The organism is Acinetobacter sp. RW6, assembly GCF_041956835.1.
GTDB classification, from domain to species: domain Bacteria; phylum Pseudomonadota; class Gammaproteobacteria; order Pseudomonadales; family Moraxellaceae; genus Acinetobacter; species Acinetobacter calcoaceticus.
Window position 1 is genome coordinate 3,341,193 of sequence record NZ_CP167121.1, and the last position, 230,686, is coordinate 3,571,878.

Consider the following 230,686-nt stretch of genomic DNA (forward strand, 5'->3'; position numbering starts at 1 on the left):
TCGACCTTCTTCTTCACTACATACGAAATAGCTACCTGACTGATGCACTGCAAAATATTCTTTTAAAAACTGCTCGGTCTGAGCTTTTGAATTATTTTCAACACGCAGCACTAAATGGTGCTCATAAAGGTCTCGATATTCCGTCATACGCTTTGGCAAGTGGCTCGGTAAAAAGAACGTAATGGCCTGTAAAATATGATCAGTTAAGCCTTTAATTTTAAATCTTTCTAAAAAACCATCGACTTTATCTTTCATCGCAAAAGCTTTTGGAACATTCGCTGTTCCGAATTTCTCAATAAACAAGAACGTGTCTTTTCCGTACTTTTCACCAATCAAGTAAGCATCTCGGTGAATATACTCACCTGCAATCGGTAGGCTTGGCAGTGAAGTAAGTAAATAACGGCGAATAGCAGTTAAATCGTCTGCATCATTACTACCAATATAAAAGACATTACTCTCTACTTTTTCATACGTATCAAGGCGTACAGCAAAAACACAGACCTTACCCGCCGAACCTGAGGCTTCAAATAAACGTGATGGGTCAGCATTAAAACGTGCTGGTGAATCTTCATCGACTTGAGTCACATCGTGTGCGTAGCGATGGTCCGAGGCCTGCTTTTCACCATCATTCAAAATATCTACGGCTTGATATTGCTGCTTCTCTAAACGAGTCAAAATTTCTTCGGGTGTCGAGCCTAGATTCACACCCAAATGATTCACCAGTTCTAATTGACCAGTAGCATTCACCTGAGCATATAACGCTAGTTCCGTATACGCAGGCCCACGGCGTACCAACGCACCGCCAGAGTTGTTACAGACACCACCGAGTACTGATGCGCCAATACATGATGAGCCAATCACCGAATGCGGTTCACGGTCATATCCTTTTAAAATTTGCTCTAAATTGTCTAAAGTCGCACCCGGTAAACAAATTACTTGCTTACCATCATGAATGACTTGAATGCCCTTTAATCGGCGAGTACTCATGACCAAAACCGGACGATCATAGTCATCACCATACGGAGTTGAACCACCTGTGAGTCCTGTATTGGCCGCCTGCATAATCACAATACAATCTGCATCAATTGCAGCTTGTAGCACGTGCCATTGCTCTAGCAATGTCCCCGGCACCACCACAGCTAGTACTTTCCCCTCACCAAAACGACGACCTTGGCGGTACTGGCGTGTGCTTTGATCGTCGGTCAAAACATGTGAGCGCCCTACAATACTCTGTAAACGTTCAATCACTGCTTGAGGAGAAAATGTTTGCATGATGGTTTCCTTTTGGTCATCCATTTATCAAATTAGACCAATACGACGGAGTCTTACCGTTTGTAATTTATAATTTAATTAGCTTATTCTCTAATTCGAATCAGCCCTATATTTACTATCTCGGTTGGCGGCATGGATGCCGCCTGTTGAGCAACAGTACAAAGACGTACTGTTTGCTCAACAAAAGGTTTTTGGTTACTTTTGACCTTTCAAAAGTGACAAATGCCTATACGCAAAACATTAGCAAATCACCAAATTTTAAGGCTGTGCTTACTGCTTCACTTAAAAAGTTATTTCTTAAAAACCTTGCTTCATCGCCTGTACTAAACAATCCGCATTAATCTCCTGAATCGACTTAGCACCCGTGAGCGTCATCGCAACACGCATTTCCTTATCAATCAAATCAAGCAAGTTCGACACGCCTTGCCCACCTGCTGCTGCCAAGGCATACACAAACGCACGACCAAGTAAAACAGTATCAGCACCGAGCGCCAACATACGCACCACATCTAAACCATTACGAATGCCTGAGTCAGCCAAAATCGCCAAATCACCTTTAACTGCATCAGCAATTGCAGGCAATGCACGAGCAGATGACATCACACCATCTAACTGACGACCACCATGATTCGACACTACAATTCCATCAGCACCAAAACGCACAGCATCTTTAGCATCTTCAGAGTCTAAAATGCCTTTAATCACCATTGGGCCATCCCAAAACTCACGAATCCACTCAAGGTCTTTCCATGAAATCGATGGGTCAAAGTTCGAACCCAACCAACCAATATAATCTTCAAGTCCAGTTGGTTTACCTAAATATTTAGAGATATTACCCAAGTCATGCGGACGTCCCATTAAGCCGACATTCCATGACCAATGCGGATGGAACATGGACTGCATATAACGGCGCATCGCAGCATTTGGCCCACTCATTCCCGAATGTGCATCACGGTAACGTGCACCTGGCACAGGCATATCTACAGTAAACACCAGTGTTGAACAACCTGCCGCTTTTGCACGCTCCAAAGCATTACGCATAAAACCACGGTCACGCAATACATAGAGCTGGAACCACATTGGACGATTAATTGCAGGTGCAACTTCTTCAATCGGACAAACCGAAACCGTTGAAAGTGTAAATGGAATACCCTTTTTATCGGCTGCCATCGCGGCCTGAACTTCACCGCGGCGCGCATACATGCCTGTTAAACCGACAGGAGCCAATGCAACCGGCATCGACAATGTTTCATTAAACAGTTTTGTTTCAAGGCTTAATGCTGACATGTCATTGAGCACACGTTGACGCAATGCAATTTCTGACAAATCTTGTACGTTACGCTTTAAGGTATGTTCCGAATACGCTCCACCATCAATGTAATGAAATAAAAACGGGGGTAAGCGACGCTGTGCCGCAGCACGATAATCATTGCCAGAAGAAATAATCATTTTGAATCAACTCTATTTAAACGGTTTGCACGTTTCTGACGAGCTTCGTCTTCATTCAGAGAACGCACATGATTAATCACAAATTCAATATGACCGCAGACAGCTTGGCGTGCGGCCTCGGGATCTTTACGATCGATCGCATCCATGACCTGAAAATGCTGTTCACTCAGCAAGTCACTATTTATTGGATCGTTATAAACTTTTTTACGTCCCAACAAGACGTTGTATTGCAGTAAATCAAAGAGACTACGCATCATTTGAATCAGCACCACATTGTGCGATGCTTCTGCAATCGCCAAGTGGAATTCAGCATCCGCCACCGCAGCCTGTGCTGAGTCACCCGCATTTTGATGGCGACTAATTTCATTAAAATAATGATGAATTTTGGCACGGTCTTCAGGCGTTGAACGTAATGCGGCATACCACGCAGTACCGCCCTCAAGTAATAACCGCGCCTCTTGTACATCAAAACGGTACAGCGGATCTTCTTCAATCAAGTTACTAATCGGGTTCACAATGAGTTGCTGTGGCCACTGTTCAGGTAACTGCTGAATATAAGTTCCATCACCCCGACGGCTAGTGAGTACACCTTGACTATTGAGCTGTTGAATTGCTTCACGCAAAGAAGGACGAGAAACCCCTAAGCTTATTGCAAGCTGGCGCTCGGCAGGCAAACGGTCACCTTTTCTCATGTGACGCTCTTCAATTAATGCCTGCAATTTCATGACCACTTGATCGGAGATTCTCATCGCGTTTCCTTCACTTGAGTTATGGAATCATCCACGGAACCAGATAAGCCTGAACCGTAATAATGATGCCAACAAAGACAGTGAATATGATGCTATGTTTTACCGTGAAACGGAACAAGTCAGATTCTTTTCCAACCAAGCCTACCGCTGCACACGCAATTGCAATCGACTGTGGAGAAATCATCTTCCCTGTCACACCACCACTGGTATTCGCTGCTACAAGCAATACTTCCGGAATACCAATCTGCTGAGCAGTAGTTGCTTGTAATGCGGAGAACAAAGCATTTGAAGATGTATCTGAACCCGTAAGGAACACACCAAGCCAGCCCAAAAATGGTGAGAAGAAAGTAAAAGCATGACCCGTATGCGATAGAGCCAAAGCTAAAGTTGCAGATAAACCTGAATAGTTCGCAATAAAAGCAAAAGACAACACCATACCAATTGAATAAATTGGTGTTTTTAACTCATTTAGCGTTTCACCAAAGGTCGTTACTGCCTCACTCGCTTTCATTTTCAAGAAAATAGCAGTGATGATTGCAGCAATAAAAATTGCAGTACCTGTCGCAGAGAACCAGTCAAACTTATAAATCGCTTCATATGGTTTCATCTCTGAGACAATCGGTGGCATTTTTTCGACTAATTTATGTAAGTACGGCACTTCAAGTTTAAAAATTAAATGTTCCAGTACCCCATCTTTTGCAAATAATGCTTTAAACGGCTTAACACTCCAGATGGTTACCATCACTGTTAAGATTGCAAATGGAGACCACGCCTTAGCAATTTTCCCAATGCTATAACGCTGAATTGTTGTAGGTTGCTGAGTTAGCGTTTGACCAGCTTCAGGTTCAAAACGGAAAATATGTTTTGGTTTCCAAAAACGAAATAACACAGTCAGGCTGACCAATGAAGCAATTGCCGCTGTAATGTCTGGTAACTCTGGGCCAATGAAGTTAGATGTAAGATATTGGGCAATCGCAAAAGCACCACCACCGACTAACACCGCAGGCCAAGTTTCTTTAACACCACGCCAGCCATCCATAATCGCCATAATCCAGAACAGCACAATCAGCGTTAAAAACGGCAACTGACGTCCAACCATCTGGCTAATTTCCATGGTATCTACACCAGAAACCTGCCCCGCCACAATAATTGGAATACCCATCGCACCAAATGCAACTGGCGCAGTATTCACAATCAAACATAAGCCGGCAGCGTAAAGTGGTTTAAAACCCAAACCAACGAGTAGTGCAGCGGTAATTGCGACAGGAGCACCAAAACCGGCAGCCCCTTCAAGGAACGTACCAAAAGCAAAGCCAACCAGTAACATTTGTAGGCGCTGATCTTCGGTAATTGACAAAATGCTTGAGCGAATCACCTCAAACTGGCCTGTTTTTACCGAAATTTTATATAGAAAGACTGCCCCAATAATAATCCATGAAATTGGCCATAGACCGTAGAAGAAACCATAAATAATGGATGCAAAGGCCATTTGACCCGGCATTTGATAGAAAAAGAGAGCGATCAACAATGCAATAATGACTGTGCCTGTACCCGCAATACTGCCTTTTAAACGAAAAACCGCCAAGGCTAAAAAGAAGAAAATAATCGGGATTAATGCAACCGCACTGGACAGCCAAATATTATTTAAAGGGTCATAAAGTTGTTGCCACATATTGAGCATTGTCATCTCCTTGAAATGCTGGGGCGAATTTTTTGTACCTTAAAATTTTAAACATTCAGCACAATTGGTATGACCAATTAAAATTTACGTGCAAATGTTATTACTTGAACCACAGATCGCATCATAAACATGAGCATTAGCAAACTCAAGCATTAAATAATCACCATAATTGGTATGACCAATAGTACCAAGTAAAATCAAGCTATTTCTAATTCATAAATTTACTTATTAGACTAAAGTCGTAAAAATACTTTCTTATAAAATTAAATATAAACTACAGAAATGAAGCGTAGAACTTGAATATAAAAACTATAAACATAACCATTAATTGATAAATGTATAATAATACTCAAAACTCAAATCATTTGTATTGAACTGAATAATGACTACTTTAACGTGTTTTAAAGCCTATGATATCCGAGGTAAACTCGGCACCGAATTGAATGAAGAAATCGCCTATAAAATTGGCCGCGCTTACGGACAAATCTATAAACCAAAGACTGTAGTTGTAGGTTGTGATATTCGTCTAAGCAGTGAGTCTTTAAAACAAGCGACCATTCGCGGCCTAAATGATGCTGGTGTGAATGTGCTTGACTTAGGCATGACGGGTACTGAAGAGGTCTATTTCGCCGCTTTTCATTTAGATGTACAAGGTGGTATTGAAGTTACCGCTAGTCATAACCCAATGGACTATAACGGTATGAAACTGGTACGAGAAAATGCTCGTCCAATTAGTGCAGATACGGGTTTAAAAGAAATTCAGGCTTTAGCAGAAACCAATAACTTTGAAGAAGTTAGACAAAAAGGTACAACTCAAAGCTATAACATCTTGCCTGAATTTGTCGAACATTTAGTCACTTATATTGACCCAGCAAAAATTCGCCCATTAAAACTGGTCGTAAATGCTGGTAATGGTGCGGCTGGCCACGTCATTGATGCCATTGAAGAAAAATTCAAAGCGCTCAATATTCCTGTCGAATTTATCAAAATTCACCATGAAGCAGACGGTACTTTCCCAAATGGGATTCCTAACCCAATTTTAATTGAAAACCGTGACAGTACCCGAAATGCTGTACTTGAACATCAAGCAGATATGGGTATTGCTTGGGACGGCGACTTTGACCGCTGCTTCTTGTTTGATGAAAAGGGTCAGTTCATTGAGGGCTACTATATTGTTGGCCTATTGGCTCAAGCTTTCTTGATTAAACAACCTGGCGAAAAAATTGTTCATGACCCACGTTTAGTGTGGAATACTTTTGATATTGTCGATGAATACAAAGGCATTGCCGTACAGTCAAAATCTGGTCATGCCTTCATTAAAGATGTCATGCATGAACACAATGCCGTATACGGCGGCGAAATGAGCGCTCATCACTACTTCCGTGACTTTGCTTATTGCGACAGCGGCATGATCCCGTGGTTACTCACCGTTGCCCTACTCTCGGAAACTGGACAATCTCTTTCAACCCTAGTTGAAAATATGATTACCAAATTTCCTTGCAGCGGTGAAATCAACTTTAAAGTGGCTGATACACAGATTACTATTCAAAAGATTTTCGATTTCTATGCCGATCAAAATCCACAAATTGACCGTACCGATGGTGTAAGTTTGGACTTTGGCGCATGGCGCTTTAACGTCCGGGCTTCAAATACTGAACCGTTATTACGTCTCAATATTGAAAGCCGTGCAGATCGCCAAGCTCAGCCAATGCAACATTATGTAGATGAGCTGACTGGGTTAATTCAGAGCTAATCAAAAATAAAAAAAAGGAGCAATTTGCTCCTTTTTTATTGTTATTCATTTAGCTATAACCATTAGGATTTTGCTTCTGCCAATTCCAGCTATCAGCAAGCATATCTTCCAAGCTATAGCAGGGCTTCCATCCTAGTTCTGTTTTAGCCCGAGAAGCATCGGCATAGAAACTGGCCAAGTCCCCTGCTCTACGATCCGCAAACTCTGTCACAATCTCGACATGGTTGACCTGTTCAAAAGTCTCTTTAACTTGAAGTACGGAAATCGGTTGTCCCGTCCCAATATTCCAAGCTCTACACCCTGTATTACTTAGACGATTCAGCACAGCCAATTCATGCGCTTTAGCCAAATCCACTACATGAATGAAGTCTCTTTCACAGGTACCATCTTGAGTTGGATAATCTTTACCAAAAATGGAAAGCTTATCACGGCGGCCAACGGCAACCTGAGTTACATAAGGCATTAGATTATTTGGAATACCTTGAGGGTCTTCCCCAATACGCCCGCTTTTATGCGCACCAACTGGATTAAAATAACGTAGCAGAGCAATAGACCAACGCTGATCAGCCTCTGCCAATTTCTGCAACATCTGCTCAATCACTAATTTGGTATAGCCATAATTATTATTGGGCATAGTAAGTGGCATATCTTCCTGATAAGGCGATGGATTAAACTCACCGTATACAGTCGCAGACGAGCTAAAGACCAAGCGATAAACACCTGCCTTTTCCATTGACTTAACCAGTTGAATACTGCCTGCAATATTATTATCAAAATAAATGAGCGGTTTTTCCTGGCTTTCACCAACCGCTTTTAAACCTGCGAAATGAATAACTGCATCAATTGCATAGCTCTGAAATACACTGTCTAACTCATTTGCATTGCGTATATCACCCTCTACAAAAGTTAAACTTTTTTGGGTGATCTCTTGAACTCTCGTTAATGATTCTTTTGAGCTGTTTGAAAGATTATCAAATACAATAACTTCATGATCAGCTTGTAAAAGCTCAACACATGTATGTGAACCAATATAGCCTGCACCACCAGTGACTAGAATTTTAGCCATCTACTTTTCCTAACAATATTTTAATTAATCCGCGTGTTGAGGCATCAAGTTTTGAAAAATCATTTTGAACGCCACTTAAAATTGGGAGTAATTGATCAGCAATCTGTTTACCCTTTTCAACCCCCCACTGATCAAACGGATTAATGTTCCAAATTACAGATTGAACAAAAACTTTATGTTCATATAAAGCAATTAGCATTCCTAAACTGTAGGGATTAAGTTCTTTTAATAATAAGGTAGAACTCGGCTGATTACCTTCATATTGCTTATAAATTGGCAGATTTTCTAATTCAGTTGAGTCCAAGGCTTCATTACCAAAAGCCAATAAACGCGATTGCGCCAAGCAATTAGAAAGAGCAAGATGATGTTGCTCAACTAAGGCCTCAGCATTTTCTGCATAGGTAAAATGATCTGCATTATAACGTTGGATTGGTGCAATAAAGTCACAGCTTACTGCTTGTGTACCTTGGTGTAAGAGTTGGTAAAATGCATGTTGAGCATTGGGTCCAACTTCGCCCCATATAATTGGGCAGGTATCTAATTCAACCTTGTGACCATTACGCTGTACGGACTTACCATTCGACTCCATTTCAAGCTGTTGCAAGTACGCAGCAAAATATTTTAAACGCCCGTCATAGGGTAATACTGCATGGGTCTGAATATTTAAAAAATTATTATTCCAGATTCCTAATAATGCCATTAAAACCGGAATATTCTGATCAAAACTCGTATTTTGAAAATGCTCATCGACTGCGTGAGCTCCAGCTAAAAGTTGCTCGAACCCTTCAATACCAATCGTCAAAGCAATAGGTAAACCAATACAAGACCACAGTGAGTAACGACCACCTACCCAATCCCACAGCAATAATTGATTTTCAGGTGCAATCCCCCATTCAGACATTTTGTCCGCTTTTGTGGATACACCAATAAAATGGCTCTTTAATACGTAAGCATGTTTTCCTAACGTCTTTTCTAACCACTGACGCACTGTTTGAGCATTTGATAAGGTATCAATCGTGCCAAAAGACTTTGAGGAAATAATAAATAAAGTTGTTTCAGGACGAAGTTGGTGGAGTAATTCTGATAACTGGCTACCATCCATAGTCGACACAAAGTGAACATTTAAAGGCTTAGCCGTTTTCACCTTGAAATCAGACAACGCATGAGTCACCATTTGTGGTCCTAAATCAGAACCACCTACCCCAATATTAACAACGTCTTGAATCACCTCACCAGTTGAGCCACGATATTGTCCTGCATGGATTTTTTCCACTAAGGCATACATACGTTGTAACTGGCTATGAACTTGTTCTGTTAAATCTGGAAACTTTGAATAGTCAACCGGTAAACGCAGTGCCCAGTGCATTGCTTCACGTTGCTCAGTACAGTTAATTTTATTTTGTGAAAAAAGGCGATTAATCCATTCGGTTAAGTTTTTAGTATTCGCAAGAGCTACTAATTGTCCCAAAATATCTTTGGTTAAGCGGTGCTTACTATAATCAAAAAATAATTGATCAAATTTAACAGAATAATTTTGAAAACGATCTGGCTCTAAAGCAAATAACTCTTTTATATGTAATTTTGAGTTTTTTTCACCTAAAGTTTGAAGATGGGCTAGAGGTGAGACTAATTCTTTTGAAAATTGCTCAATTGATTTACTCATAAGCGACCTACTCCTTCATAAGCAAAACCTTTCGCCTTTACATAAGCAGGATCATAAATATTACGCCCATCTAAAATTAAAGGATGCTTCATTAACTGTTGTAGTTGCTTAAAGTCAGGACTCCAATATTGCTTCCATGCAGTGACTAGACATAATGCATGAGCATCTTGCACCGCCTCATATTGATCAGTACATAAAATTAAATCTTCACGATGCCCATAAATTGCAGCTATTTCATCCAAAGCTTGAGGGTCATGCAGACGCACTATTACACCTTGTGCCCATAATGCAGCTAATAAAATATGAATCGGTGAATTATGTATATTTGAAGTGTTCTCTTTAAAGGATGCACCCCAAATCGCAACCGTTTTGCCATTTAGACTACAGTGATAATAATTCCATAACTTACGAAATAAAATTTCTTTCTGCTGCTCATTAATAGCCCAAACTTGTTCCAAAAGGCGACTTTTTGTTCCAGTTTTAGACACAGTGCTCGAAAGTGTTAAAATATCATGCGAAAAATTCTCACCGCCAAATCCTACACCTGGCGATAAATATGCAGCACCAATACGTGTGTCAGCAGCTATACCATGCTTTACATTCGCAATATCAATACCTAACTTTTCGGCAACCATAGCCAAGTCATTCATATAACTAATGCGGGTAGCCAACATGCCTGAAATACTAAGTTTGGTGAACTCAGCATCTAAAATTGGCATAAATAAATATTGATAACTAAATTGGAAAAAAGGACGCAATAACTCCTGCATAGTTTCACTTGCATCTCTAGATTCCACACCGATAATGACATGTTTTACATTCAATACACTATTAATAGCATTACCTTCCTGAATCACATCAGGAAAGTAAACCCACTCATCTTTTGGCAAATGCTGTTTTAATTTCTCTGTACCGTGCAAACCAAAAGTAGAACCATTAATCATTAACCGTGGATGAGTAATTGGTCTTTCACTCAACTTTTCAACCGTTTTTAATGCAAGTTCAATTTGTGTTGGGCTAAAACAGAATAAATAAACTTCAATATCTAAAGGAATCTCAGAAAAAGGGCTCTCTTTTAAGAAACCCGCTTTTCGCTGCTTATTTAAATAATTATTTACGTCTTGATCTTGATACGAAAGTACAGAAATATTTTCTTCACAGGTGACACTTGTACACCAGTAAATTTGATTACCATATTCAGCTAATAATGCTGCCATCACGCCGGCATGTAACGTTGTTCCAAATACTGCGATTTTCATTGCACACCTGATTTTTTCGTATTTTATAGATTTCTCTTCCCTTTACAGGAAGAGAATATACTGCTCAGCTACTATATTCAGTAGTTTTTACAAACACTTAAGCAGAACTACAAAACTTTATAATTTAAGTTCTTGAATCAGCTGTTTAAATTCCAATCCTAACTTAGGGTGTTCTAGACCATAATGTAATACAGCTTTTAAATATCCAAGCTTACTACCACAGTCAAAAGTTTGGCCTTGCATCCGATAGGCTTCAACAGTATCAGTTTCTTGAAGCATCGCAATAGCATCAGTTAACTGAATTTCATTACCCGCACCTTTGGGTGTATTTTCCAAAAGCTGCATAATCTTAGCAGGTAAAATATAACGCCCCACCACGGATAAATTAGAAGGCGCAGAACCTATAGCAGGCTTTTCGATAATTCCCTGCATAGCAATACTTTCACCCTCATTCGGGCTCTGCTTCACATCAACAATTCCATATTGATCTACAAGATGGTCTGGCACTGCCTCAACCATGATTTGAGCAGCTTGACTTGATTCATAGCGAGCAATCATACGCGATAGATCATTTTTCCCTGAGTTATCTTGAACCAATACATCTGGCAATAACACAGCAAAATCATTTTGCCCAACAATACTTTTCGCACATAAAACAGCATGCCCCAAACCCAAAGGTTGAGGCTGCCTTACACTTACCACACTCACATGAGATGGAATAATCTGAGTAATTTCTTCAAGTAAATCGAACTTCTTCTTTTGCTCTAGAGTCGTTTCTAGTTCAAAGTTTCGATCAAAATAATTTTCAATTGATGCCTTAGATGAATGAGTTACCAAAATAATTTGCTCAATTCCAGCCTCTACAGCTTCACGCACTACATATTCAATTGCAGGACGATCTACCACTGTGACCATTTCTTTGGGAATTGACTTACTTGCTGGTAAAAAACGTGTACCTAATCCAGCTACAGGTAAAACTGCCTTTTTAATCACAGATTCACTCTCTAATTAACCATAATATCTTTACTACGTTTATAACCATCAACATAGTGTTCGAGTTGACAAAGAGCCCAATCAATATCTTTTTGAACAGCAGTCATATTATTAACCCGCTCAAAAACTTCTTGAATCTCTGTAAGAGGATAAAACTTCTCAAATGATCGAAGAATTCTACTGTGCTCGGTATATTCAGTATTTTCTTGATCGATTAATAATTCTTCATAAAGTTTTTCTCCTGGGCGTAATCCACTATAGTGAATTGCGATATCCCCTTGTGCTGAGTCTTGTTCACGCACAGTTAAACCACTTAAAGAAATCATTTGTCGAGCTAAATCCTGAATACGGACAGGTTCACCCATATCAAGTAAAAAGACATCTCCACCTTTACCTAGAGCACCAGCTTGAATAACTAACTGAGATGCTTCAGGAATGGTCATGAAGTAGCGCGTTACATCTGGATGGGTCACAGTAATAGGACCACCTTTTGCAATCTGATTTTTAAATAAGGGAACTACAGAGCCTGAAGACCCTAATACATTACCAAAACGTACAATACTAATTTGAGTTTGCTTTTGAGCTTCAGCCATTGCCTGACAATAAAGCTCGGCCATACGTTTTGATGCACCCATAACATTGGTTGGACGTACTGCTTTATCGGTCGAGATTAGAACGAATGTCTCAACACCCTTTTTCACAGCTGCATTTAAACTATTCGCTGTTCCAATCGCATTGTTCTTGAGGCCAGCAATAGGGTTACATTCTACTAAAGGTACATGTTTATAGGCAGCAGCATGATAAACAGTCTGTACACTATACTGCTCAATAATACGCTCTAATTTTTGTTGATCCTGAACAGTACCTAAAATTGGAACAATTTCACATTGAGCGCTTAGACGTAATTCTCTATCTATGCTGTAAAGAGCAAATTCCGTAATTTCATAAATTATCAACATTTTAGGTTGATTTTTAATAATTTGTCGACATAACTCCGAGCCAATAGAACCACCAGCACCTGTTACCATTACGATTTTATTATGAATATTTTTTGCAAGTAGATGATCTACAGGTGGTACTGGGTCACGTCCCAATAAATCAACAATGTCTACTTCACGAATATCAGCAACCTTTAGTTCACCATCAACCAGCTGAGTAAGGCCTGGAAGTTCCGTAATTTTAAGATGTGCAGGTTCTAACTGTTGAATAATTTCACTTTTACGTACGCGACCTACTGAAGGTAATGCTAATAAAATTTCATCAGTTTTATATTTTTCAAAACGTTGTAAAGCTTTTTCTAGAGACAATACTTTTAAACCACCAACCATATGGTCTTGTAAAGATGGATTGTCATCAATAAAAAAAGCGGGCAAGTGGTTACCAGAACGATAAAGCACAGCTGCAATTTGCTGACCAGCATCACCTGCACCATAAATTGCTATACGCTTTCTCTCTTCCCCTGTAAGTAAGGCAGCCTTTACAATAAAACGGATAAATGCACGGCTACACCAAACCCAACTAAACATTAAGAAACCAAACATCAATGGAATCGAAGTTGGAACAAAAGCTGCTGAGAATGCATTGAGGCTATATAAAACAACTACCATCAGTGCAACAGCAATCGCTAATTTTGCAATAAAGGCTTCGTTAAAAGTACGGACAATAAAGCGATACACCCCTGTTACCATTAAACTTAAAATAGCAACGATAGTAACGATTGCTACTCCATAGTTAATACCTGGAATAACTTCAGCACCTAAGTCAAATAAACGAAGGGCGTAACAAAACCATAAAATAACAGGAAAAGCAAAAAGGTCTACAAGAACCAAAAAACATTGTTTGGCGAGTCTTGGCGCAGACGCAAACTGATAAATAATCTTTTTCACAATACTCTTCTAATCGTTTTAGTAACCGTGCGGTAGTTATACTCATTTCTGATATAACTAGAAATAAATTTTACGCATCGGTTACATAACTTAAAATCAGATCATAATTCAAAAGAAAGCTATGTGAATAGCTTCATGTTTCTTATGATTGTAAAGCTTTATTAACTGCATTAATTGCAATAATTGTTTTTTCTATACTGTCTTGGCTCAAGGTCGGATGCACCAAAAACATCAAACTTGTTTCACCTAATTGCTGTGCATTTTCCAAACGTTTTTCTGGACGCCATGGTGTACCATCAAATGCATGTTCTAAGTAAACTTCTGAGCAAGAGCCACTAAAGCAAGGTACACCTTGATCATTAATTTCTTGCATGATTCGATCACGTGTCCAACCCTCTGGTAACGCCTCTAAATTCACTTGTACATAACACTTATAATATGCATGAACATAATCATCTGAAGGGATATGAACGTTAAAGTAAGGAGACTTTTCAAACGCCTTTAAAATATTTTCTGCATTTTCAGTACGCTTTTGTGTCCATTCATTCATACGTGTTAACTGAATTCGACCAATAACTGCTTGCATTTCCATCATGCGCCAGTTTGTACCAAATGAGTCATGTAACCAGCGGAAACCTGGAGGATGCTGTTTATTATAAATACTATCGTAGCTTTTACCATGGTCTTTATATGACCACATTTTTTTCCAAAGTGTCTCATCATTTGTGGTGACCATACCGCCCTCACCACCAGTTGTCATAATTTTATCTTGGCAAAAAGACCAAGCAGAAATATGACCGATTGACCCTGCAGCTTTACCTTTATATTTTGCACCATGAGCCTGCGCGCAATCTTCAATAACATAAATGCCACGCTCGGCAGCAAGTTGCATAATCGGATCCATATCGCACATCCAACCAGCCAAATGCACACAAATAATCGCTTTAGTATTTGGTGTAATTACGGCTTCAATCGTACGTCGTGAAATATTCTGAGAATCTAGCTCTACATCTGCGAAAACAGGATTAGCGCCTGCTGTTACAATAGAGCTTGCTGAAGCGAGAAAAGTTCGAGAAGTTACGATAACATCGTCACCTGCACCAATGTCTAAAGCTTTTAATGCAACATCCAGCGCAACGGTCCCATTTGCTAAAGCTACCGCATATTTTGTACCAGAAAACTCGGCAAATTCTTTTTCAAAAATTCTACATTCTTGGCCAGTCCAATAATTTACTTTATTTGATAGTAATACATTTTTGACTGCGTCAGCTTCTTCTGTAGTAAAACTTGGCCATGGTTCAAATGCAGTGTTTAACATTCTGATTTCCTAATAAAAAATTTTTACTTTCTTTCTAAAATTCTTGCAGGGTTGCCTACAACTGTTACACCCGCAGGTACACTTTTAGTTACTACAGCGCCCATACCAACAACAGCACCTTTACCAATTACTAAAGGTTTTTCTGGTGTGCCTTGTTTTATTACAGCTCCTGTACCAATGTAGGCATGATCTTCAATATGAATGTTACCATTACATTTAGCACCAGGTGCGAATGTAACATAATCTCCAATTACACAGTCATGAGCCACATAACTATAAATATTAGCGTGAAAAAACTTTCCAATTTTTATATTAGAAGTTAAGCAAGTAAATGGGCAAAGTAAGCTTCCTTCCCCTATCTCAACTTCATCAAGAATAACTGTGTTTGTCGCCTGAACCGCTAAATGCTGTATACCATCTTTTTCTAAAAGGCTAACTAACTTCTCACGAACAACGCTATTTGCTATGGCAATTGTTACGGCTTTATGGTCAGTTGGTTTACTAATAAAGTCGATATAGGATATTACTGGGTATCCATTTAAAGTCGCTCCAGCTTGACCATCGTCAATAAAAGCGAATTGTTCTTTACTTAATGTTGGGAACTGCTGACGCACTAAAGGCATAACTTCCTTACCAAAACCACTAGCGCCATAAACACCAATAATCATTGTCATTTTTTCTCTATTTCCTTCTCTTCTGAACCTGTGAATTTACTCATCGTTGCTTCACCTGCCTCATTAATATCATCTTTAGCGATTACTTTTTTAACGGTTTGTAACATAATTTTAAAATCTAACCAAAGCGACCTATTTTCAACATACCATGTATCAAGCTTAAACTTTTCTTCCCAGCCAATAGCATTACGCCCATTGACTTGAGCATGGCCAGTCATTCCTGGACGTACCTCATGTCGCTTTGCTTGTTCTTTATTGTAAAGCGGTAAGTACTCCATCAATAAAGGTCGTGGACCAACAATACTCATATCACCTTTTATTACATTCCAAAGCTCAGGCATTTCATCAAGGCTTGTAGAACGTAACATTTTACCAAAGGAGGTTAAGCGTTCACTATCTGGTAAAGGATTACCCTGAATATCTATTGCATCTTTCATCGTTCGAAATTTAATCATTTCAAATGGTTTACCATTTAGGCCTGGACGAACTTGGCGGAACAATACTGGCGAGCCTAAGTTTTTTTTCACCTTATATGCAACATATAAATACAATGGTGAAAGTAGAATAAGAGCAATAGAAGCAATAGTAATATCTAGTAATCGTTTCATAAGTTATCCTTAAAAACAATATTCTCGAGTTTTTCTGCAATCATGGCATATTCTAGGTTTTGTAATACGAACTGTTTACCATTGGCGCCTAGCTGTTGCCGCTGCTCTTTAGTAAGTGCGTATAATTTTTGCACTGCCCCTACGATTGCTTGAGGATCTTCTGCTTCAATCGTAATTCCCGCTTGTGCTTGCTGAACAATATCACCCTTACCAGAAAAGGCATGAATAATTGGTTTGCCTGCATATAGGTATTCGGGTAATTTATTGGGCGCTATACCAAAACGATAAAGTGAATTTTTCTGCCAACCTATATAACAAACATCAAATTGCTCTAGCATTGACTGAATTTGCTTCTTTGGAATCGCATCAATAAAAGTAATATTCTGTAAGCCCAAAGTATTAACTTTTTGTATTAAATTATCTTTTTCCTTTCCTGAACCCACAAGAACAAAATGTAAATGTGGATTATTTGATAACATCTGTGCTGCTTCAATAAGATCATCTATAGCATTAGCAACACCAATTGTTCCTGTGTAACCAATGATAAATTTATTTTGAGGTAATTGAGTAACCGTTTCTGTACTTAAAGGCTCCTTCTGCGAAACCTCCTCTAAAGATACGCCATTCGGTATCCAATGAAACTTACTACTGTCTAAACCTCGACTTTGCATATGTTCAATAGCATTATATAAATTTGAAAATACGTAATCAGCTTTTCTATAAGCCCTGTCTTCAATCCACTGCATAAATTTTATAAATGGATGGCTTGGAGAATGGCCTCCTAACTCCATTAATGTTAAAGGCCAAATATCCCGTACTTCAAAAATAAAAGGGACCTTAAATTTATTAGCTAAATAATTAGCCCCCAAATACCCAATAAGTGATGGTGATGAGTATAAAATTACATCTGGTTTTGCTGGAATTACATCTGCCATCTTGCGTAACAGCCAAGAAAACTTAAACCAGTTTAATACACGCTGTTTGCTATGAGCTTCTTGATAGTCTGGTAAATTCACCCATACAAATGAGAAATTAGGAATAATTTCCTCAACGAGATACTGTTCCTCAAATTTCTTGGGATTACGAAGCAAATGACTATAACGCCCGGCAATAACATAAACTTGATGACCCTTTTTAGCTAACTCTTGCGCCAAATAGTAATGTCGACCACCCATTGCTGTTTCAGGGGTTGAACTATATTGGTTAATAAACCAAAATGTTTTTTTATTTTCCATCATTTCAAATATCCAAAATACTTGAATAGAAATTCAAAAGTTTATTTTCTTCAATGCTCCAATTATACTTTTCTAAAACTGCAGCTCGTCCCTGTTCTCCCATGACTCTAGCCTTATCAGGATTATTTATAAAATAATCTATAGCCTTAGCAATTTCATGAGGTTTTAAAGGATCAACACAAACCCCACACTGCGCGTCATTTACAATAGAGCGCCATAAAGGAAATTCTGAAGCAATTACTGGTATTCCTGCACACATATATTCAAACATTTTTACAGGCAATGAATCTAAATAGCTTCGTGTTGGATGTAAAACAACTAAGCCCGCAACAGATGAAGCTAGGGTATTTTTTATTTCATTTCGACCCACATAGCCTAGAAAGTCAACTTTTTCCCATCCTTCCATTTCCATTACAGATTGCTCTAAGTTTTTATCTGAAAAATCCCCAGCAAGTACCAGTTTTGCTTCACTTTGTGTTGAATTAATTGCCTGAACCATCTCAACAATCCCACGCACATCTGCTAAGCCACCGATATAACAAACTTGATTTCCTTTTAAAGTATCTGTAGGTATCGAGCTAAACTCTTCTAATTTAGGGTAATTATTGATATCAATTGTATTTTTATTAATTTTAAGAAATTTATCCCGAATAAAAGGTGTAGCTGCCACAACACCATCTAATTTCGCACAAGCATATTTTTCATAAGCTTTAACTAAAAAAGCGATGATCTTTTTAGATATAGGATTCAAATAATGTTTCGACATAATCTGATTAGGTAAATCTTCATGTGCATCAAAAAAAACTTTTTTTCCCATTTTTTTTAGTTTTAAACCTATTGGAATAAGTTCTGGATCATGGAGATGATAGATCTCTGCATCTAAACTAAGTGCTTTTTCAAATATAGCTTTAGGTGCATTAAGCATGCGATTTTTACGCCCGGTGAACTTACCCACATCTAGAATTTTGACCTGATTATTTACTTCATTACCTTTTCCATCAGCCACCACTAAATAAGTATCATATCTTTTTGCCAGTGAGCAGCATTGTTTTACAAAAATTCGCGTATCATAACGAGGATGAGCTGAAGTTAAATGCACAATATGTGACATATTATTTACCTAATATTTTTAACTGGTCGAGAAAATAAATATGCTATCGATAAAAGGAAGAAGAAAGAAAGTGGTTTAAATGGGTTGTCTAATTCAACCTCAAAAAACTGATGGATTAAGATAGCGACAACACAAGAAGAAAATATTAAAATAGTCTTATCGCTTCTATAAAAAACAATTCTTTCCACTAATTTTTTCAAGAAAAATAAAACAACTAAAATAAAGCTAGAAACACCTAATATACCTAATGACACTAAGAAAAATAGATATAGATTATGGGTACTATAAACATGCCCACCGCTAATAAATTGGTAATTACCTAAACCAACCCCAAAAAACAAGTTCTGATTAAACTTATCTAAAGCATCAGCCCAAATAACATCTCTGTATGATAATCCCGCAGAATCTAATTTAGCAACGAACATCTCACCATATTGAGAAATGAAGATCAAAGCCAAAATTAATAAAGCAAATAAAGCTAAAATAGATACTTTCAAGTAAATCTTCACATTAGAAAAGATATAAAAAAATATACTACCAATTAGAACAGAAAATATAGCCGCTCTAGCCAATGTTAAAAACAATAAAATCAAAATAAAAAATAACATTAAAGCACTTAGAATTTTCAATATTTTTTTATTACAACTAATAAAAAAATTAAGAAATGAAAAAAAACCAATCAATAATATAGAGGCAAAAGAATTTTGATTTAAATATATTCCATTTATTGCTAAGAGACGATCTCTAGAATAAACATCAGCATAATAATCTAAAGTACTTGCATCAGAACCATAAAATTCAAACTCAACAATTCCTAAACTAGATAATGCAGAAAAAATAGAAATTACCCCAATAGATAGTACTATTGGCGACAATATTTTTTCTATACTAAATCTAGAAACAATATAATTTAATATAAAAAAAATAATTGGATAAAAAATTATTATTAATATAAACCTAACAAGGTTCGGACTATTATTAATATTAAAAAATTGACTAAGAAAAATTGGAAAAATAAACAACAAAGTTAATACTAAATCTTTGTAGTTTAAAAAATTATTTCTAATTAATGCTAAGAACAGCAAAATAGTTAATAATATATTTAACCCAACAAAACCATAATATATCGAAGTAGGAATAACATCAACTGTAGAAAAAAAGATACAAAAAACCAAAGAAAAATATAACTTGTATATAAAATGATTTAAATTGAAATTTTCTATATTAATCATACACTATATACTCAAAAGATAACAGGAATTAGAGAGCAGCATAAACTTAAAAAAGAAACTATATAAGTTTTACTTAAATTACAATTAACCCAAATATAATTTGAAAAAATAGTTCGCATAATAAAAAAAACATAAAATGATATTGCCCCTGCAACAGATGCGCCAACTGCACCAAACTTAGGAATTAGAAAAAAACTTAAGCTTATATGGACAACTATAGCCGAAATACAACTCCATAGAGTATATTTTGTTTTTTTCATCAAGTTTATACCTATACCTGTAACTTCAGACAATGTATATAATAACGGTGCTATTGCACAAAGAGGAACAATTAAATGTATATCAGCATAATTTGAAGGTAAAATTTTAACAATAATTTTTGAAGCAAAAACTAAAAAAATTATTACCATTAATATACAAATTGAGATCTTATATGAAACTGCTCTAACTTTATCAGGAATAGAATTATCATAAATATTTGAATCATTAACCCACTTATAAACAAGAGGTGACCAAATTGTATTAAATACACCAGAAAATATCGCAACCCCACTTGCAATACTAATTGCCATGGCATATAAACCTAGCTGTTTAAGATCAGAGAAAATTTTCAAATAGAATCTATCTGCTAATTTCAATCCCCAAATTACAGCCCCAGTTAAAATTAATGGCAAACCAAAACTATAGTATTTTTTAATACTATAAATATCAATTTTACTTTTTATCGATTTTTTAAAATTATTTCGATTTATCCATAAAAAATAAATAAAAACAATAAAAACAGATAAAAATTGCGACCAAAGTATATTTTCAAACTTCGCTGGACCCATTTTAAAAAAAACAATTATCAACAATAAAAATATAATTTTAGGTAATAACTGACTTAATGAGAATAGCAAGGCTTGTTCTTGTACCCGTTGTATAGCGCTTAGCATTTTTATTGAGAGACTAAAAAAACAGGTTAGAATAGTTAATATGTAAAGCTGAATAGAATATTCATCATATAAAAATAATATTATCTCCTCACGAAAAAAAACGAATGTAAATAATATAAAAATTAAAGAGGGTAGCAATGCTCCTAAATAAATATTTTTAAGAAGAGACTCCTTTATATCTGAATCATAATATTCACGTATAAATGCTTGATCCAATCCTAAACATAAAACCAATGAATACAAAATAACAACAGATTGAAATATAGAAAATTTAGCTACATCAGCAACATTATAAAGCCATGCTATCAAAGGGATTGTGATTAAAGAAATAAGTGCTGCGCCTAATGGACCAACACTATAACGCATAATCTTTTGCTTAATATTCATACAACAAATTTCTGATAAATATATTTTAACTTCATGGTAACTGCTTCCTCACTATATTGCTCATAACAGCTTCTTCTGATTTTATTTTTATCATATTTACTACTTAACATAGTTACCATAGCTTCAGCTAATTCAGCTATATTATTCTTTTCGACCAATAAACCATTTTCTTCCTCCAGAATATCCTCTGGTCCTCCACATTTAGTAGATATAACGGGAAGCCCACTGGCTAAGCTCTCAATAATAACAACTCCGAAGGTTTCAAAATTACTTGATAGTATAAAGCAATCACTTTTATTCATTGCCTCCGCAATAAAATATCTATCTTTTAAACCTAAAAAATTTATATTAGTGAGCATATTGTCTTTAACATACTTTTCTAATGCGCTTTTTTCTTCACCCTCACCAATTAAATCCAATTCAATATTGATGAATCCTTGCTGAATCAATTTATGATATGCTTTAACGATATTAATTTGTCTTTTATTTTCATTCATAAAAGCAACATTAAGAAATTTGAATCTATTATTATTTGACTTTCTTTCTTCTAAACTTTTTTCAAAAAAAATTGGATTAACAATATTAGGTATAATGTCCCACTTACCACTAGTCTCAAATTTACTCATAAAGAATTTTGCCATTTGACTTGAAACAGCAATATTACATGAGCTATTATTTAAGATCTCTTTAGTTACTTGTAATTGATAGGGTGTATATAAATCTCTTATATAACCACTACTATGCTCTGTAACAATATAATTAATCTGATATTTAGTTTTTATGTATTGTGCAATTTCTCCCATATATAAACAAGAATGCACATGTATAATATCTGGTTTACCATATTTTTCTATATATTTTTCAACCCCTTGTTTACCAAATATTGTATTCAAAGTATTTATTAAAAAGGGTACTTTGGGAAACCACAACATAGTTTTGAACCTAATAGTATTAATCCCACTATCATCTTCATAAAAAAAACCATGTTTATAGCTAAAAATTGTTTTCCAATTTTTTAGTGATCTAAATTCATTCGTAACTACTCCTACTTGGTTTCCTGCTTTCAATAGAGCTAAAGCCTGATCTCTAAAAAAACATCCTCTAATATCTTCTTGATACGCAGGATACCATGAGGGAAGAATCAAAATATGCAAAAAAATTCTCCAATATTACTTTACAATAGAAATAATCTTTGCAGGTATACCGGCTATTATTAGGTTACTGTCAAATGATTTTGTAACAACTGAATTAGCACCAACAATTATATTATCTCCTAATATTACTCCTTCGCGAATAAAAACATTATCACCAATCCAACAATTATTTCCTATTTTGATATCTTTTTCGACATGATTAATACCCCCTAGACTATTATTGGTAGGCTTTTCCTTTGAATGAGTAATAGCTTTTATTGATACGTTATATCCAATGGCACAACCATCTCCGATAATAATCTTCGAATTATGTCCACTTGATAAGTGCGCTCCATTCAAATATGTTTTTTCACCAATGAATAAATTATTTACAGGTAAATTTAAAATACACTTAGTCCCGATACTAGCACTAGAGGCAATACCTTTAAATTTTGATACATTGTATAAATGTGTTTTCTTAACAGCCCAATTGACAATCTTTGTAATTAACCGCGCAAAAAGTATACTCATATTATACCTTCTATTTTTTGCACGATAATTTTTTGTGATCCTTGTTCTAAATATGGATGCATTGGTAAGCTCACTACTCTTTCAGCAATCGCATCACCTACAGGCAACTTCACACTTACATCGGCCACAGCAGGTTGTTTATTCAAAGGGATTGGGTAATGCACAGCTGTTGGAATACCTTGAGCTTTTAATTTCTCTTGTATTTCTGCACGGTTATCAACCTGAATCGTATATTGTGCCCATGCACTCGTATTATGCGATTCAAGATGTGGTGTTGTGTGAATACCTGCCTGATTAAATAACTGATTATAAACTTCAGCTACTTTTTGACGTGCTTGCATCTCATCATCCAAAATTTCTAATTTTGGTAATAAAATTGCTGCCTGAATCGTATCTAAACGACTGTTAACACCCACACGGATATGGTGGTAACGTTTATCTTGACCATGTCGTGCAATTTGACGAATCACTTTAGCAAGCTCATCATCATTGGTAAAAATAGCACCGCCATCACCATAGCAACCCAATGGCTTACTTGGGAAAAAGCTGGTACAAGCAACGGTACTTAAGTTACAGCTTTTACGACCTTTATAAGTTGCACCAAAACTTTGCGCAGCGTCTTCAATCACAGGAATACCATACTTTGTAGCAATCGCATTGATTGCATCAAAGTCTGCACACTGGCCATATAAACTTACAGGAATAATAGCCTTGGTCCGAGGGGTAATTGCTGCTTCTAATTTTTCAACGTCTAAATTATAAGTCTTCGGATTTACGTCCACATAGACCGGCTTTGCGCCCAATAAAGCCACTGTTTCCGCTGTCGCAATATAAGTAAAGCCTGGTGTAATGACTTCATCACCTGGTCCAATACCAAATGCCATTTGTGCAATTTGTAAGGCATCTGTCCCATTGGCACAAGTAATGCAGTGTTTAGCCCCCACATAGGCAGCAAGTTTTTCTTCCAACTCAATTACTTCTGGGCCTAAAATGTACTGACCATGTGTCAATACATTTTGAATGCCAGCATCAATTTTATCTTTAATTCGATGTTGCTGTGTTTTTAAATCAATAAAGTCAATCATATTAACCCTGCTTTGTCAGTGTCGTTCCATCTAGTTTATAAACTGCTTCTGTATGAGAACAGGTTACCTGAGCTTGTCCCTGCAAAGGAAGATCAAGCTGCTCACCAAACTCACTCATCCAGCCAATTTGTTTAGCTGGCACCCCGACCATTAGTGCATAAGCAGGTACATCTTTATTCACTACAGCACCAGCACCAACAAAAGCATATGCTCCAATAGTGACACCACAGACAATCGTACAATTTGCCCCTAATGTGGCTCCCTTTTTCACCAGCGTGTCACGATATTGATCTTTACGCTCAATTAAAGAACGAGGGTTATACACATTGGTAAAGACCATGCTTGGGCCACAAAATACACCCTCTTCCAAAAACACATTATCGTAAACCGATACATTATTTTGGACTTTACAATGGTCACCAATCACGACTCGGTTACCAACAAAGACATTTTGACCTAAAGACACGCCTTTACCGATTTTGGCACCACCACAGACATGAACGAAATGCCAAACACGTGAGTCTTCACCAATTTGTGCGCCATCATCGACTATGGCAGTTTCATGTTGATAAAAGCTCATGCTTTTTTCACCTTTGCCAATAATGGATGTGGGTTTTCTGGGTTTTCAACAATTGGAGAAACACGGATCACTTCAACGGTTTCAATTGCTGCACGGTTCTCTTCAACACCATAACCTTTACCTTCTAATACACGTTGATAGCTTTGTGTATGTAAATCGGTAAAGCCACCTGAAAACTCAAGCTCTTCATTTTCAATGGTAATACTACGATAGGTCAGTTTTTCACCTTGTACCGCATTTTCTGGAAGGTTATTTGCATCAATTGACAAGAACCAACGTACACGCGCACGTTCGTACTCCAAATAACCCGAAGCAGTTTTCTCATCACGGAAATGCACTTCATTTTTAACGATTTTGCCGAAAATAAAATGCAACATGTCGTAAAAATGCACACCGATATTGGTTGCTACACCACCTGATTTATTGTCTACCCCTTTCCATGATTTTAGATACCATTTACCACGAGAAGTTAAATAAGTAAGGTCAACATCAAATACTTTATCAGCCGGCGCAGCTTGAACCTTGTCACGCAGTGCGATAATAGATGGGTGCAAACGTAATTGTAAAATTGAGTTTACCTTGCCACCATATTGCTTTTCATATTCAGATAACATATTTAAGTCTTCTGAATTCAGCACCAATGGTTTCTCACAAATGACTTCAATGCCATTTTTCAAAGCATATTTCATATGTGGTGCATGTAGATAGTTTGGTGAGCAAATCGCTACATAATCCAGCTTTTCACCTTTTAGCTTTTGGTCTTCTACATAGGCTTCAAATTCTTCAAACTCGGTAAAAAACTCTGCTTCAGGGAAATGACTATCCATAATTCCCACAGAGTCATTTACATCCATAGCAACAGCTAAAGTATTACCTGTTTCTTTAATAGCTTTAAGGTGGCGTGGTGCGATATATCCAGCCGCACCAATAAGTGCAAATTTTTTCATGATTAAAACTTCAATTTAATAATAAGATAAAATTAGAGACGGAATACGGTAAAGCCAGCATCTGCCATTTCAGTGCGATCAAAAAGGCTCTTAACATCTGCCAACACTGGTTTTTCACATTTCATATAACTACGCAATTCACTTGCTGAAAGTGAACGGAATTCATTGTGACCTACCGCAATAATAACGCTATCTACAGGGTTTTGAGCGTCAACTTTCCCAAGCTCAATACCATACTCATGTCTAACTTCGTCTGCATCGGCCCATGGGTCAGCCACTACAACTTGCGCACCCCAGAACTCTAACTCTTTAATAAGATCTGCTACTTTACTATTACGAATATCAGGACAGTTTTCTTTAAAAGTCACTCCGAGTACACCAACTTTTGCACGAGGGACATCAATACCGTTTTGAAGCATCAGTTTAATCGTGTTACGAGCAACATAACGGGCCATATTGTCGTTGATACGACGACCAGCAAGAATCACTTGTGGATGATAGCCAACTTCTTCTGCTTTATGAGTCAAATAGTAAGGATCAACACCGATACAATGCCCACCGACTAAACCTGGACGGAACGGTAAGAAGTTCCATTTACTACCAGCTGCTTCTAAAACATCTAAAGTATCGATACCAATACGATCAAAAATAACAGAAAGCTCATTTACTAAAGCAATATTTAAATCACGTTGCGTGTTTTCAATAACTTTGGCAGCCTCTGCAACTTTAATACTAGTTGCTTTGTGAGTACCAGCAGTAATAATGCTTGCATATACGGCATCTACAGTATTTGCAACTTCGGGAGTGCTACCACTCGTAATCTTTTTAATTTTAGTCAATGTATTAACTTTATCGCCAGGGTTAATACGTTCAGGACTATAACCAGCAAAAAAATCTTCGTTAAATTTTAGCCCAGACACTTTTTCTAAGATAGGAATACAAACTTCTTCTGTAGCACCTGGATATACTGTAGATTCATATACAACAATATCGCCTTTCTTTAAAGCTTGCCCTACAGTTTCACTCGCTTTTCTTAAAGGGGTTAAATCTGGTCGGTTAACCTGATCAACAGGTGTTGGAACAGTTACAATAAAAAAATTACTTTGTTCTAAGTCATCTAAATTTGCACTAAAACTTAAGTGTTGTGATTGTTGCAGCTCTTCAGGTGTAACTTCTAGAGTATGGTCTTGACCACTTTTTAATTCATCAATACGTTTTTGATTAATATCAAATCCAATTACCGGCCCTTTTTTCCCAAACTCAACCGCCAATGGCAAGCCTACATAACCTAAACCTATAATCGCTATTCTTAAATCGGCAAGTTGCATAAAAGTTAGCCTTATTCCTTACAAATTGTATATATTAAATAATGATACATATGACCAAATATCGTCGTGCGTAACTATATCAGTTTTTTTTTATTAACCGTAATTCAATTGTATAAAAGTGTTTACAGATCTTAGGTTCTTTTTAGATAACCTAATTTATCTTTTCATCAAATTTCTATTTCCAGAGAGGTTAACTAATGATGTGGTAAAGTGTACTGATATAAATTAAACATACAAAGCTCTACGTTTTTTTCTATGTTTTTTATTTTTTTTTCAGCTAGAATCGGACCATCTCTGTCTAACCTAAGCATTTAATGCTATACGATTAATGATACAGACAGTATCAATTAAAGATAAATACACAAAGGGTTGCTTGTGAAGTATTGTCAGTTTTTTTCTGTTCTTACCTTAAGTTTAAGTGCTGCCAGCTGTGCGGTCACTTCCGGTTTACAAACTTACGATATTCCAAATGAAGGCGTTTATAGAACCGACCTTGGAACTACGGTTAACGTTGTTAAAATTTCTCAAGAAACACTACCAGCAATACAACCAGCTCAGGTCGACTATCAACGCGACTATGCAGCCCTATTTAAAAATCAACAACCCATTTACCACTTAAGCCCAGGGGATGTACTCTCAATTCAGCTATGGGCTTATCCTGAAATTACGCCCCCTGTAAACAACGTTAATAATGAGCAATCTGTTCAGGCAAATGGTTATCCAATTGACCAGAGTGGTTACATTCAATTTCCGTTAGTAGGCCGCTATAAGGCTTCCGGTAAAACTCTGGCTCAAGTTAACCGTGAGTTACGTGGTCAATTAGCCCGATTTTTAAAAAATCCAGATGTAACTGTAAGAGTATTATCCTATGAAGGTCAGCGCTTTTCCGTCCAAGGCAGTGTCATAAAAGGCGGACAGTTTTATTTAAGTGACCAGCCTGTAAGTGTATATACAGCTTTAGGACTTGCTGGTGGCGTGAGTGATAGAGGCGATAATACTTACATTCAGCTTATTCGTAATGGTCGAACCTATAATTTAAATACGATCGATTTAGAAAAAGCGGGTTATTCATTACATAAACTACTAGTTCAACCGAACGATACAATTTATGTCAGCAGCCGCGAAAACCAGAAAATTTATGTAATGGGTGAATCAGGTAAAAACCAAGCCTTAGCAATGCGTGATCAAGGGATGACACTAACTGATGCATTAGGTGAAAGCTTAGGAATTAACCCAATTTCGGCGAGTGCAAGCCGCATTTATGTAGTACGCACTAACCCTAATGACCATACAACAGAAATTTATCATTTAAATTTAATGAGCATTGGTGACTTTGGCTTAGCCAATCAATTTAAACTACGTAGTAATGATATTGTCTATGTAGATGCGACCGGCTTGACTCGCTGGCAACGTGTGGTTAACCAGATTATTCCTTTCTCAAATGCTTTATATAACATAGACCGTTTGGGGCAATAATTGTTATGCAATTTAAAAACATTTTAGTGGTCTGTATTGGAAATATCTGTCGTAGCCCTATGGCAGAATATTTTTTAAAACAACAATATCCTCAATTAAATATTGAATCTGCAGGCATTTCAGGGCTTGTAGGCCATCAAGCAGACAACAAAGCACAACTTTGTATGCAACGTCTAGGCATCGATATGCAGCCTCATATTGCAAGAAAGTTAAATGCGGAACATATTAAAAAAGCTGACCTTATTTTGGTCATGAGTCACAACCAGCAAAAACATATTGAGCAAACTTGGCCCTTTGCAAAAGGTAAAACTTATCGCTTGGGTCATTGGCAGAATAGAAATGTGCCAGATCCTTATCAGCACGACCAAGCTATTTTTGATGAAACCTGTCAGCTCATTCAACAGTGCATTGCTGACTGGAAACCTTATATTTAACGCCAAGATTTTAAGCTTATGAACCAAAATACGAATACCGAAGATACAATTGATTTAAAAGAATTGTTTTTTTCACTCATTGCGCAGTGGAAGCTTATCGCTCTATGCGTTATTTTAAGTCTTGTATGTGCTCTACTCTACTTACGTGTCACCCCAAATACTTATTCTGTTGATGCACTAGTTCAAGTAGAAGACAGCAAGGGAGCTTCTGCTGCACTATTAGGCGATCTGTCCAATATGATTGAGCAGAAGTCACCGGCTCAAGCTGAAATCGAAATTTTAAAGTCTCGTTTAGTTTTAGGTTCTGTCATTAAAGAACTACATCTAAATATACAGATTTCCAGTACAGAAAATACTCTTAGTCATCGCTTATTGAGCGATACTGAATATAAAACTGAATATAATAAAAAATCCGTCATCTTTAAGGATGGTCTAAAAAGTTTTGAAATTCGTACACTAGAAATTCCAGCGTATTATCTAGATAAAACCTTACATCTTAACTTTGATAAACAATCTTTACGTTTAACTGACCCAGCAACTGAAGAAGTAGTATTAAATGTCCCTTTAAATCAGTTAAACCAAGTTGCAGGGCCGTATGGTTCTTGGAAAATTGCAATATTCACAAAAGATCAGTTTGATACAACTTATAATATCAGGAACTTATCTTTACCTGCTGCAGTGAATACAATAAGCTCAAATTACTCCGTTGCAGAACAAGGGAAGCTTACCGGAGTATTAGGCTTAAACTATCAAGGACAAGACAAAGAGCATATTACTAAAGTTTTAAATGCAATTTTAGCAACTTATAGCGCACAAAATATTGAACGTCGTTCTGCAGAATCTGCTCAAACCTTAAAATTCTTAGATGAACAGCTACCAGATCTAAAAAAACAACTTGATGATGCTGAACGTCAATTTAACAAATTCCGTCAGCAATATAACACTGTTGATGTGAATAAAGAGTCCGAACTATATTTAACTCAAAGTATTACTTTAGAAACTAAAAAAGCGGAGTTTGAACAAAAACAAGCTGAAATGGCTGCAAAATATACTGCTGAACATCCAGCAATGCGCGAAATTAATGGACAACTCACTGCCATTAATAAACAAATCGGTGATTTAAATAGCACATTAAAACAACTACCAGATGTACAACGTCAATATCTACAGTTGTACCGTGAAGTTGAAGTAAAGACTCAGCTTTATACAGCACTACTTAACTCTTACCAGCAGCTTCGTATTGCAAAAGCAGGTGAAATTGGTAATGTACGTATTGTTGATACTGCTGTTGAACCAGTTGAACCAATTAAACCTAAAAAGTTACTAGTCCTTATCTTATCTTTATTCTTAGGCGGTTTTATTGGTACTTTAATTGCCCTATTACGTAATATGCTACGTACAGGTATTAAAGATTCTAGTCAAATTGAAAATGAGTTAGATTTACCAGTCTATGCAACCGTGCCACGTTCACCAATTCAAGAAAGTCGTATTAAGATTTTAAAGAAAAAGAAGAGCATTCCTATTCTTGCGGTTAAAAATAGTGATGATATTGCAATTGAGAGCTTGCGGAGTATCCGTACAGCAATCCACTTTGCATTAGCAAATGCAAAAAATAATATTATTATGATTGCGGGACCATCTCCAGAAGTGGGTAAATCCTTTATTTCGACCAACCTTGCAACCATTTTTGCGCAAGGAGATAAACGAGTCTTACTGATTGATGCAGATATGCGCCGTGGTTATATGCATAAATACTTCGATGTTGATGTGAAACCGGGTCTTTCTGAATTACTAAGTGGGCAAGCTGATCTACAAAAAGTATTACACAAAACTCCTGTGGCTAATCTTGATATCATTACGCGTGGTAAGAGCCCAACAAATCCTTCAGAAATTTTAAGCTCGAACCAGTTTAAAGAGTTACTTGAGCAGCTACAAAGCCAATATGACCACATCATTATTGATACGCCGCCAGTACTGGCAGTAACCGATGGTATTATCATTTCGCAATACACAGGTGTGAACTTAATTGTTGCTCGTTATGCTAAGTCACAAATGAAAGAGCTTGAATTAACACTTAATCGCTTTGAACAAGCGGGTGTTAAAGTCAATGGCTTTATTCTCAATGACATTCAACGTGCTAGTGCGGGTTATGGTTATGGTTATAACTATGCCTATGCTTACAAAGCACAGAAAGAAGATTAAACGTAAAATGAGAATGAAAACCGGATCATTTGATCCGGTTTTTTTATTTAAGATTTTTTTAAGTATATCCCTACTAAAACTAACTAAAATATATAAAAAACCACTCGTTTTTTTTCTTAAACATTCTATGCTTAAGCATGCTAAGATCGAAAGCAGCCTTTTTAGACTCAAATGATTATTTTTGGAACCTTTTATGAGTAAAGCCTTACCCATTGCTGTCGCTGTAGTTTTAGGCGGTGCTGCACTTGTACCAGTATATTATGCAAGCCAACATCCGACCACAGAAGTCGGAAGCAAGGCAAATAAAAATGCCTCTCCAATTGAAAAAATCAGTTATGTCCTTGGATACGAAGTTGCACAGCAAACTCCACCTGAGCTAGATACAAAAGCATTTGTGAAAGGGATTCATGATGCTCGCAGCAAGCAGCCAAGTGCCTATACTCAAGAAGAGTTAAAAGCTGCTGTAGCTGCTTATGAAAAAGAATTGCAGCAAAAAATGCAACAACAAGATAAACCAGAGCAAGCTGCTGGTACTACTCCTGAGTCTGCAAATGCGCAGTTCCTTGTAGAAAATAAAACAAAAGCTGGCGTAAAAACTACGGCGTCTGGCTTGCAATATATCATTACTAAAGAAGGCACAGGTAAACAACCCACTGCGCAATCTATCGTTAAAGTACATTACGAAGGCCGTTTAATTAATGGTCAGGTTTTTGATAGTTCCTACAAACGTGGTGAGCCAGTTGAGTTTCCACTCAATCAGGTTATTCCTGGCTGGACTGAGGGGCTTCAGCTCATGAAAGAAGGTGGTAAAGCGACGTTCTTTATTCCATCAAATCTTGCTTATGGTGCTCAAGAACTTCCTGGCATTCCAGCAAACAGTACACTGATTTTTGATGTAGAACTCATTTCAGTGAAATAAAAATATTCAGGAGAGTAGAACATTACTCTCCTTTTTTTTGGAAAACGGCATGAAAAAAATTGGTCTAATTATTGCAACATCAACAATGAGTTTATCTGTTTTTGCTGCAACTCCTATAACGAATAAAAGCCCAGCAAAAGAACAATTTAGCTATAGTTATGGCTATTTGATGGGTCGTAATAATACTGATGCATTAACAGATCTAAATCTTGATATTTTTTACCAAGGTCTTCAAGAAGGCGCACAAAGTAAAACAGCACGCCTAACTGATGAAGAAATGGCAAAAGCGATTAATGACTATAAGAAAACCTTAGAAGCCAAACAATTAGTTGAATTTCAAAAAACAGGCCAACAGAATGCCCAAGCAGGTACAGCATTTCTTGCTGACAATGCAAAAAAATCTGGTGTAACCACGACTAAATCTGGTCTTCAATACCAAGTATTAAAAGAAGGTAATGGTCAAAAACCGAAAGCTACATCTCGTGTTAAAGTGAATTACGAAGGTCGTTTACTCGACGGGACGGTATTTGATAGTTCTATTGCCCGTAATCATCCTGTCGAGTTTCAGCTCAGTCAAGTGATTGCAGGTTGGACAGAAGGTCTGCAAACCATGAAAGAAGGCGGAAAGACTCGTTTCTTTATTCCTGCGAATCTTGCTTATGGTGAGGTCGGGGCTGGTGATACGATTGGCCCAAATAGCACTTTAATTTTTGATATTGAATTAATAAAAATCCAATAGCCTTTATGCTAAGTATTAATTTAAATTGATACTTAGCATAAAATAACTTAAAAGTTTGAGGAAAGAAATGAATTATAAATATACAAACATTCATTGAAACTTTTACGATCTATAATTTTTTTTTGCTCTATTATTTTTTTCATTGTCATATCACACTCATCTTCAGAAATATTTTCTCTTATTTGATGATAATAATTAGTATAAGTTTGCTTTATATCTTGGCTTGATAAAAACACCCACCACCCCATACCAAAAGAGTAGGTTAACTCATATGGTCCATAGCCTTTCCCTTTCCCTAAGCTAGGGTATTCCCACCGAAATATACCATTTCTTCCATCCATATAATTTGTTAAATAAATATGGTTATTCCTAATAACTAAAACTTTTTCAAAGAACTGTTTATTTAAACCCTTCCTATATTTTTCAATCGTTAATTTATCGTTTTTATCTAATCCAGCATTTTCTAAAGACAAAAGTAATTTAGGCATTCTAAAAAAATGAGAGCTATCTGTTACCATTTGTGTTAAAGGTTTTTTACTCTTAATAATATCTTTTCTACTATAACCAGCATATGCATAATCATTATAATTATCCCAAATGCCCATATCAAATAACCACCCGCCCTCTTTAGTAAAACTACTTCTACGCTTAAAGACCTCTAATGCAATTTGGACAATATCATTTAAGTCTTTATCATTTGGATATTTCTTTTTAAGATTGGCTGCAACACCGAATAAAAATAATTCTTCATCTATTATTCCCACTCTATAGTCATGACTATTTATTGATGCATTTAACTTCCAATTTACTCTTTCTCTCATATTCTTAAAATTATTAACACCGCCCCATTGCCAGGCAGTAGATTTTAACCAAAATTTTTTTACATTGCCTAATAAATACTCATTTAGTCTTTCATTTTTATAATTTGAGAGAACTGCATATTCACTTAAAAAGTAGTAGTATTGCCATGTAGTTAATCTTTCTTTATGTATATTTAAATCAATAGTATCTACACCTTGATCTAAAAATTTATTTATATGAACATCAAAATCCTTTTCTAGAGGAGTTAAGTTATTTTTATATATATAATGCATTGGTACCATTAAAAAATGAGAAGAATTATATCTTTCTTTTTTATCCCAAGTAGGTATAGATAAATATGCCTTTATACTTAAATAATTATTCAATTCATTATCAGCAACTACTTTTCCTTGTATCGAAATTAATAAAACAAATAAAATTAATTTATATAAATAACTCACACTTAAATTCCTATATTATATAAAATATTATTTTAATTAAATTGCTATAAAATTTTGAATTAATAGCAATCAAATAATTTTGTATCAATGTTTTAAATCTCTAGGACGAAAACCTGTAACGACGAGAGCAACCAGATAAGCGACTACGCCGACTACACACAATCCAACCACTTCGGCAACACGTAACCACTGTGAAAGTTCACCGTTGTACCAATTTAACGCAAACCAAAGTGCTGCAATCATGGCAAGGTTAGCCAAACCATATTGAAGTCCTAATTTTTTCCAATGCGAATCAAATCGGAAAATATTACGTTTATGTAAATAGAAGTAGAGTAGACCCGCATTTACTAAAGCCGAGCCTGAAGATGCCAAAGCAAGTGCCATATGCTCTGCCTGCCAATCAATCAGCTTAAAGAAACCAATAAATACAACGTTTAAAATAGCATTCGCTGCGACTGACATTAAACCGACACGTACTGGTGTTTTAGTATCTTGCTGTGCATAAAAACCAGGTGCAAAGACTTTAATCAGCATAAACGAAATCACGCCTGCACTCATACATTGCAGTGCTAGGGCTGTCATTTGTGTATCACGTAGGTCAAACTCGCCACGCTGGAATAATGCCTGAATAATCGGTGTAGAAAGCATAAATAAGGCAATACTTGCTGGTAAGCCAACTAATACAATAATTTTTGCAGCCCAGTCGATCATACCGCGGAACTTTGCTTGATCTTGTTCTGCATGACGGGCAGAAAGTGAAGGTAAAATCACAGTACCAATCGCAACGCCAATTAAACCTAACGGCAATTCAGTCATACGCTCTGCACTATAGAGCCAAGACACTGAACCATCTTGCATGAAAGAGGCCCAAATCGTATTTAATAAGAGGTTAATCTGGGTAACAGATACCCCAAATAATGCTGGCAGCATTAATTTTAAAATACGTTCTACACCTTCGTGTTTAAAATCAACTTTAGGTGGAATCAGCAGATTTTTACGCCATAATTCTGGAATCTGCAAAGCTAACTGCAACACCCCTGCCACAACCACTGACCAACCTAATGCTTTGATCGGTTCAGCCATATACGGCGTAAGCCACCATGCGCCGGCAATCATCGCGACATTCAGCAAAACTGGTGAAAAAGCTGGTGAAGCAAACGATCCATAACTATTTAAAATACTGCTGGCAAAAGCAGTCAGCGACATAAACAATAAATAAGGGATGGTCAGACGGAACATACTAACGGCTAAATCGAACTTTTCAGGATCGCTATGGAAACCGGGTGCGTACATATAAATGATAGCAGGGGCTAGAACCATAGCCACAAAAGTGAGTAGGGTCATGACTGTTAACAAGCAGCCAAATACCCGACTAATTAAGATCTGCACTTCAGCGTGTGCTCGGCCTGTTTTATATTCAGTTAATACCGGAATAAAAGCCTGAGAAAAGGCACCTTCGGCAAACAATCGTCGAAAGAAGTTGGGAATACGAAAAGCGACGACGAAGGTATCGAAATCTTTACCCGCACCAAACACGTTGAGCAATACGACGTCACGCACTAACCCTAACACTCGTGACAACATCGTCATTGCACTGACAATAAAAGTCGATCGCCATAATGCCATCGTACTCACCTACAGCTATATTCGAAAGACGCTATTGTAATGAAACTAGAAAATCTTTTCGTTGTGAAATGATGAACAAACTCAAGTTTTTTTCTGACCCAACAATTGTCTAAAGTGCTGCCATTTAAAATAAGGTCCCGGATCAGTTTTTCGGCCGGGCGCAACATCTGAATGTCCTGCAATATGATTTTTAATTTCAGGATAAACCTGACGAATGGCAGTAACGACGTCGGTTAATACTTCGTATTGTACTTCTTCAAAGGGCAAACCATCACTCCCTTCAAGCTCTATACCAATTGAATAATCATTGCATTCTACTTTGGCTAAATAACTCGAACGCCCGGCGTGCCATGCCCGATCATTAAAATTAACAAACTGTAGCACTTCCCCACTACGTAAAATCAGCAAATGCGTAGAAACCTGCATCCCTTCAATGGTCTGGAAATAAGGATGAACTGACCAATCTAACTTATTTTGAAAAAACTGCTCAATATACCCACCTCCAAATTGAGACGGCGGCAAGCTAATATTATGAACTACAATCATTTGAATTTCGGTACCAGTCGGACGCTGGTTAAAATTTGGAGAAGGGATTTGTCTCGCCCCTTTTAATTGTCCATCTATAACTTCATACGGTGTGATTTGCTTCATTGAGATGCCAATAAATTGCTTGCCAATTGCTTTAGTTTAAAACAGTTATCTACTTTTCAAAGTAGTAAATGCGATTGTTTATCGCGATTAATCTGATAAAACAGCTTATTTTTAAAGTTGACGGTGCTAATATATCGCAAGTTTTAGGGTCATCTACAAAATGGAAACCGTATGAGCATACCTCAGTCTTTGCTTGAACAATCAATTCAAATCAATATTCAACAAGCATTACAAGAAGATATTGGGGACGGTGACATTACCGCTATGCTCACACCTGAAGATGAACAGGCAACAGCAACCATTATCAGCCGTGAAGATATGGTTTTAGCTGGACAGCCTTGGGTCAATGCACTCATCTCAGCTTATGACAATACGGTTCAGGTGACTTGGTTAAAACAAGAAGGTCAGCGTGTTGCTGCAAACGAAGCATTTTTAAAACTGGCAGGTTCTGCACGTAGCTTACTTACTGTAGAGCGCCCTGCTTTAAACTTTATTCAAACTTTATCTGCGGTTGCGACAAAAACAGCCGAATATGTTCAACAGCTCGAAGGTTTAAATACAAAACTCCTCGATACACGCAAAACCTTGCCAGGCTTACGCATTGCACAAAAATATGCTGTAGCTATCGGTGGTGGTCAAAACCATCGTCTAGGTTTATTTGATGCATTCTTAATTAAAGAAAACCATATTATGGCAGCAGGTGGTATTGCTCAGGCAATTGCCAAAGCCCATCAAATTGCACCCGGCAAGCCTGTTGAAGTCGAAGTTGAAACTTGGGATGAGTTAAATCAAGCACTCGAAGCTGGGGCAGATATTGTCATGCTTGATAACTTCAGCCAACAACAAATGATTGATGCCGTAAAACATGTTGCAGGCCGTTGTAAGTTAGAGGCATCAGGTAATATCACCATTGAAAACTTACGCGAAGTTGCCACCACTGGTGTTGACTACATTTCTATGGGTGTGCTGACTAAAGACGTTAGAGCTGTTGATTTATCAATGCGTTTTAATGCTTAAATAAAGTCCACATCGTTATTCGTATTTTTTTGCGACTTAGTCATGTCTGCTGCTTGTGTTTTTTGCCATGCTGACTGAGTCGCTTGCGCCCCATTATCACGTGGGTCGGCAGCCATTAAAACAAAAGTTACGACAGCTAATAATACGATAAAACCTTGTAGCATAAATTTTCCCCATTACTTTAAAAAAATCAGGGTTCCAAGGTAAAAGATAAATATGACGAGGCTTAGGAGATTCTGTTACAAAAGGTAAGTCTTTATTTTTATTATTCATCTGTACAACAGTCTCTCCCCCCAAATACAATTTTATATCAACAGCCTAAACCCTGTATTTACTATTGTGACAGGGATATCTTGTTTCTCTCTATCAACCTACGCGACGGAGTCTTACCGTCTAGAATTTTTTGCCAACAGCTAATTCTGTTACTTTGGTTTTGCCCAAAGTAACCAAAGGCATTGTCATCTGCAAAACCTGCCCACTTTCATCCTCTATCCTATTTTGTTGCAAAATAAGATCCTTATAGATTATAGACAGGTTGCAGATGACTTTTAGCACCAGCTAATGAGGAATAAATTCCAATACCCTCATTAAGGAAAATAACTTACCAACTTAAGACTCTAAATAACCCATATACGGATCAGAAATTGAATCTTCTTGAGTTTCTATACGACCCGCAAAACGGCGGCTGAAAGTAGCATCATCAGCTAATGTCACAGTGAAGTCATACCAGCCACCAAATTCAGACATATCCCAAACCAGTTCTTTTTCAGAACGATCTGTTTCTATATTCCATGTCTTGTTTGCAAGATAAGCATTTGCCTTGACAGTTAGCTTGACTGACTTACTACCATCATGACGAACTTTTAAATATAAATTCGCATCACACTCTTCTACACACACTCTAATTTCTGGCAATGCTTGGGTCTGGTTAGCTTGGCTTAAATTACCTTTAAACGCACGATGGAAACCATTTGGCCCAAGTACCCATAAATCGTACTGCCCATTTGTAGCATTCCAGACATCATCTAACTGTTTACCCGCTTCAACCATATAACGGCGTGGAATCGCTGTAAGATCTAATCGGTTATACACATGGAAAACCGCTGCCTGTTTACCTGTATTTGAGAACATCAATTTTACAGTCTTTTGTGTTGCATCGACTTTAGCACTGGTATGCAAAATATAAGGTAAAGCACGTGAAGGTCTAATGCCCATTTCCTGCTGTGCAAATTGTTGTTGGCTTGGAACTGGAACTTGTGGCAATAAAGCTTGAGCCACACGAATAGCATCTGCTTCTGCTTTTGTTTTCTTACCGACTAGCTCATTTACAGGCAAAAGGTTCGGTGTTTTAAAATCAAAAGCTGTAGTTAAATCGCCACACACGGCACGGCGGTATGGACTAATATTTGGTTCTTGCACACCAAAACGCTTTTCTAAGAACTGTAAAATAGAAGTATGGTCAAAGACTTGTGAATTCACCCATCCCCCACGACTCCATGGTGAAATCACATACATTGGAACGCGTACACCCGGTCCATAAACACGTCCATCTATTGCAGGTTGAGATTTTGCTGTAGCGACTGCTGGATGATTAAAGTACTCATAAGACACTTGTTGGTCACTTAGAGTCGTTTTCCCCTGAATTACGCCCTTTTCATCTTTAGATGGTGCACTTGGTGAAGGAATATGGTCAAAGAAACCATCATTCTCATCAAAGTTCACTAATAAAACCGTCTGACTCCAAACTTGAGGGTTTTCAGTTAAAGCATTTAATACTTCCTGAATATACCAAGCACCCTGTACAGGACTAGATGGCCCGGGATGTTCACTGTAGGTCGCAGGAGCAACCAACCAGCTTACTTGCGGTAATTTACCTTGAGCGATATCTGCTTTAAAACTCCCTAAAAAACCACCGTCTGGCATAGTGTTAGCAATACCCTTATAAAGCGGCTGTGTTGCATCGATTTTTTCATCATATGCAGGGCAAACAAGAACATCATTACTTACAGGTTGCCCTGACTGCTCATTCGCACGGCGATACTGTTTGAAACCGGCTAGAGGATTGTCGGTAAAGTTATCCGGCATATTCTGGTAGATTTTCCATGTGACACCAGCCTGTTGTAAGCGCTCAGGATAAGTCGTCCATTCATAACCCTCATTTGAAGGACCAATACCATCAAACTCATTTACGACACTGGCAACACCTGCACCTGTAGGGCCATTCGTTCCAGTCCAGATAAATTTACGGTTTGGATTGGTACCTGCATGCATCGCACAGTGGTAAGCGTCACAAATGGTAAAAGCATTGGCTAATGCAAACTGATATTCCACCTCCTGTTTTTTGTAGTACCCCATCGACTGCGGCTTTTTATGCGCCACCCAATCACTCATGCGACCATTGTCCCAAGCGGCTTGACCATCCGACCATGAATGAGGCGTACCTGAAACGCGCTGTGCATTTCCTAAGCGGCTATCCAAATGATAAGGCAATATTTTATTTTTCTTAGCATCATATTGTTCCCAAACCTTTCGGTCTTCGGTCATTGGAATAGTAAAGCGGTCTCCAAAACCACGCACGCCTTTGAGTGTTCCGAAATAATTATCGAAAGAGCGGTTTTCTTGAGTCAAAATCACGATGTGTTTAACATCTTGAATAGTTCCAGTTTCAACTTTGGCATCAATAGCTAAGGCTTTTTGAATACTAAGCGGAAAACTCGCTAAAGCAGCTGTCCCAAACATGGTTTTTGTAGAATTTAAAAGAAATTCGCGACGATTCATTAGTTCTATCCTGAGTTCTTATTATGGTGCACAGTGCATTTTGCAATTACTGGTTGGCGGTGTTGTTGGCGATGAATTATCTGAGTCGTTATCATCGTTACAAGCACTGAGCATAAGTGCTAAAGATGTAATTAATAGAAGTGAAAATTTTCGCATCATTTTTTTCCAAACGGTTTAAATGCGAACTACTAATAACGTGTAAAGGTGACAGCCAAGTGATGTTTTTATGTCGATTTGATGAAGGCATAAAAAAACGCATCCGAAGATGCGTTTTTTTAGAAAGTGTAAAATTACCAGCCTAAAGCTTCTTGTTGCTTTTTAACTAGCTCGGCAATTCCTTTTTCAGCCATTTCTAACATGGCATTGCTTTGTGCGCGAGTAAACGGTTTGTCTTCAGCAGTACCCTGAATTTCAATGAATTCACCTGCTTGTGTCATTACTACATTTAAGTCAGTTTGACAGTTCGAATCTTCTTCATAACAAAGATCAAGTAACACTTCGTCTTGATAAATACCAACAGAAATTGCAGCAACTAATCCTTTAAGCGGATCATGCTTAATTTTCTTTTGAGACAATAAAACATTCATAGCATCAACCAATGCTACAGCCGCACCAGTAATTGATGCAGTACGTGTACCACCATCTGCCTGAATCACATCACAGTCGATGGTAATCGTGTTTTCGCCAAGCTTTTTCAAATCGACCATAGCACGTAAGCTACGACCAATCAGGCGTTGGATTTCCTGTGTCCGGCCCGACTGTTTACCACGCGCTGCTTCACGGTCACAACGTGAGTGTGTTGAGCGCGGTAACATGCCATATTCAGCAGTGACCCAGCCCTGTCCTTTTCCTTTTAAAAACCGTGGAACCGAATTATCGATACTTGCAGTACAAAGGACTTTGGTGTGACCAAACTCAACCAGAACTGAACCTTCTGCGTAACGGGTATAGTTACGTGTGATTTTTACTTCACGTAACTGGTCTAATTCACGTTGGTCAATACGCATAATCCTTCCTAACTTCTCTTAAATACAAATCTGGGCATAGTATAGCAAAGGATTTTGACAGGTTGAGTTTATTCCCTACTTTCAAATGTAAGTCTGCACTTTTAATGACTCAAAAATAAAAATAGCCCCTTAAAAGGAGCTATTTGGAATACCTTAAACAATGCTCTGTCTTTATTAAGCAACTTTGCCAAACATGCCTTTCACCGCCTCAACAAAGGTCCGCTTGGTCGCCACTAAACGATCAACCACATTGTCAGGCAAAGAGTGAACAGCCAGACGTTTATACACACTCAAAATTTGAGATCCAAAGGGCGCTGTATTGTACTGTTGACCGAACTCTGCACAGACTTCACGTACTTTAGGTGCCATCTCTTGATAGCGGTTGGCAGGTACATCAGGAAACAAGTGATGTTCGATTTGATGACTCAAGTTACCACTCAAGAAATGCATGATTTTACCGCCAGTAAAGTTTGCTGAACCACGAATCTGACGCAAGTACCACTCTGCTTTAGTTTCATTATCAATATTGTCGGTGATAATTTCAGAGTCTTCTGTGAAATGACCACAATAAATCACGGTCGATGCCCAGTAGTTACGGATCAAGTTAGCAAAAAAGTTACCAGCCAATACTGGCAAGAACATTGGTCCTGCAATTAGTGGGAATAGCACATAATCTTTACCAAACTGACGTACCATTTTTTTACGTAGATTTTTAGATTCTACATACACTTCTTTCCAAGTTTTGGTGCCATCAAACAACACCTTTTCCATCTCTAGACGTTGCAAAGCCAGTAGCCATTCAAAACCCGTTGACAATACAAAACCCATTGGCACGTTGAATAAAAAACGAGGTTCCCATTTTTGCTCACGGCTCATGCGCATTACACCATAACCGCTAATATCATGATCCATGCCAAACACATTGGTATAGGTATGATGCTTATAGTTATGAGTATATTTCCAGTCTTCACCCGTACACACCGTATCCCAGTCATAGGTTGCACCGTTAAGCGTTGGATCATTTAACCAGTCAAACTGACCATGCATCACATTATGACCGAGCTCCATGTTTTCAACGATTTTAGATACGCCTAACATAGCCGTACCCAACAACCATACTGGTGGAATCCAACCACCAAACATCAACATGCCACGTGATGCAATTTCGGTGTAGCGTACAAAATTACGTACTTTGTAAATATATTTTGAATCTTTTTCACCGAGATCTTTCATCACTTCAAGACGAATTTCTTCAATGCGGCGACCAAAAGCTTCTGTTTGCTCTGGGGTTAAATGTGCCGATTTTGATGTTGCTTTAATTTCCACTGCCATATTCATAAGGGTATCCTCAAATCTCTTTTATGTTTGTTTTTATAGATCAATCGTGACTGGGCTAAGGGCTTGGTTCACGCATAACTTAATTGCACGATTTGGTTGATCGTCAATTTCACCTGTTAATATATTTTGGGTGACACCACTGACTTTGGTACACGTACATTGGTTGCATACACCCATACGACAACCATGCTGTGGACGTAAGCCAGCTTGCTCTGCACTGCTTAATAACGTTGTCGTGGCAAGAAAGTTTTGTTGCGAACGACGGAATATGATGGGTTGTGCTTCATTAGATTGTTCGATTTGAACAGGCATGAAAAACTCTTGATGGAAGTTTTCCAACACATCATGTTGCTTATAAATATCTTGTGCCTGGCGCATCATGCCGTGATGACCACATGCATACATTTGTAGGTCTTTAAAGTTCGGGACCAGTTTCGTCAACAATTTCGCATCTAAATGCTGCTTTTGCTCAGCGGTATTAAAAAAATGATATTGAAGCTCTGGATGCTTTTCTGCCAACGCTTTTAATTCATCATGGAAAATTTCTGCGCGATTAAAGTAAATGACATGAATCTGTTCGAGCTGCTGTTTCAAAGCTTGCTGTAAAAGTGAATAAATTGCAGTAATGCCACTACCTGACGCAATTAAAATCGCAGGTTGCTGGCCTTGGTGCAAAGTAAAATCACCTTGTGGCTGTGAAATCTCAATGCATTCTCCAACATGTAATAGTTGAGCTGCACTAGACACTAAGCCCTGTACTTTGATACCTAAAGAGATTTCACCTTCATTCGTTACTTCAATAATTGAATAACTACGCTGGTGGTAAACCCCATCTATAAGTAGGGTCAATAAAATACTTTGTCCAGCACATACCTGATCGAATTTAAAATTACGATTCGGTTTGAGCTTAATGAGTACCATATCGGTATGTAGAGACTGAACTGCGGTAACTTCTGCAAGTACCCGTTTCCAAGCCCAGCTCACGTTAATTTTCTGCAAAACAAAATCAACGAAATCTTCTCGAACCCAATGTGGCTGATAATTAAGTGTTGCGTTCATACGTTCCTCTTTTGTATCTGGCTATTTATTTGAGTGAACACATGTTCGTATAGTGAACATATGTACACTATATTTATAACTGTTCACTCAGTCAACACTTGTTCACTATTTTTTTTATGAAAGTTTGCTCTTTTTTGTTAGACTCTGGCTCACGGTTTAAATAGGCTCTTTTAATGTCGATACGGGATGAACGAAAACAGCAAAGTCGTCAGGCACTCCTCGATGCAGCCTTGCATCTAAGCACGTCTGGGCGTTCGTTCAGTAGTATCAGTTTGCGTGAAGTTGCACGTGAAGTTGGTTTGGTACCGACAGCGTTCTATCGTCATTTTCAAGACATGGATGAACTTGGTAAAGAACTGGTTGATCAAGTCGCGTTACATTTAAAAAGTGTTTTACATCAATTGGGTCAAAGTTATTTACAACATAAATCGACCAAAACTCAGACCAGCATTGAGCTATTTGTTCAGGCGGTAAATCATAGCCCTAAGCAGTGGCAATTTATGATTTCCGAGCGTTGGGGAGGTTCAGAAACGGTTCGTGCAGCAATTGCCCGAGAAATCGAATTTCTGATTGAAGATTTAACAACCGATCTCACCAAACTCGAAAATTTTAAACATATTCAACATCCTCAAGACTTAAATGTCTTGTCTACTATTTTGACCAACATGTCATTTACATGGGCAATGACGTGGCTCAACCTATCTAAACAATATCAAGACGAGCAGCTCAAACAGCAACAAACTGCCTTTATCGAAAATGCCTCTACACAAGTTCGCTTACTCTTTAGAGGGATTGCAAACTGGGAACGGTAAAAGCGGCAAATGACAAAAAACAGGTTATGTGGTAATACGTAAAGAGAGAAAGAAAAAGGCTAAAAATTTCGAGAAAAGTCTTTTTCTTTTTACAGGAAGTAAATTATTAGTTAGGCCAAACTGGTGTGGGAATACCTATGAATCTTGATCGTCATACACAGTTTTTGATGCGCAAAGAAAAAATTCTGAGCGTGGCAGAAAAATTGTTACTAGAAAACAATCAGGAAATTACTCTAGATGAGTTAGTGGCCGAGCTAGATATTGCGAAAGGCACACTTTATAAGCATTTTAGAAGCAAAAATGAGCTTCTACTTGAGTTAATTATTCAAAATGAAAAGCAAATTTTAGAAATTTCTAAAAAATATAATACAGATTTCAAAGAATATGCTCCTCATTACATGCTTCACCATTTGCTTACGCCTGGAAAAACGATTCTATTGCATCAACTTGAAGAAAATCTGACGATGACAGAGTCTAAGTTGAAGCATCTTTTCGAAGAACTTTATGAAATCCGCCAACAACGCATTTTAGCTATTAAAGATATTACGGAAAATTATTTAAAATCATTAAATTATGATATGTCGATTCGTGATTATTTGTCTTACATCTGGTCACTGACTTATGGCGCATCATTACTTTTAAATTCTACGTATTACCAGCGTTCTATTGGTTCTCGCCAAAAATTAATTAATTTATATATTAATCAGGCCTTATCGCTACCAACCCAAACAGTTAATTTTGATGTTTTAAATTTTCAAATTGAAGATGAAAACCCAAAAAATTAATTGAAATATTTCGTGATAATTAACAAAAAATTAAACATCGATATAAATTTTAAGTGAATAAAAATGGGCTTCAGATGAAGCCCATTTTTGAAGTAAAGCCTAAACAACTTATTTGGCTTTACGTTCTTTCTCAATTAAATAATTAAGAACTTGAGTGACTTTACCATCTTCACCCTGCACAACATATTTACCATTAACTACAACTGCAGGTACGCCTGTTAATTGGTACTGTTGAGCAAGTTTATTTGATTCAGCAACTTTTGCAGTCACAGCAAATGAGTTGTAAGTGCTATTAAATTTCTGTTCAGGCACGCCATAACGTGTGAAGAACTTAGCCGCAGAAGCCTGATCAAAAATTTGTTGACCGTTCACCTGAATCGCATGGAATAATGGTAAATGCGTGCGTTTACGTACACCTAATGCCTCAGATGTATAATATGTACGCGCCCCTTGTTCCCACATTTTATTCATTGCAGCTGGTGTACGTACAAAACGCACATCTTTAGGAATCTGTTTTAACCACGTTTGCATATGCGGTTCAAGTTTAAAACAGTGTGGACAACCATACCAAAAGAACTCTCGAACTTCGATTTTCCCCGGAACTTCCACTTTGCCTGGATTGGCGATCACGGTGTAGTCTTTACCAGCAACAAAATCTGCTGCCATTGCACTACCCGATACGGCCATAATTGCTGCACTCAAACCACCCAAAACCAATTTTTTCATTGCTACAGCTTTTCCTCTAAGTTGTTATGCATTAGCTTATGCCCTAAATATAAAACAAATATGCTAAATTCGTTTTGCTTCTGTGAAGTTTTTTATTGGGTTTATCGCTTTTTTCCCAATAATCGCTACACTAACGGCGAACTACATCCAAAAAGATAACTCAAGTTTAGAGGTAGCACCATGTCGCAATTGAATGTTGATTTACAAGAAATCGCAAAGTTTGAAGCACTTGCTGCCAAATGGTGGGATCAACATTCTGAATTTCGCCCACTTCATCAAATTAATCCACTACGTTTAAATTGGATTGATGAACGCGTAGGCGGACTTGCTGGTAAAAAAGTACTGGATGTCGGCTGTGGTGGCGGTATTTTGGCCGAGAGCATGGCACGTCGTGGAGCAGATGTACTTGGTATTGATATGGGTGAAGCACCGCTAGCTGTTGGCCGTTTGCATGCGCAGCAAGACAATGTTCAAAATATTGAATATCGCCAAATTCCTGTAGAAGAATTAGCACAAGAACAAGCAGGTCAATACGATGTGGTGACTTGCATGGAAATGATGGAACACGTTCCAGATCCAGCATCTATTGTAAGAGCTTGTCAGGCTTTGGTTAAACCGGGTGGTCATGTGTTCTTTTCAACCATTAACCGTAACCCAAAATCTTATTTATTTGCCATTATTGGTGCAGAATACGTACTACGCATGTTGCCAAAAGGTACACATGATTATCATAAATTTATTCGCCCATCTGAAATGGCACATGACATTCGTAATGCAGGCCTTACTTTAAAAGAAATGACTGGACTGCACTACAACCCACTGACCAAACATTACTGGTTAGCGCCAAATGTCGACGTTAATTATATGGTTCACACAATAAACACAGGTGCATGATGAAAGCTGTTTTATTTGATTTAGACGGTACTCTTATCGATACAGCTGCCGACTTCATTCGTATTATTCAACAAATGTGCCGTGATGAAAGACGTCCGATTGTCGATGCTGACCTAATTCGTACTCAGGTTTCTGAAGGTGCGCGTGCGATGGTTAAATTGGTCTATCCAGAGCTGGATGTGACCAATCCAATTTTCTTGGCGCATCGACAAAACTTTTTAGATCTGTACGGCAATAATATTGTGGTCGATACAGACCTATTTGAAGGCATGTATCCGCTTCTAGAAGCGTTAGAAGCTAAAGAAATTCCGTGGGGTATTGTGACCAATAAACCACGTGGTTTAAGTGAATCTCTTTTAGCAAAGTTAAATCTGACCGAACGTTGTGCAGTTTTAGTGTGTCCTGAAGATGTCAGTAAAACCAAGCCCGATCCAGAACCAATGTACTTGGCGGCTAAACAGTTAAATATCCCAGCAAATGAAATTATTTATGTGGGTGACCATCCACGTGATATTGATGCTGGTCGATATGCCAATATGTATACTATTTTGGCTGCATATGGCTATTTACCAATCGAACATCGTGATGATCTCGCCGCATGGCAGGCCGATTCGATTGTAAATACGGTGACAGAATTACACGATATGTTACGTCAAAAGCTTCCTGCTCTACAGGAAAATCAGCGTATGATAAGTTAACATAAGAGTTTTATAGGCTTTTTTAACAGTTATTCGTTTTATCAATATAAAAAGAAGGAGGTTTACCAATGAAATATTCAGAATACCAACCTCGTCCAGATCTACTCAAAGATCGAATCATTTTAATTACCGGCGCTGGCGATGGAATTGGGCGAGCTGCAGCTCTGACTTATGCCCTACATGGCGCAACCGTTGTACTGCATGGTAGAACCTTAAATAAACTAGAAGTTATTTATGATGAAATTGAAAGTCTAGGTGCACCGCAACCAGCAATTTTACCATTACAGCTTTCGAGCGCTTCTGACCGTGATTATGACTTTTTAGTCGATACTCTTGAGAAACAGTTTGGACGCCTAGACGGTATTTTGCATAATGCGGGTATTTTAGGTGAGCGCGTAGAGCTAGCACATTATCCAACTGAAACTTGGGATGATGTCATGGCGGTTAATTTGCGCGCGCCTTTTGCTTTGACTCAAGCGCTATTACCACTTTTGCAGAAATCAGAAAATGCCTCTGTCGTCTTTACCAGTTCTGGTGTAGGCCGTGAAGCACGTGCTTTATGGGGTGCATATTCTGTCTCAAAAATTGCAATTGAAGCGGTGAGCAAAATTTTTGCAGCGGAAAATATTTATCCAAATATCCGCTTTAACTGCATTAACCCAGGCGCGACACGTACCGCAATGCGTGCTAAAGCCTATCCACAAGAAGATCCGAAAACACTACCTACACCAGAGTCGATCTTGCCTGCTTATCTCTATTTAATGGGTGAAGACAGCTTGGCGCTCAATGGTCAAAGTATCGATGCACAGGATTAAAAAGTTAAAGATGAAAAGCTAAATAAAATTACAGCCGATCATCAAATCTGGCTTGCCTATACCTGAAAAGATATATACAAGCCTTTTTTATTATTGATAAAAACTCTTGATCTATCCGTAATTTTAATTGAACCATTAAATGATCTTCACAGTTTCTCTGCATTTTGCGCGTAGAGTATTCAACATGAGAGACATCAGATGTAAACGAGGATGCATCATGAAAAAGTTGTTCACAATCTTAACCCTTTCCATAGCCGTACTCACCACAAGTATGGCGAGCTTTGCTGATCCTCCTTTTGACCGAGGCCATGGCCCCAAAGGTCCTAAAGGTGGAGGACCACGCGGTGAATGGAACGATCGTGGGCCAGGATTTGGACGTGATCATGATGAAGATCGTGTCCGTGACGAACGCCGTATGCGCGAAGAACGTGGTTTTGAACGGCTTAAACAACATCGCTGGCAGCCTGGCTATGTCATGCCACAGCACTATCGTGGTAATGGCTACAAAGTCGATTATAAAGACAATGACCTGCCAAGACCTGGCCGCAACCAACAATGGTATAAAATCAATAATGACTATATTTTAGTCGACACTGATTCTAATAGTATTGTTAGTATTCGTGGTTTTTAACGCGATAGAACCTCGCTATCGCTGAGCAACAAGGATAAAGCCGTATGGTTTTATCCTTTTTTTATTATTTATATATCTTAAAAATAAAAAGATTTTTTATATTCTTACACTTCGTATTTTCTTAATTTCTTCTTATTTCATCGTTAGTTTTCACATTTATTCTTCGTAGCCTCCACGATTTATCTGTAATTGTTCACTAATCTTTAGTTATTGAAATTTAATTCATGATTCGAGGTTTACAATGAAAAAACTAACAACAGCAATTGTTCTTTCACTCAGTGGTTTAGTTGCAACAACAGCAATGGCAGCACCTAACGATCATAATCATCATGGCAACTACCAAAACCATGAAGTAAAAACAATTAAAGTGATTAAAAAAGATGACCATCGCAATGTATGGCGTGCAGGTCAGGTTGTACCCCGTGAATATCAACACTCACGTTACGTGATTGACTACCGTCAACATCAAAAATTAACTAAACCAGGTCGCTACCAGAAATGGTACAAAGTGAACGGAAATTATGTTCTTGTGAATGAACAAAGCCACAAAATCATTAGAGTTGTTCACTAATTCTAAAATTCTTTAAACACCCAAACTCTGATTTGGGTGTTTTTTTATCTAAAACATGCGACTTTAATCTTTTTTGTTTAGAATCATCTCTATATCTTTTTGCTGTTGATTCGAGATCGGTATGCCAAGCAAGTCTTTAGAAAAGTCGCATAATAACACCCAGCATTATGTACACTGGTTTCGACACTCAGCGCCCTACATTAATGCTCACCGCGATAAAACATTCGTATTGATGTTTGGTGGTGAAGCAGTCCGTCATCCTAATTTCGAACATATCATTCATGATATTGCTTTATTACACTCTCTTGGTATCCGTTTAATCTTAGTTCATGGCGCACGTCCACAAATTAATCAAAATCTTAAAGAGAAAGGAATTGAAACCCCTTTTTATGACAACTGCCGCATTACTACACGTGAATCTTTAAGCTGTGTCATGAGTGCCGTAGGTTCCATTCGCCTAGAAATTGAAGCATTGCTTTCTATGGGCTTAGCCAACTCTCCAATGTACGGCGCTCGAATAGATGTAATATCGGGTAATTTTGTGACTGCTAAACCTTATGGCATTCGTGATGGAATGGATTTCCAGCTCACAGGTGAAGTTCGCTCTATTGATACCGATGCGATTGATCGACACCTCGATAATCATAATATTGTGCTACTGGGACCAACAGGTTATTCCACTACAGGCGAAGTATTTAACTTAAGAGCAGAAGAAGTTGCGACCAAAACTGCAACTTATTTAAAAGCAGATAAACTCATTTTTCTTGGGGAGCAACAAGGGCTTCTTAATGAGGATGAACAAATATTACGTGAGTTAAGCCCACATCAACTCGACTACTATATTCAACAATACCAAACTGTTAGTCCGACGCTCACTTTACATTTGCAACAAGCCAAAAAAGCGTCTTTATCTGGCGTACATCGCGTACATCTTATTTCATATGCCTATGATGGCGCCCTTCTTCAAGAGTTATTTACTCGAGATGGTATAGGTACCATGATTACCGATGCACATTATGAAGAAGTTCGCACAGCCCATATTCAAGATGTGGGTGGTTTAATGAATTTATTACGCCCTTTAGAAGAAGAAGGCATCTTGGTTTATCGTTCACGAGAACGTTTAGAGCAAGAAATCAGCCAGTTTGCTGTCATTGAACGCGACGGTATGATTCTAGCGTGTGCTGCACTTTATCCAATTCCGACTGAATTTAACGAAACTCGTTCTGCAGAAATTGCCTGTGTTGCCGTACATCCAAGTTATCGTAAATCAAACCGTGGTAGCCAAATTCTGCAATTCCTTGAAGAAAAAGCCAAAGAACAAGGTATTCGTCAATTATTCGTTTTAACAACGCGTACCGCTCACTGGTTTTTAGAACATGGTTTCCATCAAGTCAGTGTTGATGACTTACCGAATGCCCGTCAAGCGCTCTATAACTACCAAAGGAATTCTTTAGTCTTTAAAAAGCTGCTCCCTTAGCCTTTGCTCTTTTTAAGATATTCTTATTTCAGATAAGCTTAGTTAAAAAAGTACATCCATAAATGCTATTAATTTATGGTTGTACTTTTTTTTAAATCTCTATTTTTAATGTTTTAATATTTTTTATTTTATTTACATCAACTTATTCACAATTCATTAAACATATTTCTTTTAGATAAATCATTTTTTTGCATAAGTTTATAGCCTATTGTGTTTAGCTTTTTTTTGCATAATTAAAGACCGAATACTTATTTTTTCTGAAATAAAAATCCCTTTAGGGTATCTGCTCATCCAATTATTTTTTCTTTTCTCTTTCGGGGAGCACGAAACCTCATGGCACTTTTCAACACCACTTCATGGGCAAAATATTCAGTCATCGCGGCCAGCCTAGCAGGAGTGATGATGTTAAGTGGTTGTGCTAAAAAAGAGGAACAGGCCACCACAACTCTAAATATTGGCTATCAAAAATATGGCATCCTTCCTATTTTAAAGGCCCGTGGTGACCTAGAAAAAGTACTAAAAGAACAAGGCGTGCAAGTAAAATGGGTTGAGTTTCCTGCTGGACCTCAATTGCTTGAAGGTTTAAATGTAGGGAGTGTTTCACTTGGTGAAGCAGGTGAAGCTCCCCCAATCTTTGCTCAAGCAGCCAATCCAAATTTAGTGTATATCGCAAACCAACCTGCTGCGCCAAAAGCAGAAGCACTATTGGTACAAAAAGACTCTCCAATCCACTCTATTCAAGATTTAAAAGGCAAACGTGTTGCTCTTAATAAAGGCTCGAATGTTCATTACCTGTTATTGAAAGTTCTAGAAGCCAATAACTTAAGCTTAAGTGATATTCAACCTGTTTATTTACCACCATCAGACGCACGTGCTGCCTTTGAAAAAGGTGCGGTAGATGCATGGGTGATTTGGGACCCGTTCTTTGCAGCGGCTGAACATCAAATTCAGGCACGAGTTTTAGCAACAGGTGAAAATTTGGTAAGCAATCATCAGTTCTATTTAGCTGACCGTAAGTTTGCAGAAAATAATCCGAAAGTTCTCAACACAGTTGTGCAAACCCTTAACCAGACAACTGAATGGGTCAGCACACATCAAGATGAAGCTGCCAAGCTACTCGAAAAACCTACAGCACTTGAGTTTGATGTACTCAAAACCTCCATTTCACGTATGGGTTTTGGAGTTCAGCCAATATCAGACAAGGTGGCACAAGAACAACAACAAGTAGCTGATGCCTTTTATGCGCAAAAGCTCATTCCAAACAAACTCACCATTCAAGACGCCATTTTAAAACTGAAATAAACCCAGCTTAGGCACGGCTTAAATAATCATATAAATGCTGTGCCTTGCCTCAAGGGGAACAAGGATATCAATATGCAACATCAGTCATTTTTCAATAAAAGTCAGTGGGTCCAGTTAGCTAAACGTATTAGCGCAGTCACTGTATTAGGTTTAACAATTGCAGCGCCAGCTTGGGCAATTGATCCAACTGTGAAAGAACTTCGTATTGGTTTTCAAAAAAGCTCGATTAACTTTGCGATTGCCAAACAGCAAAAATTATTTGAACAAGAATTTCCAAATGCCAAAATTACTTGGAATGAGTTCCCTGCTGGCCCACAAATTTTAGAAGCTTTAGCTGTCGGTTCACTTGATGTTGGAGTCACTGGAGATACCCCACCAGTCTACGCACAAGCAGCTGGCAAGCCTTTATATTACATTGCTTATGAAGCGGCTAAACCGCTGGCATCGGCAATTTTAGTTCCAAAAAACTCACAACTGAAACAGCTTAAAGACCTGAAAGGCAAACGTATTGCGCTGCAAAAAGGTTCCAGCTCTCATTACTTGCTTGTACAAGCCGTACGTAAAGCAGGCCTAAACTGGAGCGATATTACTCCAATTTGGCTTACTCCTGCCGATGCTCGTGCTGCATTCCAAAAAGGTGCCGTTGATGCATGGGCAATTTGGGACCCTTACTTTGCTTCAGCACAACTAGAAGACCAAGCCCGTGTTCTTGCATCAGGTAAAGGTTTAAGCCCGAATTATACCTTTTACTTAGCGGCTCCAGATTTTGTTAAACAACATTCTAAGGCTGTTTCAGGACTCATAAAACAAATCAATCAAGCCGACAAATGGGTTCAAAGCCATCAAGCAGAAACGGCAAGTGCCATTGGCCAAAGCACAGGCCTTAAGCCTGCGACCAGTGACTTATTCATTAAACGTCGTCCACGCCCATCATCGGCAGCGCCACTCAACAGCAAAGTTATTGCCGAGCAACAACAGCTCGCAGACATTTTTACCCAACAAGGCATCATTCCAAAACCAATCAGCATCAAACAAGCTGTTTGGATTGCCAAGTAATTTCAATAGACATATAGGTAATGCACATGAAAATTTTCTGGTTTATTCCTACCCACGGTGATAGTCGCTATTTAGGTACAAGTAAAGGCGCTCGTCAGGTTGACCATGCCTATATGAAGCAAATTGCTGTGGCGGTAGATAATTTGGGTTATGAAGGCGTACTTATTCCAACGGGCCGTTCATGTGAAGATCCTTGGATTACGGCGGCTAGCCTAATTGATGCAACACAACACCTTAAGTTTTTAGTCGCGTTACGTCCGGGTGTAACTACACCAGCTTTGGCAGCACGTATGGCTGCAACATTTGACCGTTTGTCGAATGGTCGTGTGTTACTTAACTTGGTAACTGGGGGTGATGAAGCTGAACTACGCGGTGATGGCTTATATGAAGATCACTCAACGCGTTATCAAACAGCAAACGAATATGTAAAAATCTGGCGTGAAATTTTGACACGCTCACATACGGGTGAAGCATTTACCTTTCACGGCGAACGTTTACAAGTTGATGATGCAAAACTGCTTTACCCACCTGTTCAAAAGCCTTATCCACCACTTTGGTTTGGCGGTTCTTCAGATGTCGCTGTAGACTTGGCCGCTGAGCAAGTCGATACATACCTCACTTGGGGTGAACCACCAGCAGCAGTCAAACAAAAGATCGAACATGTTCGTGCCAAAGCTGAGGCTAAAGGCCGTAAATTAACTTATGGCATTCGCTTACATGTTATTGTTCGCGAAACTAACGAACAAGCATGGGCAGCAGCTAACGAGCTTATCCAGTATCTTGATGATGCGACCATTGCTGCTGCACAGAAAAAATTTGCACAAATGGACTCTGTCGGCCAGCAACGTATGGCAGCTCTCCACGGCGGTAACCGAGACAAGCTTGAAGTGTCTCCAAATCTCTGGGCAGGTATTGGCTTAGTCCGTGGCGGTGCGGGTACAGCACTTGTAGGTGACCCTGAAACAGTCGCTGCTCGTATTCAGGAATATGCTGACTTAGGTATCGATACCTTTATTTTCTCAGGCTATCCACATCTTGAAGAGTCAATCCGTTTTGCAGAATTAGTATTCCCTCTATTACCAATCGAAACCCGAGCGAAACTTGCTCAGCCAAATTTAACTGGTCCATTCGGTGAAATTATTGCTAACAACTATGTTCCCGACGAGAAGAAGCAAAATAGTTCCGTCAAGGAGCCTGCATGAGTAAAGATGAAAGTATTGTTTCACGTGGAACAAAACAAATCGGGCAGCATTTGCTGCCTTGGATTTTCCCGATCATCCTATTGATTGTCTGGCAAATTGCATCGAGTTCTGGTCTTTTAGAAAGCCGTATTTTGCCAGCACCCACGGCAGTCATTTCCGCTTTTTGGCACTTACTCGTTAGCGGAGAATTATGGCATCACGTTAAGGTCAGTGCAGGTCGCGCTTTGCTTGGGCTTTTAATTGGGGGTGGTCTAGGTTTGCTATTGGGTTTACTTAATGGGTCTTCTCGATTTGCTTCTACCCTACTCGATACAACCTTGCAAATGATTCGTAACATCCCAGCATTAGCACTTATTCCACTCGTCATCTTGTGGTTCGGTATTGATGAAACAGCAAAATTATTTTTAGTCGCAGTGGGTGTTTTTTTCCCAATTTATATCAATACCTATCACGGTATTCGGTCAGTCGACCCTCAACTGATCGAAATGGGTAAAAGCTACGGACTTTCTCGCTGGCAACTTTACAAAGAAATTATTCTTCCAGGTGCGATGCCTTCTATTTTAGTCGGTTTACGTTTTGCTTTAGGTTTGGTTTGGGTGCTGCTCATTGTTGCAGAAACCATTTCTGCTCAAGCTGGTATTGGCTATATGACCATGAATGCACGTGAGTTTTTACAAACAGATGTGGTATTGGTCGGTATTCTTCTTTACGCCTTACTAGGCAAACTGGCAGATGTCTTAGCACAGATTTTAGAACGCTATTTACTACGTTGGCACTCTGGATATCAGAAATAAGGGAGCTTAAAACATGACAAATCTGAATTTAAATATTAATCAGAATGACGTGCAGCTCATTCCTGAAGAGCCAACAGAATCACAAGAGCCTACGTTAGGCGCAGAGATTCTGATTGAGCAGCTGTATAAATTTTATGGTGAGGTTAAGGTTCTTGAAGATCTTGACTTACACATCCAACCTGGTGAATTTTTAGCAATTGTTGGTCGAAGTGGTTGTGGTAAAAGCACGTTACTACGTTTAATTGCCCAACTTGAAAAAGCCAGTTTTGGAGAAATTAAATTTAAGTCTGCTCGCCATTTGCGTGAAGGCATTACCAATGATGATATTCGAGTTATGTTCCAAGATCCTCGTTTACTTCCTTGGAGAAATATTCTTCAAAATGTTCAACTTGGACTACCAAAATCGCAACATGCTTTAGCTGAAGAGTTACTAGAAAAAGTTGGTTTAAAAGAAAAATCTGGACAATGGCCCTCACAGCTCTCTGGCGGCCAGCGACAACGTACAGCTTTAGCACGCGCACTATCGCATACGCCACGCATTTTGTTGTTAGATGAACCTTTGGGTGCATTAGATGCCCTCACCCGTCTTGAAATGCAAAGCCTCATCGAACGCTTGTGGAAAGAACAAGGTTTTACTGCCATTTTAGTGACACATGATGTAAGTGAAGCAGTGCAATTAGCTGACCGTATTATCTTATTAGATAAAGGTCAGATTGCTCAAAGTTTCCAAGTTAATTTGCCACGCCCGCGTAAAAAGAGCATTAGTTTTGCCCAACTTGAGCAACAAGTACTCGATGCTGTTTTGGCAACTTAAGTTTGCAATGAGTAATAAGAACCGTTCAACCGAAAAATGCCCAATTTACGAGCAATAAAGCTGCTGTTTTATTGCTCTTTTTTAGGGCGAAATTTTAAAAATATTTTTAAGAATAACAATAAACTAGTTAAATTCTTTATTTTTTGCACAATAGTATATCTATTACGCAAATAACTAGCCGTTTTTTGATTAAAAAAGCAAGACACCTGTGCACAAATCAAACAATTTCCCTTACAATGGGAATATTATTTTTTTAATTATGCAGCAGATGGAACAAAAAAAGAGTACCCAAAAGCGCAATCAGCTTCTTGCTGCCGCCCTTGACGTATTTTCGGTCTATGGGTTCACTGGCGCAAGTCTGGATGAAATTGCCCAACTCGCCGACATGCATAAGTCGAATATTTTCTATTACTACGAAAATAAAGAGTCTTTATATGTAGAAGTGCTCACAACTGTTTTACAAAAATGGTTGGCTCCCTTACAAACATTAGAATCTGAATTAGAACCAGCCGAAGCCTTATCTCACTATTTAATACAAAAAATCGAACTGTCTCGTAGCCAACCGAAAGCATCTAGATTGTTTGCATTAGAAATAATTCAAGGCGCTCCGCATATTTTACCTATTCTCAAAGGACCATTAAAAAAACTATTTAAGCGTAAAGCTAAAGTCATTCAGACTTGGCAAGAAGAAGGAAAGATTTCACCAGATATCGATCCAGAATTATTAATTTTAAACATTTGGGGCCTTACGCAAAACTATGCAGATTTTGCAACCCAAATGGAAATGGTGACTGGAAAAACTCTTCGTAACCGAAGCATGTTCCAACGCTCAATTGAGCACACAGTCCACCTGATGCTCTACGGCGTATTGCCTCGTTAAAACCAAAAAAAGATCGGCAAACTTGCCGATCTTTTTTTAGAAATGATTTTGATAAAGGGCTAAAAGTTTTTGGGCGCCTAATAATAAATTTTCTTCCCAATCCAGATGTGCAGTGTCATCTGCTCCATCAGTAATATACTTCACCGAAATCAAGCGAACTCCTAACTTATGGCAGACTTTGGCTAAAGCATAGCCTTCCATATCAACCACATCGCAAGCTACCTTTGGCTGGCCTGTTTCAAATGAATCGCCAGTACCACAAATCCCCTTTGGCAAATTAGCAAAATGTGGTTGAAGGTGAATTTCAGCGGGTAAATGCGTATCTAAAGGCGTTACACCTATCTCAAACCCTAACGGTGAAACATCCATATCCCGTTGTACAAAAGTCTTCACCTCGACCAAATCATGTCGATTAAATGCAGAACTACCAGCTGTACCTAGGTTTATTAAAGTTTTACACCCTGTTTTTTGAATAACCTCAAATGCTTTAAAGGCAGCATTAATCTTGCCAATACCACTGTAATGGACTTCAACACCTGCCTGTTCAAATAAACCTTTAGATTCATTAGGAAGTGCCATAATTAAAGCAATATCAGTGTTCATTCAAAAAGCTCAAATCAAAATTAAATAAAATTAGAAAATAAGTATAAATCAGGTGCAAAAGCTTTTTGCACCTTTTCATGATCACTGCATTTTTTGTTGTAAGGCGATTAAGCATGGAGAGAAGAACAATTGACCACTATATGCTCCTGCTAGCGTTTTCTTCATTACAACGCCCCACATCGCCAATAACAAAATACTCAATGCCACAGCAACGTATTGTAAAAAGACAATTTCAACCTGATGTCCTAAATTAAATAGCGCCAGAATAAATACACCTAATGGAAAGGTTAACCCCCACCAACCTAAATTGAATGGAATACCTGTCTTGGCATGACGAAGCGTTGTTAAGATTGCTAGACCAAGCCACCATAACCCGAAACCTAAAAGCACCAGACTGCCCACGATTCCTAAAGCTGGAAAGACATTCGCGAATTGGTCAAATCCTACATTTGGCGCCACTCTTTGTGCCTGTTGCCCTAGCAACAATAATCCTAAAGCACCTGTACCAATTGGGCCTAAAGAGAGCCAGCTAGAAATCGCGACTTCTTTTTCAGGTAATTGATGCAAAGCCATACGCAACATTAAAATTGTCAAAATAGCGAATGCCGGTAAAACAGAGATTCCCCAAAGCACATAACCAGCCAGTAGTAAATGAAAGCTATGCAGATCTGCTGGTAAATGAGCTACTAACATGCCCGCAGAGCTTGCAGCCACCTCACATGCAACTACAGGTAAAAGCCAGATTGCAGTCATGGTATGTAGTTGATGGTTCTGACGGCTAAACATGCAAAACGGTACAATCCACGCAATTGCTAGAGCTAAAAAGACATCGATGTACAATAAAGCTTGGGCAATATGGATTGACACTTCACCATAAAGCCCAACACCAAAGCTTAAGAATCCATTTAGTATGGTAGCTAACCCCATCGGAATAGCACCTAAAAACAAGCTCATATTAGGATGCTTAAATATTTGCTTCGCTTCATGAGGGAAAAGCAACCACCGTAATAAATAGAGACCTGAAAAAACACTAAATAGGACAATATTAAATTGCCATAACAAAGTGGCTAGCATGAATAAAAATGATTGAGCAAAAGGAAGCTGAATTAAAATCATACTTACCACACCAGTACCCATAGTCGCTGTAAACCAATTTGGGGTAAAATGTCGTATAACATCTTTGCTTTGATTTAATTGGTAAAAGGGTTTTTTCATCTTAATTCTCTAATCAAAGAGTGGATGAAAATATAGTAGAGCAAATAATTAATAAGAAAAACTGATTTATTTTTATTTAATTCATCAGCATTTTAAATATAAAGAATATTCATATTGAAAAATAACTGAGTAAAAACACAACAACAAGACGAATCTGTGAGATTATGGCAATATATAGCCCTTGCAAAAATAGCCATATTTTAAGTTCATGAAACTGCTTCGTCTTAATGCGTTATCGCCCAATTTTCAGTTACCACCAACAGCGGTAACTATTGGTAATTTTGATGGTGTCCATTTAGGTCACCAAGCGATGATTGCTCAACTCAAAAAAATTGCTGCAGCACAAGGCTTAAAAACATTGGTCATGATTTTTGAGCCACAACCTCTTGAGTTCTTTCAAGGTTACGATGCCCCTCCTCGTATTAATTCATTACGGGAAAAAGTCGAATACCTAGCCGAACTTGGAATAGATTACATTGCGGTTGCTAAATTTGATCAGCACTTCCGTAGCATGAGTGCTACTGAATTTGCCGATTTATTAAAAGACAAATTAAACGCACAGGCTTTGGTTTTAGGTGATGATTTCCATTTCGGCAAAGACCGCCAAGGCAATAGCGAATTTTTAAAAGATTACGGATTTGGGGTCACCAACTTACATACCATTGAACTCGAAGGTGAGCGTGTAAGTTCAACTCGTATTCGTCAGGTACTTCAGGCAGGAAATCTTGCCTTAGCCGCTAAATTATTAGGCCGTCCATACAGTATTACTGGACGTGTTCAATATGGCGACCAGATTGGACGAACTCTCGATTTTCCAACCATTAACGTTCGCCTCAACCGCCATAAACCTTGTTTAAATGGCATTTATGGGGTTGAAGTCATTTGCGAAACAACGTCATTAACTCAAAAAGTACTTCAGGACACACCTGAAAAATCAGGAATTGCCGGATATCATGAAAACAGCCTATATGGCGCGGGTCATGTCGGTACACGTCCAGCCATTCAGCAAGAACATCCAGAGTGGAGATTAGAAGTACATTTCCCTGATGTTTCTGCTAATCTGTATGGCTTATTTATGCGGGTGACTTTTCTTCACTATCTTCATGGTGAATTGAACTACCCTTCGCTTGAAGCACTTAAGGCAGGAATTGATAATGACGTGCATCAGTTACGACAATATCGTAACGACACGACACAATTTCCTTTTTAATTCGAATTTTGATTGTAAAACATGTCGGCTCCCAAGCTGATTAAACTGGATGAAAACTTGCATGAGCGATAAGCAAACTCCTGAGAATGCAGTGGACTACAAAGCCACGCTAAACCTGCCGGATACTCAATTTGCAATGAAAGCAAATTTGGCAGTACGTGAAGTGAAATGGTTAGAAGAGTGGTATACCGACAACATTTATCAGCAGATTCGTGCATCGCGTATTGGCAAGAAAAAATATATTTTGCATGATGGCCCTCCATATGCGAACGGTACAATTCACTTAGGCCATGCGGTCAACAAAGTACTCAAAGACGTTATTGTAAAAAGCCGTACTCTGTCAGGTTTCGATGCGCCTTATGTACCGGGCTGGGACTGTCATGGTTTGCCAATCGAGCTAAAAGTTGAAGAAAAAGTAGGTAAAGTTGGCGAAAAAGTTGACGCGGCTACTTTCCGTAAACTTTGTCGTGAATACGCACTAAAACAAATTGATTTACAGCGTAATGACTTTAAGCGTCTAGGTATTTTAGGCGACTGGGATAATCCTTATCTCACCATGAACTATAAACAAGAAGCCGATATCGTTCGTGCTTTAGGTTTAATTCAAAAAAATGGTCATATCCAGCCGGGCTTAAAGCCAGTGAACTGGTGTATGGACTGTGGTTCTGCGCTTGCTGAAGCTGAAGTTGAATACGAAGATAAAAAATCTGATGCAATTGATGTTGGTTTTGGCGTTGTCGATCTAAAAGATTTAAGTGCTCGTTTAAATGTAGACGTTCAAGATCCAACAGATATCGTGATCTGGACCACTACACCGTGGACATTACCTGCGAACCAAGCCGTTGCTTTGCACGCAGAAATTGAATATCAATTGGTACAAGTGACTACTGAGCGTGGTAAGCAAAACTTCATTCTTGCTAAAGACCTTGTTGCTTCAGCGATTGAACGCTATAAACTTGAAAATCCAGTAGTTTTAGCAGACTTTACTGGTAGCAAACTTGAAAACCTTACATTACAACACCCGCTACTCACTGATCGTCAAGTTCCAGTGATTTTAGGTGAACACGTTATCGCAACAAGCGGTACAGGTGCAGTACATACAGCTCCTGGCCATGGTGCAGACGACTATAAAGTAGGTCTTCAATATAACCTTACAGTAGATAATCCAGTGGGTGGTAATGGTGTTTATTTACCAACTGCCCCTATCTATGCTGGTGAGCACATCTATAAAGCCAATCCAAAGATTATCGAAGCTTTGGGTGCTGTAGGCCGTTTATGGGCGCATCAACCAATCAAACACAGTTATCCGCACTGCTGGCGTCATAAAACCCCTATTATTTTCCGTGCAACCCCGCAATGGTTTATTAGCATGGATCAAAAGGGCTTACGTGAAGGCGCCATTAATGCAATTGAAAACGATATCGAGTTTGTACCGAACTGGGGTAAAAACCGTATCGAATCAATGATTGAAGGACGTCCGGACTGGTGTATCTCACGTCAACGTACTTGGGGTGTGCCAATTCCATTCTTCGTTCATAAAGATACGAACGAATTACACCCGCGTACACCTGAATTAATCGAAGAAGTTGCTAAACTTATCGAACAAGAAGGTATCGAAGCATGGTTCAAACGTGACGCGAAAGACTTCATTGGTGAAGATGCTGAACAATATAACGCTATTCGCGATACCCTCGATGTATGGTTCGATTCTGGCACAACGCATTACGCTGTACTTGAACAACGTGAAGATCTAGAAAGTCCTGCCGATTTATATTTAGAAGGTTCAGACCAGCACCGTGGTTGGTTCCAGTCTTCTTTATTAACTTCTATGGCAATTCACAATCGTGCACCATACAAAGCATTGTTAACACATGGCTTTACGGTTGATGAAAATGGTCGTAAGTTATCGAAATCTTTAGGCAACTATATTCCACTTGAAGAAATCATCAAACAACTTGGCGCTGATGGTTTACGTTTGTATGTGGCTTCTAGTGACTATCGCTATGAAATCGCGGCATCTAAAGAAATCTTTAGCCGTGTAAGTGATAGCTACCGTCGTATTCGTAATACATTACGTTTCTTGCTTGCTAACTTAAATGGTTTCAAACCAAGCACAGATGCTTTGGCAGTAGATGACCTCATCGCTCTCGACCAATACATCTTGCAGCGTGCGAATGAAGTACAACAAACGATTATCACTGCCTATGAAGAAATGAACTTCCATGTGGTGTGTAGTGCGTTAACAAGCTTCTGTATTAATGACTTAGGTGGTTTCTACCTCGATATTATCAAAGATCGTCAGTACACCACTAAAGCGGATTCTCAGGCACGTCGTTCTGCACAAACAGCGCTTTACCATATTGTCCAAGCATTTATCCGTTGGATGAGCCCAATCTTAAGCTTTACCGCTCAAGAAGCATGGCCACTCATTCCAGAACAAACTGAAAAGTATGTATTTACTTCAGAATGGTATGAGCTACCGGTTTCATCAAAAGCAAACTTGCTTTCTGAAGAAGATTGGCAAACATTGATTAGCGTAAAATCTGCAGTAAATAAACAGATTGAAGCAGCACGTAACGCTAAACTTGTCGGCAGTAATCTTTCAGCCAAAGTTGAACTTTGGGCAAATGAATCATTACAAACAGTTTTAAACCAACTGGCTGATGAACTCCGTTTTGTTCTTATTACTTCAGAAGTAGTAGTACATCCATTTGCTGAACAAGGTGAAGCAACTGAAATGGAAGGCTTACGTGTACAAATATCTGCAGCTGAAGGTGAAAAATGCGCACGTTGCTGGCATGTCCTTCCAGATGTAAATACACATGCCGATCATCCTGGTTTATGTGGTCGTTGTATTGTGAACGTCACTGGTCGTGGCGAAGTGAGAAAATATGCCTAATTCACAAGCTAAAAAAGGCTTATTCCAGTTTTATCCACACAACCTAATTTGGCTTGGACTTTCTGTCCTTGCCATTGTGTTGGATCAATGGACAAAATGGATTGCAAGTACACATCTGAACTACGCGGATCCAGTACCTGTGCTTCCATTTTTAAACTGGACACTATTACATAACTATGGTGCAGCCTTTAGCTTTTTATCTGATGCAGGAGGATGGCAACGCTATTTCTTCACATCTTTAGCAGGCTTAGTTTCAATCCTTTTCGTATTTTGGTTGCTTCGTATGCCTAAAAAAATGGTGGTGCTACCTGTAGCCATCGCTTTAATTTTAGGTGGAGCATTAGGCAATTTAATTGACCGTATTACTTTGGGCTATGTGGTCGATTTCATTCATGTTTATTACCAAAATCACCACTTTCCAGCTTTTAATATTGCGGACAGTGCCATTACCCTAGGTACCATCTTACTACTCATCGATACATTCTTCCTTGAGAAGCAACGTAACCAAAATTCGGATGCATAATATGACCGAAATTATCCAACCTAACGAAGAAATTCGTATTACAGACGGCTCTAAAGTCGATCTACATTTTTCTGTTGCTATTGAAAATGGCGTAGAAATCGATAATACCCGTAACCGTGAAGAACCAGTTACTCTTACTATTGGCGATGGCAACCTTTTACCTGGTTTTGAGAAAGCATTATTTGGTTTACGTGCAGGCGACCGTCGTACGGTACATCTTCCACCTGAAGATGCATTTGGACCATGGAATCCAGAAAACATTCAAACTTTCGATACGGTTAAGTTTGAACAACGCCCGATTCCTGGCCATATGATTGAGTTTGAAGATAAGGCAAAAACAACCTTATTCGGTGTAGTGAAGTCAGTGAATGACGACATTACAGAAATTGATTTTAATCACCCGTTAGCTGGGAAAAACATTACCTTTGAAGTAGAAATATTCAAGGTAACTCCCGAAGGCCAACAGGGCATTAAACTCATATAAATAAAAAGCCCTCTTAATGAGGGCTTTTTATTATTCAATTTTTTATTGATGACATAAGAATCCTTACAAATTCTATATTCTCTCCCACCTATATAATGAATTAACTTATAAAGATAAAAATTCTTAGGAAACATACATGCTGGTCTATATTATCGTAGGAAGTGTTCGTGAAGGACGTACAGCAATTAAAGTTGCCAATTGGCTAGAAACCACAATTCCAACATTGGGTCTAAACGATTTCCAAACAGAAGTCGTCGATTTAAAAGAATGGGATTTACCTCTTTTTTCAGGCTCTCACCCACCCGCTACCGGAATTTATGATCAACCTAAACAACAAGAATGGGCAAACAAAATTGCTCAAGCAGATGCTTTTATCTTTATTAGCCCAGAATACAACCATGGTTACAGTCCAGCCTTAAAAAATGCTCTCGACTATGTTGGTAAAGAATGGAGCGATAAACCTGCTGCATTTATTGGATATGGTTCAACTAATGGCTCTCGCTCTATTAGCCAAATACGTCAAGTCACCTCAAGTTTAAGTATTGTTGACCCGAATGCTGTGATAGAGATACGAGATATATTTAAACGTAATAAAGATGAAAAATTCGAAGCAAATGAATTTGAAGTAAAAGGACTTCAATCAATTGTTGAGAAACTACAGAAATATCATTTAGCTTAAAACCAAAAGGCCTCTAATTAAATAAAAGAGGCCTTTATTTACAGTTTCATAAACTCTTTAAGTAATGCACTATATCTATATTACTAGCCATTTCTGCAAGCCGTAGTGCTGTGTATTCACTCTTATAATCGACATGAGCTCCCTTTTCGACTAATAGTTTAACCACCTCTAGATGATCATTCTCGGCAGCTGCTTGTAAAGCACTATAGCCTTCATCATCTGCCTGATTAGGATCTTGTCCTTCTAAAAGTAATTGCTCTACCTGATCTAGATCACCTAAAGAAGCCCAATAGACCAATTCGGGAAGAGAGAGTTCTTCATCGTCTTCAGGTATTGAAGAGAAGGAATTAATTTTCACGTAAACACCTAAAAATAACAAACTTCATCGTTATTATATTCATAGAACACGACTAGTGTACAAATCTGATTTTGAACCTAAATTTCATTGCCTTTAATTTCTTTGGCTCCTATCTACTCTAGAAAAAGGTCTTCGCACTGCTTTAAAACACGCTCGTAGACAGTTATAAATGGATTTTATCGATTAGATATTTTTGTTAATTAATTGATATTTACGCAGGCTTACTGTTTCTAAATTCTTTATTTTCGTCATTTATTTCAGACATAAAAAAACACCCCCAACTGTTAAGTTGAGGGTGTTTGAATAATGAGCTGGCGATGACTTACTCTCACATGGGAAACCCCACACTACCATCAGCGCTAAGAGGTTTCACTTCTGAGTTCGGGAAGGGATCAGGTGGTTCACTCTTGCTATGGTCGCCAGCACAACTGGTATGGATACTTGCATTGGTCTTATTAGTTGCCGATGCGTTTTCCAAATCTTTACAGATGGGCTGATTGAGTCTTACTTTATTTTGTTCATTTTAGCTAAGCGTATAACTAAATCAAGTTGCTTTGCATATTAATGAATCGATTGATGCTTTATATACAACTGCTTGGGTGTTGTATAGTCAAGCCTCACGAGCAATTAGTATTGGTCAGCTTCACATATCACTATGCTTCCACATCCAACCTATCAACGTCCTAGTCTCGAACGGCTCTTTAGAGGACATAAAGTCCTAGGGAAATCTTATCTTGAGGTAGGCTTCCCGCTTAGATGCTTTCAGCGGTTATCCCTTCCGAACATAGCTACCCGGCGATGCGACTGGCGTCACAACCGGTACACCAGAGGTTCGTCCACTCTGGTCCTCTCGTACTAGGAGCAGATCCTCTCAAATTTCCAGCGCCCACGGTAGATAGGGACCGAACTGTCTCACGACGTTCTAAACCCAGCTCGCGTACCTCTTTAAATGGCGAACAGCCATACCCTTGGGACCTGCTTCAGCCCCAGGATGAGATGAGCCGACATCGAGGTGCCAAACACCGCCGTCGATATGAACTCTTGGGCGGTATCAGCCTGTTATCCCCAGAGTACCTTTTATCCGTTGAGCGATGGCCCTTCCATACAGAACCACCGGATCACTAAGACCTACTTTCGTACCTGCTCGACTTGTGGGTCTCGCAGTTAAGCGCGCTTTTGCCTTTATACTCTACGCGTGATTTCCGACCACGCTGAGCGCACCTTCGTACTCCTCCGTTACTCTTTAGGAGGAGACCGCCCCAGTCAAACTACCCACCAGACATGGTCCTCGCCCCGGATTACGGGGCAGAGTTAGAACCTCAACATTACCAGGGTGGTATTTCAAGGACGGCTCCATTGGAACTAGCGTTCCAACTTCAAAGCCTCCCACCTATCCTACACAAGTAAGGTCAAAGTTCAATGTCAAGCTGCAGTAAAGGTTCACGGGGTCTTTCCGTCTAGCCGCGGGTACACTGCATCTTCACAGCGATTTCGATTTCACTGAGCCTCTGCTGGAGACAGCGCCGCCATCATTATGCCATTCGTGCAGGTCGGAACTTACCCGACAAGGAATTTCGCTACCTTAGGACCGTTATAGTTACGGCCGCCGTTTACTGGGGCTTCGATCAAGAGCTTCGCTTACGCTAACCCCATCAATTAACCTTCCAGCACCGGGCAGGCATCACACCCTATACGTCCACTTTCGTGTTTGCAGAGTGCTATGTTTTTAATAAACAGTTGCAGCGGCCTGGTTTCTGTGGCTGTCATCAGCTCAGGAAGCAAGTTCCATCACCAACAACAGCGTACCTTCTCCCGAAGTTACGGTACCATTTTGCCTAGTTCCTTCAGCAGAGTTCTCTCAAGCGCCTTGGTCTACTCGACCTGACCACCTGTGTCGGTTTAGGGTACGATTCCTGTGTAACTGAAGCTTAGAGACTTTTCCTGGAAGCATGGTATCAGCCACTTCGCTGTACAAGTACAGCTTGCTATCAGATCTCAGCATAGAGCACCCCGGATTTGCCTAAGATGCATGCCTACTTCCTTTCACCTGGACAACCAACGCCAGGCTGACTTAACCTTCTCCGTCCTCTCATCGCATTACACAGAAGTATTGGAATATTAACCAATTTCCCATCGACTACGCCTTTCGGCCTCGCCTTAGGGGTCGACTCACCCAGCCCCGATTAACGTTGGACTGGAACCCTTGGTCTTTCGGCGAACGGGTTTTTCACCCGTTTTGTCGTTACTCACGTCAGCATTCGCACTTCTGATACCTCCAGCATACTTCTCAATACACCTTCATCGGCTTACAGAACGCTCCCCTACCACTTGACTTAAAAGTCAAATCCGCAGCTTCGGCACATAGTTTTAGCCCCGTTACATCTTCCGCGCAGGCCGACTCGACTAGTGAGCTATTACGCTTTCTTTAAAGGGTGGCTGCTTCTAAGCCAACCTCCTAGCTGTCTATGCCTTCCCACATCGTTTCCCACTTAACTATGATTTTGGGGCCTTAGCTGGCGGTCTGGATTGTTTTCCTCTTGACTACGGACGTTAGCACCCGCAGTCTGTCTCCCGGATAGTACTCATAGGTATTCGGAGTTTGCATCGGTTTGGTAAGTCGGGATGACCCCCTAGCCGAAACAGTGCTCTACCCCCTATGGTATTCGTCCGAGGCGCTACCTAAATAGCTTTCGGGGAGAACCAGCTATCACCAGGCTTGATTAGCCTTTCACCCCTATCCACAAGTCATCCCCTGGCTTTTCAACGACAGTGGGTTCGGTCCTCCAGTTAGTGTTACCCAACCTTCAACCTGCTCATGGATAGATCGCCTGGTTTCGGGTCTATACCCAGCAACTAAACGCCCTATTAAGACTCGATTTCTCTACGGCTCCCCTATACGGTTAACCTCGCTACTGAATATAAGTCGCTGACCCATTATACAAAAGGTACGCAGTCACCGAACAAGTCGGCTCCCACTGCTTGTATGCATGCGGTTTCAGGATCTATTTCACTCCCCTCACAGGGGTTCTTTTCGCCTTTCCCTCACGGTACTGGTTCACTATCGGTCAGTCAGGAGTATTTAGCCTTGGAGGATGGTCCCCCCATATTCAGACAAGGTTTCACGTGCCTCGCCCTACTCGTCATCATTATGTGTGCCCTTTCGTGTACGGGAATATCACCCTCTACGTTCGCACTTCCCAGAGCGTTCCACTAAAACACACATAACTTAATGGGCTGATCCCCGTTCGCTCGCCGCTACTAAGGGAATCTCAATTGATTTCTTTTCCTAAGGGTACTGAGATGTTTCACTTCCCCTCGTTCGCCTTGCAACACTATGTATTCATGTTGCAATACCTACCTTAAAGTAGGTGGGTTCCCCCATTCAGAAATCTCCGGATCAAAGGATATTTGCCGCCTCCCCGGAGCTTATCGCAGGCTATTACGTCTTTCATCGCCTCTGACTGCCAAGGCATCCACCACATGCACTTAATTACTTGACTATACAACCCCAAACAGTCGTTATTACCTACAAGGAGTAATAAGACATGATCAATGATTTCTCATCAATCTCTTACAGTTTGAAGTACTGTGTATTTAAACACTGTACAGCTTCAATCTAATTCATATACCAAAACGCTTGATTCAGTTAATTTGCTAGTTCTCAATTAATTCCAAGATCAGAATTACTTCTTCTCTTTTCATTATTGAGTGAACAATTTATTTCAGACTCAATTTTGCCAATCTGTTAATGAATAAACATGCCTTCGTCAGGTCATGCTTAATACCGTGATACTTAAATCACAGAAGTTAATAAACTAAGATCTTACAACCTCTATTTACTAATTTCTGTAATCCGAACTTCTCTTAAGTTCTGGTGGAGACTAGGAGAGTCGAACTCCTGACCTCCTGCGTGCAAAGCAGGCGCTCTACCAACTAAGCTAAGTCCCCAGCTTACATCATCAGTTATGTATCTTCTTTTCTATAACTTCAACCAGTCAAAGTCATGGTGGGTCTGACAAGACTTGAACTTGTGACCCCACGCTTATCAAGCGTGTGCTCTAACCAACTGAGCTACAGACCCTCAGATACATCTATGAAGAACAACTTGTTGTGGATTCTTACCAATCGTCAATCTTTCGTTAAGGAGGTGATCCAGCCGCAGGTTCCCCTACGGCTACCTTGTTACGACTTCACCCCAGTCATCGGCCACACCGTGGTAAGCGTCCTCCTTGCGGTTAGACTACCTACTTCTGGTGCAACAAACTCCCATGGTGTGACGGGCGGTGTGTACAAGGCCCGGGAACGTATTCACCGCGGCATTCTGATCCGCGATTACTAGCGATTCCGACTTCATGGAGTCGAGTTGCAGACTCCAATCCGGACTACGATCGGCTTTTTGAGATTAGCATCCTATCGCTAGGTAGCAACCCTTTGTACCGACCATTGTAGCACGTGTGTAGCCCTGGCCGTAAGGGCCATGATGACTTGACGTCGTCCCCGCCTTCCTCCAGTTTGTCACTGGCAGTATCCTTAAAGTTCCCGACATTACTCGCTGGCAAATAAGGAAAAGGGTTGCGCTCGTTGCGGGACTTAACCCAACATCTCACGACACGAGCTGACGACAGCCATGCAGCACCTGTATGTAAGTTCCCGAAGGCACCAATCCATCTCTGGAAAGTTCTTACTATGTCAAGGCCAGGTAAGGTTCTTCGCGTTGCATCGAATTAAACCACATGCTCCACCGCTTGTGCGGGCCCCCGTCAATTCATTTGAGTTTTAGTCTTGCGACCGTACTCCCCAGGCGGTCTACTTATCGCGTTAGCTGCGCCACTAAAGCCTCAAAGGCCCCAACGGCTAGTAGACATCGTTTACGGCATGGACTACCAGGGTATCTAATCCTGTTTGCTCCCCATGCTTTCGCACCTCAGCGTCAGTGTTAGGCCAGATGGCTGCCTTCGCCATCGGTATTCCTCCAGATCTCTACGCATTTCACCGCTACACCTGGAATTCTACCATCCTCTCCCACACTCTAGCTAACCAGTATCGAATGCAATTCCCAAGTTAAGCTCGGGGATTTCACATTTGACTTAATTAGCCGCCTACGCGCGCTTTACGCCCAGTAAATCCGATTAACGCTTGCACCCTCTGTATTACCGCGGCTGCTGGCACAGAGTTAGCCGGTGCTTATTCTGCGAGTAACGTCCACTATCTGAAGGTATTAACTTCAGTAGCCTCCTCCTCGCTTAAAGTGCTTTACAACCATAAGGCCTTCTTCACACACGCGGCATGGCTGGATCAGGCTTGCGCCCATTGTCCAATATTCCCCACTGCTGCCTCCCGTAGGAGTCTGGGCCGTGTCTCAGTCCCAGTGTGGCGGATCATCCTCTCAGACCCGCTACAGATCGTCGCCTTGGTAGGCCTTTACCCCACCAACTAGCTAATCCGACTTAGGCTCATCTATTAGCGCAAGGTCCGAAGATCCCCTGCTTTCTCCCGTAGGACGTATGCGGTATTAGCATTCCTTTCGAAATGTTGTCCCCCACTAATAGGCAGATTCCTAAGCATTACTCACCCGTCCGCCGCTAAGTGATAGTGCAAGCACCATCACTCCGCTCGACTTGCATGTGTTAAGCCTGCCGCCAGCGTTCAATCTGAGCCATGATCAAACTCTTCAGTTAAAAATCATTTTGCACCTTATTAAAGACAAGGTGCCAATTCTGGCTCATCAATTTTCTGACTTAAATTTCGCTCAAATAAACTTCGAGTAATTTAAACCAATCAATCAATGATAATATTTCGATCGATCAATCAGTAAAAATCCACACAAGTTGTTCTTCATAATCTCTTAATGATCTTTCTGCTCTTCGTCAGAGACAGAATTCAACGCAATACTAAGCTTTTCATCTTAACCCTGTAAGCTAAGATATTCTCATGTATCGCGTCGGGATGAGTGCATTATAGGGGAAAAAAAATGGTACGCAAGCACTTTTCTAAATATATGTGTTTGATCGATTCTTTTTCACCCAATCGAAATCAAAAAAAGTAAAAACAACGGTTTAAATTATTGATAATAAACAACAAATATTAAAATCTTTTATTTTCATTCTTTCTTGATTTTCACTTCTATTATCTTAATAGGTTGTTTAGGGACGTTCTGATGCATTCCATCAGTGATTGTCGGTACTTTTACAATACGGTCAACCACATCCATTCCTTTAATCACTTTTCCGAAAACTGCATAACCAGCATTACCAGCAGAGCGATTTAGAAAACTATTATCTGCGACATTAATAAAGAACTGACTAGTAGCAGAGTCAGGATTTGCGGTACGAGCCATTGCTAAGGTTCCGCGTGTGTTAGCAATCCCATTTCCAGCTTCGTTTTTGATTGGTGCTCGAGTGGTCTTTTCCTGCATATTTGCAGTAAGCCCACCGCCCTGTACCATGAAACCAGGAATTACGCGGTGGAATATCGTATCTTTATAAAAGTTCGACTTTATATAGCTTTTAAAATTCTTGACACTGCTTGGAGCTTTCTCATCATAAAGCTGTATTTCAATGTTGCCTAAATTTGTTTGCATTTCAACTAAAGTGTCAGCCCAGACTGAATGACTGCTTAAACCCAAGCAACATAGCATTAATAATTTTTTCATATCTTCCTACAGTAAAATGCAAAACTTAATAAAGGTTAAATTTAATCGTCTATATAAAAGAATTCTAGTGAGTATTTATTATCTTTTATTTAAAGCCTTATATTTTAGATTTGAGTATGAGTCCACGTTCCACGTGAAACATGGACCAAACTTTTATTTAGCTATTTTTATCCCAAAATTTTCTAAAGTTTTTACTGAACTCAATGGTGTTACGTTTGGCCTTTTTAGAAATAGGCGTCAGATTTATAAATCCATGTGTTTGATCTGAGTATTCTTCATAATGCATTTTGACGCCATTTTGGCGTAGCTTATAGCTATAGATTTTCCCTTCATCATGTAATACGTCATGCCCAGCAGTAATCACAAAAGCCGGAGGATTCTTCTTCAAGTTGCCATAGGTTGGAGAAATAATTGGATCATCTAGTTCTACGTTATGCTGGTTTGCATAGTATTGAGTGACATTATCGATATCTTTATCTGTCAAAACCAATCCTTCGTTATAGGCATAGAAGGATGGATGTCGGCTCTTGAAATCGACCGCAGGGTAAATAAGAAGTTGGGCCTGTGGAGCATAAGGCTTATTTACTGATCGTTGAGCCACGACTGTACTAATGTTTCCACCTGCACTATCACCAGCTACCGCAATTCGACCTTTTAATATTTTTAATTGTCTACGATTTTGATATACCCAAGCCAAAGCATCTTCACAAGATTGGATTAAATGTTGAGGAGAAACCTCTGGCGCAAGAGGATAATCGATACTGAGTACTTGTACTTTTGCATATTTTGCCAATATACGACACGCCTCATCATGAGTATCTAATCCACCCACAACAAATCCCCCTCCGTGATAAAAAACAAGAAGAGGCAATTTTTTATTAGATGCCGGGTGGTAGTGTCTCGCGAAAACGGTTCCACTTTGAAGAGGTAAACGAATATCTTCTACTGAATCAATCTCTGTTGATTTCTGACGTATGGCTAACATTTGCGTATCAAACTGTCGTCTAGATTCAATTGGATCTGGACCAATAAAACCGATACGCCCCTGCTTAATTTGTACAGCCATCAGACATTTAGTAAATGAGTCCAGATCTGGATATTGGTAAGAATACCCAAGAATTTTGGCAAGTGATTCTTGAGCTAATCGAGGTAACTTATCAAGAGCTCGAGCAGCGGGCCCTTGGCCCTTATCTAGCAATGTTTGAATTTTTTGATTAAATGCTGTCATGCCTATCTCCATGAATTCCTCTTATCCTTCATATTTTCTACAGAATTCTGTTGCTGTTTGACTATATTCGCATACAACTCATGTAATCAAGATACAAAGGTAAAAACTAAATTACGCTAATCTGATTTAAAGCAAATGTCATTAACAAATCTGTCGTTTCAAGCAGGAGTTTTTTGCCAATTATTGTTAACAGACAAAAAGAGGTAAGATTATGTCAACAAAACTAGTTGTTACTTTATTAGCAACCAGTCTATTAACGGTAGGCTGTGTTGCTTATACGGATGACCCTTCTTATCGTGGTGGCTATGGTTATCATGATACTAATCGCTATGATCGCAATGATGGACGTCGATATAATGATTGGGAACGGAAGCGTTGGGAAGAGCGTAAAAGAGTATATGAACAACAACGTAGAGACGCTCGCAAACAGGACCGAAACCGTCATGAGTGGGATAAAAGACGCCATGACGAGGATAAAAAACACCGTGATGACGATAAAAGACGTCACCAATGGGATAAAAAACGAGTAGAAGATCGAGATCATAATCGTCGAGATTCTCGTCATGATGACTAAATTCGTTACTATATAAAAAGCCCCAATAAGTTAAGTCTTTTGGGGCTTTTTTGAGAATTCTAAATTCTCTTAATTATAGAATAATGAGTAGCAGCTCATTTCATATATAAATCGGCATCTTGAATATATGTATTCTATAATCTTTTAACTGTTCTTATTACTAAGAATTACTGAGCTGTTGCAGAACCTGAAACAGAACCAGAAGCACCAGCATCAACTTGACCTGGTTGTGCTTGACCAGAAACACCAGCATCTACACCTACATCTGCTTGTACGCCAGATGGGCTAGCACTTGTTTGAGCAGAACCTGATGCGTTTAAACCAGCTTCAGATGCACAACCAACAGCTGTAAAAGCAACACCAGCAAGTACTACAGAGATAAGACCTAATTTTTTCATAATCGCTTTCCTTTCATTACGACAAACACTTAAATGCAAAGATCATCTTTGCGCTGCCTATAATTCACAATTTTTTTTTCTGGCGTGCGTATCATTGGTTGTCTTTTGTAGTAATAGAAGTACAAATTGTGCAATTTTTTATTAAATTCTCTTCCTTAGCTTCATCTCTACCTTTTATATAAAAGTAGCAACTTAAGCTTTTGTTTAATTTTATCAATTTTTAATTTTTATCTTAGTCTTTTTCTCTGCTCAAAAAAATTCTCTTTATAGAAACACTATATAAGGTGCGTAGAATGTTACAGAGGTTTTTTTGATTAAAAATTCCTTTTCCCATTAAAAAAGCCGGGTATAGACCACGGCTTTTTTTAAAATTGATTATATTCCGATTTAAATTAAGGCCATTGCATCTCGCCTTTTACAACTTTTGCACCTAGCTCTAGGCTATCCACACTTTTTAATGTTGGATATTGTTTCTGCATGAGCTGGCTCAGCTCACCCGCATTTTTACTTACTTTGGCCGCTTTCTCATAGCTCTTGAGATAGTCGATCGAAAAGTTAACTGCATCCAAACCTTGAGGAGCTCCTTCAACCATATGGGCAGGAACCACCGTTTGAGGTTGAAGTGCTTTAATGCTTTCTAGAGTTTGAATCACTTCATTGCGGTCTTTAAATTTTGGTGTATCTGCCATCCATAAATGAATACCTGAAGATACAGGGATACCACCTACTACTGCTTTTGAAGAAGGAATCCATAAATAAGTGAGTTCTTTCTTACCTTTAATTTCGATTGACTCATTCTCTAGCTTTAAAGTTTTAGCAGTATAAGCTTGAGGCATAATAATTTGGCTAGGTGCATTTGCACCCATTTGTGGTCCCCAATATTTCACTTTCAGCGCTTGAGTATCTTGAATATGTTTAACAGTTTCCGGAGTTGCAATGATTTGTACATTTGGGAAGTACTGTTTAAATACATCTAAGCCAAAGTAATAGTCCGGATCACCATAACTTACGAAAATTGTCTTTAGCGTTTTACCGCTATCGAGAATATCGGCAGCAATACGTAATGCTTCAGATTTTGAGAATTGCGCATTGACCAATAGAACTTCTTTATCACCTTCAATTAAAGTAGAAGTCACACCAAAATGTTCTGGTTTAGCCAGAAAACTTTGGATTTTTAGATCTTGTGCAAAAGCTGTGGAAGCCATCGTCAAAGCTGTAGCAGTTGCTAGAGCCGAAGCAGTTAATTTAAAAAATTTCATTATGTATTCTCCAATTTCATAAGGAATACTTTAAATTGCAATTTCTGTAAGGTAAATGCACTAAACTAAGATAAACTGTTGCATAAATTGTAATAATGATAAAGCATATGGACACATTAAAAGCCATACAAGTCTTTGTTTCTATTGCTCAGCATGGCAATTTAACCAAGGCCGCAGAACATCTTAATTATTCCCGTGCCATGGTTTCTCGCTATCTTGAACACCTAGAGCATACATTCTCAACTCGCCTATTTCAGCGGAATACTCGAAAAATATCTCTCACTCCAGCAGGTGAAAAAGCCCTCCTCTACTGCGAAAATATTTTGCAACAACAACAACTTCTACAAGAGCTAGCAGCACCCGAACAACATAACGGTACGATTCGTTTTACTTGTGGTTTATTTTTATTTCAATTAGGTGTTGGGGAATGTATTCGTCAATTTAAAAAGCAACATCCACATATTCAATTTGATGTATATCTTACTGAAAATACAATTGACTTGATTGACGCACAAGTCGATTTAGCTTTGCGTATAACGCAAAAAGTTGCAGATGGATTAATTGCGAGACCAGTCTGCCAGATCGAATCGGTATTTTGTGCTCATCCAGATTATTTAAAACAGCACAGCCCCCTCTCTCACCCAAGACAACTTATTCAATATGAATGTTTAGCTCACCATAGCCAGCATCAATACTGGACACTTTTTGATGAAGATCAACAACCACAGAATTATCCTTTAAACGTTACCTTTAAAAGTAATGATGTAAATGCTGTTTATGATATGTGTCTACATGCTCAGGGTGTAGCTATGTTGCCTTCACTATTAGTTAAAAAAGATTTAAAAGAAAAACGACTAGTTCCTTTATTTAAAAACTTTTCAGCGCCAGAGCTAAGTCTGTCAGTGGTATATGCATCTAGGCAGCATTTACCCAAAATAACTCAGGAATTTATTGCTTTTATGATCGAAAATTTAGATTTTTACTTAAAACCGCAAAATTAAAAGCTTTAAATTGTCGTGTACGCTTGAATTTTTAGGCAGTGCCCATACTTCATACCTATTAATGAATTACAGCATATGCATGGCAGTTCAGGTTTTACACAGTAAATACTGATGCCAAAAAGGACTGTACATGTTTAAAAACCCATTTAAACGGAGATCATCAATGGCTAATGAGCAAAATGAGCAAGCTCAAGACATTCAACACGAGCAAGCAGAGCAATCTAATGAGCAAACTCAGGCTGAAGGTGGAGAGCAAGCAAACGACGTTACCGTTGAATCTTTACAAGCGCAAATCACTAAATTAGAAGAAAGCCTTAAACTTGAAAAAGCACGTACAGCGAATGCTGTTTACGAAGCACAAAAAAGTGTAGAGCGTATTCAACGTGAGTCTGAGAAGCATAAGGAAACTGTGCTTGAAAAATTTGCAAAAGAATTGCTGGATTCTGTAGACAATCTAGAGCGTGCGATTCAAGCAGCGGGTGATGAAGAAACTCCTGTACTTGAGGGCATTAAGTTAACCTTGAAGTCACTATTAACCACGCTGGAAAAATTTGGTGTTGTAGAAGCTGACACTCAAAATGGTTTCAACGCAGAGTTACATCAAGCAGTGGGCATTGCCCCAGACGCTAAAGCGAATGAAATCGGTACCGTTTTACAAAAAGGCTATACCTTAAATGGTCGCTTATTGCGCCCTGCTATGGTTATGGTTGGTCAATAAATAAAAAATTGAGAGTTTTTAGATTTTTTTTCGCTAAAACGCTTGAAAAAAATAGATTCACTCTCATATCGGATAACAAGCAAAAACATTGCAAAAGAATTTTTGAGGAAAACGTCACATGGCAAAAATTATTGGTATTGACTTAGGTACTACCAACTCATGCGTTGCTGTACTTGAAGGCGATAAAGTAAAAGTAATCGAAAACGCTGAAGGCACACGTACAACTCCATCGATCATTGCTTATAAAGATGGCGAGATCTTAGTGGGTCAAAGTGCTAAGCGTCAGGCAGTAACTAACCCGAAAAATACATTATTCGCTATTAAGCGTTTAATTGGTCGTCGTTATGAAGATCAAGCGGTACAAAAAGACATCGGCCTTGTACCTTATAAAATCATCAAAGCTGACAATGGTGATGCTTGGGTAGAAGTAAACGATAAAAAATTAGCGCCTCAACAGATCTCTGCTGAAATCTTGAAAAAGATGAAAAAAACTGCAGAAGACTATTTAGGTGAAACAGTTACAGAAGCAGTTATTACTGTTCCTGCTTACTTTAACGATGCTCAACGTCAAGCAACTAAAGATGCGGGTAAAATCGCTGGTTTAGACGTTAAACGTATCATTAACGAACCAACTGCTGCTGCACTTGCGTTCGGTATGGACAAAAAAGAAGGCGATCGTAAAATTGCGGTTTACGACTTAGGTGGTGGTACTTTTGACGTATCGATCATTGAAATCGCAGACCTTGATGGCGACCAACAAATCGAAGTGTTATCAACCAATGGTGATACTTTCCTTGGTGGTGAAGACTTTGATAACGCGTTAATTGAATTCTTGGTTGAAGAATTTAAGAAAGAACAAAGTGTGAACTTGAAAAATGACCCACTTGCGTTACAACGTTTGAAAGAAGCTGCTGAAAAAGCAAAAATCGAGCTTTCTTCATCAAATGCAACTGAAATCAACCTTCCATACATCACTGCTGATGCAACTGGTCCTAAACACTTAGTGATCAATGTAACACGTGCAAAACTTGAAGGTTTAGTTGCTGATTTAGTTGCTCGTACAATTGAACCTTGCCGTATCGCGCTTAAAGATGCTGGTCTTTCGACTTCTGACATCTCTGACGTGATCTTGGTTGGTGGTCAGTCTCGTATGCCACTTGTACAACAAAAAGTACAAGAATTCTTTGGTAAAGAGCCACGTAAAGACGTAAACCCTGATGAAGCAGTTGCAATTGGTGCTGCGATTCAAGGTGCGGTATTGTCTGGTGACAAAACTGACGTTCTTTTATTAGACGTAACACCATTAACTTTAGGTATTGAAACAATGGGGGGTGTATTAACACCAATCATTGAGAAAAACACGACGATTCCTGCGAAGAAATCACAAGTGTTCTCTACTGCTGCTGACAACCAGCCTGCTGTAGACATTTCTGTTTACCAAGGTGAACGTAAGATGGCTCAACAAAACAAATTGTTGGGTAACTTCCAATTAGGCGACATTCCACCTGCTCCACGTGGTGTGCCACAAATTGAAGTATCTTTCGACATCAATGCTGATGGTATCTTGAAAGTATCTGCTAAAGATAAGAGCACTGGTAAAGAGCAATCAATCCAGATTAAAGCAAACTCAGGTTTGTCTGATGCTGAAATCGAAGCAATGATTAAAGATGCTGAAGCGAATGCTGAAGAAGATCGTAAGTTTGAAGAACTTGCAAAAGCTCGTAACGAAGCTGATGCATTAATTTCAAGCTCAAACAAAGCTGTAAAAGATCTTGGTGATAAAGTTACTGAAGATGAAAAAACAGCTGTAAGTACTGCGGTTTCTGAACTTGAATTAGCAACAAAAGAAAATGATGTTGAAGATATCAAAGCTAAAACTGAAGCTTTACAAAACATCTTAATGCCTATCACTCAACGTGCTTATGAACAAGCACAACAAGCTGGTGGTGCAGAAGGCTTTGATCCAAATGCATTCCAAGGTGGCGATGCAGGTCAACAAAAAGCTGACGATGGCGTTGTAGATGCAGAGTTTACTGAAGTTAAAGATGACAAAAAATAATTTGTTTCTTTAATAAAAAACCGCGCTTAGGCGCGGTTTTTTATTGGTTACAAAAAATAACAATAGCTTTTTAAAGGAGATTTTTAATTATCTTAATGTCAAAAAGATCAATGATAAAAACTAATCTATTAATTATAAAAAAGATTTTATAAACGAAAAGACATTGTTACTTATTACATTAATTATTCCATTATTGCCAAGTATAAAAACATCTTTTTAAATTTTTATAGCCAGATCACAAATTCCCCCACTCTCCTGCATTTTTTATCATTTTGACGAAATTAATTAAGTAGCTAACAATAAGATTTATTTATATTTTTTTATTTTGCCATGAAAAAATTTCTATGGTGGGGACTTAGCTTGTGTTTATGCATAGGCTTACAAACGACGATCTTTGCTCAAAGTAATCTACCAATTGGTTCATCTAATCAGCCTTTAAAGTATCGAATTGCTTTTATTGACCCACGGTTTCAACTCACTAAAGAGCAACTTATTGAAGTAAGCCAACAAGCTGCTGAAATCTGGCACAAAGAGACGGGAAAAACCTATTTTTCTTATGATTCAGAAGCGCAGTTAACAATTAACTTAATTTATGATGATCATCAAATTATTAAAAGTGAACAACAAGAAAATTTAAATGCTCTTTTACAAAAGCAGGAACAATGGCGCATTAAAAATGAAGAGATTATTTTAAACAAACAAGAAATTGATCAGCTATCATCTGATTTGAACAAAAAAAAGATCAGACTAAAAGCTGAATTTGAACACTATCAACGAGACGTAACATACTTTAATCAAGGGGAACATCGATACTATCTTGCCGATGAATTAAAAGAGCGACAAAATCAACTACAGCAAATATCTGGAAATTTGCAAAATGAATCAAATAATTTAAATTTTAGAATTCAAATGCTTAACATAAAAATTAAAGAACTAAATCAAGAGCAAAGCGATTTAACAACTTTAATGACACAATTTAAACTAGAACAAAAAGCCAGTATTCAGACCTTTCATAAAGGCTTATTCAGTCAAAACCATATTCAAATTTACGGTTATGCTTCTTTAAATGATTTACGTTTGACCCTTGCTCATGAGTTTGGCCATGCTTTAGGACTAAAACATACCACTGATCCCAAATCTTTAATGTACCCCCGTTTAAAAGAGCAAGATATTCATAATTTCAAATTAACAGATTCAGATTTAGAGTTATTAGGCTCAATTTATAGTTCAATTAAGGAAAATCATTAAAGTTAAATGATTAAAAAAACTAAATAAAACTAAACATATTAAATTTTATCTAAAAAATAATTTTGCATTTGGTAAAAACTAATGAGACTAAAGTCTCATTTATTTATCTTAATTGTATGTTTTTTGATTGATTTTTCACTTTATATTCTTATAATACGTTTTTTTTAAAATCTCCCCCTCTTCTATTATGCGTTTAACATCTTTGTTACTAGGCGTAGCCTTTGCTTTTTCTAATTTTCAGGCTAATGCTAATCTTGCCACTCCAGCTCATACTCAAATTCAGCAAAAAGCGGGGCAGCACCTGACTTATAAAATTGCTGAAATTGATCCACGTTTTGGTTTGAGCCAAGATCAATTGATTCAGATTAGCCAACAAGCTGCAGATATTTGGAAACAAGGCACTGGGCAGGATTATTTTACTTATGATCCAAATGCAAAGTTAGAAATTCGTCTAGTTTACGATAATGGTCAAAGTCGTTCTGAACAGCGTCAAAAAATTGCAGGTCAGTTCCAGCAAGAACAGCAACGTGTAATTGATGAACAGCAACAAATTAAGCAATTGAAGCAAACCCTTGGTCAAACTCAATCTGAACTTGAAAATAAAAAGCAGATTTTGAATGGCAAATTGAAAAATCTTGACCAGCAAATGATGCAACTTAACCAAGGCAAATTAGCACCTGAATATAGTGCTAAATCTTTGGCTAAAACCCAGAAAGATTTGCAAAAGCAAACTGTTGCTTTAAAGAAAGAAATTGCTGCATATAATGAGCAAGCTAAAGATTTAAATGTCAAAGTCACTCATTTTAATCAGATTAATAATGAGTTTAATAATTCATTAAATGAATTTAAGCAGAATGCTCAAGCAGATGTCTTTAAAAAAGGTATCTACAACGGCAAACAAATTGTGATTTATGAGTTCAAGTCTATTGATGATTTACGTTTGACGATTGCTCATGAGTTAGGACATGCACTTGGTTTAAAACACAGTGATCAGCCAAATGCATTGATGTACTCAGTTCGTAAAGATGGTGACAGAAAAATCACTGGCCTTACCGATGCTGATCGTGATCTATTGAGCGCTTTACCTCAATAATTAAGAACTTGATATAAAATGATGTATCTATTTCTAGATAGATACATCGAAATTCATATCAAAGTCATGTTATTGTGGTCATAAGAGCTAACGAAAATAGAATGGAGATCAAGATGAGTTACTATCATATCCTGATTGAAGTAAATGATCATATCAGCACAATTGAACAAACACGCGATATTGAACTGTTTGATATTATTGAAATCAAACCGTATCTTCATTCTATTCTAATTCCCTTTTTCAATGAGCATGAAATCGAGCTTGAAGATGAAAATATTGATTATAAAGATATTTTGCATCTTGAAGTGAAACAGACTCTGCTACCGATTGAACATTTAATTGAAGAAGAACAAAAGCAATTACCAAGTGATACAGATGTTACTATCACTGCGTATGAAATCTTTAATGATCGAGATTTAAGCCAAGATGTCACTTCAGTTATTTTTGATATATTAGAAGCGGTTAAATTAGATTAGCAATCTTATACAAATACTTATAAAAAAGGTCTGCATGTGCAGACCTTTTTATTATTTTCAGTTTATTGCATCATTTTTTGGGCTTGTTCTTGACGGAATGCGTGTAAGATTTGTTGCCCTGCTCGTCCGGTTGGATTTAAACCTAAACGAGTTTGCTCTTGACGAATAGCTACACGGGTTTTATCCCCAATAAGACCATCAACCGCGCCAATATCGTAGCCACGATTAATCAAAAACTGTTGGATTTCACGACGTTCTGCACGTGAAGTTCCTGGATCATCAGTTGGCCAAGATGTCGCAAAAGGACGAGCGCCTTTTAAACGATCAGATAGATGAGCAATTGCAAGGCCATAACTTTCCGCAGCGTTATAACTATAGATAGCATCAAAATTCTTAAACACTAAGAATACTGGACCATTTACACCTGCTGGTGCCATTAAACCTGCCGAAGTACTGCTAGATAAAGCCCCTTGAACAAGTGGAGAGCCGTCAATTCGAGTAACACCTCGCGCACTCCAGCTACTTAAAGCTTTCTTTGAGCGTCGCCCTTCTCCATCAATTGACATACCTTGGGGAACTTTTACTTCGAAACCCCATGGCATTCCTGCTTGCCAACCCGCTTTATTTAAGAAATTAGCCGTTGAAGCCAATGCATCAACTGTACTAGACACCAAATCGCGACGACCATCTCCATCAAAATCAACCGCTAAACGTTCATAGGTCGATGGCATAAATTGCGTATGTCCAAATGCCCCAGCCCATGAACCTTTCAGTTGATCTTCGGTTAAGTCACCACGCTGTAAAATACGCATTGTGGCAAAAAATTCAGTACGGAAATAACTTTGTCGGCGACCTTCACAACTTAAAGTTCCGAGTGCTTGTAATAAAGGATATTTTCCAGAAATATCACCAAAATTACTTTCAACACCCCACACTGCCACAATTGTTTCTGGTGGTACGCCGTAGGTTTGAGAAGCACGATTTAAAACATCGCGATATTGCGCCAACTTTTGTTTTCCAAGCTCAACACGCTCTTCATCGACCAAGCCAGAAAGATAATCCCAAATTGGTGTCGAAAATTCTGGTTGATAATTTAACTTATCAATAACCGAATAATCTGGAGTTAAGTTTTGAGTGTAACGATCATAGGTTGTACCAGAGACTCCAGCAGCAATCGCTTGAGAGCGTAAATTTGCCAAACAACTTTGGAAATTATTATTAGGCGTATAATTTTCGTTAGTCACTGCCGGAACAGTGGCACTGCTAGATATTGCAGAACCATTAATTACGAGCTCTGCTTGAGCCTGAGTCATTGCTAAAAATACAGAGCCAACAATACAAGAAAAACGTCGCATATTATCCCAGTTTCAATTTTTGAATTTAAATTTTTAAGTACCATACCATTATGAGTCTAAAATTTCAGAGAGAAAACGTAAATTTGAATTCATAATCTCTTCTTTAAATTCATTTCCAGTGTTTTAAATTCAAATTTTTCACTTTATTTTGAATTTAAAACTTCAACCAGTGTACATCTCCAGTTTTGAATTCAAAATAATAGCGCATAGTTTAAATTCAAAAACCTTATTTTAAATTTAAACTATAAAACATGTGTTTCTGTGGATAAACTTATCCACAGTCGAGAAAAACAGTACTATTTATTGATTCCATTCTATATTTCATCATTCTTTATGACACGGCAAATCCAATCAACCGAACAATCTGTATTTTTAAATTCAAAAACCACCCCCATGTTTTAAATTCAAACTTGCCACGTTATTTTGAATTTAAAAATGCTTCAACAAACATCATTAGTTTTGAATTCAAAAGATATAGCCTCCACCATCTGTTATAAATCAAACTCTCTTGTGGATAACTAACTTTAAATTCGAAACAGTGTAGAAAACTTGTTTTCCCTTTTTTAAATTTAAAAAAACCACCAATATTTAAATTCAAAAATCCCTATAAAAAGTTATCCACAAACTCCAAATACTCATGATTTATTATTTTTTAAATTTAAAAGATAAAAAAAGCGATCCGAAGATCGCTTTTTTGCAAAATCAAAAGTATTTAGAGGGTCATATCTGCTGTTAGGGCGAGTGGTTCTGGCAAAATTTTCGCCAATTGACGGCATAAGGTCGTCAATTCATTGCTATCCACAGGCATTAAAGTGATATGGCCTAACTTACGGCCAGCACGTTCTGACTTGTTATAAAGATGTAGATGAGCACCATTTAAGGCAAGTACATCTTCAGTTTTAGGATACTGACCAATAATATTGATCATGACCGTTGGACGAACAACGTCTGTTGAACCTAATGGAAGACCTGCAACAGCTCGAATATGGTTTTCAAACTGAGAACAGACAGCGCCTTCAATTGACCAGTGACCTGAGTTATGCACACGTGGTGCCATCTCATTTGCACACAAACCTTGTTCTGTCACAAATAGCTCTAAAGTCAGCACACCAACATAATTGAGGTGATTCAGCAAACGCGTAATGTAGTCTTGAGCAACAGGCTGTAAAGCTTCACTATTCGGTGCTGGAACAATTGAATGCGATAAAATGCCATTATGGTGGTGATTTTCAGCCAATGGCCAAGTTTTTACTTCACCATTTTGGCCGCGCACCGCAATAATTGAAACTTCGCGAGAGAATTTAACAAAGCTTTCGGCGACTAGACTTTTTGCAGGACCAAGTTCAACCCAAGCGGTGTCAATCTGGTCTTCTGAACGAAGTACAAACTGACCTTTACCGTCATATCCGCCAGTTGCTGTCTTAAGCACAATCGGTAAACCAAGCTCAGCAACAGCTTTTTTCAAGCTTTCCAAACTATCTACAGCACGATACGGCGCAACAGGAATAGAAAGTTCATCAAACAATGCTTTTTCTGACAAGCGATTTTGCGCAGTTGCTAAAGCAACACGGGGAGGGTGCAATGCTTTGGTTTGTGTTAAAACATCAACATCTTCAACTGGTGTATTTTCAAACTCAAGACTGAAAACATCAGCACTTTCAATAAACTGCTTTAAACCTTGCTCATCTTGGCTAGAAAAGACTTGGCCTAAAACACCTGCTGGACAATCTGTATTTGCTTCAAAAAAAGTACACTGAATATTTAATGGTAACGCCGCTTGAGCCATCATTCGACCCAGTTGCCCACCACCAAAAATACCGATAGTTTTATCCATCTCAGCCTCTTACACCTGACCCGGAATATTTTTGCTTGCAACTTTATCAGTTTGCGCAGCGCGGAAATCAGCAACATTTTTTGCGATTTCAGGACGAGTTAAACCTAAGATTTGTGCCGCCATAATTGCAGCATTCGTCGCACCAGCTGGACCAATCGCTAAAGTACCTACTGCGATACCAGCTGGCATTTGTACGATTGAAAGCAAAGAATCTACGCCATTTAAAATTGATGATTTCACTGGCACACCCAAAACAGGTAAATCAGTTTTTGCGGCACACATTCCAGGTAAATGCGCTGCACCACCGGCACCAGCAATAATCACTTGAATACCACGATCACGCGCAGTTTCTGCATATTCAAATAAACGATCTGGAGTACGATGAGCAGATACCACTTCCGCTTCAAATGGGACACCAAGCTGTTTAAGCATATTGGCTGTGTTTTCGAGAGTTGCCCAATCAGATTGAGAACCCATAATAATTCCAACGAGAGGTTGAGCGTCTTGTGCTGCGGCCGCATTCATTGCTAATGTTCCAGAGACAAAAGTAAAAGAAGATAAATCTCGACGAGAGCCAAGTTTTAAATGGTTCGGAAGCCCATTATTATAGACTGATTTTTCATCTCACGAAAATTTAACTGACCAGCTCTGCGAATATTTTTAATATCATCAAAAAATGTCATGGTTTAACAGTGACACATTCTCAAATTTTATTAATATAGCGCGCTTAATGAAATCAATGCTTTTGACTATGAAGACCCAACGCCAAGAGATCAATAATTTTCTAAAATTCTAAAAAAAGCGTGTAAACACCCAGCAAGATAATCAGGTATTTGGAAAAGTAATAGCTTGTATAGAATCAATTATTCAATACAAGCTATTGCAAACTATTGGCTTCTAAATACGAAATAAACACAACCAAATAGACATAACATCGCCCACAAGTAATCTAGTTTAAATGGTTGTTTAAATAAGAAAATCATAAAGGGTACAAACACAATCAACGTAACCACTTCCTGCGTGATCTTCATTTCACCGAGTAACCAACCTTGTGCACTTAGCATACGAGTAGCAGGAATCATAAAACTATATTCAAGCAGGGCAATAATCCAACCGAATAAAATCGCTTGCCAGAGTGGAGCATGGTGCAAAAATTTGAGGTGCCCATACCATGCAAGCGTCATAAAGCAGTTAGAAATAATTAATAGCGTAAAAGCTAAAACCGTTGGGCTCAAAGGCACATCCCTCATCATCACGATGATTTAAGTATTATTAAAGATATAAAACATTATAAAAGATAAAACTGTAATTCAGCTTAAATACAAAAAATAAAGCTGTACTTTTATAAGGGCCTCAAACACATAGAACAACAACGATTTTTGACTATCTTTTCCCGTTTAGCCTTGCTATCGTTGCTGCCAAATTTATCAATAATGAACGCGCAGACACTTGACGTGCTGTGTATAGAAGCAGTGGAGAAGGCGAGCAATGCATCTGCATATCTTGGGTATTTGTGGCACTTTTATGGGCTCTTTAGCACTTTTAGCTCGTGATTTAGGGCATAAGGTAACCGGTTCCGATTTAAACGTTTACCCGCCAATGTCTACCCAGTTAGAAAACGCAGGTATTACCCTCATGCAAGGCTATGATCGTAGTCATTTGCAGCCTCATCCAGATTTAGTCATTGTCGGAAATGCCATGAAACGTGGTATTGATGCTGTGGAATATATGCTTAACGAAGGTCTGCCATATATTTCTGGTCCACAGTTCCTTGCTGACCACATTTTACAAGGTAAACATGTACTTGGTGTAGCTGGTACTCACGGTAAAACCACGACTACAACCATGCTGGCTTGGGTACTTGATCAGGCGGGTTTAAACCCAGGCTTTTTAATTGGCGGCGTTCCACTGGGCTTTAGTGAAAGCGCTCGTTTAGGTGGTGGCAAATACTTCTGCGTTGAAGCCGATGAATATGACTCAGCTTTCTTTGATAAGCGTTCTAAGTTTGTTCACTATCACCCGAAAACGGCGATTTTAAACAACCTTGAATTTGACCACGCCGATATTTTTGATGACTTAGCGGCTATTCAAAAGCAGTTCCATCATCTTGTTCGTACCATTCCAAGTGAAGGCCGTATTATTGCACCAATTGCTGAAACTCATATTGATGAAGTACTTGAAATGGGCTGCTGGACACCAGTAATTCGTACAAGTTTAGAAGCGAATGAAAAGGCTGCTTTATCTGCTGAATTAATTTCAATTGATGGCAGCCATTTTAAAGTATTAGAAAATGGCAATGCCGTTGGTGAAGTTAAATGGACCATGACAGGGCAACATAGCGTAGCGAATGCTTTAGCAACCATTGCAGCCGCTCAGCATGTAGGTGTGGCGCTTGAACAAGCTTGTGAAGCTTTGTCTAACTTTGGTGGCGTTAAACGTCGTATGGAGTTACTCGGCACAGTCAATGGCATTGAGGTTTATGATGACTTTGCTCACCATCCAACTGCAATTGACACGACTTTAGATGGCGCACGTAAACGCTTAGGCGAACGCCGTTTATGGGCCATTATCGAACCACGTTCAAACACCATGCGTATGGGAAGCCATAAAGATGGCTTGGCACACTCAGCACGCTTAGCAGATGACGTTATCTGGTATCAGCCAGAAGGTTTAGATTGGGATTTAAACCCCGTGATTGAAGCTGCGTCTAACCATGCTCAAGTTAGCCGTTCACTTGATGAAATTATTGAACGTATTGTCAATGAAGCAGGTGAGGGTGATGCAGTTGTGATTATGTCTAATGGTGGCTTTGGCGGATTACATCAAAAATTAATGAATGCATTAAAAGCAAAAGCTGCTTAACTTTTGCTTTTAATTATTCAATAAAAAAACGGGTTTCAATTTGAAACCCGTTTTTTTATTCAGCCATTTTAAACTTTCTCTGGTTCTATATTGGCTATAAATTTATTAGAAACCATTAAACGTAAACTATAGACAATACCCATCGCAAAAACGCTATATCCCACGTTATTACAAATAAACGGAATACATAAAATGATGAGGGCCGTAATAGGGTAAAACCATTTGCTGATTCCCTCTAAACATTCAAATTCATATAGCACCCAAATACAGGTGGTATAGAGCACTACACTCACCGCAACGACTATTCCCATATATAAATCGGAAATATGGGCATGATGAGTAGTGACATCCACTGCCGCTGCAAGCGCAGCACCCACTGTAGCAATACTCACAAAAACAAAGTAATGACCATATCCCCATACAAACGGGCGCACACCTTTCAAATGGTGATGCTGTTCACTACGGTCAAAATAAGCCCACCACATCGCGAACATAAGCATCAATCCACCGATCATTAAAAAAACGGCAGGAATATTAATAGATTGAGCCGTCAGCGCATCGCGGATTGCATTAAAGCTACCAATAATTGATTCACCCAACACAATAATCGTAAGCAGGGCATAACGCTCTACAATATGATGTGGATGCCACGGCGTAGGTGAATATTTTTCTGCATAGTAGGGAACAAATAGCTCCATAGCAGCTAAAAATAAAAATAAAGGGGCCGAAAGTACATGGGTAAAATTGGCAGCCAACCAACCAATCTGTACCAGTACAATCCCTATTGCATAGCGATAAGCCGTAATACGTCGAGCAGGATCATATTTTGCTGCACGCAACCACTGGGTAACTAATGCCATTCGCATGATCACATAACCGATGATCATTACATCAAAATCCTGACTATGAAATACATCAGGAATGCCTGCTGCCATCACCAATGAACCTGCAATTTGCACAAAGGTGAGGCATCGATACAACGCATCGTCGTTATCGTAAGCCGAAGCAAACCATGAAAAATTCATCCATGCCCACCACAGGGCAAAAAATACCATCAAGTAGCTTGGTAACGCATGCCATAGATGATTTTCAATAATGGCGTGGTGTAACTGCTGACCTGCTGTTGCAATCGCGACCACAAAAATTAAATCGAACAATAATTCGAGGGGAGTCGCTGCTCTATGCGGCTGTTCTGGATCTCTTGGAGATAAAGGCCTCAAACTTAATTTTTTCTGTTTTTCTTGAGTAGTCATAAAATAACGTTCTCGAATAAAATGCCAACACGTTAGCACTTTAATATCAACGTCCAGATCGCGCATTAAAAATTATCGTTCTAAGCTGTTTAATCTTTACTCACAAACAAACTATATTTCATTTTTGTGACAATTCTTTATCAAGACATTAAGCTTAATTCTTTATCATAGCTCACGTTTTTGTTCTCGTTTGGAATATGAATGTCTTTAGAAACACTCAACCTTGGCTTATTCCATGTTATTAATGGGGCTCAGGATGCGAGTCAATTTATCATTCGTCTTGCTATCTTTTTTGCTAATGATCTCCTCTATATTCTTTTATTCATCCTTACATTTTTATGGTTCTATGGCGACCAATATTTAAAAAATAGGGTTGTTAAATCTGTCTTTTTGACCTGCGTGTCGCTTTTAGTAGGTTATGTTATTTCTCTGTTTTACCATCACGCAAGACCGTTTGTGATGGGTATTGGTACTACTTTTATCGAACATGCACCAACGGCATCTTTTCCAAGTAATCATATGCTGATTTTCAGCACCATAGCTTTGTCTTATTTATTTGCTCAGCGCAAACTGATTGGAATAATTCTTCTATCCTTGTCATTTGTCGTGGCATGGTCGCGTATTTATCTTGGTGTGCATTTCCCTTTAGATATGTTGGGCGCTTTTATTGTAGCGCTATTGGTAAATACAGCCGGATATTACTTCTGGAATGCCTACGGCACGCGCTTAACCGCATTCTTTATTCACCTTTACCAGATCATATGTAAACCGCTTTTAGATCGAGGTTTAATTAAATAACCTCTAGAGCCCTTTTAGTGTTAAAAACCACGAAATTAAGTTCAGTTGCGTAATTCTAAAAAATCTGCCATTCTATGCGCAGTTGGATATGTTTTATCCAAAACAGAATTTAGTTTGACAAGGGGAGTAGCCTCCTCCAAACATAACAGCAATGTTATGTGTCAGATATCGTCAATACACTTTTATTAAAAAGTCGGTATCTGAGCATCATGAAATTCATGATGTAGGCAAGACCTTGATCATGTTGGTACAGATGTTTAATTCATCTGGCAACGGGTCAAGGTTTTTTTATGCCCAATTGCCGGATGTGGAGGTTTTATGGAATCGATCGGCAATTTATGGCTGTATGTAGCATTCTTTGGCATTGTCATTGTCATGCTCCTGATAGACTTTTTAGGCTTTAAGCAAAAGCAAGGTCAGGATGTTTCAATTAAGCAAGCTGCTTACTGGAGCGTGGCGTGGGTGAGTGTCGCAGCGTTATTTGGTGGTGGTTTATGGCTGTATCTACAGCAAACTGCTGGTGTGACCTTAGCAAATCAAAAAACCATGGAATACTTTGCTGGTTACTTGCTTGAAAAGTCGCTCGCAATTGACAACGTTTTCGTCTGGTTAATGATTTTCGCAGCGTTTGCTATTCCTGCTGCATTACAACGTAAAATCCTGCTCTACGGCGTATTAGGCGCAATCGTACTACGTACTCTCTTTATCTTTATTGGTGCATGGTTCGTTCAAGAGTTTTCTTGGGTGCTTTATATCTTCGGTGCATTCTTGGTATACACAGGCTTTAAGTTCTTAAAAGGTCAAGAAGAAGAAACCAATATTGAAGATATCAAAGTTTTAAAATGGCTACGTAAGCACATGCGTATTACTCCGCAGCTTGAAGGTGACAAATTCTTTGTCCGTCAAAATGGTTTATTGTGGGCAACGCCGTTATTTCTAGTTTTGATTTTGGTTGAAGCTTCAGACGTGATTTTCGCGGTAGATTCTATTCCTGCTATTTTCGCGGTAACGAGCGATCCGTTTATTGTTTTAACGGCGAACTTAATGGCAATTTTAGGTTTACGCGCAATGTTCTTCTTGCTTGCTGGCGCTGCGACCAAATTGCATTACTTGCCATACGGCTTAGGCATCATTTTATTGTTCATTGGTGCAAAAATGTTGTTGCTTGATGTATTCCACATGCCAATCTGGATCTCGTTAAGCTTTATCGTATTGGTGTTAGCAATTACTGCTTATCTATCCTTACGACACAACAAAAAGCAGTTACAGTCTTAATTCATCAAAACAAGGCATCTACAAGCGAGATGCCTTGTGCTTTAAATTTTAAAAATAAGCTGTACTTTAAAAAAACAGATTAATATTATATGCCAACTTAAACTTTATCTTTCCTAATCAGAAACATAATAGACAATATCTATTCGACATTGTATGTCGAACATACTTATTAAAATGTGTGGGGCTCATGCGTTCTAAAAAAATTAATCTTGTCGTGGTGCCTTTATTGCTCACGGCATGTAGCCATAATGATGGTCCTTTAGTACAAGATGTATATAACAACCAATATGACTGTGCTCGCGACTGGAATACTGAAACTTGTGAAGAAGAAAATAGCTCAAGTGGACATAGTTCTGGTTCAGGCCATTATTTAGGACCTGCGTATTATCGAAATAATCGGGAAGTTTCTTTTCGCGGCAATACCTTACATCCTTATAGCAACTTGAGTGCTGGCCGCCCCATGATTTCAACCACGGCGAAAAGCTCGTCTTTTTCATCGCCAATTCGAGGTGGTTTTGGCCGTAGCGGTTTTTCTTTCGGCGGCTAAGTCATTCAGGCATTAACATAAGATGAAAAGAAAAATCTTTACTCCACGCCCAGACTGGCAAGTGGAGCATCAAAATATTGGTTTTGATTATTTTAATTTACCTTCTCTCGACGGCTCAATTTACTGGTCTGAAGGGATTGCTTACGAGTTTACCCTTAAGCAGATTGAACAACTTGAAGACGCAGCAAATGAACTGCATCAGATGTGTTTATCTGTAGTAGGAGAACTCATTCAACGGGGTGACTATCCTGCTTATTTTCAAATTCCTGAAGTAGCCTTAAGCCATATTGAAAGCTCATGGAAACAAAATGCACCAATGCTCTATGGTCGCTTTGATTTCGCCTACGATGGGCGGAATATCAAAATGCTGGAATACAACGCCGATACACCTACCGGCTTACTAGAAGCATCTGTAGCGCAGTGGCTGTGGATAGAACAAGTCTCAGGCATTGCGAACCGAGACCAGTTTAATAGCATTCATGAAGACCTGATTAAACGCTGGAAGACGATTTTACCACGCGGTAGTCATGTGCATTTTGCTGCCTGTCAGGAAGCGGGACGAGAAGATTGGGGCAATTTAGAGTATTTGATGGATACAGCTTACCAAGCTCATCTACAAGTTTCTGAACTCTCTATGGAAAATATTGGCTGGAACGGACAAAATTTTGTTGATCTTAATAATCGCCCCATTCAAAACCTGTTCAAGCTCTATCCATGGGAATGGATTTGGGAAGAAGCATTTTCTAAATATATCCACCCACAAACCCAGTGGATTGAACCTTGTTGGAAAATGCTACTTTCAAATAAAGCAATTCTGGTTGAGCTTTGGAAAAGTTATCCCAACCATCCTTTATTGGTCGAAACCCATACTTATGACCCACAGCGAACATTGGCTGGCAAATGGGTGAAAAAACCGATTTTGGCAAGGGAAGGGGCTAATATTCGGGTTTTACAAGATGGCCATGACCAAGGTGCAGCTTCTGGTAGTTTCTATTTTGATGACTATGACAAATACGGTTATGTCGTACAAAAATGGGTAGACACCCCATTATTTTCAGGACAACTCCCTACACTCGGATTATGGATGGTTGGACATCAATGTGCAGGTATGTCTATTCGTGAAGATTGCTACGACATTATCGGTAATGATGCTCATTTTGCAGCGCACTACTTTGTAGAGTAATCAACCCCATTAAATATATGTAAAAGAGCTCTTAAATAGAGCTTTTTTAATGTGTCTCATTTGCTCTCATAGAGTGCATTTTAGGTTCATCTTGAAAAAAAAAACTTAAGCTTCCAAAGCTAAATTAGAACAAATATTCAAAAATATAGTCGTTCAAGCTTATGTATTTTAAAAATTTTATTCACTTTTCTTATATTAAAAAATCATATTGGCAAGCTCTTTGCATCTATTAAAAAGAAAAAGCCTAGATTTTAAGGGCTCGTGAGAGCCCTAATTTTTTTAAGGAGTAATGCCATGAATGCTATCCCAACTTTAACGCCACTTGCTATGCCATGTAACAGCAGTTTTGATGCAAAAGATTGGGAAATTTTATCTGCTCACTGGTATCCAGTTGCTCGTATTCAAGACGTCTCTACTGCACCCCAGCGAGTGACACTATTAGACGTGAATATGGCACTGTATAAAACAGAAAGTGGCGAAATTCATCTGGTCCGAGACATTTGCCCACATCGTGGTGTGCCTTTAACCAAAGGTTGGGTGGATGGTGAGGAGATTGTGTGTCCTTATCATGGTCTACGCTATAACACCGAAGGGAAATGTACCCAAATACCAGCTCAACCCGAACTAACCAAAATCTCTGATCGTTTTTCTCTGACCAAATTTCCGATTGTTCAACGTTATGGCTTGGTTTGGACCAGTATTCATGGTCGTGATGTTGCTCACGCCAATATTCCTATATTGGATACTTGGGACCAGACAGAGCATCAAGCGATTTTGCCACCTTTTGTCGATATTGGCGGCTCTAGCGGACGTCAACTTGAAGGTTTTATCGATGTCGCTCATTTTGCGTGGGTGCATCACAATGCCTTTGCTAATCGAGAGAACCCAGTCGTCCCCAAATATCATACTGAACGCACCAGCTACGGCCTAAAAACAGTCTATATCAGTAATGTCAGTAACTATCCACATGAGCTAAAACATCTCGAACCAGAAGGCTTTTTATGGAAGCGCACCTTTGATGTCTATCCGCCTTTTTCAGCCGTGCTTACGGTCGATTTTCCAGAAGGCGGTGTTTTAAAAATCTTGAACGCCTGTTGTCCTATCTCAAATAATAAAACTCGTTTATTTGTTCCATTAACACGTAACTTTGATCAAACAGGCGATTTAGAAAACGTATATGCATTTAATGCTCAAATTTTTGCTGAAGACCAAGACATGGTCGAATCACAAAAACCAGAAGAACTACCGCTAGATTTAATGATGGAAGCTCATTTTGAAGCCGACCGTTCATCAACGACTTATCGTCGGATCTTGGCTGAATGGGGACTAAGTAAACGTTATACCGTTTAAATCTTGGTTAACTGGGGTACAATCAACCGAAAAAAGTGAAAATATAAAGGCTTTCCATGTCATTGATCGCAAATACCACCGTTGTGCGTGGTCGTTTTTTAGATATTCAGCAAACTGTCTCTGAGCCAACTGATATTCCAAATCAAGTACGTTATTTGGAAGATGGTGTATTGATTAGTGAACATGGAAAAATCAAATGGTTTGGTTCATGGGATGAAGCTCAACAGCATCTTCCTGCTGGGGTGGAGGTTCAACATTACCCAGAACAATTGATTGTACCCGGCTTTATTGATACCCATATCCACTTCCCGCAAACCGAAATGGTTGGAGCATACGGCGAACAACTTTTAAGCTGGCTCAATACCTATACATTTCCAACTGAAATCCAGTTTCAGGACAAAGCATATGCAAGTGAAATTGCCCAGTTCTTTGTTCAAGAACTCTTAAAACACGGTACAACCACCGCTCTCGTTTTCTGTACAGTTCACCCTGAGTCTGTTGATGCTTTATTTGAAGCCGCAGAACACGTTCAGATGCGTTTAATTGCCGGTAAGGTTCTCATGGACCGTCATGCACCCGAAGCGCTGTGTGACACGCCAAAAACGGCTTACAGCGACACAAAAGCACTCATTGAAAAATGGCATGGCAAGGGTCGTGCACTTTATGCCATTACGCCACGTTTTGCGCCAACTTCTACACCTGAGCAATTAGAAAGAGCAGGGCAGTTAAAGCAAGAATTTCCTGATGTTTATGTACATACGCATTTAAGTGAAAACAAAGATGAAATTGCTTGGGTGAAATCTTTATTCCCAGAACAAACAGGTTACTTAGATGTTTATCAACATTATGGCCTGACTGGTAAACGTTCTGTGTTTGCTCACTGTGTTCACCTCGAAGACGAAGAATGGCAATGTATGCATGACACGCAATCAGCTATCGCATTTTGTCCAACTTCAAACCTGTTCTTAGGTAGTGGTTTATTTCCATTGAAAAAAACGTGGGAAAAACAAGTCAAGGTAGGCTTGGGTACAGATATCGGCGCAGGTACATCATTTAGTTTGCTGCAAACAGTTAACGAGGCTTATAAGGTTCAACAGTTACAAGGCGATAAACTTTCAGCTTTTGAAGCGCTCTATCATGCAACTCTAGGTGGAGCAAAAGCGCTTGATCTGCAAGATCAACTAGGAAACTTCAACATCGGTAAAGAAGCAGATTTTGTTGTCTTGAATCTTAAGCCAACAGCATTACAGCAACTTCGCCAGTCGAAATCTAAGTCTGTTGAAGATTCACTGTTTGCATTATTCACGTTAGGTGATGACAGAAATATTGAGGCGACTTATATTTATGGAAAACGTGCTTATCAAAAAGAAACAGCCTAAACAAAATCGTGCTGTTAAGTTTTTGTTATTATTTGGAATATGCGCACTAGCATTAAAGCGTGATCGACATATTGCTCAAAATGACAAAATTTCTGGCTCATCAAAGGGTGCATGAAAAGTCATTTTGCTTTAAAATTTTACCATTAACTCAGATTTTAGAGGTGTTGCAGGTCAACACCTTTTTTATTTTTTCTTTTATATCTTGTAGGAATCTGACATGACTGTTGCAATGAGCATCATGATTTCAACCGAAGAAATTCAAGCAAAAGTCAAAGAGCTCGGCGAGCAAATTAACGCTCACTATGCAAATAGTGACAAAGAGTTGGTCCTGATTGGACTACTGCGTGGTTCTGTTATTTTCATGGCAGACTTATGCCGCACGATTACCAAACCGCATGAACTCGACTTTATGACAGTGTCTAGCTACGGCGGCGGTACAACTTCAAGTCGAGATGTTAAAATCTTAAAAGATCTTGATGGTGAAATACGCGGTAAAGATGTGTTGGTAGTTGAAGATATTATCGACTCTGGTAATACCTTAAGCAAAGTTATGGAAATGCTGCAAACTCGAAATCCAAATTCAATTCAATTGTGCACATTGGTGAGTAAACCATCTCGCCGTGAAATTGATCTTGAAGTTAAATTTTTAGGTTTTGAAGTTGAAGATAAGTTTATTGTTGGTTACGGCTTAGACTACGACCAAAAATATCGCCACTTACCATTTATTGGTGAAATTGGTTTATAAATTTCAAAAAATAGCACTGAAAGGTGCTATTTTTTTTATATAACGTTTTAGTTTTGAACAAAAAAGACACAAAAATTCGCAATCTGCTACAGACAAACTAGCTGGCTCTGAAGCACGATAGAATATGAAGCAAAATCATTAACTTCACCAAAAAAACAACTGGAGAACAAAATATGTGGTCACTTATTGTTGCTATTGTAGTTGGTTTCTTTGCTGGTTTAATCGCTCGTGCTTTACATCCTGGCGATGATAAAGCAGGTTTTATCGTAACAACCCTCATCGGCATTGCAGGTTCGCTTCTAGCTACCTATGGCGGACGATTACTGGGGCTTTACGGAGAAAATTCAGCGGCGGGCTTTATCGCATCTGTTATTGGCGCAGTGGTTATTCTCTTTATTTACAATTTAATTGCACGAAAAAGTTAATTAATTTTAGGCAATAAAAAAGCACCTAATGGTGCTTTTTTTAATTTATTTTATAAACCTAACTCTTTCCAAACGGCTTGAATTTCTTCTGCAGAACGAGCACCTACCAGTTTAAAACCATTTGCAAAAATTAGGGTAGGGGTGCCATTAAAACCTAATTTCTTTCCAAGCTCTAAATTACGGTCAATTGGATTAGCACAGCTCGCAACTGTTGGTCTAACGCCTTGCTGAATCAGTTTTTTCCATGAATAGGATTGATTCGGCGCACACCAAACCTGCCTAGAAACCACAATAGACTGGGGCTTTAAAGGATAAATAAACGTATAAATTGTCACATCTTTCAGCTTATCGAGTTCAGGTTCAAGCTGTTTACAATAAGGACAGTTTGGATCAGAAAATACTGCTAAAACATGCTGTCCATTACCTTTAACGGTTTTAATTGCATCTTTTAAAGGAAGCTGTTTCCAGTCAATTGAGTTCTGTCCTAGAACTAGATCTTTAGTCAAATTCTTCTGATCTTTTAACCGAATCATAGAACCAACAAACATATGCTGACCATCTTCGCCAACATAGATGATTTGTTGATCCAGATTAGCACTATATAAACCTTGCATTTCGGTTTTCTGAATATTGCTAATTTTTAAATTAGGATATTGTTTTTTAATATTTTCTCTGACCGAGTCCACATTAGCGAAACTCAAACTCGCCGTTAAGCTAAATAATGCCAATATTCCTAATTTTTTAAGCATAAAAACAACTCATAGGTAAGAGAGAAGTTTATTCTAATCAGTTCAGATGATTAAAACAGAACTGATTACCGAGTCATAACCAAAATCCCACTCAGTTATGCCAATGTTTCACGTGGAACATAAACAGGTTTTAAATCGTTAATTTCTACCGAAATATGCACAATTTCATCATGAATCGATAAAGCATGACGGATCTGGTCTGCTGTTAAGGAAATATCATCAGTTTCGAGCGCCAAAATACAAGAAAACTTGCCTTTTGCGACTTTCCAGACATGAATATCTGTAATTTCGATGTGTTTAGGAAATTCAGCAATCACTTCACGAATTTCTTCAACTACAGGATGGTTCATTTCTGCATCAAGAAGGGTTTTACCAGTCTCTTTGATTAACCCAAGAGACCATTTTGCAACCAAAATAGCACCTAAAATTCCTAGAAGTGCATCTAAAAAGTCCCAGCCGAAATACTTCCCAGCAAAAAGCGCAATAATTGCAAAAACGGAGGTCACAGCATCTGCAACCACATGTAAAAATGCAGCTTTTTGGTTTAAATCGTGGTGGTGATCCCCATGCTCGTGATGGTGATGGTGATGGTGATGGTGATGGTGATGGTGATGGTGATGGTGATGGTGATGGTGACCATCATCATGAAGTAACCACGCACAAATCAAGTTAACCAACAAACCTAAAATTGCAATTGGAATGGCTTCATTATAAAAAATCTCAACCGGATTAAATAAACGCTGAACCGACTGAAATGCCATAAAAATAGCTACAACCATAAGCAAAATTGCGCTGCTATAACCCGCTAAAATCTCGATTTTCCAGGTTCCAAAGCTAAAACGGTGATCTTTGGAATAATGACGGGCCGCACGATAGGCAAAGTAGGCTAAACCAAGTGCCAACATGTGCGAACTCATATGCCAACCATCAGCTAATAATGCCATTGAGTTAAAGAACCACCCACCAAATACTTCTAACACCATCATGGATGCCGTTAAAATGGTTGCAATCAAAATACGTTTTTGTGCAAGTGGATTTCCTTCATCAAACTGATGTTGATGATGACGTGATACACTATGATCCTGCATAAAATTTAAACCCAATATACTCCCTACCAGTATATTGAATTATACAAGAGAACACAGATGAGTCACATTGGTCAGGATAAAAAAATACTTAATCGTGTAAAACGCCTAAAAGGGCAAATTAACAGTATCGAGCATGCCGTTGAACAGTCGGATCTTTCATGCATAGAAATACTGCAACAAGTTGCCGCAATTAAAGGTGCGATAAACGGTTTGATGAGTGAATTGATGGAACAGCACTTACATCACCATGTGCTCAAAGAAGCACAAGTTGATCAGAATGAATTAGATGAGTTTTTAAAGGTTCTAAAAAGATATGGTTAACGAGGTTACTGAATGACACACTCCTGTGCATCATTCAGAATTTTTTTAATTATTTTCCAATACAAAATGAACCAAAGATTTTGCCTAACAGGTCATCGGCGCTAAAGTCACCTGTAATTTCACCTAAAGCATTCTGAGCAAGACGTAATGATTCAGCAACAAGTTCACCTGCATTAAATACAACAAGTTGCTCATGTGCCTCTGATAGATAGAGCTGTGTGCGCTTCATTGCGTCTAAATGACGCGTTCTCGCAATAAAGGTGTCTTCCTCAGGATGAAAGCCTGCATGCGCTGTAATCGCCTCTACGAGGCCTTGAACACCCATCTCTTGTTTTGCAGAAACGGTAATATGACGGAATCCTTGAAAATCACTTATTTCAGCTAACTGACCAGTTAAATCGCATTTATTACCAATTAACATTAAACGACGCGGCTCAATATGTTCAGCAAAATATTCTTGAGCGAGTTTTAATGGATCATCGCCTTGATTTAAGTCATAAACCAGCAATAACAAATCGGCTTGTTCAATTTCTTTAATTGCTCTGCGAATCCCTTCTTTTTCAACGATATCACCCGTTTCACGAAGGCCCGCAGTGTCTGTTAAGGTGATTGGTAGGCCATTTAAGCTAATTTTTTCATGCAAAACATCACGAGTTGTACCGGCAATATCGGTCACAATTGCACGCTCAACACCAGCAAGCGCATTCAACAAGCTCGATTTACCCGCATTTGGTTTACCGGCAATAACGACTTGTAAACCTTCACGTAATAATTGACCTTGACGTGCAGATGTTTGAACGGCATGTACCGACTGCTGAACATCTTCAAGTAAAGCTAAAATTTTACCATCTGCCAAGAAATCGATTTCTTCTTCAGGAAAATCAATTGCGGCTTCCACATGTAACCGTAAATGGATTAGTTTTTCTAAAACGGTATTAATTTTGGTCGAAAAAGCGCCTTGCAAAGAGCGAACAGCAGAACGTGCGGCAGCTTGCGATGTCGCATCAATCAAATCGGCAATGGCTTCTGCTTGAACTAAATCCATCTTGCCATTTTCAAAAGCTCGCATGGAAAATTCACCAGCTTTTGCAGCGATTGCACCAAGCTCAAATAGACGACCAAGCAAGGCATTTTGAATGACTGGACCGCCATGCCCTTGTAGCTCTACAACATCTTCACCTGTAAACGAATAAGGATTTGGAAAACATAGGACAATCCCTTCATCCATAATGCTTCCATCAGCATCATAAAACTTACGAAAACCAGCTATACGTGCTTCAGGCAAGTTTTTTTGTGTCAGGTTTTGAGCAATTTCATAAGCCTTAGGTCCCGATAGGCGAATCACGCCCACACCACCACGCCCGGGTGGCGTTGCAATTGCGGCAATCGTGGTTTGACTTTGCATATTATTCACCTAAAAACCTAAAATCCAGCCAAAGAAAAATCCGCCTAAGATTACCATCTTAAGCGGATTTATTCAGCAAAAGTTCAACGATTAAGATGCTGATTCAGTCTTACTTAAACGACTTTTCTCAACGCTCTTATTAATAAACGACTGCTGTAAAATAGTAATACTGTTGTTCACAATCCAGTACAACACGAGACCTGCAGGGAAGAACAGCATAAATACCGTGAACATAATCGGCATAATGCGGAACACTTTTGCCTGCATTGGGTCAGCGGGTTGTGGGTTCAACATTTGCTGTGCAAACATGGTAGCACCCATGATTAACGGCAAGATGAACCAAGGATCCATTGCTGACAAGTCTTGAATCCAGCCTAACCATGGTGCATGACGTAATTCCACACTTTCCATGAGTACCCAGTACAAGGCAAGGAAAATTGGCATTTGTAGCAACAATGGTAAACAACCTGAAAGCGGATTCACTTGTTCACGTTTGTATAAAGCCATCATTTCTTGCGAGAAGCGCATACGGTCTTCACCGAACTCTTCTTTCATGCGTTGCATTTCTGGTGCAATCACACGCATTTTCGCCATAGAACGATAACTTTTTGAAGATAAAGGCCACAAAATCATCTTCACCATAACGGTAAGTAAGATGATTGACCATCCCCAGTTGCCCACAATGCTATGGAAGAATTGAAGACCTAAGAACAATAACTTGGCAATCGGCCATAACCAGCCATAATCAACGGTCTGATTCAAACCAACCGCTAAATCTTTTAATTCAGCTTGAACTTTAGGACCTGAATAAAGTTTTGCGTCCACTTCCATTGAAGTTCCTGCTGGAACATTAATCACTGGTGAGGTAAAACCAATGATATTCATATGATCAGCAGATTGACGAGATTCAAGTTTAGCTACATAAGGCTGACCATTCGCTTGAGTCAGTTTAAGATTCCCAGGAATCCAAGCACTTACAAAATAATGCTGAACAATCGCAACCCATCCACCTTTCGCTTCAGTGCTTACTTTTTCTTCTGAGAAATTAGCAAACTTCAGCTTATTGTAATGTGACTCAGGCGTCCCCCAAGCTCCACCTAAGAAAGTTCCTAGAGTGAAAATACCTTGAGAAGATTTACCAGGATCGTCAGAGTTATCACGCTTTAATTGTCCAAACATCTGACCTTGCCAGCTTTGTTGGCTACGGTTAATAACTTGATGTCTTACAACAATTGGATATTGCCCTTGGGTAAAGGTAAAAGTTTTAATAATTTCAACGCCTTCCGGTGTTTTAAATACCATTGGAACGTTTAAAACTTTTTCAGATTGACCCTTTTGATCCTGCACACCCTTAGCATCAGCCAAAGTATATGATGTTTTTTCAACAGCATATAATGGACGACCACCACGACTACTATCTGGTCCATTCAAACCAATTAAGCCAGATTGAGCAACATAAGTACGCTTAGAATCATTTTCAAGCATAACAAATGGCTGATCGCTGTCTTTGCTTTTGTCGTGTGAGAGTAATTCAATACGAACAATATCACCACCTTTTGGATTGATCCAAATATGGTAAAGGTCAGTTTGTACTGAAATAAGCTGTTGATTCACAGGTGCAGTTGCATCTGTGGTTTGTGACTGCGCAATATTTGCTTGTGGCACATCGGAAGCCACTGTTGCATTTTTAGCATTTGGCAAATCAGCAGATACTTCATGTGAACTTACAGCCGCCGCTTGTTTTTGCGGTGCAGTTGCAGCATTTCCATAATCTTTTTGCCAAGCCAAAATGAGCAAATATGCGGTGACAAACATGGCCCCGAGAATTGCAAACCTGGCCCATTGTTGCATATCTATTACCCCAAATGGTTAGAGAGATTTTGCTTCAGTAAACGATCACGAAAGGGTACAGCAACATGATGCGTTTGAGAATCTATTTGATGAAACGAAATAAAACGAATTGCTTTTGGCGGTACCGGATCATATCCAGATCCTCCCCACGGATGACAACGACAAATCCGTTTAGAAGATAGCCAAACGCCTTTTATCGCACCATGAGTTTGCAATGCTTCTATCGCATATTGGGAACAAGTCGGGATATAACGACAACGGGGTCCAAGAAGCGGACTAATCGCAATTTGATACAGTCGAATCAACCAACGTAGAAAACGAACCATTGGCTATCTCTTAATTCTGCGAGGTTGTGCCAACTTTAGAATGTTTTTTTGCTAAGCGCTGTAATTTTTGCCAAGCAAAATCTAATTGTTGATATAGCTCAGCATTCGTAATCGTTTCTATACCAACTTTTGGCATTACCACAATATCTATGTCTGATCCAAAATTCGGCTGATGTAGACGAAAGCTCTCACGAGCAAGACGTTTTATTCGATTTCTTTCATGTGCACGGCGCACTTTTTTCTTAGCAACAACGATACCCAAACGGCTATTAGGCTGTTCGGTTAATTTTGCAAGAAATAAAAAATGGGGTTGATGCACTTTAAAAAGCGCACCATCGAATACACTTTTATAATCTGCAGCACAGCGTATTCGCACATCTGTGCTAAAATTGTAAAGTGTCATCACACCCAAGTCTGGTCAGCGTAACAGTAATTAAACAGTTAAGCTATGACGACCTTTTGCACGACGACGAGCTAATACTTGACGACCAGCTTTAGTTGCCATACGAGCGCGGAAGCCATGAACGCGTTTACGCTTTAATTCAGATGGCTGGAAAGTACGTTTCATATCGAAACTCCCAAAAATGATCTTTCTATAAAGGTCCGCGATTTTATTGCGCAATGTTTACGCTGTCAATGAAAAACCAAGAAAGTTTTGTATTTAACCCAAATTTTTTAATCTCTCTACTTCTTTTTTATGATTTTCATAATTCAGTGCAATATATAGTTTTTAAAGTTATGCACAAAGTAATTGTCTATTTTTATTAGAGCTTTTATTATATACACACCTTATATACATACTTATCAACAAAACAAGATATCATCTCGGCTTTGATTTGCTGCATTTGAATTTAAATTCATATTTTGTAGTTATCCACAAAAGATCACACCCCTATTAAATAAATTCAAATTTTAAAATTTATATTTATTCTTATTAGGAGCTACTTTTTCTGTGGATTTCGCACTTTTAAATTTAAAAAACATGTATTTGGGTTGTTGATAACTCTGTTTCTATTATATTTATGGATTGTGGATAAGTTTATGTGATAATTTATCCACAGGTTGTGCAAAAAGTTATACACAAGTGGTTTTGAATTTAAATTTATTCACAAGAGATTTCTTTTTAGGCAAAATCAGTCGAATTCGTCATGACAGATGTGGATAACTTGGTTAGAATGGCGACCCCTTCTTATCAGGAAGGGTTAATCTTTAGATTATTTGAATTTAAAAATGCAGAAATAGGGGATACACATGCTTTGGACAGACTGCTTAACTCGCTTGCGACAAGAGCTCTCTGATAACGTCTTTGCGATGTGGATTCGCCCATTAGTTGCTGAAGAAGTAGAAGGAATACTACGTCTCTATGCTCCTAACCCTTATTGGACGCGTTACATTCAAGAGAACCATTTAGAATTAATTTCTATATTGGCTGAGCAGTTGTCAGAAGGGCGTGTCCGTCAGGTTGAGATTTTAGTTGATTCTCGTCCTGGGAGTATTTTGTCATCTGCTGAACAACCAGCAACCACTACGGCTGCTTTGCAATCTGCGCCACCACAAAGTATTAAAGTAAAAAAAGAGCCCGAGTCTGTTTCTAGTCCTCATACCAATAGTGTGGTCAACCCTAAAACAGCGAAGAAGAAGCTACTCAATCCTCAGTTTACTTTTTCTTTATTTGTTGAAGGCCGTTCGAACCAGATGGCTGCTGAAACATGTAGAAAAGTATTAACTCAATTAGGTGCTTCACAGCATAACCCTTTGTTTTTATATGGTCCCACAGGGCTAGGTAAGACTCACTTAATGCAGGCAGTTGGCAATGCTTTACTACAAGCCAAACCTAACGCCCGTGTGATGTATATGACTTCTGAGAGTTTTGTTCAGGATTTTGTGAGTTCTTTACAAAAAGGCAAAGTAGAAGAGTTTAAGAAAAACTGCCGTTCTTTAGATTTATTATTGGTCGATGATATTCATCTCTTAGCAGGTAAAGAGGCAAGTCTGGTTGAATTCTTCTATACATTTAATGCCTTACTTGATGAATCTAAACAAATTATTTTAACTTCAGACCGTTATCCAAAAGAGTTAACAGAGTTAGATCCGCGTTTGGTTTCCCGTTTTTCTTGGGGACTTTCAGTAGGTGTTGAACCACCAGATATTGAAACTCGTATCGAAATTTTATTAAAGAAAGCTGAAAATAGTGGCGTTGATTTACCTCGAAATTGTGCATTATTTATTGCACAACAAGTTGTTGCGAACGTGCGTGAACTTGAAGGGGCACTTAATAAAGTCGTTGCAATTTCCCGTTTTAAAGGTGCACCAATCGATCTTGATGTCGTTCGTGAGTCTTTGAAAGATGTATTAGCGATCCGTGCACGAACAATTAGTGTAGAAAATATCCAGCGTGTGGTTAGTGAATATTTCCGTATCCCATTAAAAGAATTAGTAGGGCCGAAACGTACACGAATTTATGCTCGACCACGTCAGTTGGCAATGGGACTTGCTCGTGAGTTGACCGGTGATAGTTTTCCAGAAATTGGAATGGCTTTCGGTGGACGCGATCACAGTACTGTGATGCATGCTTGTGAAAAAGTAGCCAGTCTGCGTGGAGAAGATCCAATTTTTGACGAAGATTATAAAAATCTACTGCGTCTACTTCAGAGTTAATGAAATAATAAGACCTTGTTGCAAAGTCTACGCAAGTGCAGCATAGTACACAGCTAAAAAATGAAATATTTGCTCCAAGTTGCTAGAGGAATGAATCGTGCGTTTGAAAATCGCTAAAGAAAGTTTACTCAATGTTTTATCGCATGTTGTCGGTGCGGTAGAACGTCGTCATACATTGAATATTCTTTCAAACGTCAAAATTCAGACTAATGCTCAGGCGCTCACCATTACTGGTTCTGATCTAGAAGTCGAGCTGGTTGCGAGCACTGTTTTATCAGAAGGGGCATGCCTTGAAGCAGGGGAAACAACAGTCCCTGCTCGTAAGTTAATGGAAATTTGTAAATCATTGCCTACAGCTGCATTAATTGATTTACAAATTACTGAAGATCAAAGATGTATCTTAAAGTCTGGTAATAGCCGTTTCGTATTAGGGACTTTACCTGCAGAAGATTATCCATTATTGACGACTGAAAATAGTCAGGGTACTCAAGTACAAGTAACCCAACGTGAGTTAAAGCGTTTATTTGAAAAAACTGCTTTTGCGATGGCTGTACAAGATGTACGTTTCTATTTAACAGGTACTTTATTGGAAATTGATGAAAATCAATTACGTGCAGTAACAACAGATGGTCACCGTTTAGCACTTTGTGAAATTACAGCTTCTTCTACATCAGCTCAATTGGTTCAGGCCATTGTACCTCGTAAAGCTGTTGGTGAATTACAGCGTTTACTAAGTATTGAAGATGAACAATTAACATTGTTGATTGGTCGTGAATTGTTAAATGTAACCATCAATACACCAAGTCGTGATAAAGAACAAGGCAATATTACTGTTCGTTTTACTACAAAATTGATTGATGGAAAATTCCCTGATTATCGTCGTGTAATTCCACGTGGTGGCGATAAACATGTATTAATTAGCCACGATGTATTTAAGCAATCATTACAACGTGTCGCAATTTTGAGTAATGAAAAATTGCGTGGTGTTTTCTTGAATTTTAATCAGGATTCTTTACAGCTTCGTGCGAATAACCCTGAGCAAGATGAGGCTATTGAAGATTTAGCTATTCAATATCAAAATATACCGCTCGAAATGTCATTTAATGCGCAATATTTACTTGAAGTATTGGGTGTACTTGATGGCGATGACGTAAATATGAGTATGAGTGAGGCGAATCAGTCTGTTTTGGTTCAAGACCCAGCACATACTGATCAAACTTATGTAGTTATGCCGATGCGTGTATAGTCTGGCTATCTAATATGCATCTTACGCGCTTAAATATTGAACGTGTGCGTAATTTAAAAACGGTTGCACTCCAAGGGTTGCAACCGTTTAATATATTTTATGGCGCTAATGGTTCAGGAAAAACCTCAATTCTGGAAGCAATTCATTTGCTTGCAACAGGGAGGTCGTTCCGCACTCATATTCCTAAAAATTATATTCAGTATGCTGCCGAAGATGCAATTGTCTTTGCACAGTCTAGTACTGAGAAAATTGGCATGCAAAAGTTGGCCTCTGGTGAGCAGTTGATGAAGGTCAATGGCGACACCGTAGCTACCCAAGGCCAACTTGCTAAATTACTTCCTTTGCAGCACCTTGATCCACAAAGTACAGATATTATTGACCATGGAGCAAAACCACGACGCCAACTTTTGGATTGGCTGATGTTCCACGTGGAACCTGAGTTTTATTTTGCATGGCAATACTACTCGCGTGCATTAAAACAGCGAAATACTTTACTTAAAACCCGAAGGAATTTGTCTTTGGCTGATTTAGAGCCGTGGAACAAAATGCTGAGTGACTATGGCGAAATTTTGCACTCTCAGCGCTTGGGTATTGTGGAACAATGGAATGTTTTTTTTCAAAATGATTTGAGGCAATTACTTCCTGATCTTGAAATTGAACTGGAATACAGTCCAGGTTTTCATACGGAGCAGGGACTCATGCAAGACCTGCTTAATCAACACCAAAAAGACATCGAACGACGTTATACCGAATATGGTCCACATCGCGCAGATTTGCGCTTAAAAACCCCTTATGGACATGCTGATGTGGTTTTATCAAGAGGTCAGAAAAAACTGCTGATTATTGCCTTAAAACTGTCACAAATTGCAATGTTGCATGCGAGTAATAAGGAAACTGTGGTATTATTAGATGATCTGACAGCAGAATTAGACTTAACCGCACAACAACGTTTAATTGAACGATTAAGCCAACTTGGTAGCCAGGTTTTTATGACAACTTTAGATCATGCATCGGTAAAAAAACATTTACATGATTTGTCTATTTCATATCAATTATTCAATGTTGAATCCGGTCAAGTTAGTCTTGCTTCACCATAATTTTTTGATGTTACCCATCTTTGAATAAACCTATATTTGCTAGGGAGAAACCATGAGTTCAGAGTCTCAATCAGCCTCTCAAACAGAACAAACCAATGAAAAGGCTTATGATTCCTCTAGTATTAAAGTATTACGTGGATTAGATGCAGTTCGTAAACGTCCGGGTATGTATATTGGGGATACAGACGACGGTACCGGTTTACACCATATGGTATTTGAAGTAGTCGATAACGCAATCGATGAAGCTTTAGCTGGGCATTGTGATGAAATTATTGTCACTATTCATGAAGATGAATCAGTGAGTGTTTCTGATAATGGTCGTGGTATTCCAACCGATATTCACCCTGAAGAAGGTGTTTCTGCAGCGGAAGTAATTCTTACCATTCTGCACGCAGGCGGTAAGTTCGATGACAACAGTTATAAGGTTTCAGGTGGTTTACACGGTGTAGGTGTTTCTGTTGTAAATGCACTTTCGAGTAAATTACATTTAATGATTTCTCGTGCTGGTCAAGTGCATGAGCAAGAATATCAACACGGTGATCCGCAATATCCATTACGTGTGATTGGTGAGACGGATAAGAGTGGTACAACAGTACGTTTTTGGCCAAGTGAATTAACATTTACCCAAACCATTTTTAACGTAGAAATTCTAGCACGCCGTTTACGTGAGCTTTCATTCTTAAACGCGGGCGTACGTATTGTATTACGCGATGAACGTATTAACCTTGAACATGTATATGACTACGAAGGTGGATTATCTGAGTTTGTAAAATACATTAACGAAGGTAAAACTCATCTAAATGAGATTTTCCATTTTACTGCGGATACAGATAGCGGTATTGGTGTAGAAGTAGCCTTGCAGTGGAATGAAAGTTATCAAGAAAACGTTCGTTGCTTTACCAATAACATTCCTCAAAAAGATGGTGGTAGCCATTTGGCTGGTTTCCGTGCAGCTTTGACGCGTGGTTTAAACCAATATCTTGAAAATGAAAATATTCTCAAGAAAGAAAAAGTCAATGTAACGGGCGACGATGCACGTGAAGGTTTAACCGCTATTATTTCGGTAAAAGTACCTGATCCAAAATTCTCATCTCAAACTAAAGAAAAACTGGTATCGAGTGAAGTAAAACCTGCTGTTGAGCAAGCAATGAACAAAGAGTTCTCTGCTTACTTACTCGAAAATCCGCAAGCTGCAAAGTCAATTGCTGGTAAGATTATTGATGCTGCACGTGCGCGTGATGCTGCACGTAAAGCGCGTGAAATGACGCGTCGTAAGAGCGCACTTGATATTGCTGGTTTACCAGGCAAATTGGCAGATTGTCAGGAAAAAGATCCAGCACTTTCTGAATTATATCTTGTCGAGGGTGACTCTGCTGGTGGTAGTGCCAAGCAAGGCCGTAACCGTAAAATGCAGGCTATTTTGCCGTTGAAAGGTAAAATCCTGAACGTTGAACGTGCACGCTTTGACAAAATGATTTCTAGTCAGGAAGTGGGTACTTTAATTACTGCTCTCGGCTGTGGTATTGGCCGTGAAGAATATAATCCTGACAAACTACGCTATCATAAAATCATTATCATGACCGATGCCGACGTTGATGGTTCGCATATTCGAACCTTGTTGTTAACGTTCTTCTTCCGTCAAATGCCAGAATTGGTTGAGCGTGGGTATATCTATATTGCACAGCCACCTTTATACAAATTGAAAAAAGGTAAGCAGGAACAATACATCAAAGATAATGATGCATTGGAAAATTATTTAATTTCAAATGCGATTGATGAGCTATCTTTGCATACCAATGCTGAAGCACCATCAATTACAGGTGAAGCACTTGCTAAAGTCATTCAGGATTATCAAGTTTCGCAAAAGAGCTTACAGCGCTTAACGTTACGTTACCCAGCTAGCTTACTAGATGCTTTACTTGAAATAGAGGCATTCAAGAGCGATCAAAACCATGATGAAGCTTATGTACAACAATGGGCTGATCAAGTAAAAGACATCATTACAAGATTACAGCCAAGTTTACGTCCAGAAATTACACTAGAGTCATTTGAGCGTGAAAATGCTCAGGGTGAAAAATCTGCGCATTATTGGCCGCGTATTACTGTATATGTTCATAACCTTCCACATGCATATTTGCTTGATGCAGGTTTATTGAACTCAGCTGAGTATGCTCGTTTGCTGAAAAACTCGAAGAGTTGGTTCAGTTTGCTTGAAGATGGTGCTTATTTACAAAAAGGTGATCGCCGTATTCAAGTGGCTAACTTCCATCAAGTTTGGCAGCATATTTTGCAAGATTCGCGCCGCGGTATGATGATCCAACGCTATAAAGGTCTTGGTGAGATGAATGCTGAGCAGCTTTGGGAAACGACAATGGACCCTGAAAACCGTCATATGTTACAGGTAACCATTGACGATGCGATTGAAGCAGATCGTATGTTCTCTTGCTTAATGGGTGATGATGTGGAACCACGTCGTGCATTCATTGAAGAGAATGCTTTAAATGCAGATATTGATGCTTAATTCAACACGATTCTAAATCAGTCTAGGGAGAGAGGATGATGGGTCAGAAATTGTTAGCTAGCTTGTTAATCTCATGTGTTTTTTTAGGAAGCTCTGCTGTTTGGGCGGCTGATTTAGAAACGAATATGAAAACTTTAGCTAAGAGTACTAAAGCATTTGCTGAAGCGAAAGATGCTGCTAATGCGAAACAACAGCTTGTTGTAATGCGTGAAGCAGCAGTTTCTTCTAAGCAATATTTGCCGCATAAACTCGAAGGTTTACCTTCAGGAAATGTGCAGGTAAAAGAGTACCAAGCTGGTTTAGATCAGCTTGTTGCTGAGATTGACAAGGTAACTGCATTGGTTGAGCACGGACAGTTAGATCAAGCAAAAAGTGAAGCAATGAATTTAGTCAAAATTCGAAATGAAAATCATAAAAAATTTAGATAATCTTTTTTATGATGATTTAATAAAAGGCTTTGTTTAATTTTAGACAAAGTCTTTTGTTTTATAAGAAAAATAAATTTGTAAACTGCTATTCTCTTGGATACTCATTTATTACAAGAGAATATAATTTTGAAAAACACACAAAAACTTTTATACATTGTAATCTTATTTTTTAATTGCTTATTTCAACTGCATGCTGCCACAGCACCCACTTTTTACGGAAAATTAGTATTTCATCGTTATAGTGATTATGACGCATGGGACAGTAAGCTTTATCTTTATAATTTCACAACGCAGCAAACCACATTACTGGGCACAAACTGGAAAATTGACCACATGATGAATGGTCATTTTTCTCCAGATGGAAAATGGCTCACTTTTATGGGAGTTAATTCTGGACAGCATTATGGTGATGCATGGGATGTTTATGCTTGGAGAGTTGGGAGCACGGAATTACCAATCAATTTAACCCAAGGGAATAACAAGCGGGATGAAGATCCTAAATTTATAGATAATCAGCGTATTATTTTTAAGCAAAATGGCGATTTAAAAATCGTTAAAATGACTGATCGCACGATTACTTCTGTCACTCAAAATGGTTGGGATATCGAAGAATCGATGCCTTATCCAATGGTCAATACTACGCAAATCTTATATGCCAAAGGTGCAAGTAGTAATTCTAGAATTTTTAGTATTGATCAGTCGGGTGCATATGATACACAGCTAACTAATATTGCTTCATATTATCCAGTATGGTGGAAGGGAAGCCAGTTTTTATATGTGCGTTGGTATAGCCCAACAAATGCCCATGATCAGATCTATGTTTATGATACGGCCACCAAACAAACCACCCGTTTGCCTTTTAATAGTACAGTCGTAAATACATCAGATCCGGCACCTTTAGACCAGCGGTATATGGTGGTTTCTCTAGCGGGGCAAACAGGAAGCCGTGGCGGTTATGATTTATATATTGCAGACAGCCTATCAAGCAATGTTTGGCCTTTGCCAATCAATACCAATTTGAATGAATTAGGGGCTTTTTATACCCCTTATTAATTAATAAAAAAGCCGATTAAGAAATCGGCTTTTTTATTTTGAAAAATAGATTAATCAAAAGAGGCTTCCATCTCTTCTAATTCCATCATAAGTTCTAAAAGCTGTTCTTCATATTGCTCAAGTTTAGCTTTCAGCTCAGTCTGTTCATTCATAAGCTTGAGTAGATCATCCTTACGTGCTGCATCATATAAAGATGTATCTGCTAAAGACTCTTCAATTTTGGCAAGTTGTGGTTGAAGTTTCTCAATTTGAGACTCAATTTTTTCGATATTTTTACGAATAGGTCTGGTTTGTTCACGACGGCGAGCTGCTTCTTTACGCTGTGCTTCTTTATCGACTTTAGTGAGAGTAGGAGCGGCAGAGGAAGAATTATTCTGTGCTACAGCAGTCTGAGCATTGATGAGTTGCTGACGTGCTTCACGTAGCCATTTTGCATAATCCTGTAAATCACCTTCGAATTCGGTACATTTACCGCCGTGTACCAAAAGAAGCTCGTCACAGACACTTGCAATGAGTTGACGTTCGTGGGAAACCAATACGACAGCGCCTTCAAAATCTTGTAATGCCATGCTCAATGCATGACGCATATCAAGATCTAAATGGTTCGTCGGTTCATCCAGAATCAAAACATTTGGACGCTGCCATACAATCAGTGCGAGGGCCAAACGAGCGCGCTCTCCACCAGAAAAGGTTTCACATGGCGTATCCATGCGTTCACCACTAAAGCCAAAACTACCTAAAAAAGAACGTAAAGTCGCTTCACTAATTTGTTTACCTGCTAAACGGGCAATTTGTAACATTGGAGTAGCATGGCCATCTAAAGCATCCATTTGGTGCTGTGCAAAGTAACCAATATTAAGTAACTCTGACGCCTTGCGTTCACCAGCTAAGAGCGGTAAATCACCCACTAAGCTCTTAATTAAGGTTGATTTACCTGCGCCGTTCATACCAAGTAAACCAATACGAGAGGTTGGTGTAATTTGTAATCTGATTTTTTCGGCGATTTGTTTATCGCCATAACCAATGCTGGCATTGTCTAAAGTCAGTAACGGCGAACTCATTTTGGTTGGTTCACGGAAACTAAAAGTAAACGGTGTATCAATATGTGCTGGAGCGAGCTCTTGCATGCGCTCAAGTTGTTTAATTCGACTTTGTGCCTGACGAGCTTTAGTCGCTTTTGCTTTAAAACGGTCAATAAATTTTTGTAGGTGAGCACGTGTTTCTTGTTGCTTCTCAAAAGCTTGTTGCTGCTGAGCAAGACGTTCACTACGCGTGGTTTCAAATGTAGAGTAATTTCCGGTGTAAAGGGTGAGCTCCTGATTTTCAATATGCAGAATATGATCTGTAATCGCATCTAAAAAGTCGCGGTCATGCGAAATTAAAATGAGTGTACCTTCATAAGCTTTAAGCCAATCTTCTAACCACAAAATTGCATCTAAGTCTAAGTGGTTTGTTGGCTCGTCGAGTAATAATAAATCTGAACGGCTCATTAGGGTACGCGCCAAATTTAAACGCATACGCCATCCACCTGAGAAACTCTCAACGTTTAAACGCAATTGATTTTCTAGAAAACCAAGACCAGCCATAAGCTGAGCTGCTTTAGATGGTGCTGAATAACCATGAATTTCATCAAAACGGCCATGCAATTTAGCTAATTCAAAGTCACTCAGTTGATCTGGTTGAGCAAGCTTATTTTGAATATCCCAAAACTCTTCATCACCTGAGAGAACAAAATCAATTGCAGGCATGTCTAGTGCTTTTATTTCTTGCGCCATATGCGCCATGATCCAGCCTGAAGGACGAGTAAGTGAACCTTCATCTGCACCTAAGCTACCTAGTAACGCTGCAAATAAGGTTGATTTACCTGCACCATTGACCCCAGTCAGACCAATTTTCCAACCTGGGTGTAATTGCATAGACGCTTTTTGAAATAGAATACGTCCACCGCGGCGTAAAGAAACTTGGTCAAATTGAATCATCTTATTGTATCGAGGTGAGTGAGGAATGTCGTATTTTAAAGAGAACTGCCGATGAAAACAAAACTTTCCGGATTTTAGTTAGAAGCAGACAATAATTGTATACACCGGAATATTCTAGGTTCAGCTATTCATCCGAAATGTCTTCAATATTGAACAAGATAGAACACTTTTTTAAAAAAATGACTAAAATAAAAACAGTTTAAAGTTTGGTTGATTAATGAGCTACTAATAAAACTAGACTAGGAAAAGTCAAATGAAAAAAAGATTGGGGATAATTAGTGCGGTATTTTGCTGTGCTATGGGAACAGCACATGCGGGACAAAATGTGTGTGTATTTGATTTATTAGGAAAGTCAGGGGAATCTTATAAAATGATGGAAGAGTGGGCGCTTGCAGCAAAGGACTGGCAAGCTGATATCACCTTAATTCCATTTCAAGATGAAGCTCTGGTGGACCGTAGGCTTCGTGAAGGCAAATGTGATGCTGCTTATATGACCTCCATGCGAGCACGAAATTACAATAAATTCGCAGGTTCTATCGATGCGATTGGTGGGGTAACCAGTAATGCGATTGCCCAGAAAGCGATTAGCTACGTTTTAGATAAGCGTAATAAACATCGCATGGTGACTGCTCAGAATGGAGCAAATTATGAGGTTGTCGGTATTGTTCAGATTGGATTGGCATATTTATTTGTAAGAGATAAAAACCTGAATTCAATTGAAAAAGTTCGCGGTAAAAAATTCGCTATTTTGCATTATGACCTTGCTCAAAAAATTATGGTAGAAAGCGTAGGTGCGCAGCCTATTCCTTCTGAAATTAATGATTTTGTGAAAAAGTTTAATAGTGGACAAGTCGATGCAATTGCTGCGCCTGCTTATGCTTATAAACCACTAGAGATTGGCAAAGGTATTGGCACCAAAGGGGCCATGTTTAATTTTCCAGTGGTGAATGTTACTGGAGATTTAATTGCGAGAACTGATAAGTTCCCTACAGATTTTGGCATAAAATCACGTGATTGGTTTATACAAAAATTACCTCAAAACTTTGCCATGATAAAGCGGTTAGAAATGGGTGTACCATCAAAAATTAGAATGAATTTTTCAGCAGAAGATAAAACCAAATATCAAAAACTTTTACGAGATGGACGTCTCAACTTAACCAAACAAGGTGTATATGATACGACCATGATGAGTGTACTTAAGCGTGCTCGCTGTACAGTTGAACGCACAAATTTTGAATGTACGCTTAATGGAGAGTAGATTATTTTTTCATCACAAAAACCCTACATATATTTCCATACTGAATATGGGTATGAAAATTGTGAATATAAAAAGTAACTTACGGAAACGTAGAGATTTTTATCACTAATAAATAATTTAAATTGAACAAACAATGGTTCAATTAGATAAAAAAATTGAGTAAATGCTCTATTTTTTTCTAAAAAACATGATTAATATCTGTCTTTGAAAGGAAACTTCAAACAAAAAATCTGTTCCGTGGAAGGATGAAGAAAATGAAAAAAATCGTACTTGCTATGGCTGCCGCTTCTGTTGTTGGTTTTTCTGCTTCAGCGCAAGCAGCGAGTACCGTGTGTGTATTCGACCTCTTAGGAAAAGCAGGCGACTCATATAAAATGATGGAAGAATGGGCTCTAGCTGCAAAAGGCTGGGGTACTGAAATTAACTTAGTACCTCGTCAGGACGAGGCTGTTGCTGATAATGATTTTAAAGCGGGCAAATGTGATGCTGTAGCAATGACAGCAATGCGTGCACGCCAATATAACAAATTCGCAGGATCTATCGACTCACTTGGCGGTGTTCCAAACAACCAAATCGCTCAACGTGCAATTACCTATGTATTAGATGCGCGTAATGCAGCAAAAATGACCACCAATATGGGCGGTAAAAAATACGAAGTTGCTGGTATTTCTCCGTTAGGTTCAGCGTTCATTTTCGTACGTGACAAAAACATCAACTCTGTTGAAAAAGCTGCGGGTAAAAAATTCGCTGTACTAGGTTATGACGATGCACAAAAAATTATGGTGCAGCGTGTAGGCGCTCAAGCAGTTCTTTCTGATATTTCAAACTTTGCTGCGAAATTTAATAATGGTCAAGTAGATATGGTAGGTGCGCCTGCTTATGCTTACAAACCATTAGAATTAAATAAAGGTTTGGGTGCAAACGGTGTAATGTGGAACTTCCCTGTATTACACGTTACAGCTGATCTAGTATTACGTTCTGATAAATTCCCAGCTGGTTTTGGTCAAAAATCTCGTGACTGGTTTGTTAAACAGTTGCCTAAGAACTTTGCAATGATCAACCGTTTAGAAGCTCAGATTCCTGGCAAATACAAAATGAATTTAAGTGCAGAAGACAAACTTAAATATCAAAAAATGTTGCGTGATGGCCGTATGGACTTAACTAAACGTGGTGTTTACGATGCAGGTATGATGTCTGTATTGAAAAAAGCACGTTGTTCTGTAGACAAGGCTAACTTCGAATGTTCAATGCCTGGTGAATAATCCTCATTATTTTCAGAAAGCCTAGACTTAGTTCTAGGCTTTTTGTTTTGTATATGCTGTCAATTCTGCCATTGTGGATAACTAGAAAGACGTTAAGCTAAATTTAGATAAAAACTTCATAAGGAAACATGAAGGTATAAAAATGGATCAAGGACTTCTGTGATTAAAATAATTGCTAATAGATAGACGACTATCTATTTTTGATGGAAATAAAATCATAAAAGCAAAATGGATCCGTAAAAATATCTTCAACATGATTTTTTATATGAAGCCTATCCGACTCATACCATATTGGTGTGAAATTTCTTGGTATCGAAAAACAAAAAACTCCACAAGGAAAGGAAAAAGAATATGCAATTTTCCAAAATGCTATTACTTGCGATGGGACTGACCACAGTTTCTTTTGCAGCTCAGGCTAAACAAACAGTATGTGTTTTTGACTTCGTTGGTAAAAATGGTGATGTCTATGCGCTGATGAAGGATTATCAACTTGCAGCAAAAAACTGGGGAGCTGATATCGAACTGAAAGTAAACCAGAATGAAGCCGTTATTGCTGAAGATTTTAAAGCAGGCAAATGTGATGGCATCAGTGTGTCAGGGATGCGTGGTCGTCAATTTAACTCCTTTACAGGGTCATTGGATGCAATTGGTGCCATTCCTGACCTCAAGCTTGCTGTAAAAGTAATGCAAGGTTTAGCGAGTCCGACTTTTAGTAAATATATGGTTAACGGCCGCTATGAGGTTGTAGGTGTTATTCCAGTAGGAGATGCCTATCTTTTAGTAAATGATCGCAGCATCAATACAGTAGCAAAAGCTGCAGGTAAAAAAATTGCAGTTCTTGACTATGATGAAGCGCAAAAAATTATGGTTCAGCAGGTAGGCGCGCAGGCTGTTAGTGCCGATATAACAAATTTCGGTGCTAAATTTAATAACCATCAAGTTGATATTATTGGTGCACCTGCGGCGGCCTTTAAACCTTTGGAACTACAAAAAGGTTTAGGAACAAAAGGGGCGATCGTGAACTATCCGATCTTACAGGTGACAGGAAATATTATTATCCGTCCTGATAAGTTCCCAGCAGGTTTTGGTCAGAAATCTAGAGAGTGGGTTTCGGGTCAGTTACCACGTGCCTTTACCATTTTAGGTAAAATGAAAGCTGATATTCCACAAAAATACTGGATGGATGTTCCACCAGCAGATAAACCGGGTTATCAAAAGCTCATGCGTGAGTCACGAATTAGCCTTACACAACGTGGTGTGTATGATAAACGTATGATGAAACTATTATGGCAATTCCGCTGTAAGCAAGATGCTAAAAACTTCGAATGTGGCCTGCAAGACGAGAATTACAAATAATCTTGATAAAAATACTCAAGATTCGCTTTAAACTTCGAAGACAGACCCTATATTGATTATGCTATACTCAATATAGGGTCTTTTTTATTTTGAAAGGCACAGCAAAATCCGAGGAACAATCATCATGAATGCCCAAGCTCTAGTTTTGACAGATAATGCTGCCAATAAGGTACGCCAACTCCGTGATAGTGAAGGGAATGACGATCTCATGTTACGTGTATATGTAACGGGAGGCGGGTGTTCAGGGTTTTCATATGGCTTTAATTTTGCTGAAAGCGTAAATGAAGATGATGCAGAATTTGTTAATGGCGATGTAAAAATGCTTGTTGATTCACTCAGCTATCAGTATTTAATTGGCTCAGTGGTTGACTATGTAGAAGGCCTTGAAGGTTCACGTTTTATCATTCAAAATCCGAATGCAACAACAACATGTGGTTGTGGTTCTTCATTCTCGATTTAAAAAGAATTTTAAAATTTAAAAACCTCTCTATTTTGAGAGGTTTTTTTATTGATCAGATCATTACTTTTCACGGATAGATTCTAAAAAGTATTGCACAAGCTCAGGTGCATTCTGATATGGAATCCAATGCGAGGCATCCATAAAAACTGCACGATAACTATTTTTAAAATAACTTGAGTTTAACTTGGCACTTTTTTCTGTAACGGCAATATCATGTTTACCCCAAATAAAAAGAGTAGGGACATCTATTGCTTTAAACGGATTTTGAGGTTTATCCCAAAAAAAGCCACGATACCAATTCAACGCCGTACCTAATCTATTTTCCTTTATAAACTCGGTCTCGAATGTTTCAATTTGCTGCTCATTCATGCCAGATGACTGAAGAAATTTACGACCTAATTTAGGCATCTTTTTAAATAGAACTTCAGGAAGAAGAGGCAACTGAAAAATTGCAAAATAATAAGATTTAAAAAGTTGTTTGCTGCTTAAGCAGGCTTTTAAAAAAGCAGCTTGATGTGGTACAGAAACTAAAGTGAGATGTTGAATATATTGTGGATACTTCATTGCAACGCCCGAAGCGATTGCTGATCCCCAGTCGTGCCCTATTAAATAGACTGGTTGACCGAGTTGCTTAATAAAAATTGCAACGTCTTCTACCAGTTCACTCAGTGAATATTGAAATCGGCTTTGAGGTCTAGCATTTAAACTATAACCGCGTTGATGAATTGCAAGTGTTCTAAATTGATGCTGATGCAATAATTCCGAGGTTTGCTCCCAACTATGAGCAGTTTCGGGAAAACCATGCAATAAAACAACAAGTGGGCCATCAATAGGGCCTGAATCAATCACATCGAATGTCCAGTCGCCACGCGTGTACTGATGGATACGTTTGGTCAGATCCATGATGACAGTGCCTCAAATTATTTTTGTTGGCACTTATCATGAGTTTTTATACTGATTTAAATAACAGCATTTCGGGTCAGTAAATGTGTTATGAGGTCGAATCTGACCAATCAAATCGATATGTAGCTTTATACGGCCGTGATCGTACCTAGAATTCTGAAATCCGAAGCACCTGTTACTGCTGGTAAATTACCACTTAAACCGTTTACAAAACGCATTGCTAACCATGCAAATGCTGTAGCCTCGACCCAAGTAGGAGAGAGTCCTAAAACATCTGTAGGTTGAACTGACCAATTATGCTTACGTAAACGCCAACGTAATTGCTCTAATAAATAAGAGTTATAAGCACCACCACCACAAACATATACTTCACCTGTTTCCATCTCTGAGCGATAAATCGCCTTTTGAATGGCACGTACAGTAAGCTTTAATAAGGTTGCTTGGACGTTTTCAGGTGTATCTTCCAACTCATCATAAGTTAAATCGTTTCTCCAATCGATTAACTGATCATCCAACCAGTCAATATTGAAATCTTCACGTCCCGTACTTTTCGGTGGTTCTTTAGAAAAATATTCATGTGCATGAAGGCGATCGAGTAAAGAGCGGATAGGGTGCCCATAAGCTGCCCAATCACCATTTTCATCATATGGGTGACCAGTATGACGATGACACCACGCATCCATCAAAATATTTGCAGGACCCGTATCAAAACCAAATACGCCGTCTGCATTGTTGGCAGGCAGCATACTCACATTAGCAATACCACCCAAATTTAAAATCACACGATGAATACTTGGATGTTGAAATAATGCCTGATGGAAAGCAGGCACTAATGGTGCACCTTGACCACCTGCTGCCATATCTCTACGACGAAAATCTGAAACAACCAGAATTTGAGTGATTTCGGTAATGATATTGGGATCGCCAATTTGTAGCGTAAACCCATGTTCTGGACGGTGACGAATTGTCTGCCCATGCGAACCAATCGCTTTGATTTGACTACGATCTAATTGATGTTTTTCAATGAGAGTATTAATCCCGTGACCAATCATTTGGGCCAGAGCAACATCAGCTTTACCCATGCGGTCAATTTCATTGTCATCAGGTAAAGTTAATGCCATAAGCTCATCACGTAACTCGGGTTCAAATGGAACTGTAAGAGTGGCATGAAGCTGTAGTGGCTCAAATGAAGCCGCAACAATATCCACACCATCCATACTAGTGCCAGTCATTACGCCGATATAGATTGCGCTCATATGCAACTTCCCCTGCAAGACGCTGAAAAAATGTTAGTATATCGCACAAATTGAATAACTGATGTGTTTAGGTTTTGTGATGTCAAATTTCTTGCCCGCCGAAGAACAGCTTGCCCTCATCCAACGAGGCACGCACGAAATTATTTCAGAAGAAGATTTACTGAAAAAGCTCAAAGAGAACCGTCCTCTTAAAATTAAAGCTGGTTTTGACCCTACAGCACCAGATTTACATTTAGGACATACTGTTCTTATTAATAAATTAAAAACGTTCCAAGATTTGGGTCATGAAGTGACCTTCTTGATTGGTGACTATACTGCCATGATTGGCGACCCAACTGGTAAAAGTGCAACTCGTCCGCCGTTGTCACGCGAACAAGTAGAAGCCAATGCTAAAACTTATCAAGAACAAGTTTTCAAAATATTAGATCCGAATAAAACAAAAGTACGTTTTAACTCAGAATGGTTTAATCAAAAGTCTGCTGCTGACCTTATTCAGTTGGCAAGCCAACAAACCGTATCTCGTATGTTAGAGCGTGATGACTTTACAAAGCGTTATAGCAACCATCAGCCAATTGCGATCCACGAGTTTTTATATCCTTTAGTTCAAGGCTATGACTCTATTGCACTTGAAGCTGACGTAGAGTTAGGTGGTACAGACCAGACTTTTAACCTTCTCATGGGTCGTACTTTACAAAGTCGTTATGGCCAAGAATCACAAGTGTGTATCACTGTTCCGATTCTAGAAGGTTTAGATGGCGTAAATAAAATGTCTAAATCTTTAGGTAACTATATTGGTGTATTTGATACACCAGGGGCAATGTACCAAAAAGTTTTATCAATGCCTGATTCTTTAATTGAACGCTATTTCGATTTACTCAGCTTTAAATCTCTAGATGAGATCAAAACTTTATTAGATGAAATTACTGCTGGTCGTAATCCGCAAGAAGTAAAACGTATTCTTGCACTTGAACTAGTTGAACGTTTCCATGATGCAGAAGCTGCAGCTAATGCACATAAAAGTGCTGGTAACCTTATTACAGAAGGTGAAGTACCCGAAGACACCCCAGAGGTGACTATTTCACGTGGTGAGTTTGGTGGAGAAATCTTTATTGCTACGATTCTACGTTTAGCTGGCCTAAATCCGAATGCAGCAGCTGCAAAAGATGCTGTAGCTCGCGGAGCAGTAAAAGTTGACTGGAATGCTGTTGATGCAAGTTTCTCTGTAAAAGAAAACGGTACTTTCATTATTCAGTCAGGTAAGAAAGCAATTGCTCGTGTAACTTTCACTGACTAAGAAAGTTGTGTAGTGATAAAAAGCAGGAGTAATCCTGCTTTTTTATTTAAGGATCATAAAAACAATTCAGCGTTCCACGTGGAACAATCTAAAGATCAGTAATTCAGTAATAATAAAAGAAGTAAATTAAAAATAAGAAGAAATATAGAGCGGGGTAGAGTATTTGCTCTATTATTTCTTTGGAATCTTTGGAATCTTTGGAATCTTTGGAATCTTTGGAATCTTTGGAATCTTTGGAATCTTTGGAATCTTTGGAATCTTTGGAATCTTTGGAATCTTTGGAATCTTTGGAATCTTTGGAATCTTTGGAATCTTTGGAATCTTTGGAATCTTTGGAATCTTTGGAATCTTTGGAATCTTTGGAATCTTTGGAATCTTTGGAATCTTTGGAATCTTTGGAATCTTTGGAATCTTTGGATTAGAAGAAGCTATATTTAGAAGAAGCTATATTTAGAAGAAGCTATATATGCCTCTAAGCTCTATAGAAGACATATAAAACTCACGATAACCTACATTTCTGAATATAAGAATTAAGAAAAAGTAGTAAAAATGCCTAAAAAAAAGTCACATACATCACTTTTTTCGTAAAATAGTAGAAAAAATCGGCACTCAATAGAAAAAGACTGAAATACCCCTTGCCAAGAGAATTTAATCATCTATAATGCACATCCATCGGCGGTGATGCAGATAGAAACTTGTTGAAAAACAGTTACTTGGAATTGAGTGAGTTGCTTTAGGTAATGAATTTGATGAGAAGTTAGTTTTGAGAATAAGTTTTAAAAATATCGAAATTACCTGTTGACTTTTAAGAGATTAAGAGTAATATAGCCGACCTAGCTTGCTGGTGACGAACCAGTAAGAAGATCATTAAGAGATTATGAAGAACAACTTGTGTGGATTTTTACTGATTGATCGATCGAAATATTATCATTGATTGATTGGTTTAAATTACTCGAAGTTTATTTGAGCGAAATTTAAGTCAGAAAATTGATGAGCCAGAATTGGCACCTTGTCTTTAATAAGGTGCAAAATGATTTTTAACTGAAGAGTTTGATCATGGCTCAGATTGAACGCTGGCGGCAGGCTTAACACATGCAAGTCGAGCGGAGTGATGGTGCTTGCACTATCACTTAGCGGCGGACGGGTGAGTAATGCTTAGGAATCTGCCTATTAGTGGGGGACAACATTTCGAAAGGAATGCTAATACCGCATACGTCCTACGGGAGAAAGCAGGGGATCTTCGGACCTTGCGCTAATAGATGAGCCTAAGTCGGATTAGCTAGTTGGTGGGGTAAAGGCCTACCAAGGCGACGATCTGTAGCGGGTCTGAGAGGATGATCCGCCACACTGGGACTGAGACACGGCCCAGACTCCTACGGGAGGCAGCAGTGGGGAATATTGGACAATGGGCGCAAGCCTGATCCAGCCATGCCGCGTGTGTGAAGAAGGCCTTATGGTTGTAAAGCACTTTAAGCGAGGAGGAGGCTACTGAAGTTAATACCTTCAGATAGTGGACGTTACTCGCAGAATAAGCACCGGCTAACTCTGTGCCAGCAGCCGCGGTAATACAGAGGGTGCAAGCGTTAATCGGATTTACTGGGCGTAAAGCGCGCGTAGGCGGCTAATTAAGTCAAATGTGAAATCCCCGAGCTTAACTTGGGAATTGCATTCGATACTGGTTAGCTAGAGTGTGGGAGAGGATGGTAGAATTCCAGGTGTAGCGGTGAAATGCGTAGAGATCTGGAGGAATACCGATGGCGAAGGCAGCCATCTGGCCTAACACTGACGCTGAGGTGCGAAAGCATGGGGAGCAAACAGGATTAGATACCCTGGTAGTCCATGCCGTAAACGATGTCTACTAGCCGTTGGGGCCTTTGAGGCTTTAGTGGCGCAGCTAACGCGATAAGTAGACCGCCTGGGGAGTACGGTCGCAAGACTAAAACTCAAATGAATTGACGGGGGCCCGCACAAGCGGTGGAGCATGTGGTTTAATTCGATGCAACGCGAAGAACCTTACCTGGCCTTGACATAGTAAGAACTTTCCAGAGATGGATTGGTGCCTTCGGGAACTTACATACAGGTGCTGCATGGCTGTCGTCAGCTCGTGTCGTGAGATGTTGGGTTAAGTCCCGCAACGAGCGCAACCCTTTTCCTTATTTGCCAGCGAGTAATGTCGGGAACTTTAAGGATACTGCCAGTGACAAACTGGAGGAAGGCGGGGACGACGTCAAGTCATCATGGCCCTTACGGCCAGGGCTACACACGTGCTACAATGGTCGGTACAAAGGGTTGCTACCTAGCGATAGGATGCTAATCTCAAAAAGCCGATCGTAGTCCGGATTGGAGTCTGCAACTCGACTCCATGAAGTCGGAATCGCTAGTAATCGCGGATCAGAATGCCGCGGTGAATACGTTCCCGGGCCTTGTACACACCGCCCGTCACACCATGGGAGTTTGTTGCACCAGAAGTAGGTAGTCTAACCGCAAGGAGGACGCTTACCACGGTGTGGCCGATGACTGGGGTGAAGTCGTAACAAGGTAGCCGTAGGGGAACCTGCGGCTGGATCACCTCCTTAACGAAAGATTGACGATTGGTAAGAATCCACAACAAGTTGTTCTTCATAGATGTATCTGAGGGTCTGTAGCTCAGTTGGTTAGAGCACACGCTTGATAAGCGTGGGGTCACAAGTTCAAGTCTTGTCAGACCCACCATGACTTTGACTGGTTGAAGTTATAGAAAAGAAGATACATAACTGATGATGTAAGCTGGGGACTTAGCTTAGTTGGTAGAGCGCCTGCTTTGCACGCAGGAGGTCAGGAGTTCGACTCTCCTAGTCTCCACCAGAACTTAAGAGAAGTTCGGATTACAGAAATTAGTAAATAGAGGTTGTAAGATCTTAGTTTATTAACTTCTGTGATTTAAGTATCACGGTATTAAGCATGACCTGACGAAGGCATGTTTATTCATTAACAGATTGGCAAAATTGAGTCTGAAATAAATTGTTCACTCAATAATGAAAAGAGAAGAAGTAATTCTGATCTTGGAATTAATTGAGAACTAGCAAATTAACTGAATCAAGCGTTTTGGTATATGAATTAGATTGAAGCTGTACAGTGTTTAAATACACAGTACTTCAAACTGTAAGAGATTGATGAGAAATCATTGATCATGTCTTATTACTCCTTGTAGGTAATAACGACTGTTTGGGGTTGTATAGTCAAGTAATTAAGTGCATGTGGTGGATGCCTTGGCAGTCAGAGGCGATGAAAGACGTAATAGCCTGCGATAAGCTCCGGGGAGGCGGCAAATATCCTTTGATCCGGAGATTTCTGAATGGGGGAACCCACCTACTTTAAGGTAGGTATTGCAACATGAATACATAGTGTTGCAAGGCGAACGAGGGGAAGTGAAACATCTCAGTACCCTTAGGAAAAGAAATCAATTGAGATTCCCTTAGTAGCGGCGAGCGAACGGGGATCAGCCCATTAAGTTATGTGTGTTTTAGTGGAACGCTCTGGGAAGTGCGAACGTAGAGGGTGATATTCCCGTACACGAAAGGGCACACATAATGATGACGAGTAGGGCGAGGCACGTGAAACCTTGTCTGAATATGGGGGGACCATCCTCCAAGGCTAAATACTCCTGACTGACCGATAGTGAACCAGTACCGTGAGGGAAAGGCGAAAAGAACCCCTGTGAGGGGAGTGAAATAGATCCTGAAACCGCATGCATACAAGCAGTGGGAGCCGACTTGTTCGGTGACTGCGTACCTTTTGTATAATGGGTCAGCGACTTATATTCAGTAGCGAGGTTAACCGTATAGGGGAGCCGTAGAGAAATCGAGTCTTAATAGGGCGTTTAGTTGCTGGGTATAGACCCGAAACCAGGCGATCTATCCATGAGCAGGTTGAAGGTTGGGTAACACTAACTGGAGGACCGAACCCACTGTCGTTGAAAAGCCAGGGGATGACTTGTGGATAGGGGTGAAAGGCTAATCAAGCCTGGTGATAGCTGGTTCTCCCCGAAAGCTATTTAGGTAGCGCCTCGGACGAATACCATAGGGGGTAGAGCACTGTTTCGGCTAGGGGGTCATCCCGACTTACCAAACCGATGCAAACTCCGAATACCTATGAGTACTATCCGGGAGACAGACTGCGGGTGCTAACGTCCGTAGTCAAGAGGAAAACAATCCAGACCGCCAGCTAAGGCCCCAAAATCATAGTTAAGTGGGAAACGATGTGGGAAGGCATAGACAGCTAGGAGGTTGGCTTAGAAGCAGCCACCCTTTAAAGAAAGCGTAATAGCTCACTAGTCGAGTCGGCCTGCGCGGAAGATGTAACGGGGCTAAAACTATGTGCCGAAGCTGCGGATTTGACTTTTAAGTCAAGTGGTAGGGGAGCGTTCTGTAAGCCGATGAAGGTGTATTGAGAAGTATGCTGGAGGTATCAGAAGTGCGAATGCTGACGTGAGTAACGACAAAACGGGTGAAAAACCCGTTCGCCGAAAGACCAAGGGTTCCAGTCCAACGTTAATCGGGGCTGGGTGAGTCGACCCCTAAGGCGAGGCCGAAAGGCGTAGTCGATGGGAAATTGGTTAATATTCCAATACTTCTGTGTAATGCGATGAGAGGACGGAGAAGGTTAAGTCAGCCTGGCGTTGGTTGTCCAGGTGAAAGGAAGTAGGCATGCATCTTAGGCAAATCCGGGGTGCTCTATGCTGAGATCTGATAGCAAGCTGTACTTGTACAGCGAAGTGGCTGATACCATGCTTCCAGGAAAAGTCTCTAAGCTTCAGTTACACAGGAATCGTACCCTAAACCGACACAGGTGGTCAGGTCGAGTAGACCAAGGCGCTTGAGAGAACTCTGCTGAAGGAACTAGGCAAAATGGTACCGTAACTTCGGGAGAAGGTACGCTGTTGTTGGTGATGGAACTTGCTTCCTGAGCTGATGACAGCCACAGAAACCAGGCCGCTGCAACTGTTTATTAAAAACATAGCACTCTGCAAACACGAAAGTGGACGTATAGGGTGTGATGCCTGCCCGGTGCTGGAAGGTTAATTGATGGGGTTAGCGTAAGCGAAGCTCTTGATCGAAGCCCCAGTAAACGGCGGCCGTAACTATAACGGTCCTAAGGTAGCGAAATTCCTTGTCGGGTAAGTTCCGACCTGCACGAATGGCATAATGATGGCGGCGCTGTCTCCAGCAGAGGCTCAGTGAAATCGAAATCGCTGTGAAGATGCAGTGTACCCGCGGCTAGACGGAAAGACCCCGTGAACCTTTACTGCAGCTTGACATTGAACTTTGACCTTACTTGTGTAGGATAGGTGGGAGGCTTTGAAGTTGGAACGCTAGTTCCAATGGAGCCGTCCTTGAAATACCACCCTGGTAATGTTGAGGTTCTAACTCTGCCCCGTAATCCGGGGCGAGGACCATGTCTGGTGGGTAGTTTGACTGGGGCGGTCTCCTCCTAAAGAGTAACGGAGGAGTACGAAGGTGCGCTCAGCGTGGTCGGAAATCACGCGTAGAGTATAAAGGCAAAAGCGCGCTTAACTGCGAGACCCACAAGTCGAGCAGGTACGAAAGTAGGTCTTAGTGATCCGGTGGTTCTGTATGGAAGGGCCATCGCTCAACGGATAAAAGGTACTCTGGGGATAACAGGCTGATACCGCCCAAGAGTTCATATCGACGGCGGTGTTTGGCACCTCGATGTCGGCTCATCTCATCCTGGGGCTGAAGCAGGTCCCAAGGGTATGGCTGTTCGCCATTTAAAGAGGTACGCGAGCTGGGTTTAGAACGTCGTGAGACAGTTCGGTCCCTATCTACCGTGGGCGCTGGAAATTTGAGAGGATCTGCTCCTAGTACGAGAGGACCAGAGTGGACGAACCTCTGGTGTACCGGTTGTGACGCCAGTCGCATCGCCGGGTAGCTATGTTCGGAAGGGATAACCGCTGAAAGCATCTAAGCGGGAAGCCTACCTCAAGATAAGATTTCCCTAGGACTTTATGTCCTCTAAAGAGCCGTTCGAGACTAGGACGTTGATAGGTTGGATGTGGAAGCATAGTGATATGTGAAGCTGACCAATACTAATTGCTCGTGAGGCTTGACTATACAACACCCAAGCAGTTGTATATAAAGCATCAATCGATTCATTAATATGCAAAGCAACTTGATTTAGTTATACGCTTAGCTAAAATGAACAAAATAAAGTAAGACTCAATCAGCCCATCTGTAAAGATTTGGAAAACGCATCGGCAACTAATAAGACCAATGCAAGTATCCATACCAGTTGTGCTGGCGACCATAGCAAGAGTGAACCACCTGATCCCTTCCCGAACTCAGAAGTGAAACCTCTTAGCGCTGATGGTAGTGTGGGGTTTCCCATGTGAGAGTAAGTCATCGCCAGCTCATTATTCAAACACCCTCAACTTAACAGTTGGGGGTGTTTTTTTATGTCTGAAATAAATGACGAAAATAAAGAATCAATGCAATAAAAAAGAACCCTATGAGAGAGCTGTGCTATAAATAATAAGAAAATTATCTATTTAAGCATAAATAATAAGAGAGAAGTACATATGAAAATCTATGGTGATGTGGGTTCGGGTAATTGCTATAAAATCAAACTCTTACTTTCCTTGTTAAATATTAATCATAGATGGATTCATATTGATATTTTAAAAAAAGATACACAAACCCAAGAGTTTTTATCCCTAAACCCTAATGGAAAAATACCTGTATTAGTTCTGGAAGATGGTCGTGTTTTAAGTGAATCGAATGCTATTTTAGGTTACTTAGCTGAGGGAACAAAATTTATTCCTATAGATCTTTTTATTAAAGCAAAAATGTACCAATGGATGTTCTTTGAACAATATAGCCATGAACCTTTTATTGCAGTTGCACGTTTTATTAATAAATATTTAGGCTTACCAGAAGATAGAAAAACCGAATATTATAATTTACAGCCAAAAGGGCATAAAGCATTATCTATTATGGATAAAGTATTAGCAGAACACGACTATCTTACAGGACCACAACTCACTATTGCTGATATTGCGCTATATGCTTATACACATGTGGCTGATGAAGGTGGCTTCGATTTAAAGTTATACCCAAATATTCAAGCATGGTGTCAGAGAATTCAAGAATATCCCAGATATGTGAGTATGATTGAATAAAAAAGAACTCTTATAGAGCCCTTTTTTATATAAAAGAAATTTCGAGCTTGTTCTGGTTTAGAAATGTGCTTCTAAGCCTACATAGGGACCTTTAAACTCAAATTTAAGGTCATTATTATCGTAGTCATCTAAATCAATATTGAGTATGCGATAGCCTGCTGTTAAACCAAGATCAATGAGTAAGTTATCTGCAAATTTATATTTTACTTCTGCTAATGCATCTGTAATTCGTGCATCATCAAAGTTTGTATACGTTGCTTCACCTTTAGCACTTAAGCCTGTAAATGGAAGTTTTACTTCACCTGATAAATAAGCAATAGGATATGTTTTATCAATATCTACACGCTTACCTGTATACGCAGTGATATCACCATTTAGTACAGTTGCACCAAGTCCGGCATCTACACTGACAATATTATCTAGTAATTCGTAATAGAGTATAAAATCGCTATGATCTAAATCAACTTTATAGTTGGCTTGACCTAAAGTTTCTGATTTAGTTTGAGTATCTAAATTTACATAACGAATTTTTGCATTTGGAATAAATGGGATTGGGTGTTCTACTGACAATGAGAGTTGAGCACTACCTTTTTGATCTAGATCCTGATCATCAGGGAATTGAGAAGATATATTAGCTTTACCATCATAAAACCAGTAGCCCACTTCTCCTTTGACTCCAACAAAGTCTGCTTGAGCAAAGCCACTTAAGCCCATCCCGAGCGCTAATAAAGACATTTTTAATATTTTCATTTTAACATCCGAATAAAAGAAATCTTCGAGCGCATGATATAGACATCTTGCTACAGATGCATTGATAAAAAATAAGCCTATCGAGTATATATCTATAAGATTTTTTGAGACTGAATAAAAATCCATGTATTTCAAATAACTAATATTTATTTATTAATTTTGATGTCACTAAGCGTATAAAAATTTTAGTATAAATTTTGTCATCTAACAGTAAGGTGACATTTAAATCTTAATTGAAAACTGAAGAGTTAAGAATAAATTACTGGATAAGTCGAGTAATTGAAGAACTCTTTCAATGAATTGGAATAAAATATCATTGAACAATAAAGTCAGCCCCTAAGCTTTAGGACGTAAAGATAAGCTGAAAAATAACCAATTGTGAAAAAAACTTGGAAAATTCGTAAAATTTCTGATGGAAATTACAGTAAAAAGAAATAAAAACAGGTATTGTTCAGCTATATAGGAGCAAAAAATGGACAAAAATCTTTAAGGAAGAATTTTCTATTTTTGCTTGTTTGTTAAGGGAATAAAAATACTCAAAAGGTTCTTTTTATTTTCTACAAACACAAAAGTATTTTTTGGTTCTTTTTTTGCATGCGGAATAACAATCAACAATAGCAGTAAAAATAAGTAATCTTTTAACATTAGGTGTTTTATGGCAGATTCTCGTGAAAACTGGACGTCACGATCTGGTTTTATTATTGCAGCCGTTGGTTCGGCTGTAGGCTTAGGTAATATTTGGCGCTTTCCATACGTTGCTTATGAAAATGGTGGTGGTGCGTTTCTTATTCCCTATCTATTGGCACTCATTACTGCTGGTTTACCGTTACTATTTTTAGATTATGCGGTAGGACATCGTAGTACTGGTTCGCCTCCAAAAGCATATCGTGCTTTATTTAAAGGCGGAGAAACTTTAGGGTGGTGGCAGGTTTGTGTCTGCATCATCATCGGTTTGTATTATGCAAGCGTCCTGACGTGGGCAGGTAGTTACGTTTACTTCTCTATTGGTCAAATGTGGGGAAGTGATCCAGAAGGTTTCTTCTTTAATACTTACCTACAAACCTCAAAAGCGACTGGTTTTGATTTACAGTTTGTAAGTCATTTATTCTGGCCGATTGTTGGAATTTGGGCACTTACTTTAATTATTCTTTATGGTGGCGTGAAAAAGGGTGTGGAATTATCTAATAAGATTTTCATGCCATTATTATTCGTTCTATTCACTATTTTGGTGATTCAGTCATTGCGTTTGCCGGGTGCAGTTCAAGGTTTGAATGCATTCTTCACGCCAAACTGGTCAGCAATGATGGATTATAAAGTTTGGTTAGCCGCTTATGGTCATACCTTCTTCTCACTATCTGTTGGTTTCGGGATCATGGTGACGTATGCATCATATTTGAAACCAAAAACTAATTTAACAGGTTCTGGCTTAATCGTTGGTTTTGCAAATGCATCAACAGAGATTCTAGCGGGTATTGGTATTTTTGCAGCGCTTGGCTTTATGGCACATGCTGCTGGTACTGAAGTTAAAGATGTGGTGAGTGGCGGGATTGGATTGGCATTTATTGCATTCCCTAAAATTATTTCAAGTTTAGGTACAGGTGCCGATTTATTTGGTCTCTTATTCTTCTCTTCACTTTTCGTCGCAGGTATTTCTTCGATGGTCAGTATTTTGGAAGTGCCTATTGCAGCAATGCAAGATAAGTTGAAATGGGGCCGTAAAAAAGCTGTAACTATTATTGGTGGTGGTAGTGCGCTCGTATCAATTATTCTATTCTCAAGTGTAAATGCAATTAAACTGGTTGATATTGTCGATCACTTTATTAATAACATCGGGATTATTGGTGGCGCATTAATATCAATTATTAGCGTAGCTTGGTTTAAACGTTCAGCGCTTAAAGAACTTAGTGACCATATAAATCGTATCTCAACCATTCAAGTTGGTAAGGGATGGGATTTCACTTTAACAGTCATCACCTCTTTAATCTTGTTAACTACACTCTGTTTGACTGTTTTTAATTTGATCAAAAATGGCTATGATACTTATAGTATGAGCTTACAAGGTGTATTCGGCTGGGGCAGTGTGATTTTCTGTGCGGTCGTTGCAATCGTGTTAAGCAAAATGAAAGATCGCTAGGAGGATAAAATAATGAATACTTCGGCAATCGTGATGATGGTAATTTCGATGGTGTTTTTATGGGGTGGATTGATTTTATCCATTCTACATTTGTCGAAACATCCTGAAGAGTTAGATGATGTTTTAGAAGATGTAAAAGATCAGCACACGCTTTGATGCTGATTAAGTAAAAAAGCAGGCTCGAAGCCTGCTTTTTTTTATACAATTTTTTGAATTTTACAATAATAAAATCCATCGCCAGATTGTGCTTGCGGCAGTAATTGGCGGCCATGAATTTGCTCAATACCCCAATCTGCTTCAATTTTAATTTCTTTCGCATCATTATGTTCTGCAAAGAAATCTATCATTTGCTGTTCATTCTCAGCTTTTAAAACTGAACATGTGATGTAGAGCAGTGTACCGCCAGCTTTGAGCTGTTGCCACATGTGCTGCAAGATCTGCTTTTGTAGCTCAATCGTTTGGCCTATATCGCTAGATTGGCGTAAAAGGCGTATGTCAGGATGACGTCGAATGACCCCTGTTGCAGAGCAAGGCGCATCTAGCACAATACAATCTACAGGCTGCGCTGGAACCCATTGGGTTGCATCTGCTGCCAAAATTTCAGTATGAGTTTGATCGAGTGCTAAACGGTTTAAATTTTCAGTCACACGGACTAAACGATTAGAATCCTGGTCAATGGCAATGAGCTTAGCCGGTTTAAACTTTTCGAGTAAATGAGCCGTTTTTCCACCGGGTGCTGCACAGGCATCAATCACTGTTTTATTATTTAAATCTGGCAATAATTCTGCACAAAGCTGAGCGTGTTCGTCTTGTACAGAAAACCAGCCTTGTTCAAAACCAGGTAGCTGCGTAATTTGAACAGATTGTTCAAGGACGATGCCTGCTTCAGACAAAATACATGCACGTGCTTTAATTTCTGAACTTTGTAATTTTGCTAAATAAGCGTCTCGACCAATGTGGCGTTGATTAACCCTTAAGGTTAAAGGTGCGACTTGCTTTAATGATTGGCATAGAGACTCGGTTTGTTCACCCCAATCTTTTTTCACACGCTTATAAAGCCAACTTGGTAAGCCATGCGCATGTTGTAAACCTTGTTGAAATTCATCAGTTTCACGCGTCGCTCGGCGCAAAATAGCATTCACAATGCCGCTGAGTGCTGGGAACCCAAGTTGTTTAGTGGCGTCTACTGTTTCAGATATGGCAGCATGTGCGGCAATACGCGTGCATAAAACTTGATAAAGGCCGACGTAAAGACAGGTTTCAACAGTTTCATTGTTTAACGGTTTGCTGAGTAAAGGTAGGCTAATTGATTTAAGCGCAAACCATTGACGCAATGTACCCAGAACAAGTTCATGAAATAGTGCACGGTCACGTTCTGCAACTTGATTTAGCTGTGTATTTAAAATACTAGCGAGTGATTGGCCTTGCTGAACTTTTAATAACGTCTGGACGACTTGAGCACGTAAGTTAAATCGTGACGAATTTGATGAAACCTGACTCATGGCAGAATTTGTCCTACGTGAAGTTTTTGAGTTTGGGCAATTTGTTGAGCATTCATTGCTTTGCCGCCTGGCCATTGCACACTGGTCAGACAAATAAAGGAATCTTGCCCACAAGCAACATGTACGCCTTGCTTATCAATCGCGATAATTTCACCAGCTTGGGCATTCGCTTTGTTTTGACTAGAAATTGTTGAGCTCCAAACACGCAGAGCATTATTTTCATCTAACTGAACGAAAGCAACAGGCCAAGGGTTGAATGCACGAATATTTCGGTCAAGTTGAATAGCATCAGTTGACCAGTCAATACGAGCTTCTGATTTCACGAGCTTGTGTGCATAGACAGTTAGGCTTTCATCCTGAACTTCACGTTCTGCCAAATATTTTTGTAATGTTGCTTCTGACTCGAGTACTGCACAAATTGCTTCTGCACCTTGAACAGCCAATTTGTCATGCAAGCTGGCAGAGGTCTCTTCGGCGCTGATTGGGCAGTAGGTTTTATACATCATATCGCCTGTATCTAAACCAGCAGCCATCTGCATAATCGTAATTCCTGTTTCATCATCACCTGTTGCGATTGCGCGCTGAATTGGTGCTGCACCGCGCCATCGTGGTAATAATGAGCCGTGAATGTTTAAACAACCATATTTAGGTGTATCGAGCACAGCTTGTGGAAGAATCAAACCATAGGCAGCAACTACCATCACATCAGCACCTAAAGCAGCGAGTTCTTGTTGAGCTGCCAAGCCTTCTTCAGTTGAAGCTTTAAAGTGAAGCGGTTGATAAACAGGAATATTATGTTCAAGGGCAAGCTGTTTTACAGGAGATGGCGTTAATTTTTGTCCGCGACCAGCTTTACGGTCTGGTTGAGTATAAACCGCGATAATTTCATGGGAAGTTTTTAATAAAGCCGCCAATGCTGTTGCAGCAAATTCGGGGGTGCCAGCAAAAATAATTTTCACAAATGCAATCCAAAAAGAGTTTGTGGGTAGTATACGTGAAAAACGTTTGAAGCCCTAAACTCATGGCTATTGAGAGATTTGGTTTTTAAATAGTGAACAAAAAATTATTGAAAAACTTTTATTGATAAAAAAAGGTTATGAAAAAATAAAAAATTATTCATGTAAGTTTTGCTAAATATTGACTGACTATTACTGTTCTTGGCTTTCCGAATATTATTTGCTTCTATAGAATGGAGAATGATCAAATTATGATGATGAGTCAATATTCCGACTGATCTAACGCTATATCAGTATCATTCAGCCAGAGTGGGAGAAATTTCGCTCAAGCACAACTTGTTGGAAACACTAATGCCTGACTATCGTTCAAAAACATCGACACACGGAAGAAATATGGCTGGCGCACGTGGCTTATGGCGTGCAACAGGAATGAAAGATGAGGATTTCGGCAAACCGATTATTGCGGTGGTCAATTCATTTACTCAATTTGTTCCGGGCCATGTACATCTTAAAGATCTAGGGCAGCTTGTTGCAGCAGAAATTCAGGCATCAGGTGGTGTTGCTAAAGAGTTCAATACGATTGCAGTAGACGACGGGATCGCAATGGGGCATGACGGCATGCTTTATTCTTTACCATCACGTGATTTGATTGCTGACTCAGTAGAGTACATGGTGAATGCGCATTGTGCTGATGCTATGGTCTGTATTTCTAACTGTGACAAGATTACTCCGGGAATGCTCATGGCTGCGATGCGCTTGAATATTCCTGTTGTTTTTGTGTCTGGTGGACCAATGGAAGCAGGTAAGGTCAAATTCCGCGGTAATGAAAAAGCGATTGACCTTGTTGATGCAATGGTTGTTGCAGCTGATGAAAGTTATACAGACGAAGAAGTTGAAGAATTTGAACGTTCAGCATGTCCAACCTGTGGTTCATGTTCAGGTATGTTCACTGCAAACTCAATGAACTGTTTAACCGAAGCGTTAGGTTTATCTTTACCGGGTAATGGTTCGATTGTCGCGACACATGCTAATCGTAAAAAATTATTCTTAAAAGCAGGTCAACTTATTGTTGAATTGGCTAAGCGCTATTACGAACAAGAAGATGCAAGCATTTTACCTCGTTCAATTGCAACAAAGGCTGCATTTAAAAATGCCATGACGCTTGATATTGCAATGGGTGGTTCAACCAATACCGTTCTACACTTATTAGCTGCGGCAAGTGAAGCGGAAGTTGACTTTACCATGGACGATATTGACGAACTATCACGTCGAGTGCCTGTATTGTCTAAAGTAGCGCCTGCAAAACAAGATGTTCATATGGAAGATGTACACCGTGCAGGTGGAATCATGGCCATTTTAGGTGAACTTGATCGTGCGAAGTTACTTGATGTATCACTACCAACTGTACATGAGAAAACTTTAAAAGATGCATTAGATAAGTGGGATATTATTCGTACTGAAGATGCAGACGTATATGAGTTCTATCGCTCATCTCCGGGTGGTGTACCAACACAAGTTGCATTCTCTCAAAATCGTTACTATGCAACTTTAGATGGCGATCGTGAAAAAGGCGTTATCCGCAATGCAGAACATGCATTCTCTAAAGATGGTGGTTTAGCTGTGCTATACGGCAACATCGCTCTTGACGGATGTATTGTAAAAACTGCGGGTGTAGATGAATCTATCCTAAAATTTACTGGCACAGCGCGCGTATTTGAGAGTCAAGATGCTGCTGTAGACGCAATTTTGGGTCATGACATTAAAGCTGGCGATGTCGTTGTGATTCGTTATGAAGGTCCACGTGGTGGTCCGGGTATGCAAGAAATGCTTTACCCAACCAGCTATCTTAAATCAAAAGGTTTAGGAAAAGACTGTGCATTAGTTACAGATGGTCGTTTCTCTGGTGGTTCATCAGGTCTTTCGATTGGACATGTTTCGCCAGAAGCTGCTGAAGGCGGTGCCATTGGTTTGGTTGAAGATGGCGATACCATTGAAATTGATATTCCAAACCGTACCATTCACTTGAACGTTGATGATGCGACTATGGCGCACCGTCGTACAGTTCAAGAAGCGAAAGGCTGGCATCCAAAAGAAGAACGTAAACGTAAGGTATCAAAAGCATTAAAAGTTTATGCAATGCATACAACAAGTGCAGCGAAAGGAGCTGTACGCGTTCTATAAAATATTCAATTTTAATAATTGAGTAGAAATTATGCACTCTTCAACACGATGAATTATTATCTGTTGAGGGTGCATTTTTTTCGCCTGATGAAAAAAATAGGCTTGTAGATTAGGGTGTTGCAAGTCATTCTATGGGTTTGTCATAAAATGATGATAAAATCTTCACCGATGCAGGAACACGTGCAATAACGTGATATTTATTCTGCGAAGCAGAGCCCGTTAGTATTTTGTATATTAAGCTTCTGCTGCACTTTGTACTGCGATCAAAGCAGTTTTTTGGTCTAGCTTAGGATTTTATTTTTTAGAGGCACTATTCATGTCACTGCTACGCCGTTGGTTTGACCCTATCCGATCGAGTTGGTTTTACCAAAAACCCTCTCGTCAAGCGGTGTTACCCACGGAAAATGGTTTAAGTATTTATTTACGACTTGATGATGTGTATAGCTATTTGGCTGTTCAGCAATTGTCTCAGCTCGATGAGATTTTAAGTGATGAACTTAAGCCTTTAAAAATTATTATTTCCCATACGGCTTCTGAACCTCCAAATGGTATGTCACATGAAGAGTGGCAAAATTATTGTCTGAATGATGCGAAAATTTTAGCCAAGCAACACCGTTTTGCTTTTGATGAATTTCCAGAAATCCCAAGCCAAGAATCTTTAAAACAAGCTGCTGTCATATTAAAAAGAACCCCATTACAAGGTCAGAATTTCTTACATTTACTAGAAGATATTTTTCACATGCTTTGGCAGCAACAATATGGAAAGCTGCGTACTTTACATGCCATGGCAGTTAAACATCAGCTTCCTCAACATTTTTCAGAACGTATTTTTACGGATGAACCTGTACCGGCGGCGTACTTTGAATTTGGTGGACGTAAGTATCATGCAGTAGATGATCTATTACGTTTAACCCGTCGTCTAAAACAGCAAAAGTTATTGACTGGTAATCCGATCTTTTTAATTAATCATATCGAATGGCGTGAACATTTGATTAATGATGCGGAGGCACTTACCGAAATTCAGACACTTCGTCCTGAACTCGATATATATATTGCCTTAGAAGATCCAATGAGTTGGCTGTTACTTGCTTATATTAAGGAAGAGCTGGCCGATTATTATGACATTCAATTAAAAGTTTACCCTTTAAGCTATCAAGGCCGAGATTGGTTTGACTGGAGTTTAGCAACCCGTGTTTCTAAACGAACAGATGTAGCTTTTACTCCTTTTTGCCGTCCTACAGAAGAAAGTACGCTTGAGATGGCAAAGCTTTTCTATAGCGTGCCTGAAAATCAGCAAATCGATACGGTTTTTACGATTTTGCAGGCTGTTTGGACAAAAGGCAAAGATTTATCTTTCAAAAAGCATTTCCAAGAATTACAGCAACAGTTGGGAATTGAGCAGTTAACCGAACAGGATGTGCCAGCTGTTCTGGCGCAAAATGACGCATTTTGCAGAGATAAGCATCAGCCTGATTTACCAGTTTTAGAGTTGCGTATTGATGGGCAAAGCTATGTATTTAATAGTTTGTATCGTGTTTGGATGATTGAAAGTATTTTTAGCAATGTATTAGAAGAAAAATATAAAACTGCCTCAACTTTTAATTGAGGCCTTCTCCTAAAAACAAGAATAGGGCAAAGCCTGTTTTTTCCGTAGCATAGCCTTGTAGGGAATCGGAGATAAACAGTGACATTTCTAGCAATTATTATGGTGGTTTTTGCCTTTGCTGGCATGATTAAAGGCATGATCGGCTTAGGGTTGCCCGCGGTATCGATGGGCCTACTCACCATCGCAATGAGTCCTTTTCAAGCAGCATCTCTTCTGATTGTTCCTTCAATGGTGACCAATGTCTGGCAGCTTTTCGCTGAAGGACATGTTTGGGCTTTTATTCGCCGTTTCTGGACTTTACTTGTAGGCATTGTGGTGGGCTCAATATGGAGCTTTCTACCCACCTTGAGCCAAAGTCATGGGCATAGTAGTGAGATTTTATTAGGCTGTATGCTGGCTTTATATGGACTCTATGGTCTATGTGTGAAGAAGCTCCCGCACTTAGGCAAGCATGAACGTTGGCTATCGCCCATCATTGGTTATATTGGTGGGGCAGTGACGGTAGCAACAGGTGTAATTATTATTCCAGTAGTGCCTTACTTGCAGTCGTTGCATTTAAAACGTGATGAGTTGGTACAGGCTTTGGGGCTGACTTTTACCGTGTCTACCATTTGCCTTGCAGTCTTTTTACACCACAATCCTATGTCAGGAATAAAGCTAGACTATCGTTTATCTTTTGCGGCTTTATTCGCTGCATTAGTTGGAATGTGGTTAGGTAAAAAAATCCGTTATCGACTCAATGAGCAGAAATTTCGCCGTATTTTTTTCATTGGTTTAGTGTCATTAGGGATTTATATGGTTTTGCACTAAGCCAAGTGTTTAAGGGCGATGTTGCAGTAAAAAATCAGAAAACTGTTGATAGCTTTGAGGGAGCTGATTGAAATTTTGTGTTGCTAAAAGCAATTTACGGTTTGCCCACGCCCCTAGCAGTTGAATGGAATGAAAATCATAGTCCGATTGCAAACGCTGTGCAGCGCGGGCGGGCATAATTGCAATTCCAACACCTTTCGCCACAACCTCAGCAATTGCTCCAAAATTAGGTAAACGTAAACGATACTGTATGTTAAAGCCTAATAGCTTAGCTTGAGTTTCGATAGACTGTTGCAAAGAGTGGTGGGGTTTAAGACCAATAAAACCATAGCTTAGAGCATCTACCAAATTCAGCTCTTGGTATTGAGCTAACTCATGCGTAGCGGGGCAAATCAGAACTAACGGATCACTAGCAAATTCCTTAGTTTGCAAATGTCGGGTATCAAAAAAACTTGAGACGAGTCCTAAATTGGCAATTCCCTGCGTTAATGCATCTACAATTTCAGAGCTTTCGGCTTCATGTAAATCGATATTCATTTCGGGATGCAGTACAAGATATTGCGGTAAGAGAGGCGGTAGATATTCACTTTGAGCAGAAGAGTTACACCACAGCGTTAATGCCTCTGTGGTAGGGTGCCTAAAACGCTGCATTTCTTGTTCGAGTTGATCTTTTTGTGCTAAAAGCTGACGACCATGTTCTACAAAAGCATGACCAGCTGTAGTGAGCTCTACGCCTGTAGTTTGGCGAATAAATAATGGTGTTTCAAAATACTGTTCGAGTTTTTTGATACGCTCGCTGGCAGCTTGAAGTGAAATCGCGGAACGATCTGCACCTTTAGTTAGGCTACCTGTAGAGACAATATGGAGAACCAGTTGTAAATCAAAAAAATCAAAACGCATGACAGGGAACGTATTGAAGGGTAAGAGATCATCATACTAAAAAGTGATCAAGAAAGGTCGATGAAAAATAATAATAAAAAAGGCAGCTGATGCTGCCTTTTGGAACTTACGTTTTATCTTTTAAACTAAATAACCAGTTCAAAATAATGGCTGCAAACGTTGCTGTACCAATGCCACCTAAATTGAAGTTACCAAACATCAATTCAAAGTTTCCGGCACCTAAAATAATCGTCACAGAAGCAACAATCAGGTTTTTATTGTTAGAAAAATCGACTTTATTTTCAATCCAGATTTTTGCACCAGCAATGGTAATTAAACCAAATACGACAATAGATGCACCTGTTAAAACAGCATTTGGGATGGTACTAATCACTGCACCAAATTTTGGAGATAAACCCAAGAAAATAGCGAAGACACCAGCAATAACAAAAACAATGGTTGAGTACACACGAGTGACTGCCATGACTCCAATGTTTTCGCCATAAGTAGTCATACCTGGTGCGCCAACGCTACCAGAGAGTGTTGTGGCCAAACCATCTGCGACAAATGCTTTACCCAATTGTGGAGTCAGGTTTTCACCAGTCATGGCACCTACAGCTTTAATATGCCCTAGGTTTTCTGCTACTAAAATAAGAGCAACCGGAGCAATAATGAGCATAGCTCTGGTGTCAAAAGTAGGGTGTGAAAAACTTGGGATACCGAACCATGCAGCTTGAGAGATCTGGCTAAAATCGATTGGTTTACCTAAACCTAGCCCATTGGTGGTGATGGCATAAATCACATAGGCCAAGATTAAACCGACCAATAAAAGTAGACGTTGCAATAAGCCGCGGGTAAAGACCGCAATACTTCCCATACAAAGTACGGTAATAAGTGCCATCCACATTTCAAATGGTTGTCCTGCAACGCCTTTAATCGTAACAGGTGCGAGGTTTAGACCAATAATCATCACAATCGCGCCAGTAACGACCGGCGGCATAAGTTTTTCAATCCAGCGTGTACCGGTGAGCATCACAATAAAACCGATGAGGGCATAAAATACACCACACGCAACGATTCCACCTAAAGCCATAGACAGATTTGGATTTGCACCTGAACCTGTAATATGCCCAGTCGCTGCTGCAACGACCCCAATAAAAGCAAAACTTGATCCTAAGTAACTTGGAACGCGACCACCTGTAATTAAGAAGAACAGGATGGTACAGATGCCAGACATTAAAATAGCAAGATTTGGATTAAAACCCATGAGTAATGGTGCTAAAACAGTTGCTCCAAACATGGCAAACGCATGTTGGATACCTAAAATAGCACTTTGAACCGGAGGGAGATATTCATTGGTAGAGACTGGCCGATGGTCAATATCACCTTGGTAAGGCTGCCATTTTGGAAACCAATTGGACATAAAATAAACTCGTTATTCTTTAATTGGTGCAATGATACTCTTTCTTGAGAATGCATTTAATCTCTAGAGAGAAGTATGTCAGTGAAAATTAATTATTTTTTAACGATTGGTATAATTTTTTAAATTCTAAATGTACGTATTTAGTTATTTTTTTCTCATAAAAATTAATTTTATGATTTTTAAAAAATATTTAAAAAAATAGAAAATCGGGGAAAATTTAATAAAACTGGGAAACTTTGTAAGTAAAAAGCAGTGCATCGGTAATGCACTGCTTTGTTAAACAATCGGTAAAATCAGCTTAGCCAGTGTTACGTAAACCAGCAGCAATACCTGCAATACTCACCATTAGCGCATGATCAACAGGGGTGTTTTCTGCTTGACGCTCAGCGAGATAATCACGACGGCGTTTCATCAGTTCAGCCTGTAAAAGGTGTAAAGGTAGTAAATAAGGTTTGCGAACTTGCATAGACTGATCAAGAACTTCGTTATTACTCAGAAGTTTTGATTCATCTTTTAAAGCAAGTAGGGTTTCAACAGCATCTTTTAATCGCTGACGTAATTGGTTGCCGAGTACTTTTAAATCTTCATCTTCAGTCAGATGTGATTCGTAATAGAGCGCAATGTTGGCATCGGCTTTTGATAATACCATTTCCAGCATATCGATGAGTGTCTGGAAATAAGGCCATTGCTGGAGCATTTCATCAAGGGTTGCTTTTTGCTGATCCGCAATCACTTCATTAATTGCTGCCCCAGTGCCTAACCATGCAGGTAACATTAAACGGATTTGTGTCCATGCAAACACCCATGGAATCGCACGTAAAGACTCAATACCACCACTCACCTTACGTTTTGCCGGACGCGAACCTAGTGGCAACATTTGTAACTCAAGCTCAGGGGTGACAGTACGTAAATATTTTACGAAGTGTGGGTTTTCACGCACTGTTTGACGATAGACCTTAACAGAATGATCTGTCATACGGTTCATGAGTTCACGCCACTCAGCTTTAGGTTCCGGTGGTGGTAGTAAGGTCGCTTCAAGTGTTGCTGCGGTATAGATTTCAAGGTTTTGCATGGCAATCCCTTCTAAACCGAATTTGAAGCGGATCATTTCACCTTGTTCTGTAACTCGGATTGCACCAGAGATCGAACCCGGTGGTTGTGAAAATAGTGCCTGTTGAGTTGGAGCACCACCACGACTAATTGAACCACCACGACCGTGGAACAGAGTCAACTGTACACCGTGTGTTTGAGCAATTGCAGTCAGCTCTTCTTGAGCACGATATTGTGCCCAGTTGGCAGACATAAATCCTGCATCTTTCGCAGAGTCAGAATAGCCAATCATCACTTCGTGTTTACCCTGAATGTGCTGTTTATACCAATGCATATTGAACAGCGTATTTATGGTAGTTGCAGCGCCATCTAAGTCCTTTAAAGTTTCAAATAGAGGAACTACTCGTAAAGGATGTTGAATACCTGCTTCTTTTTGCAATAACAATACAGCTAAAACATCGCTTGGATATTCAGCCATAGAAATAATATAAGCTCCTAAAGATTCAGGCGGTTGGTCTGCCAAAGTACGCATGGTTGCAAATACTTCTTGAACATCTGGGTGTCCAATCAAACTGCCTTCAGGTTCATTAATATATTTCGGTAAAAGTGGACGTTTGCTTTGTAATTCCTGAATCAGGAAGTTTTGGCGTGCTTGTTCAGTCCACGATTCAAAATTACCTAAACCTAAGTATTCGGTAATTGCTGAAATTGCTTGGCGGTGACGACCTGATTCTTGGCGAATGTCGAGTTTAAGTAGTTCAATACCAAAACAGTTCACACGGTAGATAAAGTCGAGTAGTTGACCATTCGCAATTTCAGGTAGGTTACTGTCGATTAAAGAGCGATAGCACAATAATAACGGTTGTAAGAGCTCATCTTTACTTTTAATCACATTCGTATCGTCTGCTTCGAGTCCTTGCAAACGTTGAGCTAACCAGTGGCGAGTGGCTTTTAAACGCTCTCGTGTTGCACGTAAATACTCACGATAAGGTTCCGCATGTTGGTTACCAATCGCTTGAACCATTTCTTCAGAGCAGGTTTGAATTGAGAGTTCCCAACGCAAGTTTTCGATATCTCTTAAATAGAGATCGGCAGCTTGCCAGCGCGATAACCACAGCACTTCTTGTGTAATTTGATGGGTAACATTTGGGTTACCATCACGGTCTCCACCCATCCAAGATGCAAAACGCACTGGTGCAATGTTGAGTGGTAGGTTTTGTTGGCAATTTTCTTGAACTAGCTCATTTAATTCACGAATAAATTTAGGTACAGCATTCCAAAGCGTTTGCTCAATCGTCGCAAAGCCCCATTTTGCTTCATCAACAGGAGTCGGACGGTGCTGACGAATTTCATCTGTTTGCCATGCCGAACTAATTTGTTGCTTTAGGTTCGCAAGTGCACTTTGACGCTCACGTGGAGTGAGTTTTTGTTGATCAAGCTGAGACAAGCACGCATTGATATCATCATATTTCTGAATGAGTGTACGACGACTGACTTCAGTTGGATGTGCCGTAAGTACCAGCTCAATATCAAGATCACAAACTTGTTGGAATAGTTTTTCTGTTGAAATACTTTTATCTTTGAATTTTTGAAATAGGTGAACAAGTGGATTCGGAGAGTTGGCATCCGAATCGAATTCTGCTTGTCTACGGCTACGGACCACATGATATTGCTCGGCAATATTGGCAAAATTTAGGAAATGAGAAAAAGCTCGGGTAAGGGGAAGTAGTTCATCGTCGGGTAGATTTAAAAATAATTGTTCTAGTTGCTTTTGGGCTTCAGCTTGGCCATCACGTGCACCTTTAGCAAGGGCACGAATTTGCTCGATCTGATTAAACAGCTCTTGTCCTGCATGTTGCTTTAGGGTTTCACCTAATAAATTACCAAGTAAGCGGACATCCTCGCGCAGTGGCGCATCGATTTGCTGAACCATGCTATTTTCTCCTGTTCTTATCCTTATCGAATATAGCGTGATTAGCAAACATTCCAAGCTTTGAGCGTAAGAAAATGTGAATTTTTGCTTAAAAAATAACATTTAATTTGCATGCGATGCTGTTAACGATGAAATGCACTCAGTACAACTTTTGGCAATGGTACTTTGGTTTAAGTCCGATATTTGAGCAGGAATAAAGCAATTGCATCTTGAATAATTTGCTCAAGCTCATGAACATTTGGTACAGCAATGATCCCAAGTAAAACCTTCTGGTGGCGTACGCCAAGCAATAAGGACATAAGAAGCTCGGTTTGATAAGTAGGATTATCGGTTTGAATAAAACCTAATTGAGCCGCTTTTTGCAAAAACTCAGCTAATTGATTTTGCAGTCGGGTATGAGATGCATCAAAAAACTGTAGGGCGAGTGGACTTTGTTCTGCTGCAAGTTCAAATAAAACGTGTTCAAGTTTAAGTGCTTCAGGTGAGTAAATAATTTGCAAGGCGCGTGAACACACAATAAAGAGTGCTTGATAAAAGTCTGCCGATGCATCTAATTCAAATTGTTTAGTACACAGTGTCTCTTCACAGGTTTCTGTAATCGCACAGATAAACAGGTTGGCTTTATCTTGAAAGTGATTATAAACCGTGAGCTTAGTGACTCCTGCTTCCTGTGCAATCTGGTTCATGCTGGTACCGTGATAACCAGATTTCAAAAAAATGGCTTTTGCTGCTTGCAGAACACGAGCACGTTTTTCTAGATCTTTGGGGCGACCACTTTGATTAACTGTTTGCACGAAACCCTCTAATAAAAATTTAAAAAAATAGCGATTTATAAGTTTTTCTTTAATTAATATACCCATGGGTATATTAATTAAAAAACAAACAATTTATGATGCAAACATATTGTGCCTTAAAAAATCAGTTTGAATAAGAGCGATAAGATATGAATCTGTTAAAACCTCTCATCATGAGTATGGTGATTGTTTGTACGGTCACATTAATGGGGTGTAGTAAAGAAGCCCCAAAAACAGAAGAAATACCCTATGTGATGGTGGCTCAACCTTTGACCACACTCAATGAACAAAAGAGCTATGCGGGAGATGTTCAGGCCAGACAACAAACAGCTTTAGCATTTCGGGTCGGTGGGCAGGTTACAGCACGTTATGTGGACGTTGGTGATCGAGTTAAGGTTGGACAAGTTTTAGCAAAACTTGACGTGGCAGATGCTCAGCTACAGTTAAATGCTGCTAAAGCCCAACTGGACAATGCTCAGGCCGCAGCAAAAACGGCATCAGATGAACTTAAGCGTTTTCAGCAATTACTACCAATTAATGCGGTTAGCCGTTCGCAATACGATACGGTGAAAAATCAATATGATTCGGCACAAGCAGCGTTACAACAAGCTCGTTCTAACTATGAAGTTTCTGCTAATCAGACAGGATATAACCAACTCGTTTCTAATAAAAATGGGGTGATTACTGCGCGAAATATCGAAATTGGACAAGTGGTTGCAGCGGGCCAAGCCGCTTATCAACTGGCAATTGATGGAGAGCGTGAAGTTGTCATTGGCGTACCAGAACAAGCAGTTGCCGAGATCAAGGTTGGCCAAGCAGCTTGGGTCACTTTATGGTCTAAACCGAATGACCGATTTTCTGGTTATGTACGCGAAGTTTCCCCAGCGGCTGATCAGTCTCGTACATTTACGGTCAAGGTTGCACTCAAAGAAGGTCAATCTGTTATTCAGCTTGGACAAAGTGCACGCGTATTTTTTAGCTCGACTCAAACCAATGTGATGAGTGTGCCACTTTCGAGTGTCTCAGCAACAGATAATCAACCTTATGTATGGGTTGTTAATGCGAATCAGACATTGCGTAAAGTACCTGTAACGATTGGTGCATATGGCAAAGATAGTGTGCCGGTATTATCTGGTTTGGCCCCAAATGATTGGGTTGTGATTGGCGGCGTACATTTGCTACGTGATAAACAGAAGATTCACCCGATTGACCGTGAAAACCGTGGGGTGAAAATTCAGGGAGCAACCCAGCCATGAAATTCAATCTCTCGGAATGGGCATTAAATAATAAAGGCATCGTCCTTTATTTTATGCTGTTGCTTGGCATTATCGGTGCGATCTCTTATTCAAAATTATCACAAAGTGAAGACCCACCCTTTACCTTTAAGGTAATGGTGGTACAGACCTACTGGCCTGGGGCGACTGCCAAAGAAGTTTCTACTTTAGTTACGGACCGTATCGAAAAGGAACTCATGACAACAGGGCAGTATGACAAGATTATGGCTTACTCCCGTCCAGGTGAGTCGTTGGTCACTTTTGTGGCGAAGGATTCACTGACTTCTGACAAGATTCCTGATGTTTGGTACAACGTTCGTAAGAAGGTCAATGATATACGCCATGAACTGCCAAACGGTGTACAAGGTCCATTTTTCAATGACGAATTTGGAGATACTTACGGCAATATTTATGTACTGACAGGCAAAGACTTTGACTATGCACTTCTTAAGGAATATGCCGATCGTTTGCAATTACAGCTTCAACGCGTCAAGGATGTCAGTAAGGTCGAATTAATTGGTCTGCAAGATCAAAAAATCTGGATTGAGATTTCTAACACCAAAGCGGTACAGCTTGGTATCCCAGTGACAGCGATTCAAGATGCCTTACAAAAGCAAAATAGTATGGCAAGTGCAGGTTTTTTTGAAACAGGCACAGACCGCATTCAGATTCGGGTAAGTGGTCATTTACAAAACATTGATGAAATTAAGAAAATGCCTTTACTGGTAGGTGATAAAACCATTCAACTCGGAGATGTCGCTGATGTCTACCGTGGTTTTAGTCAACCTGCTCAGCCACGTATGCGTTTCATGGGTGAAAATGGTATTGGTATTGCTCTATCGATGCGTAAGGGCGGTGACATTATTGCCTTAGGCAAAAATCTCGATACAGAATTTGCCCAACTACAAAAAACTTTGCCTTTAGGCATGAAGCTCCAAAAAGTTTCTGACCAACCTGTAGCAGTGCAGCGCAGTATTCATGAGTTTATAAAGGTACTCGCTGAAGCAGTTATTATTGTCTTGTTAGTGAGTTTTTTCTCTTTAGGTTTCCGTACAGGATTGGTTGTCGCTTTTTCTATTCCTTTAGTTTTAGCAATGACCTTTGCGGGTATGAGTCTATTCGATGTCGGCCTGCATAAGATTTCACTGGGTGCCTTGATTCTGGCGCTAGGTTTGCTAGTCGATGACGCCATTATTGCTGTCGAGATGATGGCAATTAAGATGGAGCAGGGTTATAGCCGGATTAAAGCCGCCGGATTTGCGTGGAAAACAACAGCATTTCCGATGCTCACCGGAACACTGATTACCGCCGCTGGTTTCTTACCGATCGCGACAGCTCAGTCTGGTACAGGTGAATACACTCGCTCTATCTTTCAGGTGGTGACGATTGCCTTATTAGTATCTTGGGTTGCAGCAGTTTTATTCGTACCTTATTTAGGTGAAAAGCTATTACCAGATTTTACCAAAACAGGTCATCAGGCCCCTTGGTATGTCCGTTTATGGGCGAGATTAACCAAAAAACCGCAACCGCAAACTGTGGTCATTTCACAGGACCATCATTACGATCCTTATCAATCTAGCTTCTATTTACGTTTTAGGAAGATGGTCGAATTTTGTGTGACTTACCGTAAAACCGTAATTGCGACGACGGTGGGTATTTTTGTGCTATCTGTGCTGATGTTTAAGATCGTTCCTCAGCAGTTTTTCCCACCTTCGAACCGTGCCGAGATTTTAGTTGATTTAAAACTTGAAGAAGGCGCTTCTTTAACAGCGACAGAACAAGCTGTGAAAAAGGTTGAAAAGTTTCTGTCTAAACAAAAAGGTATTGATAACTATGTGGCCTATGTCGGTACAGGATCACCACGTTTTTATTTACCCTTAGACCAGCAATTACCGCAAGCCAGCTTTGCGCAGTTTGTAGTTCTCGCATCATCACTTGATGATCGTGATGAAATTCGTCGCTCGTTAGAAACACAAATTAAGCAATTACTTCCGCAAGTTCGTACTCGCGTGTCATTACTGGAAAATGGCCCACCTGTTGGTTATCCGTTGCAATATCGTGTGTCGGGTGAAGATCAAAATCTGGTACGTCAAGAGGCACAGAAAGTCGCTAAACTGATGAGCGAAAACCCGAATACGACCAATGTACATTTAGATTGGGGTGAGCCGAGTAAGATTATTTCAATTCAAATTGACCAAGATCGTGCTCGACAAATGGGTGTCTCTAGTGTGGATTTAGCGAACTTCATTAATGCATCAATTACAGGCAGTGCGATTGAGCAATATCGTGAAAAGCGTGAACTCATTGAAATCCGTTTACGTGGCGATCAGAGCGAGCGAGTTGAAGTGGCCTCATTGGCAAGTTTAGCTGTCCCAACGACCAATGGAACGACTGTGCCTTTAGCCCAAATTGCTAAAATTGAGTATAAATTTGAAGATGGCTTAATCTGGCATCGTAACCGCTTACCAACCATTACCGTTCGCGCAGATATCCGAACTCAATTACAACCAGCTACAGTGGTTGGTGAGTTAGCTGAATCAATGGATAAGTTACGTGCTGAATTACCAAGTGGCTATCTTGTTGAAGTTGGTGGAACCGTAGAAGAGTCTGCACGTGGGCAAAATTCTGTTAATGCGGGTATGCCACTGTTTTTAGCGGTTGTCATGACATTACTGATGATTCAGCTTAAGAGCTTATCTCGCGCGACCATTGTGTTGTTAACAGCTCCGCTGGGTTTAATTGGTGTGGTTTTATTCTTACTGTTATTTAACAAACCATTTGGCTTTGTGGCCATGTTAGGCACGATTGCACTCTCTGGCATGATCATGCGTAACTCGCTTATCTTGATTGATCAAATTGAACAAGACAGGCAAGCAGGTCATTCAACATGGGAAGCGATTATTGAGGCTACTGTACGTCGATTCCGTCCGATTATTTTGACTGCTTTGGCCGCGGTTCTGGCGATGATTCCACTTTCACGGAGTATTTTCTTTGGTCCGATGGCAGTTGCGATCATGGGTGGATTGATTGTTGCCACCTTACTGACATTATTTTTCTTGCCTGCGCTCTATGCAGCATGGTTTAAGGTGAAAAAAACCGCATAAAATACATAATTTTTTTGTGAATAAAGGTGCGAAATATTGAAAACTCCAATATAGTAGCACCTGTCTTTACACAAAAAATACAGGATTATTTCGCTGCATAAAAAATAGGCAAATGCAGTGAATTGAGGTGAAATACAGATGGGGCAAGACCATATCGAACAGCATCGCCGTTATATTGTAATTTCTTATGCGTTCATGTTTCTTGCATTGTTTACGGTTATTTTTGCAGCCTTTGCTTATTTGGTTGCTCGTAAAGTAGCGGCTGTAGATAATGCGGAAGTTTGGATTCATGCGCATGCACTATGGATTATGCGAAACGGGATTCTATTTCTTTGTATGGCAATTTTTGCTGCGGTCTGGTTTATTCCGCTCTTCTTTTTTGCATGGGATAGTAATCTTTGGGTAACTGCCTCTACGGTTGCTGGTGTGGTATTTAGCGCAATTGCGTGGTTATTTCTATTAAATGCATGGTTAAAAGGCTTGTCTAAATATTTAAAAAATAAGGCAGTTTTTTAATATATCTATTTTTTAAACATTTTCCCCTTGTAAATTCGGCTAAAGCCCCCCATTTAGTCGGCAATAGAGTATTGATAAAATTCCGTGAGGAGCACCGCCAAAAATGGCTAAACGTGATTATTATGAGGTTTTAGGCGTTTCAAAAACCGCAAGTGATGATGAGATCAAAAAAGCCTACCGTAAATTGGCGATGAAATATCATCCTGATAGAAACCCTGACAATGCCGAAGCTGAAGAGAAATTTAAAGAAGCTGCTGAAGCTTATGAAGTTTTATCGGACAGCGAAAAGCGTAGCATGTACGATCGCATGGGTCATAATGCGTTCGAAGGTGGCTTTGGCGGCGGTGGTGGCGGCTTTGGCGGATTTAGTGCAGAAGATATTTTTAGCCAGTTCGGTGATATCTTCGGTGGTGCATTCGGTGGTGGTGGACGTCAACAGCGTCAACGTCGCGGATCAGATTTACGCTATGTAATGGAACTTACCCTTGAAGAAGCTGTAAAAGGGGTGAAAAAAACCATTACCTTTACTGCTCCTGCACCATGTGATGTGTGTGATGGTAAAGGTTCAAAAAATCCAAAAGATGTTGAAACTTGTAAAACTTGTCATGGTTCAGGACAAGTGCGTATGCAGCAAGGTTTCTTCTCTGTACAACAAACATGTGGTACTTGTCGTGGCCAAGGTAAAATTATTAAAAACCCTTGTCAGGCATGTCATGGTTCTGGTGTAGCTGATCGTCAGCAAACGTTGGAAGTTACAATTCCAGCGGGTGTAGATAATGGTGACCGCGTACGTTTGAGTGGCAAAGGCGAAGCAATTCGTGATGGCCAATCAGGTGATTTGTACGTTGAAGTGGTTGTTCGTGAACACGAAATTTTCCAACGTGATGGTGCCGACCTTTATATGGATGTACCTGTTAGCATTGCTGATGCTGCACTTGGTAAAGAAATTGAAATTCCAACTTTGGAAGGTCGTGTTAGCTTGAAGATTCCCGAGGGAACTCAAACAGGCAAATTATTCCGTTTACGCGGCAAAGGCGTTCGTCCAGTACGTAGCAGCATGGTGGGTGATTTACTCTGCCGTATTGTGATAGAAACACCGGTGAACTTGAATGCTCGTCAACGTGAATTACTTAAAGAGTTGCAAGCTTCTTTTGATGGCGAAGACAGTGCTTCTTCACCAAAGAAAAAATCATTCTTTGATCGTTTGTTCGATTAATGCTTGATTAGATAAGAAATTAAAAAGAAGGCGGATATTGATAAAATATCCGCCTTTTTATTGCGCTGATTCATTTTATTATTTTTATTCTGCTTAAAAGAAAATTACGTGTGCTTACTCTGTAGGGTGAGCAACATCAATGTCGTCAACACTTACAGTAGGTTCACTAGCAGCAAGAGTAGGCGCATTTTCGATCACTGGTGCGGCTACTGCTTCTGCCTGTACAGCTACTTTAGGCGTTTCTGCTGTTGTTTCGCCAATAATCGGGTCAATATCTTCAACTTTAACGTCGGTATTGGCATCGGTTACTACGCTAATTTGAGCTGTAGGCGTTGCTGTTTGAGTATTTACGTTAGTCGTAATGCGTGCTTTAGATAAGCTTTCTAATGTGTCTCCTGGCTGGATTGCAGGCTCTGCAAATGCCACTGAACTCATAATCCCCATCATCGCTGTGAAGCCAATAATTCTCGAATGCATGCTGAACTCCTTATAGTCATCTTTTTTTCATTCGTGGCTGAGTAGTGTGCCGATCAATTCTTTAACTTTTGTGAAAACAGATTAAATTTCAGCTGATCTTAAAAAATAATTTTTACTTTTTATCGTGAGCAAAGAGTTTTGATATAGTAGACAAATTACGTAAAACAGAAGATTGAGAAGGATTATGTCAGCAGCTCCACGCATTGGTGTTTTAGGTGCAGGCGGTCGTATGGGCCGTACGCTTATTCAAGCAGTTCAACAGGCAGGCTATCAATTGGCTGCTGCGGTAGAGCGTCCCGAAAGTAGTTTGGTCGGCACTGACGCAGGTGAGCTTGCTGGTATTGGTTCAGTGGGTGTGAAGGTTTCAGGAAGTTTGGCAGATGTTCTGAAAGACTGCGATGTAATTATTGATTTTACCGCACCAGTTGCGACTGCTCAGCATTTGAAGCTTTGCCGTGAAGCTGGGGTTGCCATGGTTATTGGCACAACAGGTATGTCAGATGAGCAAAAAGCTGAGTTAGACGAAGTTGCCACTCATACACCTGTGGTTTACGCTGCGAACTATTCAGTTGGTGTAAATGTATCAATCAAGTTACTTGAGCTTGCAGCAAAAGTATTTGGCGATACAGTAGATATTGAAGTGATTGAAGCTCACCACCGTCATAAAGTAGATGCGCCATCAGGTACAGCGTTAATGATGGGTGAAGCAATTGCAGATACTTTAGGCCGTAACTTAAAAGAAGTTGCTGTTTATGGGCGTGAAGGACATACAGGCCCACGTGACCGTCAAACGATTGGTTTTGAAACCATTCGTGGTGGTGATATTGTTGGCGAACACACTGTTATGTTCATTGGTGAAGGTGAGCGCGTTGAAGTGACTCATAAAGCAACTAACCGTATGAACTTTGCTGCTGGTGCAGTGCGAGCTGCGGCATGGGTTGTGGGCCGTGAAGCGCGTAAATATGACATGAAAGATGTTTTAGGATTGAACGACGTACAGGTTTAAAAACCTGTACGTATTCCATGTGTAGCGAGAAAAAAAAGATAGAGCAGAACATGAATAAAAAACAAATTGCCCTGACCACTCTTCTTTGTTTAAGTAGCCTCTGGACGGGGGCTGCTTCTACAGAAAAAGCTAAATTAAGCTTAGACCGCAATAATATTAAAGTCTGGACCTATCAGAAGACTGATAATCCAGTCTTTCAATATAAAGCAGAAACGACATTTGATGTGCCACTCGAACGCGCTGTCGCCGTGATTTTAGATGTGAATCGTGCCGATCAGTGGGTGCCTTATATGGGCAAAGTTGAAATGTTGTCTCAAGATGAGAAAAAAGGTGAGTTCACACTGTATATGGTGTTAGATTTTCCATTTCCCTTGAAAGATCGTGATGTCGTTGTAAAAGGAAAAATGAGCAAGGCCGCAAATGGCGTTGTGACAATTAAAAATACTGCAATTAGCGGAAATTATCCGATACAACCCGATGTGGTGCGCTTAACACGCTATGAAGGGGACTGGACATTCCAAAAACTTGCAAATAATAAGGTGAAAGTAACCACCAGTGGTTATGCTGATCCTGCTGGTGCAATTCCATTAAGTTTTGTGAATATGTTTGTTCAACAGCAACCTTACCAGATGTTGCTTAAAATGAAGCGCGAAGTGACCAGTCCGATTTATGAACAACCGAAATTACCAGATATTTTAAAATAAATAACTTAAAAAAAAGCGCCTGAAATCAGGCGCTTTTTTTTTATTAATCTGAACACTGCTGTAACGCTTGGGCAGGGCTGCTTTCGCGTTTGATTTGGAATAAAACCAATAACAAAGCTAACCCAGCCAGCAGTGCACCAGCAAATGATACTGCGCTATAACCCCAACCTAAATCGAGTACTAATGCGCCTGCTGCTGCTCCTACTGCGTTACCTAGGTTAAATGCACCAATATTCACTGAAGAGGCAAGGCCTGGTGCTTCGTGCGCGACGGACATTACACGCATTTGTAATGGAGGCACTAAAGCAAAGGTTGCTGCACCCCAGATCACTAAAGCAATGGCTGCCCCAATCTGACTTTGTGCAAGGATAGGGAAAGTCACCATCATGATAATCAACAGAACCAAGAAACCAATCAGGGTTTTGTTGATGGACAAATCTGCAAAACGTCCACCTAAATGGTTACCAATCGAGAAACCGACACCAATCAACATCAGCATAAAAGTAATGAAGGTCGGTGAAGCATGGGTAAACTCAGTCAAACTTGGCGCAATATAGGTATAGAGCGTAAACATTGCACCCGCACCGAGTACAGTGGTGAGCAACGCAAGTATTACAGGAGTGCGCGTTAACACTTTCAACTCAGCTTTCACATTTGGTTTTTTGGCAACCATACCTTGTGGGAGAGCTTTCCATAAAGCGAGCATGGTAATAACCCCAAGTAACGAAATAGCAAGGAAAGACATACGCCAGCCAATGTTTTGCCCAACCCATGTTGCCAAAGGCACACCACCAATATTGGCAATAGTTAGGCCCATAAACATGGTTGCTACAGCACTGGCCTGTTTATGTGCGGGCACAATGCTTGCTGCTACAACTGAACCTATCCCGAAGAACGCACCGTGGTTCAAGCTTGTGATGAGACGAGCACCTAATAAGCTCATATAGCTTGGTGAAAATGCTGCAATTAGGTTACCTACCGTAAAGATCGCCATCAGAAAGATAAGCGCATTACGTCGTGCAAAACCACCGAACCACAGGGTCATGAACGGGGCACCTAGCATTACGCCAAGTGCATAGCCCGTAATTAACATTCCGGCTGTTGGAATTGAAATCCCTAAATCATTAGCGATATTCGGCAACAATCCCATTGGTGAGAATTCAGTGGTGCCAATGGCAAAGGCACCAATCGCCAATGCCAATAATGAGAACGCCGTATTTGATTGAGTGTTCATGAGTTTAGTCCCAAACTGGTGCCCATGGCTCTGGGCTAACTTCACGACTGTTACGATCAAGTTCGGCAATCATTTGCATTTCAGCTGAAGTTAACTCGATATCCTGTGCTTTTAAATTGCTCATCAGGTTTTCACGTTTAGTCGAAGATGGAATGACTGCAAAACCACGTTGCAATGCCCATGCCAGTGCAATTTGCGCTGTTGTTGCTTGATGAGCTGCTGCAATTTCAGCTAAAACAGGGTCTTGAAGCACTTTGCCGTACGCAAGCGTCATATATGAAGTGACATCAATATTCTTCTCTTGTAAGAAGTTCACAAGTTTGTGGTTTTGAAGATAAGGGCTTAGCTCAATCTGATTAGTTGCAATATGCTCAGCTCCAATTGTATCAATTGCTTGTTGGGTAAGCGCAATATTGAAGTTTGAGATACCAATTTGTTTGGTTAAGCCTTGTTGTTTTGCCTCAAGTAAAAGCTGCATGATTTCAGGAATCGAAACACCTAAGTCTGGTGCTGGCCAGTGAATCAAAGTTAAATCGACATGGTCAGTACGAAGCTTTTGTAAGCTTTCTTTTAAGCTTGGAATAAATTTATCTTGAGGAAAATTATCTACCCAGATTTTTGTGGTTAAAAATAAGTCCTGACGTGATACACCGCTTTCGGCGATGGCTTGACCAATCGCTGCTTCATTATCATAAATTTGAGCAGTATCAATTGCACGGTAACCTACATCTAAAGCATTTTTAACTGAATCAATCACCGCTTGTTCTTTTAGACGGAAAGTTCCTAGACCAAAACGTGGGATATTCATGTGTTCACCTGAATTTAAATAATTGTTTAACTTGAGGTGCATTTTGCTCGGATTATTGTTGCGAAAAAATAGATGAATAAGCAAAATATCTTTGATGATTAGTCAATAATAGAATAAGCCATGAAATCAACAATTGAAGAACTTGTTGCCTTTATCACAATTATTGATACAGGTTCATTTGTAGCCGCAGCAGAACATTTAAAACAGACACCTTCAGGGGTAAGCCGTTCTTTAACACGCTTGGAAGCTAAGTTAGATGTCACCTTGTTAGAGCGAACGACACGTAAGTTAAAACTGACTCAAGAAGGGCAACAGTTTCTGGTAAAGGCCCGTAAAATCTTAAATGAGCTTAATGCAGCTGAAGAAGAACTACAAAAATCTGATCAGGGTACGGCAGGACTCATTCGTATTGATTCGGCTACTCCGTTTGTTTTACACGTGATTGCACCATTAATGCATAAGTTTCGTGAGTGCTATCCAGATATTGAAATTGAGCTAAATAGTAATGATCAGGTGATTGACTTGCTGCAACATAAAACTGATGTGGCATTTCGATTTGGGGAACTCAATGATTCGAGCCTACATGCCAAACTGGTGTGTAAAAGTCGTTTATATATTGTGGCAAGTCCAGAATATTTGGCGATTAAGGGCACTCCAACACAACCTGAAGAACTCGAACAACATGATCTGATTGGTTTTACCAGACCTGCCTATATTAATAGCTGGCCGATTAAAGTAGGTGATGAATATTTCTTTGCTCAATCGAAAATTAAAGCATCGAGTGGAGAGACGGTACGTCAACTCACCATTAGAGGTCATGGCATTGCACGGCTATCTGAATTTGAAGTTTGGAAAGATATTGAAGAAGGGCGATTGATTGCATTATTTGAAGATCAAATTGAACATCAATATCAAAGCATCCATGCTGTGTATTATCAACAAGAGCATCTACCAAAACGAATCCGTTTATTCATTGAGTTTTTGGCAGAACAGTTAAAAGATGGTTTTAAAAACGCTCTCTAAAAGTAGCATAGCCATCAGTTGGAAAATGAACCTCTAGAAGTGGAGTGGTTTGTCCTTCTGATGAATGCTGGGCCAGAAAATAGCTTTTTTGCTGTTGGCGGCAACTAAAATATAATTTGGAATAGGTCGAGTTCACCATCACAACTTCATTTGAGCTATTACGCTTATATTGATAATGAGAAATCGTACTGGCCTCATCATCAGTACGCTGCTCCAATTTGTAGTCTTGTTGATTGGTCATTTTTAAATAACCCTCAATCAGACTTTGGCAAACTGTATGTCTGTGCTGCTCATTTTTTGGTTGTGGTTGGCAACCTGCTAAAACAATAGTAAATAACAATATAGCTTTTAATTTCATGATCTTGCTGCTCTTTGAGTTGATTTATATAGCGTAAAGGTGTTCTATAAACCAGTACAGATACAGAAATTTTTAAAAAAGCAGCACAGAATGACTTTTCAATATCAGGTTCTTGCCAATCAATTAGCACATCGTATTTATCAAGATGAGCTCAAGCCCCATCAGAAGCTGATTTCTTTACGAGATTTTGCTCGTCAGCACACTATTAGCTTAAGCACGGCAAAAAGTTGTTATGAGTTACTTGAGGCAAGGGGACTCATTTATGTAAAGCCGAAATCAGGTTATTTCGTGGTTGCTCGTGCCCAATCGAGTCCTATTCCTGATAGCCCAGATTTTTTATCGTTACCTCGGCAAGTCTCAAATCTAGAGTTACATAACCAAATTCAAGAAGCTGCCTTACAGAGTCATCTCGTACCGTTGGGTTCGATCCAGTTGACACCACATTTTATTCCAGTAGAAGGCTTACGTCGTTCTATTCAACGGGCTTTAAAAAATTGTCAGCCACAAGACTTTCTCTACTGTAATAAACAAGGACATGAGCAATTAAGAAAAGCGCTTTCTGATCATTGGCGTGAAGATGGCATTTTCATTGCAGCAGAAGATATTTTCATTACCAATGGTTGCATCCCTGCTTTGTCGTTAGTGATTCAGCATCTAACAGAAGTAGGCGATAGTATTTTGATTCCGACGCCTACTTTTAATGGGCAGCTACAGCTTTTAGCCAGTTTAAAACGACAAATTATTGAAATTCCAGCGCATCATCGTGGTATTGATCTTGAACGTTTAGAATCATTGATGCAGCAGGGTTTGGCAAAAGTTTGCCTGATGACAGCCAACTATCAAAATCCTTTAGGTTATTGTTTAAGTAATACAGAAAAACAAAAGATTGCTGAATTAGCTGCAAAGTATCAGTGCTTTATTATTGAAGACGATATTTTTGGTGAATGTGGTTACAGTAATGAACGCCCGCTACCGATTCGCTATTGGGACCGTGAAGGCTATGTCATTTGGTGTGGGTCGGTTTCTAAGTCACTATCGAGCGCATATCGGGTAGGGTGGTTTTGTTTAAGTTCAAAGCTACAGCATTTAAGACTAGAGCTACTGGCAAGCAATATTGGAGTAAATACACCGCTACAATTAGGTTTGGCCGATTTTATTTATAGCCGTGGTTATCGAGAGCATTTAGAGCAGCTACGACCAAATCTAATGCGGCAAGTTGAGCAATATCGCAGTTGTATTTTAAGAGCCTTTGACGGCCTTCCAATCGCATTGAGTCAGCCAGAAGGAGGCTATGCACTCTGGATACAGTTACCTAAGGGCGTCGATACCTTAGCGCTGTATTACACTGCGAAAGCTCAAGGAATTACTGTAGTTCCCGGTCATGTTTTTGGTGAAGATGAACGCTATCGGCATTTCATTCGTTTAAACGCGGGTCATGAATTAACAGCAGACGTCCGCCAAGCAATTAGTGACTTGGCGGAATGGTCGCGACAACAGATGAAAACAGTAAGTTAGTTTTATTCTGCAAAGTCTGCTTTGAGCACAATACGGTAACGTGCCTGACCTGAGTGTAAACGTTCAATTGCTTCATTAAGCTTTGACATTGGAAACAGCTCAATTTGAGGGGCAATTTTTTTGCGTGCAGCAAACTTTAAAAGTTGACGCAGTGCAGCAGGTGAACCTGTAGGTGAGCCTGTCACTGACTTGGCACCGTCAATAAGCGATCCGACCGAAACAGGAACAGGTTCAAGGGTAAGTCCCAAGAAGTGCAAAGAACCGTTTGGTGCTAGCGTAGAAATGAAAGCACGCCAATTTAAGGTCACATTCACGGTACTGAGCAATAAATCAAATTTACCTTTTTGTGCTTTTACCGCGTCTGTGTCACGGCTATTCACCACATGATCGGCGCCCATTGCTTTGAGCTCTTCAGTTTTATCCGGATTAGAACTAAATGCCGTGATTTCACAACCCCAAGCTTTAAGTAGCTTAATGGCCATATGACCTAAACCGCCAATCCCAATCACACCTACATGGTGTGTTGCCTGAATTTTGTGTTTGAGTAGCGGATCAAAAACGGTAATTCCGCCACAAAGTAAAGGACCTGCGCTTTCTGGGTCTAAATCATCGGGAAGGGGAATAATCCACTGCCAGCCTGCACGTACTTTATCGGCAAAACCACCAGCATGCCCGACGATTGTTGCTACATTTTCACCCGTACAAAGTACTTGCTGACCACCAATACATTCATCACATGCTTGGCAGCTCTCCGCTGTCCAGCCAATACCGACACGTTGCCCGATTTTTAGACCTTTGGCTTCTGAGCCTAAAGCAACAATTCGTCCAATAATTTCATGGCCTGCAACAACAGGGTATACAGTTGAACGCCATTCATTGTTTAGAACAGAAATATCAGAATGGCATAAACCACAGTATTCAACTTTTACTTCAACCTGATGCGGTTGTAATTCACCTGCATCAAATTGGTAAGGAACCAGTTTTTCACCTGCCTGCATAGCGGCATAAGCTTGAATTATATTATTGCTCATCGGAAACTCCTTAAGCGGATTTGAACCGTTATGGTGGGTTATGAAGCTTTAAATTGACAATTGTTTTCATGATCATTGACCATGCCTACTGCTTGCATAAAAGCATAACAGGTGGTTGGGCCAACGAATTTGAAGCCATTCTTTTTGAGTGTTTTGGAAAGTTTTACGCTGAGTTCGGTTTGTGCTGGTGCCTGACGATAATCTACAACATCGTTTTGTTGTGGGACCGCATCTACAAATTGCCAAAGCCATGTAGTGACATCACCGACTTGTGCTTTGAGTGCTTGCCAAGCAATTGCATTATCACGAATTGCTTTAAGTTTGCCTAAGTGGCGAATTAAACCCGCATCGGATAATTTTAGTTCTAAAAAGTCATCTGTGAATGAGGCAATATCTGAAATAGAATGTTGAAAAAAGTGTTGACGGTAACTCTCTCTTTTTTTCAGTACGGTAATCCAAGATAAGCCAGCTTGCTGACCTTCTAGACAAAGCATTTCAAATAATCGTGCTTCATCATGTTCTGGTTTACCCCATTCTTCATCATGATAGGCAATATAGAGGGGATCATTGGAACACCATCCGCAGCGTTGAGTTTTCATGATGATGCTCCTTATATTTATCTTAGAATTTTAAAGTTTAAATAACACCCATTCATTTGGGCGAGTATCCCAATAATACAGTTCAGCTTGAGTTAAGTCTTCAAACTTTAGCCAAAAGTCTTTGCCCACTTTATCTGAAAAACCGGTACTGATTAGCAGGGCATCATCGCTGATTTCCATGATCCAGCCTTGATAGCTATTGCCATTTAAAATGATCTTTTGCTGATTGCCTGACTCGGCAAACTCTACTAAGCGATTGATCAGCGCTTCCGACATACAATGTTCCTAGCGTAAATAAGAATAAGGGTTAATAGCACCACGTCCTTTACCATCTAGATAAAGACCATAATGTAAATGAGGTGAAGTATAACGTGCATTGCCCGTGTTGCCGACATAGCCGATCAGGTCACCTTTTTTGATATAGTCACCGACATTCAGGCCACGTTTGTGACCATCAAGGTGAGCATAATAATGCCATGTTCCTGCTGGACCTAAAATCCAGATGACTTTACCACCCAGATTGTTATTGCGAAGATCTGCCACAAGCCCTTCGGTTGTACTGTACACTTTGGTTCCACGTGGAGCCAAAATATCAATTCCTTCATGACTACGGCCCTGACTGCGTGCAGCTCCCCACGTATCTTTTAACTCATCTCGGTCGACACCTTTCACAGGCACAGGAAGTCGATTTGCAAGTTGCATACTTTTAAGCTTGCTGACTTGATTGGGTGATAGTGGGGCTGGTTTTTTAGGTACACTAGCACAGGCAGCCAATAGAATAATTAAAAAGCCAAGTGAGAAATGAGAAACAAAACGTCGCACAAAATACTCCCTGTCACTGCCATATCAAAATTATTTTACTCAATATGTCATGAACGGCTTGTCGAGATCAATTTTTTCATTGCTGTTGGAACGCCCTTGGCAACCGCTTGTTCTGGACTGAGCCATTGTCCTTCGAGTTCAATCGCCAGATGTTCTTTTTGATCAGGTTCCACGTGGAACGTATGAGCATTAAGTAACCATGTAAAATGAGTGAAACTATGACTGATCTGAAAGGTTTGCGTTTGAGGTTGCAATTTAAATTGCTGACTTAAGCTAAGACGTTCGTGTTCAATTTCTAAAATGGGTAAACAGAATAAACCACCCCATAAACCATGAGATTGTCGTTGTTGCCAGAACCATTCATCTTCACACTGAATGATAAGAACATCTGCTGTTCTAACGGGTGGTGTTTTTTTAGGTTTTTTAAATGGGAGTTCTTGTTCTAGGCCTTGTTGGTAAGCTTGGCAGTGAGCTTGCATTGGGCAATATAAACAAAGAGGCTTTTTAGGCGTACAGATGGTTGCACCCAAGTCCATAATGGCCTGAGTGTAATCATGGTTACGCTGGGTTGGGCAAAGCGCTTCAGCTAGTTTCCACATTTCACGTTCATGTTGGGGTTTGCTTAAATCATCCTCAATAGCAAAAAAACGGGCTAAGACACGTTTCACGTTGCCATCCATAATGACGCCATACTGACGTAAACCCAAAGACATGAGCGCACCTGCTGTAGAGCGGCCAATGCCGGGTAATGCAATCCATTCTTCTAACGTTTCAGGAAACCTACCCTGCTGAGTTACAAGACCCGCGGCCTTGTGCAAATTGCGGGCACGAGCGTAATAACCGAGACCTGCCCAATAAGGTGCTACATCATCCCAAGTTGCATGACCTAATGTCTCTACGGTTGGGAAGCGCTCCATAAAGCGGTCGAAATATTGCAGAACTGTTTTAACTTGAGTCTGCTGCAACATAATTTCAGAAACCCAAACTTTGTATGGATCATCTGCGACTTGCCACGGCAAATCATGACGACCATGTTGATCGAACCAGTTTAAGAGGGCATCAGAAAAAGAAAAGTCGGGCATGAACAGCTAAAGATGAAAAGTGAGGGCTAAATTATAGCTGAAATTTAGATGAAATTTTGTTTAAAGCAGGCGAACAGCAAGAGTATGTTAAAACAGAGATGACCTTAAAAAGTGTGATCTCTGTTTCAATAATAAAAAGGATTAACCCTTTTGTACTCCCCAACGCTGATCAAGTTTCAACGGCTGGTTTTTGTAGTACGGAATGACATGAATATGGAAATGATCTGAATTTTGTCCGAACACTTCACCATCATTGAAGCTAATATGGAAACCGTCTGGTTGATGGCGAAGCTGTGTTTCGTGGCGTGCAATTTCAAGAAGTGTAAGCAAGCCTTGATGCTCTTTAGAAGTGATGTCAAAAAAAGAACGAACATGGCGTAGTGGTGTTACCACACAGTGGCCTTTAGACAACGGATTAGAATCAGGTAAAATTACAGCAAATTCATTCTTATCAATGATGTCATATTCATCAAATTCGCAATACGGACATTTCTTGTCAGTCATTGTTGTATCCTCTCATGTTATTCCATTAAACCCCGAGTGCGGGAAATAAGACTAGGCTTTGCTCTAGCTCAACGGGAGTATAGTTATTGAAGTGTGGTTTAAAAAATACAGTAAAAATATTGCAAAGTCATAAACATTTAAGGGAGCAAATGCAAATAAACAATTTGCTCCAAATTCGCTTCTTTTATTTTAAAGTACGTTCTAATAAAGCGTACATTTTAGCAAGGCCTTGTTTTTCCGCTTCGCTATTGTAGCCAAGGTCTACACCGTTCGCTTTAGCTCTTTCATCTGCAAGCGGGTTACTAAAGCCATGTTTAGCACCTTCTAAAACCACTACCTCATGTTTCACCTCAGCAGCTTGCATCTCTTTTTCAAAATTAGCAACATCTTCTAAGGTGACCATACTGTCTAATTCACCATGAAGAACTAAAATTTCACCTTGAATGTTGCCTTTTTGAGCAGGGGCTTTCGGTGTTAGCGTGCCATGGAAGGTTGCAACTGCTTTGAGTAGAGCACCTGAGCGAGCAAGGTCCAATACCACTTTCCCGCCATAACAAAAGCCAACAGCTGCAAGTTTTTCACCGTTTACTTCTGGTTGGGCTGCAAGAGTTTGAAGTCCAGCATTTGCACGAGTAGTGACGGTGTCTAATTCTTCAAATGTCTGCATCATCCATTCATAGGCTTGAGCTGCAGTAGTTGTGACTTTTTTATCACCGTACATGTCAATTGCAAGCGCAGCATAACCATGTTCAGCAAGCTCACGCGCACGTTGTTCGGTATATTCGTTACGTCCCCACCATTCAGGAGCAACAATCACACCCGCAACAGGTGTTTCACTATCTGGAGCAGCAAAGTAACCAATTAAATGGCTGCCATCTGGTGCAGTATATTGAATTTCACGGGTTTTAATTGCTGTACTCATAACCTTAATCCTGAAATTTAAAGAGATTTAAACACGCTTGATTAAAGCATAAAAAAATAAAGTAATATAAATAACTATGTAAGAATCTACATCAAAAGAAAAAGTTAGAAAGTTTATTGCAATAAAAAAAGAAGGAAACTGGTTCCTTCTTTTTTATATATGGTCATGATTAAATTAAGTCCTGCCTCGCGAAATGAACCCAATTACAGCAAGAATTACAGCTATAACTAATAAAATCACGGCAAAGTCTTTAGATAACCCTGCAACACCACCAAACCCTAATAGACTGGCTATGAGTGCAATCACTGCAAAAATTATTGCCCAACGGAACATATGCTGTCCTCCTACTTATTTTTCATTGTCCTTTAACTATATAGGGTGTTTTTTACACTGAATGTGTCGTTTATGTGGTTGAAATGTATATTAAACAATCATTTTGTGATGCTAAAAATAAAGCTTCTTTTCTTAAGATAGGGCACTTCAATGTTATACTGATGCATTGCTTTATCTGTTCAGCCGTTGAAAACTTATGTCTACCGAGACCTCACTTCGTCCATTGTTTTGGAAAAACTATCCGCTAGAGCAACTGACTCAAATTGAGTGGGAAGCTTTGTGTGATGGGTGTGGTTTATGCTGTCTGGTAAAGCTAGAAGATGAAGATACGCATGAAGTCGCGTACACCAAAGTGGCTTGTAAGCTGCTCGATTGCAGTACGGGTCGTTGCTCGGACTATTCTAATCGTCAGCAACAAGTGCCTGACTGCTTACAATTAACGGTAGAGTCTTTAAAAACAATTCACTGGTTGCCATCAAGCTGTGCATATAAACGCTTGAATGAAGGTAAAAATTTACCCTCTTGGCACTATTTAAATACGGGTTCTCGACAGAGCGTGATGAATGCGAAAAAGTCGGTTGCAGGACGTTGTATTTCTGAAGTTGATGTTCATGAAGATGATCTTGAAGATTATGTTGTACGTTGGGTACGTTAAACAGATCTGCATGGTATTTCTAATTACAGCGTATAATAACGTAACACTTTTAGCGTAAATTTTTTTGCTCATCTCCGTTATATAACAATAAAGACAAAATGAGATAAAAATGATGAGACGACTAGCAGCCCCCTTATTATGTAGTAGCTTTTTTTTCTTAATGGCTTGTGGCTCTAATAATACCAATTCAAAAAACCTTGAAAAAACAACCTCTGCTAAAACAGAACAGTCTAATTCAGTCAAACAATCTTATCAGGTTGAAACTGTTGCACATTTTGATGAACCTTGGGCAATAACAAGTTTGCCAGATCAGCGTTTATTAGTGACGGAACGTTTAGGTAAATTAAAAATTTTTAATCCTAAAAATAAACAAATGCTGGATGTTTCAGGAATACCTACAGTGAGTTATGGCGGGCAAGGCGGTTTAGGTGATGTAGCTTTACATCCGAACTTTGCGAAGAATCACTGGATTTACCTAAGTTATGCAATAAAAGGGCAAGGTGGGTATGGAGCAGTCATTTCACGTGCGAAATTAGATTTATCCAACCCCAATCAACCAAAACTTACAGATGTGAAGCAGATTTGGCAGCAAGTACCCAAAGTTTCAGGACAAGGCCATTATGGGCATCGCATGGTTTTCGGGGCCGATGGAAAACTTTGGGTGAGTTCAGGTGAACGACAAAAGTTTGACCCTGCCCAAAACATGAAAAGTAACTTGGGTAAAATCTTACGTTTAAATGATGACGGCTCAGCATCGGTAGGTAACCCTTTTTATCAGCAAGGCGGGGTAACTGCTGAAATATGGTCGCTTGGGCACCGTAATCCGTTAGGCATAGCGTTTGACCCTCAAGGGCAGCTCTGGGTCGTTGAAATGGGCCCGAAAGGTGGTGATGAGCTTAATATCATCACAAAAGGCGAAAATTATGGTTATCCAATCGTTTCAAATGGAGACCATTATTCGGGCCAACCTATTCCAGATCATCATACTCGCCCGGAATTTAAAGCACCTGAAATTGACTGGACTCCTGTAATCTCTCCATCGAGCTTGATCATTTATCGCGGACAACAATTTCCTGCATGGCAAAATAAGGCTTTAATTGGAGGGTTATCTTCCGAAGCGATTATTGTTGTGGATTTACAGCATAAACCTGTGAAAGAAGTGCAAAGACTAGATATGAAGCAACGTATTCGTGGTTTGCATGAAGCACAAGATGGTTCGATTTGGATCATTGAAGATGGTTCAAAGGCGCGCTTACTTAAGCTGACTAAGAAAGCATCTTAAGGCGATAAAACCGCCTGTAAATAAAGGCCGTGTCTCATAGATTAAAATTGTAGATTTCTGTGAGACACAATAGACTATAGATAAAAGACGATAAAGCTATTTGAAATGTCAGACACCCATATTCCACTTCCCGAACGCCTACGCCCGAGAGACTTGTCTGAAATTATTGGGCAAGATCATTTATTAGGTGAGAATGCACCACTGCGTCAAATGATTGATCAGGGTCATTTACCTTCTATTATTTTTTGGGGACCGCCGGGAGTTGGTAAAACCACAATTGCTTTGCTGTTAGCTCAGGCGATAGACCGCCCATTTGTGAGCTTATCTGCGCTGAATACGGGTGTAAAAGAATTACGTGAAGTCATTGCAGAAAGTGGTGATTTACTAACACCTGTGGTTTTTATTGATGAAATTCATCGTTTTAATAAATCGCAGCAAGATGCTTTATTGGGTGCAGTTGAAAAAGGTAAAATTACCTTAGTTGGAGCGACTACCGAAAACCCGTCTTTTGAGGTGAATAGTGCGCTTTTATCACGCTGTCAGGTTTATACCTTAAACAGTCTAGACAGTGAAGCGATCCAGACTCTCATTAATAATGCACTTCAAGCCGATAACTTTTTAAAAGAACGCTATATTCATATTGAAGAATATGATGCTCTCATTCAATTCGCTGCAGGTGATGCTCGTAAAGCGCTTAATTTACTTGACCTGATTGCCAGCACATTTGAACCAGAGATTGAAAATACCATTACCAATGCGGTTGTGGTGAAAGTAGCGCAGCAAAATATTGCACGATATGACAAATCTGGCGAACAGCATTACGATTTAGTTTCTGCCTTCATTAAATCGATTCGTGGCAGTGATCCAGATGCAACCCTGTATTGGATGGCACGTATGCTCAAAGGCGGAGAAGATCCGGTTTTTATTGCTAGACGTATGCTCATTGCAGCCTCGGAAGACATTGGAAACTCTAACCCAAATGCATTATTACTTGCAGGTGAGTGCTTCCGTTCAGTACAAGCGGTAGGAATGCCTGAGGCTCGAATTATTCTGGGCCAAACGGCGGTCTATTTAGCAACGAGTGCAAAAAGTAATAGTACTTATTTAGCGATTAATAAGGCCTTGGAACTTGCTGATAAGACTGCAAATTTACCTGTGCCTTTACACTTAAGAAATGCGCCAACCAAGCTCATGAAACAACAGGGTTATGGAATTAATTATCTCTATCCTCACGATTACCCAGAACACTTTGTGCTGCAAGACTATTTGCCGCCTGAGTTAAAGGGGACCAAACTCTATGAGTCTGCGAGAAACAAGCGTGAAGTTGAAGGTGAGCGCTTGCAACAACGTAGATGGCAGCAAGAACAGTAATAATCTATTCGTTGCATCAAGCTACACCTAACGATGATCATGCTGTTCCAGTTCTTCAGTCACCTGACCATAAATCAGTAGCGTGAACACGCCTGTACCACCAATAATATTGCCAATGGTGGTTGGGATCAGGAAGGTAAACAGATATTCATTAATGGATGCCTCTCCTTGCCAGACGAGATAGGACATTTCGGTAGAGCCGACTACTACATGGGTAAAGTCACCTAGTCCTATCAGATAAGTCATGAAAAAGATGAGCAGGAACTTATTGCTGACTGAAGGTAACATCCAGACCAATGCTGCAATTAACAGCCCTGACATAATACCTTTGAGTATATTCTGGGTTGCGGAAAAGGAAGCAACATGATGGGCTAGCTCATCGAGTGCTTGGTCAATACCGGGAGTAAACAGGTGAGTAGTTAGGAAAAATAAACTCGCTAAACCTGTTCCAATCACATTGCATAAAATCACAATCCCCCATAAGCGGCCTACTGCTCGTAATTTATCAAAGGTAAAGGGCTTGAATAAAGGTACAACTGTGGTGATGGTATTCTCGGTAAAAAGCTGCATGTGACCCAAAATTGCGATCAGGAACCCAATGGTATAACCGATATTGGTGATTAAATCGGTCCAGATCGCATCAGTCGGGAGATAAGAAGCAATAATCGCTTTAAATACAAATGAAAAACTAATGACCAAACCTGCGGCAATCCCTGAAAAGATCAGTGCAGCTGTTGGACGATCCAGTTCCTCGGCACCATCACGACGGATAATTTCATAGACCAGACGGGGCGACAGCTTCTCATGTTCTTCAACCGCTATTTTTTCTCGCCAGCTTAAGGTTTGATCGACTTTTTCTTCCTCTATTTTATGATCCATCAGGTTTACTCCTCACTGAATAAATATTTTATATTTCTAATTTTTATTTATTGTTAAGGCAGTGTTCAGGATAAATCCAGTCTATTCCTAACAGCTTTGTGTGTCTTTTTATAAATCGAATGATGCTGCGTAGCAAAGAAGCAAAAATAATGCATGAACAAGAGCAATCAGCCCAGATACAAAAGAAGATTGAGAGCACTTTGTGCTACAAGATTATTTGCCGCCTGAATTAAAGGGAAGCTATAAGCCTGCAAGAAATAAGCATGAGGTGGAAGGTGGGCGCTTGCAGCAAATTATGCAGCCATACTAGCTAAAGGTGTAGGCTCTTAAGGTGCGAATAAGCGCCATATAATCGCCTTGAGAAGCCTTGGAAATTACTGATTCAACTTCTGCCTGAGTCCAGCCTTGTTTTAAGGCTGAGCTGCTAAAGTTCGTTAATAACACCAAAGGATTTTCACCAAAATGGATTGGATGATTCATTAATCTCTTTTCAAGCTTAGATATTTCCATAGGTCTACCCTGGTTTTAAATTTAATTATTGTGAAGTGCTTAATGTTTTTTTAGATTTTAGTGTTTAAATTTAGGTTTGTGCAAGTGCTAATTTATTTTAATAGACAAATCTGTCTACATTATTTATTTTCTAAAGTACCTAATGTAAAAAACCGGGCTAAGACCCGGTTTTTCATGAAGTTTGAACGATTAGAGAGCAGATAAATCTACGCCTAAACGAGCAGCAACTTCTTCATAAGCTTCAACAACACCGCCTAAACCTTGACGGAAACGGTCTTTGTCGAGTTTCTTCTTAGAGTCTTTATCCCATAGACGGCAACCGTCTGGAGAGAACTCATCGCCAAGCACGATACGGTCATGGAAAACACCGAATTCAAGCTTGAAGTCCACCAAAATCATGTTGCCTTCAGCAAATAATGCTTTTAATACATCGTTTACTTGGTAAGTTAACACTTTCATTTGCTCTAATTGTTCAGCAGTCGCCCAACCTAAAGCAATTGCTTGAGATTCGTTAACCATTGGGTCGCCTAGACCGTCGTCTTTATAGAACAATTCAAATGTAGGAGGAGTTAACTCTTTACCTTCTTCTACACCTAAACGACGGCATAGAGAACCAGCTGCGTAGTTACGAATTACACATTCAACAGGAATCATTTGAAGTTTTTTAACAAGCACTTCAGTTGGAGAAAGCAATTTTTCAAAATGCGTTTCAATACCCGCAGCAGCAAGTTTTTCCATAATGAAGGCGTTAAAAAGGTTGTTCACCTTGCCTTTACGATCTAGCTGTTCGATTTTTTCGCCGTTGAACGCAGAGGCATCATCACGAAAGACTAAAATCAGATGGTCGGCATTGTCTGTTTCATATACAGATTTTGCTTTACCAGTATAGAGCAAGGTTTGTTTTAACATGAGGGAACCTTTTTAAAAAAAATGCCTAGTAAACGACTAGGCTGGCCAATTTTGGTAAATCTGGTTTAACACTTCAGCAGCCACATCTGGGCTTGCAAAAGAGTTGTCTACATTAAATAGAGCAAGAGTATGACTTGAACCAACACCAGTGAGTTTAAGCACATAAGTATTGTCATTTACTTTAATCGTCGCCTGATTACTGCCTTGAGCGATGATGTTGTAATTTAAAGTGCTTAATGTTGCTTTGGTGTATTGCCAGATCTCGGTTGTATTCCCATCAATTTTTAACAATGGGTTTTTATTACCGTCGGTCACAAGCTGAGGGCGTCCAAGCGCAGTCGTCGTTTGAGCAGATGCATCTGCTGTTGCATTGCCATTCTGTGTTTGTTCCGGACGTGGCAATGCAAAACGGTTACCACGCTGGTTTTCAAACTTCGGCGCGTGCTCAATAGCGAGCTGGTCAACAGTTGGTGCAGGATACAAAGGTGTCGCTGGTCGTACAGTTGCATCTGCAGGATACTCAAGCGGGGCAAGTTGCTTGGCATTTTTATAATCTAAAGAGTGATTATTAATTGCGAAGCGACCACAACCAACTAAACTTAAGGCTGAAACTGCAAGGACTAAACCAAGACGTAATTGCATCATAAATTGCTCTTATTAAATAATTCCCGCATCGTTTAGGGCATTGCGGAGAGGTTCGCGATATTGCTCAGCGAGAGGAGTGAGTGGTAAACGAATACCAGTATCAATCAGTCCCATCTCATGTAGTGCCCATTTCACAGGAATTGGGTTTGATTCGCAAAATAGAATATTGTGTAAATTTGCAATCTTATTGTTAATCGTCTTCGCTTGTTGTTCATCTTTGGCAATCGCAACAGCACATACTTCGCTCATGGCTTTAGGTGCAACATTTGCTGTAACAGAGATATTGCCGTCTGCACCAAGAAGCATAAGTTCCCATGCAGTTTCATCATCACCTGAATACACAGCCATCTTGCCGTCTAAAGCGTCAATTAAAGCTTTACCACGAGGTACGTCACCTGTTGCGTCTTTAATACCGACAATATTAGGGATCTCTGCTAAACGTACAGCTGTATCGTTTGCAAGATCTACACCCGTACGGCCAGGTACGTTATAAAGAATAAGTGGTAATTCTACGGCTTCAGCAATCGCTTTATAGTGTTGGTAGAGGCCTTCTTGAGTTGGCTTATTATAATATGGCGTAACAAGTAAGGCTGCATCTGCGCCAAGATCTTTAGCAGCTTTAGTTAATTCGATTGCTTCACGGGTTGAGTTTGCACCAGTACCGGCAATAATTGGAATACGTTTATTGGCTACACGAATAATTTCTTTAATAACCTGTGTGTGCTCTTCCATGCTCAATGTTGAGGCTTCGCCGGTAGTACCGACGGCTACAATACTGTTTGTACCTTGTTCTATGTGCCACTCAACCAGCTTCTCAAGACCCTTCCAATCTACACCACCATCTTTCAACATTGGTGTGACGATTGCGACGATTGAGCCTTGAATGGTCTGTGCTTGCTGAGTCATTTTTAAAAATATCCTATTTATCCATCCGAATCTGAGGTAAGAAAAACAAAATGTGGGATGGTTGCAGTATTTTGATTGTCCAGTTCTAACAATAACAGATTGTTGAATGACAATTATGCAAATTATGACTGATCAGACGCATAAGAACAATACGCCTAACGGATAATCGCTATGTAAACTTGAGGAAAAGATAGGATGTATTTGTATTGCAGGGGTGAGAAGGGTTCGTAAATATAACAATACAGCTTGATTCAACTGAGCCTTACTTAATATCTGCTTTTTTTATGGCAAGATAGAATGCAATTTTCCCTGTTGGGATTGAAGATGACATGAAAATGAATAAACAACCACAAAATGCGGCTTTAATCGTAGTTGATGTACAAAATGGTTTTACACCGGGTGGAAATTTAGCAGTTGCTGACGCCGACACAATTATTCCAACGATTAACCAACTTGCTGATTGTTTTGAAAATGTTGTTCTGACGCAAGACTGGCACCCAGATAATCATATATCTTTTGCACAAAATCATTCGGGCAAGCAGCCTTTTGAAACCATTGAACTCGCCTATGGACCTCAGGTACTTTGGCCTAAACATTGTGTACAAGGCACCAAAGATGCCGATTTCCATCCTGATTTAAATATTCCGAAAGCTCAACTCATTATTCGAAAAGGCTTTCATGCTCATATTGATAGCTACTCGGCTTTTATGGAAGCAGATCAGTCTACAATGACTGGTTTAACGGGTTACTTAAAAGAGCGTGGCATTGATACGGTGTATGTGGTTGGAATTGCGACCGACTTTTGTGTGGCATGGACTGCTTTAGATGCAATCAAACAAGGTTTTAAAACTTTAGTGGTTGAGGATGCTTGTAAAGGTATTGATTTAAATGGTTCGTTAGAACAGGCATGGCAAACCATGCAGCAACAAGGGGTTGTCCGTATTCAGTCTACAAATCTGTTGAGTGAGCGCTAAGTCTATTGCTCTAGTATTTTAATTTTTAGGGAACGAAAGTATGTCAGCATTACTGCGCTTTACCCAATTTATTCAAAAAACTTTTGCCCTATGGGTGATTGTTTTTGCAGCATTGGCGCTATGGCAGCCTGAGTTTTTTGTCTGGCTGAAAGCTTATATTCCATGGATTCTGGGCATTATTATGCTTGGTATGGGAATGACCATGACCGTAGACGACTTTAAAGGTGTACTACAAAGTCCTAAGGCGGTGTTGATTGGGGTAGTGGCACAGTTTGTGGTCATGCCGGGTTTAGCATTTGTCTTATGTAAATTATTTCAGCTCCCTCCTGAAATCGCGGTTGGAGTCATTTTAGTGGGGTGTTGCCCGGGTGGAACGGCTTCGAATGTCATTACCTATATGGCTAAAGGCAATGTGGCTTTATCGGTGGCCTGCACTTCAGTTTCAACACTTTTAGCTCCCGTGTTAACTCCGGCAATTTTCTATCTGCTTGCCAGCCAATGGTTAAAAATTGATGCAGCTTCTATGTTCGTTTCAATTTTACAGGTAGTACTGCTTCCTATTGTCGTTGGTCTGATTTTAAGAACATGGCTCAAGCGACAGGTCGAGTCCTATATTCAAGTCATGCCGTTAGTTTCAGTGATTGCAATTGTAGCAATTGTGGCAGCCATTATTGGGGGCAGTAAAGCGGCTATTCTACAGTCGGGTTTACTCATTTTAGCCGTAGTGATCTTACATAATGGGCTTGGATATTTGTTAGGGTTTGCAGCAGCGCGTTTCTTTAAATTACCGTATGCGGACAGTAAAGCAATTGCTGTTGAGGTAGGTATGCAAAACTCAGGTTTAGGTGTTGCTCTTGCAGCAGTACACTTTGCTGCATCTCCGATTACAGCAGTACCAAGTGCGATTTTTAGCCTTTGGCACAATATTTCTGGGCCTGCACTTGCGACTTATTGGGCAAGTAGACACAAAAAATAATAACTGTAGAAAAACATGAATTAGAAAATAAGACCAAACGAATAGTTTGGTCTTTTCATTTAAAACAAATTTGATGGGAGCTGAATTTAGAACTGGTATGTCTTTTGCTTTGGATTGATGCACTAAAAATAACGTGAATATGAATATAACTCGCAAAGAAAAATAAGGCATTTCCTAAATGAATCAGATTTTTAAACTATTTATTCCCATGCTCTCAAGCAATTTAATTCTAGTTTTAAGTGGATTGATTGATATTGCTTATGTAGGGCATTTTAGTAATGACCATGTAGCCGCATTATCAGTGACCTTATCTTTATATACAGTGATTTATGTCATTGGTATGGGGATTCTGCAAGGTGTGATGCTCAAGCTCTCGGAAGCTTATGGTTGTCATGATATACCACGTATTCGTCAGATTTTTATTCAAGGCATCTGGCTGATGTTAGGTTCGGCATTGATTAGTATTGGCCTGCTTTACTTGTTCCGTGATTTACCAAAATTGTTTGGTGCATCTGAACATGTCATTTCAATTACTAAAAACTGTATTTGGGTTTTGGTATTTATTTTACCTGCGCATTTACTCATGCGTTTATTTACAGCTTTGTCTCAGGTCACTGAAAATGCGCACAAGGTTTTACTATCAGATAGCATTTTCTTCATTCTTAAAATTATTTTGTCCTATCTTTTAATTTATGGTGTCGCTTTATTTTCAATTCCGCCCCTCGGTGCGATAGGGGCTTTGTTAGCCACTCTCATTGTAAGGTGGTTTATGCTGGCTGTGTATTACCTATTTTTTCTGGAGAAAAGATACATCTTTATGGAACATCCAGAACTGTCACCTGAAGATAGCCGACAAAGTCTGCGGATGATTTTAAAAATAGGGATACCGACAGCAATCATGGCGTTGATTGACGTCGTTGCATTTTGTTCGGTTGCTATTTTGATTTTGCCTTTAGGGAGCGTGGTGTCAGCAGCACATCAAATTGTCGCGAGCACTGGAGGGTTCATGTTTATTATCCCTTCCTCCATTGCCGCGGCTTATAGCATTTTGGTATCGCGATCTATGGGCAGCGGGCAAATGGAAGAAGCAGAAAAAATCGCCCGACAAAGTATATGGGTGATTATGGTAGTCAGCGGCAGTCTATCTCTGTGTTTATGGTTAGAGCGGGACTTGATTGTCACGTTATATTCAGATGATTTGGCTGTACAGATTTTAGGTGCATCACTGTTGTTAATTGTATGTATGTCTCACTTTCTAGATGGCATAATGACGTTATTAACCTCTTTGCTACGTTGTTGGGATGTTTCGATTTTACCGATGCTGATTTTCTTGGTTGTGGTGTTATGTTTCGGATTGGGCGGTGGTTGGTGGATGGCCTATAAAGGGCTGCATTGGCAGAATATCTCTATTTCTGCGATGGGAATTTATGGTTTTTGGTGGATGGCAGCCATAAGTTATTTAGTGGCTTGTCTATTGAGTGCCATCTGTTTCCGTTTTAGAAAACAATTAAGAGGGTTTTGATCGAGTAGATCCACACAACCTTAAAGCGGATGGGTCGCTAACCAATCTTCAATTTCATTTTCAGAAATTACTTTAAAACCATGGCGCTGTAACAGTGCTGTGGTAATCCCAGTTCCAACAATTTTTTCGCCTTGAAAAGTCCCGTTATAAATTTTTTGACTACCACAAGAAGGGCTATTTTCTTTTAAGACGACACAGCTTGCTTTTATGTGCTGTGCAATTTCTAGAGTGCGGTAAGCACCTTTTAAATATAACGTTGTTACATCTAAACCAGATGAATCGGTAATTTTTGCTTTGCCATCAAGCACATCTTGTCCTGTTCCCCCAACAATTTCTGCGGGTAAACGCGGAGTGGTAAAACCACCTAATAACTCTGGACAAAGAGCATGAGCTTTTTTATTGAGTAACAGCTGCTTAAGTAAAATATTTAGGCAAGATTTACCGTCATAACGAACAGGTTCGCCAATTAAACATGCGCTGACTAGAAGCATAGTTTTCCAAACTCAAAGCAGGTGAGATTTTTGAAGATTAAGAATCATAAACAGAATATGGAATATGACAATTCATTTTAAAAACACACAAATTAAAAGATTACTAAAATTATGCAATTCATAATTAAGTTATGTATTGCATAATTTAATTGTTTTTAGTAGCATCTGTTTTAAGGTAAATGGCCATTGGAGATCCAACAAGGATGTTGGTCTCCATAAATCTATAAATGATTTTAGGAAAAGACGATTTTTAAGGGTTTAGTGAAAAATCTCAATCGTACTTTTAGATAAGAAAGGACAGTGTGTATGGAAAATAAACACCAAATGGAACGGGAATTAATTATCAAAAGCTTCACGCTCTTCATATCTTCGTTTTAGTGATTCGTTTTTTTCTCATAGGATGCGTTGGGTAAGGCATTTTGACGGTTCAAAGACCTACCCAATAAATACGTATTCTATAGAGAAAGGAGCTGAATTGATCAGCAATAGAGATAAACGGAACAGGTAATCACCAGAGGGAAACTAGATGGATATTTTAGAGAACCCATTAGAATTATGCGGTTTTGCATTTATTGAGTTTGTTTCAAAAGAAAATGAATTAGATCCAGTTTTTGAAACAATCGGCTTTTCAAAAGTAGCCAAGCATAAATCGAAAGAAGCGTACTTATGGCGTCAAGGAAATATCAATATTATCCTGAATTATCAGCCAGAATCTTATGCTTCATTCTTCTTTAATGAACATGGTCCATCTGCTTGTGCGATGGGCTTTAAAACACGTGATGCAGCAAAAGCTTTCCAGAAAGCAGTAGAGCTTGGTGCTGAACCGATGTATTCAAAAGTTGGGCCAATGGAGCTCAACATTCCAGCAATTAAAGGTATTGGTGGCATGCCAATCTTTTTAGTTGACCGCGATATTTATGAAAACGATTTTACTTTCTATGATGATGCCCAAAGACACCCAGTAGGTGCAGGTTTAAACGAAATTGACCATTTAACTCATAATGTCTACAAAGGCCGTATGGAGTATTGGGCAAACTTCTATGAAAAAATCTTTAACTTCCAAGAAATTCGCTACTTTGATATTAAAGGCGAATATACAGGCTTAACGTCTAAAGCATTAACAGCGCCAGACGGCATGATCCGTATTCCATTAAACGAAGATTCGGACAAAGGAAACGGTCAAATTGCAGAGTTCCTGTCTGACTTTAATGGCGAAGGGATTCAGCATATCGCGTTTATTTGTGATGACTTAATTTCGACTTGGGATAAGTTAAAGGGCCTCGGTCTGAAATTTATGACACCGCCACCAAATACGTATTATGAAATGCTACCAGAGCGTTTACCTGAGCATGGTGAGCCGACTGACGAGTTAAAACAGCGTGGTATTTTGCTAGACGGCAATACCAAAGATGGTCAGAAGAAACTGTTATTGCAAATTTTCTCTGAAAACATGATTGGTCCAGTCTTCTTTGAATTTATTCAACGTAAAGATGATGATGGTTTTGGTGAAGGTAACTTCAAGGCATTATTTGAGTCAATTGAACGTGACCAGATTCGCCGTGGTGTTCTAGAAACTAAATAAGCTGAGCTTTGTTTCTGATCTAAAAAAACCAAGAGTTTGATCTCTTGGTTTTTTATGGCTGTTAATTAGCGACTTTTAATATATTGATTAATGAGCTTCACTTCACTTTTTAAGATTTCAATCGTTTTACTGTGAGGGTCGACTGGTAAAAACATTTCACTATCCAGCGCGACAATACAAAACTCGATGCTCTGATTTGAATTAAACACAGGTAAACCCACTGCATTAATTCCTGTTAGTAAATCACCTTTCGCTGCCGACATTTCTTGTTGGCGAATCGTTTCTTTAAGCTCTGTAAACGCTCGCCAGTTTTGTGGCGCAATATTAAGACCAAGTTCTTGATGCTTTTGCCACTCTGTTTCCATTAATGGACGAACAAAATGCTCTGGAAGATAAGAAGCAAATAAACGTCCAGCAGCAGAATTGACTAAAGGCATAATTGAACCGACTTTAGTGACAATCGAAATAGGATGGTTTGATTCAATCGATTGAACAACTACAGGGCCTTTAGGCGACCATTTACTGATTTGTATGCCGCAACCAATTTTGTTTTGTAGGTCGTAAATTAAATGCTGTACCAGCTGTAGTGTGTCGCTATGTTGAACACAGTTTAGACCTAAGCGCCATGCCTGATCACCTAAAGCATATTGCCCATCATCAAGCTGTTTTGCATATTCCATGCGAATAAGACTAACGAGATAGCGGTGTACCTTCGCAGGATGCATTTCTAGCTTGCTAGAGAGATCTTTGAGAATAATAGGTTGATTGTGCTCTAAAAGGGCATTTAGTACAGATAAACCGACTTCAAGTGATTGAACCCCCCCAGATACTTTTTCTTCAATCATTTAAATACCCTTAATAAAGTTACTACAGTTGTTAAACAGTTATGTTCAAAACATAAATTGAAATTGGTGCGTTTTACATCATGCCTGAGCCCAGTGAGAAATAGAAATCACCTTTTTCTATTAGCGAAATTGGCATGTTTAATAATCAACAATTTTCTAAAATCACCATGCTCTCATTTATAGCGCGATTTTCTAGAAATTTAGCAGTTTTAAATAATATAAATCGGCATTGATATAGAGCTGTTTTTTACAATTCTAATCAATGCCGACTTTTTAGATCGATCTTTTAAAATTAGGTTCCTAACTCTTCTTCATGCAAGAAATGTGTGTGGTGAGGAGCGCGTTTAGTTTTGCTCCATTGCTCAAGCATTTCTGCTTTCATTTCTTCAGTAATTTTTGCAATTTTTTCTTCAGCGCGCACATCGTTATAGGTAAGTTCTAAACGGTGGCCATTTGGGTCAAAGAAGTAAATTGAGTGGAAAATACCATGATTGGTTACGCCCAAAACTTTCACACCATTTTCTTCTAAATGTTGCTTGGCAGCCATCAGCGCATTTACATCTTCGACTTCAAAAGCAATATGCTGTACCCATTGAGGCGTATTTTCGTCTCGGCCCATTTCTGGTTGAGTCGGCAATTCAAAAAATGCCAAAACGTTGCCTTGACCTGCATCTAAGAATAAATGCATATATGGGTCAAAAGCTTTAGTTGAAGGTACATGGTCTTCAGCAAAAGCTAAAATGAAGTCCATGTTGAGCATTTTTTTATACCACTCAACGGTCTCTTTCGCATCCTTACAACGATATGCAACGTGATGTATTTTTTTAATGGCAAATGTCATATTAAAACTCCTTTTTACTATTCCCAATCTGGTTGTTGTTCTGGCGCCGCGTTATAAAAGGCTGGGATAGACAAACAATGGTGATAAATCGATTCAATTTTTGGAAACGCAGATAAATCAATCTTGAAGCGTTTCGCGTTGTAAACCTGTGGAATCAGACAGCAATCGGCAATTGTTACTTCGTGTCCAAAGCAAAATTGGCCATTTGAATTTTGTAGTTGCTGTTCCAGATTTTGAAAACCTTCAAGAATCCAGTGTTGATACCAATAATTTTTTTGCTCATCTGAAACATTTAACTCATTTTTTAAATATTTCAGAATGCGCAGGTTATTTAATGGGTGCATATCACAGGCAATAGCTTGTGCAAAAGCACGGACTTTGGCACGTTCTTGTACATCTCTTGGGAGTAATTTGGTTTCTGGATATTGTTCATCCAGATATTCCAAAATACTTAACGATTGAGACAAGGTTAAATCGCCGTCAATTAAAGTCGGGACCAGAGCACTAGGGTTTAACTTTAAATAGTCTTCGCTTTGCTGTTCGTTTTTTACTAGATGTACGGGAACAGTTTCATAAGCTAAACCTTTAAGGTTGAGACCAATCCGTACTCTGTAGGCTGCAGAGCTACGAAAGTAACTATACAGCTTCATAGTCAGGCTCCGAAGTTTCTGCAAAATCGAACGTTAATGCAGGAAGAACTGTATTTTTCACTTCACCAAAGCCGACACGGATTCCATTTTTCTCACAGTGGCCTTTCATAATGAGCGTATCGCCGTCTTGCAAGAAACCACGAGTTTCGCCATTCGCAAGTGTTAAAGGCTTGGTGGTGTTCCATGTAAGCTCAAGCAAGCTACCATACGAATCTGGTGTAGAACCGGAAATTGTTCCTGAACCCATTAAGTCACCAACCTGAACATTACAACCAGCAATGGTATGGTGGGTGAGCTGTTGAGACATAGACCAATACATATATTTAAAATTGGTTTTACAGATCACGTCAGTTTGTGTCGATTTCGGCGTTTGAATTTCAACACTCAAATTAATGTCGTAACTATTCGCGATATTTTCTTGTAAATAAGCTAAAGGTTTCGGTTCTTGTTTCGGACCTTCAACTTTGAATGGTTCAAGTGCTTCAAGCGTCACGACCCAAGGTGAAATCGAACTGGCAAAAGTTTTAGCGTTAAAAGGGCCGAGTGGAACATATTCCCATTGCTGGATATCGCGTGCTGACCAGTCATTGAGTAATACCATTCCAAAAATATGGTCCCAAGCATCTTCAATAGCGATAGGCTGACCGAGCTGCGTTGGTTTACCCACAATAAACGCCGTTTCAAGTTCAAAATCGAGTTTACGTGTTGCTGAGAAAACTGGGCGTTCTTCATTTGGAAGTTTAATTTGTCCAGATGGGCGCACGACTTGAGTGCCACTGACCACAACAGAGCTAGCACGACCGTTATAACCAACAGGTAATTCGGTCCAGTTTGGAAGCAAGGCATTTTTTGGGTCGCGGAACATACAACCCACATTGGTCGCATGTTCTTTAGAAGAATAGAAATCGGTGTAACCAGGTACTTGAACAGGTAAATACAAAGTAACGCTGTCTTGCTTAACCAAAACTTCTTGGCGCAATACTTCATTTTGTTGAAGCGTTAAATTATCAGTCGAGAGAAGAGACTGTAGTGTCTTGCGAACTTTTGACCAGTTGGCTTTGCCAGACTCGATAAATTTATTCAGTGTAGGCTGGTTAAAGTAGGTGTCGTGGCTTGAAAGTTGTAAAAGACCATGCTTTTCAAGAGCAGCGAGATCAATGACCCAATCACCAATAGCTACACCGACTTGGCGTTCGCTTTCGCTAGTTCTGCTAAAAATACCATAAGGCAAATTATGAATAGTGAAATCTGATTGAGGTGAAACTTCAATAAAAGAATTTAGGTTTTGTTCCATTTTCGCGTCCTTGTCTTTATCTCGGGTCTTATACAAATAAAAGTTCGGTCTAGGACTGAGCTACTCAATAAGTTTTTTAACCTTTATGTAGATCATTTTTGTCTTATGAATTTGATATAGACCGAGCACAACCAATTGCTTCATGTCTCTATAATACTGAATTCATCAAATTACGCAATACATAATTTAATTACACATTTCATAATAATTGTCATTTCTTGTATTTTCTGTTTTCATTCGCGTTCTTGAGAAAAGTCACGCAATTATTTTTTCATGAATCTCTATGAAAGTTTGATTAATTTATGATATACGTAATTTATTGGAAAAAAATTACGTGACAAGGATGAGAATAATCATATGTCAGCACAAGAGCAAGGAAACCTGAAACACGGTTTGAGTAATCGGCACATCCAACTTATTGCATTGGGTGGGGCGATTGGCACAGGGCTTTTTCTTGGTATATCACAATCGATTAAATTAGCAGGTCCATCGGTCATCCTTGGCTATGCAATTGCAGGATTTATTGCTTTTTTAATGATGCGTCAGCTTGGTGAGATGGTGGTTGAAGAGCCAGTAAGTGGGTCTTTTAGTCATTTTGCCTACAAATACTGGGGACCATTTGCTGGGTTCATGTCTGGATGGAATTACTGGGTACTGAATGTCCTCGTTTGTATGGCAGAATTGAGTGCAATTGGTCTTTATATTCAATATTGGTGGCCGCAAATTCCAACGTGGGCATCTGCTTTAACCTTCTTTGTCTTAATCAACGGCATTAATTTGCTGCATGTTAAGTTTTTTGGCGAAATGGAATTCTGGTTTTCTATTGTCAAAATCTTGGCAATTCTGGCAATGATTGGGTTTGGTTCATATTTACTAGCAACTGGTACAGCCGGTCCGCAAGCCAGTATCAGCAACCTTTGGGCACTCGGTGGCTTTTTCCCATTTGGTGTTGAAGGCTTAGTGATGGCAATGGCGGTCATTATTTTTGCTTTTGGTGGGATCGAACTTTTTGGTATTACTGCGGCTGAAGCACGTGATCCGGATAAAACCTTACCTAAAGCCGTGAATCAAATTATCTACCGTATTTTGATTTTCTATATTGCGACACTTTTGGTTTTATTCTCGCTATTCCCATGGAACCAGATGGCTGAAGGCGGTAGTCCATTTGTGATGGTCTTTGCTTCTTTAGACAGCCAAGGCATTGCAACGTTGCTGAACTTTGTGATTTTGACTGCTGCGGTTTCAGTTTATAACGGTACGAGTTATTGCAGTAGCCGTATGCTATTGGGTCTTGCACAACAAGGTAATGCACCAAAAGCATTTGCACACATTAATAAACGCGGTATTCCAACCAATGCAGTGATTCTTTCTGCTGCGGTGACTATTTTATGTGTGCTGTTAAATTACATTTTCCCTGAAAAAGCATTTGGTTTGCTCATGATGTTGGTTGTCGCAGCGATTGTGATTAACTGGGTTGTAATTTCATGGACACATTTAAAATTCCGTAAATACAAGCAAAGCCAAGGTCAAACTACAAAGTTTCCAAGCTTTATGTATCCATTTAGCAACTATCTTTGCATCGTGTTTATGTTGGGCATTTTAGTTGTAATGTCTTTAACACCAGACATGCGTATTGCAGTCATGATGATTCCCGGATGGATTCTATGTTTAATGGTGGCTTATCAATTTAAACGTCGTAAGCTGAAAGCAGAGCAACCTGTGCCTGCACTTGAAGCTGATTTGTAAGATTGATTTAACCATAAAAGGACGTATTTCATACGTCCTTTTTTATTTTTAAAATTTAGCAACAGAAAGTAAAAGATTTTATTATTGTTATAATATAACATTTCTTGAATTTAATGATGAGCATCTTTCCCACTATTGGTGAAGATAGAGCATATTTATGAAGCGTTATTTAGGTTTACTTTTATTATCTCTCACAGCGTGTAGTACCCAAACACCCAAGCCAACGATTCTTTTGCAACCGCAGTCCATGCTGCCTCAACCTTCAAAGTCAGTCGGCAAAATAAAGCCACAACCTGAGGATTATATTGCATGGTTAGCAACAGGGGAACATCGACAATCTGTACAGGCTTACAAGCAATTTCTGCAAAAAAATGGCCTTGCTACTTTAATTCCAGACCATGAGTTATTACGTTCAGCCCGAGATTGGCAAAAATGTGGAGTTGAACCCTATGCGGTGCCTCCACGCGAGATTTGGTCCAATATCGTTCCGACACTCAGCATCTTAAAAGCATTGGTTAACGATGGGGTAATAAACGATTTTGAAGTAACATCGGTTTATCGAGCTTTATCTCTAAACCGCTGTGCTGGTGGTGCGGATGCTTCTCGACATGTCTTTAATGCAGCGCTGGATTTTCGAATTGGGCCAGAACAGCCTAGTGACTTAGACCAGTTCAATATTCAACAAAGCAAAACCAAAATTTGTCAGTTCTGGGCAACCAAAGGGCAAGCACTCAAGATGGGATTGGGGGTGTATGCCTCGGGACAAATTCATATTGATAGCCAAGGTTTTAGAGCGTGGGGGCCTGATCACCACTATAAAACGTCAATGTGTCAGGGTTTTTAAAAGCAAATTTTTCAAAGACTAAGTGAATTGGCTTAAATAAAACTGGAATAAAAACTTGATCAATAGTTATGTTATAACATAACATTAATGTGGTTTAGAGTAGAAACACCTGCCATCTGACCATATTTAATGGTTAGTCATGATTAGTTTTAAATATTATTCAACGAGAACAAGCCATGCGAACTGCAATCGCCAACTCATTTGCCAAACTTCCTGTCACTGTTTTATCTGGCTTTTTGGGGGCAGGAAAGACCACATTACTTAACCATATTTTAAATAATCGCGAAGGTCGCCGTATTGCCGTGATTGTGAATGATATGTCTGAGGTGAATATTGATGCGGCTTTAGTACGTGAAGGTGGGGCGGAGCTTTCAAGAACAGATGAAAAGCTGGTTGAAATGAGTAATGGCTGTATTTGTTGTACGCTACGAGAAGATTTACTGGTTGAAGTTAGACGTTTAGCCGATGAAGGGCGATTTGACCAATTGGTGATTGAGTCAACAGGTATTTCAGAACCGTTGCCAGTCGCAGAAACTTTTACCTTTGAAGATGAAAATGGAAATTCTTTAAATGAGTTTGCTCGCCTAGACACCATGGTCACGGTAGTCGATGCTTTTAACTTTTTCAAAGATTACAGCTCTTTGGACTCACTTCAAGAACGCGGAGAGTCGCTAGGCGAACAAGATGAACGAACTGTGGTGGATCTTCTTATCGATCAGATCGAGTTTTGTGATGTGATTATATTGAACAAAATTGATTTGATTGACCAAGCTCAGCAAGAGCAGCTCACCGCAATTCTAAAGACATTAAACCCGCGTGCTCGAATTGAAATTGCTCAATTTGGAAAGATTGCTTTAGATAAAATTTTAAATACACAGTTATTTGATTTTGATGAGGCAGCACAAGCGCCGGGATGGTTAAAAGAATTGCGTGGCGAACATACGTCAGAGACCGAAGAGTATGGAATCAGAAGCTTTGTTTACCGTGCCCGCCGACCTTTTCATCCAGAGCGTTTTTATGATTTGGTACAGGCTGAATGGCCGGGAGTTATTCGTTCCAAAGGCTTTTTCTGGTTGGCTGCTGAACCGACATTGGCTTATTCATGGTCACAAGCGGGTGCGATGGCTCGGCACGGCTTAGCAGGCTATTGGTGGGCTGCCGTTGCAGAAGAAGACTGGCCAAGTGATTTAGACAGCATTGAACAAATTAAAAAGGTTTGGGATGCAAAAACAGGTGATGCAAGGCAAGAGCTGGTTCTCATTGGTATGCAAATGGATGAGCAAGCTTTAATAGAAAGATTAGACCATTGTTTATTAAATGATGAAGAAATGGCGTTAGGTCCACAAGCTTGGCAGAGCTGGTCTAATCCTTTTAAACAAGATGATGAAACCATGTTGATTGCCTAATTAAATAAGCCCCTATTTAAAAGGGGCTTATTTTTATGATTTATCTTTGATAAATAGCTTACGAATGTAGCTGTTAAGCGGTGTCGAATAATATTTTTCAATTACTGCGCTAATGATGAAAGTCACAATGAGATAGGCAATTAAAAGCATAATTTTGATGCTAGAGTCAGTTTGAGCTGGAATAAAAGCAACCTTCATGAGACCCAGCACAACCAGATGAAACAAATAGGTTTCATAACTTCTTTGCCCCAACCAGACCATGATTTTTGTAAATAGACTATGCGCTTGCGTTCCCGTAGGATGCTGAAAACACAAAATGAGTATGCCTGTGGCAAAAGCAAATAAACTAATACCCCATGTACTGACTTCTTTAATTGGCGCATATAAATATAGAGTGGCCATGCTTAAAATAATCAACCAAGAAAGAGGTTTTTTATAGGTCCAATTTGGTCGATATGTATGAGAAAATATCGCAGTTAAGCAACCAATGGCTATGCCGTCAAAACTCGAAAAATAATGATATAAATAGGCACCGCTTTCTTCTCCAAAATGTAGAGATCTAAAATAAGGTCCGTATAAAATTACTCCAATAAGCACGGCAATAAATACCTTATTACTACGCGTGAGCAGGCACAATAATGGAAACACAAAGTAGAAAACTTCTTCTACAGAGAGTGACCACAACACGCCCAAAGCGTAGTTTACCCAACCAAATTTAATAATCAGGATATTCATCCAGAAGGTTAAAGCTGCAAAAATGGTTAAGGGATATGAGACCTCAATGCCATTGGGAGCTTGGTTTACAAAGGGTTTTAAGTCAAATGACCAAAGTAAACTTACGCCTAAAATGAGTAAAACCAGACACGGTAAAATGCGGGCTGCTCGTCGGATATAAAAATGTTTGAGGTTAATTGCTGAGAATTGTTTGTCTCTTTTTAAAGTGTGATGGGTAATTAAAAAACCCGAAATCACAAAAAACATGGTCACGCCATAATTTCCGTTTCTTGCGATTAAGGTACTAAATGCTTCACCTAAAAAATTAAAACCTAACCATGTATCTTTAAGTTTATAGGGAATATTAAAATGGTGTAAAAGAACCAAAAGGATAGAAATTCCTCGGAGAATATCTATTTTATAATTACGCATTCGATGTGCTTCCAGTTTTATTAATATACTGTGTGGCAGAAGAATACTATCGATCAGTTATTTTAAATAAAATTTTTAAGCATCATTTCGTAAACCTAAAAGGATCATACTTTTTTATCTTTGAATGGAGCAAAGGCATAGCACAAATAATTATTAAATAAATATTGATAAAACCTTTATATATTTGAATTTATCTACATAAAACTTTAAATTAGCTCTTGTTGAGCTATGTTTATTTTTTAAACTTTTTAAAATCTATTTAATTCATTAATTAACATATTGTATGTGGTTGTATATACATAGCATGTCAACTAAAATATGATTTTGCCTGCTGCCTTTTTGAGTATTTGTTATGCCCAGAACATCAAAACAAGAACATGCTGAGCTTTCGATTGAAGCTGATAGTCCAGTTCCTTTATATCAACGCGTAAAACAGCTGATTTCACAAAAGATTTATGAAGGATCTTGGGCTGTAAATAAAAAAATTCCTTCTGAAAGCGAGTTGGTCAATCAACTTGGTTGCAGTCGCATGACAGTAAATCGCGCTTTACGCGAATTAACGACTGAGGGTTTATTGGTACGTATACAGGGTGTTGGTTCTTTCGTTGCTGAAGGGCAAGGCCGAACTGCACTTTTTCAAATTAATAATATTGCCGAAGAGATTGTTGCACGAAACCATAAGCACCATGCTGAAGTTTTAATTTTAGAACAAATTTATGCAAATGCAGAGCAAAGTGTATTAATGCAGACTCGTGAAGGGCAAAAGCTGTTTCATTCAATTATTGTGCATTATGAAAATGATGTGCCAGTTCAAGTCGAAGATCGTTTGGTTGATGCAGCACTCATTCCAGATTATTTAGAACAAGATTTTAAAACCATTACTCCAAATGCATACTTAATGGCAAAAGCACCTGTGACAGAAGGCGAGCACATTGTTGAAGCCGTTTTGGCATCTCCGCAAGAGTGTAAGTGGTTAAAAATCACTAAAACTGAACCATGTTTACTCATTCGCCGTCGTACATGGTCAAACAAACAACTTATTTCTAGTGCCCGTCTGACTTATCCCGGCAGTCGTTATTATCTCGAAGGCAAATTTACGCAATGATTGAAGTACTCAAGGCAGACCAATATACAAAAATGCTTTGGAAAAATGGTGCAGGCTATACTTTGGAAATTGCGCGAAGCCTAGGTGATCTTGATTTCGATTGGCGAATTTCGATGGCAGATGTGACAACTTCTGGACCATTTTCCTCATTTCCGAATAAGCAGCGAATTATTACTGTACTTGATGGGAAAGGTATTGAATTACATGTCGATGATCTGCCTGCTAGATCGTTAAAGCTGGGCGATATTTTTGCTTTTCATGGTGAAAGTCAGGTGCATAGTGAACTGGTTAACGGTGCAATCCGAGACTTAAATTTAATTTATGATCCTGCAAAATTTCATGCCCGCTTTCAGAGAGTAGACGGTAGAGAAGCACAGACTTTTTTAAGCTCGGCAGACCTGATTTTCATTTTTAATAGTGGTTCTGACACTGAAGTAGCGATTGAGGATAAAACCTTTGTACTCACTGCTAATGAGACTTTAAAAATTAAGAAAACCACTGCAATTAACTCAGTTTATTTCCCTCAAAATTGGGCAAAAAATTGTTATGTTATTGAGTTAATTCAACGTTAAAACTAAATAAGTTATTTTTTAAAAGCACATATCTAGTGAAAGGATATGTGCTTTTTTTATGCGGTTTGTAAAAATAAATTATTTTAATTCATGTGCTTATTAAGTTTTTGCAAAAAAATATGAGCAAGCCTCTTCACGCCGTAAAATATTTGTGTAGTATATGGATGTATATACAAGTTAATACATTACTATACAAATGCAGAAACAAGTGATGTTCTGCTGATGTAAGCTCAAAGGAAGGAGTCCGCCTGTGACAACAACAACGACAACAAAATTTCGTGATGTAGAAATTCGTGCGCCACGCGGCACTGAATTGACGGCTAAAAGTTGGTTAACTGAAGCGCCATTACGTATGTTGATGAATAACCTTGATCCGGACGTTGCAGAAAACCCAAAAGAGTTGGTTGTATACGGTGGTATTGGCCGTGCAGCACGAAACTGGGAATGTTTCGACAAAATTGTAGATACTTTAAAAAATCTTGAAACTGATGAAACTTTATTAGTTCAATCGGGCAAGCCAGTGGGTGTATTTAAAACTCATAAAGATGCACCACGCGTTTTAATTGCAAACTCAAACCTTGTACCACACTGGGCAAACTGGGAACACTTTAACGAGTTAGATGCAAAAGCACTCGCAATGTACGGTCAAATGACAGCAGGTTCATGGATCTACATTGGTAGCCAAGGCATTGTGCAAGGTACTTACGAAACTTTCGTTGAAGCAGGTCGTCAGCATTACAACGGTGATTTAAACGGTCGTTGGGTATTAACTGCTGGTTTAGGTGGTATGGGTGGTGCTCAGCCTTTAGCTGCAACGCTTGCAGGGGCTTGTTCTTTAAACATTGAATGCCAACAAGCAAGTATCGATTTCCGTTTACGTACGCGTTATGTAGATGAACAAGCAACTGATTTAGATGACGCTTTAGCGCGTATTGATCGTTACACGAAAGAAGGCAAGGTCATTTCAATTGCACTTCATGGTAACGCCGCTGAAATTTTACCTGAGCTTGTGCGCCGCGGTGTACGTCCAGACATGGTAACAGACCAAACAAGTGCACACGATCCACTCAATGGTTACTTACCAGTAGGCTGGACTTGGGATGAATACCGTGAACGTGCGAAAACAGAACCAGAAGCTGTTGTAAAAGCTGCAAAACAGTCAATGGCAAAGCACGTACAAGCAATGCTCGATTTCCAAAAAATGGGTGTTCCAACTTTTGACTATGGTAATAACATCCGTCAAATGGCGAAAGAAGAAGGCGTAGAAAACGCTTTTGATTTCCCTGGCTTCGTTCCTGCATATATCCGTCCATTGTTCTGTCGTGGTATTGGTCCATTCCGCTGGGCAGCGCTTTCTGGTGATCCAGAAGACATTTATAAAACAGATGCCAAAGTTAAAGAGTTAATTCCGGATGATGAACATTTACATCACTGGTTAGACATGGCACGTGAACGCATTAGCTTCCAAGGTTTACCAGCGCGTATTTGCTGGGTGGGTTTAGGCTTACGTGCAAAACTTGGTTTAGCTTTTAACGAAATGGTTCGTAGTGGTGAATTATCAGCACCAGTCGTGATTGGTCGTGACCACTTAGACTCAGGCTCAGTTGCGAGTCCAAACCGTGAAACTGAAGCAATGCAAGATGGATCAGACGCGGTATCAGACTGGCCTTTATTAAATGCATTGTTAAATACAGCAGGCGGAGCAACTTGGGTGTCTTTACATCACGGTGGTGGTGTAGGTATGGGCTTCTCTCAACACTCAGGCGTTGTGATTGTGTGTGATGGTACAGATGACGCTGCTGCACGTATTGCTCGCGTACTGACCAATGACCCTGCAACAGGTGTTATGCGTCATGCCGATGCAGGTTATGAAATTGCGATTAACTGTGCGAAAGAGCAAGGCTTAAACTTGCCAATGATCACGCAATAAAAACACATGGAAGAACTGGCGGTGCTTTTTGCAATTGTGAAAAGCACCGTCTCAGCAGAATATAGTGCCAAAAATTAGGAAGCCAACATGGAATTATTGATCCAACCGGGAAAATTAACCTTAGCTGATTTACGTCAAGCTTACCTCAACCCGATTAAAGTTAAATTAGATGACAGTGCTTCAGCTGCAATCAACGCAAGCGTGGCTTGTGTAGAACAGATTGTAAATGAAGGGCGTACAGCTTACGGCATTAACACAGGTTTTGGTTTACTTGCTTCAACCAAGATTGCTCCTGAAGATTTAGAACAATTACAGCGTTCATTGGTTCTTTCGCATGCAGCAGGTGTAGGTGAGCCACTTGATGATGCAATGGTTCGTTTAATTATTCTATTGAAAGCAAATAGCTTGGCACGTGGTTTCTCAGGTATTCGCCGTAAAGTCATTGATGCATTGTTGGCTTTAATTAATGCAGAAGTTTATCCGCATATTCCTCTTAAAGGCTCAGTAGGTGCTTCAGGTGACTTGGCACCACTTGCGCATATGTCATTGATTTTGCTTGGTGAAAGTAAAGCGCGTTATAAAGGTGAATGGATACCAGCAGTGGAAGCTTTAAAAATTGCAGGCTTAGAGCCAATTTCTTTAGCAGCTAAAGAAGGCTTGGCACTTCTAAACGGTACACAAGTTTCGACCGCTTATGCTTTACGTGGTTTGTTTGAAGCTGAAGATTTATTTGCTGCTGCAACTGTATGCGGTGGTTTAAGCGTCGAAGCAATGCTTGGTTCACGTTCACCGTTCGATGCACGTATTCATGAAGTACGTGGTCAACGTGGTCAAATTGATGTGGCTGCGGCTTATCGTGACCTCTTAACAGAATCAAGTGAAATTGCACATTCACATGAAGACTGTAGCAAAGTTCAAGATCCGTATTCATTGCGTTGTCAGCCACAGGTGATGGGTGCATGTCTAACTCAAATCCGTCAGGCTGCTGAAGTTTTAGCAATTGAAGCAAACGCAGTGTCTGATAACCCTCTTGTTTTTGCAGCAGAAGGTGATGTGATTTCAGGTGGTAACTTCCATGCAGAACCTGTAGCAATGGCGGCAGATAATCTGGCATTGGCAATTGCAGAAATTGGTTCACTTTCAGAACGTCGTATTTCGATGATGATGGACCGCCACATGTCACAGCTTCCACCGTTCTTGGTTGCAAATGGTGGCGTTAACTCAGGTTTCATGATTGCTCAAGTTACAGCAGCAGCGCTTGCGAGTGACAACAAAGCACTAGCACATCCGGCGAGTGTTGATAGCTTACCGACTTCAGCGAATCAGGAAGACCATGTTTCGATGGCACCTAATGCGGGTAAACGACTTTGGCCAATGGCGGATAACGTTCGCGGCATTCTAGCTGTTGAATGGTTAGGCGCTTGTCAGGGTTTAGATTTCCGTGAAGGCCTAAAAAGCTCGCCTAAACTTGAACAAGCCCGTAAAATCTTGCGCGCTCAAGTGCCGTACTACAGCGAAGACCGTTTCTTTGCTCCTGATATTGAACAGGCAAGTGAATTACTGTCGAGTGGTTGTCTAAACGAGTTAATTATTCCAAACCTACTCCCTAGTCTATCTGAAGTGTGATTAATAAAACGGTCACATGGAGTGGCCGAATCTAACTAAATATCCTCAAGGATTGGAGATTATAATGTCACAAAACTCCACACTACAGCGGGGGTTGAACACCCGTCACATTCGTTTCTTGGCATTGGGCTCAGCAATTGGAACTGGGCTTTTCTATGGTTCGGCAACTGCCATTAAAATGGCTGGGCCTTCAGTATTACTAGCGTATATCGTTGCAGGGATTGCAATTTATATTGTTATGCGCGCACTGGGTGAAATGGCTGTCCATAACCCTGTATCTGGTTCATTTAGTCACTACGCATCACAGTACATTAGTCCACTGGCAGGTTTTACCACAGGTTGGACTTATGTTTTTGAAATGGTGATTGTTGCACTTGCCGATGTCACTGCTTTTGGTATTTATATGGGATTCTGGTATCCCGATGTGCCGAGGTGGATCTGGATTTTATCGTTAATTATGTTCTTGGGTGCCATTAACTTAATTCACGTTAAAGTTTTTGGTGAGCTCGAATTCTGGTTATCCATTATCAAAGTTACTGCCATTATTGCCATGATTCTAGGTGGTTTAGGGCTTATGTTCTATGGCTTCCAGGCTGATCATAGCAATTTCGTACCGGGCATTTCAAACCTATGGATTTATGACGGTTTTATGCCGCATGGTATTGCCGGTTTGGTGGCATGTTTATCTGTAGTTGTATTTGCCTTTGGTGGTATTGAGATTATTGGCATTACAGCTGGTGAGTCTCAAGATCCGAAAACCACTTTGCCAAAAGCAATTAATGCTGTTCCGGTTCGTATTTTACTTTTTTATGTACTTACCATTTTTGTACTCATGTCGATTTTCCCATGGAACCAAATTGGTAGCCAAGGTAGTCCATTTGTCCAGATTTTTGAAAATTTAGGCATTAAATCAGCAGCAAATATTTTAAATATTGTCGTGATTACAGCGGCTGTTTCAGCAATTAACAGTGATGTATTCGGCGCAGGTCGTATGCTTTATGGTATGGCAAACCGTGGTCAAGCACCTCGAGTTTTCCAGAAATTGTCACGTAATGGTGTGCCATGGATGACTGTTGTGGTAATGGCTGGTGTGCTATTGACGGGTGTGGTACTGAACTACCTGATTCCTGAAAATGTATTCATGATCATTGCATCAATTGCGACTTTTGCAACTGTATGGGTTTGGCTCATGATTTTGCTTTCGCAAGTTGCGATGCGCCGTAAATTATCTACTGCTGAAATTAAAGCACTTGATTTCCCTGTATGGGGCTGGCCATATGCACCTGCATTCGCGATTGGTTTTATGGTGTTCATTTTAGTCATGATGGGTTATTTCCCTGATTCACGTCCTGCAATTTATGTAGGTATAACATGGCTTGTACTCTTAACTATTGCTTATCGTATATGGGTAAAACCAGAGCAAAATCTGGGAAAGGAAAATAATCCTATCCAACAAAATGTTGAGATAGAAAGCTAACAAATGAACTGCCCAGTGGTTTAACTATTGGGCAGTTTTGAGGAAAGGCTCATGAAAAAACTTTGGCAAAATTGCCACATTGCGACCATGCAAAATGGGCAATACTCCTACATTGAAGATGCAGCAATTGTCACAGAAGGGCATCTCATTCAGTGGATTGGAAAACAACAACAACTTCCTACCGACACATATTCTGAAACAGTTGATTTAAATGGCGCTTGGGTAATCCCAGGGTTTATTGACTGCCATACGCATAGTGTATTTGGTGGCAACCGTAGTGTTGAGTTTGAAAAACGTTTACAAGGTGTGAGCTATGCTGAAATTGCAGCAAGCGGCGGTGGCATTGCAAGTACAGTGCGTGCAACGCGTGAAGCAAGCGAAGAACAATTATTAAATTCGGCACTTAAGCGCATTCGCTGTATGCAGCAAGATGGTGTAACCACCATCGAGATTAAATCTGGTTACGGGCTCAACTACGAAAATGAACGCAAAATGTTGCGCGTGATCCGTCAAATTGGTGAAGTTTTACCAATGACGGTAAAAAGTACTTGTTTAGCAGCACATGCGTTACCACCAGAATACAAAGATCAAAGCGACGCTTATATCGAGCATATCTGTACAGAAATGCTGCCTAAACTGCATGCTGAAGGTTTAGTCGATGCTGTTGATGCTTTCTGTGAGCATTTAGCATTTTCACCTGTTCAGGTCGAACGTGTTTTTAAAACAGCACAGTCTTTAAATTTACCAGTTAAGCTTCATGCTGAACAGCTTTCATCGCTAGGCGGTTCAAGCTTGGCAGCGCGGTATCATGCTTTGTCGGCTGACCATTTAGAATACATGACCGAAGATGATGTCAAAGCAATGGCAGAGTCGGGTACGGTTGCTGTGCTGTTACCGGGCGCTTTTTATTTATTGCGTGAAACACAATACCCACCGGTTGAAAGTCTAATTAAACATGGTGTGCGTATTGCGCTATCGAGTGATTTAAACCCGGGTACATCTCCGGCACTTTCTTTACGTTTAATGCTCAACATGGGCAGTACGTTGTTCCGCTTAACGCCTGAACAAGCGTTAGCTGGTGTCACCATTCATGCTGCACAAGCGCTCGGTTTAGAGCAAACGCATGGCAGTTTAGAGCAGGGTAAAGTTGCTGACTTTGTCGCTTGGGATATTGAACATCCATCTGAAATTGTTTACTGGCTTGGCGGAGATTTGCCTAAGCGAGTGATTCAGCATGGACAAGAAGTTATTTTTTAAACGGTATGACCATGAATCACACATTTAAATGGCAAGGCCGCCATGATGGCGAAGGCGAAGCACACCAACGCATTCATCATATTATCAACAAGACCCAACACGCAGACTTTGCGTTGATTGGTTTTAGCTCTGATGAAGGCGTGAAACGTAATAAAGGTCGCGTCGGTGCGGCAGATGCTCCAGATGCAATCCGTAACCAGCTTGCCAATTTACCTATTCATCGTCCAGTGAGCATTGTCGATTTAGGTACGGTAACTTGTGAATATGGCAATTTGGAACAAGCTCAAACTGAGTTGGCAGAGCAAGTCGCAAATAGCCTAAAAAATGGTTTAAAACCGATTGTACTTGGCGGCGGGCATGAAGTTGCATTTGGCAGCTTTAGCGGTTTATTCCAATATGTACAAGCACATGCACCTGAACAAAAAATAGGTATTATTAATTTCGATGCCCATTTTGATTTGCGTGAAGCAGAGCATGCAACCTCTGGTACACCTTTCTTACAGGCAGCTCGACTTTCAGAACAAAACCAAAAACAATTTAATTATTTATGTATTGGGGTCGCGAATCATGCCAATACTAAAGTTTTGTTTGATACAGCCGATGCTCTAAATTGCTCATATTTGCGCGATCATGAGGTTAATATTTTTAACCTACCTAATGTTCTTGCAGCAGTTGATGCTTTTATTAAAAAAGTAGACTGTTTGTACGTTACGATTGATTTAGATGTCTTCGCGGCCGCGGTTGCACCCGGAGTAAGTGCACCTGCTGTAAAAGGAATTGATTTAGCCACTTTTGAAGCAATTTTTAAGCATATTCAAGAGACTGGCAAAATCAAACTTTTAGATATTGCTGAGTGCAATCCAAAGTTTGACTTAGACAACCGAACTGCAAAACTAGCTGCCTATATTGTTTATCAATATTTGTTTTCTTGAGAAACAATTTTTAATGTAGAAATGAAAAAGTGCACTGAGATCGCTCATGTGCTCTTTTTTTTGACTTTCTGGTAAATTAAAGTCAGATAGAGAATATAGATAGCAACTATAAATAATTTAATTAAAAAGAAAATTAATTTATAAAATCATTGAGTTAAAAAATACTCGATTTTTACACCATTTTATATGCTGCTTGGCACGTAATTTGTTTTGTCTATATTTTAAACTTGGTTACACATGTCTGGATAATTAAATGAAAAACAGAACCTTACATTTTGCTTGTATCAGTGTTTTATTTTGGATGTCTCATTCTTCTGATGCTGCAACCCCCGAAATTAATACGAATACTATTGAAAAGTCACAATCTAAACAAAAGAGTGATGTCTCTGTTCGGGTGAAAGCTTTAAACCAGCTTTTACAAGAACAGTGGGAATATACTTTAAAAAATAATCCTGAAACTGCAACTACTTTAGGAGATTTACGCTACAACAATCGTTGGACCGAGTTTTCAAAAAATCAGATCGAGAAAGATAAAAAAAGTACGCAAAATTTTTTAAATCGTTTTGAAGCAATTGATAGCACAGGTTTTTCTACAACTGATCAGTTAAATAAAGATTTAATGATTTATCAGTTGAAAGAGACACTTAAAAGTTATGATTTGAAATTGTATGAGATGCCTTTCAATCAAATGTGGGGACTACATTTACAATTTCCGGGATTTATTAGTTCGATTCCATTTAATAATACTAAGCAATATCAAGACTATATTGCTCGTTTAAAACAAATCCCTCTTATTCTTGATCAAGGTGTTCAGTTAGCGAAACAAGGACAAAAAGATGGCTTGATGCCACCGAAGTATTTACTTGAGAAGGTGGCAAAGCAGATTGATAGCATTGCAACTCCCGCAGGGAAGGACAGTGTTTTTGCTTCTCCATTAAAGAAATTTCCAAACAACATTTCGAAAGCAGAACAAGAGCGTTTAAGCCGTGAAATGCTACAGGCCATAGATCAGTATGTTCGGCCTGCTTATCAAAAACTCGGGACGTTTATTCAGAAAGATTACTTACCTTATGGACGACAACACGAGGGTATATGGAGCTTGCCAAAAGGTGATGAGCTCTATCGCTTTTATGTAGAAAATAATACGACCACCTCGGAAAGCCCTGAAAATATTCATCAGCTCGGATTAAAAGAAGTTGCCCGTATTGAAGGGGAAATGCTTAAAATTGCAAAAGCACAAGGTTTCAACGATTTAAAAAGTTTCCAACAATCCTTAAAAACAAATCCAGCTGTTTTCCCCAAATCTCGTGAAGAAATTTTAGAGATTTATCGTGGATACATTGCCCAAATGCAACCAGAGCTGCCGAAGCTATTTGGTCTATTACCCAAAAATAAAGTTGAAGTTTTACCTGTAGAGCAATATCGAGAAAAAGAAGCGGCAGGTGCTGAGTATCATCAAGGAACACCTGATGGTTCACGACCTGGACAAGTGTATGTGAATACAGGGGACTTCTCTGAACGTTCAAAAATATCCATGGAAGCGACTGCTTACCATGAGGCAATTCCCGGGCATCATATGCAGATTGATATTGCCCAAAACCTGCCAAATTTGCCGATGTTCCGAAAGCAACCCAACCACACCGCCTATATTGAAGGATGGGCACTTTATGCAGAGCAGTTGGGTAAAGATGTTGGTTTCTATAAAGACCCGCTTTCAGACTATGGAAGACTATCGAGTGAGTTGTTCCGTGCTTGTCGTTTAGTGGTTGACACAGGTGTACATTATAAAAAGTGGACCCGTCAGCAAATGATTGATTTTATGCGTGAACACTCAGCTTTAGATGAACCAGATATTCAGGCAGAGGCAGACCGCTATATTGCTGTTCCTGCACAAGCATTAGCTTACAAGATGGGACAACTAAAAATCTTAGAGCTACGAGAGTTAGCGAAGCATGAGCTTGGAGATCGTTTTGATATCAAAGCATTCCATGACATGATCTTAAATGCAGGCACTTTGCCTTTAAATATATTGGATGCACGTATTAAGAATTGGATTAAGGAACAAAAAGCGGCAGCTTAAAACAAAATTCGAAATTTAGGTCAGGTCCTCGTTGGGCCTGATGTAAAAACCGATAGAAAACAGAATATAATAATGAAAAATATAGTTTCTTTTTGAATTTTAAATTGGAAAAATAATGAACCAGAAGAATAACCCGATTGGAATGATTGATTCTGGTTTAGGCGGACTGTCTCTATTTAAGTACATTCGGCAGGCCCTTCCGAATGAAGATATTATTTACTTTGCTGACTCGAAATATGTTCCTTATGGCGACAAAGAAAGCGACTGGATTGTTTCAAGAACCACTCATTTAATTTCAAATTTAGTGGATCATGGCAAATGCAAAGCGATCGTGATTGCTTGTAACACCATGACTGCGGTAGCGATTGAAACCATTAGAGCGCAAATTAATGTGCCACTGATTGCGATAGAACCAGCGGTAAAACCTGCGGTGGCAATCACACAAAGCAAGCACATTGCTGTCTTGGCAACTGCAACGACGGTTAAGGGAAAGAATCTCAAGAATTTAATCGAAACTTATGCACAAAATATCAAAGTGTCTTTAGTACCTTGTATTGGTTTAGCCGAAAAAATTGAAACGGGCAAAGCACATACAGCGGAAGTTAAAGATTATTTAAAAAATATTTTGGCGCCGTTAGTCGAGCAAAAAGTCGATACGGTTATTTTGGGATGCACCCACTATCCATTTGTTTCAGATACGATTCAAGAAATTGTAGGTGGTGATATTCAAATTATTGAGCCTTCTGAAGCTGTAACAGCGCAATTAATTCGGCAGCTAAATCACTACAGTTTAAGTTCTGAAAGTTCAAATGAGGGAAATCATATTATTTGGACCAGTTCAGACCCGTTGGAAGTTGCAGATGTTACTTTTTCTTTGTTAGGTAAACATTTACCAGTAAAAGCTGTAGAAAAATAAGCTCTAGAAAAGATGGTAAGAGGATTTTCTCTTACCATCTTTGTACTAGCTCAAATTAAGCTCTTTTAAGTTCCCAGCGCTGTCTCGGGTCATTAGAGCGTTGACTAATGCTTACAGATGAACCCCAAAGATGTGTCAGTACTGCATTTGGTTGGCCTTCTACAAAGATATAACCATCTTCAAATGCCCAACTAGTTTGGTACTGGCGACCTGCTCCTTGCAAGAAAATATCACCACTATGCCAATGAACTGCTTGCGTCTCTTTATCATTTATACTTTTTAATGCTGTTTGCAGTTGTTCAAAAGACTCATTTGACTTTAAACCTGTCTGTAAAATCTTCTTGGCAGTATTCATATTTTTCTCATCAATATGTAAATCTAGAGTTTTTCTAAGCTCTAGAATAATTTTTACTGCTTCTTTTTGAGGGTCTTCTACATCTTCAAGCTCTGTCCATACTTTTTCTCGTAGTGCCTCAAGCTGCTCTTTTTTAAGTTTTTTTAGAAGCTCATTAATATTGTAACGGCGTAAATACAACCGGAACACTGAATCTGATTGCCAATCTTTTTGATCCAAGACATCTAATTGGACAGAGGCAAAAATGATCTTATAGAGTTGTTCGTTATCGTGAGCGAAAGGGTTCTCAGGCAAATCTTTAAATTCAGGAAGATCTAAACCTAGCCAAGGAGCGGAAGCAAGTTTATAGAACTTTTGCTCAATACTACGAATTGATGCATGAGCGAGGACTGGATTTAAATATTCATCAAATTTTTTATCGTCGAGCTTACCTACAAGCTCCGATTTAATAGTTTCTTCGCCGTTAATATGGATAAAATCACTTAATAAATCAGTAATATCAAGGCCATCATTAGTTCTTAAGTGGGCTAGTGTTTCTTCATCTTGCTTTGGTAAAAGACTAATAAAATTTTCTAAGTCTTTGTCATGCAGTTTAAATCCAATTACTTTTGTTTTAACGTAAGCACCGAGCACCCAACTAGATCTGATATCTTTAACTTTGTTGAATAGCTTATTCTCTCGCCCACTGCGATATTCGTGGCTGTCAAAATACCAAAGCTCTTCTTCTATGTTTTTAACTTTGTCATGTACCGTAAATAGTCGGTCATTTGTATGAGAATACGGTAACTTACCCGTTTCACCACGTGCAGTTACGGCATCTTGCATACCATGTGTCTGGCCACCATGCAGACTTGAAATACATGCACCTGTTTCTTTGTTAACGATTCTAAAGTTTCCAGTTGGGAATCCGTTAGCCATGATAAGTTGCTCCTTATAATTAGAAAGTGTTTTGTAATAGTCGAAATTTATAGTTATTAGGCAAATTTCGAAGCGTGATTTATACCATAACTTTTCATGTATAAATCCAAGTGTTTTTTGTTGGTTTTTGTATATAACATATTGATTTAGATGTACTTATTAGAATTTCTTAATAAAAGCCCGAGTCTATCTTTTAGAACTTTATGAATGCAATAAAAAAGTCCAATATGTATTTCAAAGACATATCAGGCTTTTTAATAGATGAGTTATCAAAGTTATGACTGCTTTGATAATGATATATTTTTAAGCTACTTAACGGTTACTGATTTCGCCAAGTTTGGTTACTGGTCAACGTCTGTACTATTCAATGCAGCAACGTGTTGATCACCTTTTTCTTTGTTAGGGTTAGGTCAACATCCACCCATAAAAGCTTAGAAAAATAAGCTCTCGAAAGGGTGGTAAGAGGTGTTCGCTTATCAACTTATGGGGCAGGGGCTTTCTATAAAATTTTTTAATACCTAGATATTCTTTATCTTAGACGTATTTATATAAACTATTAAATTAAAATTAATGATTAATCTATTTTATTAACTAAATATATATAACCAAAGTTTATATTTTAAATTTAATTAAAAGCCATAAATGTAATAAAGAGAATAAAATTATTATATTTAAATTTTTTCATTAAAATAAATTGACGTTCTTTATTATACCGATTAATATTTCGTTGCTGGCCTACATTGCCAGACGGTTTTGACAGACCGTACTTAGCAAATGGGTTATACTTCCTTAGTATTTCCCATGTGGAACCTTTGTGCCCCCTTTTTCTCTATGGTAGGGCGGAAGGGGGACGCGTTCGCGCGTGCTGGTCGCTAAGTCTAGTCTGTCAACCCCTTTCCGTTCTACCACCATAAATTAATTCGCAGTGATCTGGTGGTAGGACTCCATTTTTTAAGGAGTTGGCCATGCCACTATTCAAACTCATTTTCTCTCTCATTTAACTATTTTATTTATTTAAAATTTGGGTTTTCTATTGCCTAATTTTTTAAATTTATAAATTATTTTTATTTTAAAATCTTAATTATTTTATTTTCCTGTGTATATGGGAGGGATAATTATTATTTAAAAAAATATTTTAATATTTAGGCGAATAATGTTTTTATTTTATTTACAGATATAAATAATCATGAGAATAATATGAAACTTCATAAATTTATATTAATTTTAAACCTTATGGTAGGTGCTTACAGCATTACAAATGCTGATGCCAATGCTCAGCAGGAATTTGAAAGAATTTGTTTGTCAGGTGAACACATGCAAGCCAGTTGCAATTGTATTTGCCAACAGCTTGAACAGATTTATTCACCTCAAACTGTGCAACGTTTAAAGCACACCAGTTTGCAAAGTCCTGATCTCCCACAGGACTTTGCCCCTAATTTGTTCAGCATCATTCGACGCTGTGACAAAAATGAAATGGGCTAAGTATTTCGCTTAGCTCCTTTATCTCTGTGTCGCAATGATCTCTCAAACTTTAAATCAGCGCAAAAGTAAAAAGTCCTTTGTGACACGGGGACCTAGGGGGAGTTCTCTACTATCAAACTACATTTTCTTTCACGCGCAAGCGTCTGTGTAGCCGTATGAACGCAATAAAAAAGCCCGATAGGCAATTAATGCATATCGGGCTTTCTAATCAACAGAAGCGATCTACACCATTTATGGCATGGATAGCGTGTCTGTTAATTGATTATTCTACAGTGACTGACTTAGCCAAATTACGTGGTTGGTCAACGTCTGTACCACGTAAAACAGCAACGTGATAAGACAATAACTGAACTGGTACGCTATAAACAATAGGAGCTAACCATTCGTTTACTGCTGGAATATGTACAACGTGTTGACGGTCTTTTTCATTGATTCCGCTATTTTCATCAGCGAAAACAAATAATTCACCACCACGTGCTTGAACTTCTTCCATATTTGATTTGAGCTTATCAAGCATTTCATCATTTGGCGCAAGAATCACGATTGGCATTTCATTATCAACGAGTGCTAATGGACCGTGTTTTAACTCACCAGCTGCATAGCCTTCTGCATGAATATATGAAATTTCTTTGAGCTTTAATGCGCCTTCCAATGCGATTGGATAATTCGTACCACGACCTAAGAATAAGCAGTGATTTTTTTCTACGAATAATTCAGACAAACGCAAAATTTCTGGGTCATTTTTGAGGGTATCAAGAATAACTTTCGGGCTGTGCCATAGCTCACGTGTAATTTCTTCAAGAATAGCAGGGCTAATACGTTGTTTCACTTGACCAATTTTCAAGATTAACAACATAAGCGCAGCGAGCTGAGTCGTGAACGCTTTAGTTGAAGCAACACCAATCTCAGGACCAGCAAGCGTCAATAAGTGATGATCAGTTTCACGAACCATTGAAGACGTCGCAACGTTACAGATGGTTAAAGTCTGAATATCGATATTGTTTGCTTTCGCACGTTTTTGAGTTTCGCGTAGCGCCGCTAATGTATCGGCTGTTTCACCTGACTGTGAAATACAAATATAAAGTGTATTTTCAACAATCACAGGTGTGCGATAGCGGAATTCACTCGCGATTTCAACTTGGCAAGGCACGCCAATCAGTTGTTCAAACCAATATTTCGCAATCATTCCTGAGTGGTAACTTGTACCACAAGCGATGATTTGTACGCTTTGAATTTTATTGAAATCTGCTTCAGCATTTTTCAAGAAATCATCACGTAAGTTATTGCCATCAAGTGCTTGAGAAATCGTTTGCTTGATTGCTTCTGGCTGCTCATAAATTTCTTTGAGCATGTAGTGCTTGTATTCGCCTTTTGATGCGCTACTTACGGTTGCATCAAGCTCTCGCACTGGACGCTCAACGCGCTCGCCATTTGCAAATACTTCAATTGAAGTACGTGTAAGACGCGCAATATCACCTTCTTCTAGGTACATAAAGCGGTTCGTCACAGGTAAAAGTGCGAGTTGGTCAGAACTGATAAAGTTTTCACCAATACCTACGCCAATCACTAAAGGTGAACCTTCACGTACAGTAATCAGTTCATCTGGATAATCGCTGTGGATAATACCTAGCGCGTAAGCACCTTTAAGCTGAGGTACAACAGTTTCAACAGCATCTAAAAGGCTATCTGTGCTTTTTAGAGCTTCAGCAACTAAGTGTGCAACAACTTCAGTATCTGTTTGAGAGGTAAAAACATAACCTAAAGCTTGTAGGTCATCTTTTAACTCTTGATAGTTCTCAATGATACCGTTGTGTACTACAGCAACCTTACCAGACATATGCGGGTGAGCATTGTTTTCAGTTGGCTTACCATGGGTTGCCCAACGTGTATGCGCAATGCCGATAGCCCCTGTAAGTTGGTGTTCAGCAACTGCATCTGCAAGATTGATGACCTTACCTACACGGCGCTCACGTAAAATTTGTTGATTATTTAGTAAAGCAACACCCGCAGAATCATAACCGCGGTATTCAAGACGTTTTAAACCTTCAATTAAAATCTCGGTTACACAACGCTCTGCAACGCCTCCGACGATACCACACATACTTCAATCCTCTTATTTTTTAACCTTTTGGGGACGTTGATAATTTGCTTTTGAAATTTGTTGTGCACGTTCAAAGGAGAGACTTTGTTCGGCTACATCTTTCGTAATCACAGAACCCGCACCAACTGTTGCGCCATTTCCAATGGTCACCGGAGCAACCAGCGAGCTATTAGAACCGATAAAAACGGCATCGCCAATAGTGGTTTTGTGTTTATTTGCACCGTCATAATTGCAGGTAATTGTTCCTGCCCCAATATTTGATTCAGCACCGATTTCGGCATCACCTAAATAGGTGAAATGGTTAGCTTTACTACCTAGTCCAATCGATGTGTTTTTAACTTCAACAAAGTTGCCAATATGCACTTCATTTGCCAATTTAGCCCCTGGGCGTAAGCGTGCAAATGGTCCAATTTGAGCATTTTCGCCTACAACTGCGCCATCAAAAACGCTATAGGCTTGAACTTTAGTGCCTGCTGCAATTTTGGTGTTCTTTAAAATACAGCCAGCGCCGATTTCTACAAAATCACCAAGCTCACATTCACCTTCAATAATAACATTGATGTCAATACGAACATCTTGTCCAACTTTTACAGAGCCACGTAAATCAAAGCGTGCAGGGTCAAAGAACATTACGCCTTGCTGCATTAGCTTTTTGACTTGTTCTTGCTGGAACTGGCGTTCTAAAGCTGCAAGTTGTAAGCGGTCATTCACACCTTCAACTTCAAAAGCAAGCTCTGGTTCAACAGAGGCAACTTCTAAGCCATCTGCAATTGCCATTGCAACGATGTCAGTTAGGTAATATTCACCCTGTGCATTTTCATTTGAAAGTTTAGGCAACCACTCATGAAGTTTTGCGTTGCTAACACAGTAAATGCCTGTATTAAATTCTTTAATTTGGCGTTGTGCTTCATTTGCATCTTTATGTTCAACAATGGCTTGAATTTTGCCATCTTGACGTACAATACGGCCATAACCTGTTGCATCATCTACAGTGAGCGTAACCAAGCCAATTCCTGTCTGGGTCGATGCATCTAATAATTTTTGTAGCGTATTTGCATTAATACATGGTACATCGCCTGATAAAATCAGCGAAACACCCTCTTTAGGGAGTACAGGTAAGGTCATTTGTACGGCATGACCTGTACCAAGTTGTTCAGCTTGCTCAACCCATTGAACATTTTCTTGGGCAAATGTTTGTTGTACGCGGTCACCACCATGACCATAAATCGTAATAATATTTTTAGCTTGTAATTGTTTTGCCGTTTGAATGACATGCCCTAATAGTGGGCGACCCGCTAAAGGTTGTAATACTTTAGGAAGCTGAGAACGCATACGCGTTCCTTTACCAGCAGCAAGAATAATGACGGTAGTTGACATGTATAACTCTAATGATTAAGTCAAATGGATAATAATTAGTGTACAAAGAGCAGCCCATACACCGGCAATAATATCGTCAAGCATAATACCAAAACCACCATGCACCTGACGATCAATAACACGGATAGGCCAAGGTTTCCAAACATCGAAAATTCGAAATAATATAAAGCCGACGATCACCCACATCCAGTTCATTTGTTGTAAGTAAATGAGAGGAAGAAAGGTAATAGATTGCCCTGCAAATTCATCCCACACAATTCGACCATCATCGTGTACATTTATTACTTTTGCAGTTTGACCACAGATATAAATCCCGACCAAGGACATGATAATCATCGCGATTAAGCTTAAGTTAAATCCAAGCGATAACCAGATCGGAACGAAGAGTAGGGCAAAGGCAGAGCCAAAAGTACCAGGGGCTTTAGGTGCGAGACCAGATCCGAAACCAACTCCACAGAAAACGATGCAGCGGTTGAACCAAGACATGTCTTTAAAATGAATCGGCGGCTTATGCAAAGTGTTGGTATCCATGAATTTGCAATGGGTAATCTGAACCCAAATGCTCAAAAGTTAGTTGTGTTTGCTCAACGATCTGTCCGATCATTGTAATCTTAATGTCTAGTTGTTTTTGCAAAAGTTTTTCATAATTTTGCGGTGTTATTGTAAAACATAATTCGTAGTCATCACCACCAGCTAGCGCATATTGCCAGCGCTGCTGTTCTGGTAGTTTTTCTAGCGTTGAATCAATCGGTAACTTTTCTAAAAGTAATCGAGCACCGACCTTTGAAGCTTTTAAAATATGGCCTAAATCTTGGGCTAATCCATCAGAAATATCAATCATGCTAGAAGCAAGACCCTTCAACTGTTGTCCTAGCTGACAACGTGGTGTTGGGTAGTCTAGTCGTTGTTGTAAGGGATGACCTAGGTGTTGTAAACCATAGGCTGCATCTCCAACTTGACCGCTCACACAAACATAGTCACCGACTTTTGCGCCCGAACGTAACACAGCTTGTCCGGTTTCAATCCAGCCCATGGCTGTGACGGTAATGGTGAGATGTGGACCTTGGGTCGTATCTCCACCAATGAGAGCAACACCAAATTGATTACAGCAGTCATAGATTCCCTGACTGAATCCTTCCAGCCATTCATGGTCAATGGTAGGTAAGCTTAACGCAAGTAAAATACTATGAGGTTTAGCACCCATGGCAGCAATATCTGAAAGATTGACAGCCACACTTTTCCAGCCAATTGCATGGGGAGAGGTATCAAGAGGGAAGTGACGACCAGCAACTAGTGTATCTGCACAGATCACCAATTGTTGATTTTGGGGAGGGGTGATTAAGGCTGAGTCATCTCCAATACCTAAGGTGACATCTGTATAAGATTGTCTGTTAAAGTATTGGTCAATAATAGAAAACTCAGCCATATCAACTTCAAACCTATTAGTTTGCTTGTTGTTTTTCAGCACTACGTAGTGTTGAACTTAAACGATCTAAAACGCCATTAATGTATTTATGGCTATCTGCTCCACCAAAGTGTTTGGCGAGTTCAATGGCTTCATCAAGAACTACACGATAAGGTACTTCTAAATGATCACGTAACTCGTAAGCACCTAAACGTAAGGTTGCGAGCTCAACACCATCAAGTGCATCAAGTTCACGGTCAAGTACCGGAATTAACAATGCATCAAGATCTTCGCGCTGTGCAATCACTTGCGTTAATAGTTCGTGATAGTAGTTTAAGTCTACCTTGTGCATCGCATTTTCAGCACGGGTACGTGCTTCAATTTCATGTACAGGATTGTGACTCATTTGCCACTCATAAATACCTTGTACAGCAAAACGACGTGCTTTGCGTTTTGCTGCATAAGCGGCTTGCAGTGTTTGAGACATGCTTTAAATTGCCTTTAATAAATTAACCATTTCAATTGCAGTTAAAGCAGCTTCGCTACCTTTGTTTCCTGCTTTTGTACCTGAACGTTCGATGGCTTGCTCGATGCTATCAGTAGTTAATACACCATTGATGACAGGCAAGCTGCTTTCTAACGCGACTACACCTAAACCTTTTGCACATTCACCAGCAACGAAGTCAAAGTGTGGTGTGCTACCACGAATAACTGCGCCAAGTGCGATGATTGCATCAAACTGATTTGATGTAGCTAATTTTTTAGCAACAATCGGGAGTTCCCATGCGCCAGGAGCATGAATAACAGTAATGTTATCTTCATTTACACCATGACGTTTTAATGTGTCGATTGCACCATCCAATAAGTGTTCAACAACAAAACTGTTGAAACGACCCACTAAAATCGCATAACGACCTTCGCTTGCGAGATGTAATAAACCTTCAATACGGCGAATTGCCATAGCAACCTCGATTATTTCGTTGTGATTTGATCAGCAGTGACATATTCCACTACTTCTAAATTAAAGCCAGATAAAGCATTGAAACGTAATGGTGAGCTAAGAAGCTTCATTTTTTCAACACCTAAGTCACGCAAAATTTGAGCGCCTACACCAATGGTTTGATATTGATGTGAAAGTGCTGCATTGGATTTCACCGGTTTTGGCTTATTTAAATCATCCAACGCTGGTCCCAAGTCTTGCAAATGATCTTGCCCGATCCAGACTAAAACACCGCGATCACTCGCTGCAATTGTCTGTAGTGCACGGTCTAGATTCCATGCAGGTTCACCATCAGCCTTATTTAGCTTAAGCAAATCGCGAATTGGACTGAAACCATGTACACGTACTGTTGTAACACCTTCTTTTGGCTCGCCTTTGACTAAAGCCAAATGGATGTCCGGATTACCAATCTCACGATAACGATAGAGTTCAAATGAACCATATTCTGTTTGAATGGTTTTTTGATCCAGACGTTCAACCGTTTGCTCATTGGTCATACGGTAGTGAATCAAGTCCGCAATTGTACCAATTTTTAAGCCATGCTTCTCGGCAAAAATTTCTAAATCTGCACGGCGCGCCATTGTGCCATCTTCATTGATGATTTCACAAATGACAGAAGCTGGTTCAAGACCTGCTAAGCGTGTTAAATCACAGCCCGCTTCAGTATGACCTGCACGATGTAGAACACCGCCTGGTTGTGCCATTAATGGGAAAATATGGCCCGGTTGTACAATATCACTTGGCTTTGCATGCGCTGCGACAGCAGCTTGAATTGTATGTGCACGCTCTGCTGCTGAAATACCAGTCGTAATACCTTCAGCGGCTTCGATTGATAAGGTAAAGTTTGTACTATGCTGAGCACCGTTTTGGTCAACCATCAACGGAAGGTTTAACTGCTTACAGCGCTCACGGCTTAACGTTAGGCAAACTAGACCACGTGCATGGGTAATCATGAAGTTAATATCTTCAGGACGAACATGCGTTGCTGCAATGACAAGATCACCTTCATTTTCGCGATCTTCGTCATCCATCAAGATAACCATTTTGCCTGCACGAATATCGGCGACAAGATCTTCAACACGACTCAGCGGCATTCGCTTTCACCTTTTTTTGTCGTAAGACAATTTCTATTTAATAAATTTTGCATAGTTTACGCTGTTTAGAGAATTTTGCCTATGATTCTGATTTATCCAACTTTGCAACGAGATAGAATAGATCCAGCTTTATTTATACAAATAAATCATAAGAAAATGGAATAATTTAAAATAAAAACGATGAATTTAAATAAAAAAACCTAGCCAAAAGGCTAGGTTCTGATATGCGCACTTACTTTTTATGAAGCTGCACTGCTTGGACTATCATTTTGTGGGATTGATTTTTTTCCCATCAAAATTTCAGTCCGGATATTTTGAGCAAGTTCAGCACACTCTGCATTCATGCCATTGATCATAAAGGCATGGCGAGTCATGACATTACTTGGGTTCGGCATCGCAACAAGTTGATAGCTGTCTTGAATTGCCTTGAGTTGATCATTCTCAAGATATAAAGCAGATTCTTTCGCATGGAGATGCTGTGCTAAACGTTGAGCAGCTTCTTTCGCATCAATTTGCATCGCTTCTACGGCATTACAAGTTGCACTACGCGTTTGCAAAGCAAAGCGTTTATCTTCGCGGTAACGTTTATATAAAACGTCAGAGAGTAATTGGAATACGGTTCCCACCATAAGCAGACACTCTACAGCGTGAGTATGCGAAGTTGAAATCGCAAGTGTAGCGCCGTCAGCATTAAACTCATTTACAACTTCAATGTCCGATAGCTTTAATTGATAATGCTTAACGCACAACTCAATACTCTTGTTTAAAAAGAGCTGACAGAGTTTAAAGTACGGGACAGATACTGACTGGTTAACACTGCTTAATAACTGTTTAGGATCATAAAACTGAATATTGAGTGCCAACATATGTTGGTCATTAGAATCTGTAGTTTTCTCAGGCTGAGGACGAACTGCTGGTTTACCTTTGGCTTGCTGTTGAGCTTGGGCAACCAACGTCACCGTATTTTGTTTTTCGAGTGCAAGCGCCTGAGTTAACTGCTGAATTTCATGTTTCAAGCGGTTCTCTTCGTTAATACGTGCTAAATATTCGCTACGGGTCGGACGAGCAATGGCACGATAGGCAAGCCACAATAAAATATGCAAAAACAGAGAAGCTAAGATTGCCAGCCATTGAGTGCGGAGAATTTCCCCAATACTTGGCTGAATAAGCGTAATCTCGATAGAACCCACTTTCTTTTCATTTTGCAGCGCATCGCGAGCAAAAATCTCACCTTGGCGAGTTTTCGAAATTCCGCTCGTTGCCAACACTTGTTTATTGGCATCAAGAATGCGAATAGACGCAACGCTTGGATTGGTCGCATAGCGATTGGCAATCAGAGCTAAAGATACCGTATTGGCAGGTTCTAGCTCGGATAAGCTGTCTGCAACGAGCTGACTGGTCATGAGCTGACCTTGACTCGCACGGTTTTCATTGAGCTGGTGTGTCGTTGCAATCACCAATAAAAAGGTATGCAATGCAAAACTAACGATCAGTAGGCTAGCAAATAGCCCTTGTCTAGGCGCAATCAAGTTAAACTTCCAAGGCAATTATATTGAAATTCGATTATGATTCTTACAATAGTTGTCACTCAGACTAGAGTCAATTCATGCGAGAAATCATTCTTATATCCTTTTTAGGACCAGACCAACCAAACCAGTTTACCCGATTAATGCAAGTACTATCCGTACATTCATTGCAAATACTGGATGTAGGTCAGGCTGTTATTCATAATCAACTCACATTGGGCATTGTAGTCGCGTCAGATAATGAAACTGCGACCGCATTGGCAATGAAAGAAATTCTGATTTTAGCACATGATATTGGCTTAACAGTGCGCTTTAAACCAATCACAGGCGCAGAATACGATCAATGGGTAGGTGAAGGCGGTCGTACTCGTTATATCGTCACGGCTTTGGCACCTGAACTCACTGCTGCACACTTACAAGCAGTTACACAAATTGTGTCTAGCCAAGGCTTTAACATTGAAACTGTTACCCGTTTATCAGGCCGTGTCGACTTTGAAAAGGATAGCGCATTTCCACGTCGTGCATGTGTACAGTTTGGTTTAAGTAGTGGTCCAACTTTAGACGCACAAGCCATGCGTGCAGCATGTTTACGTCTTTCAAGCGAATTAAATATTGATGTTGCTGTTCAAGAAGACAACGCTTATCGACGTAACCGTCGTTTAGTTTGTTTTGATATGGACTCAACATTAATTGAACAAGAAGTTATTGACGAGTTGGCGATTGAAGCAGGGGTAGGCGCACAAGTTGCTGAAATCACTGAAAGAGCGATGCAAGGCGAACTTGATTTCCAGCAAAGCTTCCGTGCTCGTGTTGCATTATTAAAAGGGCTTGATGCTGCTGTTTTACCTAAAATTGCAGAGCGTTTAACCATTACTGAAGGTGCAGAACGCCTCATTTCAACATTGAAGGCGCTCGGCTATAAAACAGCAATTTTATCTGGTGGATTCCAATATTTTGCTGAATATCTACAAGGTAAACTTGGTATTGATGAAGTTCATGCCAACATTTTAGATGTGCAAGATGGCTTTGTAACGGGTGAGGTTAAAGGTGCGATTGTTGATGGCGCGCGTAAAGCTGAGCTATTACGCGAACTTGCGAATAAAATGGGCATTTCTTTAGAGCAAGCTATGGCGGTAGGAGATGGTGCAAACGATCTACCTATGCTTGCCATTGCAGGGCTCGGTGTGGCTTACCGTGCTAAACCATTAGTTCGCCAAAATGCAAATCAGGCTATTTCAAGTGTTGGTTTGGATGGTGTGCTGTATTTGTTGGGCATGCATGACAAAGATTTAAACCGTGCTTAACCTATAGGCTTGAGCTTTAAGCGCTACTTCAGAGTAGCGCTTTTTTTATGCAGAATAGTTATAAAATCAAGGGTGTTATGCTCAAATCGTGCACAGAAAAAAGGCAATAAAAAAATCTGAAAAAAACTTATTTTGGTCCTTAAAAACAGCATATTTTTTTGTAATGACACGCCAGAATTGATGCCATATAGGGAATCGAACTTTTTGAATTTTACAAAAATGTAATGACAAAAGAATGTTGCGACAAAGTGTGTCGCATTAAGAAATAACGGGTCTTTTTTTCTAAAAAAAAACATCCATAATGCATCCTAAGCTTCAACACAAATTATGAATTAAAGTTGTTTTTGGAATGAGGTCGGGTTTTTAAGACCGAATCTTTTTAGACGTTTTCATTAAGACGGAGGTTTCTATGGTAACAGCGAATTTTGCCGCTATCGCCGGATTCAGCTTGATCGCTGTCGCGCTTGTTGCTGTTTTCTTTTCTCCTTACCGTCGTTGGCTTGGTTTTATGCTTGCAGGGATGTTCTTTTGGGGGCTATTGGAAGTGGTCCGTTTTGGAGTTCAAGTCACTTTTGAAATGCCAGTCACATATAGTTATTTAACTGCACTAAGTCTAGCGATGGTAATGGTTACATTTATTTTGTTACGTGAGGATAAACAGGCACAAAAGGCTTTGGCAAATCGCCAATATATAGAACACACGCCAGTATATGAAGATGATCAGCAGCAATGTTCTAGCCGATAATTAAATTGTTATCTAACGGTAAAGAGGTATGCACAGCATGCCTTTTTTATTTACGAAACGTGATTTTTATTATACAAAGCATTTATTAAAAAATAGCCAGTTATGCTACGATACATGGGTCTGTTGACGTTTCATCTAGATTGCGTTGCCAGCTAAAAATTATCAGTTAATGCACAAAACACAGGCAATGGTATGTCCTTACTGAGTTTTGCTCTAAAGTTTTCATAAAAATACAATAGGCGTGAATGTTCATGAAACTTTCTTCTATACCTGTAGTCAAATTACCTCTCGTTGATGTCAGTACAGACCCGTTAGATTTATTGGTAGCAGGTTTAGTGCTGCGTATGAAGCAATTGGCACGTACTAGCCCTAAGTTTATTGAATTGATTCATGACCGCGCATTCCGTATTCAGATCGGTACGGATTTAGGTGTTGCACGTCAGATCATTATTAATAATGGACAGATTGACACTGTTGCAGGCGCACCTGAAAAAGCTGATTTTATCTTGCAGTTTGCAGATAGCGAACAGGGTGTAAAAACTTTGATTAAAGGTGACCCAACCGCATTTATGACAGGTATGCAAAACGGCAGCATTAAAATGGAAGGTGACTTCAGCCTATTGGTTTGGTTTAACCAAGTGGCTAGACTCATTCCACCTAAGTTGCCAAAACCAGTTAAAGATAAAGTACGTCAGGCACGTGCTTTTATTAAAGAGAAAACTGGTCGTTAATCACCAGATATAAAAAAACTCCCGTTCGGGAGTTTTTTTATATCTACGCTTCGACTTCCAAGTTAAATGTAACTGGACCATCATTAATTAAATGAACTTTCATATCGGCTGCAAAAATGCCAGTTTGAACTTTTTCAAATTGTGAATGTGTATATTCAACCAGCTGTTCATATAACGCTTTGGCATCTGCTGGCGGCATGGCTGGACCAAAATCTGGACGTAAACCTTTTTGGGTTTGAGCCATAAGGGTAAATTGTGAAACAAGCAGGATTCCACCATTTGCTTGAGAGACATTCCAGCCCATTTTGCCCTGTTCGTCATCAAAGATACGATATTTCAAAATCTTATCAATAAGCTTTTGGCCAATCGCTAAAGTGTCATCTCGGCCGATGCCTAAAAAAACCAATAAGCCTTGCTGGATTTCACCGGTAGTCTCACCGTCAACCACCACTTTAGCTTCAAGAACTCGTTGTATTAAAGCACGCATAGTTAAAGCAAATTTCTGCAATTGATTGAATTGGCGTAGTTTAGCAGAAATTAAATTAAATGATTTTTAAAAGGAAATTTCACGGAGCTGCAACAATGGTCTAAAAGCTCGCAATTCATTTATAAAAATATGCTTTAATGCTAAGAAGCAAGCGAATAATCACTGACTATGTCTCCAATTATCCATTCTTTACTAGATACAGACTTGTACAAATTTACGATGTTACAGGTGGTTTTGCATAAGTTTCCGCAAACTCATAGCGTCTATCATTTCCGCTGTAGAAATTTAGAAGATACTGTCTATCCACTAGTAGATATTTTGGATGATTTAAATCAGCAACTCGACTATTTATGTAGCCTTAAATATAAAGAAGACGAGCTTCAATATTTGCGTAAATTACGCTTTATCAAAAGTGACTTTGTTGATTATTTAGAACTATTTCAACTGAAAAGACGTTTTATTCGGGCTAGCATCGATGCGGAAGGTCGTTTGGATATTCATATTGAAGGTCCGATGGTCCAAGCCATGATGTTTGAAATTTTTGTATTGGCAATTGTAAATGAACTTTATTTTAGCCGTATTAAAAACGATGAAGTATGGGCCGAGGGTGAACGCCGTTTACAAGCCAAGCTTGAATTGGTTCAGCAATATGAAAAAACTCAAAAATCGAATGACCCGCCATTTTTAGTCTCTGATTTTGGTACACGTCGCCGTTATAGCTTCGTATGGCAAAAGCATGTTGTGGCAGCTTTTCATAAAACCGTGCCAAATGTATTCCGTGGTACAAGTAATGTGTTACTTGCTAAAGAGTTAAACATTACGCCAATTGGAACTATGGCCCACGAATTTTTACAGGCTTTTCAGGCACTTGATGTCCGTCTGCGTGACTTTCAAAAAGCTGCTTTAGAAACGTGGGTACAAGAATACCGTGGAGACTTAGGAATAGCCCTAACCGATGTAGTGGGCATGGATGCTTTTCTAAGAGATTTTGATCTGTATTTCGCCAAACTATTTGATGGCTTACGTCATGACAGTGGTGATCCATATGAATGGGGTGATAAGGCCTATGCGCACTACCGTAAATTAAAAATTGATACCAAAACCAAGATGCTGACTTTTAGTGATGGCCTTAATTTGCCAAAAGCATGGGAATTGCATCAATACTTTAAAGACCGTTTTCAGGTCAGTTTTGGTATTGGAACTAATTTGACCAATGACATGGGACAAAAACCACTCAATATTGTGTTGAAACTAGTTGAATGCAATGGTCAGTCGGTTGCGAAAATTTCTGATAGTCCCGGTAAAACCATGACTGATAACGATACTTTCTTGGCTTATTTACGTCAGGTTTTTGAAATCGAAGAACTTGAAGAAGTCGTTTAAGTAAAAAAGTAGTCTCACTATTTTGTATTTTTAAAAGTAAGAATGCTGATATCTGATTTTCTGCTAAAGAGTAGCAGAAAATCAGAGTTTGATAGATATATGCTTATGCTAATATGAAATTAAGCTGGTATAAAAAGAAACCATGACGATGACACTCCCGGATTTTAAACTCGATTTATTAATAGAAGCAGAAGAATTAGTGCCTTATTTAGGCAATGAATATATTCGCATTGTAGATTTGAGCCGTGCTTCTGTTTATGAGCAACTCCATATCCCTCATGCCATTCACTTAAAGCCTAAATGGTTAGTGGCTCAACAAGAAGAAGCCACTGGCATTTTGCCAGATGAAGCGGGTTTACAAGCACTGATTGAAAAACTGAACATTTCGCCAAATCATCATGTGGTGGTCTATGATGACGAAGGTGGGGCATGGGCTGGGCGTTTAATCTGGAATTTGCATTGCTTAGGATTTACGCGCACTAGTTTAATTAATGGCGGTATTCATGCGTGGTTAGGAGCGGGATTGCCAACCACTGCCGACATTGAAGAACTTCCTCAGGTTGATAATTTAATCCAGATTGATTTATCGCATGCTGCTCAGTTCCGAGTGAATTACGAAGAATTACGCAAACAAGTCGAACAAGAAAATGTTCAATTATGGGATTGCCGGACGAGTGATGAATATAGTGGTGTCCGTTTAGCAGCGCGACGCGGCGGTCACATTCCAAATGCCCTCCATTTTGAATGGAGTACTGCACTTAATCGTCAAAATCATCTAAAATTGCATCCGCTTGAACGCACGCGGCAGCGCCTTGAACAACTAGGGTTTGATTTAGAACAACCCGTAGTTGTGTACTGCCAGTCACATCACCGTTCCGGTTTAGCCTATATTTTGGCTAGACTTTTGGGCTGGGAAGCAAAAGCCTATGATGGTGCGTGGAGTGAATGGGGCAATCGCCTCGATAGTCCTATTATTACTGGAGAATCACCGTCGTGAGTTTCACATCTCGATTAAAAAAAGAATTATTTATTAAGGCACAAAATCTTGTTCCGCAGCATCAGCTGAGTCGTGTGGTAGGTAAAGTTGCTGCGAGTGAAAATCCAGTTGTAAAAACTGCTGTTATTCAAGCTTTTAAAACTAAATATGGGATTGATTTATCGATTGCTGAACAAAGCAATGCACTGAAATATAAATCTTTTAATGACTTTTTTACTCGTGCTTTGAAAGATGGCGTGCGTCTGGTTGACGAAAATGCAGATAGCATTGTGTCACCTGCTGATGGTGCTATTTCTCAGATTGGTAAAATTACAGCGGGTGAAGTATTTCAAGCAAAAGGCCAAAGCTTCTCTGTAGAGAAATTAATTGGCGACCCACAACTTGCTCAGCCATTTCAAGAAGGTGAGTTCGCGACAGTCTATCTATCTCCACGCGATTACCACCGTGTACATATGCCGTTTGCAGGTACATTAACTGAAACTTTGTATGTACCGGGTGAGCTATTTTCGGTAAATCAGGTGACTGCTGAAAATGTACCGGGACTATTTGCCCGTAATGAACGCATGGTGTGTTTGTTTGATACTGAACTTGGCCGTATGGCTGTTGTTTTAGTAGGTGCCATGATTGTTGCAGGCATTGAAACTGTGGCGACAGGTAAAGTGAAACCTTCAGGTCGTATCGAATTACAACATCATCAGTTGAAGCTGGAAAAAGGTGCCGAACTTGGACGTTTTTATTTAGGTTCTACGGCAGTTATTTTATTTGAAAAAGATAAGATCGAATGGGAACAACGTTTTAAAGCTGAGTCTGTAGTTGTAATGGGCGAGCGTATGGGACATACAGTTTAATTCGTAAATAAGATTTAAAAAAAGGGAGCTCATGCTCTCTTTTTTATTTAAAGATTTCATATATTAACTATATTATGATTTGATCACAGATGATCTCATAAATAACTTTTTGTCTAATAATAACCATTCAATAGGAAATAAAATGTATTCAAGTTCTATTATTCCCTTATATTTTGCCTCAGCTCTAACATTTTGTGCTGCATTCCTTCATTTCATTTGTGTATTCTGGGGAGCAAATGGTTTCCGGTTCTTAGGGGCAGGGAAAACTATTGTTCAAATGGTAGAAAGAGGACATTGGTATCCTAATTTTACAGCTATAGCTGTCGGTTTAATCCTGACCGTATGTTCTATTTATACTTTTCTTGCAGCAAAGGGAATACAGATATTACCTTTTACAAAACTTATTCTCTCGCTTGTCGCAGTTATATTTCTTATCCGTGGTTTTGCTTTTCCATGGCTAAAATCAAAATTTTTGGGAAATAGTGATTTATTTTGGTATGTCAGCTCTGCCTTCTGTTTAATATTAGGAACTTTATACGCCGTAGGAGTATATTTAATTTGAAATGAATATATTTTAGGTTAAGTAGAATTAATATTTTAAAAAATAAAAAGGGAGCTTAGCCCCCTTTTAAATTATTTAGTCCAACCATATTTTTTGAAAATAGTATTGCCTTGTTGAGACGATAAAAACTCTACAAACCGTTTAGCTTCAGCATCTTTTAAACTATGTTTGGTTAAGGCAACACCTGTATCGCGATAGACAACTAGTTCTTTCTCTATAGGTACAATTTGTCCAATATCAGGGTTACTGATTCCCCAAATATTAAAGACTAACCAAGCATCGTAGCTACTATTTTCTTCCCAATTTTTCTTGGCAATACCTGTGTTGACTGCATAGGTGGCAATATTTTTTCGGAAAGATTTGGTTAATTGAATATTTCCAGTTCTACCCGCAATATCTTCCCACATACCGACTTGACCTGCCCCATGCGTAACTAAAACCTTAATGTTGGATTTAGCGAGGTCTTTAAATCCTTTAATATTTTTAGGGTTTCCTTTGCGTACTAAAATAGCGGCAGGACGTAAATACAAAGGTTCTACCGAGTCTTTTATAATTTGTTCAGAAAAAGCATTTTCGAAATCAGACATCATGGCTTCGGAGCCGCTATATATAATATCGGCATCTAATTTAGCTTGGTCAGACCATTGAGAAGTAGGACCAGATGTCACATGGACAGCTATTCCAGTTTTATTGGTGAACTGTTTAGCTGCTTCTTTCATAGCGGGTGCTGGTCCACCCGGGCCATATATATTAATGTCTGCCATAGTATTGATCGGTATATAACAGAGAGTTAAGGAAATTAGATATGGTATAAATTTATATTGTTTTAACATTTTCATAGCTATAGTAATTAAGAAAATATCAGCATATATTTTTTACTATTTAAATTGGATTAATTTTTGCAACGATATTTATAATACCTTTTTTAAAAATATATTTTAATTAAATTTTAAGTGGTTATATATAAATGTAATTTAGTTTGAATTGAATATAAATATAGATAGTTTTATGGTAGTTTAGATTTTATAAATTGATTATTTAGATAGATATAATGTAAATAATAGAGGAGTAATCCCTTGATTAGAAAAAGTAATTCTTTTTTTAAAATTTTATTTAGCAGTGCTTGTTTAGTGACTGGTGCTGCTATGGCTGCTCCAATTACAGATTTGAATAAGCAAATTGTGAGCGAAAAACCGGGTTCAATATTGTCTCTCGAACAGCAAGCTGTGACGGATTTATTTCCTCATGCAGATCAACGCTTGTTGGTAAATTATCGTAGTCGAGGTATTCAGGGTGAACCTATTGTTGCATCGGCTTTTATTTTATTACCCAAAGGCACCCCTCCAAAAAATGGCTGGCCTATCCTCGCTTGGGCACATGGTACGACTGGAGTCGCCGATACTTGTGCACCTTCAGGTGATTATGTGGGTGGGCCAGTTCATTCATATCAAGAAGTTGCTTCTAAAGCTTTAGATGGTTGGCTTGCACGTGGCTATGCAGTTGTTGCACCTGATTATCAAGGCTTAGGTACTTTAGGGGCACATCCTTATATGAATGCAAAGAGCCAGCTACATACAGTGGTCGATGCAGTGCGTGCATTACATTTGCTTAAGCCCAAGAGTTTTAATAAACAGTGGTTGGTGATGGGGCACAGTCAAGGTGGAGCTGCGGCAATTGCAGTGTCTGCCTATGGTCAAAAAGATGCGCCCGAACTAGATTTAAAAGGGGCAATTGCTCTTGCGCCAGGCGGCTATCAATATGAAGGTATTGCAGAATATGTGCAGAGTCATCCAAACCCAGAACCTAGCGTAGCTGCTTTCTTCCCGATTGTGCTATTAGGAGCACAAGCAGCAGAGCCGAGCATAGTTCCTGAAAATTTAGTAAGCCCTGAAATGAACACTGTGCTGACCCAAGCGCGCAGCCGCTGTTTATCTGAACTTCAAACTGATTTAAAGAAATCTCCTTCTAGCATATTTCGACCTGACGCTGATTTAAAACCTCTCTTGGCTTATCTAAAACAACAGTCCATTGAAAATATGGTGCCTACCGTACCGTTAATGATTGTTCAGGGTTCTAAAGATCATTTAGTCGATCCGGGAGGGACATATGCCTATTATCAACAGCTATGTAAATTAAAAAAACCAACGGTATATCAAACGATTGATGGTGGAGATCATCGCGATGCACTGCGTCAGAGTAATACTTTTGCTACTAGCTTTTTAAATGTAATAGAGAAAAACCAAAGTAAGTCCTATTGCTCGACTTCTAAGTAAATTGGTTTAAATGCTAAAAAAGCCGACTTTTCATGAGTCGGCTTTTTATATTTGAAGGGAGATAACTTTAAGCCATGTTATATAGTCTTTCTTTAGGAAAAACCACTGTAAAAGTTGAACCTTCATTTTCTTTAGACTGGACATCTAAATAAGCGCCATGTTGCATTAATACATGCTTCACAATGGCCAAACCTAAACCTGTACCGCCTGTTTGACGACTACGGTCGCTGTCAACACGATAGAAGCGTTCAGTTAGACGTGGTAAATGTTTGGGGTTAATCCCGATACCTGTGTCTTGTACACTAAAGTAAGCATGTTCACCGTCGTCATGCCAGCCAATGGTAATGGTTCCACCTTTTGGCGTGTATTTGATGGCATTGGTAATTAAGTTACTAAATGCACTGGCGATTTCCATGTCAGAACCAATCAGGTCACAGTGACTATCAATACGTAAATTGAGTGTATGCCCATAATCGGCATTGTAGGCCTGAGCATCATCAAACAGTTGATTCATTAAACTCGGCATTTCAATAATCTGATTTTTTGCAATTTTCTTGTTATTTTCTAAATTCGATAACAGCAGTAAATCATTCACCAAAGCGTTCATACGTTTGGTTTGTGACTGCATCTGATCAAACGCACGTTTCCAGCGTGGACTAATATCTTCTTGATCGGTAAATGTCTCGATATAACCACTCAGTACAGTTAATGGTGTACGAAGTTCATGAGAAATATTATCTACGAAGTCTTTACGCATTTGCTCAAGGTTGTGCATACGAGTAACGTCGTAAGCCACCAATAAACGGCTTTCTCCACCAAATCGTGTGAGCTTGACCTGCACATATCGGTCATCGTCAAAACTCGACTGTAGTTTAATACCGTCGGGTGCCTGATCAATATTGTTAAAATATTCAATAAAGGTCGGCTGGCGTAAAATCGTTAATAGGTTTCGACCACGGTCGAGAGGGCTGATACCCAACAAACGTTCAGCAGCAGGGTTCCACCATTCAATTTTATGTTGGTCATCAATGAGGACAACAGCTTCGGCAAGCGCCACTAAAGAAGACTGAGCGCGATCAATTAAACCGACCATTTCTGCTTGAACGATTCGTTCCTGACGCTGGGCACGGTAAACATTAAACAATAACGCTCCCCAAATCCCGTTTAGATTTGGAGGAACGTCATAAGGTTTATTTGCAATCCAGTCATTGACCAGATAAAGCGAACGCAACTGGAGTGTAAAAAACACCACAAAGGCGATAAAAATACAGCTCCAGAAATACCCAATACCGAAACCGACTAAACCGGCAATAATTATAAAAAATAATAAAAGCCGTAAATCTTGTTTGGCAAACGTCCATAAACTACTGTAGCGGGAAAGCTTTTGTTCACGTACCTGTTCGGGGACGGGGTAGGGTTCATACATAAATCTTGGTTAACCTGCGGCTAAATCTGCACGTGTTGAGAAGCGGTAGCCAGTTCCACGTACGGTCTGAACAAATCGGTCAACACCAAAAGGTTCTAAAACTTTACGCAAACGACGGATGTGCACATCGATAGTTCGATCTTCGATATATACATTACCGCCCCAGACCTGATCGAGCAACTGGGCACGTGTATATGCACGCTCTGGATGGGTCATAAAAAACGCAAGTAAGCGATATTCAGTTGGGCCCATATCTAAAATGCTGTCGCCAAAGCTGACACGTTGGCTAACAGGATCAAGAATTAAACCATTGGCGTCAATCATTTTTTCGCCACTTAATGCATTTGCACGACGCAGAACCGCTTTAATACGTGAAACCAGTTCACGTGTTGAGAAAGGCTTCGTCATGTAATCATCTGCGCCAGCATCAAGACCTTGTACTTTGTGGTCTTCTTCTCCGCGAGCGGTAAGCATAATTACTGGAATTTCTGCTAAGTTCTCATCACGTTTTAAGCGGCGACATAAATCGACACCACTTACGCCTCCAGGTAACATCCAATCGAGCAAGATAAGCGCCGGACGTTGGTCGACGATAATTTGATGAGCCTGTTTGGCATCTTCTGCCTGCAAACATTGAAAGCCTGCCATGTCCAAAGAAGTATGGATCATTTCACGAATAGGAAGCTCATCATCGACAATTAAAATATAGTCATCTTTCACAGCGCAATATCCTATAGATTTAACGGTGAACCGTTTTGTAGTTATGACAGGCTTATTACAAAGATTAATTATGACAATTTCATTGCAGAAAAGTCTATAAAATTGAATTTAGCAATAATTTGTGACAAAAGTAAGGCAAAGGTGTGACCGAATGATGACATGAAAGCTTAAATATTCTTAAAATCATTCAATAAGTTATCACCTTTAAAGCTTAACTGATTTTGCACATTTTAGAGTGTCAAAAAACTTTAATATTATTTTGAAACCTTGGCCAATAAAGATAAGAAAACAATACGGCATGCGGTTAAAACCTGTTCAAGAGACTGCTCAAAGCCTCCCATGACCCATCGAATTGCAATTTGAGTGACATATCCATTTAATCCAGTTGCGATTAAAGAGAGCTCATTTTCGTTGTGTTGGATTTGCGGCATGGTCAACATAACAAAGGCCTGAATCATACGGTCAAACTGTGCAAGAGTTTCTTGAATGGTGGCCTGATTATGTAATTCTTGTACCAAAACTGCGTCAACATAGACAATGCGAGCTAATCTTGGGTCGTCTTTTAATGTCGTCAGCAGTGCCCTTAACCCAGCATCGACCATTTTTTCTGGATCTGGTGTCGCTTTAATGACAGCTTGCATCAGGTTTTGCTGTAATTCTTCAATCATTTTTAAAAAGATGGTTTGAAATAAATCTTCACTCTTCTTAAATGATTCATAAAAATAGCGTTCTGTGAGTTTTGCCTCTTGGCAGACATCCTTAACCGTCACGGAAAAAAAGCCGAGTGTTCCATAAGTCGCAATGCCAGCTTCAATCAGTTTTTCTCGGCGTGCCTCTTTACGTTCAGATAGAGATAACCCTTTGAACTGACGTTCTTTACTCACAGTTTTTGTTTTCTTTTTACTGGTTGAGTCGTTTGTCGCCATAAATAAATTGTTTCCTAAAGAATGGTTTCCTAATTTATAGGTTTTAGCCAAATATGCTCACTATCATAAAGCCCTCAGCACAATTGTGCCATTCTATCTGAAATTACAGTGTACTATATTGACAATGGATATTGTCAAAATTATATTAAAGATGTCTAAGCTGCACATGCAATGAACCGATTGTGCAAATATCGAAAAACAAAGGATGGACAATGAAAAATTTTAAAAACAAAGTCGCTGCAATTACGGGCGCAGGTTCTGGCATTGGGCAACAACTCGCAATTCTTTTGGCAAAACAGGGCTGCCATCTTTCGTTGAGTGATATTAATGAGAAGGGATTACAGCAAACCGTTGAGCTTTTAAAACCGTATAGCACGATTACTGTGACGACCAAAAAGCTTGATGTTTCTGACCGTGAAGCAGTAAAGCAATGGGCACAAGAAACAGTTCAAGATCATGGCTCTGTTAACCTGATTTTCAACAATGCTGGTGTAGCCCTAGGTTCAACTGTTGAAGGGGCGACCTACGAAGATTTAGAGTGGATCGTTGGGATTAACTTCTGGGGTGTGGTGTACGGTACCAAAGAGTTCTTACCGTTCATTAAGCAAACTCAAGATGGCCATATTATTAATATTTCAAGCCTATTCGGTTTAACAGCTCAACCAACTCAATCTGGTTATAACGCGACTAAATTTGCTGTGCGTGGTTTTACCGAGTCATTGCGTCAAGAGTTAGATATTGAAAAAAGTGGCGTAAGCTCTTTGTGTGTGCATCCAGGTGGAATCCGTACCAATATTGCTAAATCTGCAAAAATGAGTGATAGCTTGAATAGTTTGGGTATGGACCCGACTAAATCGATTCAAAATTTTGACAAGTTATTACGTACTCCACCTGAAGAGGCGGCTCGTCAAATTTTACAAGCAGTCTTAAAAGATAAACGTCGTTTATTGATTGGTAGTGATGCAAAAATTCTTGATGCATTCCAGCGTTTATTCCCGACTGGATATCAACGTGCTTCTACCATTGTGACAAAGTTGATGAAATAATTTTAAATTCAAAAAAAGCCATCAATTGATGGCTTTTTTTATAAGAATTAATTGGTTCTAAATAAGAACTTTGATCTTCTTTTTCTTCCAGATGAATTGGTAATAGAGCCCTTGAATAATACATAAACTGACAAATGCCAAGGCATAGGCAACCCAAATCCCTTTAAGCCCCCACATTGAGCTAAACCAGTAAGCACATGGAATCTCAATAAACAAAATAGCAGAAATATTAATGAGCATCGGGACAGTCACAGTTCCACTAGCACGCATGATAGATGCAAAAATGGCACCCGCACCAAAGAATAAAATTGCCCAAAGTATAATAAATAAAAGTTGCTGGCCCAATACCACCACGGTTGGGTCGGTAATGAATAAAGCCATTAAATATTTTGAAAATAGATAGCCAAGTGCAATTAAGGTACCCGTAAATAAAAAGTTCATGCCTAAGGCAGTACGAGTCACACGAGATAACAAGTCAGATTTACCTGCACCAATTGCTTGGGCTGCAAAAATTGAAGCCGCAATTGAAATAGAGATTGCAGGGAACTGAATGTAATTGAGCACCTGATTTACCGCACCATATGCTGCTGTCGCATGTGAACCATAATGGTTAACCAATCCAACAATAACTAAGCCAGCCATTGAGGTGGTAATCATTTGAATGCCGGTTGGGACGCCTAAGCGCAAAATGATTTTGCTCAGTTCTGGATTGTGACGGATATGTTGCAAAAGCTGACGATTCGGTCTAAGTGGATGCTTTTTCTTGTTTAAGTAGATGGCAAGAAAAATCAAAATAGCCACATAACCCGTGATCGTTGCAATTGCTGGAGCAATAATTCCCAGAGCTGGTAAGCCAAAATAACCTTTAAGCAATATCGGGGTAATCACTAAGCCAATTACACTGGTTAAAGCCAATGCAAGTAAAGGTGTAGTACTGTCGCCTACACCACGTAAAATTGAGGTATAAATAATATAAACAAACAGAAGTGGGCTACCCGCCAGCATCCACTGCACATAAGGCAAAGCAAGATGCATTACCTTGGGGTCAGTGCCTAATAGTTCTAAAATATCGTGAGCAAAAAACACACCAATGATCGCGGTAATTACTCCACCAATCAGTGTCATAAAGAGGGTGGAACCCACCACACTTTGGACTTTTTCAATATTTTGCGCGCCCCATGCTTGCCCTACTAAAACAGTCGTACCTGTTGAAATGCCGATAATAAAAGCGAGTAGCAAAAATAAAATAGGGAAAAAAACAGAGACGGCAGCAATCGCATCTACCCCCATCATTTGACCAACAAAGATGGTGTTAATCGTTCCGGACAAGTTCTGTAAAATATTGGTTGCAATCAGTGGTAGCAAGAAAACAAAAAATGTTTTCCATAGATTTTGCTGATGAATTAAAGACTGTCTTGGTGGCATGCATTCTCCATCGCCCATCTCTTTGATGAGCGGGGCAGATATCCAACTTAGCATAGTTAGAGCAAATCGCTTGTAGTGTTTTTACTATGCTAAGTGGCTAAATTTATTAACATTGATTCAGAATTTCTCCTGCTTTTTGCAATGTCTCATCATTTTTAGCAAAGCAGAAACGAATCAAACGTAAAGACTCTGGCGCTTGCTTGTAGAAAACCGAAACAGGAATAGCCACAATCTTATGTTGTTCTGCTAGAAACTGGCACATTTCAACATCGTTTAAGTCGGGTCTAATTTGACTGTAATCGAGATTTTGGAAATAAGTACCTTGAGACGGTTTTAGCAAGAAACGGCTATGGTGAATCGCCTGATTAAAATGATCTCGCTTAGTTTGGTAGAACTGTGGAAGCTCTTGAATATGTTCTGGATGTTGCTCCATATATTGCGCTAGAGCAATCTGACAAGGTGTCGTGCCACAGAAATTTGCATATTGGTAAATTTGGCGGAATAAACGCATTAACTCAGGTGAAGCGACACAGTAGCCTGTTTTCCAGCCTGTTACATGAAAGGTTTTTCCAAAAGAGCCAATCACAAAACTACGCTCTCTGAGCTCTGGAAAATGCAATGCGCTGAAGTGTTGTTGACCATCAAAGACCAAGTGTTCATAGACTTCATCAGATAAAATCACAATATTTTTATCTTGAATCAGTTCAATGAGTTCTAACCAATCCTGTTTATCCCAGATTGTGCCTGTTGGATTATGGGGAGTATTCACCACAATCATTCGAGTTTTGTCATTAATCAAATCTTTAACTTGTTGCCAGTTCACCTTAAAGTCAGGAGCTTCAAGTGCAATGTGAACTGCTTTACCACCTGCTAATTGTACTGAAGGACCGTAGCTGTCGTAACTTGGGTCAAAAATAATGACCTCATCACCCGCATTAATGCATGCTTGTATGGCACAGAAAATTGCAATGGTTGCGCCGGGCGTAATGGTAATTTGCGTTATAGGATCTAGTTGAAGCTGGTCGCGTTGCTGAAATTGTAAAGCAAGCTGTTCACGTAAAGCGAGAATACCATCGCCAGGTGGATATTGATTATGCCCGGCCAAAGTCGCCTGAGATAAGGCTTCCAGTAAGGCTGGTGGGGCCGGAAAATCTGGAAAACCTTGTGACAGGTTGAGTGCACCTAGTCGATGAGCCATTGCCGTCATGGTGCTAAAAATCGTCACGCCTTGAGTGGCCAATTTTGACTGTAGCTGTAGCATATTGTTCTCTGATTAAAAATATTTAAAGTTATAAAATTGATTCAATCACTGCCCGAATTACACCGAGTGTTAAACCAATAAATGCCCCGACTACAACGCCGTTCACACGGATCATATGTAAGTCGCCACCGACTTCATTTTCAATTTTCCCGATCATTTCGCGCGAATCCCATTCATGAATGCGCTCGCTGACATAGCGTATGATTTTATGGCTATATTGGTCTGTAAAATTCAGCGCAAGGCCTGTCATTTCTTTGTTTAACACTTCACGTACTTTGGCATTTTGAACAAGATTTTCACCCAGTTGCTGAATAGCAGCCCGAAGGTTCATTGCAATACCTGAGTCTTTTTTCATTAAATCTTCTTTAATGGCATCACACAAAATGGTGACAGCACCACTGATGAAATTTAGGACTTGAGGGCTGTCTAAAAGGGCATCTTTACCGCTGTTTAGGCGTTGGCTGGCAGCACTGTCTGGTTTTGCCAGCTCTAGCATGAGCGAGTGGGCAATGGTTTCAATTTCCTGTCGCCAAGGATGTTCATGGTCTGCCAGCATCGATTCTACTTTTTCAACGAGTGAATCGATGGTGCGTTGTTGAACATCAATACCAATCCAGCTTGCACCTTTTGCAAGGGACCAGACACCCAGCGCTTTAAACATTTTTCGGGTTAATTCACGGGTTTTATCTGGGTTTTGTACCACCCACTCATGGGCGATATCGAGACCACGCTGTAAAACGTCTTGGTGGAAGTCATTTTCTAATACCGCGCGAAGCATTTCACTTGCGAGTTTATTGACTTCGGTATTACGCACCCACTGCACACTATTGTTTTGCACAAAATTGGCAATTTGATCTTGGCTAACAAACTCAAAAATTTTCGGAACGGTTTGCTGAATGAGCTGGACCACTTGCGTATTGTTTTGTGGACTTGCTAACCATTGACCAATTGCGAGGCTTAAGTCAGTTTTTTCTAAGCTTCGTTCTACCACTTGAGGTGAAAGAAAATTTTCCTGTACAAAACGGCCCATTGACTCTGCAATGCGTGCTTTGTTGCGTGGAATAATCTCGGTGTGGTCCCTTAAAAATTTAGGAATCGGTAATTTACCAAATGGGTTCCGAAATAGAACCGTAATCGCGTACCAGTCGGCTAAGCCACCTACCACGCCGGCTTCAGCCCCTAACATCAAAATATGAATAAAACCTGTGTACTCTGGCAGAAAACGGTCGGCTACCATCAGTGCAACCCACAGCACAACGACAATAATAAGCGCTAGAGTGGCAAAATATTTGCTACGTTTAAGACTGGGCACGTGGTGGACTTCTTCTGCCATGTTCATAAATTTATCCTATTCATTTTTGTTTTACTGGAGGCTCAGGCGGGGGCAACAGCTCTCCTGTCGGACTCAATCCATATTTTTGTCCGATTGATTTCAAGATCAAGGTTGCATCAAAAGCATCCTGAGGAGCCTGCTTCTGATCCCGATAACATTCAATAGTATACGACACTTGAACAGGATCGATATTGACCACTTGTGGGTAATCATAGAACGGATCATGCCAGAAACCCGGGTAACGACGACCGTAACCATATGGGTAAAAACTTGGAGCAGATGGGTAAACCACGGCTTGACGTGGCGGTTTCTGGCTCTGATTACTTGGGTCATTTTGCACTTTAAAAAAGCGGAAGCCTTTTTGTACCGTCGTTTGTGCTGATTTTACCAAAGTGATTTCTTCAGCTGCGCCATAACTCATATTCGGGTCTGCTTGAAAACTAATCCGAAAAGTTTGGGCATTTAAAGGATATGCTGAAAACTGACCAAGCTGATCAAAGGTTCTTGGTTTACTTGGCGTTGTTGCACAAGCAGTTAGAGTTAAGGCAGTGCCTAAGGCTAAACAAAGAGAGAGATATTTCATGATGAACTCCCAGCTAAGCATTAAAAAATAAATGACTCAGCGTTAAAAATTAAGAAGTTTTAAAAACTACTGTTTGGTTCTAATAAAAATTCGGTTTCCTCTGGAGTGGAGGCACGTCCAAGAATCGCATTGCGATGAGGATAACGACCAAAGCGATCGATAATCACTTTATGCTTTTTCTCAAAGCTTAAGTTAATTTCATTGCCGAGGCGTTGAAATAGTTTCAAGGCAAATTCATGGATCAATTTTGATTCACTATGCATAAACGGCATATATAAAAAAGAGCGTTGCTCTGGATTAAGCTGTGCATCTAATTGCAAGCTAATTGCTTCTTGTGACAAAGCTAAAGCAAGGCTGTCGTAAGCAAAAGATTGTGGTTGATCACGATAAATGTTGCGAGAAAACTGGTCTAGTACAATAATCTCTGCCAGACGGCCTTCAGCCGTTTTTCGCCAAGACCAGAGTTCTGCTTGAGTTGCCTGTCGATGAACGTCAGAAAAATTTTCACAAATCTTTTTGTCAAAATCATCACTTTTTGCAAACCAAAGTGAACGGTGTTCAGGTGAAAACCAGAAGTTTAAAATGTCTTGATCGTTCATGATATTGACAACTCTTTAGCAATTATTCTTCAATAAAATCACAATTCTTTCGTGTCTTAAATAACAAGATTGTGATAAAAATTGCCAAACTGGAATGATGTGATTATATAAATAGCCGTATCATCTCACGATTTTGTATATAGTGATCTTTAATAAGCGAGCAAATGCATGAGTCAACCCACTACACCATCTCAATCAGTTATTCCTGCTTGGGTGGATTCGTCGCTACTACAAGGCATGTTACGTGGAATAGAGCGTGAAAGCCTACGTATGCAAAGTAATGGGTTCTTATCGCAAGAGTTACATCCAAAAGCATTAGGTTCAGCTTTAACACATCCGCAAATCACGACTGATTATTCAGAAGCATTGATGGAGTTTATTACTTCTCCAAAGCCAACCATTGGTGAAGCTTTACATGAGCTCACAGATATCCATGCGGTTGTGCATCGTCATTTAGAAAATGGTGAAAAACTCTGGCCGCTGTCTATGCCATGTATGTTAGATGACAATGAAGAGCGTATTCGTCTAGCGCAATATGGCACATCTAATATTGGTCGTTTTAAAACACTATATCGCCGTGGGTTAGGAATACGTTATGGTCGTCGTATGCAGACGATTTCAGGTGTGCATTACAATTTATCTTTTCCAGATACGCTTTTTGCTGAGTTGCAGGCTCATGAAACTGACGAACAATTAAAATCATTAAGTTTGCAGGATTATCGTAGCCATCGTTATTTTGGTCTTATTCGTAATTTTATCCGTTTAACGCCACTGGTTATGTTTTTGGTGGGTGCAAGCCCAACGGTATGTCGTTGTTTCTTGACTGGACATAAACATCAGTTATTGCCTTTAATCAAAGGTTCATACTATTTACCGTATGCTACAGCTTTACGTATGGGGCGATTGGGTTATCAAAACTCAGCCCAAAAAAGCTTAGGTATTCATTACAACAATTTAACTGGTTATTTGGATGGTTTACAAAAAGCCGTTCATTCTCCTTACCCACCATTTAGCCGTTTAGGGTTAAATGATGCCGCTGGTGAGCCGTTGCAAATTAATGATCATGTTTTGCAGATCGAGAATGAATATTACAGTCTCGTACGTCCAAAACAGGTGCCTCAAGCAGGTGAAACGCCGTCTCAAGCCTTGAAAAATCGAGGAGTGGGTTATGTTGAACTACGTGCTGTTGATGTAAACCCATATTCGTCAATTGGCGTTGATGAAACGACGGCTGGCTTCCTTGAAGTCTTAGCACTTTATTGCTTGTTAAGTGATAGCCCAGAGCTGTTAGGCCCTGAGCAAGATTTGATTGAAAAGAACCAGACTGAAGTGGTGAATCGTGGCCGAGCGCCGAATGCAACCATTACAGATTTAAACGGGTCTTATCACATCGAAGATTGGGCACGTTTGTATATTGCTCAGATGCAAGGTTGTGCGCAGTTACTCGATCAGACCTATGCAACAGAGCTGTATGGTTCTGCATTAGCGATCATGCAAGCACGAATTGATGAAGTTGATGAGACTTTATCTGCCCATGTCATTGACGATACGTTAAAGCATGGTGGAACTTGGAGTTTTGGTAGCCACATGGCCCAGTTACATGCTGAAAGTTATGAACAGCATGAGCTTAGTGTGGAAACCTTGAAACATTTTGAGCAATTGGCTGCACAATCTTTACAGCAGCAAGAACAACTTGAGCAAGATACTCAGGTCAGTTTTGACCAATATCTTGAACAATATCGATAATAAAATGAGGTTTTACATGCGATTAAGTTACCGTTTGGTGAGTGGACTACTTGTTTTAGCAAGTATTGTCGGCATGTCTTTTGCGTTGTATCTGGAACATGTAAAAGGTTTAGAGCCATGTCCGCTCTGTATTTTTCAACGTGTTGGCTTAATGGCAATGGGCCTTGTGGCACTGATTGCATTTTTGCATAACCCTGTTTCTAACGCGGTTAAACGCTTTTACGCATTTTTGGCTGGCATCGCAATTTTATGGTCAGTGGGTGTAGCAGGGCGTCATGTCTGGCTACAACATTTACCACCTGATCAAGTACCAAGCTGTGGTCCGGGTTTAAACTATTTAGTTGATGCCTTACCAATGAAAACAGTTTTGCAAGAAGTATTGTCAGGTTCAGGTGAATGTGCAGCAATTGACTGGACCTTTTTAGGCCAGTCTTTACCAGTCTGGTCATTGGTCTATTTCATTTTGCTATTACTCGTATGTTTATGGCAATTGTTCCGCTTCTATCCAGTGTTTAAGACTGCTAAAAAAAGAGTTTAAATAGATTAAAAAAAGCCCAACATGAAGTTGGGCTTTTTTATTGTTTTAAAATTAATCAAAATATAAAAAAATGAATTGAAAAAAAGCATAATATTGTAGACAGATAGTTCTGTTTTTTATAAAGTGCAGCCGTTTTATATCCTTATGATTATAAAAAATGTTTTTTAATATCTTTAATGTTTTGGAAAAAATAGGATTAAGCGCACAGAAACGTGCGATCCATGTGCAATTTTCTAATGAATTGCTCAATCACCAAGTTTTTTTACAACGTATAGAAGGCCAACATCAGCTAAATGGGGGAATTGAAGCTGAGTTAATTTGCCTTTCGACGAGTGCCCAAATTGCATTGAAGCAGTTTATAGGTGTTCAGGTTGCCGTTGATCAGGTTACAGATTCTGGCCAATTGTTTCGAACTACAGGAATTGTGACTGAAGCCAGTTATGGCCAAAGTGATGGCGCTTTAACGCTTTATAAATTGACCTTAAAAGACGCGACAAATTTATGGCACAAACGCCGTAATAGTCGTGTTTTTATGAATAAAAGTATCGTAGAAATTACCGAAGTTCTATTCAAAGAATGGCAAGAAAAAAGTCCACTTTTTGCGACGAGTTTAAGTCTAGACCTGAGTGGGTTAAGCCAGAGTTATGATACTCGCCCATTTATCATGCAGCATAATGAATCCGACTATGACTTTCTTACGCGTTTATGGCGAAGTGAAGGTGTTAGTTGGCTAATTGATGAATCCGAACTTTTCGTTCCCCATTTTACTGCTCCGGTACAGGCCCAAAAGCTTAGATTAATTGATGATAATAACCAGTACCAAGCTTTAGCACGCCGTAGCATTCGCTATCACCGAAGTAGCGCGACAGAATATCAAGATAGTATTACGGGTTTTGTTGCGGTGCGGAGTCTGCAACCGACTGCGGTACATGTACAACGCTGGCAACCCGATGCCTTAGCACAAGAAGAAGGCGCTGGTTCCGTCATTACTACACATACACATTCAGATAACTTTGATTCGGCGAGTTTAAGCCTTGAGCAAGCATGGCACATGAGTCCTGCTTGGATGCAAGATTTAAAAGGTGAGGATCAAGCTACTGCTTCAACTAGTAATCAGCTAGAGAAACTGAATCAGCAGTTTAATGACATGTATGCGAGTCAGGCCAAATACTTTAAGGCTTATAGCAGTGTCCGCGATAGCCAAGTCGGCTATTGGTTTAATCTTCGAGAGCATCCTGAAATTGATCAACATGAAGGGGTTGATCAAGAGTTCCTGATTATCGCTAAAAATTTCTATAACCAAAACAATTTACCAAAAGATCTACATCAGCAAGTTAGTCAGTTGCTCACCCAAAGTCGATGGGACAAACATGGTTATGACGATATTGAGCGTCAAGGTAATGAGCTGACTTTAATTCGCCGTCAAATCAAAACGACACCTGAATATAATCCAGAACAGCATCGTCCGATTGCCTACCCACAAAGAGCGAAAGTTGTGGGGCCAGAGGGAGAGACTATTCATGTCGATGAATGGGGGCGCATTAAGGTACGTTTTCTATTTACCCGTAGTGATGATCATGGCCATGATGGTGGGGCAGGCAGCAATGACAATGATACCGACTCGGCTTGGGTCGATGTACTGACTCCGTGGGCGGGTGAAGGCTATGGAGCACGCTTCTTACCGCGTATTGGTGAAGTAGTGGTCATTGACTTCTTTGATGGTAATATTGATCGTCCATTTGTGACGGGACGAATCCATGAAGCGCAGCGTTCACCAACCAAGTTTGATGTGAAAGGACAGCTTCCCGATACTAAAAAACTGAGTGGTATTCGTAGTCAGGAAGTTAGTGGCAGTGGTTTTAACCAATTACGATTTGATGATACAACTGGGCAAATCAGTACCCAACTACAAAGTAGTCATGCAGCGACGCAACTGAACTTAGGTAACTTAAGCCATCCGAAAGAACAAGCAACTAGTCAAGGTCGTGGTGAGGGGTTTGAGCTTAGAACAGATGCTTGGGGAGCTGTGCGTGCGGGCAAAGGCATGCTTATTAGTACTTATGCGCAAGAGCAGGCGATTGCAGATCATTTGGAAGCTGCACAAGCACAATCCTTACTTTCACAAGGCTATGAAAGCATGAAAATGCTCAGTGAAGTTGCAGCCAAGCAACAAACTGATGCTTTGAACGTGATTAACCGGTTACCCAAATTCATCCAGTCCCTTGAGCTAAAAACCACAGGGCAGGCATTAAATAGCACGGTAAATCTATTTAAAGAAGGGATTAATAATGACCCTATTCATGCGTTAAAAGATTGTGGTGGTTTTATTGAAGATATTGGTGCACTAGGTGGCGATGCAAAAGGAGTTGTAG

The 230,686-nt window shown here is 39.6% G+C and carries 200 protein-coding genes, 4 tRNA genes, 6 rRNA genes and 4 pseudogenes (2 of these 214 only partly in view); 107 read left to right on the forward strand and 107 right to left on the reverse strand.

Going from position 1 to position 230,686, the window contains the following annotated elements; all coding sequences use genetic code 11:
* The 4 genes from dld to lldP form a co-directional block, all read right to left on the reverse strand.
* A protein-coding gene (gene dld / locus ACB088_RS15815; RefSeq protein WP_375037411.1) for a D-lactate dehydrogenase crosses the window boundary here: on the reverse strand, positions 1 to 1,272 show its 5' portion. 435 nt of this gene lie to the left of the window's left edge; 1,272 of the gene's 1,707 nt are visible here — the first part of the coding sequence; its start codon is at positions 1,270 to 1,272; its stop codon lies beyond the left edge, outside the window.
* 297 nt (positions 1,273 to 1,569) lie between these two features.
* Positions 1,570 to 2,721, reverse strand: a complete 1,152-nt coding sequence (gene lldD, locus ACB088_RS15820) for an FMN-dependent L-lactate dehydrogenase LldD (RefSeq protein WP_375037412.1) — start codon at positions 2,719 to 2,721, stop codon at positions 1,570 to 1,572.
* Positions 2,718 to 3,470, reverse strand: a complete 753-nt coding sequence (gene lldR, locus ACB088_RS15825; protein ID WP_199967865.1) for a transcriptional regulator LldR — start codon at positions 3,468 to 3,470, stop codon at positions 2,718 to 2,720. The genes lldD and lldR overlap by 4 nt, the downstream gene beginning before the upstream one ends.
* Positions 3,471 to 3,489: 19 nt before the next feature.
* A complete protein-coding gene (lldP, locus tag ACB088_RS15830) occupies positions 3,490 to 5,157 on the reverse strand; it encodes an L-lactate permease (protein WP_375037413.1) in 1,668 nt (555 codons plus the stop codon).
* 376 nt (positions 5,158 to 5,533) lie between these two features.
* Between lldP and ACB088_RS15835 the strand changes: the two genes are divergently transcribed.
* Positions 5,534 to 6,904, forward strand: a complete 1,371-nt coding sequence (locus tag ACB088_RS15835; RefSeq protein WP_375037414.1) for a phosphomannomutase CpsG — start codon at positions 5,534 to 5,536, stop codon at positions 6,902 to 6,904.
* A 49-nt stretch (positions 6,905 to 6,953) separates the two neighbouring features.
* On the opposite strand, the gene galE is transcribed toward ACB088_RS15835, so the two are convergent.
* From galE to tviB, 18 genes are all read right to left on the reverse strand, one after another.
* Entirely contained in the window at positions 6,954 to 7,970 is a 1,017-nt protein-coding gene (gene galE, locus ACB088_RS15840; protein ID WP_375037415.1) for a UDP-glucose 4-epimerase GalE, read from the reverse strand.
* Positions 7,963 to 9,633, reverse strand: a complete 1,671-nt coding sequence (gene pgi, locus ACB088_RS15845; protein WP_375037416.1) for a glucose-6-phosphate isomerase — start codon at positions 9,631 to 9,633, stop codon at positions 7,963 to 7,965. The genes galE and pgi overlap by 8 nt, the downstream gene beginning before the upstream one ends.
* Complete coding sequence (locus ACB088_RS15850; protein ID WP_375037417.1) at positions 9,630 to 10,892, reverse strand: nucleotide sugar dehydrogenase; 1,263 nt, start codon at positions 10,890 to 10,892, stop codon at positions 9,630 to 9,632. Before ACB088_RS15850 ends, pgi begins: the two co-directional genes overlap by 4 nt.
* 117 nt (positions 10,893 to 11,009) lie before the next feature.
* Complete coding sequence (gene galU / locus ACB088_RS15855; RefSeq protein ID WP_375037418.1) at positions 11,010 to 11,885, reverse strand: UTP--glucose-1-phosphate uridylyltransferase GalU; 876 nt, start codon at positions 11,883 to 11,885, stop codon at positions 11,010 to 11,012.
* An 11-nt stretch (positions 11,886 to 11,896) separates the two neighbouring features.
* A complete protein-coding gene (locus ACB088_RS15860) occupies positions 11,897 to 13,771 on the reverse strand; it encodes a polysaccharide biosynthesis protein (protein ID WP_375037419.1) in 1,875 nt (624 codons plus the stop codon).
* Between the two features lie 142 nt (positions 13,772 to 13,913).
* A complete protein-coding gene (locus ACB088_RS15865) occupies positions 13,914 to 15,089 on the reverse strand; it encodes a DegT/DnrJ/EryC1/StrS family aminotransferase (RefSeq protein WP_375037420.1) in 1,176 nt (391 codons plus the stop codon).
* 23 nt (positions 15,090 to 15,112) lie between these two features.
* Entirely contained in the window at positions 15,113 to 15,763 is a 651-nt protein-coding gene (locus ACB088_RS15870) for an acetyltransferase (protein WP_005049209.1), read from the reverse strand.
* The gene (locus ACB088_RS15875; RefSeq protein WP_375037421.1) at positions 15,760 to 16,371 is read right to left on the reverse strand and encodes a sugar transferase; all 612 of its coding nucleotides are present in this window, start codon (positions 16,369 to 16,371) and stop codon (positions 15,760 to 15,762) included. The genes ACB088_RS15870 and ACB088_RS15875 overlap by 4 nt, the downstream gene beginning before the upstream one ends.
* The gene (locus ACB088_RS15880; protein WP_375037422.1) at positions 16,368 to 17,609 is read right to left on the reverse strand and encodes a glycosyltransferase family 4 protein; all 1,242 of its coding nucleotides are present in this window, start codon (positions 17,607 to 17,609) and stop codon (positions 16,368 to 16,370) included. The genes ACB088_RS15875 and ACB088_RS15880 overlap by 4 nt, the downstream gene beginning before the upstream one ends.
* Position 17,610: 1 nt before the next feature.
* Positions 17,611 to 18,717 (reverse strand): glycosyltransferase family 4 protein, encoded by a 1,107-nt coding sequence (locus ACB088_RS15885; protein WP_005049218.1) that lies wholly within the window; start codon positions 18,715 to 18,717, stop codon positions 17,611 to 17,613.
* 5 nt (positions 18,718 to 18,722) lie between these two features.
* Entirely contained in the window at positions 18,723 to 19,949 is a 1,227-nt protein-coding gene (locus ACB088_RS15890) for an O-antigen ligase family protein (protein ID WP_375037423.1), read from the reverse strand.
* An 11-nt stretch (positions 19,950 to 19,960) separates the two neighbouring features.
* Positions 19,961 to 21,271, reverse strand: coding sequence for an oligosaccharide flippase family protein (locus ACB088_RS15895; protein WP_375037424.1), 1,311 nt, complete (start codon positions 21,269 to 21,271; stop codon positions 19,961 to 19,963).
* Positions 21,268 to 22,425 (reverse strand): glycosyltransferase, encoded by a 1,158-nt coding sequence (locus ACB088_RS15900; protein ID WP_375037425.1) that lies wholly within the window; start codon positions 22,423 to 22,425, stop codon positions 21,268 to 21,270. Before ACB088_RS15900 ends, ACB088_RS15895 begins: the two co-directional genes overlap by 4 nt.
* A gap of 15 nt (positions 22,426 to 22,440) precedes the next feature.
* Positions 22,441 to 22,935: a DapH/DapD/GlmU-related protein gene (locus tag ACB088_RS15905; RefSeq protein ID WP_005049228.1), complete on the reverse strand. Its 495-nt coding sequence runs from the start codon at positions 22,933 to 22,935 to the stop codon at positions 22,441 to 22,443.
* Positions 22,932 to 24,020, reverse strand: a complete 1,089-nt coding sequence (locus tag ACB088_RS15910; RefSeq protein WP_375037426.1) for a DegT/DnrJ/EryC1/StrS family aminotransferase — start codon at positions 24,018 to 24,020, stop codon at positions 22,932 to 22,934. The genes ACB088_RS15905 and ACB088_RS15910 overlap by 4 nt, the downstream gene beginning before the upstream one ends.
* Before the next feature lies 1 nt (position 24,021).
* Positions 24,022 to 24,600, reverse strand: coding sequence for a UDP-2-acetamido-3-amino-2,3-dideoxy-D-glucuronate N-acetyltransferase (gene wbpD / locus ACB088_RS15915; RefSeq protein ID WP_005049232.1), 579 nt, complete (start codon positions 24,598 to 24,600; stop codon positions 24,022 to 24,024).
* Entirely contained in the window at positions 24,597 to 25,547 is a 951-nt protein-coding gene (locus ACB088_RS15920; protein WP_005049235.1) for a Gfo/Idh/MocA family protein, read from the reverse strand. Before ACB088_RS15920 ends, wbpD begins: the two co-directional genes overlap by 4 nt.
* Before the next feature lie 32 nt (positions 25,548 to 25,579).
* A complete protein-coding gene (tviB, locus tag ACB088_RS15925) occupies positions 25,580 to 26,875 on the reverse strand; it encodes a Vi polysaccharide biosynthesis UDP-N-acetylglucosamine C-6 dehydrogenase TviB (protein ID WP_375037427.1) in 1,296 nt (431 codons plus the stop codon).
* Between the two features lie 375 nt (positions 26,876 to 27,250).
* Here tviB and ACB088_RS15930 point away from each other — a divergent pair, with 375 nt between their 5' ends.
* The 5 genes from ACB088_RS15930 (at position 27,251) to ACB088_RS15950 (ending at position 32,645) form a co-directional block, all read left to right on the forward strand.
* Positions 27,251 to 28,351 (forward strand): polysaccharide biosynthesis/export family protein, encoded by a 1,101-nt coding sequence (locus tag ACB088_RS15930; RefSeq protein ID WP_375037428.1) that lies wholly within the window; start codon positions 27,251 to 27,253, stop codon positions 28,349 to 28,351.
* Between the two features lie 5 nt (positions 28,352 to 28,356).
* The gene (locus ACB088_RS15935) at positions 28,357 to 28,785 is read left to right on the forward strand and encodes a low molecular weight protein-tyrosine-phosphatase (RefSeq protein WP_005049242.1); all 429 of its coding nucleotides are present in this window, start codon (positions 28,357 to 28,359) and stop codon (positions 28,783 to 28,785) included.
* Between the two features lie 18 nt (positions 28,786 to 28,803).
* On the forward strand, positions 28,804 to 30,987 hold the full coding sequence (locus ACB088_RS15940) for a polysaccharide biosynthesis tyrosine autokinase (protein ID WP_375037429.1): 2,184 nt from the start codon (positions 28,804 to 28,806) through the stop codon (positions 30,985 to 30,987).
* A gap of 193 nt (positions 30,988 to 31,180) precedes the next feature.
* Entirely contained in the window at positions 31,181 to 31,906 is a 726-nt protein-coding gene (locus tag ACB088_RS15945; protein ID WP_375037430.1) for an FKBP-type peptidyl-prolyl cis-trans isomerase, read from the forward strand.
* A gap of 49 nt (positions 31,907 to 31,955) precedes the next feature.
* A complete protein-coding gene (locus tag ACB088_RS15950) occupies positions 31,956 to 32,645 on the forward strand; it encodes an FKBP-type peptidyl-prolyl cis-trans isomerase (RefSeq protein WP_375037431.1) in 690 nt (229 codons plus the stop codon).
* A gap of 47 nt (positions 32,646 to 32,692) precedes the next feature.
* Here ACB088_RS15950 and ACB088_RS15955 read toward each other — a convergent pair whose 3' ends face one another.
* The 3 genes from ACB088_RS15955 to ampD form a co-directional block, all read right to left on the reverse strand.
* Positions 32,693 to 33,907 (reverse strand): hypothetical protein, encoded by a 1,215-nt coding sequence (locus tag ACB088_RS15955; RefSeq protein ID WP_375037432.1) that lies wholly within the window; start codon positions 33,905 to 33,907, stop codon positions 32,693 to 32,695.
* An 84-nt stretch (positions 33,908 to 33,991) separates the two neighbouring features.
* Complete coding sequence (gene murJ, locus ACB088_RS15960) at positions 33,992 to 35,542, reverse strand: murein biosynthesis integral membrane protein MurJ (protein WP_375037433.1); 1,551 nt, start codon at positions 35,540 to 35,542, stop codon at positions 33,992 to 33,994.
* Between the two features lie 72 nt (positions 35,543 to 35,614).
* A complete protein-coding gene (ampD, locus tag ACB088_RS15965) occupies positions 35,615 to 36,184 on the reverse strand; it encodes a 1,6-anhydro-N-acetylmuramyl-L-alanine amidase AmpD (RefSeq protein ID WP_133747867.1) in 570 nt (189 codons plus the stop codon).
* 171 nt (positions 36,185 to 36,355) lie between these two features.
* Between ampD and nadC the strand changes: the two genes are divergently transcribed.
* A complete protein-coding gene (nadC, locus tag ACB088_RS15970; RefSeq protein ID WP_375037434.1) occupies positions 36,356 to 37,201 on the forward strand; it encodes a carboxylating nicotinate-nucleotide diphosphorylase in 846 nt (281 codons plus the stop codon).
* Here nadC and ACB088_RS15975 read toward each other — a convergent pair.
* The 5 genes from ACB088_RS15975 to ACB088_RS15995 all read right to left on the reverse strand — a co-directional run bounded on the left by ACB088_RS15975 (position 37,198) and on the right by ACB088_RS15995 (position 43,383).
* Positions 37,198 to 37,365: a hypothetical protein gene (locus ACB088_RS15975; protein WP_004640355.1), complete on the reverse strand. Its 168-nt coding sequence runs from the start codon at positions 37,363 to 37,365 to the stop codon at positions 37,198 to 37,200. The genes nadC and ACB088_RS15975 overlap by 4 nt on opposite strands.
* Positions 37,366 to 37,810: 445 nt before the next feature.
* Positions 37,811 to 39,979, reverse strand: coding sequence for a phosphocholine-specific phospholipase C (locus tag ACB088_RS15980; protein ID WP_375037435.1), 2,169 nt, complete (start codon positions 39,977 to 39,979; stop codon positions 37,811 to 37,813).
* A 290-nt stretch (positions 39,980 to 40,269) separates the two neighbouring features.
* Positions 40,270 to 40,986 (reverse strand): ribonuclease PH, encoded by a 717-nt coding sequence (gene rph, locus ACB088_RS15985; RefSeq protein WP_199990986.1) that lies wholly within the window; start codon positions 40,984 to 40,986, stop codon positions 40,270 to 40,272.
* Positions 40,987 to 41,160: 174 nt separating this feature from the next.
* Positions 41,161 to 42,324, reverse strand: coding sequence for an acyl-CoA desaturase (locus ACB088_RS15990; RefSeq protein WP_231762194.1), 1,164 nt, complete (start codon positions 42,322 to 42,324; stop codon positions 41,161 to 41,163).
* Between the two features lie 33 nt (positions 42,325 to 42,357).
* The gene (locus ACB088_RS15995) at positions 42,358 to 43,383 is read right to left on the reverse strand and encodes a ferredoxin reductase (protein WP_375037436.1); all 1,026 of its coding nucleotides are present in this window, start codon (positions 43,381 to 43,383) and stop codon (positions 42,358 to 42,360) included.
* 173 nt (positions 43,384 to 43,556) lie between these two features.
* On the opposite strand from ACB088_RS15995, the gene ACB088_RS16000 reads away from it, so the two are divergent.
* Both ACB088_RS16000 and ACB088_RS16005 read left to right on the forward strand, forming a co-directional pair.
* Complete coding sequence (locus ACB088_RS16000) at positions 43,557 to 44,195, forward strand: TetR family transcriptional regulator (RefSeq protein ID WP_199990983.1); 639 nt, start codon at positions 43,557 to 43,559, stop codon at positions 44,193 to 44,195.
* Positions 44,196 to 44,332: 137 nt separating this feature from the next.
* Complete coding sequence (locus ACB088_RS16005) at positions 44,333 to 44,980, forward strand: TetR/AcrR family transcriptional regulator (protein WP_005037677.1); 648 nt, start codon at positions 44,333 to 44,335, stop codon at positions 44,978 to 44,980.
* A 108-nt stretch (positions 44,981 to 45,088) separates the two neighbouring features.
* Here the strand turns inward: ACB088_RS16005 and ACB088_RS16010 are convergent, their stop codons facing one another.
* Positions 45,089 to 45,706: a thiol:disulfide interchange protein DsbA/DsbL gene (locus ACB088_RS16010; protein WP_002120747.1), complete on the reverse strand. Its 618-nt coding sequence runs from the start codon at positions 45,704 to 45,706 to the stop codon at positions 45,089 to 45,091.
* A gap of 180 nt (positions 45,707 to 45,886) precedes the next feature.
* On the opposite strand from ACB088_RS16010, the gene ubiG reads away from it, so the two are divergent.
* The 12 genes from ubiG (at position 45,887) to ACB088_RS16070 (ending at position 56,840) form a co-directional block, all read left to right on the forward strand.
* The gene (gene ubiG / locus ACB088_RS16015) at positions 45,887 to 46,600 is read left to right on the forward strand and encodes a bifunctional 2-polyprenyl-6-hydroxyphenol methylase/3-demethylubiquinol 3-O-methyltransferase UbiG (protein WP_003655787.1); all 714 of its coding nucleotides are present in this window, start codon (positions 45,887 to 45,889) and stop codon (positions 46,598 to 46,600) included.
* Positions 46,597 to 47,298 (forward strand): HAD-IA family hydrolase, encoded by a 702-nt coding sequence (locus ACB088_RS16020; RefSeq protein WP_309953584.1) that lies wholly within the window; start codon positions 46,597 to 46,599, stop codon positions 47,296 to 47,298. Before ubiG ends, ACB088_RS16020 begins: the two co-directional genes overlap by 4 nt.
* A 68-nt stretch (positions 47,299 to 47,366) precedes the next feature.
* The gene (locus tag ACB088_RS16025) at positions 47,367 to 48,113 is read left to right on the forward strand and encodes a YciK family oxidoreductase (protein ID WP_004640337.1); all 747 of its coding nucleotides are present in this window, start codon (positions 47,367 to 47,369) and stop codon (positions 48,111 to 48,113) included.
* Positions 48,114 to 48,330: 217 nt separating this feature from the next.
* Positions 48,331 to 48,744, forward strand: a complete 414-nt coding sequence (locus ACB088_RS16030; RefSeq protein ID WP_375037437.1) for an RcnB family protein — start codon at positions 48,331 to 48,333, stop codon at positions 48,742 to 48,744.
* Positions 48,745 to 48,985: 241 nt separating this feature from the next.
* Positions 48,986 to 49,315: an RcnB family protein gene (locus ACB088_RS16035; RefSeq protein ID WP_092710451.1), complete on the forward strand. Its 330-nt coding sequence runs from the start codon at positions 48,986 to 48,988 to the stop codon at positions 49,313 to 49,315.
* A gap of 121 nt (positions 49,316 to 49,436) precedes the next feature.
* Positions 49,437 to 50,792 (forward strand): amino-acid N-acetyltransferase, encoded by a 1,356-nt coding sequence (gene argA, locus ACB088_RS16040; RefSeq protein WP_375037438.1) that lies wholly within the window; start codon positions 49,437 to 49,439, stop codon positions 50,790 to 50,792.
* 333 nt (positions 50,793 to 51,125) lie between these two features.
* Complete coding sequence (locus ACB088_RS16045; RefSeq protein ID WP_375037439.1) at positions 51,126 to 52,094, forward strand: sulfonate ABC transporter substrate-binding protein; 969 nt, start codon at positions 51,126 to 51,128, stop codon at positions 52,092 to 52,094.
* 72 nt (positions 52,095 to 52,166) lie between these two features.
* A complete protein-coding gene (locus tag ACB088_RS16050) occupies positions 52,167 to 53,150 on the forward strand; it encodes a sulfonate ABC transporter substrate-binding protein (protein WP_375037440.1) in 984 nt (327 codons plus the stop codon).
* A 26-nt stretch (positions 53,151 to 53,176) separates the two neighbouring features.
* A complete protein-coding gene (gene ssuD, locus ACB088_RS16055) occupies positions 53,177 to 54,352 on the forward strand; it encodes an FMNH2-dependent alkanesulfonate monooxygenase (protein WP_019457892.1) in 1,176 nt (391 codons plus the stop codon).
* Positions 54,349 to 55,146: an aliphatic sulfonate ABC transporter permease SsuC gene (gene ssuC / locus ACB088_RS16060; protein ID WP_003655804.1), complete on the forward strand. Its 798-nt coding sequence runs from the start codon at positions 54,349 to 54,351 to the stop codon at positions 55,144 to 55,146. Before ssuD ends, ssuC begins: the two co-directional genes overlap by 4 nt.
* Before the next feature lie 13 nt (positions 55,147 to 55,159).
* Complete coding sequence (locus tag ACB088_RS16065) at positions 55,160 to 55,960, forward strand: ABC transporter ATP-binding protein (RefSeq protein ID WP_003655806.1); 801 nt, start codon at positions 55,160 to 55,162, stop codon at positions 55,958 to 55,960.
* Between the two features lie 259 nt (positions 55,961 to 56,219).
* Positions 56,220 to 56,840 (forward strand): TetR family transcriptional regulator C-terminal domain-containing protein, encoded by a 621-nt coding sequence (locus ACB088_RS16070; protein ID WP_003655809.1) that lies wholly within the window; start codon positions 56,220 to 56,222, stop codon positions 56,838 to 56,840.
* A gap of 36 nt (positions 56,841 to 56,876) precedes the next feature.
* On the opposite strand, the gene ACB088_RS16075 is transcribed toward ACB088_RS16070, so the two are convergent.
* Both ACB088_RS16075 and ACB088_RS16080 read right to left on the reverse strand, forming a co-directional pair.
* Positions 56,877 to 57,443 carry a 5'-nucleosidase gene (locus tag ACB088_RS16075; protein WP_375037441.1) on the reverse strand — a complete coding sequence of 189 codons (567 nt, stop codon included), beginning with the start codon at positions 57,441 to 57,443 and terminating at the stop codon, positions 56,877 to 56,879.
* Positions 57,444 to 57,524: 81 nt separating this feature from the next.
* A complete protein-coding gene (locus ACB088_RS16080; protein ID WP_375037442.1) occupies positions 57,525 to 58,658 on the reverse strand; it encodes a TDT family transporter in 1,134 nt (377 codons plus the stop codon).
* A 208-nt stretch (positions 58,659 to 58,866) separates the two neighbouring features.
* Between ACB088_RS16080 and ribF the strand changes: the two genes are divergently transcribed.
* The 5 genes from ribF to ACB088_RS16105 all read left to right on the forward strand — a co-directional run bounded on the left by ribF (position 58,867) and on the right by ACB088_RS16105 (position 64,453).
* Complete coding sequence (ribF, locus tag ACB088_RS16085; protein WP_375037443.1) at positions 58,867 to 59,868, forward strand: bifunctional riboflavin kinase/FAD synthetase; 1,002 nt, start codon at positions 58,867 to 58,869, stop codon at positions 59,866 to 59,868.
* Positions 59,869 to 59,929: 61 nt separating this feature from the next.
* Positions 59,930 to 62,767, forward strand: coding sequence for an isoleucine--tRNA ligase (gene ileS, locus ACB088_RS16090; RefSeq protein WP_375037444.1), 2,838 nt, complete (start codon positions 59,930 to 59,932; stop codon positions 62,765 to 62,767).
* On the forward strand, positions 62,760 to 63,290 hold the full coding sequence (lspA, locus tag ACB088_RS16095; RefSeq protein WP_003655819.1) for a signal peptidase II: 531 nt from the start codon (positions 62,760 to 62,762) through the stop codon (positions 63,288 to 63,290). Before ileS ends, lspA begins: the two co-directional genes overlap by 8 nt.
* 1 nt (position 63,291) lies before the next feature.
* Entirely contained in the window at positions 63,292 to 63,774 is a 483-nt protein-coding gene (locus ACB088_RS16100) for a peptidylprolyl isomerase (protein ID WP_005037703.1), read from the forward strand.
* A gap of 136 nt (positions 63,775 to 63,910) precedes the next feature.
* Positions 63,911 to 64,453 (forward strand): NADPH-dependent FMN reductase, encoded by a 543-nt coding sequence (locus ACB088_RS16105; RefSeq protein ID WP_004640308.1) that lies wholly within the window; start codon positions 63,911 to 63,913, stop codon positions 64,451 to 64,453.
* Positions 64,454 to 64,499: 46 nt separating this feature from the next.
* Here ACB088_RS16105 and ACB088_RS16110 read toward each other — a convergent pair whose 3' ends face one another.
* From ACB088_RS16110 to ACB088_RS16145, 8 genes are all read right to left on the reverse strand, one after another.
* Positions 64,500 to 64,811 (reverse strand): ankyrin repeat domain-containing protein, encoded by a 312-nt coding sequence (locus tag ACB088_RS16110; protein WP_375037445.1) that lies wholly within the window; start codon positions 64,809 to 64,811, stop codon positions 64,500 to 64,502.
* A gap of 309 nt (positions 64,812 to 65,120) precedes the next feature.
* Positions 65,121 to 65,235: ribosomal RNA gene (gene rrf / locus ACB088_RS16115) — 5S ribosomal RNA — on the reverse strand.
* Positions 65,236 to 65,417: 182 nt separating this feature from the next.
* Positions 65,418 to 68,311: ribosomal RNA gene (locus ACB088_RS16120) — 23S ribosomal RNA — on the reverse strand.
* A gap of 372 nt (positions 68,312 to 68,683) precedes the next feature.
* Positions 68,684 to 68,759 (reverse strand) — tRNA-Ala (locus ACB088_RS16125).
* Positions 68,760 to 68,815: 56 nt separating this feature from the next.
* Positions 68,816 to 68,892, reverse strand: a tRNA-Ile gene (locus ACB088_RS16130).
* A 59-nt stretch (positions 68,893 to 68,951) separates the two neighbouring features.
* Positions 68,952 to 70,489, reverse strand: a 16S ribosomal RNA gene (locus ACB088_RS16135).
* A gap of 422 nt (positions 70,490 to 70,911) precedes the next feature.
* A complete protein-coding gene (locus ACB088_RS16140) occupies positions 70,912 to 71,463 on the reverse strand; it encodes a peptidylprolyl isomerase (protein ID WP_199991531.1) in 552 nt (183 codons plus the stop codon).
* Between the two features lie 157 nt (positions 71,464 to 71,620).
* On the reverse strand, positions 71,621 to 72,691 hold the full coding sequence (locus ACB088_RS16145) for an alpha/beta hydrolase (RefSeq protein WP_199991532.1): 1,071 nt from the start codon (positions 72,689 to 72,691) through the stop codon (positions 71,621 to 71,623).
* A gap of 211 nt (positions 72,692 to 72,902) precedes the next feature.
* Here ACB088_RS16145 and ACB088_RS16150 point away from each other — a divergent pair, with 211 nt between their 5' ends.
* Complete coding sequence (locus ACB088_RS16150) at positions 72,903 to 73,265, forward strand: hypothetical protein (RefSeq protein ID WP_375037446.1); 363 nt, start codon at positions 72,903 to 72,905, stop codon at positions 73,263 to 73,265.
* A 167-nt stretch (positions 73,266 to 73,432) separates the two neighbouring features.
* Here the strand turns inward: ACB088_RS16150 and ACB088_RS16155 are convergent, their stop codons facing one another.
* Both ACB088_RS16155 and ACB088_RS16160 read right to left on the reverse strand, forming a co-directional pair.
* Positions 73,433 to 73,663, reverse strand: coding sequence for a hypothetical protein (locus ACB088_RS16155; protein ID WP_217484449.1), 231 nt, complete (start codon positions 73,661 to 73,663; stop codon positions 73,433 to 73,435).
* 392 nt (positions 73,664 to 74,055) lie between these two features.
* Complete coding sequence (locus ACB088_RS16160) at positions 74,056 to 74,922, reverse strand: MBL fold metallo-hydrolase (RefSeq protein ID WP_375037447.1); 867 nt, start codon at positions 74,920 to 74,922, stop codon at positions 74,056 to 74,058.
* A gap of 107 nt (positions 74,923 to 75,029) precedes the next feature.
* On the opposite strand from ACB088_RS16160, the pseudogene ACB088_RS16165 reads away from it, so the two are divergent.
* The 6 genes and pseudogenes from ACB088_RS16165 to ACB088_RS16190 all read left to right on the forward strand — a co-directional run bounded on the left by ACB088_RS16165 (position 75,030) and on the right by ACB088_RS16190 (position 81,517).
* Positions 75,030 to 75,958: pseudogene (locus ACB088_RS16165) on the forward strand (LysR family transcriptional regulator).
* A 128-nt stretch (positions 75,959 to 76,086) separates the two neighbouring features.
* Positions 76,087 to 76,641 carry a nucleotide exchange factor GrpE gene (gene grpE / locus ACB088_RS16170; RefSeq protein WP_092710918.1) on the forward strand — a complete coding sequence of 185 codons (555 nt, stop codon included), beginning with the start codon at positions 76,087 to 76,089 and terminating at the stop codon, positions 76,639 to 76,641.
* Between the two features lie 118 nt (positions 76,642 to 76,759).
* Complete coding sequence (gene dnaK / locus ACB088_RS16175; RefSeq protein WP_003656004.1) at positions 76,760 to 78,700, forward strand: molecular chaperone DnaK; 1,941 nt, start codon at positions 76,760 to 76,762, stop codon at positions 78,698 to 78,700.
* A gap of 330 nt (positions 78,701 to 79,030) precedes the next feature.
* Complete coding sequence (locus ACB088_RS16180) at positions 79,031 to 79,948, forward strand: matrixin family metalloprotease (RefSeq protein WP_375037448.1); 918 nt, start codon at positions 79,031 to 79,033, stop codon at positions 79,946 to 79,948.
* Positions 79,949 to 80,029: 81 nt separating this feature from the next.
* Positions 80,030 to 81,041 (forward strand): annotated as a pseudogene (locus tag ACB088_RS16185) (M57 family metalloprotease).
* A 101-nt stretch (positions 81,042 to 81,142) separates the two neighbouring features.
* Entirely contained in the window at positions 81,143 to 81,517 is a 375-nt protein-coding gene (locus ACB088_RS16190) for a hypothetical protein (RefSeq protein WP_080595501.1), read from the forward strand.
* A 62-nt stretch (positions 81,518 to 81,579) separates the two neighbouring features.
* Here ACB088_RS16190 and ACB088_RS16195 read toward each other — a convergent pair whose 3' ends face one another.
* The 4 genes from ACB088_RS16195 to ACB088_RS16210 form a co-directional block, all read right to left on the reverse strand.
* Positions 81,580 to 82,872: a lytic murein transglycosylase gene (locus tag ACB088_RS16195; RefSeq protein ID WP_375037449.1), complete on the reverse strand. Its 1,293-nt coding sequence runs from the start codon at positions 82,870 to 82,872 to the stop codon at positions 81,580 to 81,582.
* 712 nt (positions 82,873 to 83,584) lie between these two features.
* Positions 83,585 to 84,706, reverse strand: a complete 1,122-nt coding sequence (locus tag ACB088_RS16200; RefSeq protein WP_375037450.1) for a 5-(carboxyamino)imidazole ribonucleotide synthase — start codon at positions 84,704 to 84,706, stop codon at positions 83,585 to 83,587.
* 9 nt (positions 84,707 to 84,715) lie between these two features.
* Entirely contained in the window at positions 84,716 to 85,231 is a 516-nt protein-coding gene (purE, locus tag ACB088_RS16205; RefSeq protein ID WP_002115451.1) for a 5-(carboxyamino)imidazole ribonucleotide mutase, read from the reverse strand.
* Positions 85,232 to 85,593: 362 nt separating this feature from the next.
* Positions 85,594 to 85,956: a DMT family protein gene (locus ACB088_RS16210; RefSeq protein WP_080547845.1), complete on the reverse strand. Its 363-nt coding sequence runs from the start codon at positions 85,954 to 85,956 to the stop codon at positions 85,594 to 85,596.
* Between the two features lie 238 nt (positions 85,957 to 86,194).
* Here ACB088_RS16210 and mpl point away from each other — a divergent pair, with 238 nt between their 5' ends.
* The gene (gene mpl / locus ACB088_RS16215) at positions 86,195 to 87,568 is read left to right on the forward strand and encodes a UDP-N-acetylmuramate:L-alanyl-gamma-D-glutamyl-meso-diaminopimelate ligase (RefSeq protein ID WP_375037451.1); all 1,374 of its coding nucleotides are present in this window, start codon (positions 86,195 to 86,197) and stop codon (positions 87,566 to 87,568) included.
* A gap of 68 nt (positions 87,569 to 87,636) precedes the next feature.
* On the opposite strand, the gene ACB088_RS16220 is transcribed toward mpl, so the two are convergent.
* Positions 87,637 to 88,887: a low temperature requirement protein A gene (locus ACB088_RS16220; RefSeq protein WP_375037452.1), complete on the reverse strand. Its 1,251-nt coding sequence runs from the start codon at positions 88,885 to 88,887 to the stop codon at positions 87,637 to 87,639.
* A 135-nt stretch (positions 88,888 to 89,022) separates the two neighbouring features.
* On the opposite strand from ACB088_RS16220, the gene ACB088_RS16225 reads away from it, so the two are divergent.
* The 8 genes from ACB088_RS16225 (at position 89,023) to ACB088_RS16260 (ending at position 96,523) form a co-directional block, all read left to right on the forward strand.
* Entirely contained in the window at positions 89,023 to 89,619 is a 597-nt protein-coding gene (locus tag ACB088_RS16225) for a phosphatase PAP2 family protein (RefSeq protein WP_375037453.1), read from the forward strand.
* 318 nt (positions 89,620 to 89,937) lie between these two features.
* Positions 89,938 to 90,894: a TerC family protein gene (locus ACB088_RS16230; protein WP_151745243.1), complete on the forward strand. Its 957-nt coding sequence runs from the start codon at positions 89,938 to 89,940 to the stop codon at positions 90,892 to 90,894.
* 187 nt (positions 90,895 to 91,081) lie between these two features.
* Positions 91,082 to 91,441 carry a hypothetical protein gene (locus ACB088_RS16235; RefSeq protein WP_375037454.1) on the forward strand — a complete coding sequence of 120 codons (360 nt, stop codon included), beginning with the start codon at positions 91,082 to 91,084 and terminating at the stop codon, positions 91,439 to 91,441.
* A 22-nt stretch (positions 91,442 to 91,463) separates the two neighbouring features.
* Positions 91,464 to 92,624, forward strand: coding sequence for a glutathionylspermidine synthase family protein (locus ACB088_RS16240; protein WP_375037455.1), 1,161 nt, complete (start codon positions 91,464 to 91,466; stop codon positions 92,622 to 92,624).
* A 294-nt stretch (positions 92,625 to 92,918) separates the two neighbouring features.
* Complete coding sequence (locus tag ACB088_RS16245) at positions 92,919 to 93,974, forward strand: Rieske 2Fe-2S domain-containing protein (RefSeq protein WP_375037456.1); 1,056 nt, start codon at positions 92,919 to 92,921, stop codon at positions 93,972 to 93,974.
* A 56-nt stretch (positions 93,975 to 94,030) separates the two neighbouring features.
* A complete protein-coding gene (gene guaD, locus ACB088_RS16250; protein ID WP_199991542.1) occupies positions 94,031 to 95,353 on the forward strand; it encodes a guanine deaminase in 1,323 nt (440 codons plus the stop codon).
* A gap of 217 nt (positions 95,354 to 95,570) precedes the next feature.
* A complete protein-coding gene (gene hpt, locus ACB088_RS16255; RefSeq protein ID WP_003656020.1) occupies positions 95,571 to 96,098 on the forward strand; it encodes a hypoxanthine phosphoribosyltransferase in 528 nt (175 codons plus the stop codon).
* A 173-nt stretch (positions 96,099 to 96,271) separates the two neighbouring features.
* Positions 96,272 to 96,523, forward strand: coding sequence for a GlsB/YeaQ/YmgE family stress response membrane protein (locus tag ACB088_RS16260; RefSeq protein WP_016139726.1), 252 nt, complete (start codon positions 96,272 to 96,274; stop codon positions 96,521 to 96,523).
* Positions 96,524 to 96,573: 50 nt separating this feature from the next.
* Here ACB088_RS16260 and ACB088_RS16265 read toward each other — a convergent pair whose 3' ends face one another.
* Positions 96,574 to 97,272: a DsbC family protein gene (locus ACB088_RS16265; RefSeq protein ID WP_375037457.1), complete on the reverse strand. Its 699-nt coding sequence runs from the start codon at positions 97,270 to 97,272 to the stop codon at positions 96,574 to 96,576.
* Between the two features lie 95 nt (positions 97,273 to 97,367).
* On the reverse strand, positions 97,368 to 98,360 hold the full coding sequence (gene dmeF / locus ACB088_RS16270) for a CDF family Co(II)/Ni(II) efflux transporter DmeF (RefSeq protein ID WP_375037458.1): 993 nt from the start codon (positions 98,358 to 98,360) through the stop codon (positions 97,368 to 97,370).
* Positions 98,361 to 98,417: 57 nt separating this feature from the next.
* On the opposite strand from dmeF, the gene ACB088_RS16275 reads away from it, so the two are divergent.
* Positions 98,418 to 98,681: a metal/formaldehyde-sensitive transcriptional repressor gene (locus tag ACB088_RS16275; protein ID WP_003656024.1), complete on the forward strand. Its 264-nt coding sequence runs from the start codon at positions 98,418 to 98,420 to the stop codon at positions 98,679 to 98,681.
* Positions 98,682 to 98,730: 49 nt separating this feature from the next.
* Here the strand turns inward: ACB088_RS16275 and mnmE are convergent, their stop codons facing one another.
* From mnmE to rpmH, 5 genes are all read right to left on the reverse strand, one after another.
* Positions 98,731 to 100,086 carry a tRNA uridine-5-carboxymethylaminomethyl(34) synthesis GTPase MnmE gene (gene mnmE / locus ACB088_RS16280; protein WP_375037459.1) on the reverse strand — a complete coding sequence of 452 codons (1,356 nt, stop codon included), beginning with the start codon at positions 100,084 to 100,086 and terminating at the stop codon, positions 98,731 to 98,733.
* Positions 100,087 to 100,176: 90 nt separating this feature from the next.
* Positions 100,177 to 101,937, reverse strand: a complete 1,761-nt coding sequence (gene yidC, locus ACB088_RS16285) for a membrane protein insertase YidC (RefSeq protein ID WP_005037757.1) — start codon at positions 101,935 to 101,937, stop codon at positions 100,177 to 100,179.
* 5 nt (positions 101,938 to 101,942) lie between these two features.
* Positions 101,943 to 102,263 (reverse strand): membrane protein insertion efficiency factor YidD, encoded by a 321-nt coding sequence (gene yidD / locus ACB088_RS16290; protein ID WP_003656027.1) that lies wholly within the window; start codon positions 102,261 to 102,263, stop codon positions 101,943 to 101,945.
* Positions 102,264 to 102,273: 10 nt separating this feature from the next.
* The gene (gene rnpA, locus ACB088_RS16295) at positions 102,274 to 102,666 is read right to left on the reverse strand and encodes a ribonuclease P protein component (RefSeq protein ID WP_004640245.1); all 393 of its coding nucleotides are present in this window, start codon (positions 102,664 to 102,666) and stop codon (positions 102,274 to 102,276) included.
* A gap of 30 nt (positions 102,667 to 102,696) precedes the next feature.
* The gene (gene rpmH, locus ACB088_RS16300) at positions 102,697 to 102,831 is read right to left on the reverse strand and encodes a 50S ribosomal protein L34 (protein ID WP_000831329.1); all 135 of its coding nucleotides are present in this window, start codon (positions 102,829 to 102,831) and stop codon (positions 102,697 to 102,699) included.
* Positions 102,832 to 103,514: 683 nt separating this feature from the next.
* On the opposite strand from rpmH, the gene dnaA reads away from it, so the two are divergent.
* From dnaA to ACB088_RS16330, 6 genes are all read left to right on the forward strand, one after another.
* Positions 103,515 to 104,921, forward strand: coding sequence for a chromosomal replication initiator protein DnaA (gene dnaA / locus ACB088_RS16305; protein ID WP_092711010.1), 1,407 nt, complete (start codon positions 103,515 to 103,517; stop codon positions 104,919 to 104,921).
* A 97-nt stretch (positions 104,922 to 105,018) separates the two neighbouring features.
* Positions 105,019 to 106,167 carry a DNA polymerase III subunit beta gene (gene dnaN, locus ACB088_RS16310; protein WP_005045339.1) on the forward strand — a complete coding sequence of 383 codons (1,149 nt, stop codon included), beginning with the start codon at positions 105,019 to 105,021 and terminating at the stop codon, positions 106,165 to 106,167.
* 14 nt (positions 106,168 to 106,181) lie between these two features.
* Entirely contained in the window at positions 106,182 to 107,264 is a 1,083-nt protein-coding gene (gene recF / locus ACB088_RS16315) for a DNA replication/repair protein RecF (protein ID WP_003656036.1), read from the forward strand.
* Positions 107,265 to 107,316: 52 nt separating this feature from the next.
* A complete protein-coding gene (gene gyrB, locus ACB088_RS16320) occupies positions 107,317 to 109,785 on the forward strand; it encodes a DNA topoisomerase (ATP-hydrolyzing) subunit B (RefSeq protein ID WP_003656037.1) in 2,469 nt (822 codons plus the stop codon).
* Between the two features lie 35 nt (positions 109,786 to 109,820).
* Complete coding sequence (gene cybC, locus ACB088_RS16325; protein ID WP_375037460.1) at positions 109,821 to 110,213, forward strand: cytochrome b562; 393 nt, start codon at positions 109,821 to 109,823, stop codon at positions 110,211 to 110,213.
* A 126-nt stretch (positions 110,214 to 110,339) separates the two neighbouring features.
* Complete coding sequence (locus tag ACB088_RS16330) at positions 110,340 to 111,266, forward strand: hypothetical protein (RefSeq protein ID WP_375037461.1); 927 nt, start codon at positions 110,340 to 110,342, stop codon at positions 111,264 to 111,266.
* A gap of 50 nt (positions 111,267 to 111,316) precedes the next feature.
* Here the strand turns inward: ACB088_RS16330 and ACB088_RS16335 are convergent, their stop codons facing one another.
* Complete coding sequence (locus ACB088_RS16335; protein ID WP_375037462.1) at positions 111,317 to 113,245, reverse strand: ATP-binding cassette domain-containing protein; 1,929 nt, start codon at positions 113,243 to 113,245, stop codon at positions 111,317 to 111,319.
* 253 nt (positions 113,246 to 113,498) lie between these two features.
* Between ACB088_RS16335 and ACB088_RS16340 the strand changes: the two genes are divergently transcribed.
* From ACB088_RS16340 to erpA, 4 genes are all read left to right on the forward strand, one after another.
* Positions 113,499 to 114,503, forward strand: a complete 1,005-nt coding sequence (locus tag ACB088_RS16340; RefSeq protein WP_375037463.1) for a putative solute-binding protein — start codon at positions 113,499 to 113,501, stop codon at positions 114,501 to 114,503.
* Between the two features lie 254 nt (positions 114,504 to 114,757).
* Positions 114,758 to 115,765 (forward strand): putative solute-binding protein, encoded by a 1,008-nt coding sequence (locus ACB088_RS16345; RefSeq protein ID WP_003656045.1) that lies wholly within the window; start codon positions 114,758 to 114,760, stop codon positions 115,763 to 115,765.
* Positions 115,766 to 116,116: 351 nt separating this feature from the next.
* Positions 116,117 to 117,121 carry a putative solute-binding protein gene (locus tag ACB088_RS16350; RefSeq protein WP_045437800.1) on the forward strand — a complete coding sequence of 335 codons (1,005 nt, stop codon included), beginning with the start codon at positions 116,117 to 116,119 and terminating at the stop codon, positions 117,119 to 117,121.
* 124 nt (positions 117,122 to 117,245) lie between these two features.
* The gene (gene erpA / locus ACB088_RS16355) at positions 117,246 to 117,581 is read left to right on the forward strand and encodes an iron-sulfur cluster insertion protein ErpA (RefSeq protein WP_003656048.1); all 336 of its coding nucleotides are present in this window, start codon (positions 117,246 to 117,248) and stop codon (positions 117,579 to 117,581) included.
* A 60-nt stretch (positions 117,582 to 117,641) separates the two neighbouring features.
* Here erpA and ACB088_RS16360 read toward each other — a convergent pair whose 3' ends face one another.
* Positions 117,642 to 118,484 carry an alpha/beta fold hydrolase gene (locus ACB088_RS16360; protein ID WP_375037464.1) on the reverse strand — a complete coding sequence of 281 codons (843 nt, stop codon included), beginning with the start codon at positions 118,482 to 118,484 and terminating at the stop codon, positions 117,642 to 117,644.
* Positions 118,485 to 118,612: 128 nt separating this feature from the next.
* Complete coding sequence (locus tag ACB088_RS16365) at positions 118,613 to 119,740, reverse strand: anhydro-N-acetylmuramic acid kinase (RefSeq protein ID WP_375037465.1); 1,128 nt, start codon at positions 119,738 to 119,740, stop codon at positions 118,613 to 118,615.
* 61 nt (positions 119,741 to 119,801) lie between these two features.
* Here ACB088_RS16365 and tyrS point away from each other — a divergent pair, with 61 nt between their 5' ends.
* From tyrS to ACB088_RS16405, 8 genes are all read left to right on the forward strand, one after another.
* Positions 119,802 to 121,034: a tyrosine--tRNA ligase gene (gene tyrS, locus ACB088_RS16370; protein ID WP_375037466.1), complete on the forward strand. Its 1,233-nt coding sequence runs from the start codon at positions 119,802 to 119,804 to the stop codon at positions 121,032 to 121,034.
* 163 nt (positions 121,035 to 121,197) lie between these two features.
* Positions 121,198 to 121,488: a hypothetical protein gene (locus tag ACB088_RS16375; RefSeq protein ID WP_375037467.1), complete on the forward strand. Its 291-nt coding sequence runs from the start codon at positions 121,198 to 121,200 to the stop codon at positions 121,486 to 121,488.
* 584 nt (positions 121,489 to 122,072) lie between these two features.
* Positions 122,073 to 123,610, forward strand: a 16S ribosomal RNA gene (locus ACB088_RS16380).
* Between the two features lie 59 nt (positions 123,611 to 123,669).
* Positions 123,670 to 123,746 (forward strand) — tRNA-Ile (locus tag ACB088_RS16385).
* A gap of 56 nt (positions 123,747 to 123,802) precedes the next feature.
* Positions 123,803 to 123,878, forward strand: a tRNA-Ala gene (locus ACB088_RS16390).
* Between the two features lie 372 nt (positions 123,879 to 124,250).
* Positions 124,251 to 127,144: ribosomal RNA gene (locus ACB088_RS16395) — 23S ribosomal RNA — on the forward strand.
* A gap of 182 nt (positions 127,145 to 127,326) precedes the next feature.
* Positions 127,327 to 127,441, forward strand: a 5S ribosomal RNA gene (rrf, locus tag ACB088_RS16400).
* Positions 127,442 to 127,608: 167 nt separating this feature from the next.
* Positions 127,609 to 128,208: a glutathione S-transferase family protein gene (locus ACB088_RS16405; protein WP_375037468.1), complete on the forward strand. Its 600-nt coding sequence runs from the start codon at positions 127,609 to 127,611 to the stop codon at positions 128,206 to 128,208.
* Between the two features lie 57 nt (positions 128,209 to 128,265).
* Here the strand turns inward: ACB088_RS16405 and ACB088_RS16410 are convergent, their stop codons facing one another.
* Positions 128,266 to 128,958: a TIGR04219 family outer membrane beta-barrel protein gene (locus ACB088_RS16410; protein ID WP_375037469.1), complete on the reverse strand. Its 693-nt coding sequence runs from the start codon at positions 128,956 to 128,958 to the stop codon at positions 128,266 to 128,268.
* A gap of 655 nt (positions 128,959 to 129,613) precedes the next feature.
* Here ACB088_RS16410 and ACB088_RS16415 point away from each other — a divergent pair.
* Positions 129,614 to 131,092, forward strand: a complete 1,479-nt coding sequence (locus tag ACB088_RS16415) for a sodium-dependent transporter (protein ID WP_005037781.1) — start codon at positions 129,614 to 129,616, stop codon at positions 131,090 to 131,092.
* A 12-nt stretch (positions 131,093 to 131,104) separates the two neighbouring features.
* Complete coding sequence (locus tag ACB088_RS16420; protein ID WP_004640212.1) at positions 131,105 to 131,248, forward strand: methionine/alanine import family NSS transporter small subunit; 144 nt, start codon at positions 131,105 to 131,107, stop codon at positions 131,246 to 131,248.
* Positions 131,249 to 131,289: 41 nt separating this feature from the next.
* Here the strand turns inward: ACB088_RS16420 and rsmB are convergent, their stop codons facing one another.
* Both rsmB and fmt read right to left on the reverse strand, forming a co-directional pair.
* On the reverse strand, positions 131,290 to 132,594 hold the full coding sequence (rsmB, locus tag ACB088_RS16425) for a 16S rRNA (cytosine(967)-C(5))-methyltransferase RsmB (protein ID WP_375037470.1): 1,305 nt from the start codon (positions 132,592 to 132,594) through the stop codon (positions 131,290 to 131,292).
* Positions 132,591 to 133,553, reverse strand: a complete 963-nt coding sequence (gene fmt, locus ACB088_RS16430) for a methionyl-tRNA formyltransferase (protein ID WP_209734524.1) — start codon at positions 133,551 to 133,553, stop codon at positions 132,591 to 132,593. Before fmt ends, rsmB begins: the two co-directional genes overlap by 4 nt.
* Before the next feature lie 348 nt (positions 133,554 to 133,901).
* Between fmt and ilvD the strand changes: the two genes are divergently transcribed.
* From ilvD to ACB088_RS16445, 3 genes are all read left to right on the forward strand, one after another.
* Positions 133,902 to 135,731, forward strand: coding sequence for a dihydroxy-acid dehydratase (gene ilvD, locus ACB088_RS16435; protein WP_016801744.1), 1,830 nt, complete (start codon positions 133,902 to 133,904; stop codon positions 135,729 to 135,731).
* 316 nt (positions 135,732 to 136,047) lie between these two features.
* A complete protein-coding gene (locus ACB088_RS16440) occupies positions 136,048 to 137,337 on the forward strand; it encodes a hypothetical protein (RefSeq protein WP_005037789.1) in 1,290 nt (429 codons plus the stop codon).
* Between the two features lie 78 nt (positions 137,338 to 137,415).
* Positions 137,416 to 138,147 (forward strand): sulfite exporter TauE/SafE family protein, encoded by a 732-nt coding sequence (locus tag ACB088_RS16445; RefSeq protein ID WP_375037471.1) that lies wholly within the window; start codon positions 137,416 to 137,418, stop codon positions 138,145 to 138,147.
* 9 nt (positions 138,148 to 138,156) lie between these two features.
* On the opposite strand, the gene ACB088_RS16450 is transcribed toward ACB088_RS16445, so the two are convergent.
* The 4 genes from ACB088_RS16450 to ACB088_RS16465 form a co-directional block, all read right to left on the reverse strand.
* On the reverse strand, positions 138,157 to 139,047 hold the full coding sequence (locus tag ACB088_RS16450) for a LysR family transcriptional regulator (RefSeq protein WP_375037472.1): 891 nt from the start codon (positions 139,045 to 139,047) through the stop codon (positions 138,157 to 138,159).
* Positions 139,048 to 139,153: 106 nt separating this feature from the next.
* The gene (locus ACB088_RS16455; protein WP_005037795.1) at positions 139,154 to 140,449 is read right to left on the reverse strand and encodes a solute carrier family 23 protein; all 1,296 of its coding nucleotides are present in this window, start codon (positions 140,447 to 140,449) and stop codon (positions 139,154 to 139,156) included.
* A 298-nt stretch (positions 140,450 to 140,747) separates the two neighbouring features.
* Positions 140,748 to 143,432, reverse strand: coding sequence for a phosphoenolpyruvate carboxylase (gene ppc / locus ACB088_RS16460; protein WP_375037473.1), 2,685 nt, complete (start codon positions 143,430 to 143,432; stop codon positions 140,748 to 140,750).
* A 170-nt stretch (positions 143,433 to 143,602) separates the two neighbouring features.
* Positions 143,603 to 144,226, reverse strand: a complete 624-nt coding sequence (locus ACB088_RS16465; RefSeq protein ID WP_133747265.1) for a TetR/AcrR family transcriptional regulator — start codon at positions 144,224 to 144,226, stop codon at positions 143,603 to 143,605.
* A 149-nt stretch (positions 144,227 to 144,375) separates the two neighbouring features.
* Between ACB088_RS16465 and ACB088_RS16470 the strand changes: the two genes are divergently transcribed.
* The 4 genes from ACB088_RS16470 (at position 144,376) to dnaJ (ending at position 150,336) form a co-directional block, all read left to right on the forward strand.
* Entirely contained in the window at positions 144,376 to 145,482 is a 1,107-nt protein-coding gene (locus ACB088_RS16470; protein WP_375037474.1) for an efflux RND transporter periplasmic adaptor subunit, read from the forward strand.
* Positions 145,479 to 148,604 (forward strand): efflux RND transporter permease subunit, encoded by a 3,126-nt coding sequence (locus tag ACB088_RS16475; RefSeq protein WP_375037475.1) that lies wholly within the window; start codon positions 145,479 to 145,481, stop codon positions 148,602 to 148,604. The genes ACB088_RS16470 and ACB088_RS16475 overlap by 4 nt, the downstream gene beginning before the upstream one ends.
* A 138-nt stretch (positions 148,605 to 148,742) precedes the next feature.
* Entirely contained in the window at positions 148,743 to 149,120 is a 378-nt protein-coding gene (locus tag ACB088_RS16480; protein ID WP_092709044.1) for a hypothetical protein, read from the forward strand.
* 103 nt (positions 149,121 to 149,223) lie between these two features.
* On the forward strand, positions 149,224 to 150,336 hold the full coding sequence (dnaJ, locus tag ACB088_RS16485) for a molecular chaperone DnaJ (protein WP_003654301.1): 1,113 nt from the start codon (positions 149,224 to 149,226) through the stop codon (positions 150,334 to 150,336).
* Between the two features lie 114 nt (positions 150,337 to 150,450).
* On the opposite strand, the gene ACB088_RS16490 is transcribed toward dnaJ, so the two are convergent.
* Entirely contained in the window at positions 150,451 to 150,813 is a 363-nt protein-coding gene (locus ACB088_RS16490; RefSeq protein ID WP_375037476.1) for a hypothetical protein, read from the reverse strand.
* 184 nt (positions 150,814 to 150,997) lie between these two features.
* Here ACB088_RS16490 and dapB point away from each other — a divergent pair, with 184 nt between their 5' ends.
* Positions 150,998 to 151,819 (forward strand): 4-hydroxy-tetrahydrodipicolinate reductase, encoded by an 822-nt coding sequence (gene dapB, locus ACB088_RS16495; protein WP_017391117.1) that lies wholly within the window; start codon positions 150,998 to 151,000, stop codon positions 151,817 to 151,819.
* A 50-nt stretch (positions 151,820 to 151,869) separates the two neighbouring features.
* Positions 151,870 to 152,523 carry an START domain-containing protein gene (locus tag ACB088_RS16500; protein ID WP_005037811.1) on the forward strand — a complete coding sequence of 218 codons (654 nt, stop codon included), beginning with the start codon at positions 151,870 to 151,872 and terminating at the stop codon, positions 152,521 to 152,523.
* A 43-nt stretch (positions 152,524 to 152,566) separates the two neighbouring features.
* Here ACB088_RS16500 and ACB088_RS16505 read toward each other — a convergent pair whose 3' ends face one another.
* Both ACB088_RS16505 and dkgB read right to left on the reverse strand, forming a co-directional pair.
* Positions 152,567 to 153,757, reverse strand: coding sequence for an MFS transporter (locus ACB088_RS16505; RefSeq protein WP_375037477.1), 1,191 nt, complete (start codon positions 153,755 to 153,757; stop codon positions 152,567 to 152,569).
* A gap of 4 nt (positions 153,758 to 153,761) precedes the next feature.
* On the reverse strand, positions 153,762 to 154,565 hold the full coding sequence (dkgB, locus tag ACB088_RS16510) for a 2,5-didehydrogluconate reductase DkgB (protein ID WP_375037478.1): 804 nt from the start codon (positions 154,563 to 154,565) through the stop codon (positions 153,762 to 153,764).
* Between the two features lie 120 nt (positions 154,566 to 154,685).
* Here dkgB and ACB088_RS16515 point away from each other — a divergent pair, with 120 nt between their 5' ends.
* Positions 154,686 to 155,588 (forward strand): LysR family transcriptional regulator, encoded by a 903-nt coding sequence (locus ACB088_RS16515; RefSeq protein WP_375037479.1) that lies wholly within the window; start codon positions 154,686 to 154,688, stop codon positions 155,586 to 155,588.
* On the opposite strand, the gene ACB088_RS16520 is transcribed toward ACB088_RS16515, so the two are convergent.
* Positions 155,572 to 155,946: a hypothetical protein gene (locus tag ACB088_RS16520; RefSeq protein WP_005037819.1), complete on the reverse strand. Its 375-nt coding sequence runs from the start codon at positions 155,944 to 155,946 to the stop codon at positions 155,572 to 155,574. The genes ACB088_RS16515 and ACB088_RS16520 overlap by 17 nt on opposite strands.
* Positions 155,947 to 156,036: 90 nt before the next feature.
* Here ACB088_RS16520 and ACB088_RS16525 point away from each other — a divergent pair, with 90 nt between their 5' ends.
* Complete coding sequence (locus tag ACB088_RS16525; protein WP_375037480.1) at positions 156,037 to 157,461, forward strand: PLP-dependent aminotransferase family protein; 1,425 nt, start codon at positions 156,037 to 156,039, stop codon at positions 157,459 to 157,461.
* A 2-nt stretch (positions 157,462 to 157,463) separates the two neighbouring features.
* Here ACB088_RS16525 and ACB088_RS16530 read toward each other — a convergent pair whose 3' ends face one another.
* The 8 genes from ACB088_RS16530 to ACB088_RS16565 form a co-directional block, all read right to left on the reverse strand.
* Positions 157,464 to 158,492, reverse strand: coding sequence for an NAD(P)-dependent alcohol dehydrogenase (locus tag ACB088_RS16530; protein WP_375037481.1), 1,029 nt, complete (start codon positions 158,490 to 158,492; stop codon positions 157,464 to 157,466).
* Positions 158,493 to 158,530: 38 nt separating this feature from the next.
* A complete protein-coding gene (locus ACB088_RS16535) occupies positions 158,531 to 159,091 on the reverse strand; it encodes a DNA-3-methyladenine glycosylase I (RefSeq protein WP_375037482.1) in 561 nt (186 codons plus the stop codon).
* Positions 159,092 to 159,121: 30 nt separating this feature from the next.
* Positions 159,122 to 159,367: a hypothetical protein gene (locus tag ACB088_RS16540; protein ID WP_001287364.1), complete on the reverse strand. Its 246-nt coding sequence runs from the start codon at positions 159,365 to 159,367 to the stop codon at positions 159,122 to 159,124.
* A 9-nt stretch (positions 159,368 to 159,376) separates the two neighbouring features.
* On the reverse strand, positions 159,377 to 159,913 hold the full coding sequence (locus ACB088_RS16545) for a M23 family metallopeptidase (RefSeq protein WP_375037483.1): 537 nt from the start codon (positions 159,911 to 159,913) through the stop codon (positions 159,377 to 159,379).
* 47 nt (positions 159,914 to 159,960) lie between these two features.
* Positions 159,961 to 160,995 carry an A/G-specific adenine glycosylase gene (mutY, locus tag ACB088_RS16550; RefSeq protein WP_375037484.1) on the reverse strand — a complete coding sequence of 345 codons (1,035 nt, stop codon included), beginning with the start codon at positions 160,993 to 160,995 and terminating at the stop codon, positions 159,961 to 159,963.
* Between the two features lie 141 nt (positions 160,996 to 161,136).
* A complete protein-coding gene (locus ACB088_RS16555; RefSeq protein ID WP_307013397.1) occupies positions 161,137 to 161,499 on the reverse strand; it encodes an HIT family protein in 363 nt (120 codons plus the stop codon).
* 184 nt (positions 161,500 to 161,683) lie between these two features.
* Positions 161,684 to 162,421, reverse strand: coding sequence for a dienelactone hydrolase family protein (locus ACB088_RS16560; protein WP_375037485.1), 738 nt, complete (start codon positions 162,419 to 162,421; stop codon positions 161,684 to 161,686).
* Positions 162,422 to 162,595: 174 nt separating this feature from the next.
* Positions 162,596 to 162,754 (reverse strand): DUF1328 domain-containing protein, encoded by a 159-nt coding sequence (locus ACB088_RS16565; protein WP_000490267.1) that lies wholly within the window; start codon positions 162,752 to 162,754, stop codon positions 162,596 to 162,598.
* 196 nt (positions 162,755 to 162,950) lie between these two features.
* Here ACB088_RS16565 and ACB088_RS16570 point away from each other — a divergent pair, with 196 nt between their 5' ends.
* From ACB088_RS16570 to ACB088_RS16580, 3 genes are all read left to right on the forward strand, one after another.
* Entirely contained in the window at positions 162,951 to 163,409 is a 459-nt protein-coding gene (locus ACB088_RS16570) for a YcgN family cysteine cluster protein (RefSeq protein WP_092709089.1), read from the forward strand.
* Positions 163,410 to 163,518: 109 nt separating this feature from the next.
* Positions 163,519 to 164,691, forward strand: coding sequence for a PQQ-dependent sugar dehydrogenase (locus tag ACB088_RS16575; protein WP_375037486.1), 1,173 nt, complete (start codon positions 163,519 to 163,521; stop codon positions 164,689 to 164,691).
* Positions 164,692 to 164,796: 105 nt separating this feature from the next.
* On the forward strand, positions 164,797 to 166,062 hold the full coding sequence (locus ACB088_RS16580) for a replication-associated recombination protein A (RefSeq protein ID WP_375037487.1): 1,266 nt from the start codon (positions 164,797 to 164,799) through the stop codon (positions 166,060 to 166,062).
* Between the two features lie 27 nt (positions 166,063 to 166,089).
* On the opposite strand, the gene ACB088_RS16585 is transcribed toward ACB088_RS16580, so the two are convergent.
* Positions 166,090 to 166,941, reverse strand: coding sequence for a formate/nitrite transporter family protein (locus tag ACB088_RS16585; RefSeq protein ID WP_375037488.1), 852 nt, complete (start codon positions 166,939 to 166,941; stop codon positions 166,090 to 166,092).
* 193 nt (positions 166,942 to 167,134) lie between these two features.
* Between ACB088_RS16585 and ACB088_RS16590 the strand changes: the two are divergent.
* Positions 167,135 to 167,251: pseudogene (locus ACB088_RS16590) on the forward strand (hypothetical protein); the annotation flags it as partial.
* Here ACB088_RS16590 and ACB088_RS16595 read toward each other — a convergent pair.
* The 4 genes from ACB088_RS16595 to dapA all read right to left on the reverse strand — a co-directional run bounded on the left by ACB088_RS16595 (position 167,248) and on the right by dapA (position 169,911).
* A complete protein-coding gene (locus tag ACB088_RS16595; RefSeq protein WP_005037849.1) occupies positions 167,248 to 167,451 on the reverse strand; it encodes a hypothetical protein in 204 nt (67 codons plus the stop codon). The pseudogene ACB088_RS16590 and the gene ACB088_RS16595 sit on opposite strands and share 4 nt — an antisense overlap.
* 189 nt (positions 167,452 to 167,640) lie before the next feature.
* Positions 167,641 to 168,360 (reverse strand): phosphoribosylaminoimidazolesuccinocarboxamide synthase, encoded by a 720-nt coding sequence (purC, locus tag ACB088_RS16600; protein WP_004790203.1) that lies wholly within the window; start codon positions 168,358 to 168,360, stop codon positions 167,641 to 167,643.
* Positions 168,361 to 168,396: 36 nt separating this feature from the next.
* Positions 168,397 to 169,002 carry a lipoprotein-34 precursor (NlpB) gene (locus tag ACB088_RS16605; RefSeq protein WP_092709222.1) on the reverse strand — a complete coding sequence of 202 codons (606 nt, stop codon included), beginning with the start codon at positions 169,000 to 169,002 and terminating at the stop codon, positions 168,397 to 168,399.
* 15 nt (positions 169,003 to 169,017) lie between these two features.
* On the reverse strand, positions 169,018 to 169,911 hold the full coding sequence (gene dapA, locus ACB088_RS16610; RefSeq protein WP_005037855.1) for a 4-hydroxy-tetrahydrodipicolinate synthase: 894 nt from the start codon (positions 169,909 to 169,911) through the stop codon (positions 169,018 to 169,020).
* A gap of 329 nt (positions 169,912 to 170,240) precedes the next feature.
* Here dapA and pncA point away from each other — a divergent pair, with 329 nt between their 5' ends.
* The 3 genes from pncA (at position 170,241) to ACB088_RS16625 (ending at position 173,383) form a co-directional block, all read left to right on the forward strand.
* The gene (gene pncA, locus ACB088_RS16615) at positions 170,241 to 170,885 is read left to right on the forward strand and encodes a bifunctional nicotinamidase/pyrazinamidase (protein ID WP_092709095.1); all 645 of its coding nucleotides are present in this window, start codon (positions 170,241 to 170,243) and stop codon (positions 170,883 to 170,885) included.
* A gap of 40 nt (positions 170,886 to 170,925) precedes the next feature.
* On the forward strand, positions 170,926 to 171,861 hold the full coding sequence (locus tag ACB088_RS16620; protein ID WP_375037489.1) for a bile acid:sodium symporter family protein: 936 nt from the start codon (positions 170,926 to 170,928) through the stop codon (positions 171,859 to 171,861).
* Between the two features lie 178 nt (positions 171,862 to 172,039).
* Positions 172,040 to 173,383, forward strand: coding sequence for an MATE family efflux transporter (locus tag ACB088_RS16625; protein WP_375037490.1), 1,344 nt, complete (start codon positions 172,040 to 172,042; stop codon positions 173,381 to 173,383).
* Positions 173,384 to 173,403: 20 nt separating this feature from the next.
* Here the strand turns inward: ACB088_RS16625 and ACB088_RS16630 are convergent, their stop codons facing one another.
* Positions 173,404 to 173,874 (reverse strand): DUF523 domain-containing protein, encoded by a 471-nt coding sequence (locus ACB088_RS16630; RefSeq protein ID WP_375037491.1) that lies wholly within the window; start codon positions 173,872 to 173,874, stop codon positions 173,404 to 173,406.
* Between the two features lie 526 nt (positions 173,875 to 174,400).
* Between ACB088_RS16630 and hppD the strand changes: the two genes are divergently transcribed.
* Positions 174,401 to 175,456, forward strand: a complete 1,056-nt coding sequence (gene hppD / locus ACB088_RS16635; protein ID WP_133747287.1) for a 4-hydroxyphenylpyruvate dioxygenase — start codon at positions 174,401 to 174,403, stop codon at positions 175,454 to 175,456.
* A gap of 65 nt (positions 175,457 to 175,521) precedes the next feature.
* Here the strand turns inward: hppD and ACB088_RS16640 are convergent, their stop codons facing one another.
* From ACB088_RS16640 to fahA, 4 genes are all read right to left on the reverse strand, one after another.
* Complete coding sequence (locus ACB088_RS16640; RefSeq protein ID WP_375037492.1) at positions 175,522 to 176,301, reverse strand: IclR family transcriptional regulator; 780 nt, start codon at positions 176,299 to 176,301, stop codon at positions 175,522 to 175,524.
* A gap of 292 nt (positions 176,302 to 176,593) precedes the next feature.
* Positions 176,594 to 177,142 (reverse strand): VOC family protein, encoded by a 549-nt coding sequence (locus ACB088_RS16645; protein ID WP_005044392.1) that lies wholly within the window; start codon positions 177,140 to 177,142, stop codon positions 176,594 to 176,596.
* Between the two features lie 17 nt (positions 177,143 to 177,159).
* Entirely contained in the window at positions 177,160 to 177,792 is a 633-nt protein-coding gene (gene maiA / locus ACB088_RS16650; RefSeq protein ID WP_375037493.1) for a maleylacetoacetate isomerase, read from the reverse strand.
* Positions 177,779 to 179,086 (reverse strand): fumarylacetoacetase, encoded by a 1,308-nt coding sequence (gene fahA, locus ACB088_RS16655; RefSeq protein ID WP_375037494.1) that lies wholly within the window; start codon positions 179,084 to 179,086, stop codon positions 177,779 to 177,781. The genes maiA and fahA overlap by 14 nt, the downstream gene beginning before the upstream one ends.
* A gap of 357 nt (positions 179,087 to 179,443) precedes the next feature.
* Here fahA and ACB088_RS16660 point away from each other — a divergent pair, with 357 nt between their 5' ends.
* From ACB088_RS16660 to zigA, 3 genes are all read left to right on the forward strand, one after another.
* Positions 179,444 to 180,832 (forward strand): amino acid permease, encoded by a 1,389-nt coding sequence (locus tag ACB088_RS16660; protein ID WP_045433949.1) that lies wholly within the window; start codon positions 179,444 to 179,446, stop codon positions 180,830 to 180,832.
* Positions 180,833 to 180,989: 157 nt separating this feature from the next.
* A complete protein-coding gene (locus ACB088_RS16665; RefSeq protein WP_375037495.1) occupies positions 180,990 to 181,676 on the forward strand; it encodes a YcbK family protein in 687 nt (228 codons plus the stop codon).
* 176 nt (positions 181,677 to 181,852) lie between these two features.
* Positions 181,853 to 183,082, forward strand: a complete 1,230-nt coding sequence (gene zigA, locus ACB088_RS16670) for a zinc metallochaperone GTPase ZigA (protein WP_307013365.1) — start codon at positions 181,853 to 181,855, stop codon at positions 183,080 to 183,082.
* Between the two features lie 33 nt (positions 183,083 to 183,115).
* Here the strand turns inward: zigA and ACB088_RS16675 are convergent, their stop codons facing one another.
* Complete coding sequence (locus tag ACB088_RS16675) at positions 183,116 to 184,228, reverse strand: acyltransferase family protein (RefSeq protein ID WP_375037496.1); 1,113 nt, start codon at positions 184,226 to 184,228, stop codon at positions 183,116 to 183,118.
* 352 nt (positions 184,229 to 184,580) lie between these two features.
* Here ACB088_RS16675 and hutC point away from each other — a divergent pair, with 352 nt between their 5' ends.
* The 9 genes from hutC (at position 184,581) to murI (ending at position 196,123) form a co-directional block, all read left to right on the forward strand.
* The gene (gene hutC, locus ACB088_RS16680; RefSeq protein WP_017391094.1) at positions 184,581 to 185,333 is read left to right on the forward strand and encodes a histidine utilization repressor; all 753 of its coding nucleotides are present in this window, start codon (positions 184,581 to 184,583) and stop codon (positions 185,331 to 185,333) included.
* Positions 185,330 to 185,905 carry a HutD family protein gene (locus ACB088_RS16685; protein WP_307013361.1) on the forward strand — a complete coding sequence of 192 codons (576 nt, stop codon included), beginning with the start codon at positions 185,330 to 185,332 and terminating at the stop codon, positions 185,903 to 185,905. Before hutC ends, ACB088_RS16685 begins: the two co-directional genes overlap by 4 nt.
* 250 nt (positions 185,906 to 186,155) lie before the next feature.
* Positions 186,156 to 187,835: a urocanate hydratase gene (gene hutU / locus ACB088_RS16690; RefSeq protein ID WP_004640122.1), complete on the forward strand. Its 1,680-nt coding sequence runs from the start codon at positions 186,156 to 186,158 to the stop codon at positions 187,833 to 187,835.
* A gap of 87 nt (positions 187,836 to 187,922) precedes the next feature.
* Positions 187,923 to 189,461: a histidine ammonia-lyase gene (gene hutH / locus ACB088_RS16695; RefSeq protein ID WP_003654215.1), complete on the forward strand. Its 1,539-nt coding sequence runs from the start codon at positions 187,923 to 187,925 to the stop codon at positions 189,459 to 189,461.
* A gap of 64 nt (positions 189,462 to 189,525) precedes the next feature.
* A complete protein-coding gene (locus ACB088_RS16700) occupies positions 189,526 to 190,938 on the forward strand; it encodes an amino acid permease (protein WP_375037497.1) in 1,413 nt (470 codons plus the stop codon).
* Positions 190,939 to 190,989: 51 nt separating this feature from the next.
* Entirely contained in the window at positions 190,990 to 192,195 is a 1,206-nt protein-coding gene (gene hutI, locus ACB088_RS16705; protein ID WP_375037498.1) for an imidazolonepropionase, read from the forward strand.
* Between the two features lie 11 nt (positions 192,196 to 192,206).
* A complete protein-coding gene (gene hutG, locus ACB088_RS16710; RefSeq protein ID WP_375037499.1) occupies positions 192,207 to 193,127 on the forward strand; it encodes a formimidoylglutamase in 921 nt (306 codons plus the stop codon).
* Between the two features lie 253 nt (positions 193,128 to 193,380).
* A complete protein-coding gene (locus ACB088_RS16715) occupies positions 193,381 to 195,207 on the forward strand; it encodes a DUF885 family protein (RefSeq protein ID WP_375037500.1) in 1,827 nt (608 codons plus the stop codon).
* A 115-nt stretch (positions 195,208 to 195,322) separates the two neighbouring features.
* Positions 195,323 to 196,123 (forward strand): glutamate racemase, encoded by an 801-nt coding sequence (gene murI, locus ACB088_RS16720; RefSeq protein WP_375037501.1) that lies wholly within the window; start codon positions 195,323 to 195,325, stop codon positions 196,121 to 196,123.
* A gap of 55 nt (positions 196,124 to 196,178) precedes the next feature.
* On the opposite strand, the gene ACB088_RS16725 is transcribed toward murI, so the two are convergent.
* Positions 196,179 to 197,396, reverse strand: coding sequence for a hypothetical protein (locus ACB088_RS16725; protein WP_375037502.1), 1,218 nt, complete (start codon positions 197,394 to 197,396; stop codon positions 196,179 to 196,181).
* 1,197 nt (positions 197,397 to 198,593) lie between these two features.
* Between ACB088_RS16725 and ACB088_RS16730 the strand changes: the two are divergent.
* Positions 198,594 to 198,891, forward strand: a pseudogene (locus tag ACB088_RS16730) (hypothetical protein).
* 249 nt (positions 198,892 to 199,140) lie between these two features.
* On the opposite strand, the gene glmS reads toward ACB088_RS16730, so the two are convergent.
* From glmS to ACB088_RS16770, 8 genes are all read right to left on the reverse strand, one after another.
* On the reverse strand, positions 199,141 to 200,979 hold the full coding sequence (gene glmS, locus ACB088_RS16735; RefSeq protein WP_209734488.1) for a glutamine--fructose-6-phosphate transaminase (isomerizing): 1,839 nt from the start codon (positions 200,977 to 200,979) through the stop codon (positions 199,141 to 199,143).
* Positions 200,980 to 200,991: 12 nt separating this feature from the next.
* Positions 200,992 to 202,356 (reverse strand): bifunctional UDP-N-acetylglucosamine diphosphorylase/glucosamine-1-phosphate N-acetyltransferase GlmU, encoded by a 1,365-nt coding sequence (gene glmU / locus ACB088_RS16740; protein WP_005300484.1) that lies wholly within the window; start codon positions 202,354 to 202,356, stop codon positions 200,992 to 200,994.
* Positions 202,357 to 202,371: 15 nt separating this feature from the next.
* Positions 202,372 to 202,887, reverse strand: coding sequence for a phosphatidylglycerophosphatase A (locus ACB088_RS16745; RefSeq protein WP_005044357.1), 516 nt, complete (start codon positions 202,885 to 202,887; stop codon positions 202,372 to 202,374).
* Positions 202,865 to 203,782: a thiamine-phosphate kinase gene (gene thiL / locus ACB088_RS16750; RefSeq protein WP_056482025.1), complete on the reverse strand. Its 918-nt coding sequence runs from the start codon at positions 203,780 to 203,782 to the stop codon at positions 202,865 to 202,867. Before thiL ends, ACB088_RS16745 begins: the two co-directional genes overlap by 23 nt.
* 16 nt (positions 203,783 to 203,798) lie before the next feature.
* A complete protein-coding gene (nusB, locus tag ACB088_RS16755) occupies positions 203,799 to 204,248 on the reverse strand; it encodes a transcription antitermination factor NusB (protein ID WP_092709163.1) in 450 nt (149 codons plus the stop codon).
* A gap of 3 nt (positions 204,249 to 204,251) precedes the next feature.
* Positions 204,252 to 204,722 (reverse strand): 6,7-dimethyl-8-ribityllumazine synthase, encoded by a 471-nt coding sequence (gene ribE / locus ACB088_RS16760; RefSeq protein ID WP_002119264.1) that lies wholly within the window; start codon positions 204,720 to 204,722, stop codon positions 204,252 to 204,254.
* 11 nt (positions 204,723 to 204,733) lie between these two features.
* The gene (ribBA, locus tag ACB088_RS16765) at positions 204,734 to 205,855 is read right to left on the reverse strand and encodes a bifunctional 3,4-dihydroxy-2-butanone-4-phosphate synthase/GTP cyclohydrolase II (RefSeq protein ID WP_003654193.1); all 1,122 of its coding nucleotides are present in this window, start codon (positions 205,853 to 205,855) and stop codon (positions 204,734 to 204,736) included.
* A gap of 239 nt (positions 205,856 to 206,094) precedes the next feature.
* Positions 206,095 to 207,402 (reverse strand): hypothetical protein, encoded by a 1,308-nt coding sequence (locus tag ACB088_RS16770; protein ID WP_375037503.1) that lies wholly within the window; start codon positions 207,400 to 207,402, stop codon positions 206,095 to 206,097.
* A gap of 59 nt (positions 207,403 to 207,461) precedes the next feature.
* Between ACB088_RS16770 and serB the strand changes: the two genes are divergently transcribed.
* The 3 genes from serB (at position 207,462) to ACB088_RS16785 (ending at position 210,161) form a co-directional block, all read left to right on the forward strand.
* Positions 207,462 to 208,685 (forward strand): phosphoserine phosphatase SerB, encoded by a 1,224-nt coding sequence (serB, locus tag ACB088_RS16775; protein ID WP_005037920.1) that lies wholly within the window; start codon positions 207,462 to 207,464, stop codon positions 208,683 to 208,685.
* A 409-nt stretch (positions 208,686 to 209,094) separates the two neighbouring features.
* A complete protein-coding gene (gene aciT / locus ACB088_RS16780; protein WP_002119105.1) occupies positions 209,095 to 209,430 on the forward strand; it encodes a ciprofloxacin tolerance protein AciT in 336 nt (111 codons plus the stop codon).
* Between the two features lie 251 nt (positions 209,431 to 209,681).
* The gene (locus ACB088_RS16785; RefSeq protein WP_003654185.1) at positions 209,682 to 210,161 is read left to right on the forward strand and encodes a hypothetical protein; all 480 of its coding nucleotides are present in this window, start codon (positions 209,682 to 209,684) and stop codon (positions 210,159 to 210,161) included.
* A 43-nt stretch (positions 210,162 to 210,204) separates the two neighbouring features.
* On the opposite strand, the gene dtd is transcribed toward ACB088_RS16785, so the two are convergent.
* Positions 210,205 to 210,648, reverse strand: coding sequence for a D-aminoacyl-tRNA deacylase (dtd, locus tag ACB088_RS16790; protein WP_003654183.1), 444 nt, complete (start codon positions 210,646 to 210,648; stop codon positions 210,205 to 210,207).
* A 168-nt stretch (positions 210,649 to 210,816) separates the two neighbouring features.
* On the opposite strand from dtd, the gene pncB reads away from it, so the two are divergent.
* The 4 genes from pncB (at position 210,817) to ACB088_RS16810 (ending at position 214,438) form a co-directional block, all read left to right on the forward strand.
* Positions 210,817 to 212,031 carry a nicotinate phosphoribosyltransferase gene (gene pncB / locus ACB088_RS16795; protein ID WP_375037504.1) on the forward strand — a complete coding sequence of 405 codons (1,215 nt, stop codon included), beginning with the start codon at positions 210,817 to 210,819 and terminating at the stop codon, positions 212,029 to 212,031.
* 148 nt (positions 212,032 to 212,179) lie between these two features.
* Positions 212,180 to 213,028, forward strand: coding sequence for a sulfurtransferase (locus tag ACB088_RS16800; protein WP_375037505.1), 849 nt, complete (start codon positions 212,180 to 212,182; stop codon positions 213,026 to 213,028).
* Positions 213,025 to 213,876 (forward strand): archaetidylserine decarboxylase, encoded by an 852-nt coding sequence (gene asd / locus ACB088_RS16805; RefSeq protein WP_151744770.1) that lies wholly within the window; start codon positions 213,025 to 213,027, stop codon positions 213,874 to 213,876. Before ACB088_RS16800 ends, asd begins: the two co-directional genes overlap by 4 nt.
* A gap of 142 nt (positions 213,877 to 214,018) precedes the next feature.
* On the forward strand, positions 214,019 to 214,438 hold the full coding sequence (locus tag ACB088_RS16810) for a hypothetical protein (protein WP_375037506.1): 420 nt from the start codon (positions 214,019 to 214,021) through the stop codon (positions 214,436 to 214,438).
* 71 nt (positions 214,439 to 214,509) lie between these two features.
* Here ACB088_RS16810 and ACB088_RS16815 read toward each other — a convergent pair whose 3' ends face one another.
* Positions 214,510 to 215,271, reverse strand: a complete 762-nt coding sequence (locus ACB088_RS16815; protein WP_375037507.1) for an AcfC family putative adhesin — start codon at positions 215,269 to 215,271, stop codon at positions 214,510 to 214,512.
* A gap of 243 nt (positions 215,272 to 215,514) precedes the next feature.
* Here ACB088_RS16815 and ACB088_RS16820 point away from each other — a divergent pair, with 243 nt between their 5' ends.
* The gene (locus ACB088_RS16820) at positions 215,515 to 216,711 is read left to right on the forward strand and encodes an alpha/beta fold hydrolase (protein WP_375037508.1); all 1,197 of its coding nucleotides are present in this window, start codon (positions 215,515 to 215,517) and stop codon (positions 216,709 to 216,711) included.
* Between the two features lie 67 nt (positions 216,712 to 216,778).
* On the opposite strand, the gene phoR is transcribed toward ACB088_RS16820, so the two are convergent.
* From phoR to ACB088_RS16835, 3 genes are all read right to left on the reverse strand, one after another.
* A complete protein-coding gene (phoR, locus tag ACB088_RS16825) occupies positions 216,779 to 218,137 on the reverse strand; it encodes a phosphate regulon sensor histidine kinase PhoR (protein WP_375037509.1) in 1,359 nt (452 codons plus the stop codon).
* Positions 218,138 to 218,146: 9 nt separating this feature from the next.
* On the reverse strand, positions 218,147 to 218,857 hold the full coding sequence (gene phoB / locus ACB088_RS16830; RefSeq protein WP_003654166.1) for a phosphate regulon transcriptional regulator PhoB: 711 nt from the start codon (positions 218,855 to 218,857) through the stop codon (positions 218,147 to 218,149).
* Positions 218,858 to 219,111: 254 nt separating this feature from the next.
* Complete coding sequence (locus ACB088_RS16835) at positions 219,112 to 219,783, reverse strand: TetR/AcrR family transcriptional regulator (RefSeq protein ID WP_003654165.1); 672 nt, start codon at positions 219,781 to 219,783, stop codon at positions 219,112 to 219,114.
* 212 nt (positions 219,784 to 219,995) lie between these two features.
* Between ACB088_RS16835 and ACB088_RS16840 the strand changes: the two genes are divergently transcribed.
* Positions 219,996 to 220,829 (forward strand): SDR family oxidoreductase, encoded by an 834-nt coding sequence (locus tag ACB088_RS16840; protein ID WP_133747306.1) that lies wholly within the window; start codon positions 219,996 to 219,998, stop codon positions 220,827 to 220,829.
* Between the two features lie 57 nt (positions 220,830 to 220,886).
* Here ACB088_RS16840 and ACB088_RS16845 read toward each other — a convergent pair whose 3' ends face one another.
* From ACB088_RS16845 to ACB088_RS16865, 5 genes are all read right to left on the reverse strand, one after another.
* Positions 220,887 to 222,254, reverse strand: coding sequence for an MATE family efflux transporter (locus ACB088_RS16845; RefSeq protein ID WP_375037510.1), 1,368 nt, complete (start codon positions 222,252 to 222,254; stop codon positions 220,887 to 220,889).
* Positions 222,255 to 222,360: 106 nt separating this feature from the next.
* A complete protein-coding gene (locus ACB088_RS16850) occupies positions 222,361 to 223,515 on the reverse strand; it encodes a pyridoxal phosphate-dependent aminotransferase (RefSeq protein WP_375037511.1) in 1,155 nt (384 codons plus the stop codon).
* Between the two features lie 28 nt (positions 223,516 to 223,543).
* A complete protein-coding gene (locus ACB088_RS16855) occupies positions 223,544 to 224,854 on the reverse strand; it encodes a DUF445 domain-containing protein (protein WP_080028008.1) in 1,311 nt (436 codons plus the stop codon).
* 13 nt (positions 224,855 to 224,867) lie between these two features.
* A complete protein-coding gene (locus ACB088_RS16860; RefSeq protein WP_004640061.1) occupies positions 224,868 to 225,431 on the reverse strand; it encodes a hypothetical protein in 564 nt (187 codons plus the stop codon).
* 59 nt (positions 225,432 to 225,490) lie between these two features.
* Positions 225,491 to 226,030: a DUF924 family protein gene (locus ACB088_RS16865; RefSeq protein ID WP_375037512.1), complete on the reverse strand. Its 540-nt coding sequence runs from the start codon at positions 226,028 to 226,030 to the stop codon at positions 225,491 to 225,493.
* A 168-nt stretch (positions 226,031 to 226,198) separates the two neighbouring features.
* Between ACB088_RS16865 and gshA the strand changes: the two genes are divergently transcribed.
* The 3 genes from gshA to ACB088_RS16880 all read left to right on the forward strand — a co-directional run.
* Complete coding sequence (gshA, locus tag ACB088_RS16870; protein WP_017388928.1) at positions 226,199 to 227,776, forward strand: glutamate--cysteine ligase; 1,578 nt, start codon at positions 226,199 to 226,201, stop codon at positions 227,774 to 227,776.
* A 16-nt stretch (positions 227,777 to 227,792) separates the two neighbouring features.
* Positions 227,793 to 228,314: a disulfide bond formation protein B gene (locus tag ACB088_RS16875; protein WP_062850310.1), complete on the forward strand. Its 522-nt coding sequence runs from the start codon at positions 227,793 to 227,795 to the stop codon at positions 228,312 to 228,314.
* 157 nt (positions 228,315 to 228,471) lie between these two features.
* Positions 228,472 to 230,686: the 5' portion of a type VI secretion system Vgr family protein gene (locus tag ACB088_RS16880; protein WP_375037513.1), read on the forward strand. The gene runs 1,175 nt beyond the window's last position; 2,215 of the gene's 3,390 nt are visible here — the first part of the coding sequence; it begins with the start codon at positions 228,472 to 228,474; its stop codon lies off the right edge, out of view.

What these genes read in the sequence shown, in the direction of transcription:
- ilvD (WP_016801744.1), top strand. Translation starts at nt 133,902, where the DNA reads ATGCCTGACTATCGTTCAAAAACATCGACACACGGAAGAAATATGGCT.
- ACB088_RS16420 (WP_004640212.1), top strand. Translation starts at nt 131,105, where the DNA reads ATGAATACTTCGGCAATCGTGATGATGGTAATTTCGATGGTGTTTTTA.
- ACB088_RS16245 (WP_375037456.1), top strand. Translation starts at nt 92,919, where the DNA reads ATGAATGCTATCCCAACTTTAACGCCACTTGCTATGCCATGTAACAGC.
- ACB088_RS16860 (WP_004640061.1), bottom strand. Translation starts at nt 225,431, where the DNA reads ATGAAATATCTCTCTCTTTGTTTAGCCTTAGGCACTGCCTTAACTCTA.
- fahA (WP_375037494.1), bottom strand. Translation starts at nt 179,086, where the DNA reads ATGGAACAAAACCTAAATTCTTTTATTGAAGTTTCACCTCAATCAGAT.
- ACB088_RS16715 (WP_375037500.1), top strand. Translation starts at nt 193,381, where the DNA reads ATGAAAAACAGAACCTTACATTTTGCTTGTATCAGTGTTTTATTTTGG.
- ssuC (WP_003655804.1), top strand. Translation starts at nt 54,349, where the DNA reads ATGAGTAAAGATGAAAGTATTGTTTCACGTGGAACAAAACAAATCGGG.
- ACB088_RS16075 (WP_375037441.1), bottom strand. Translation starts at nt 57,443, where the DNA reads ATGAACACTGATATTGCTTTAATTATGGCACTTCCTAATGAATCTAAA.
- pncB (WP_375037504.1), top strand. Translation starts at nt 210,817, where the DNA reads ATGTCTCCAATTATCCATTCTTTACTAGATACAGACTTGTACAAATTT.
- ACB088_RS16725 (WP_375037502.1), bottom strand. Translation starts at nt 197,396, where the DNA reads ATGGCTAACGGATTCCCAACTGGAAACTTTAGAATCGTTAACAAAGAA.
- ACB088_RS16070 (WP_003655809.1), top strand. Translation starts at nt 56,220, where the DNA reads ATGCAGCAGATGGAACAAAAAAAGAGTACCCAAAAGCGCAATCAGCTT.
- ACB088_RS16345 (WP_003656045.1), top strand. Translation starts at nt 114,758, where the DNA reads ATGAAAAAAATCGTACTTGCTATGGCTGCCGCTTCTGTTGTTGGTTTT.
- ribBA (WP_003654193.1), bottom strand. Translation starts at nt 205,855, where the DNA reads ATGCCGCTGAGTCGTGTTGAAGATCTTGTCGCCGATATTCGTGCAGGC.
- ACB088_RS16275 (WP_003656024.1), top strand. Translation starts at nt 98,418, where the DNA reads ATGAGTCACATTGGTCAGGATAAAAAAATACTTAATCGTGTAAAACGC.
- ACB088_RS16815 (WP_375037507.1), bottom strand. Translation starts at nt 215,271, where the DNA reads ATGTTAAAACAATATAAATTTATACCATATCTAATTTCCTTAACTCTC.
- phoR (WP_375037509.1), bottom strand. Translation starts at nt 218,137, where the DNA reads ATGTATGAACCCTACCCCGTCCCCGAACAGGTACGTGAACAAAAGCTT.
- ACB088_RS16500 (WP_005037811.1), top strand. Translation starts at nt 151,870, where the DNA reads ATGAATAAAAAACAAATTGCCCTGACCACTCTTCTTTGTTTAAGTAGC.
- ACB088_RS16745 (WP_005044357.1), bottom strand. Translation starts at nt 202,887, where the DNA reads ATGGATACCAACACTTTGCATAAGCCGCCGATTCATTTTAAAGACATG.
- ubiG (WP_003655787.1), top strand. Translation starts at nt 45,887, where the DNA reads ATGTCGCAATTGAATGTTGATTTACAAGAAATCGCAAAGTTTGAAGCA.
- ACB088_RS16415 (WP_005037781.1), top strand. Translation starts at nt 129,614, where the DNA reads ATGGCAGATTCTCGTGAAAACTGGACGTCACGATCTGGTTTTATTATT.
- hutH (WP_003654215.1), top strand. Translation starts at nt 187,923, where the DNA reads ATGGAATTATTGATCCAACCGGGAAAATTAACCTTAGCTGATTTACGT.
- recF (WP_003656036.1), top strand. Translation starts at nt 106,182, where the DNA reads ATGCATCTTACGCGCTTAAATATTGAACGTGTGCGTAATTTAAAAACG.
- aciT (WP_002119105.1), top strand. Translation starts at nt 209,095, where the DNA reads ATGGTAACAGCGAATTTTGCCGCTATCGCCGGATTCAGCTTGATCGCT.
- ACB088_RS16660 (WP_045433949.1), top strand. Translation starts at nt 179,444, where the DNA reads ATGTCAGCACAAGAGCAAGGAAACCTGAAACACGGTTTGAGTAATCGG.
- ACB088_RS15850 (WP_375037417.1), bottom strand. Translation starts at nt 10,892, where the DNA reads ATGAAAATCGCAGTATTTGGAACAACGTTACATGCCGGCGTGATGGCA.
- hpt (WP_003656020.1), top strand. Translation starts at nt 95,571, where the DNA reads ATGACTGTTGCAATGAGCATCATGATTTCAACCGAAGAAATTCAAGCA.
- ACB088_RS16350 (WP_045437800.1), top strand. Translation starts at nt 116,117, where the DNA reads ATGCAATTTTCCAAAATGCTATTACTTGCGATGGGACTGACCACAGTT.
- ACB088_RS16220 (WP_375037452.1), bottom strand. Translation starts at nt 88,887, where the DNA reads ATGCGCGATCTGGACGTTGATATTAAAGTGCTAACGTGTTGGCATTTT.
- argA (WP_375037438.1), top strand. Translation starts at nt 49,437, where the DNA reads ATGCCAAGCAAGTCTTTAGAAAAGTCGCATAATAACACCCAGCATTAT.
- zigA (WP_307013365.1), top strand. Translation starts at nt 181,853, where the DNA reads ATGCGAACTGCAATCGCCAACTCATTTGCCAAACTTCCTGTCACTGTT.
- gyrB (WP_003656037.1), top strand. Translation starts at nt 107,317, where the DNA reads ATGAGTTCAGAGTCTCAATCAGCCTCTCAAACAGAACAAACCAATGAA.
- ACB088_RS16100 (WP_005037703.1), top strand. Translation starts at nt 63,292, where the DNA reads ATGACCGAAATTATCCAACCTAACGAAGAAATTCGTATTACAGACGGC.
- purE (WP_002115451.1), bottom strand. Translation starts at nt 85,231, where the DNA reads ATGAATGCGGCCGCAGCACAAGACGCTCAACCTCTCGTTGGAATTATT.
- ACB088_RS16230 (WP_151745243.1), top strand. Translation starts at nt 89,938, where the DNA reads ATGGAATCGATCGGCAATTTATGGCTGTATGTAGCATTCTTTGGCATT.
- ACB088_RS15945 (WP_375037430.1), top strand. Translation starts at nt 31,181, where the DNA reads ATGAGTAAAGCCTTACCCATTGCTGTCGCTGTAGTTTTAGGCGGTGCT.
- ACB088_RS16180 (WP_375037448.1), top strand. Translation starts at nt 79,031, where the DNA reads ATGAAAAAATTTCTATGGTGGGGACTTAGCTTGTGTTTATGCATAGGC.
- yidC (WP_005037757.1), bottom strand. Translation starts at nt 101,937, where the DNA reads ATGCAACAATGGGCCAGGTTTGCAATTCTCGGGGCCATGTTTGTCACC.
- ACB088_RS16525 (WP_375037480.1), top strand. Translation starts at nt 156,037, where the DNA reads ATGACTTTTCAATATCAGGTTCTTGCCAATCAATTAGCACATCGTATT.
- guaD (WP_199991542.1), top strand. Translation starts at nt 94,031, where the DNA reads ATGTCATTGATCGCAAATACCACCGTTGTGCGTGGTCGTTTTTTAGAT.
- thiL (WP_056482025.1), bottom strand. Translation starts at nt 203,782, where the DNA reads ATGGCTGAGTTTTCTATTATTGACCAATACTTTAACAGACAATCTTAT.
- ACB088_RS16630 (WP_375037491.1), bottom strand. Translation starts at nt 173,874, where the DNA reads ATGCTTCTAGTCAGCGCATGTTTAATTGGCGAACCTGTTCGTTATGAC.
- ACB088_RS16155 (WP_217484449.1), bottom strand. Translation starts at nt 73,663, where the DNA reads ATGAAAAAATTAGGTCTTATCTCTGTAGTACTTGCTGGTGTTGCTTTT.
- ppc (WP_375037473.1), bottom strand. Translation starts at nt 143,432, where the DNA reads ATGGTTCAGCAAATCGATGCGCCACTGCGCGAGGATGTCCGCTTACTT.
- lldD (WP_375037412.1), bottom strand. Translation starts at nt 2,721, where the DNA reads ATGATTATTTCTTCTGGCAATGATTATCGTGCTGCGGCACAGCGTCGC.
- ACB088_RS16470 (WP_375037474.1), top strand. Translation starts at nt 144,376, where the DNA reads ATGAATCTGTTAAAACCTCTCATCATGAGTATGGTGATTGTTTGTACG.
- ACB088_RS15880 (WP_375037422.1), bottom strand. Translation starts at nt 17,609, where the DNA reads ATGATGGAAAATAAAAAAACATTTTGGTTTATTAACCAATATAGTTCA.
- ACB088_RS16000 (WP_199990983.1), top strand. Translation starts at nt 43,557, where the DNA reads ATGTCGATACGGGATGAACGAAAACAGCAAAGTCGTCAGGCACTCCTC.
- dnaK (WP_003656004.1), top strand. Translation starts at nt 76,760, where the DNA reads ATGGCAAAAATTATTGGTATTGACTTAGGTACTACCAACTCATGCGTT.
- ACB088_RS16025 (WP_004640337.1), top strand. Translation starts at nt 47,367, where the DNA reads ATGAAATATTCAGAATACCAACCTCGTCCAGATCTACTCAAAGATCGA.
- ACB088_RS16540 (WP_001287364.1), bottom strand. Translation starts at nt 159,367, where the DNA reads ATGTCGGAAGCGCTGATCAATCGCTTAGTAGAGTTTGCCGAGTCAGGC.
- purC (WP_004790203.1), bottom strand. Translation starts at nt 168,360, where the DNA reads ATGTTAAAACAAACCTTGCTCTATACTGGTAAAGCAAAATCTGTATAT.
- ACB088_RS16620 (WP_375037489.1), top strand. Translation starts at nt 170,926, where the DNA reads ATGTCAGCATTACTGCGCTTTACCCAATTTATTCAAAAAACTTTTGCC.
- ACB088_RS16595 (WP_005037849.1), bottom strand. Translation starts at nt 167,451, where the DNA reads ATGGAAATATCTAAGCTTGAAAAGAGATTAATGAATCATCCAATCCAT.
- ACB088_RS16190 (WP_080595501.1), top strand. Translation starts at nt 81,143, where the DNA reads ATGGAGATCAAGATGAGTTACTATCATATCCTGATTGAAGTAAATGAT.
- yidD (WP_003656027.1), bottom strand. Translation starts at nt 102,263, where the DNA reads ATGGTTCGTTTTCTACGTTGGTTGATTCGACTGTATCAAATTGCGATT.
- ACB088_RS16410 (WP_375037469.1), bottom strand. Translation starts at nt 128,958, where the DNA reads ATGAAAATATTAAAAATGTCTTTATTAGCGCTCGGGATGGGCTTAAGT.
- erpA (WP_003656048.1), top strand. Translation starts at nt 117,246, where the DNA reads ATGAATGCCCAAGCTCTAGTTTTGACAGATAATGCTGCCAATAAGGTA.
- ACB088_RS16005 (WP_005037677.1), top strand. Translation starts at nt 44,333, where the DNA reads ATGAATCTTGATCGTCATACACAGTTTTTGATGCGCAAAGAAAAAATT.
- ACB088_RS16105 (WP_004640308.1), top strand. Translation starts at nt 63,911, where the DNA reads ATGCTGGTCTATATTATCGTAGGAAGTGTTCGTGAAGGACGTACAGCA.
- ACB088_RS16065 (WP_003655806.1), top strand. Translation starts at nt 55,160, where the DNA reads ATGACAAATCTGAATTTAAATATTAATCAGAATGACGTGCAGCTCATT.
- ACB088_RS16570 (WP_092709089.1), top strand. Translation starts at nt 162,951, where the DNA reads ATGTCTACCGAGACCTCACTTCGTCCATTGTTTTGGAAAAACTATCCG.
- dmeF (WP_375037458.1), bottom strand. Translation starts at nt 98,360, where the DNA reads ATGCAGGATCATAGTGTATCACGTCATCATCAACATCAGTTTGATGAA.
- ACB088_RS15895 (WP_375037424.1), bottom strand. Translation starts at nt 21,271, where the DNA reads ATGAATATTAAGCAAAAGATTATGCGTTATAGTGTTGGTCCATTAGGC.
- ACB088_RS16505 (WP_375037477.1), bottom strand. Translation starts at nt 153,757, where the DNA reads ATGAACACTCAATCAAATACGGCGTTCTCATTATTGGCATTGGCGATT.
- dapB (WP_017391117.1), top strand. Translation starts at nt 150,998, where the DNA reads ATGTCAGCAGCTCCACGCATTGGTGTTTTAGGTGCAGGCGGTCGTATG.
- dnaJ (WP_003654301.1), top strand. Translation starts at nt 149,224, where the DNA reads ATGGCTAAACGTGATTATTATGAGGTTTTAGGCGTTTCAAAAACCGCA.
- rpmH (WP_000831329.1), bottom strand. Translation starts at nt 102,831, where the DNA reads ATGAAACGTACTTTCCAGCCATCTGAATTAAAGCGTAAACGCGTTCAT.
- ACB088_RS16835 (WP_003654165.1), bottom strand. Translation starts at nt 219,783, where the DNA reads ATGGCGACAAACGACTCAACCAGTAAAAAGAAAACAAAAACTGTGAGT.
- ACB088_RS16195 (WP_375037449.1), bottom strand. Translation starts at nt 82,872, where the DNA reads ATGCGACGTTTTTCTTGTATTGTTGGCTCTGTATTTTTAGCAATGACT.
- ACB088_RS15885 (WP_005049218.1), bottom strand. Translation starts at nt 18,717, where the DNA reads ATGTCACATATTGTGCATTTAACTTCAGCTCATCCTCGTTATGATACG.
- ACB088_RS16555 (WP_307013397.1), bottom strand. Translation starts at nt 161,499, where the DNA reads ATGACTGACAAGAAATGTCCGTATTGCGAATTTGATGAATATGACATC.
- ACB088_RS16875 (WP_062850310.1), top strand. Translation starts at nt 227,793, where the DNA reads ATGCGATTAAGTTACCGTTTGGTGAGTGGACTACTTGTTTTAGCAAGT.
- ACB088_RS16785 (WP_003654185.1), top strand. Translation starts at nt 209,682, where the DNA reads ATGAAACTTTCTTCTATACCTGTAGTCAAATTACCTCTCGTTGATGTC.
- ACB088_RS16850 (WP_375037511.1), bottom strand. Translation starts at nt 223,515, where the DNA reads ATGCTACAGCTACAGTCAAAATTGGCCACTCAAGGCGTGACGATTTTT.
- ACB088_RS16535 (WP_375037482.1), bottom strand. Translation starts at nt 159,091, where the DNA reads ATGAAAACTCAACGCTGCGGATGGTGTTCCAATGATCCCCTCTATATT.
- mnmE (WP_375037459.1), bottom strand. Translation starts at nt 100,086, where the DNA reads ATGCAAAGTCAAACCACGATTGCCGCAATTGCAACGCCACCCGGGCGT.
- ACB088_RS15890 (WP_375037423.1), bottom strand. Translation starts at nt 19,949, where the DNA reads ATGATTAATATAGAAAATTTCAATTTAAATCATTTTATATACAAGTTA.
- ACB088_RS16200 (WP_375037450.1), bottom strand. Translation starts at nt 84,706, where the DNA reads ATGGATAAAACTATCGGTATTTTTGGTGGTGGGCAACTGGGTCGAATG.
- dapA (WP_005037855.1), bottom strand. Translation starts at nt 169,911, where the DNA reads ATGACTCAGCAAGCACAGACCATTCAAGGCTCAATCGTCGCAATCGTC.
- lldP (WP_375037413.1), bottom strand. Translation starts at nt 5,157, where the DNA reads ATGACAATGCTCAATATGTGGCAACAACTTTATGACCCTTTAAATAAT.
- ACB088_RS16045 (WP_375037439.1), top strand. Translation starts at nt 51,126, where the DNA reads ATGGCACTTTTCAACACCACTTCATGGGCAAAATATTCAGTCATCGCG.
- rsmB (WP_375037470.1), bottom strand. Translation starts at nt 132,594, where the DNA reads ATGAGTCAGGTTTCATCAAATTCGTCACGATTTAACTTACGTGCTCAA.
- ACB088_RS16340 (WP_375037463.1), top strand. Translation starts at nt 113,499, where the DNA reads ATGAAAAAAAGATTGGGGATAATTAGTGCGGTATTTTGCTGTGCTATG.
- dtd (WP_003654183.1), bottom strand. Translation starts at nt 210,648, where the DNA reads ATGCGTGCTTTAATACAACGAGTTCTTGAAGCTAAAGTGGTGGTTGAC.
- ACB088_RS16140 (WP_199991531.1), bottom strand. Translation starts at nt 71,463, where the DNA reads ATGAAAAAATTATTAATGCTATGTTGCTTGGGTTTAAGCAGTCATTCA.
- rnpA (WP_004640245.1), bottom strand. Translation starts at nt 102,666, where the DNA reads ATGACACTTTACAATTTTAGCACAGATGTGCGAATACGCTGTGCTGCA.
- ACB088_RS15865 (WP_375037420.1), bottom strand. Translation starts at nt 15,089, where the DNA reads ATGTTAAACACTGCATTTGAACCATGGCCAAGTTTTACTACAGAAGAA.
- ACB088_RS16625 (WP_375037490.1), top strand. Translation starts at nt 172,040, where the DNA reads ATGAATCAGATTTTTAAACTATTTATTCCCATGCTCTCAAGCAATTTA.
- ACB088_RS16800 (WP_375037505.1), top strand. Translation starts at nt 212,180, where the DNA reads ATGACACTCCCGGATTTTAAACTCGATTTATTAATAGAAGCAGAAGAA.
- dkgB (WP_375037478.1), bottom strand. Translation starts at nt 154,565, where the DNA reads ATGAATATCCCACGTTTTGGTCTAGGAACTTTCCGTCTAAAAGAACAA.
- ACB088_RS15875 (WP_375037421.1), bottom strand. Translation starts at nt 16,371, where the DNA reads ATGAAACGATTACTAGATATTACTATTGCTTCTATTGCTCTTATTCTA.
- cybC (WP_375037460.1), top strand. Translation starts at nt 109,821, where the DNA reads ATGATGGGTCAGAAATTGTTAGCTAGCTTGTTAATCTCATGTGTTTTT.
- mpl (WP_375037451.1), top strand. Translation starts at nt 86,195, where the DNA reads ATGCATCTGCATATCTTGGGTATTTGTGGCACTTTTATGGGCTCTTTA.
- ileS (WP_375037444.1), top strand. Translation starts at nt 59,930, where the DNA reads ATGAGCGATAAGCAAACTCCTGAGAATGCAGTGGACTACAAAGCCACG.
- galE (WP_375037415.1), bottom strand. Translation starts at nt 7,970, where the DNA reads ATGGCTAAAATTCTAGTCACTGGTGGTGCAGGCTATATTGGTTCACAT.
- ribF (WP_375037443.1), top strand. Translation starts at nt 58,867, where the DNA reads ATGAAACTGCTTCGTCTTAATGCGTTATCGCCCAATTTTCAGTTACCA.
- ACB088_RS15905 (WP_005049228.1), bottom strand. Translation starts at nt 22,935, where the DNA reads ATGAGTATACTTTTTGCGCGGTTAATTACAAAGATTGTCAATTGGGCT.
- ACB088_RS16365 (WP_375037465.1), bottom strand. Translation starts at nt 119,740, where the DNA reads ATGAGCGCAATCTATATCGGCGTAATGACTGGCACTAGTATGGATGGT.
- ACB088_RS15835 (WP_375037414.1), top strand. Translation starts at nt 5,534, where the DNA reads ATGACTACTTTAACGTGTTTTAAAGCCTATGATATCCGAGGTAAACTC.
- dnaA (WP_092711010.1), top strand. Translation starts at nt 103,515, where the DNA reads ATGCTTTGGACAGACTGCTTAACTCGCTTGCGACAAGAGCTCTCTGAT.
- mutY (WP_375037484.1), bottom strand. Translation starts at nt 160,995, where the DNA reads ATGCCCGACTTTTCTTTTTCTGATGCCCTCTTAAACTGGTTCGATCAA.
- ACB088_RS16480 (WP_092709044.1), top strand. Translation starts at nt 148,743, where the DNA reads ATGGGGCAAGACCATATCGAACAGCATCGCCGTTATATTGTAATTTCT.
- ampD (WP_133747867.1), bottom strand. Translation starts at nt 36,184, where the DNA reads ATGAAGCAAATCACACCGTATGAAGTTATAGATGGACAATTAAAAGGG.
- hutG (WP_375037499.1), top strand. Translation starts at nt 192,207, where the DNA reads ATGAATCACACATTTAAATGGCAAGGCCGCCATGATGGCGAAGGCGAA.
- ribE (WP_002119264.1), bottom strand. Translation starts at nt 204,722, where the DNA reads ATGGCAATTCGCCGTATTGAAGGTTTATTACATCTCGCAAGCGAAGGT.
- ACB088_RS16585 (WP_375037488.1), bottom strand. Translation starts at nt 166,941, where the DNA reads ATGGATCATAAAATAGAGGAAGAAAAAGTCGATCAAACCTTAAGCTGG.
- ACB088_RS16530 (WP_375037481.1), bottom strand. Translation starts at nt 158,492, where the DNA reads ATGAGCAATAATATAATTCAAGCTTATGCCGCTATGCAGGCAGGTGAA.
- ACB088_RS16210 (WP_080547845.1), bottom strand. Translation starts at nt 85,956, where the DNA reads ATGAGGGATGTGCCTTTGAGCCCAACGGTTTTAGCTTTTACGCTATTA.
- ACB088_RS16475 (WP_375037475.1), top strand. Translation starts at nt 145,479, where the DNA reads ATGAAATTCAATCTCTCGGAATGGGCATTAAATAATAAAGGCATCGTC.
- ACB088_RS16225 (WP_375037453.1), top strand. Translation starts at nt 89,023, where the DNA reads ATGTCTTTAGAAACACTCAACCTTGGCTTATTCCATGTTATTAATGGG.
- ACB088_RS16405 (WP_375037468.1), top strand. Translation starts at nt 127,609, where the DNA reads ATGAAAATCTATGGTGATGTGGGTTCGGGTAATTGCTATAAAATCAAA.
- ACB088_RS16235 (WP_375037454.1), top strand. Translation starts at nt 91,082, where the DNA reads ATGCGTTCTAAAAAAATTAATCTTGTCGTGGTGCCTTTATTGCTCACG.
- tviB (WP_375037427.1), bottom strand. Translation starts at nt 26,875, where the DNA reads ATGCAACTTGCCGATTTAAGAATAGCGATTATAGGTTTAGGTTATGTA.
- ACB088_RS16490 (WP_375037476.1), bottom strand. Translation starts at nt 150,813, where the DNA reads ATGCATTCGAGAATTATTGGCTTCACAGCGATGATGGGGATTATGAGT.
- ACB088_RS15920 (WP_005049235.1), bottom strand. Translation starts at nt 25,547, where the DNA reads ATGAAAAAATTTGCACTTATTGGTGCGGCTGGATATATCGCACCACGC.
- ACB088_RS16145 (WP_199991532.1), bottom strand. Translation starts at nt 72,691, where the DNA reads ATGACAGCATTTAATCAAAAAATTCAAACATTGCTAGATAAGGGCCAA.
- ACB088_RS16685 (WP_307013361.1), top strand. Translation starts at nt 185,330, where the DNA reads ATGATTGAAGTACTCAAGGCAGACCAATATACAAAAATGCTTTGGAAA.
- ACB088_RS16455 (WP_005037795.1), bottom strand. Translation starts at nt 140,449, where the DNA reads ATGTCCAATTGGTTTCCAAAATGGCAGCCTTACCAAGGTGATATTGAC.
- ACB088_RS15870 (WP_005049209.1), bottom strand. Translation starts at nt 15,763, where the DNA reads ATGACAATGATTATTGGTGTTTATGGCGCTAGTGGTTTTGGTAAGGAA.
- ACB088_RS16440 (WP_005037789.1), top strand. Translation starts at nt 136,048, where the DNA reads ATGTCACTGCTACGCCGTTGGTTTGACCCTATCCGATCGAGTTGGTTT.
- ACB088_RS16560 (WP_375037485.1), bottom strand. Translation starts at nt 162,421, where the DNA reads ATGAGTACAGCAATTAAAACCCGTGAAATTCAATATACTGCACCAGAT.
- ACB088_RS16260 (WP_016139726.1), top strand. Translation starts at nt 96,272, where the DNA reads ATGTGGTCACTTATTGTTGCTATTGTAGTTGGTTTCTTTGCTGGTTTA.
- ACB088_RS15935 (WP_005049242.1), top strand. Translation starts at nt 28,357, where the DNA reads ATGCAATTTAAAAACATTTTAGTGGTCTGTATTGGAAATATCTGTCGT.
- ACB088_RS16450 (WP_375037472.1), bottom strand. Translation starts at nt 139,047, where the DNA reads ATGCGTTTTGATTTTTTTGATTTACAACTGGTTCTCCATATTGTCTCT.
- ACB088_RS16580 (WP_375037487.1), top strand. Translation starts at nt 164,797, where the DNA reads ATGTCAGACACCCATATTCCACTTCCCGAACGCCTACGCCCGAGAGAC.
- ACB088_RS16080 (WP_375037442.1), bottom strand. Translation starts at nt 58,658, where the DNA reads ATGAAAAAACCCTTTTACCAATTAAATCAAAGCAAAGATGTTATACGA.
- ACB088_RS16645 (WP_005044392.1), bottom strand. Translation starts at nt 177,142, where the DNA reads ATGACATTTGCCATTAAAAAAATACATCACGTTGCATATCGTTGTAAG.
- ACB088_RS16810 (WP_375037506.1), top strand. Translation starts at nt 214,019, where the DNA reads ATGTATTCAAGTTCTATTATTCCCTTATATTTTGCCTCAGCTCTAACA.
- ACB088_RS15995 (WP_375037436.1), bottom strand. Translation starts at nt 43,383, where the DNA reads ATGAACGCAACACTTAATTATCAGCCACATTGGGTTCGAGAAGATTTC.
- ACB088_RS16845 (WP_375037510.1), bottom strand. Translation starts at nt 222,254, where the DNA reads ATGCCACCAAGACAGTCTTTAATTCATCAGCAAAATCTATGGAAAACA.
- ACB088_RS16575 (WP_375037486.1), top strand. Translation starts at nt 163,519, where the DNA reads ATGATGAGACGACTAGCAGCCCCCTTATTATGTAGTAGCTTTTTTTTC.
- ACB088_RS16855 (WP_080028008.1), bottom strand. Translation starts at nt 224,854, where the DNA reads ATGAACATGGCAGAAGAAGTCCACCACGTGCCCAGTCTTAAACGTAGC.
- ACB088_RS16265 (WP_375037457.1), bottom strand. Translation starts at nt 97,272, where the DNA reads ATGCTTAAAAAATTAGGAATATTGGCATTATTTAGCTTAACGGCGAGT.
- nusB (WP_092709163.1), bottom strand. Translation starts at nt 204,248, where the DNA reads ATGTCTCAAACACTGCAAGCCGCTTATGCAGCAAAACGCAAAGCACGT.
- tyrS (WP_375037466.1), top strand. Translation starts at nt 119,802, where the DNA reads ATGTGTTTAGGTTTTGTGATGTCAAATTTCTTGCCCGCCGAAGAACAG.
- serB (WP_005037920.1), top strand. Translation starts at nt 207,462, where the DNA reads ATGCGAGAAATCATTCTTATATCCTTTTTAGGACCAGACCAACCAAAC.
- hppD (WP_133747287.1), top strand. Translation starts at nt 174,401, where the DNA reads ATGGATATTTTAGAGAACCCATTAGAATTATGCGGTTTTGCATTTATT.
- ssuD (WP_019457892.1), top strand. Translation starts at nt 53,177, where the DNA reads ATGAAAATTTTCTGGTTTATTCCTACCCACGGTGATAGTCGCTATTTA.
- ACB088_RS16520 (WP_005037819.1), bottom strand. Translation starts at nt 155,946, where the DNA reads ATGAAATTAAAAGCTATATTGTTATTTACTATTGTTTTAGCAGGTTGC.
- ACB088_RS16335 (WP_375037462.1), bottom strand. Translation starts at nt 113,245, where the DNA reads ATGATTCAATTTGACCAAGTTTCTTTACGCCGCGGTGGACGTATTCTA.
- ACB088_RS15940 (WP_375037429.1), top strand. Translation starts at nt 28,804, where the DNA reads ATGAACCAAAATACGAATACCGAAGATACAATTGATTTAAAAGAATTG.
- lldR (WP_199967865.1), bottom strand. Translation starts at nt 3,470, where the DNA reads ATGAGAATCTCCGATCAAGTGGTCATGAAATTGCAGGCATTAATTGAA.
- nadC (WP_375037434.1), top strand. Translation starts at nt 36,356, where the DNA reads ATGAGCATACCTCAGTCTTTGCTTGAACAATCAATTCAAATCAATATT.
- ACB088_RS16665 (WP_375037495.1), top strand. Translation starts at nt 180,990, where the DNA reads ATGAAGCGTTATTTAGGTTTACTTTTATTATCTCTCACAGCGTGTAGT.
- ACB088_RS16150 (WP_375037446.1), top strand. Translation starts at nt 72,903, where the DNA reads ATGTCAACAAAACTAGTTGTTACTTTATTAGCAACCAGTCTATTAACG.
- hutI (WP_375037498.1), top strand. Translation starts at nt 190,990, where the DNA reads ATGAAAAAACTTTGGCAAAATTGCCACATTGCGACCATGCAAAATGGG.
- ACB088_RS16010 (WP_002120747.1), bottom strand. Translation starts at nt 45,706, where the DNA reads ATGAAAAAATTGGTTTTGGGTGGTTTGAGTGCAGCAATTATGGCCGTA.
- ACB088_RS16050 (WP_375037440.1), top strand. Translation starts at nt 52,167, where the DNA reads ATGCAACATCAGTCATTTTTCAATAAAAGTCAGTGGGTCCAGTTAGCT.
- ACB088_RS16640 (WP_375037492.1), bottom strand. Translation starts at nt 176,301, where the DNA reads ATGATTGAAGAAAAAGTATCTGGGGGGGTTCAATCACTTGAAGTCGGT.
- ACB088_RS16840 (WP_133747306.1), top strand. Translation starts at nt 219,996, where the DNA reads ATGAAAAATTTTAAAAACAAAGTCGCTGCAATTACGGGCGCAGGTTCT.
- ACB088_RS16160 (WP_375037447.1), bottom strand. Translation starts at nt 74,922, where the DNA reads ATGAAATTTTTTAAATTAACTGCTTCGGCTCTAGCAACTGCTACAGCT.
- pncA (WP_092709095.1), top strand. Translation starts at nt 170,241, where the DNA reads ATGAAAATGAATAAACAACCACAAAATGCGGCTTTAATCGTAGTTGAT.
- ACB088_RS16020 (WP_309953584.1), top strand. Translation starts at nt 46,597, where the DNA reads ATGATGAAAGCTGTTTTATTTGATTTAGACGGTACTCTTATCGATACA.
- hutC (WP_017391094.1), top strand. Translation starts at nt 184,581, where the DNA reads ATGCCCAGAACATCAAAACAAGAACATGCTGAGCTTTCGATTGAAGCT.
- ACB088_RS16035 (WP_092710451.1), top strand. Translation starts at nt 48,986, where the DNA reads ATGAAAAAACTAACAACAGCAATTGTTCTTTCACTCAGTGGTTTAGTT.
- ACB088_RS16515 (WP_375037479.1), top strand. Translation starts at nt 154,686, where the DNA reads ATGAAATCAACAATTGAAGAACTTGTTGCCTTTATCACAATTATTGAT.
- murI (WP_375037501.1), top strand. Translation starts at nt 195,323, where the DNA reads ATGAACCAGAAGAATAACCCGATTGGAATGATTGATTCTGGTTTAGGC.
- pgi (WP_375037416.1), bottom strand. Translation starts at nt 9,633, where the DNA reads ATGAGTAAATCAATTGAGCAATTTTCAAAAGAATTAGTCTCACCTCTA.
- ACB088_RS16675 (WP_375037496.1), bottom strand. Translation starts at nt 184,228, where the DNA reads ATGCGTAATTATAAAATAGATATTCTCCGAGGAATTTCTATCCTTTTG.
- ACB088_RS16030 (WP_375037437.1), top strand. Translation starts at nt 48,331, where the DNA reads ATGAAAAAGTTGTTCACAATCTTAACCCTTTCCATAGCCGTACTCACC.
- ACB088_RS15980 (WP_375037435.1), bottom strand. Translation starts at nt 39,979, where the DNA reads ATGAATCGTCGCGAATTTCTTTTAAATTCTACAAAAACCATGTTTGGG.
- ACB088_RS16865 (WP_375037512.1), bottom strand. Translation starts at nt 226,030, where the DNA reads ATGAACGATCAAGACATTTTAAACTTCTGGTTTTCACCTGAACACCGT.
- glmS (WP_209734488.1), bottom strand. Translation starts at nt 200,979, where the DNA reads ATGTGTGGTATCGTCGGAGGCGTTGCAGAGCGTTGTGTAACCGAGATT.
- ACB088_RS16565 (WP_000490267.1), bottom strand. Translation starts at nt 162,754, where the DNA reads ATGTTCCGTTGGGCAATAATTTTTGCAGTGATTGCACTCATAGCCAGT.
- wbpD (WP_005049232.1), bottom strand. Translation starts at nt 24,600, where the DNA reads ATGAGCTTTTATCAACATGAAACTGCCATAGTCGATGATGGCGCACAA.
- maiA (WP_375037493.1), bottom strand. Translation starts at nt 177,792, where the DNA reads ATGAAGCTGTATAGTTACTTTCGTAGCTCTGCAGCCTACAGAGTACGG.
- rph (WP_199990986.1), bottom strand. Translation starts at nt 40,986, where the DNA reads ATGCGTATTGACCAACGTGAATTAGACCAGTTACGTGAAGTAAAAATC.
- ACB088_RS16240 (WP_375037455.1), top strand. Translation starts at nt 91,464, where the DNA reads ATGAAAAGAAAAATCTTTACTCCACGCCCAGACTGGCAAGTGGAGCAT.
- ACB088_RS15910 (WP_375037426.1), bottom strand. Translation starts at nt 24,020, where the DNA reads ATGATTGACTTTATTGATTTAAAAACACAGCAACATCGAATTAAAGAT.
- lspA (WP_003655819.1), top strand. Translation starts at nt 62,760, where the DNA reads ATGCCTAATTCACAAGCTAAAAAAGGCTTATTCCAGTTTTATCCACAC.
- glmU (WP_005300484.1), bottom strand. Translation starts at nt 202,356, where the DNA reads ATGTCAACTACCGTCATTATTCTTGCTGCTGGTAAAGGAACGCGTATG.
- ACB088_RS16360 (WP_375037464.1), bottom strand. Translation starts at nt 118,484, where the DNA reads ATGGATCTGACCAAACGTATCCATCAGTACACGCGTGGCGACTGGACA.
- ACB088_RS15975 (WP_004640355.1), bottom strand. Translation starts at nt 37,365, where the DNA reads ATGCTACAAGGTTTTATCGTATTATTAGCTGTCGTAACTTTTGTTTTA.
- grpE (WP_092710918.1), top strand. Translation starts at nt 76,087, where the DNA reads ATGGCTAATGAGCAAAATGAGCAAGCTCAAGACATTCAACACGAGCAA.
- ACB088_RS16605 (WP_092709222.1), bottom strand. Translation starts at nt 169,002, where the DNA reads ATGCAATTACGTCTTGGTTTAGTCCTTGCAGTTTCAGCCTTAAGTTTA.
- gshA (WP_017388928.1), top strand. Translation starts at nt 226,199, where the DNA reads ATGAGTCAACCCACTACACCATCTCAATCAGTTATTCCTGCTTGGGTG.
- ACB088_RS15990 (WP_231762194.1), bottom strand. Translation starts at nt 42,324, where the DNA reads ATGAATATGGCAGTGGAAATTAAAGCAACATCAAAATCGGCACATTTA.
- ACB088_RS15950 (WP_375037431.1), top strand. Translation starts at nt 31,956, where the DNA reads ATGAAAAAAATTGGTCTAATTATTGCAACATCAACAATGAGTTTATCT.
- ACB088_RS16700 (WP_375037497.1), top strand. Translation starts at nt 189,526, where the DNA reads ATGTCACAAAACTCCACACTACAGCGGGGGTTGAACACCCGTCACATT.